Here is a 230,686-nt window from a genome sequence, read left to right on the forward strand (position 1 = left end):
GCTAGAAGCAACCGCCGCCCCCGTCGATGTCCCGGCTTATACAAACCACCCCCCACACCGTCAACCGGAAAATCAAAAGCAACAAAAGAAAAATGATAACGTGTTGAAATATATGCGTTATTATCAACCGGTATCGAAGAGGCCGGCGAATGCCGCCTATATGCCCTATATTTTTCGCCTGAGATTGCCCGAGCTTGGGCTTTGGTCGGCGAACACTCATGGCGTGGAAAAGGCCCTTCAGGCCATACGGCGAAATTCGCCTCGGCCTCCCCTCTGTTGACAGCTGGCAACATCGACAACAGCAGGCAAATGTTCCGGCGCTCATCTTTCCGCAGGCGTCCGGGCGCGACCCCGCCCCTATCCTACCCGCGCCCGACGAACGGCATCTTGGTCGCCATGACCGTCATCGTGAGCACATTCGCGTCCAACGGCAGTCCCGCCATATAGACGACGGCATCGGCCACCAGTCCGGCATCGATCATCGGCTCCGCAGCGATATCGCCATTCGCCTGCAGAACACCCTTGGCGATCGTGGTGGTCATCTCCGTCGAGGCGTTGCCGATATCGATCTGGCCGCAGGCGATATCGAAGGGACGGCCGTCGAGCGCGGTCGACTTGGTCAATCCGGAAATGGCGTGCTTGGTTGCCGTGTAGGGGGCTGAATTCGGGCGCGGCGTCGTCGCCGAAATCGAGCCGTTGTTGATGATCCGCCCGCCCCGCGGCTGTTGCGCCTTCATCAGGCGAAAGGCTTGCTGCGTGCAGAGAAACGCGCCGGTGAGATTTGCCGCGACGACGGCGCTCCAGCTCTCATAGCTCAACTCTTCCAAGGGCACGGCCGGGGCGCCGACGCCGGCATTGTTGACGAGAAGATCCAACCGTCCATATGTCGCATCGATCCGCGAAAAGAGATCGGCGACGGACGCGGGGTTGCCGACGTCGGCGGCCACCGCCATCGCGTCCCGGCCACTGCCTGCTTTCAACTCGGACGCCGCCTGGTCGAGCACCTCCGCACGTCGACCGCTGATGACGACAGTCCAACCGGCGAGCGCCAAGCCGTGCGCAATCGCCTTGCCGACACCCGTACCGCCGCCCGTGACGAGCGCCACGCCTTTGTGCTGTCTCTGAGTTCCGGTCATGGCGCACGCCCTCCCCTTTCGTCGTCGATATAGATGCGGATGATGTCCTCGAAACTGGTTTCGGCCCGGAAGCCGAGTTCGCGCGCACGATCCGCCTGAAAGTTCATCGGCCAGCCCGCCACGATGCGCGCAATCACTGGATCGGGTTGACGCCGGATCAACCGCACGGCCTCGTCGCCGGCGATCCGGCGCAGGGCGTCGATCTGTTCGGCCACCGTCGCCGACAGACCGGGCATTGTGAGATTGCGTCTGGGCCCGACCGGCGTCAAATCCATCTGCGCCGCCCGCAGGAAAAAGCCGACCGCGGCGCGCGGGCTCGCGAACCAGTGCCGGACATCCTCTTCTACGGGAAGCACCGCCTCCTCGCCATTCAAGGGCTCGCGCAGGATGCCGGAGAAGAAACCGGAGGCCGCCTTGTTCGTCGCGCCGGGTCGGATGCAGATGGTCGGAAGGCGCAAGCCGACGCCATCGAACACGCCGCGCCTCGAATAGTCAGACAGCAACAGTTCCGCGATGGCCTTCTGCGTTCCGTAGCTGGTGAGAGGAGCCGTAAGGAATTCATCGCCGATGGCGTCGGGAAAGGGAGAACCGAAGACGGCGGTCGAGGAGGCGAAGACGAGGCGCGGGCGATAGGGCTCCCCTGCCCCCTCCAGCCGGATGGCCTCGAACAAATTGCGGGTCCCATCCAGATTGACCGCATAGCCCTTTTCGAAATCGGCTTCCGCCTCGCCGGACACCACCGCTGCGAGATGAAAGATCATGTCCGGGCGCGTGGCGATGAGCCGTGCAGCGGAGCCGGTTTCAGCGAGATTGGCGACAGTGACCGTCGATGCTAGGTTTGCCGGCGCAGAAGCGGCAACGACATCCACGAGCGTCAGATGCGAGACATCCCTGCCGAGCGCCCGGGGATCGGCGACGAGCGTGTCGACGAGTTTGCGCCCGATCATGCCGGCGGCGCCGATAATCATCACATGCATGCTGTCTCCTCCCAGGGCTAGCGCCTCCACACGCAAAACCCTGTATCGGAGCTAGCACGGCGCGGGACCCAAGGCAATTCGGAGCAACGCGACATTTCCTCGGCTTTCCCGCAGCCGTCAACCGAGTTGCCAGCTGTCAACTCTTCCCGATTGCGTTGCCTGGCAGGGGGCTGAAGCGACGCGCGCCGGCGACACAGGCGATGACGCCGGCCGTGGCGACGAGCATTGCCGGGCTGACCGGTTCGCCAAGCAACAACCCCGCAAGCGCAAGGCCGAAGAAGGGCTGCAGCAATTGCAACTGCCCGACCGCCGCCACGCCGCCCATAACCAGGCCGTGATACCAGAACACGAAACCGATCAGCATGCTGAAGACAGAGACATAAGCGAGGCCGAAGAGCGCAGGACCGCCGATCGCATGCGTTTGCCATCGCAACAGCACAAGGGCCGCGCCGAGCATGACCGGGAGCGACAGAACCAGAGCCCAGGAGATTACCTGCCATCCCCCCAGCCGCCTCGATAGCTGCGCGCCTTCGGCATAACCCAACCCGCAGACCAGAACGGCCGCCACCATCAGCGCGTCTCCCGCCGCCAGGCGCACATCGCTCTGCAGCAGCGCAAAGCTCGCAACGCAGAGACTGCCGAGCGTCGAAAAGATCCAGAAGGCCGGACGCGGACGATCGCCGCCGCGCATGACGCCAAAGGCTGCGGTCGCGAGCGGTAGCAGGCCGATATAGACGATGGAATGCGCCGAGGTGATCGTGCGCAGCGCCAACGCCGTCAACAGCGGGAAGCCGACCACCACGCCGCCGGCGATCAGATAGAGAGAAACGAGATCGCCGCGGGCCGGCCGCTTTTGCCGAAAGATCATCAGCAGACCGAGCGCGAGAAGACCGGCGATGGCCGCGCGCGCCGCCGTCAGAAACAAGGGATCGAAATCGGCGACCGCCAGGCGCGTGGCGGGCAGCGATCCGCTGAAGATGATCACCCCGATCAAGCCGTTCACCAAACCGGATCTTTCGCGCGTCATAGGCCACTCCTGTTTTCAGCGCTTATGACCGCGTCTCGCTCGCATCGCCAGAAACAGTCTGATACAGTTTGACAGAACTGTTATGGCGCAAGGATCAGTACAGATGAACGAGGCTTCCCCAAAGGCGGCGCCCCGCGCGGTCATGGCGGCGGATGTCATCCGCCAGCGCATCGCGAGTCGCAGCCTTGCGACAGGCGCCAAACTACCGTCGATCCGAAAGCTGGCCGCCACGCTGGGCGTCTCCACCTCGACGATCGTCGAGGCCTATGATCGGTTGTTGGCGGAAGGCGCGATAACGTCGCGGCCCGGCGCCGGCTTCTTCGTGGCCCGCGCCATAGCGCCCTTCGATGTCGCCGCGTCCGAACCCCGCCTCGACCGGGCCATCGATCCCTTCTGGGTCTCGAGACAATCTCTGGAGAGCGGCGACGACGAGGCGAAGCCGGGCTGCGGATGGCTGCCGTCTTCCTGGCTGCCGGAGGAGGGGATGCGGAAGGCGTTGCGGCAGGCGTCGCGCGCGCCGGCGGCGGGCTTGATGGCCTATAGTTCTCCGCTCGGTCTCGCCCCGCTCCGCACGCTTCTCTCGCGGCGAATGGCGGAAAAGGGCGTCGAGGCCGGCCCCGACCAGATCATGCTCACCGAATCCGGCATCCAGGCAATCGACCTTCTCTGCCGGCTGCTGATCTCGCCGGGCGACGTGGTGATGGTCGACGACCCCTGCTACTTCAACTTCCAGGCCTTGCTGCGCGCACACCGCGCCAGGATCGTCGGCGTCCCCTATACCCCACATGGTCCCGATCTCGACGCTTTTGCGCGGACCGCCGGGGAGCATAGGCCCAGGATCTATCTTACGAATTCCGCACTCCACAATCCTACCGGCGCCGTGCTGTCGGCCGTCACGGCGCATCGGGTGCTGAAACAGGCTGAAATCCACGATCTCGTGATCATCGAAGACGACATCTTCGCCGATTTCGAAGAGCGTCCCGCTCCACGGCTCGCAGCCTTCGACGGGCTGGAACGGGTGATCCAGATCGGCAGCTTTTCCAAGACGCTGTCGGCCTCGGCGCGCTGCGGCTATATCGCCGCCAAGCGCGACTGGATCGATGGGTTGATCGACATCAAAATCGCAACGTCTTTCGGGGGAGGGCGGCTGTCGGCCGATATCACTTACGCCGTGCTCAGCGACGGCGGCTATCGAAAACACTTGGAAACATTGCGGGCGCGGCTGTCGCAGGCGCGGCTGTCAACCATGACAAAATTGCAGAAGCTCGGGATCACGCCTTGGATCGAGCCGAACGCCGGCATGTTCCTGTGGTGCCGGCTGCCGGAGGGGCTCGATGCAGCCGATGTGGCGCGCGCGGCGCTCAAGGACAATCTGGTTCTGGCGCCGGGCAACGCCTTCAGCCATGCGCAAACGGCGACCGGCTTCATGCGCTTCAACGTAGCGCAGATGACGGATGAACTGGTGTTTAGAAAGCTCGAGGCGGCGCTCGCTCGTGCGGCGCGTCAGGGCGCGGGCGGCTGAGCTGGCGCGATGAAAGCGTAATAGGCCCAGACGACAACGAAAAACGCCGCCACGCCAGCGCCGATCAAAGCCTTTTTCTGCCATTCCGGACGAGGGGGCTTCGGGGCTTCCGGCTTTTTCCGCGGTTCGAACTTGATCACATTGGTCACGGACAGCCTCGTCTCGCCTGACCGCCGGGAAGGCGGCCTTACAGTCTACGGTCAGGCGCACGCGCCTGGATCCTCTTATCCTGTGTTTCCTAAACAAGGCCCGCGCGCCATGCAAGCGGGGACCCGACACGATCATCGGGCCCCATGCCCCGTTCTCTATGTCTTCAACGAGGCGATATAGGCCCTCCAGCCGCCGAGATCGGTGACCTCGCGCGCGCCTTGGACAGCGAAGGGTTCGCAGACAAAGCCTGAGACCTGGCTGCCGTCGTCCAACGTCACTTTGCCGATGCCGAGCGGGGAGGGGATATTCGCCACGAAGCGACCAAAGGCGTCATAGGGGATCGACCAGACCTCGACATCGAGCCCGGCGCCGGAAAAGCCGGGGTCACGGATGAGACCGGGCTTCGGCGGCGTGGTGTTGGGCAGGACATAGAGGCGATAATCGCCTGCCGTCTTGCAGGCTTTGATCAGCCGCCCGCCAGGACCGGTCAATTCATGATTGAGCGGCATGCCCGTGAGATGCGCGCCGACCACCACGATTTCCGCCCAGCCGGACGGCGCGTCAGCGATTTTGCTCGCTTCAGGCAGCGCCGCCTGCCGATCCTTGCCCATGCCGGCTCCGAGCGCGCGATGCATGGCGTCGGCGAAGGGCGCGAGCGCGTCATCGGAGAATCCGGGGCCGAACAGCGTGACGCCCGCCGGCAGATGACCCTTCGAGTCGAAGCCGGCCGGAATGGCGATCGCCGCATAGCCGAACAGATTGGCGAAATTGGTGTAGCGGCCGAAATGGCTGTTCTTGACGATCGGATCGGCCTGCATGTCTTCCACCGTGTAGGTGGTCGGCGAGGTCGGCAGCATGAGAATGTCGAGTTTTTCCCATTCCGCTCTGGCTTTCTGGCCGAGGGCGCCGAGCTTGTACAGGCCTTCGAAGGCGTCGACCGCGCTATAGGCTTTCGCGCCTTCGATGATCTTGCGGACGGTCGGATCGACATCATCGGCGTTCGAGGAGATGAAATCCTTGACCGCCGCCAAGCGCTCGGCCACCCATGGGCCATTGTAGAGCAGTTCCGCCGCTTGCCGGAACGGCGCATAGTCGAAGGGCACGATCGTCGCGCCGAGGCTTTTCGCCCGCTCGATCGCGGCGTCGTACAAGGCTTCCACCTCGGAATTGCCGAAAAATTCGCGTTCGGCGCCGTCGAGAACGCCGATCCGAAGTCCGGAAGAGGGCAGGGCGGTCGGATCAGCCTTACGCGAGAACGGATCCTGCGCGTCATATCCGTCCATGACCTTGCGAACGGACGTCGCGTCGCCGACGGTCGCAGCAAAGACGGTGACGACATCGACGCTGCGGCAGGCCGGCACTACGCCGACATTCGGCACGAGACCGGGCGTTGGCTTGACCCCCACCAGATTGTTGAAGGCGGCGGGAACGCGGCCGGAGCCTGCCGTGTCGGTGCCCAGCGAAAAGCCCGCCAATCCCGAGGCGACAGCAACGGCCGAGCCCGAGGACGAACCGCCGGAAACGTACGCGCTGTCGAACACAGATCGCGGCGCGCCATAGGGTGAGCGCGTGCCGTTGAGTCCGGTGGCGAACTGGTCGAGATTGGTCTTGCCGATCACCAGCGCCCCTGCAGCCTTGAGCCGCGCCACGACGGTGGCGTCCTCTTCAGGCGTGTAGGCATAAGCGGGGCAGGCTGCTGTGGTCGGAAAGCCTGAAACGTCGATATTGTCCTTCACCGCAAACGGAATGCCCCAGAGCGGCAGGCTGTTCGGCTCCGGCGCCCGCGCCAGAAGGGCTTTTGCCGCTGCGCGCAGGTCCTCCGATGATACGGGTGTGATGAAGATTGCGGGATCTTCCGACGCTTGCATGCGCGAAATCACCTCTTCGACCAGATCGAGAAGCGGCAGGCCGCCCGCATAAGCAGCTTTGAGCGATGCGATGTCGAGAATTTGCGGGAGCATTACTTGTCCTCCAGAACCACCAGCACATCGCCGGCCTTGACATTTCGCCCAGGTCCGGCGCGCAATTCGCGCACGACGCCGGCGGCATGAGCAGTGATGTTGATTTCCATTTTCATCGATTCGATGATCGCGAGCGTATCGCCCGGCGCCACGCGCTGCCCCTCGTCGACGAGCACTTTCCAGACATTGCCGGGCACGGCGCTTTCAACGCCGAAACATCCCTCGGGAATATCGCCAGCCAGTCCGCCGGCGGCCCCTTCGTCGGAGACGAAGCTGTCGAGGCCCTGCTCCTTCCATCGCTGCCGTTCGGCTTCGAAAGCGGATTGCTGTCGGGCCTTGAAGGCCCCGATGCTGGCGGCATTCTCATTGAGCATTTTCTCGTAATCGGCGTAGGAGAACTCGCCCTGTTCGATCCGAATCGGATAGCCGCCATGCGGGAAGGCCGCGCGCGCCTCCTTTAGTTCGTCGTGACTTACCGGGAAGAAGCGGATCTGGTCGAAGAAATCGAGCAGCCAGGGCTTGTCCTTGCCGAAGACAGGCGTCTGGCGCCAGGTGTTCCAGACCTGGATCGTCCGACCGAACAGCTGATAGCCGCCGGGGCCCTCCATGCCGTAGATGCACATATAGGCCCCGCCGATACCCACGGCGTTCTCCGGCGTCCAGGTGCGGGCGGGATTGTACTTGGTGGTGACCAGCCGGTGCCTGGGATCGACGGGTGTGGCGACCGGCGCGCCGAGATAGACATCGCCGAGACCGAGCACCAGATAAGAGGCGTCGAAAATCGTGTCCTTCACCGCCTGCTCATCCGCCAAGCCATTGATTCGCCTGATGAAATCGATGTTCGATGGGCACCAGGGCGCGTTCGGCCGCACGAGTTCCTGGTATTTCCGCATCGCCAGCTCGGCATCCGGATCGTTCCAGGACAAAGGCAGATAGACGGTGCGGCTCGGAACCTTGACCTCCGAGACCGGCGGCAGACTTTGCTCGATCTCCGCCAATAATCCCAAGAGATGCGACCGCGACAGAGTCAGACTGTCGTAGTGGATTTGCAGCGAGCGAATCCCCGGCGTCAGATCGATCAGGCCGGGCAGTTTCGCCGCCTTTACCGCCTCCATCAAAAGATGGACGCGCAGCCGCAAGGCGATATCGAGCTGCATGGGGCCATATTCGACCAACAGATTGTCGTCGCCCTGACGGCGATAGACGACTGGAACGGGGCCAGAATTGAGGGTGGCGAGGATGGGGGAGCCGGCGAGGGCGCGCCAAGCCGTACCCCCCTCTGATCTGCCGACCATCTCCCCCTCAAGGGCGGAGATTGGCAAGATGCTCGATCCTTGCCCAGAAAGTGGTGTCGAAAGTGAGTGACTCCCCTGCCGCCCGTCAATCTCCCCCCTTGAGGGGGAGATGTCCGGCAGGACAGAGGGGGGTATCGCGGAAGCTGATCCCACATCCCCCTCCCGCGCCACCGGATGAAAGCGGATCGTGTCGCCCGGCTTGAACTGGCCCATCTTCCACTGTCCGTCGCGCGCAATCACCGCCGGGCAGACGAAGCCGCCGAGGCTTGGGCCATCGGGGCCGAGAATGATCGGCATGTCGCCGGTGAAGTCGATCGCGCCGATCGCATAGGCGTTGTCGTGCAGGTTGGAGGGATGCAGCCCCGCTTCGCCGCCGTCCTCGCGAGCCCATTTCGGCGCCGGGCCGATCAAGCGGACGCCGGTGCGGGCGGAGTTGAAATGCACCTCGTAATCCGTCGAAAACAGCGTCTCGATGTCCTCATCGAGAAAGAAATCCGGCGCGCCATGCGGCCCATAGAGCACGCCTACGCTCCATTCGCGGGTGAGATCCGCAGGCTCTGTTGCGGGCCTGGCGCCGGATTGGGAAGCCCGCGCCAGCCGCAGCACATGGCCGGCGCGGAGCGTGCCCGTGGCGTTGCCGCCGAATTGACCCAACCCGAAGGTCGCGCGGGATCCCAGAACGACGGGTGCATCAAAACCGCCGGCTACCGCCAGATAGGCGCGTTGCCCCGCGCCCTTGATCGCGCCGACAGCCAGCGTCTGGCCCGCGCGCGCCGCAATCGTGCTGTTGTGTGCGACCGGCTCTCCATCAAGCGTCATCGGCATGTCCGCGCCGGCAAGCGCAAAGACGACATCGGCGCAGAATTTCAGCACCGGACCCGACACCGTCAGTTCTAGCGCCGCCGTCTCATCGGCATTGTCGACGAGGCGGTTCGCGTGGCGGAAAGAGCGTTCATCCATCGGCCCGCTCGGGGGAACGCCGACATGCCAGAGACCGAGACGACCGGGAAGCTCCTGCAGGCTCGATTGCGCGCCCGGCGCCACCACTTCGATGACATCGGGCGTGAAGTCGAAATCCTTGAGCGCGGTGGTCGCGACATCGCCCGACTTGAACAGGTCTGACGCGGCGATCGCCTTTAGATACTCAAGATTGGTCTCGATGCCGGAGATGGCCGACTGCGAAAGCGCATCTGCCAGCGCCCGGATCGCCAGCTGCCGCGTTTCAGCTGACACGATCACCTTGGCCAGCATAGGGTCATAGAAAGGCGTCACCTCCGTGCCGGTTTCCACCCATCCATCGACCCTGACGCCTTCGGGAAACACCACGTCCGTCAGCAATCCGGCGCTAGGACGGAAGCCTGCATGCGGCATTTCCGCATAGACGCGCGCCTCGATGGCGGCGCCTTTCGGCGTAAGCACATTCTTACCCGTCAGCACATCCTCTCCGGCGGCCTGGCGGATCATCCATTCGACGAGATCGACGCCGAACACGGCTTCCGTCACCGGATGCTCGACCTGAAGCCGGGTGTTCACTTCGAGAAAATAGAATTCCGCGCGAGCGGGATCATAGATGAACTCGACGGTACCCGCCGACGTGTATTTGGCGGATGCGCCGAGCGCGACTGCTGCGGCATGCAGGCGCTCACGCACTGCATCGCTCAGGCCGGGGGCCGGCGTCTCTTCGATCACCTTCTGGTTCCGACGTTGCAGCGAGCAGTCGCGTTCCCCGAGCGCGATGACGCGTCCCTGGCCATCGCCAAAGATCTGCACCTCGACATGCCGGGCCTTGGAGACGAAGCGTTCGAGAAAGACGCGGGCGTCGCCGAAACTCGCTTTCGCTGTGCGTTGCACGCTGTCGAAAGAGGCTTTCAGGCTTTCCGCGTCATGGCAGAGCTGCATGCCGATGCCGCCGCCGCCGGCGGTGGATTTCAGCATGACGGGATAGCCGATCTCAAGAGCCGCGCTCAGGGCTTCCTCGCCGGTTTCGATGAGCCCGGTGCCCGGCAGCAGCGGCACGCCGCTGTCCCGCGCCAGCTCGCGCGCCGTATGCTTCAATCCGAAGGCGGCGATATTGTCGGGCGTCGGGCCGATAAAGGCGATGCCTTCCGCCTTTAATCGCTCCGCAAAGCCGATATTCTCGGACAAGAAGCCGTAGCCGGGATGCACGGCCTCCGCGCCGGTCTGCTTGCAGGCCGCAACGACCGCATCGACATTCAGATAGCTTTCGGAGGCAGGCGCAGGACCCAGCCGCACGGCTTCATCCGCCATCAGCACCGGTTTGGAAAAACGGTCGGCGTCGGAATAGACGGCGACGGAGGCGATGCCCATGCGCTTCAGCGTCCGGATGATGCGGACGGCGATTTCGCCGCGATTGGCGATCAGGACTTTCTTGAACATCAGCCGGCCTCGCCATCCCAGACCAACACGCGGATCGGCGTGGGATCAAACCCGTTGCAGGGATTGTTGATCTGCGGGCAATTGGAAATCACCAGCAGCACATCCATCTCGGCCTGCATCTCGACATAATCGCCGGGCGAGGAAATGCCGTCGACGATGGTCATCTCGCCGCTTGGCGAGATCGGCACATTCATGAAGAAATTGATGTTGGGCGGCACATCGCGTTTACCCATGCCGTATTTCGCCACTTCGAGCACGAAATTATCGCGGCAGGCATGCAGATATTTGGCGACGTGACCAAACCGCACGGTGTTGCTCTCGCAGGAGCAGGCCCCGGCCGAGGTGTCGTGACGACCGCAGCTGTCCGCCGTCATGGTCAGCATCACCTTACCTTCGTTTGAGATGATCTTGGTGCCGGTGGTCACATAGGCCGCGCCCTGTTCCCGCATCGTATCCTGGTTCGAATAGCGCTCGGAATAATCCTCCGCATTGTAGAACAGCGTGTCGATGGCCTGCTGGCCGAAGCTGTCCTCGATGCGGAGAACCTGCCCCTTGCGAACAATGGTGGAAAACGGCGCTTCGGCGGGGATGTAATGATCCTGCACGGCGGTTTCGGGCGTGCGGGCAGGGGAGGTGACGATAAACTTGCTCATATCAGGACCTCCTCAGATCACAGCCAATGCGTTGTTTTCGAAGCTGCGCACGGCTTCGGCGGTGGCGGTGCGGCAGAGATCGTCCGCCGCCGGCTCGGTTGCCGCAATGCGCGTGATCGTCACCGGATTGGGCGCATAGACAGGGCTTGGATCGAGCGGATGCGGGCAGTTGGAAAAGCCGACCAGCATGTCCATCTCGGCGCGAAGATCGACATAATCGCCATCTTCCACCAGTTCCGGCTTCCAGACGAACCGCCCGTCGTCATCGACGCGAACCGGCGCAAACAGCGCGAGCGCTGCGGGAATGTCGCGGCGGTCGAGACCGAGTTTCGTGGTCAGCTTGACGAGATTGTCACGCGTGTTGCGGATCTCGGCGCCGTTTGCGCCGGCATATTTCCGCGCATTGGAGGACGCCGTCGATCCGCCCATCAGGCAATCATGCGCAGCACAGGAATCCTCGGTGATCGAAAACATCACCGTGCCCATATCCGAAAGAATGACACGGCCTTTGCCGAGGCCCGTGGTCCACTGAACCTTCACGGTATCCGGCAGGTTCAGCCTCTCGCTGGGCTCGTCGGCCTTCCAGGCGACAAGCGTTATGGTCGAAAAACCGTGATCGAGGCTCACGCGCAGGATCTCGTTTTTGCGGACCCGGGTCGCCCAATACCAGCCGCCGGGAACGGTTTCCCGGTGCAGAACCTGATCGGCGACAAGCTCAGGGGCGGGTTTGGCGCTCTTTCCGGGCAGGGCCTTGGGAGCAAATTCAAGCCCTTTGCGCTGATGCTCTTCATAGCGGGCGCGATTGGCGGCGATTTCTTCGGGCGAACGTCGGATATGCACCGTTCTTCTCCTTAACATAAATCCGGGTCGTCCCGGCTAGAGACCTTTGGGCGCCGGGCCGTCCCGGTCTGGTCGGATGAGAGAGGCCTGGCCGGCGCGGCGCGGCGGCCAGATGGGAATGTCGCGGGTAATCGTCGCGCCGTAGCGCAGTTTTTCCTCGGGACGGTCGCGCGGACGCTCGAATGCGACGACGCGACTGGCGAGCGTGAAGGCTTCGCGCATGTCATGGGTGACCATGACCACCGTCATCGGGTTCTCGTGCCAGAGACGTTTCATCAGCACATGGATTTCGGCGCGAATGCCGGGATCGAGCGCCCCGAATGGTTCGTCGAGGAGAAGCACTTTCGGCTTCATCAGCAGCGCCTGCGCCAGCGCCAATCGCTGCTGCATGCCGCCGGACAGCTGCGCCGGATATTTGTCCTCGGAACGGGACAGTCCGACTTGCGCCAGCATCTCCCGCGCATCCTCGATCGCCGCCTTGCGTTCGGCGCCGAACAGACGCGCGAGGCGAGGGGAGCGGGTCAATTCCCGGCCAAGCAGCACATTGCCGAGCACGGTCAGATGGGGAAACACCGAATAACGCTGGAACACCACGCCGCGATCGGGCCCGGGTTCAGGCGGCAAGGGCGCGCCATCGATCAGGATTTGACCGCGCGTCGGCCGCTCCTGTCCGAGCAGCATGCGCAGAAAGGTGGTCTTGCCGCAGCCGGAGGGACCGACGAGAGCCACGAAAGCCCGGTCTTCGATATCGATCGATACGCTTTCGAGCACGATCTGGTCGCCATATTCCTTCCATACATTGTCGATTTTCAGCGCGCTCATGCCTGCTTCTCCAGTTCTGACCAGGGAAAGAGGCGGATGCGCAGCCGATCCAGCAGCCAGTCGGCGGCGACTGCGAGCAGCGTGATCCAGACGACATAGGGGAAGATCACGTCCATCGCGAGATAGCGGCGGACGAGGAAGATCCGGTAGCCGAGACCGGCATCGGCGGAAATCGCTTCGGCAGCGATCAGAAACAGCCAGGCCGGGCCGAGCTGCAGCCGGAGCGTGGTGATCAGGCGCGGCAATATCTGCGGCAGCACCACGCGCAGCCCGATCTGCCAGGACGATCCGCCCAGCGTTTCAGCCTTGATGATCTGTTCGCGCGGCAGGTTGACAGCTGTCAAAGCGAGGTCGCGGATCATGATCGGCGCAACGCCGATGACGATCAGCGCGATCTTCGACGTCTCGCCAAGGCCCGCGATGATGAACAGAATCGGCAGCAAAGCCAAGGGCGGAGCCATCGACACCGTGGCCACGAAAAGCGACAGTGCCGAACGCATATAGGGCAGCATGCCGATCAACATGCCCAGGATAAGAGCGATCAGCGTGGCGATCCCGAGGCCCGAAACCAGTCGGATCAGGCTTGCCATTGTGTCGACCCAAAGCAGATAATCCCCGGTGCGGACATCCGCCGTAAACGCGAAACGATCGATCGCGGTGGCGAAACCTGCAAGTCCCGGCAGCAGCTTGTCATTGGGGTTTTCGGCGAGACGGGCCGCCGAACCGATCGCATAGGCGATGAGGACCAGCACGAAAGGCGCAAGCATCAGGGCCAGTCGCGCGCCTTTGCTGGGATGAGTGTTGATCCACCGCATCATGGGCTCCGGTCGAACGTGGAAAGGCGGCGGGCTCGAAGGCCCGCCGATGACGGGTGATCAGAGAGTTCCCTTTTCCGCCGCATCCATGAAGCTGGTGGTGAAGCGGAACTTGATATTGCCCTTGTCGCCGAGAACGGAGCCGTCGGGCATTTCAATGCCGATGACGTCGGCGGAAGGCGCGCCGCTGCCGAGCAGACCCTTTTCGAACAGGAAGTTCCGCACCAGATTCATCGTCTTCGGCAGATCGGGCGAAGCGGTGAACGCCACGGCGTCGGCGGGCTTGTCGAACAGTTTGGTCGCCGCCATCTGCGCCTCGAAGCCCTTGAGATCCGTGCCCGACGCCTTACCCATTTCCTCGCGCGCGGCTTTGCCTTCGGCGCTATCGGCAGTCATGACCGTCATCGTGTCATACCAGATGCCGGCCAGCGCCTTGCCGAAATCGGGATTGTCCTTCAGCACATCTGAATTGGCCACCATGAGATCCATGATTTCGCCGGGGATCTTGGAGCTGTCGAACACCGATTTTGCGGTCGGATCTTCGAGAATCGAAGCGACCAGCGGGTTCCAGGTCACGACTGCGGTTACATCCGCCGTCTTGTAAGCTGCAACCATGTCGGCGTCCGACGTGTTGACGACCTTCACATCGCGTTCGGAGGAGCCGATGCTTTCGAGACCGCGCGCCAGGAGATAATGCGACACCGAGAATTCCACCAGATTGACGTTCTGGCCCTTGATGTCTTCGAGTTTGTCCTTGCCCTTCAGAATGATCGCGTCATTGCCGTTGGAAAAGTCGCCGACGATCACGGCGGTCGTGTCGACGCCGCCCGCTGCCGGGATCGACAGGCCGTCCATATTGGTCAGCGTCACCGCGTCGAAAGCGCCGGCGGTGTATTGGTTCATCGATTCGACATAGTCGTTGAACTGGGTGACTTCGATCTTGATGCCATATTTGTCCGCCCATTTCTGGACGATTCCATGATCCTTGGCGTAGCCCCAGGGCATCCAGCCGACATAGATCGACCAGGCGACCTTGAAGTCCTTCTTCGGCTCGGCCATCGCGCCGCTCAAACCACCCCAGGTGATGAGAGCAGTCGCTGCGGCGGTTGCGAGTATTTTGCTGATTGTCTTCACGTGCATTCCCCTTCTTGTCTTGAAAGGGATCGGCATAGACCAACGCCGCCAATCCCTTGGCTAACGAGGTCTCCCGGGCTTTTGTCCCGCCGTGCACCCGGCGGGATGTCTCCCCCGCCGGTGGCTGCTCTCGGACCAGTCGCGCATTCTGCGCCGGAACCCTAGCGGCCAACTCAGCTATAGCGATGCAAGCGGCGGGCCAGTTTGCGATTGTCGAGGAAATCAACGTCTGAGACGGCGTGCTTTGCAGGCAAACGCCCATTCTGCCTATGCGATAGGCAACACAGGCGCAAATGGAGGGCGTTTGCCTGTCCACGGCGACTCCGCGTCTGTCTTCCCGGAACCGACCGGCCCTCACAATTCCGCAAAGCCGCCGCGATTCGCGGACAATTCCGGCTCAACACCGCCACCTTCCCCGTCTCTTCTCAGGAAAAACAACGAAGGGACAACAGCCATGCGCATCACACTCGTCAATGCGGCCCATCCATCGATCGGCAGCCGAATTCCGAATGATCACCTGCCACCGCTCGGCCTGCTCTCGATCGGCGGGCCGCTGATCGATGCCGGCCATGATGTGCGACTGGTGGATGGCGATCTCAAAAACCTCTCAGTCGACGCTCTTGTCGCCGAAACGCTCCGGCATCAGCCGGACGCGGTCCTGTTCGGTCATTCCGGCTCCACCTCCGGACATCCGGTCATCCGGCTCGCTGCGCAGCGGATCGTGGCGCTCAGACCCGAGATCACCATCGTCTATGGCGGCGTCTTTCCCACCTATCACTGGCGGGAAATCCTGACGGAAGAGCCCTATGTCACGGCCATCGTGCGCGGCGAAGGCGAGGAGACGGCTCCGAAACTGATCAAAGCTTTGGCAGAGGGCGCCGATCTCTCTGCCATTCCCGGCATCGCCTATCGCGCTGGGAACCGTATTGTCTCTACTCGTCCCTCAGCCGCCATCGCCGATCTCGACGCGCACCGAATAGGCTGGGAACTGATCGACCACGCCGATTACAGCTATTGGGGCGGCAAACGGGCCGTGGTGGTGCAGTTTTCGCGCGGTTGCCCGCATCTCTGCAATTATTGCGGCCAGAGGGGCTTCTGGACCCGTTGGCGGCATCGCGACCCGGTGCTGTTCGCCAAGGAGATCGCGCGCCTTCATCGAGAGGAGGGCGTCGAGGTCTTCAATTTCGCCGACGAGAACCCGACTTCGTCGCGCAAGGCCTGGCAGGCCTTCCTCGAGGCGCTGATTACGGAAGACGTGAAGGTGCTGCTGGTCGGCTCGACCCGCGCCGACGATATCGTCCGCGACGCCGATATCCTGCATCTCTACAAGAAGGCCGGGGTCATCCGCTGGCTGCTCGGCATGGAGAATATCGACGAATCGACGCTCGATCTCATCAAGAAGGGTGGCTCCACAGCGAAGGACCGCAAGGCGATCGAGCTGCTCCGGGCGCATGGGATCATTTCCATGGCCACCTGGGTCGCCGGCTTCAAGCAGGAGCGCGACGCCGATCTCTGGCGGCTGTTCCGGGTGCTCTTGGCTTACGATCCGGACCAGATCCAGGCGCTCTATGTGACGCCGCATCGCTGGACGCCCTATTTCCGCATCGCCGCCGACCGCAAGGTGATCCAGCTCGATCAGCGCCGCTGGGACTACAAGCATCAGGTGCTGGAAGCCGGCCTTCCCTCCTGGCGGCTGACGCTGTGGATGAAGACGATCGAGGTGATGATGCAGGCGCGGCCCAAGGCGCTCGCGCGCATCCTGTTTCATCCGGACAAGGATGTCCGCCACGCCATGCGCTGGTACACCAGGATGGGCCGGCGCGTGTGGTTCTTCGAATGGAAGAATTACCTGTTCCGCGACAAGCGCATCAAGGATGGTCCGCGGCTCGACGCCTTCTGGGGCGAGCCGCAGGATGCGGAAGAGGAATCCATGCTTCCGCCTCCAAGGTCGCCGCGCGCCGCCGGGGAGCGACGCGCCGCAGCGGGTTGATTATTCTTCCTCGGCGACCGGGGCCTGATCACGCTGGCTGATGATCTCGCGCTTGCCGACATGGTTGGCGGCGCCCACCAGACCTTCCTTCTCCATCCGCTCGACCAGCGAGGCGGCGCGGTTATAGCCGATGCCGAGACGGCGCTGGATATAGGAGGTCGAGCATTTCTTGTCGCGCAACACCACCTTGACGGCCTTGTCGTAGAGATCGCCGTCATCGCCGCCCATGTCCGTCTTGTCGAACACGGCCTGGTCCTGCTCGGACTCGCCGTCTTCCTCTTCATCCGTCGTGACGGTGTCGAGATAGTCAGGCTTGCCCTGGCATTTCAGATGCGACACGACCTTCTCGACTTCCTCGTCGGAGACGAAGGGGCCGTGCACGCGGACGATGCGGCCGCCGCCGGCCATATGCAGCATGTCACCCTGGCCGAGAAGCTGTTCAGCGCCCTGCTCGCCGAGAATGGTGCGGCTGTCGATCTTCGACGTCACCTGGAAGGAGATGCGAGTCGGGAAGTTGGCCTTGATCGTGCCGGTGATGACATCGACCGAGGGACGCTGCGTCGCCATGATCAGATGGATGCCGGCGGCGCGGGCCATCTGGGCGAGACGCTGGATCGCGCCTTCGATCTCCTTGCCGGCGACCATCATCAGATCGGCCATTTCATCGACGATCACCACGATATAGGGCATGGGCGACAGGTCCATGTCGCGCGTCTCGTGGATCGCCTCGCCGGTGCCTTTCTCGAAGCCTGTTTGCACGGTGTGCGACACGGTCTCGCCGGTAGCGCGGGCCTGGGCGGCGCGGGCGTTGTAGCCGTCGATATTGCGCACGCCAAGGCGCGACATTTTCCGGTAGCGCTCCTCCATCTCGCGCACCGCCCATTTCAGCGCAAGGACGGCCTTTTTGGGGTCGGTCACGACGGGGGTGAGCAGATGCGGGATGCCGTCATAAACCGAGAGTTCCAGCATCTTCGGATCGACCATGATCAGGCGGCATTCTTCCGGCTTGAGCCGATAGATGAGCGACAGGATCATGGTGTTGATCGCCACCGATTTGCCGGAACCGGTGGTGCCGGCGACCAAAAGATGCGGCATCTTGGCGAGTTCGGCGATGACGGGCTCGCCGCCGATCGTCTTGCCGAGGCAGAGCGGCAGCTTGAAGCCGGTCTTGGAGAAATCCTGGCTGTCAATCAGCTCGGAGAAATAGACCGTTTCGCGGGTGGCGTTCGGCAATTCGATGCCGATGACATTGCGGCCGGGCACCACGGCGACGCGGGCCGACAGAGCCGACATCGAGCGGGCGATATCATCGGCCAGACCGATGACGCGCGAGGATTTCACACCCGGGGCGGGTTCGAATTCATAGAGCGTAACCACAGGACCAGGGCGGACATGGATGATCTCGCCGCGGATACCGAAATCTTCCAGCACGCTTTCCAGAAGCCCGGCATTGCGCTCGAGTTGCTCCTGGGACATCACGAAACCCTGCTGTTCCGGCGGATCCTGCAGCAATTCGCGCGGCGGGAACTCGTAGGACCCGTCGGCGGCGCGGCTGAAGCCGATCGCCTCGATCGAAAAGGGCATGGCGACCGGAATTCCGCCGGAGGGGCGCACCGGGCTCAGCGCCTTTTGCGGCACGGCCGCGCGCGGCGGCGCCGGCGGCTCGGTCATGTCCTCGACGATCACAGGCGCGGGGGCGATGGCGACAGAAGCCGGAGAAATCAGCTGCGCAGCCACGATCGGCGCTTGGACAAGGCTCGGGGCGACAACAGGCGCAGCCGAACGCGCGCCGCGCGCCCAGGGGAAGGCCATCTTGGGAACAGCCTCAACAGCAGGAGCCTCCGTCGTCTCGACCGGCTTCAGAGCAAGACCCGAAGCGGCGAGCGGATCGACGGCATTCTGCGGCGCGGACACCGCCGCACCCGGCGACGCGCTATCTGCGGGCCGCATTGACAGAGCTGGCTGCATCGGCGCGACCCGCGCTTGCGGCGCGGCAGCTTGCTGAACGACTGGCTCGATCTTGAGTGGCTGCCGCTGGACGGGCGCTGGCGGCTTGGTGATCGGTCGAAGCTCGGCATAGATTACCGGCGGCGGCGCCACCGCATCCTCGTCCTGCTCCAGCGCTTCCCAGAAAGCAAAGTCCGAAAGATGCGACATCGCCGTCAGTGGACCGGATGCGACGACCGGCGCCGGCGCGGCTGGAACCTGTTCGACAGGCGTAATCTTGAGCGGCGTCGCAGTCGGGCGGATCTCGATCTTGGGCTCGGCGCCGTAAGACGGCGCATCCATTCGCCCGGTAAGCAACATCGCGGTCTGGAAGTCGGCGTCGCCACGTTGTTCGGCCGACGTCAGCTTGATGGTCGGTGCCTGGGCCGCGCGCAGGACCGGCTCGGGCTTCGACGCCGGCGGCACGGGAGCTTCGATTTTGGGAGCCTGAGCCTGGGCCTGAACCTGTGCCTGACGCTCTGCGGCCGCGGCGCGAGCGGCGCGGATCTGCGGCGCAAGCAGCGGCGGACGGGACGGCGACGGCGCGGGAGCCGGCGCCTTGGCAGTCATAGCCTCAGGCGCGACGACAGGCTGCGCCGGTTCAGACAGCACGCGCGGCGCGGCGGGCGCGACCATGCCGCCGGCCGAGGATTCGATCGCCTTGGCGGCTTCGGCGTCGAGCGAGCCGGAATCGGTGGTCAGAAACACCCGCTCGGGGGTGCGGGTGAAGCGGACATTGGGCGCGAGGAAGAAATGATTCTCCCAGTCGGTCGCCCCCTGGCTCTGCCGCATCTTGCTGGCCATCTCGCGAAGTTTTTCAAGACTGCCGGCGCCGGAGGTTGAAGATTGCAGGCCGTCCGGCGCGGCTCCCTGCTCAAGATCAGCGATTTGGGCAGGGGTAAGATTGGTTCTCGGCAGACGCATGAACTTCGATCACTCATTGAAGGAATTTGAACACCATCATTGATAGGAAATGAAGGTTAAAATTCCATTTCGGAGGCTCATGCCGGCGGTCTCAAGACGGCGCGTCGACAGGGGGCCAAACAGTTGATAATCCCGTGCGTCGCGAGACGCACCCACGCGTAGCCTCAGTTCATGCATCTGATTTTCAACGACAATTTCCATGCGTGAAGATGGTCGAAAATTTTGGAGCGAATTTTTGAGACGTGGCGCGCATGTTTCGGCTTTTGGCTCACGCGCCCATGGCAATGGTTAACGGGCGGTCGAGGCGATTGCAGCTCTTTCACCCGAGATCAACCGCGCAATCGGCCCATGCTGCTCTGCGACCCTGGCCTTCAGCACAGCGAGGGGTTGCGGCTCGTCCTTCACGAATTCAATGAACATCATGTTGAGGTTGTTGAACAGCACTTCCCCGACCGCGCGGGCCGACACCGCGGCGCCCACCAGACGCCGCGCCTGCAGCGTCTCGATCAATCGCACCATCTGGGCGGACAGGCGCTGGTCGAGTTCGGTGTAGGCTTTCGACAGCGGCGTATCCGGCTGCTGGATGGAGATCGCCATGGCCGCCCGCCACATTTCCTTGGAGAGATAAAACAGCGAGTGGTCGAAATACTGATCGACCAGGCGATTGACCGCCTTTTCGACATCGGCGGGGGGATCGGCGACGATCGCCTCGCCGGCGTCCAGCACCTCCGTCACCTCCATATTGACGGTCGCCATGAGAATGTCGCCCTTGTTCTCGTAATAATTGTAGAGCGTGCCGACCGAAACCTCCGCCATATCGGCGATATGCTCCATGCGGGCGTGGTCATAGCCCTGCTCGCGAAACAGCCGGGTCGCCGCCTCGAGAATTCGCTTTTCCTTATCGGCTTTCTTCCTCTCCCTCAGACTCGTCATTCTTCTCCCGCACGGCCTCCTGAACCGGTTCATTTTCTATGTTGACTTAAAAAATGAATTCGTTCAATTTTTTTCTCAAGGCGCCGCGACGAGCGCCAGACTGATCGAAACCATTCGTTCAACCAGAGGGAAAATCATGAAAAGCCAAGTCACGGGCGCGCGCGTCCGCAGCATGCTCATGTCAACCGCCGCCATTATGCTCGGCCTGTCGGCCACGGCGCGTGCGCAGGAAGAACTGAACGCACTGGTCTGGTGCGACCACACCGATCCGGCGCTGATCGAACCTTTCGAAAAGGCCAACGACGTCAAGGTCAATCTCAAGGAATATGAAGGCACCGGCGCGGGCCTTTCCATCGTCGAACAATCGCAGCCCGGCGACTGGGACGTATTCGTGGTCGACGGCGTCGACGTGCCGCGTGTCTCGGGCATGGGCATCCTCGCGGAACTGCCGAAGGACAAGCTGCCGCTCGGCGACATCTTCCCGGAAGTCCGCATGGACGAGAACAATGGCAAGGACGGCAAGATCTACGCCGTCACCGAGAAATTCGGCTACAACACCATTTCCTACGACAAGACCAAGGTCGACCCGGCCGACATGGAGGATCTCTCCAAACTCTGGTCGGAGAAATACAAGGGCCGCATCGCCGTTTACGACTATTATCTCCCGCTGATCGGCATCACCGCCATCGAGATCGGCAAGAAGACGGCCGGCCTCGCCGAAGCCGATCTCCCGGCCATCAAGGACCGCCTCATCGCGCTCAAGAAGAACGCACGCCAGGTCTCCGACGTCGTCTCCTCGCAGACCGCGCTGGTGTCGGGCGAAGTCGACATCATCCTCGGCGGCGGCGAATGGGTGACGGCCGGCCTGACGGCGGAAAAGCCCAATCTCGACTGGACCGTGCCGAAGCAGGGCGCGGTGCGCTGGTCGCAGTCGATCGGCGTCTTCAAGGATTCGACCAAGCAGGATCTGGCGCTGAAATTCGTGCAATATATCCTGAGCCCCGAGGGTCAGGCGCGGCTTGCGACCTCCTCCTGCTATTGGGCGATGCCGGCCAACCAGAAAGCTGGCGCTGTGCTGAATGATCAGCAAAAATCAGCGCTGCGCTGGGACAAGCAGGCTGGCTATCTCAAGAACACCCAGCTCTATCCGGTCGTCGACGCCGATCTCGACGGCAAGATGCAGGATATCTGGACGGAAATGCTGCAGAACTGACGTTTCGACGTTGTCCTTCATCGTTCGCGCCGGTTCCGGCGCGGACGATCGATCCCTGTGCGAACGCCTCCCAAAGAGTGACGTCCCATGTCATCCACCGCATTCGAACGCGCCGAACGCCGACGAGGCTGGGCCTTCACCTTGCCCGCGCTCGGCTTCACAGCGCTGTTCTTCGTGATCCCCTTCCTGTTCATGGCGGTGATCAGCCTCTGGACCCGGCAGGGCCGTGAGATCGGTCCGCCCTGGACAAGCGTCAACTACATGGCGTTCCTCACCAAGGAGCCGATGTACAAGGCGCTCTTCGTGTCGCTCGAGATCACCGCGACGGTGACGATCATCTCGATCCTGATCGCTTATCCGCTGGCCTTCATCATCGCCGAGATCGTTCCCGCCCGGTTTCGACGCCTGGCGCTCATCCTCGCGGTCCTGCCCTTCTGGACCTCCTATGTCGTCCGCTCTTATTCCTGGCTGCTGGTTCTGTCCAAAGGTGGCGTGGTCAATGATGCGCTGATGACGCTCGGCCTGGTTTCCGAGCCGCTGCAACTCTCGGCCAACAGGTCCGGCACGGTGATCGGCTTCGTGCATTTCTTCGTCATGCTGCTGACGCTGACGATCTATGCCAATCTCATTCAGCTTTCGCCGAACTACCGCCGCGCCGCCGCCGATCTCGGCGCCAACGCGTTCCAGACCTTCTGGCATGTGATCCTGCCGCTGACGCTGCCGGGCGTCATGGTCGGCGCTTTCCTGAGCTTCGTGCTCTGCATCGGCGATTACATCACGCCGCAGATCCTCGGCGGCAACAATGAATTGACGCTGCCGCAGATCATCATGATGCAGTTGGGACGCCGGGCGGATTTCCCGCTCGCCGCCGCGCTGTCGATCGTGCTGATGGCTGTCGTCGTCGTCGCCTATCTCGCGGCCGCCCGCTGGCTGAAGATGGAGAGAAACTGATGCGCCGCCTCACGCTTCTTCTCTCCGCGCTTTATATAGTCGCCGTCTACATCTTCATCTTCCTGCCTGTCGCGGTGCTGGTGATCTTTTCCTTCCAGGATGGGTCGCTGCCGGTGCCGCCGCTGCACGGTCTGACGTTGCGCTGGTACGGAGAAGTGCTGAGCGATCGGGGCCTGATGGACGCGCTGTTCAATTCGCTGATCGTCGCAGTCGTCTCCTCGCTCGTGTCCTGCCTTCTCGGCTTTCTCGCAGCTTACGGTCTGGCAAGACACACACTGCCCGCTTCGGCGCTGATGCGCGGGCTGCTGGCGGCGCCGATGTCGGTGTCGACGCTGATCATCGGCTTGGGATTGCTGGCGCTGTTCAACCGCCTCGGCGTGCCGCTGTCGCTGTTCACAATCGGCGTCGGCCATGTCGTGATCAACATGCCGCTCTGCTTTGCGATCATCTACGCCTCGATAGGCGGCCATCAGGTCAATATCGAACGCGCAGCCCGCGATCTCGGAGCACGGGAATGGCAGGTGGTGGCGCTGGTGACGGCGCCGATGCTTGCGCCGTCGATTCTCGCCAGCTTCTTCCTGTCGGTCACCTTCAGCTGGGATGAGTTCATCATCGCCTTCCTGCTCTCGCGCTTCGACGTCACCCTTCCCGTCGAAATCTGGAGCATGCTGCGCTCCGGCCTCAATCCTAAGACAAACGCCATCGGCAGCCTCGTCTTCCTCGTGTCGATCGCGCTGTTGTTCCTCGCCGAGTTCACGGTGTTCAGAAAAGCAAGGACCCGCCCATGACAGCCGACCTGTCGATCCGCAACGCCACCCGCGTCTTCGGCCAGTTCACCGCGCTGGACCATGTGTCGCTGGAGATCGAGGCAGGCGAATTCATCGTTCTGCTCGGCCCCTCCGGCTGCGGCAAGACCACGCTTCTCTCCATTCTCGGCGGCTTTCTCGAACCGAGCGAAGGCGAGATCCATATCGGCGGCCGTGACATGACGCATGTGGCGCCGTCCAAGCGGCCGACCACCACCGTCTTCCAGGACTACGCGCTGTTTCCGCATATGACGCTGCTCGCCAATGTCGGCTTCGGCCTGCGCATGCGCGGGCAGGAGCGCACCGTTCGCGACGCCAAAGCGCTGGATTTCCTGGATCTCGTTGGATTGAAGACATCCGCTTTTAAGAAGCCGCATGAGTTGTCCGGCGGCCAGCGCCAGCGCGTGGCGCTCGCCCGCGCACTCGCCGTCGATCCCGACGTCATGTTGCTCGACGAACCGCTCGGCGCACTCGATCTCAAGCTTCGCCGGCAGATGCAGGACGAGTTGAAGGCGATCCAGAAGCGCGTCGGCACGACCTTCGTGCATGTCACCCACGACCAGGAAGAGGCGATGGCCATCGCCGACCGGATCGTGGTGATGAACAAGGGTCGGATCGAGGATTTCGGCGCGCCCTCGCGCATCTATCGAAAGCCCAGGTCGCTCTTCGCCGCCGGCTTCATGGGCGAGGCCAACATAATCCCGGCCCGTATCGCCGCGCTCGACGCGACCGAGATGGCGATGGAGACCGCAGTAGGCCGGCTTGTTCTGCCGCGCGACGCCTTAACATCAGGCGAACCCGTCGCGGGACAGAATGCAACGGTGGTGATCCGGCCGGAGCATTTCCGCGGCGAAGGGCAGGGTCCCTCGGTCGATCTCGGCGAAGCCTTGGTGGAAGACGCAGCCTTCTTCGGAACGCATCAGCGCTGCCATTTGCGCTCGACCCGCTCAGCCGATACGGTCCTCGTTGCGCATCTGCCGCAATCGGCGGAGCCGAAGCGCGGCGACAGGCTGATGCTGGCGGCGCCTGCCGAGACGATCGTCGTGCTTCCTGCCGAATGAGGACCGACATGAAGAGAGTGAAGCCCGAAGACTGGTATGCGACCCGCAGGCTCGCCGACGGCGTGACCGCCATTTCCGAGCCTTTCATCCAGGAATTCTACCGTTGCAACATCTGGCATGTGCGCGGGCGGGATCGCGACATGCTGGTCGACAGCGGCATGGGCGTGGTGTCGCTCCGGGAATGGGCGCCATTGGTGACCGAGCGCGACCTGATTGCGGTGGCGAGCCACACGCATTTCGACCATATCGGCTGCCACCACGAATTCGAATGCCGCGCGGTGCATGCTGCGGAGGCGGATCTGCTCGCCAACCCGACCCGCGCCAACACGCTCGCCGATCCCTATGTGACCGACGAGATCTTCGACGCCCTGCCGCCAGAGCCCTATTGCTCGAAATGCTACGGAGTCAAGGCGGCGCCTGCGACCCGCATCCTCGAAGACGGCGACGTCATCGATCTCGGCGATCGGCACTTCGAGGTGATCCATACGCCAGGCCATTCCCCGGGCGGGATAGCTCTCTATGAGAAGGCGACGGAGATGTTGTTTTCAGGCGACATCGTCTATGACGGGCCGCTGATCGAGGACACCTATCACGCCAATCCCGACCATTACATCGCCTCGATGAAACGACTGCATGACCTGCCGGTTCGGCTCGTGCATGGCGGGCATTTCCCCAGTTTCGACGGCGCGCGGCTCAAGACGCTGATCCGCGATTGGCTGGATGGCAAAGGGCTGACACCCTAATCCTCGGCTCCGTCCGCCACGTAGAAACGACAAACTGCGGCCGCGCGGCGGAGAATGAAATTAATGGATATAAAGATCGCCGTGATAGGCGCGGGCCTTGCTGGTCTCACTCTGGCCAGCCGGCTTCGGAGCGTCGCAGACGTCACGCTATTCGAGAAGAGCAGGGGCCTCGGCGGCCGTATGGCCGAACGGCGCCGCGGCGACCATCGCTTCGATCACGGCGCGCAATATTTCACCGCGCGCGATCCCGCCTTCCTGTCGTTGACCGACGAGATGACGCGCCTGGGCGCGACTGCGATGTGGCCCGTCACGATCGACGATCGCCGGCCGGGCGCGCCCGTTTCGTCCGAAGCGCGCTATGTCGGGACGCCCGGCATGAACGGAATGGCCCGCAGGCTCGGCCGGGATTTGAACATCACGTTCGAGACGGAGATCTCGGCGATACAACCAGACGATCGGCGCTGGCTGCTGGTCGACAAGGCTGGCGCCGCGCTCGGCGTCTTCGACTGGGTGATCTCGACCGCGCCCGCACCGCAGACCGCCCGGTTGATGCCATCGGAATTTTCCGCCGGCGCCCGACTCGCTCAGGTCCGCATGAGCGGATGCTTCACGCTGATGATCGGCCTCGATCGCGCGCCCGAGCTGAACGCCGAGGCGATCCGCGCCCATCATCCCGTTGTCGGCTGGATCGCGCTCAACAGTTCCAAGCCCGGCCGCGACGGTCCGCCCTGCCTCGTCGTCCATAGCCGCAATGACTGGGCCGACACGCATATGGAAAACGACCGCGATTGGATCGAGAAAGAACTCCTCGCCGCAGTGGTGGAACTCACGGGAGAGGATTTTTCAAACGCCCCGCATCGAGATCTGCATCGCTGGCGCTTCGCCAATGTCGAGACGCCGCTCGGCGCGCCGTTTCTAATCGATGCCGGGCTCGGATTGGCCGCCGCGGGCGACTGGTGCCTCGGCGGTCGCGTCGAATGCGCCTTCCAGAGCGCAAGCAGCCTGTCGCAGGCGATCGCAAAACACTTGGGAGAAACATGACCATGTATGGCGAGAAGCGGCTGACGCAGGCGCTCACCTATAGCGGCGGGATTCCCTTTGTCGGGCTCGCTGTCATGGCGGCGGCGGGTTTCGAGAAGGATTGGGCTGTCAACGCCTTCATCGCCTATGGCGCAGTCATAGCCGGCTTCATGGGCGGGACGATCTGGTCGCAGGCGCAAATGACGGATGTGGAGACGCGAAAGCTGCTGGCGCTCAGCAATGTCGCAGCGCTCGTCGCCTGGGCTGCGCTCATCGTGCCGGGGCCGCTCGGGTTCGGCCTGGCCCTGCAAGCCGGAGCCTTCGCGCTGCTGCTCGGTCTGGACTGGCGGATCCGGAAGGCCTCAGCCCAGCCGGAGTGGTATTTCATGCTTCGCCGCAATATCAGCGCCATCGTCATCGCCTCTTACGGACTGATGGCGCTGGTGGCCTGAACGAAACCGGCCGCCCGAGGGCGGCCGGCGCATTCGTCTGTGGTCACCGCGCCTTGCGCTGCCGATCGGCCGGCTCGATCAGTTTGTTGAAATAGAGCGCGATCAACGTGCAGAGGGCGCCCGACAGCAGATAGTAGCCCACGAATTCCAATCCATAATTGGCTGCGAGGCTGAGGGCCACGAGCGGTGCGAAACCTGCCCCGACCAGCCAGGCGAGGTCGGAGGTGAAGGCTGCGCCGGTATAGCGGTAACCGCGCGAGAAGCGCGACGACACCGACCCCGTCGACTGTCCGAACGACAGGCCGAGCACGCCGAAGCCGATGATGACGAAGGCGTCATGGCCGGCTGAACCGCTGCCGAGCAGCTTGGGGCCGAGGAACGAAAAGGCGGCGATGATCACGGCGGCGATGCCGAGCTGGCTGCGGCGGCCGATCTGGTCGGCCAACAGGCCGGAGGCGATGACGGTGAGCACGCCGACGGCGGCGCCGATCACCTGCACCCAGAGAAAATCGGAAATCGACTGTTCGCCATAGAGATTCATCCAGCTGAGCGGGAAGATCGTCACGAGATGGAACATCGCGAAGCTCGCCAGCGGGACGAAGGCGCCGATCAGGATGTCGCGGCCATGCAGACGCAGCACGTCCTTGATGGGCGCCGCGCTCAATTCGTTCTCTTCGAGCAGATCGCCGAATTCCTGCGTCATGACGATCCGGAGACGTGCGAACAGCGCCACAACGTTGATGGCGAAAGCCACGAAGAACGGGTAGCGCCAGCCCCAGCTCAGGAAATCCGCCGAGGCGAGATTGGCGACGAAAAAGCCGAACAGCGCGCTCGCCAGCGCAAACCCGATCGGGGCGCCGAGCTGCGGCACCATCGCGTACCAGCCGCGCTTGTTCTCCGGCGCATTGAGCGCGAGCAGCGAGGCCAGACCGTCCCAAGCGCCGCCGAGCGCGAAGCCCTGACCCAGCCGGAACAGCGCAAGCAGATAGATCGACGCGACGCCGATCGATTCATAGCCGGGAAGGAAGGCGATGGATGCCGTCGAGCCGCCGAGGATGAAGAGTGCGATCGTCAATTTGGTGCCCCGTCCATAGCGACGGTCGATCGCCTGGAAGATCACCGAGCCGACGGGACGGGCGATGAAGGCGAGCGAGAAGATCGCGAAAGAATAGAGCGTGCCCGTGAGCCGGTCGGGCGCGAAGGGAAAGAACACCTGCGGGAAGACCAGCACCGATGCTAGACCATAGACGAAGAAATCGAAGAATTCGGACATGCGCCCGAGAATCACGCCCAGTGCGATACTCCCGGGCGACACCGGCTTGTCGTCATGGATGTGCCGGGCGTCGCGTTCGAGCGCCGATGACGAGGGACCGTCATAATGGGTTGCTGTGTTCATTTTTCTCTCCTCCTACGCTCCTGTGACAAAGCGTCCCGAGATGATCATGATCAAGTTCACAGCGATATCAAGGCCCAAAAGTTCAAAAAGTTCACTTGCGATTGCATTAGCGGGTGAAAAGATGCGCCGTTCCAGCGCCATCTATCTCACGGGAATGGCGGCGCTTTTCCCTCATCGTTTGACGATTGTCATCCGGGTTTCAAAAATACAGCTTCGGCGCCCCCCGATGGGCCATCTCGCGCAATGTTAGAATATTGCAGTTTGCCGCAGCGCGATATTTCTTCCGCAATGCGACAAGACACCGCATTTTGTTAACGTCTCGTGTGGTTTAGGCGCGGCTTGACATAAATCAAAGAGGTTCGAGAGACGTGCAAAAACTGCTGAAGTTTTCCTGTCATCTCCTTGGTCTGACAATGCTTCTCGCTTTGGCAGGATGCGACATGGTCGTCATGTCTCCTTCGGGCGATATCGCCATGCAGCAGCGGGATCTGATCCTGGTGTCGACCGGGTTGATGCTTCTGATCATCATTCCGGTGATCATCCTGACGCTCTATTTCGCCTGGCATTATCGCCGAAGCAATGAAAAGGCCGTCTACGCCCCCGATTGGCATCACTCGATGCGGCTGGAAGTGGTGATCTGGGCCGCGCCGCTGATGATCATCATCGCGCTCGGCGCCATCACCTGGATCTCGACCCACAAGCTCGACCCCTACCGCCCCCTCGACCGCATCGACGCCAGCCGGCCGGTGCCGGCCGACGTCAAGCCCCTCGAAGTGCAGGTCGTCGCGCTGGACTGGAAATGGCTGTTCTTCTATCCGGAACAGGGCGTCGCAACCGTCAATGAAATGGCGGCCCCGATCGACCGGCCGATCACCTTCACGATCACCGGCACCTCGGTCATGAACTCCTTCTACATCCCGGCGCTCGCCGGCCAGATCTATGCGATGCCAGGAATGCAGACCAAACTGCACGCCGTCATCAACAAGGAAGGCGTTTTCGAAGGCTTCTCCGCCAATTACTCCGGCTCGGGCTTCTCGCATATGCGCTTCAAGTTCCATGCGCTCGGCCATGACGGCTTCGACCAGTGGGTCGCGACCGTCAAGTCGCGCGGAACCATGCTGAACATGGACGCCTATTTCAAACTCGAAAAGCCGAGCGAAAAGGTGCCGCCGACCTATTACGCCGGTTTCCAGCCGGATCTCTTCCACCGCATCGTCAATCTCTGCACCGCGCCCGGCTCGGTCTGCGTCGACGAAGTCATGCATATCGATCGCATGGGCGGCGGCGGCAAGGAGCCCGAAGTCTCCCGCGACCAGCTGCGCTACGACAATCGCTACACCGATTTCTATGAGAAGTTCCACTATACGCAAGGACCCCACAAGGACGCCGAAGCGCTCAACGGCCTGAACCCGACCTTTCCCGCCACCGGCAATCCGGCCAAGTCCGAGGAAGCGCCCGAGGGAACGGCAACCGGCGCACCCGAGCCGGCGCCCGCCGAAGCCGCTCCCTCCCAAGGCGCGCCAGACGGGGCCCAGCCGCAAAGCAACGATCCTGCGCCCGCGCAGATCAATCCTTGACACGGCGTCTCAGCGCCCCATTCGATGAACGGACGAGACATCCATGTTTTCCGATCCTGAATTCCTGAAACTCATCTTCGGCCGGCTGACGCTGGACGCGATCCCGTATCACGAGCCGATCCTCGTCATGACCTTCGCCGGCGTCGCCGTGGGCGGCGTCGCGCTGTTCGCCCTCCTGACCTATTTCAAGGTCTGGGGCGTGCTGTGGCGCGACTGGCTGACATCCGTCGACCACAAGAAGATCGGCATCATGTACGTGATCCTGGCGCTGGTCATGCTGCTGCGCGGATTCGCCGACGCGCTGATGATGCGCGGCCAGCAGGCCATCGCCTTCAACGGCAATGAAGGCTTCCTGCCGCCGCATCACTATGACCAAGTCTTCACCGCCCATGGCGTGATCATGATCTTCTTCATGGCCATGCCCTTTGTGACGGGTCTGATGAACCTCGTCGTGCCCTTGCAGATCGGCGCGCGCGACGTCTCCTTCCCCTTCCTCAACAACTTCTCGTTCTGGATGACGGCGGCCGGCGCGGCGATCATCATGATCTCGCTGTTCATCGGCGAATTCGCGCGCACCGGCTGGCTGGCCTATCCGCCGCTGTCGGGAGCCGATTACAGCCCGGGCGTTGGCGTCGACTATTATATCTGGGGCCTGCAGGTGGCGGGCGTCGGCACGACTCTGTCGGGCATCAACCTGATCGCCACCATCGTCAAGATGCGCGCGCCGGGCATGACCATGATGAAGATGCCCGTCTTCACCTGGACCTCGCTCTGCACCAACATCCTGATCGTCGCGACCTTCCCCATCCTGACGGCGACCCTCGCTCTGCTGTCGCTCGACCGTTACGTTGGCACGAACTTCTTCACCAACGACCTCGGCGGCAATCCGATGATGTATGTAAACCTCATCTGGATCTGGGGCCACCCGGAAGTCTACATCCTGATCCTGCCGGCCTTCGGCATCTTCTCGGAAGTCGTCTCGACCTTCTCCGGCAAGCGCCTGTTCGGCTACGCCTCGATGGTCTACGCCACCGTCGTCATCACCATCCTCAGCTATCTCGTCTGGCTGCATCACTTCTTCACCATGGGCGCCGGCGCGAGCGTGAATTCGTTCTTCGGCATCACCACGATGATCATCTCGATCCCGACGGGCGCGAAGATATTCAACTGGCTGTTCACCATGTATCGCGGCCGCATTCGCTTCGAAGTGCCGATGTACTGGACGCTCGGCTTCATGGTGACCTTCGTCATCGGCGGCATGACCGGCGTTCTGCTCGCGGTTCCTCCGGCCGACTTCGTGCTGCACAACTCGCTGTTCCTGATCGCGCACTTCCACAATGTGATCATCGGCGGCGTGGTGTTCGGCCTGCTCGCCGGCGTGAACTTCTGGTTCCCGAAAGCCTTCGGCTTCAAGCTCGATCCGTTCTGGGGCAAGCTGTCCTTCTGGTTCTGGCTCATCGGCTTCTACTTCGCCTTCATGCCGCTCTATGTGCTCGGCCTGATGGGCGTCACCCGCCGCCTCAGCCAGTTCGAGGATCCCTCATTGCAGATCTGGTTCGTGATCGCCGCCTTCGGCGCGGTGCTGATCGCCGCCGGCATCGGCTGCTTCGTGATCCAGTTGGTCGTGTCCTTCTTCAAGCGCGAAGAACTGCGCGACGTGACGGGCGATCCCTGGAACGGCCGCACGCTCGAATGGTCGACCTCGTCGCCGCCGCCGGACTACAACTTCGCCTTCACGCCGGTCGTGCATGACAGCGACGCCTGGTATGACATGAAGAGCCGCGGCTACAGCCGTCCGCTGGAAGGCTTCAAGCCGATCCACATGCCGAAGAACACCGGCACGGGCGTCATTCTCGGCGGTTTGAGCGTCGTCCTCGCCTTCGCCCTGATCTGGTACATCTGGTGGCTCGCGGCCGTGTCCTTCATCGCCATCCTCGCGGTGTCGATCGGCCACACCTTCAACTACAAGCGCGATTACTACATCCCCGCCGATGAAGTGATCGACACCGAAGCCAAGCGCACCGCGCTTCTGGCCGCCAAGGGGTAATCATGAGCGCGCATCCTCAAACCTCGACCGACAAGCCGCAGTTCTACCTCACGGAAGATCACCATCCGGAGAACAGCACCAATCTGGGCTTCTGGCTCTACCTGATGAGCGACTGCCTCATCTTCGCGATCCTGTTCGCGACCTATGCCGTGCTCGGCCGCAACTATGCGGCCGGCCCCTCTCCGGCGGATCTGTTCGACCTGCCGCTGGTGGCGATCAACACCGCCATGCTGCTGTTCTCCTCCATCACCTACGGCTTCGCCATGCTCCGGATGGAAAAGGGCGACAAGAGCGGCACGCTGCTCTGGCTCGGCATCACCGGCCTGTTCGGCGCGGCCTTCCTCGGTCTCGAACTCTATGAGTTCCACCATCTGATCCATGAGGGCGCAGGCCCGCAGCGCAGCGCCTTCCTGTCGGCCTTTTTCACCCTGGTCGGCACCCATGGTCTGCACGTGACCTTCGGCATCATCTGGCTGATCACGCTGATGGTGCAGGTGTCGATGCATGGCCTGATCCATGAGAATAAGCGTCGCCTGATGTGCCTGTCGATGTTCTGGCACTTCCTCGACGTCGTCTGGATCGGCGTCTTCTCTCTCGTTTACCTGATCGGAGTCATCGGATGAGCGCGCATTCTCACGGACATGAAGACGCCATGGAAGCCCACCATGCCTATAGCCATGGGCATGAGGCCTCGCATGGCACGTTCAAGAGCTATATGACGGGCTTCGTGCTGTCGGTCATCCTCACCGCGATCCCGTTCTATGTGGTGATGGCCGATGTGTTCGGCGACAACAAGCTCGCCGCCGGACTGGTGATCATGGGCTTCGCCGTCGTGCAGATCGTCGTCCACATGATCTACTTCCTGCATATGAACCTGAAGTCGGAAGGCGGCTGGACCTTTATGGCGCTCGTCTTCACCCTTCTGCTGGTGGTGATCGCACTGACCGGGTCGCTCTGGGTCATGCATCACCTCAACACCAATATGATGCCGATGTCGCCGGACATGATGCGTAACGTCCCATAATCGGGCCGCGACATCGGGCGTATAAGCTCAGCGAAGCCGCGGCTCACTCTTGCGCCGCGGCTTTTTGTTTGGAGAGACGACATGACCAAGCGCATTCTGCTTCTCGGCCTGCTGGGCCTCGCCTTCCTGACCTTTGTCGGCCTCGGCGTCTGGCAGATCGAACGGCTGCAATGGAAACAGGATCTCATCGCACGCGTCGACGCCCGCATCCATGCCGCCCCCGTCGCCCCGCCTGAGACGGCGACAGGCGACGACGAATATCGCCGCATCCGGATCGCCGGAACCTATATCGCCGACGCCGATACGCTGACCCAGGCGGTGACGAAACTCGGGCCCGGTTTCTGGGTGATGACGCCGATGACGAGCGAGGAGGGCCGCGTGATCCTCGTGAACCGCGGCTTCATTCCGCAGGATCTGAAAGACCAGACCGCCTACGCCGCGCCGTCGGGCGCGATCAGCGTGACCGGGCTTCTGCGGTTGACCGAGCCAAAAGGCGGCTTCCTGCGCGACAACGATCCGGCGGCCGGACGCTGGTTCTCCCGCGATGTCGCGGCAATCGCGCGCGCGCGCGGCCTGTCGTCCGCCGCGCCATTTTTCATCGATGTCGAGGCTGCCGCCAAGGGCGCGGCGAACGCCTATCCGGTGACCGGATTGACGGTCGTCGCCTTTTCCAACCACCATCTCCAATATGCTCTGACCTGGTTTGCGATGGCCGCCTTGACCATCGTCGGCGCCATTGTCGTAACCCGACGCGGGGACAGCGACGAGGGCTCCGCCTGAGCGCGACATCGTATGCCCGCGTCGTGATGATTCCATTTGCAATCTCCGCAAAAAGAGGATTGAAAGGCCGCGCACAAGGCATATTCGTCCCATGATCTCGACACCCACGCTTGGCGACCCCCAAAACGAAGACATGACCGCGGCGAAAGGCTGGAAGCCGAAACTCGACACCGCGCCGCTTTATCTTCAGGTCGTCCGCCACATCGAGGGCAAGATCAACAATGGCGACTATCCGGTCGGCTCGCTGCTGCCGACCGAAAAGGAGATGGCGGAAACGCTCGGCGTCAGCCGCCAGACCATCCGCCAGGCGATCGGCATGCTGCGCAATCAGGGTCGTCTCTCAGCCCGGAAAGGCGTGGGGACGAGGGTCGAAGCGGGGTATAATCCGGCGCGGGCCCGGTTCATCGCCCAGTCCCGTTCCGAACTGTTCGAGATCGCCGCCGAAACCGAATTCGTGATCTCGTTCAAGGAAGAAATTTCCGCACAGGGCAGGCTGGCGGTCGAGCTCGGCTGCCGCCCCGGCCGCAAATTCCTGCATATGGCCGGAATTCGCTATCCTACAAATCGCAGCAAACCATTTTCCTGGAACGAAATCTATGTCGACGCGCGGCTGTCGGCGGCGGTGAAGGATCTCGACATCGCCCGCAGCGCGATCTTTCACTACATTGAACAATATACCGGCGAGAAAATCCAGGAAATCGAGCAGGATATCAAGCCGATGGCGCTCAACAAAGAGATCGCCGCCCGGCTCGACGCCAAGGTCGGCGATCTAGCGCTGGTGGTGACCCGCCGCTATTACGGCTCCGGCCGGCGGCTCCTGGAATATGCCTTTCAGGTTCTCCCCGCCGAACGCTTCACCTATACGACCACGCTTCGCGCCGAAAACTGATCCAGTTCAGGCGATAGCGACTTTCGACTCTACGCGACGGCGCGCGGCCGCGGCATATTTTTCGGCGATCACGGCGCAGGCCATCAGCTGGATCTGGTGAAACAGCATGATCGGCAGCACGATCGAGCCGATCATCGGCCCGGCGAACAGGGCGTTGGCCATCGGCACGCCGCTCGCCAGGCTCTTCTTGGAGCCGCAGAAGACGATGACGATCTCGTCCTCGCGGTTGAAGCCCAGCGCCTTCGATCCCCAATAGGTCAGCGCCAGCACGATCGCCAGAAGCAGCACGTCGATGACGGCGACCACGGCGAGATCGCGCAGCGAAAAATCGCTCCAGACGCCTTCGATCACCGCATGGCTGAAAGCGAGATAAACGACCATCAGGATGGAGCCGCGATCGACGGGCAGAAGAAGGTTCTTCTTCGACCGCACCCAGTCGCCGACCCAGGGCTGCAGGATCTGGCCGAGCACGAAGGGAGCCAGCAATTGCAGCATGATCTTTTCTAGACCGCCCAGCGAAAAGCCGCCGCCGCCATCGCCCAGCGAAAACAGCAGATAGACCAGGAGCGGCGTCAGGAACATGCCGATGATGTTGGAGGCCGAGGCCGAGCAGACGGCTGCCGGCACATTGCCGCCCGCCATGGAGGTGAAGGCGATCGACGACTGCACCGTGGACGGCAACACACAGAGATAGAGCAGGCCGAGATAGAGCGGCTGCGGCAGCAGGCTCTCCGGCAGCAGGCCGAGCGCCAAACCCAGGAGCGGGAAAACGATGAAGGTCACCGCCAGGATCACCAGATGCAGCCGCCAATGCAGCATGCCCTTGATCACCGTTTCGCGCGACAGACGCGCGCCATGCAGGAAGAACAACAGCGCAATGGCGATGTCGGTGGCGACCCCGAACCAATCCGCAAATGCGCCGCTCGCCGGCAGCAACGAGGCGAGAATAACGGTGGCGATGAGCATCAGCGTGAAGCTGTTGGGAATATAGCAGCGCATGGCGAAATCCTTGTGATCGGGTCAATTGTCTTTCATCACATTTCGCAATACAAGAAATAACACTCATTGCGAAATACGATAACCATGCTCGACCTCTCGCAACTCCGCTCTTTCATCGCCGTCGAGGAAACAGGCAGCTTCACGATGGCCGCCGAGCGGCTGGGTCTCGGCCAATCCACAGTCAGCCAACATATCCAGAAACTCGAAACGACGGTCGGGCGAAAACTGCTGTCCCGCGACACGCATCGGGTGGGTCTGTCGAGCGATGGAGAAGCGATGATCGGCTATGCCCGCGACATGCTGGCCCTCGCCGACCGCGCCGAACGCCACTTCCGCGCCGGCGATCTGCGCGGCCGCATCCGCTTCGGCGTGTCTGAGGATCTCGTGAATAGCCAGTTGCCACTGATCCTCGAAGGCTTCGCCCGATCGCACCCGTCAGTGGATCTCGAACTGACGGTCGCGCTTTCGGGACCGCTGTTCCAGATGCAAGACAATGGCGAGATCGACCTTGTTCTCGCCAAACGACGGCTCGGGGAGACCCGCGGCGCACTCCTACATCGCGAACCGCTGGTCTGGCTGGCGCGCGATCCCGACCATGCCCTCATGCAAGTCCCTTTGCCGCTGATCGCTTTTCCCTCTCCGAGCGTCACCCGATCGATCGCGCTCGAGGCGCTGAACAAGGCCGGCGTCGCCTGGAGGATCAGCTGCACCTGCGGCAGCCTCAGCGGACTGACCGCAGCCGCCAAAGCGGGCATGGGCGTCTTCGTGCAGCCCCGCAGCCTCGCGCCTACCGGACTTCGCGAAATCCCCACTGGGCGTCTTCCCGAACTCGAAGATGTCGAATTCGTGCTCGTGGAGCGACGTGGAGCCGACAAGGCGCTGACTTCGGCGCTCAGCGAAGAGATCATGCGCAAGGCGATCAATCTGCGCGCGGCGCCCTGACGTCGCGATGCGTCCTTGCGCGCCGCTCCGCCGGAGGGCTATTTTGGCGAAAACAGGAATCGCCTCGCATGACCAGCGCCTATGACATTCTCGATCGCCTGATCGCCTTTCCCTCGGTGAGCCGCGACGGCAATATCGATCTCATTCGCTATATCGCCGATGCGCTGGCGGCGGCGGGCATTGCCTCGCGTCTTTTCCCGCATGAAAATGGCGACCGCGCCTCGCTGTTCGCAACGATTGGACCGGAAGGGCCGGGGGGCATCGTGCTCTCAGGCCATACCGACGTCGTGCCGGTCGATGGCCAGGCCTGGACGGTCGATCCCTTCCGCATGAGCCGCAAGGGCGACCGCTTCTATGGACGCGGGACCACCGACATGAAGGGCTTCATCGCCTGCGCCATGGAGGCTGCCGTCGCCGCCACAGAGCGCCGGCTGACGCGCCCTTTGCATCTCGCCTTTTCCTATGACGAAGAAATCGGCTGCGTCGGCGTCCGCCCGATGCTGGATGAATTGGCGACTGCCGGCATCGATCCGGAATGGGTGTTGATCGGCGAACCCACCGCCATGCAGGTCGCGACCGGCCATAAGGGCAAGACCGGCGTCAAGGCCTATTGCACCGGGCATTCCGCCCATTCGGCGCTCGCGCCCACCGGCCTGAACGCCATCTATATGGCGACAGAGCTTCTGGCGGAAGTCCGCGCCATCCAGGCCGACATCGAGGACTCCGGCCCTCGCGATGACGATTACACCGTGCCCTACACCACGCTGCATGCAGGCGTAATCCAGGGCGGAACCGCGCTCAACATCGTGCCCGACGCCTGCCGACTCGATTTCGAGATCCGCAATCTCGCCGGCGACGATCCCATGGCCTATATGGCCAGATTGTTCGACAAGGCCGAGCGAATCACGGCCGAGGGTCGGAAGCGGTTCCCGGAGACAGGCATTCGCCTCGACATCTTCAACACCTATCCGGGCCTGAATGTCGATCCGCATGGCAAGGCGACCGAGACGGTGAAGTCTCTGTCCGGCGGCCAGCAATTCAAGGTCTCTTTCGGCACCGAAGGGGGGTTGTTCGAACAGGCCTTCGGAGCGCCCTCGATCGTCTGCGGTCCCGGCGATATGGAGCAGGGGCACAAGCCCGACGAATTCATCGAACTCAGCCAGATGGAAGCCTGCCGGAAGATGCTCGGGAAGATCCTCGACCGACTGTCCTGACCCTTCATTACAGCGCATAGGAGGCGGGCCGCAAAGCGGCTCGTCGCCTCATGCAAATTTATTCAACCATTCGGTTGACAATTAAGCGCCCATCACGCATATTCAACCATATGGTTGAACATAATACACAACAGATGGATCAGATCTTCCACGCTTTGTCGGATGCGACGCGCCGGGGCATGCTCGCCGCGCTCGCCTCGGGCGAACGCAGCGTCGGCGATCTCGCAGCCCCGCACGACATGTCGCTCGCCGCAGCTTCCAAGCACATCAAGGTGCTGGAAAGCGCAGGCCTAATCCGCCGGGAGGTGAGGGGGCGCACGCATGTCTGCCGGCTCGATCCTGGGCCTTTGGCGCGGGCGCATGAGTGGCTGGCGATCTACCAGCGCTTCTGGACCGATCGTCTCGATATTCTCGAAAATCTGCTGCGGACAGACCGCGGCGGCGATGGAAATGCAACAAAGGGAGAGACCCGATGAATGAGCATGCCAAACTGAACGCCTATGCCGCCGTCGTCGAACAAGCGACCTTGAAACTCGAACGCCTCTTGCCCGGCCCCGCCGAGCGCGTCTGGTCCTATCTTACCGACAGCGACCTCCGCCGCCAGTGGCTGGCGTCGGGACCGATGGATCTCACGATCGATGGGCCCATCGAACTGGTCTGGCGCAATGACGAGCTGACCAGCCCTCCGGGCCAGCGTCCCGAGGGTTTCGGAGAGGAGCATCGCATGCAGAGCCGTGTGACGGAAATAGATCCGCCGCGCAAACTCGCTTTCGCCTGGGGTCCCGGCGAAGTCAGCTTCACGCTGGAGCCCAAGGGCGAGGATGTTCTGCTGACGGTGATCCACAAGCGCATCAGCGACCGCGCCAATATGGTCAAGATCGGCGCCGGCTGGCACGCCCATCTGGATATTCTCAAGGCCCGTCTGGAAGAGGCCGATCCGAAACCCTTCTGGGATGTCTGGGCGCGCCTCCGCGACGAGTACGAGACGATGATTCCGGCATGAAGCGGCAGGGGCCGGAGCTATCCGGCCCCGCAACATTTCTTGAATTTCTTGCCTGAGCCGCAAGGACAGGGATTGTTGCGGCCGGAGGCCGTGGCCGCGGGCTGCGACGCCCGGCCGACATCGCCGCGCATATAGCGCCAGCCATCCGCAAGTCTCTGGAATTCAGAGGTTTCCGTTTGCGAAAACAGCCGGCCGCCCTCGCGATAGCGCACGGTGAACCGCACGGTTCCTTTCTCATCCTCCTCGCCGCCGGCGCGGACGTCCTCGATCGTCAGGCCCAGCCATTCCGTCTTTGCGATAGACAAAGCGAGAGAGGCGCGATGGAAGGCGAGCCTCGCCTCTCCGGCGCAGGTCCGCTCGATATGGTCGAGATCGCCGCGCGTGAACGCCGTATAGCGCGACCGCATCAGGCTTTCGGCCGTCGGCGCAGGCTTGCCGGCCAGATAGGGGTCGCAACAGGAGATTTCGAACCGGCCGGAGCCGCAGGGGCAGGCGATCATGAAGGCCTCGCGCATGGATAGACCTTCCGCCCTTAGCGCCTTGCCGCGACCTTGGCCAGTCCCGATCAGTCTTGGCGCGCCGCGATGTGCTCCGCCAGATATTTGGCGTCATGCCAGACGCCCCAGATGAAGGGCGAAGCGCGGCGGGAGAGCCAGGGAAGGCCGAGGAAATAGAAGCCGGGAACGGCGGAGACGCCGCGATGATGAGAAGGGCGTCCCCGTTCGTCCATCACGTCGAGCTTCAGCCAGCCGTAATCGAGCGTATAGCCCGTCGCCCAGATGATCGAGGTGACGCCGGCTTCGGCAAGATCGAGGTCGAGGACCGGGTTTTTGACGCAATCGGGCTCCGGACCGATGATCCGGGCTTCGGGCTCTTCCGGGAAATCCAGGCCCTCCCGGGCGATATGAGCGTCGGCGGAATCGAGCACCGAAAGATAATCGGCGTCGCCCATGGCGATGTTCTTCGCGAGATCATCAGCGAAATGCAGCACGCCATTTTCATAGGACTGGGCGCGGCCGACCAAGGTGATGCCATGGGCTGCGAGGTCGCGGAAATCCACCGTATGGCCGCCGCGCGCGCCGCTGACGGCAATCGTCACATGTTCGAGCGCCGGATCATGGGCCTTGACGTCCCAGAGACCGAGAGCGCCGAGCCACCAGACGAAATCCTTGCCGCGATAGCTGCGCGGCGGCCGGTTATGCGGCCCCACCGCGAGATAGACTTTGCGACCAGCGCGGGCCAGTTCATCGGCGATCTGCACGCCCGAGGAGCCGGCGCCGATGACGATAACGCCGCCATCGGGAAGCTGTGCCGGATTCCGATAGGCGGAGGAATGGATCTGAATGACCCCGCTCGACGCCGGAATGAAGGCGGGAAACACGGGCTTCTGAAACGGGCCGGTGGCGGAGACGACATTGCGGGCCTCGAACACGCCTTGACTGGTCTCGACCGTGAAGCCGGACCCGTCGGGCTTGCGGCTGAGCGAGGTCACCTCGACGCCGCAACGCACCGGCGAGCCATTCTCCCGCGCATGGGTTTCGAGATAGCTGACGATACTGTCCTTGCCGGCGAAAGCCTCCGGGGCGATGTCGTCGAAGGTCCGAGTCGGGAAGCGGTCATGCCAGGCGGGGCCGTTGGCCACGAGCGAATCCCAGCGCTCTGAGCGCCAGCGCTCGGCGATGCGGTTGCGCTCCAGCACGAGATGGGGAATTCCCGTCTTGGACAAATGCTCGCTCATCGCAATTCCGGCCTGGCCCGCCCCGATGATGAGTGTGTCGATGGTTTCCACCGTCATGAGGCGGGCTCCTTTGCCGAAATCCTGAAAAGCCGGCCTGTCGCCGGACGAGGAAAAGGCTAACGGAGCCGACTGGTTCGGGAAATGATGATTTATCTGACATCTGATTTGGATATTTCGAATTAGCAGCAGCCCTCCAAACCCGCTGCGCATTTTCCGCGAACCTAACCAATGGAACGCTTTGCTTCGGTTTTCCTGATGCAACAGCGACGGAAAGCTTTCTTTCCTCCGCCTGAAACATCGGCTCCTATGACGCCAGCTCCGCCCTGCCGGGGAACGCCAACAGAAGAATGGAATGACCATGCCCGTCCACAAGCGCATCCGGATGTTCAACACCAAGGACACCTATCCCGAACAGAAGCTCGACAACGATCTCTGCCAGGTCGTCGTCGCCCGGGGAACCATGGTGTTCGTGCGCGGCCAGATCGGCCAGAATCTCGACACGAGCGAGAATGTCGGCATCGGCGATGTCGCCGCCCAGACCGAACAGGCGATGAAGAACATCAAGATGCTCTTGGAAGAGGCCGGCTCGGAACTCGGCCATATCTGCAAGATCACCATCTATCTGGTCGATCCCCGCTATCGCGAGACCGTCTATCGCGTCATCGGCAAATGGCTGAAGGGCGTGTTCCCCGTCTCGACAGGCGTTGTGATCTCCGCACTCGCGCGGCCGGAATGGCTGGTCGAGGTCGACGTCACCGCCGTCTTTCCGGATTGACGCCATGACCTTCTCGATCCTCGGGCGCTGCAAGACCACCGGCCAGCTTGGCATGGCCATCTCCTCCTCGTCTCCTGCGGTCGCTGCTCGCTGCGCCCATGCCCGCGCCGGGGCCGGCGTCGTCGCCAGCCAGAATATCACCGACCCCGCGCTCGGGCCAATGGGGCTCGATCTGCTTGCTTCAGGCCTCGACGCAGATGCGACGATGACGGCGCTTCTGGATGGTTATCCGCATACGGAGTGGCGTCAGATCGTCATATTGGACACCAAAGGGCGATCTGCCCTGTATTCAGGCGCTGAGGCGCTCGGCGTTCACGACCTGGCTGAGGGCGTTGATTGCGCCGCAGCCGGCAATCTGCTAGCCAATCCCTTCATTCCCAAGCGCATGGTCGCGGCATTCGAAGCGACCGAAGGCGATCTCGGCGACCGGCTGCTCGCCGCCATGCAGGCGGCGCTCGAAGCGGGCGGAGAGGCGGGACCCGTTCATTCCGCCGGTCTGCTGATCGTCGATCAGGTTAGCTGGCCGGTTGCCGATCTCAGGGTCGACTGGGCGGACGAAAATCCGATCGGCCAGCTCGCCGACCTCTGGCGGCTCTACAAGCCGCAGCTCAACGCCTATGTCACCCGCGCCCTCAATCCTTCGGGCTCGCCGAGCTACGGCGTTCCCGGCGACGACCGCTAAGGAGCCGAACCGATGACCATGACTTTGGCCGACTGGAAAGACGCCGCGGCAAAACTCCGATTTCGCAACCAGGCCTTCATCGATGGCGCTTTCGTCCCGGCGCTCTCCGGCAAGACTTTTCCGAGCGTCAATCCGGCGACGGAGGCGGTGATCACCGACGTCGCCGCCTGCGACGCCGAGGATATCGACCGCGCGGTCAAAGCTGCGCGCATCGCCTTCGAGGACGGTCGCTGGTCGGGCAAGACGCCGGCCGAGCGCAAGGCGGTGCTGTTGAAGCTTGCCGATCTCATCCGCGACAATCTCACCGAATTCGCGCTGCTCGAAAGCATGGACATGGGCAAGTTGGTGACGGATGCCGCCGCCATCGATGTGCCGGGCGCGGCCGGCGTGTTCCAATGGTTCGCCGAAGCCATCGACAAGATCTATGACGAGATCGCGCCGACAGGTCGCGGCAATGTCGCGATGATCAGGCGCGAGGCGCTGGGCGTCATTGGCGCTGTCACGCCCTGGAATTTTCCGCTCGACATGGCCGCCTGGAAATGCGCGCCGGCGCTCGCCATGGGCAATTCGGTGGTGCTGAAACCGGCCGAGCAATCGCCGCTCTCCGCACTCTTCCTCGCCGAACTTGCGCTTGAAGCTGGCGTGCCGGCCGGCGTGTTCAACGTCGTGCCCGGCTTTGGCGAGACCGCCGGCAAGGCGCTCGGCCTGCATGAAGATGTCGATTGCATCGCCTTTACCGGCTCCACCGAAGTCGGCAAATATTTCCTCGGCTATTCCGCCCAGTCCAATATGAAGCAGGTCTGGCTGGAATGCGGCGGCAAGAGCCCCAACCTGATCTTCGACGATTGCGAGGATCTGGACGCCGCAGCCGATATGGCGGCCTTCGGCATCTTCTTCAATCAGGGCGAAATCTGCTCGGCCAATTCGCGGCTGCTCGTGCAGCGCGGCGTCGCCGACGCCTTCCTTGAGAAGATGAAGGAACGCGCCGCGTGTTATGTGCCCGGCGATCCGCTCGATCCCACCTCCACCATGGGCGCGATCGTCGACGGCCGCCAATGCGATCGGGTGCAGTCCTATATCGAGCATGGCAAGACGACGGCGAAGTTGATCGCCGGAGGAGAGCGCGTGACCGTCGCCGGCAAAGGCCATTTCATCCAGCCGACCATCTTTGCGGACGTCGATCCTGACGATCGGCTGTCGCGGGAAGAGATCTTCGGCCCCGTGCTGGCGGTGACGGTGTTCGATACCGAGGAAGAAGCCGTGACGCTCGCCAATGACACGATCTATGGCCTGGCCGCCTCCGTCTGGACCTCGAACCTGTCGCGCGCGCACCGGCTGATCGATGTGCTGAAAGTCGGCACTGTCTCCGTCAACACGGTGGACGCCCTGTCTCCGATGACGCCGTTCGGAGGCTTCAAGCAATCCGGCGTCGGCCGCGACCTGTCGCTGCACGCCTTCGACAAATACTCCGGCCTCAAGACCGCCTGGATCAAATACTGACCGTTTCTCCCGCCAAGCTTGGCATGCCGACTGCAATCCGGCTGGCTTCTTCGTGTTCACACAAAATAATCATTACCTCATTGACTCATCATACCAGTTGCTTTACCCGTTCCTCCAGAGTGAGGAGCGGCGCCGTCGGGAGAACGGCAGCCTGGGAGGCCTCCGCCGCAGCCTAGGCGGACAGCGACCCTCTGCGCCCGAAGCGCCGCCCCTCCACATGGACACAGCAAAGACGGAGACGGCACAATGACGGCGATCGCGCTATTCGGAGCAGGCGGCAAAATGGGCTGCCGACTGGCGAAAAATCTCAAGGGATCGCGTTTCGAGGTTCGTCACGTCGAAGTCAGCGACGCCGGCAAGGCGCGGCTCGCCAGTGAATTGGGCGTCTCGGCCGTAGACGCCGACGCCGCGCTCGACGGCGCCGACGTGGTGATCCTGGCCGTGCCGGACACGGCCATCGGCAAGGTCGCCCATTCGATTTCCGACAAGCTCAAGCCCGGCGTGATGGTCGTGGTGCTCGACGCGGCCGCTCCCTTCGCCGGTCATCTGCCGGAGCGCAATGATCTCACTTATTTCGTCACCCATCCCTGCCATCCGCCGATCTTCAACGACGAAACCGATATGGCCGCCAAGAAGGATCATTTCGGCGGCGTGCACGCCAAGCAGCATATCGTGTCTGCGCTGATGCAGGGTCCGGAAAGCGACTATGCGCTCGGCGAGGAAATCGCCAAGACGATCTGGGCGCCGGTCATGCGCTCGCATCGCGTCACCGTCGAACAGATGGCGCTGCTGGAGCCGGGTCTTTCCGAAACCGTCTGCGCCTCGCTGCTCGTGGTCATGCGCGAAGCCATGGACGAATGCGTCCGCCGCGGCGTGCCCAAGGAAGCGGCCCGCGACTTCCTGCTCGGCCATATGAACGTGCTCGGCGCGGTCATTTTCGAAGAGACGCCCGGCGTGTTTTCCGACGCCTGCAACAAGGCGATCGAATTCGGCAAGCCGGTGCTGATGAAGGACGACTGGCTGCGCGTCTTCGAGCCCGAAGAAATCGCCGCCAGCATCCAGCGCATTACCTGAGGCCTGAGGCCACAGATCGACGGACGTGGAGGCGACCGTCGTTGAAACGACATAGTCGGCCAAGGCGCCGCGCCAAAACCTGTTCAAGAGGAGGAGAACACAATGACTTTGACCCGTAGACTGACGCTCGCCGGCTTCGCCGCCATCATGGCGGCCACCACCGCCATGCCGGCTTTCGCCGCCGATCTCATCGCCATCATCACCCCCAGTCACGACAATCCGTTCTTCAAGGCGGAAGCCGTGGGCGCGGAAGCCAAGGCCAAGGAGCTCGGCTACGACACGCTGGTGCTCGTGCATGACGATGACGCCAACAAGCAGTCGCAGCTGATCGACACCGCCATCGGTCGCGGCGCCAAAGCCATCATTCTCGACAATGCCGGCTCGGAAGCGTCGATCGCCGCCGTCAAGAAGGCCAAGGACGCCGGCGTCCCCTCCTTCCTGATCGACCGCGAAATCAACGCCACCGGCATCGCCGTCTCGCAGATCGTTTCCAACAACTATCAGGGCGCGCAGCTCGGCGCGGAAGAATTCGTCAAGCTGATGGGCGAAAAGGGCAATTATGTCGAACTTCTCGGCCGCGAAGCCGATCTCAACGCCGGCATCCGCTCCAAGGGCTATCACGACGTCATCGACGACTATCCGGAGATGAAGATGGTCGCCCAGCAATCGGCCAATTGGAGCCAGACGGAAGGCTATTCCAAGATGGAAACCATCCTCCAGGCCAATCCGGACATCCAGGGCGTCATCGCCGGCAACGACACCATGGCCATGGGCGCGATCGCCGCACTCCAGGCCGCCGGCCGCAAGGATGTGATCGTGGTGGGCTTCGACGGCTCCAACGATGTGCGCGACTCCATCAAGGCGGGCGGCATCAAGGCCACCGTCATGCAGCCAGCCTATGCGCAGGCCCAGCTCGCCGTCACCCAGGCCGATCAGTACATCAAGACCGGCAAGGGCCCTGCTGAAGAAAAGCAGCTGATGGACTGCGTGCTGATCACCGCCGACAATGCCGACAAGCTCGAAACCTTCGCGTTGAAGGACTAAGCGTCGGGACGAGTCTTTCCCTAGGCCTCCAAATGGCCGACTTTGCGCGGGGGCGCTTTTCAGCATCCCCGCGCCTTTTCCCTTCATTCCGGGCCGATCTCCGGCCCATCATTGGTGTACACGACCGGAGCGCGCCATGTCCCGACATCACGCCTTCATCGCCCTTCTGGTGCTGACTGGGCTCACGCTGGCCGGATGCAAATTCGTCAAGACCGCGGACCAGCAGAAGGAAGTGGCCGCGGCCGCCTTCGATCCAGACCGGCAGGTGGCCGAGATCTGGGACAGCAAGGTCATCCCCTATTTCGACAAGAAATCCGCTCCCTATAAGGACGTGGCGGCCCTTGTCGCCTCCGATCCGGACGCCGCTAACAAGACCTATGGCCATAAGGAAAAGCAGGGCAACGCGCCCTGGACCTATGTCGCCAAGATCGACGGCGTCATCGTCAAGGCCGAGACCAAATCCCGCGCCGGCTATGTCGACGTCGATGTCGACGGCGACCAGAAGGCGGATGTGCGTGTGGCGATCGGGCCGGCCATTCGCGGCACTGCCCTGCGCGATGCGCTGGATTTCGTCGATTTCAATTCCTTCCGCAACCAGATCGAATGGGCGCAGTTCGGCAAATCCTTCAACATCCATGTCAACAAGCTGACGTTGGAAAAGCTGCCGCGCGACACGCTCGTCGGCAAGACCGTGAAGGCTTCGGGCGCCTATCCGCAGCCGGCCTCCGGTCAGTTGCCGCAATTCGTGCCGGCGACGATCACGATCGGAGGCTGAGATGGACGCTTCCCAGGACGACGTCATCCTTGAACTTCGCGATGTGACCAAAGCCTATTCCGGCATTCTCGCCGTCAAGAAGGCCAATCTCAAGCTCCGGCGCGGGGCGGTCAATGTTCTGGTCGGCGAAAACGGCGCTGGCAAATCGACGCTGATGCGCATCATCGCCGGCGTCGAACAGCCGACGCTCGGCGAGATCTGGATGGACGGCGAACGCATTTCGCTCTCCTCGCCCGCCGACGCCGTCAAGCATGGCATCGGCATCGTCTTTCAGGAACTCAACCTGTTCGGCAATCTCACCGTGGCCGAAAACATCTTCGCCACCCGCGAGATCACCCGCGGCCTGCGCGGCATCGACCACAAGGCGCAGGTGGACAAGGCCAACGCCTTCCTCAATCGCCTGGAAGCCGGCATTTCCGCCGAGACGCTTGCCGAAGACCTGCCGATCGGCCAGCAGCAGCTGGTGGAAATCGCCCGCGCCGTCTCGCTCGACACCCGCATCCTCATCATGGATGAGCCGACCTCGGCGCTGTCAGCCGCCGAAGTTGACATTCTCTTCCGCGTCATCGCCGAACTGAAGGCGCAGGGCGTCGCCATCGTCTATATCTCGCACCGGCTCGAAGAGCTGATGCGGATCGGCGATTACATTACCGTGCTGAAGGACGGCCAGATTACCGGCCAAGCGCTGGTGAAGGACATCGACACACGCTGGATCGTCCGCTCGATGATCGGCTCGGACGCCAAGGATTTCGCCAAGGCCACGGATCACAAGATCGGCGGCGAGGCGCTGCGCGTCGAAGAGATCTGCCTGCCCCGCGCCCAAGGCGGCTATGCCGTCGATCACGTGTCGCTCTCGGTGCGCAAGGGCGAGATCCTCGGCATTTACGGCTTGATGGGCGCAGGCCGCAGCGAACTGTTCGAATGCGTCATGGGCCGCCATCCGCTGGCGTCGGGCCGGATCTTCATCGACGGCGCGGAACTGACGGCGCCCGACACCACCCGCCGCATCCAGCAAGGACTGGCTCTGATCCCCGAAGACCGCCAGCGCGAAGGCCTCGTGCAATGCCTGTCGATTGCCGAGAACCTGACGCTCGCCAGCCTCGGCCAGTTCGTGAAGGGACTGTTCCACATCGATCTCGCAAAGGAAAAGCAGGCGATCAAAGACTCGATCCGCAATCTCGCCATCAAGGCGCCGAACCCGGATTTCGAGGTCACCTCGATGTCGGGCGGCAACCAGCAGAAGGTCGTCATCGGCAAGGCGCTGATGACCGGGCCGAAGGTGCTCTTGATGGACGAGCCGTCGCGGGGCATCGATGTCGGCGCGAAGGCCGATGTCTTCCGCACCATGCGCCGGCTGGCGGGCGAGGGGCTCGCCATCCTGTTTTCCACCTCCGATCTCGAAGAGGTCATGGCGCTGTCGGACCGCATCGCCGTGATGAGCAACGGCCGACTGGTGACGATCCTCGATCGCGCCGCCGCCACCGAGGAGGCGATCATCGCCGCCTCCGCCGAAGGACATAAACAAAGAAGGACGCTTCACTGATGACCGCCGCCGCCAATGCCGCAACGGGCGCGAGCCCAGTCTCCGGATCGTTGCTCCTGACGCTTATGAAACTGCGCACTTTCATTGCGCTGTTTGCCGTGATCGCCTTCTTCTCGATCTTCGCCCCGAATTTCCTGTCGACGGCGAATATGATTCTGATGTCCAAGCATGTGGCGCTCAACGCCTTTCTCGCCATGGGCATGACCTTCGTCATCGTCACCGGCGGCATCGATCTCTCGGTCGGCTCGATCGTCGGCCTGTGCGGCATGGTCGCGGGTGGGCTGATCCTCAACGGCATCCAGCTTCCGATCGGCTACACCGTCTATTTCAACATTTTCGAAGTGGCGCTGATCGTGCTGGTGGTCGGCGTGTTCATCGGCGTCATCAACGGGCTGTTGATCACCAAGCTCAATGTCGCGCCCTTCATCGCCACGCTCGGCACGCTTTATATGGCGCGCGGCGCGGCGCTTCTCTATTCCGACGGCCAGACGCTGCCCAATCTGGTCGGCAAGCCGGAGCTCGGCAATGAAGGCTTCGGCTTTCTCGGCGCCGGCTATATTCTTGGCCTGCCGACATCGGTGTGGCTGCTGATCGCGGTGGCGCTGGCTGCGGCCTATTTCGCCCGTTTCGTGCCGCTCGGCCGGCATATCTTCGCCGTCGGCGGCAATGAGCGGGCGGCCCGCATGTCGGGCATCCGCGTCGACCGGGTGAAAATGTTCGTCTATATGTTTTCCGGCTTCTGCGCCGCGATCGTCGGCCTGGTGATCTCGTCGGAACTGATGGCCGCGCATCCGGCCACCGGCAATTCCTTCGAGCTCAACGCCATTGCAGCGGCGGTGCTCGGCGGCACCTCGATGTCGGGCGGACGCGGCACGATCGGCGGCACGATCATCGGCGCCTTCGTGATCGGCATTCTGTCGGACGGACTGGTGATGATGGGCGTCTCCTCCTTCTGGCAGATGGTCATCAAGGGTCTCGTCATCATCGTCGCGGTCGTGGTCGATCAGGCGCAACGCAAATTGCAGCAGCGCGTGACGCTGATGCAGATGGCCAAGGCCGGCTGAAGAGGGGAGGGCGATGATGTCGACATTCAAGGGCGCGTTGATCGGCTGCGGCTTCTTCGCGGTCAACCAGATGCATGGCTGGCGCGACGCCGGCAATGTCGAGATCGTCGCGATCTGCGACCGCGATCCGGAACGGCTGAAGATCGTCGGCGACCAGTTCGGCGTCGCCAGGCGCTATCAGGATGCGGAAACGATGTTCGCCGATGGCGGCTTCGACTTTGTCGATATCGCCACCACCGTCTCCAGCCATCGGGCGCTGGTGGAACTCGCCGCCCGGCACAAGATCCCGATGATCTGCCAGAAGCCTTTCGCGCCGACGCTGGATGACGCCAAGGCCATGGTCCGCGCCGCCCAAGACGCCGGCGTTGCCCTAATGATCCACGAGAATTTCCGCTGGCAGACGCCAATCCTGGCGGTCAAAGCTGTGCTGGAGTCTGGCGAAATCGGCGAGGCCTTCTGGGGTCGCGTCTCCTTCCGCTCCGGCTTCGATGTGTTTTCCGGCCAGCCTTACCTGGCCAAGGGAAAGCGCTTCATCATTGAAGATCTCGGCATCCATTCGCTCGATATCGCCCGCTATCTGTTCGGCGACGCCAACCGAATGACGGCGCGCACCAGGCGCATCAATCCCGCTATCGCCGGCGAGGATGTCGCCACGATGCTGCTCGACCACGACAACGGCGTCACCTCCATCGTCGATGTGTCTTACGCCTCGAAGCTGCCGGAAGAGCCGTTTCCGGAAACCTTCGTCGAGATCGATGGTACCGAGGGCACGCTCCGGCTCGGCAAGGATTATCGCCTCACCGTGCATGGCCGATCGGGAACCAGAATTTCCACCGTCGCGCCCAACCTGCTGCCTTGGGCCTCACGCCCCTGGAACAATATCCAGGAAAGCGTGGCACTGATCCAGAAGCACTGGATCGAGCGGCTGGCCTTGGGGCAGGCGCCCGACACCTCCGGCGACGACAATCTGAAAACCTTCGCGCTGGTCGAGGCCGCCTATCTCAGCGCGGAAAAAGGAATGACCATCGATCTTGCGGATCTACTCGGCTGAGCTCGCTGCAATCCACGATGAGGAAACCATGAGCAGTCTCGATTTCCGTCTTTATGGAACCCATGAGCCGCCGGCGCCGATGCGCCGGCTGACGGCCGGGCCTCTGAGTGTCGACCTGCAGGACGGCAATCTCCGCACCCTCCGCTATCGTGGCCACGAAGTGTTGCGCGCCATCGCTTTCCTGGTGCGCGACAAGGATTGGGGAACCTGCGCGGGAAAGATTTCCGACCTTGCGATCCATGAGAACGAGGCCCATTTCCGCATCACCTATCGCGCAAGCTATTCCGCTCCCGATGGCGCAAGGCTCTTCGCCGACATCGTCATAGAAGGAGAGGCGGAGCGCATTCGCTTCGCGGCGGATTTCATGGCGGAAGGCGATTTCGAGACCGCCCGCGCCGGCTTCACCGTGCTGCACCCCATTGTCGGCCTGTCCGGTCAGCCGGTCACGGTGCGGCATGCGGATGGATCGGTGGAGGACGCGGTCTGGCCGAAGACCATAGAGCCCTGGCAACCTTTCAAGGAGATTTCGGCCATCACCCATTCGCCTGCACTAGGCATCAAGGCAGAGGCCCGCTTCTCCGGCGACATCTTCGAAATGGAGGACCAGCGCAACTGGACCGACGGTTCCTACAAGACCTATGTCCGGCCCCTGGCGCTCCCCTGGCCCTACCGGCTCGAAGGCGGCACGCAGCACAGCCAGAGCGTCGAGCTGGTCATCTCCGCGGAGACCGCCGCGCCGGCGTTGTCGCACTCGGATGAGCCTGTGGATCTCACCCTGTCTTCGACGTCCTACCGTCTGCCTGACATCGGCGTCGGCCTCCGCCCCGATTGCATGGAAGCCGAAGCGTCTCATCTTTCGCTGCTGGCGAAGATCGGCGCGCGCCATCTCATCGCCCATTACGACCCTCTCGCCGGACACGGCATCGACGCGCTCCGGCATTACGCCAGCGTGGCGCGGCAGACTGATCTCAAGATGACGCTCGAATGCGCCGTCCCCTGCCGGCGGCCGCTCGATGAGGAAATGGCCGAACTCGCCGCCCTCGTTGAGCGAGCCGACCTGCCGCTGGACACGCTGTTCGTCTGCCCCTCGGTCGATCGGCAATCGACGCCGCCGGGCTCGGCATGGCCGGAATGCCCGCCTCTTGAAAACCTCTATCAGGCGGCGCGGGCGGCCTTCCCGCGCGTCCGGCTGGGCGGCGGCATGCTCTCCTATTTCACCGAACTCAACCGCAAGCGCATTCCCGGCGACCTCGTCGATTATGTGAGCCATTGCACCAATCCCATCGTGCATGCGGCCGACGATCTCTCGGTGATGCAGACATTCGAGGCGCTTTCCGATGTTGTCGCCTCCGCACGCGCGATCTACGCCGACAAGCCCTATCGCATCGGCCCTTCGACCATCGCCATGCGCCAGAACCCTTATGGTTCGGCGACCAAGGACAATCCGTCTTTGTCGCGCATCCCCATGGCCAATGTCGATCCGCGCCATAACGGCCTGTTCGGCGCTGCTTTCGCGCTCGCCTACGCGGCGGCCACGCTGCCGGCAGGACTCGAGCTTCTCACATTGTCCACACTTGCAGGGCCATTCGGCTTGATCGCCGGCGAGGGCGAGCCTTGCGCCGCCGGCGCGATCCGTCCAATCGGCCACGTCATCGGCGAACTCGGCCGCCTTTCCGGCCAACCGGCCTGGGCGCTCACCTCGGACGCGCCTTCGGACATTCTCGGGCTCGCCGTGGAAGGCGAGGAGGGCGTTTTCGTACTGGCGGCGAACATGACCCCGTATGAACGGACGGTCAGGCTTCCCGGCCCCGCCAGCAGAGTTTCTCTCCTGACAACGGAAAGTCTCGGCGAGGGCTTCCGGCCCGGGTTGGTTTCAGAAACCGTCGCCCTGCCGCCATACGCCTGTCTCAAGGCGTTGATCTCTCATTGAAAACATGTTCACGAGGAAGTTATCTGGAGTTGACGTGACAAGTTTTTCGAGCCGTGCGATGGCGCTGAGGCATAGTCCTCCCAGCCAAGCAAGGCAGTAAACACATGACGCTGACCAACAGACTGACCTCCTATTCGCCCTATATGCTCAGCATCACCCGCATCATGTCGGGCCTTCTCTTTCTCGAGCATGGCACCGCCAAGCTGCTCGGCTTCCCCCTGTCCGACATGAATCCGGCCGCTTTCAGCCTGAGCTGGTGGGCGGGCGTCATCGAACTGGTCTGCGGCATTCTCTTGACCGTCGGCTTCCTCACCCGTCCGGCTGCCTTCATCGCCTCGGGCATGTGCGCCTTCGCCTATTTCATCGCGCATGCGCCGCAGAATTTCTTCCCGATGAACAATGGCGGCGACGCGGCGATCCTCTACTGCTTCCTGTTCCTGTATCTGGTCTTTGCCGGCGCGGGTCCGCTCAGCGTCGACGCCCAGCGCGCAAGGGCCTGATCCATCTCTCACGCGGGGAGGGCGGACAGCCGCCCTCTCTCGAAACGTCAGGGACGACCGGCGCGGATCATCGAAAAGTAATCGTCGCCGCCGACTTGACCGCCCTTCAGCGCGATCTGCAAGCCATCGAGAGCGCCGCCATGCGCCGTGCAGAGCGGCGAGCCCGGCGTCTGCGGCAAGGGCATGGCCAGCGTCAGCGCCTCGATCCCCATTTCGCCGAGCGCATGGCTGGACGTATCGCCGCCGGCCACCACCGCGCGGCGAAGTTTCGCTTCAACCAGCAGACGTTTCTGGATCTTTCCCAGCCCCCGACCAATCCGGTGACGCGCGCCCTCGCGCATATCGATCTCGCTGCCGCGATCGGCGGAGGGTCCGAGCGCCGTGAAGATGACCGGGCTCGCGCCGCGCGACAGGATCTCCAAACCAGCGACCACGCCGCGTTCAACCTCGTTTTCCGCATTGTCGCCGGTCAAATGCAGCGGATCGAGCGCTACCGCTTCAAACCCATGCGCCAGCGCATGACGGATCTGCCGCTCCGTCGTCGGCGACACGGACCCGGAGACCACGGCGATCTGCTCGACGGGCCCGACCGGCTCAAAAACCGGCTTCGCACCGATCAGCCCCTCCTGCCGCCAGGCTTCGATCAGCGCATATTCGACGCCCGAGGAGCCGCAGACGAAACGGCCGCGATCCCGCAGCGCATTCCACAAGATCTGCCCCGCGGCGGCCTGCGTGCCCGCGTCCAGGACGTCGATGAGGAGAATGGCGGGATCTTCCGCAAGCGCCGCACTCAACGCGCCGGCGACATCGGGACCCGTGAGCCCGGTGCAATCGAGCAGCGCCGACGAAAGCTCCGTCTGGCGCGCGAGATGCAGCAGAATATCCGCCTCATCCATCGGCGTCACCGGATGCCGGCTCATCACCGGATGTCGGTCGATGCGGTAATTCCTGCCCTGATAGGCGGCGAACAACTGGCCGAAAGCGGTGTAGCGGCGGATCTGCGGCGCGCCGACGATGAGGCTCGTGGTCCGATTTCCGAATATGTTTGCGCCGATCTCGATCGCCCTGCCGATATTTCCGATCCCCGGGCTGGAATCGAAGGTCGAGCAGACCTTATAATGACAGAGTTCGGCGTCGAGCCCGCCAAGCCACCTCAAGGCATCGCTCAGATGGACATCCATCCAGTCCGGGCTTTCGCTGCGGCTCGTACCGGCAAGACCCATGGCGCGCGCCTGCCGAAACCGCTCCACCAACTCGCCGCCGGGCTTCTTCAAAAACAACACCGTATCGACGCCGTTGGACGCGAGCGCCTCCATTACATCGGTCGAGCCGGTAAAATCGTCGCCGTAATAGCTGATCAGGGGGCGGGTCATATCCTACTCCGGGAAGGGGTCTCAGGCGGCCTTGCCGTCGGCGAATTTCTCGATCGAGCGGGCGAGTTCGGTATGATCGCGCGCATAGTCGTCGAGCGGGATATCCGCCGCCGCCGCCTCCCAGGCCTGCCGGACGGCCTTGACGCCCGCGCCGGGCCCATCCGGATGGCTGACGATGCCGCCGCCGCAGAGATAGAGGAGATCGGTCGAGCCGCCGGTGGCCTTGATCGTATCCGGCGCCTGTCCGCCCCACTGGCCCGAACCGATCACCGGCAGGGGGCAATCGGAGGCGTCGAAGATCGGCGTCGACACCGCTTGATAGGAGCGCACGAAACTCTCGTCGGGCTCCCAGTATTTGACGCGGATGCCGTTGATCTGGAACTGGTCGACGCCGAGCAGACGCCAGAACTGTTGCCAGACGGAGAATTCGAAGCCGATGCCGGCATGCCGGGTGAGAACATCCCAGCCATTGCGATGAGCATGCAGCACGAGGCCCGAACGCTTGCGCAGGAAGCTCATGCCACTGAACCCGATCGAGTTGATGTTGACGACGGCGCAATTGCCGCCAGCCTTGAGCACAAGATCATGATTGCGCATCATCTCATTGGGATCGGCATGCGAAATGCCGAAGGCGTACATCACCTTCTTGCCGGTCTTCTGCTCGTGGTCGAGAATGCGCGGCATGATCGCCGCAACCCGGTCCTCGAGCGACGAATAGGCCGGGCTCATCAGCTTCTCGTCGTCCTTGATGAAATCGACGCCGGCCTCGATCAGTTCGCCGACCATCTCCGCCGTCTCATGCGGTCGCAGGCCGAGCGCCGGCTTGACGATGGTGCCGATGATGGGCCGATCCGCGACGCCGGTCAGTTTGCGACTGCCTTGCACGCCGAATTGCGGTCCGGGATGAGCGGCGCGGAACGCGTCGGGCAGTTTGAGATCGACGATACGGATGCCGGTCATGCCCTTGATCGAAAAGACCCCGCCGATGCAGATCGTCATCAGCGCGGAGAGATCAGTCCCCACCGCATCCAGGGGAAAATCGATATCGACATCGGCGCGGTGAAACAGTTTCGCGCCGCCGCCTTCGTCCGGAAATGAAGGCTTGTCGGTCGGGGGCAGGGGGCGGATCTCGACGACGCGGGCCGCGACGCGGGCCTTGAGTTCTTCCGTTTCCCCAGGCAGCTCCACGAATGTGCCGGTGGATTGGTCGCTGGCGATCTTGGCGGCCATTTTTTCGATGGAGCCCGCTGTTTCGATACGATAGGTGACCCGGATCACGCCGCTCCTCCCCGAGCATTCGCGTTGCAGCTAGATGGCAACTGGTATAATGAGTATCACTGTCATGCAAGGGCCTGCCGACGGTTTTCTTGCTTCGCGCAATCGTGCATAAGATCAGCGGCGAAACAGAAGGTGACGCGATGACTATCCTCTCCGAACCGATCGTGCGGCGGAAACTTTCCGACGAGGTGTTTTTGCGTTTAAAGGCGCTCATCGAAACCGGCGAACTCAAGGCCGGCGACGAAATGCCGTCCGAGAGAACACTGATGGAGCGGTTCGACGTCGGCCGGCCGGCGATCCGCGAAGCCATGCAGGCCTTGGCCGGCAAGGGACTGGTGGAAATCTCGCATGGCGAACGCGCGCGGGTGTTGAAGGTCACCGCCCAATCCCTGCTGCGCCAGGTGGATCTGCCCGCCAAGGTCATGCTGGCGGGTTCTTCGGATTCGCTCGAACATCTGAAGTCAGCCCGCATCTTTTTCGAGCGCGGCATGGTGCGCGAGGCGGCGGAGAAAGCAACCGACGAGCAGATCCGCGAACTCAAGTCCAAGCTCGAAAAGCAGAAAGCGCAGCTCGGCGATTCCGAAGGTTTCATCGGCGCCGATATGGAATTCCATACGGCGATCGCCCGCATCTCCGGCAATCCGATTTTCGAGGCGGTGAGCGAGGCCATGCTCGGCTGGCTCAAAGCCTATCACACGGAAATGCTGATCTGGACCGGCAAGGAGAATTTCACGCTGGCCGAGCACGAGGATATCATCGCCGCCATCGAAGCCCATGATCCCGATGCTGCCGAAAACGCCATGATCAAGCATTTGGAGCGCTCTCGCGCGCTCTACGCCCTCAAGAACGGGCTGGGCTGAGAGGCTCGCGAACGATAAGCTCGATTGAACGGAGACGCCGGACCGGCGAAACCGACGAACACCGGACATCCGCCGTATGCGCTTCACGCTGAGACAGCTCGAATATTTCATCGCCGCCGGCGAAACCGGCAGCATTTCGCAGGCGTCCGAGCGCATCAACATCTCCTCGCCCTCGATCTCCACGGCGATTTCGCAATTGGAGCAGGAGCTGGAAGTGCAGCTCTTCGTCCGTCATCACGCCCAGGGCCTGTCGCTGACGCCGGCCGGACGCGTGATGCTGATGGAGGCGAAGCGGCTGATCGAACAGGCCGAAGCGATGTATTCGGCCGCCACGGCGACCTCGGAAGAGGTGAGGGGGCAGCTCAATATCGGCTGCCTGACCACGCTCGCGCCGATGATCCTGCCGGAATTGGCGCTTTCCTTCATGTCCGCTTTCCCGAAGGCGTCGATCCGCCCCTTCGCCGATCACCAGGAAACGCTGCTGTCAGGGCTGCATAAGGCGACGATCGACGTCGCCATCACCTATGACCTGCAGATTCCGCAGGGCATAGACTTCCTACCGCTCGTCGACCTGCCCGTGCATGCGGTCGTCGGCGAAACGCATCCCCTGGCCCGCCAATCCGCCGTGACGTTGCAGGAACTGGTCGAGCTGCCGTTGATCCTCCTGGATATGCCGATTTCTGCGGAGTATTTCATGGCGCTCTTCCTCAAGGAGGGTCTCCAGCCCACCATAGGCTTCCGCTTCTCGCAACCGGATGTCATCCGCACCATGGTCGCCAACGGCTACGGTTATACGCTCGCCAATGTCACGTCGCGCTCCGAGCAGGCGCTGGACGGCCGCCGCGTCACGCGCGTGCGGCTCGCGGGCAATCACAGGCCGATGACCATCGGCGTCGCGACGCTCAAGCAGCTGCGAAAATCGCGCCTGCTTTCCGCCTTCAGCGCGCATGCCCGCGCGTTCATTTCCGATTCCTATATTCCAGGGATGGTGGCGCCGGCGATGGGCCACAAGCGCCGCTGACGAGATAGAAAAGCTGGATCTGCTTGCAAAAAGGCAGGCGCCCAAGGCCTTGTAGCCGCCTGCACATTTTTTGACCTTTTTTCGCACCAGCTCATGCGAATGGCTGCTGATTAGGTTTTTCCTAATCAGATTCGTCAGAAAAGTCTATTTTTCCAAATGAACGTTCCATGCTTACTTGTATAGGCAACGAAAAAAGACGCCGGTCCGGCACGGTCTTGGGCTCCTCCCGCCCAAGCGACATCCGTCGGGAGCCAGGACGTCGAGAACGAACCACAGACAAGGGAACGTCACATGAAATCTCTTTCTCGCCTGTTCAAGACTTCGCTGGCCGCCGGCGTCGCGCTCCTCGCGGCTGGCGCCGCCGAAGCCGGAACGATGAAGCTCGGCATGACAACCTGGGTCGGTTACGGCCCGCTCTTCCTCGCGCGCGACCTTGGCTACTTCAAGGAAAAGGGCCTGGATGTCGATCTGCAGATCGTCGAAGACCATGCGCTCGCCATGGCGGCCGAAGCCTCGGGCGAACTCGACGGCGACGCCGGCACGATCGACGAGACGCTGCAATACCGCACCAAGGAATTCTGCTTCAAGACGGTCTATGCGCTCGACGACAGCCACGGCGGCGACGGCATGCTGACGCCGACCACCGTCAATTCCATCAAGGATTTGAAGGGCATGGAAGTCGGCCTCAACGAAGGCTCAGTCTCGCAGTTCTGGTTCAACATCCTGCTCAAGCGCGAAGGCATGACGGAAGCGGACGTCAAGGTCACCAACATGACCGCCGACGACGCCGCCGCCGCCTTCATGGCAGACCGCATCCCTGTCGCCGTGACTTGGGAGCCGCATCTGACGCTGGCCAAGAAGGCCAACAAGGGCAAGGTGCTGATCGACTCCTCCAAGACCCCGGGCGTGATCGTCGATGTGCTGTCGCTGCGCTGCGACTATATCGAAAAGCACCCGGAAGACGTGAAAGCTCTGGTCGAAGGCCTCTACAAGGCCAATGAATACATCAAGACCAACAAGGAAGAGGCTTACGCCATCATGGCCAAGGGCGTTGGCGGCTGGCTGTCCGATCCCAAGGATTTCGCCGATTCCGCCGCCGGGGTGAACTTCTACGGCAAGGACGAGAACGCCCGCTTCTTCAAAGGCGGCGCCGATAGTGAGGCCGGCACGTTGATCAAGCTCGGCAACGAGATCTGGGGCGGCTTCGGCAAGGTCAAGATGGACGCCAAGTTCGAGGACGTCGTCGACGCCCAGTTCCTCGACATCAAGTAACGCTCACCTCTTCGCCGGGCGGCCCAGCCGTCCGGTCTGAAGACGCGCCTCGCCTGTCCCGAAGGCTGGAGCTGGAGTTTCGATTTGTCTCAACGTTCTCTTCTCAAAGACATGGCGTCGCCGTTTCGCGCGATTCCGCCGACGCTGACGGCGGGCCTCGGCGTGCTGGTCTGGGTGCTGGTCATCGGCTTCTGGATCCTGGTGACCTTGTCCGGCTACGTGCCGGACATGTTTCTGCCGAGCCCCGGCCATGTCCTTGAAACCACGCTAAAATTTGCTCAGAACGGCCAACTTTGGGAACACACGTCCTCAAGTCTCAAGGTCGTGATGCTCGGCTTCGTCGTCTCCTCCGTCTTCGCGGTCCCCCTCGGGTTGCTGATGGGCTCCTACCGCGTCGTGCAGGGGCTGTTCGATCCGCTGGTCAACTTCATCCGCTATCTGCCGGTCACCTCCTTCGTGCCGCTGTTCATCCTGTGGATCGGCATCGGCATCGAGCAGAAGATGGCCGTGATCATCTTCGGCATATTCTTCCAGCAATTGGTGATGATCGCCGACGCCGCGCATTCGGTGCCGCGCGACCTGATCAACGCCGCCTATACGCTCGGCACGCGCCGCATCGAGACCGTGTTCCACATCGTTCTGCCGGCGACCCTGCCCAACATTCTCGACGTGCTGCGCGTCACCATGGGCTGGGCCTGGACCTATCTGGTGGTCGCCGAACTCGTCGCCGCCCGCGCCGGCCTCGGCTATATCTCGCTGAAGGCGGCGCGCGGCTTCCAGGTCGATGTCATCTTCATGGCGATCGCCATGATCGGCCTGCTCGGCCTCTGCACCGACAAGATCTTCCGCCTCATTCGCCGCTATCTGGCGCCCTGGGCCAATTGAGAGGCGCCGCATGTCCAAACTCGATTACAATTCCTCGGATATTTCCGTCTCGCATGTACAGTTGCGTTACGGCGCGGGCAAGAAATCGGTTCTCGCGCTCAACGACATCTCGTTGCATGTCGAAAAGAACGAGTTCTGCGTCATCGTCGGGCCATCAGGCTGCGGAAAGTCGAGTCTTCTCTATCTGATCGCCGGGCTCGAGGACCGGACCGGCGGCGACATCGCGGTGGGGAGCCGCAGCGTCACCGAACCGGGGCCCGATCGCGGCATGGTCTTCCAGGGCTACACGCTGTTTCCCTGGCTGACGGTCGCGCAGAATGTCGAATACGGCCCGAAGCGAAAAGGCGTCAACCCCGCCACCCGCAAGGATCTGGTCGAGCATTATCTCGCCGAGGTCGGCCTGTCGAAATTCGCCAACCATTATCCTTCCCAACTGTCGGGCGGCATGAAGCAACGCGTCGCCATCGCCCGCGCGCTCGCCAACGATCCCGAAGTGCTGCTGATGGACGAACCCTTCGGCGCGCTCGACAGCCAGACGCGCCACCAGATGCAGAAACTGCTGCTGCGCGTGTGGGAATCGACCAAGAAGACCGTGCTCTTCGTCACCCATGACATCGAGGAAGCGATCCTGCTCGCGGACCGCGTGCTGGTCATGTCCGGGCGGCCCGGCCTGATCAAGAAGGAAATCAGGGTCACGATCCCCCGGCCGCGCTCGGCCGACATCGTGCTGGAGCCGGAATTCATCGCTATGAAGCGGGAGATCCTGGAGCTCTTGAGAAATGACGAGGACGACGCGCACTAAGCGTCGTCGCCCTTCCACCCACGCAATACCAGTCTCGCGCCGGGCTTCTGGCGCGACAGGGCGGAGACATGCGCATGGATAAGCTCGAATTCGATTACGTGATCGTCGGCGCAGGCTCCGCAGGTTGCGTGCTCGCCAACCGGTTGAGCGCAGATGCGACGAAAACCGTCTGCCTGATCGAAGGCGGCGGCTCGGATGACAGTCTCAGGGTGAAAGTGCCGGCCGGCATCCTCTCGCTCTACGGCAATCCGCGCTTCGATTACGGCTATGTCGGCGTTCCGCAAGCAGAGATGAACGGCCGGCGCATTCCGGTCAATCGCGGCAAGGCGCTCGGCGGCTCCTCCACGATCAATTCGATGATCTATATCCGCGGCGCCCGCGAGGATTACGACGAATGGGCCGCGCTGGGCTGCAAGGGATGGGGTTATGACGACGTGCTGCCGGTGTTCAGGAGTTTCGAACGAAACCTGATCGACCAGGACCCGACCTATCACGGCTTCGAAGGAGAACTTTTGGTCGACAGGCCGCGTGACCCCAATGTTGTAGCGCGCGCGTTCGTAGAGGCCGGCAAGCAGGCGGGCCTGCCGGAAAACAGTGATTTCAACGCCGCGAGCCAATATGGCGTCGGCATCTACAATGTGACGCAGGATAGAGGCAGCCGCTTTTCGTCGCACACGGCATTCATAAAACCGGTCGCGGGCAGGGCGAACCTCCATGTTTTGCCGGACACCGAAGTCGTCGATCTCGATATCGTGGGAGACAGGACAACCGCCGTAAATGTCGTGCGCGATGGAATTGCGCACAAGATTGTTGCGCGCGGTGAAATCATCCTGTCCGCAGGCTCCATCGGCAGTCCGCGCATTCTTCTTGCTTCGGGCCTCGGCCCCGCGCCTGAGCTCGCCGCCGCCGGCGTCGAGGTGAAGCGCGACATTCCCGGCGTCGGCAAGAACTTGCGCGATCATATAGACGGCATGATCACCATGCGCTCCAAAAGCCTCGAGACGCTCGGTCTGTCGCTCGGCAATCTGCCGGCGATCCTCGCGAGCCCGCTGAATTACCTCCTGCGCCGCAGGGGCATGCTGACCACAAACTATGTCGAAGCCGGCGGCTTCGCCAAGACGCGGCTCTCGACGGGCCTTCCCGATATCCAGTTTCATTTCGTGCCGGGCTATCGCAGCCATCGCGGCAGGCTGGTCGAATATGGCCACGGCTTTGCCGTGCATACCTGTGTTCTCCGGCCGAAAAGCATCGGCGAACTCAGGCTCACGGAAGATGGAACGCGCCGCAACGCGCTGATCGACCATCGCTTCTTCACCCGGTCGGAAGATCTGGACACGCTAGTCGAAGGCATCAAACTGGCCCGCTCGATCTTCGCCCAGCCGGCGCTGGCCGAACTCGAGGGCACGGAAATTCTCCCGGGTCGGGATGTCCGGACGGACGATGAAATTCGCGCCTATCTCCGCGCCGAGGCGCTTACGGTCTATCACCCCGTCGGCACGGTGAAGATGGGCGTCGACGACATGGCGGTGGTCGATCCGGAGACATTAAAGGTGAGGGGGCTTTCCAACCTCCGCGTCGCCGACGCCTCGATCATGCCGACGCTGATCGGCGGCAACACCAATGCGCCGTCGATGATGATCGGCGACAAATGCGCCCGGATGATCCGGTCCGCCTGACCCCTCAGGCATAGCCGCGCCGCCGCTTGATCCGCTCCAATCGCGCCCAGGCGCGCGCAGCGTCGTCTTCCGAGGCGAAGGTCTCGACTTTTTTCTGCCCTTCGCCGCCGATGCGGCCCCATTGACGGATGAGCGAGACTTCGCCGAACAGGGTGTGCTGCAGGCTGAGGAGATAGAAACGCGCCATGTTGCGGGTCGGATCGATGCGGTGAAGGCGCAAGGGGGTCGAGAATGAACCTGTCATGGCGCGATTCTTCCAGCCGCGCCGGCGCACGTCCAACGACTTCGGTGAATCGATCCGCCTCGACCGATTCACCGATGTGATGGATAGGGATCAGCGATAGCGGTCCAGCCATTTAAGACCGGCGGTCGTTCCCGCCATCGGCCGGTATTCGCACCCCACATATCCCTCATAACCCAGCGCGTCGAGTTCGCGGAAGATTCTGGCGTCGTCGAGTTCGCCGCTGCCCGGTTCTCCGCGATGCGGAACCGCCGCTGTCTGGATATGGCCGATCAGAGGAAACAGCGACCTCAGGCCGGTCAACACGTCGCCATGAAGGATCTGGCGGTGATGGATATCGAATTGCAGCCTGAGACAGGGATGGCCGATCCGATCGACCAACTCTGCGGCATCGTTGAAATCACCGAGAAAATATCCGGGCATATCGCGCGGATTGAGCGGCTCGATCAGGATTTCGGCGCCGATTGCGCCGGCTGTGTCGGCCGCCTTCGAAAGATTGTCGCGATAGACGCCGGCCGCAACGGAATTACCGCGTTCTGCGACGCCCGCCATGCAATGCAACTTCCTGACCCCGAGCGCGCCGGCATAGGTCACAGCGAGGCTCAGCGACGCGTCGAATTCGTCCTGGCGGCGCGGATCGACAGCCAGACCACGATCGCCGGCGCTCCAGTCGCCCGGCGGCATATTGATGAGCGCCACTGGCAAGCCGGCGTCCTCGACCCATCCGGCGATCTCGGCGGGAGCGTGACCATAGGGAAACAGGAATTCGACCGCATCGAAACCGGCTTCGGCCGCCGCCCTAAGCCGAGACTCGAACGGCATTTCCGTAAACAGCATGGTGAGGTTGGCGGCGAAACGCGGCATGGAGACTCCTGATATGAAGCAGAATGAAGCGGTTCGAGAGATCAGGCAACAGGCGGCACATTGGTGAATGGCACCTCCACAGCGGATAACGTGGTAATCTATATTATGGAACTTTGGAATATGCGTAAAAGCCGAGGGATGTTCGGCGCCGGTTGCGTAAAGCCCGATAAAGCCGCAATCTCTGATGCGTTGAATAAATCACCGAGACAAACCGTATAGCGCAAGAAACCATAATCGTCGTCGTCGACTGACAACCGCAGCTATTTCGAGCAGAATGCCGGACTGGATTGGCGCACGGACCCCTTGATGAGCATACCGCGATCTTCCTTCGACACCCGCAAGCTGCCGCCAGGACCCGCCTGGGACCTCTGGCACGACCAGATCAGCGTGATTTTCGATTCCCGCCCGCATAAGAGCATCGAGGACGGATTTTTCGCCTCGGTGGACGCCTGGCTGGTCGGCGAGGTCGGCATCGGACATATCCGCGGCGCCGGTCAGCGGTTCGATCGCTCCCGCAAGAAGATCGCCAAGGATGCGATGGACGGCTATGTGCTGCAGTTCTACCTGCAAGGACAGAGCGAAGGTCGCGTCAGCGGTCAGACGGCCAAACCGGGCGATCTTTATCTCATCGACATGGCCCAGGCCCTGGCGACCGCCACGACCGATCATGAGCAGATCAGCTTCGCGCTGCCGCGCCGCATGCTCGCACCCTCTTTGAAAATGCCCGATAATTGTCATGAGCTGGTGATCCCGGGAGATCGGCCGCTGGTGACGCTGCTGCGGGAATCGATGCTCAGCTATACCCGCAATCTCGACCGCTTGCGCGCGGAAGACGCGGAAGCCGCGCTGAAGCCGCTGGTCGATCTCACCGCTGTGGCGATCAACTCCGAACTTTCGGAGGAAAAGGCCGAAGCGGTGAACCTGATGCTGACCGCCAGCATCAGGCGTCACATCGAAGCCAATCTGCTCGATGCAGATCTCTCCGCCGAAACGGTCGCAGCCAGCTTCGGCCTGTCGCGCCGTTCGCTGTATCGGCTTTTCGAGCGGTTCGGCGGCTTCCAATCCTACGTGCATGAGCGGCGCTTGCGCCGCGCCTGGGATGCGCTGCGGGCGTCCGACCAGCGCCATGTCGCCATCGCCTCGATCGCCGAGAGCCATGGTTACGCCAATCCGGAAAACTTCACCCGCGCCTTTCGCCGATTGTTCGGCATGACCCCGCGGGAAGTTCGCCACCTCTCGGCGTCGGACACGGAGCGGGCCATCGCAGCGACCCCGCAAGCCATGTGGTCGCAATGGGTCGCCAAAATCGGCAGTTGACTCCTGATCGCGCCTGGCGCCGGCTCAAGCGCTCAGTCGCACGGACTCCATCGATGCGAGGGCCGAAATCCGCGCATGGCGACGCGGCGAGACGCCGAAGCGTTCGCGATAGGCGGCGATGAGATTGTTGGCGTGACCATAGCCGATCAGGAAAGCGATCTGCTTGAGAGGCATTTCCGTTTCCCCCAGCAGCCGACGTGCCGTTCTCAACCTGCTCTCGCGAAGATAACCGAAAATCGTGCTGCCGAACTGCTCCCTAAACCCCTGCGACAGCCGACGCTGGCTGAGCCCGACCATGTCCGACAACTGCCCCAAGCTGAGCGGGTTCGACAAATTCTGCTCGATCAACAGCCCGGCGCGGCGAACGGCGTCGCGCTCCCTGGCCGTCAACGGACGAAGAACCTCGCCGCCGTCATTGGCGCATCTATTCCCATGAGCATTCTGCTCCACCACGCTGATCACTTGCATCCCGAAATCTTCCTCGCTTGCCTCGAGCATCCGCGACGCCCGCCGACAATTTCTTGAAAGCGATCATGAAGGTCTCGTTAAGTCCCTGCAATGGTTGGGTTTTGGACACCATTCAATCAGTCAGCCGGTGCCTTGGAACCGGCAAATAGTGCCATGCTTTAGTAAAATGAGATGTGAATGGTCCAGAATGGGAGGCGTCGAACGACATCGCCTTCCCAAACCGGAACGATTTTCACAGGCCTGGCTCGCCGAAAACGAGTCTCAGCCGCGAATGCCGGGCGCTTCCTGTCCGGTGCGCGCGACATATTCGGTATAGCCGCCATCATAGCGATGAACCCCGTCGGGGGTGAGCTCCAGCACTCGGTTGGACAGAGCGCCGAGGAAGTGGCGATCGTGGCTGACGAACAGCATCGTACCCTCGTAATCGGCGAGCGCCCTGATCAGCATTTCCTTGGTGTCGAGATCGAGATGGTTGGTCGGCTCGTCGAGAACGAGGAGATTCGGCGGATCGAACAGCATCTTGGCCATGACCAGCCGCGCCTTTTCGCCGCCCGAGAGCACGCGGCAGCGCTTGTCGATGTCGTCGCCCGAGAAGCCGAAACAACCCGCCAGCGCCCGGAGCGGCGCCTGACCCGCCTGCGGAAACGACGATTCCAGCCATTCGAGGATGGTGGCGTCGCCGTCGAGCAGATCCATGGCGTGCTGGGCGAAATAGCCGAGCTTGACGCTGGCGCCGATCGCCACCGTTCCCTCGTCCGGCTCCGCCGTGCCCGTGACAAGCTTCAGAAGCGTGGATTTGCCGGCGCCGTTGACGCCCATGATGCACCAGCGCTCACGGCGGCGGACGCTGAAATCGAGGCCTTCATAGATGGACCGGGAGCCGTATTTCTTGTGCACGCCCTTGATGTTGATGACGTCTTCGCCCGAGCGCGGCGCAGGGCGGAATTCGAAGGCGACGGATTGACGGCGCTTGGGCGGCTCGACGCGATCGATCTTTTCGAGCTTCTTGACGCGGCTCTGCACCTGCGCCGCATGGCTGGCGCGCGCCTTGAAGCGCTCGATGAACTTGATTTCCTTGGCGAGCATGGCCTGCTGGCGCTCGAATTGCGCCTGCTGCTGCTTCTCGTTCTGCGCCCGCTGGCCCTCATAGAAGCCGTAGTCGCCGGAATAGGTGGTCAGCGTGCCGCCATCGATCTCGATGATCTTGGTGACGATGCGGTTCATGAATTCGCGGTCGTGCGAGGTCATCAAAAGCGCGCCGTCATAGCCGCGCAGGAAGTTTTCCAGCCAGATCAGGCTCTCGATGTCGAGATGGTTCGACGGTTCGTCGAGCAGCATCACATCGGGGCGCATCAGCAGGATGCGGGCCAGCGCCACGCGCATCTTCCAGCCGCCGGACAGCTTGGCGACATCGCCGTCCATCATCTCCTGCGTGAAGGAGAGACCGGCCAGCACCTCGCGGGCGCGGCCATCCAGCGCATAGCCGTCGAGCTCCTCGAAGCGCGCCTGCACCTCGCCATAGCGCTCGATGATTTCGTCCATCCGGTCCATCTGGTCCGGATCGGACATCTGGGTTTCGAGGTCACGCAGCTCGGCCGCCACCGCGCTGACAGGCCCCGCCCCTTCCATGACCTCCGCCACGGCGCTGCGGCCCGCCATTTCGCCGACATTCTGGTCGAAATAGCCGATCGTCACGCCCTTATCGACCGAAACCTGGCCTTCATCGGGCAGTTCCTGGCTGGTGATCATCCGAAACAGCGTCGATTTTCCCGCGCCGTTGGGGCCGACGAGACCGATCTTCTCGCCCTTGTTGAGGGCGGCGGAGGCTTCGATGAACAGGATGCGGTGGCTGAGCTGCTTGGAGATGTTTTCGAGGCGGATCATGGCTTATCTGGACTGGTTGACGCGGGCGCCCTTATGGCATGCGAAAATCCATCTGTCGCAGTTTTTCTGACCATCCGCCCGTCACTGATGGTATAGTGGTAAAGGACAGCATCAAGGCGACGCGGACATGACAAAAGAAACGATGCCATTTGGTGTGGAAGAGCAAGAGATCGTCAACCGCATCATCATGCGGTTCAGCGACGAGAACGAAGCCTGGAACTGGTTGACCAGGACGCCGTTGCCGGGTCACGGATGCGCGACCGCTCGCGATCTTGTTCGCGAGGGCCGAGTTCAGGAGGTCTTAGCCTATATCGACAGCGTCGACGCTGGCGTTCACGCCTGACCTCACACCCGCCGCCCCGTCTCCGGGTCAAACAGATGCACCAGTCCCGGCTCGATTGTCAGCCGCAGGCTGTCGCCCGGCCGCACACGCTCCCTGCCCTGCTCCACCACGGTGATTTCACTCTGACCTGAACCGAGCACGATATAGGTGAGCGACCCCGTGGATTCGATCAGCGACACCGGCAGGGTGAAGCCGGCTTCCTCGCCATGCGCCACCTTCAGATGCTCCGGGCGAAGGCCAGCGAGCAATTTGCGGCCTGGCTCGAAGGGCTGCGCAACGGCGAGTTCTGGCGCGCCCGGCAGGTCGAGAACCACGCGACAGCCGCCAGCGCCCGTTGCGGCCACGAAATTCATCGCAGGCGAGCCGATGAAACCGGCGACGAAGCGGTTGGCGGGCCGGTCATAGAGTTCCAGCGGCGCGCCCTGTTGTTCGATCACCCCGTCTTTCATCACCACGACGTGATCCGCCATGGTCATCGCCTCGATCTGATCATGCGTGACATAAACGGAGGTCGCGCCCAGCCGGTCGTGCAGCGCCCGGATTTCCTTGCGCATGGACACGCGCAGCGCCGCATCGAGATTGGAGAGCGGTTCGTCGAACAGAAAGGCCTTGGGATTGCGGATGACGGCGCGCCCCATGGCGACGCGCTGGCGCTGGCCGCCCGAAAGCTGGCGCGGATAGCGATCGAGAAGACCGGAAAGGCCGGTGATCGCAGCCACCTCCGCGGCCTTGGCCTTGGCGGCGGCTTTGTCGGTTCCACGCATGCGAAGGGGATACATGAGATTCTCCTCCACCGTCATATGCGGATAGAGCGCATAGGACTGGAAGACCATCGCGATGTCCCGTTTGCGCGGCGGCGCGTCGCGCATATCCTGGCCGGCGATCGTCATCCGGCCTTGGCTGATCTTTTCCAGACCGGCGAGCGACCGCAGCAGCGTGGACTTGCCACACCCGGAAGGACCGACAAGCGCGACGAAACTGCCCTTTTTGATCGTAAGATCGATATTCTTCAACGCATGATAGGCGCCGTAATGCTTGTTGACGCCTGTCAACTCGATTTGCGGAATCATTTGAGGGCTCCTGACGTGAGGCCGGACACGATGCGGCGCTGCAGAAGAACGAAAAGGGCGAGGATCGGCGTCACATACATCGAGGCGAAGGCCATGATGTTGTTCCACTCATTGGTGTTGGGTCCCATGAAGGAATAGAGCCCGACGCTTGCCGGCTGATACTCGATCGCCTGGATGATCGACTTGGAATAGACGAATTCGCCGAAGGCCTGCATGAAGATCAGGATGGCCGAGACGAGGATGCCGTTGCGGGCCAGCGGCAGCACGATATGAAAGAAGGCGCCGATACGGGAATTGCCGTCGACCATCGCCGCCTCTTCGAGTTCGATCGGCACACTCATGAAGGTCGCGCGGACAAGCACGACGAAGAAGGGCATGATTTTGGCAGCGATGGCGATGATCACCGCCAGCCGGGGGTATTCGAGCAGGCCGAGTTGCGAATAGCCGACGAAGATGGGGGTGATCATCAGCGAGGCCGGCAGGACCTGCAGCATCAGGATCAGGAACAGGCCGATATCGATCCAGACATTGCGGTAGCGCGCCAGAACATAGGCGCAGCCGGCGCCGAGGATAGTGATCAGCACCACCGATCCCAGGGCGATCAGCAGCGAATTCCACAGAAAGCGGCCGACGCCCCTGGCCTGCCACACCGCGCCATAGACGCCCCATTGCGGATCGGTCGGCCAGAAGTTCGGCGGCGTGGCGAACATTGCCGAGCCGGTCTTCAGCGCCGTGATATACATCCAGTAAAGCGGAAAGAGATAGATCGCCGCCAGAACGAGCGCGATGGCGAGCATCAACCGGTTTCGAAAGGTTTCGGTCATCCCCGCACCTCCTGCCGCGTCGAGCGGACATAGACGACAGAAGCGATCATGACGAAGACGATCATGATGACCGACACGGTCGCGCCGCGGGCGAAATCATATTGCTTGAACGAGAGATCCCAGGCCCAGTATTGCGCCACATTCGAGGAATTGTTGGGCCCGCCCGAGGTGATGCCGGCAAAGAGATCGAATTGCTGCAGGGTGAAGATGAGACCCAACGAGATGATCGCGCCGATGGTCGAGCGCATCATAGGCAGGGTGATGGTGACGAAACGCTGGAAGACGCCCGCCCCATCGAGTTCCGCCGCCTCATAAAGATCCTTCGGGATACCCGAAAGTCCAACCGAGAGCAGGATCATGTTGAAGGACGTGCCGAGCCAGATATTGGCGAGGATCACCGCCCAAAGCGAATAATGCGGATCGGACCGCCAGAAGATATTGCCGGAAATGACGCCCGCCTCGCGCAGAAAATAGTTGAGCACGCCGAAATCGCCGGAAAGGATCCAGTTCCAGATCGCGCCGACCACGAGGCCCGGCATGACCCAGGACACGAGAAACAGGCCGCGCAGCCAGCTCGATCCCGGAAAATCGTTCCAGAAGAACAGCGCCAGACCGAACCCGATCAAAAACTGGCCTGCGATCGAGGCGACGACGAAGACCGCCGTATTGCGCAGGATCGGCCAGGTCTCCGGCTGAGAAAACAGCGCGACGTAGTTCTTGAAGCCGACGAAAGGCCGGATGAACGTGCCCAGCGAGAACATGTCCACTTCCTGGAAGCTCATGAGCACATTGTAGATCAGCGGCAGACCGGACATCACGAACAGGAAGCCGAGCGGCAGCGCCACGAGGCCGATGTCGAAGCCGCGACCGTCGGTCAGGCTGGTGAGGAATCTCTTCATGGAACCCCGCGAAAACTAGACGTCCTCGGGGCCGCCCGCCTCGGTCGAGCGAGACGGCCCCTTCGGGAGGAACGGATGGCCTTCCCCCGCGAGGAGGAAAGCCTGTGGCGTCAGCCCAGCACGGCGGAGATCTTCTCCGCCGCCTGGTCGAGCGCTTCTTTGGGGCTCATCTGGCCGGTCAGCGCCGCTTGGATCGCGTCCTGGATCGCCTTGGAGATTTTCGGCCAGGCGGGATGCGGACCGCGCGGCTGGGCGTATTTCAACTGCTCCAGGAAGACCTTGAGCGCCTCGTCCTTCAGCGGCTTTCCGGTCGCGGCAATGGTGATGTCGGAGCGGGCCGGCAACTGCCCGAACTTTTCGAACATCTTGTCATCCTGCGAGGCGAAATATTCGAGCACCTTGAAGGCTTCGTCGGGATGTTGGGTGTTCGAGAAGATCGCCCAGTTGAAGTCGCCCATGGCCGAAGAACGCTGCGCGCCCGCCTCGGGAACCGGCAGCAACGCCACGCCCCAGTCGAACTTGGCTTCCTCCAGCATGCGGTCGAGCTCCCAGGGGCCGGAGATCGCCATGGCGGCGTTGCCGGAATTGAAGGTTCCGGTGGAATCCCACTGGCCGCGCGTCAATGTGTCAGGCGACGCGAGATTTTCGTCCATGATGGTCTTCCAGGTCTCCAGCGCCTTCACAGCGCCCGGCGCGTTGATCTGCTGATAGCCGCCGCCGCCCATCTGCGCCCAGGGCAGGAACTGGAAGGTCCCCTCCTCGCTCGCCTTGGCGGAGAACGCCAGGCCGTAAACATTGTTGGCCGGGTCGGTCAGCTTGCGGGCGGCTGCGACCAATTCGTCCCAGGTCTGCGGCGGCTTGGCGGGATCGAGACCCTTCGCCTTGAACATGTCCTTGTTGTAATAGAGCGCGATCGTATTGGTGGCCTTGGGAACGCCGAAATATTTGTCGTCCCACATCACCGATTTCAACGGGCCGGGATAATAGTTCTCCGGCTTGATCACCGTGGATTTGGCGATCCGGTCGGTCAGGTCGAGAAAGGCGCCGCGCGACGAAAACAGCGCGTGCTCGGGGTTGTCGACGGCGATGATGTCGGGCGCCTGGCCGGTGGAGTAAGCGCGCATGGCCTCGCTGACCACATCGTCGAACTGGATCTGGCGGTACTCGACCGTGATCCCGTTCTTCAGAGCGTTGAAATCCTTGATCAGATTGGGCGCCGGCTGGATGTCGCGGTCGAGCGACCAGACGGTGATCTTCACGTCCTCGGCATGCGCGGACAGGCCGAGCGCAGAGACGGATGCGAGCGCCAGCGCGCCCGCCATGAGAAATTTCCTGATACCCATGTTCTCCTCCATTCAGGTTCAGAGTGATCCGGGCGGCTTTCCTCCCTGCCGCCTGGGCATTCTCATTGCGGGTCGATGACGAAGTCGCCGCCCCGGCAATTCTTGAGATAGTTGAGCGCGTGGACCTGACCGGTCATTTCGAGCGCGTCGCGATAGACGGGATCGTGCCAGCCCTCGATGTCGATCGAACCGGTCCATCCGGCCAGGCGCAGCTCCGAAATCACGTCGGTCCAGTTGGTGTCGCCGAAGCCCGGCGTGCGCATGAAGACGAATTTCTCCTTGCCGAAAATGCCGTGCTCGCGGATCACCTCCCAGCGGATGGTCGCGTCTTTGCCATGCACATGGAAGATCTTGCTTGCCCATTTGCGGATCTGCGGCAGCGGATCGATGAGGTAGACCATCTGATGGCAGGGCTCCCATTCGAGTCCGATATTCTCATCCGGCGTCTCGTTGAACATCAGCTCCCAGGCGTCGGGATTATGGGCGATGTTCCAGTCGCCGCTCCGCCAGTCGCCGTCCATGGCGCAGTTCTCGAAGGCGATCCTGACGCCCTTGTCGGCGGCTCGCTTGGCGAGCTCGCTCCAGATCTCCTTGTAGCGGGGCAGGCTGTCGGTCAGCGGCTTGCCCCGGATGCGGCCGGTGAAGCCGGCCACGCAGGTCGCGCCGAAATGATGGGCGTTGTCGATGCAGTCCTTCCAGCCCTGAAGCGTGATCTGGTCGATCTCGGTCGTCTCGAGCGGATTGCCGAACATGCCGAGCGTGGAAATGGTGATGTCGCGGTCGCCGATGGCGTCCGTGCATCGCTTGCCGAGATCGGCGAGATCCTGGCCATTGGTGGTCTGCCAGAAGAAGGGTTCGAAGCTCTCGAAGCCCATATCGGCGATCTGGCCGATGCGCTCGGCCGCCTTGCCGCCGCTGGCGCTGACCATTGTGCCGACACGGATCGACTTTGCCGGATTGCTCATCTGTTACTCCTTGGAAATGACGACGCGCTTGCCGCGCCTTGCGCTTTCTATGGCGGCGAACACCATGGAAAGGCTCTTGATATTGTCTTCGCCCGCCGTCTCCGGCGGCGTTCCGGTTTCGATCGCTCGGATAAAGGCGGAAAGGACGCTGGCGTGCCCCTCGGTCGCTGCAAGATCAGGCGCGTCGGGCACGGAAATCTCTTCCTGATCGCGCAGGAACCCTTCGTCTGCGGCGACGCGATGGGCGGAGAATTGATCCAGCCCATCCCAGAGCAGCGTGCCCTTCTCGCCGGTGATCCGCCACTGGCTTTCCCAACTTGTGTTGGCGCCTTCGGCGCACCAGGAGCCGCGATAGGTGAAGGTCACGTCGTCGCTCATCTCAAAAATCGCGAAAGCCGAAGCGCCATGCGCATACCAGGAACCGGCAGGATTGGTCTCATGGCAATAGACGGCCTTCGGCGTCTTGCCGGAGACGAAGCGGGCGGCGTCGAAGGTATGGATCGCCATATCGAGCAGCAGGACATTGTCCATCTCATCGCGAAAACCGCCGAAATGCGCGCCGATGAAAAAATCGCAATGGACGCCGGTGATCGCGCCGATCGCGCCGGATTCGACGAAGGCTTTCATCCGCCTGACGCCCGGAATGTAACGGCGGTTCTGAACCACCGCATGGGTCAGACCTCTTTTGCGCGCCTTCCGGATCAGGCTCTCGGCGTCCTTGATCGAGGTGGCCATCGGCTTTTCGGATAGGACGTGGCAATCATGGGCAAGCCCCGTCTTCACCACATCCTTGCGCGCCGGCGGCACGACGACGTCGAACAGGAGATCGGCAGATGTTTCGGACAGGACGGATGCGAGATCGGAGCCGATGACGGCGTCGGTCAGCCCGAATTCCGCGGCCAGCCCGCGGGCCACGCCTTCATCGAGATCGACAAGCCCGACGATGGCGACCTTGTCCTTGAGGTCTTCGTGTTCGGCGATCGCACGCAGCCAGCCCTTGGCCATAGCTCCGCAACCGCACAAAACGGCTGAATATGTCACTGATTTCCTCCACCGACGGAAGCGAAACTCCTCTTTCGCGCTCCGTAAACGTTTACGATACTATTTACAGGAATCGATATTTGTCAATAGGGTTTCCGTAAACGATCACGGAGCGCATCGAGACAGCATGACAGGCATCCGCCAACTCGCCGACCATCTCAAGATTTCGATCGGCACCGTCTCCCGCGCCTTGAACGGTAAACCGGACGTCAATCCGGATACGCGCAAGCGCGTCCTCGACGCGGCCGAAAAGCTGGGCTACGTGGCTAATCAGTCGGGTCGCGCGCTGCGGAAAGGCGAAACCGGGGTCATCGGATTCATGATGCAGACGGGCCCCGAAATCACCGGTCGCGGCGACACCTTCTTCATGAGCGTCTTCGACGGCGTCCAGACCGTCCTCGCCCGCCATAGCCTCGACCTGGTGGCGATGTTGTGCTCGTCCGAAGAAGATCCCGACGAATACCTGAAACGCATGGTGGCGCGCGGTTTCGCCGATGGCGTCATCCTCTCCGCGACCCGGCGGCAAGAGGCTCGCTTCGAGTACCTCGCCCGCCGCAAAATTCCCTTCATCACCCTCGGCCGAAGCCTCACCGACGTCGATCAGCCGTGGATCGACCTGGATTTCGAAGGCATGGCGGAACGCTCGGTGCGGCGCATGGTCGAGCGGGGCAAACGCGACCTGGCCTTCGTCTGGCCGCATGGAGACCTCAATCTCGGCTATGTTTATATCGAGCGATGCCGTCAGGTGCTCGCCGAATACGGTCTCGATCTGCCGGACGCGCAGATTTACCACGCCGCGGCCAGCGAAAAAGGCGGCTACGATGTGGCGAGCCAGATCCTCAGTTCGGACAAGCGCCCCGACGGCGTGTTGTTGGTCAGTGAATCGGTGGCGCTCGGCCTTTACCGGGGCCTCGCCGAAGTCGGCCTGTCGCCCGGCCGCGACATCGCGGTGATCGGCATGCGCAGTCCGCAGGCGGAATTTTTGGCGCCAAGCCTTACTTATTTCGACCTGTCGCTTCGCGATCTCGGGGCCGCTCTTGCCGAAAGCCTGCTGGCCGCCATGCCCGGCTACCGCGAACATTATCCGGATGCGCCGCAACGCCAGCTCTGGCCGATGACCTTCGTCGAGGGCGAAAGCGGCTGAAGATATTTGACAGGTCGTCAGAAACTTGGCAGCAAATGGCCGACAGACTGATGGCAGGCAGAATAACCATGGCGAAACGACCGGACAATCAAGGACGCTTAGACGAGGCGGCGCGCGCCGGCTGGCTCTATTACGTCGCCGGCCGCACCCAGGACGAAATCGCCTCGATCATGAGCATTTCCCGCCAGAGCGCACAACGTCTGATTTCATTGTCGGTGGCTGAAAAGCTGGTCAAGGTCCGGCTGGATCACCCTATCGCCGCCTGTCTCGAACTCGCCGAAGCGATCAAGGATCGCTTTGGACTGAAGCAGGTCGAAATCGTGCCGAGCGATCCGGATGCTGGAAACACGGCGATCGGCGTGGCCGAGGCCGGCGCCGCCGAGCTCGAACGCTGGCTGAAGCGCAGCGACCCGCTGGTGATCGCCATGGGCACCGGCCGCACGCTGCGCGCCGTCATCGACCAGCTGTCGCCGATGGAGTGCCCACAACATAAGATTGTGTCGCTCACCGGCAATATCAGCCCGGACGGATCGGCCGCCTATTTCAACGTCATCTTCTCCATGGCCGATGCGGTCAAGGCGCCGCACTTCCCGATGCCGCTGCCCGTCATCGTGTCTTCGCAGGCGGAACGGGACCTGCTGCATCGCCAGCCGCTGATGGCCACGACCATCGATCTGGGCAAGCATTCCGACGTCACTTTCGTCGGCATCGGCGAGATGGCGCTGAACGCGCCGCTGCTGGTCGACGGATTCTTGAACGATGCGGAGATGGAGGAGTTGCTCGCAGCCGGCGCGGTCGGCGAAATCTGCGGCTGGATTTTCGGACCGGATGGAAAACTCCTCGCACATGGGGTGAACGACCGCGTCGCGAGCCTGCCGATCCCCTCCCGCGACGCGTCAACGGTCATCGGCCTGGGACGAGGCGTCCGCAAGCACAAGGCCATTCGCGCCGCCGTCATCGGCGGCAAAATCAACGGCCTGATCACCGATGAAGACGCAGCCCGGATGCTGCTCACCGGCTGACCGCCACCTCGCCTTTCCAACCAAAGCGGACTTCACGCGCGCCCTGGAAGACGGGCAGCGTGTGCGTCCCGGTTTTTTTTATTCGATATTTCAGAGACTTGCATCGTCCTTTCGGCGCTGCAAAAAAGAATCCCTATTGACAGTTTTCCGGACGAAGTGAATATCTGCCCATGAGCATGGCATTTGCTCAAGTTTCTCTTCTGGGAGGAAGACCATGAACCTGAAGACTTTCCTGCTGGGCGCAAGCTCGGCATTGGCGATGTTCGGCCTCGCGAACGCCGAGACCCTGACGATCGCCACCGTCAACAATGGCGACATGATCCGTATGCAGAAGCTGACGGACGATTTCACCAAGAAGAACCCCGGCATCGAGCTGAACTGGGTGACCTTGGAAGAAAACGTTCTGCGCGAACGCGTAACCACCGACGTGGCCACCAAGGGCGGCCAGTATGACGTCATGACCATCGGCACCTACGAAGCTCCGATCTGGGCCAAGCAGGGTTGGCTGGTCGCGCTCGACAATCTCGGCGCGGACTATGACGTGGACGATCTGCTGCCGGCTATCCGCGGCGGCCTGACTGTGGAAGGCAAGCTCTACGCAGCGCCCTTCTACGGCGAAAGCTCCATGGTCATGTACCGCAAGGACCTGATCGAAAAGGCCGGGCTCACCATGCCCGACGCTCCGACCTGGGACTTCATCGCCGACGCCGCCCGCAAGATGACCGACCGCGCCACCGGCGTAAACGGCATCTGCCTGCGCGGCAAGGCCGGCTGGGGCGAAAACATGGCTTTCCTGACCGCCATGTCCAACTCCTTCGGCGCCCGCTGGTTCGACGAAAACTGGAAGCCCCAGTTCGACCAGCCGGAATGGAAGAACACGCTCGATTTCTACGTGAAGCTGATGAACGACGCCGGTCCGCAGGGCGCGTCCTCGAACGGTTTCAATGAAAACCTGGCGCTCTTCCAGCAGGGCAAGTGCGGCATGTGGATCGACGCCACCGTCGCCGCATCCTTCGTGTCCAACCCCAAGGATTCCACCGTCGCCGATAAGGTCGGTTACGCCCTGGCTCCGGACAACGGCCTCGGCAAGCGCGGCAACTGGCTCTGGGCCTGGAACCTCGCGATCCCCGCAGGCTCGCAGAAGGTCGAAGCAGCTGAGAAGTTCATCGCCTGGGCGACCGGCAAGGACTATCTGAAGCTGGTGGCGGACAAGGAAGGTTGGGCCAACGTTCCCCCGGGCACGCGCACCTCGCTCTACGAAAACGCCGACTACCAGAAGGCCGCTCCGTTCGCGAAGATGACCCTCGACTCCATCAACGCTGCCGACCCGACCAAGCCGACCGTCAAGCCGGTCCCCTATGTCGGCGTCCAGTTCGTGGCGATCCCTGAATTCCAGGGCCTCGGCACCACTGTCGGCCAGCTGTTCTCGGCGGCTCTCGCCGGTCAGATGAGCGTTGACGATGCGCTGGCTCAGGCTCAGCAGGTGTCCGAACGCGAAATGACCCGCGCCGGCTACATCAAGTAATCCACAGGCTCCCAGGCCTGACCTTGCTGCCCGGCCCCTCCGGGCAGCCTTTTTCAAAGAATCATTCCGCGCCCAAGCGCGACATCTATTGTCTCGACAATTCACCATACCGCTGCGCAGGGGAGGAAACGATGGCGACGCAACAGACGAGAACGCTCGCGCGCGCAATGATGGCTCCATCAGTGGGGCTGCTGTTGATCTGGATGATTGTGCCACTGGCGATGACGCTGTGGTTCTCGTTCCAGAACTACAATCTGTTGAACCCGGGCAATGTGAGTTTTGCCGGATTGTTCAACTATCGCTTCTTCTATACCGATCCCGCCTTCTTCCAGTCGATCTACAACACGCTGGTGCTGGTCGGCGGCGTCCTGTTGATCACGGTGATCGGCGGCGTGCTCATCGCCCTGCTACTCGACCAGGACATGTGGGGCCAGGGCTTCGTCCGCATCATGGTCATATCGCCCTTCTTCGTCATGCCGCCGGTCGCGGCGCTGGTGTGGAAGAACATGATCATGCATCCCGGCTACGGCGTTCTCGCCGACATCAACCGCGCGCTCGGCTTTCAGCCTGTCGACTGGTTCGCCCAGTATCCGCTGTTTTCCATCATCGTCATCGTCGCCTGGCAGTGGCTGCCTTTCTCGACGCTCATTCTCCTGACCGCACTGCAGTCGCTCGACGGCGAGCAGAAGGAAGCCGCCGAAATGGACGGCGCCGGCATCTGGAGCCGCTTCATCTATCTGGTCGTGCCGCATCTTTCGCGCGCCATCACCGTCGTCATTCTCATCCAGACGATCTTCCTGCTCGGCGTCTATGCGGAAATTCTGGTCACCACGAATGGCGGCCCCGGCTACGCCTCCACCAATATCGCCTTCCTGATCTACCGCACCGCGCTGCTGGGCTATGACGTGGGCGGAGCATCCGCGGGCGGCATCATCGCCGTCATCCTCGCCAACATCGTCGCCTTCTTCCTGATGCGCGCCGTCGGCAAGAACCTGGACAAGTAAGGAGAGACCCATGGCCCGCGCCGTTTCGACCCGCCGCAAAGCCTTCTTCACCGTCGCCGCCTGGTCGGTCGCGTTGTTGATCTTCTTTCCCATCCTCTACACGCTGATCACTTCGATCAAGACGGAGAGCGAAGCGATCCAGGGCTTCAGCCTCATCCCCTCCGGGACTTTCGAAAACTATATCGAGGTCCAGACCCAACGGGATTATTTCAAGCCGTTCATGAATTCGGTGATCCTGTCGGTCGGGTCGACGATCCTGGCTCTGCTGGTGGCGGTTCCCGCCGCCTGGTCAATGGCCTTCGCGCCGACCAGCAAGACCAAGGACATCCTGATGTGGATGCTTTCCACCAAGATGATGCCGGCGGTCGCCGTGCTGGTGCCGATTTACCTGCTGTTTCGCGATTTCGGCCTGCTCGACAGCCGCATCGGCCTGACCATCATGCTGATGCTGATCAACCTGCCGATCGTCGTCTGGATGCTCTATACCTATTTTCGTGAAATCCCGGGCGAGATCCTCGAGGCCGCCCGCATGGACGGGGCGACGCTATGGGGTGAGATCGTGCATGTGCTGACGCCGATGGCGGTGCCGGGCATCGCCTCGACCATGCTGCTCAACATCATCCTGGCCTGGAACGAAAGCTTCTGGTCGATCCGACTGACCACCACCAACGCCGCGCCGCTGACCGCCTTCATCGCCTCGTTTTCCAGCCCGCAGGGCCTGTTCTGGGCGAAGCTCTCGGCGGCTTCGACCCTCGCCATCGCCCCCATCCTGATCATGGGATGGTTCTCGCAGAAGCAATTGGTGCGCGGCCTGACCTTCGGCGCGGTAAAATAAGAGACAAGGGGAGAAACAACGATGGGCACGATCCAACTCAAGAAGGTCAACAAGTCATTCGGCGCGACCACGGTCATTCCGAGCATCGATCTCTCCATCGAAAACGGCGAATTCGTCGTCTTCGTCGGCCCCTCGGGCTGCGGCAAGTCCACGCTTCTCCGGCTGATCGCCGGTCTCGAGGACACCAGTTCCGGCCATATCGAGATCGACGGAAAAGATGTCACCAAGACGCCGCCCGCCAAACGCGGGCTCGCCATGGTGTTCCAGTCTTACGCGCTCTACCCGCATATGAGCGTCTATAAGAACATCGCCTTCCCGCTGAAAATGGCGGGCATGGCGCCCGAAGCCATCGACAAGAAGGTCAAGGACGCCGCGCGCATTCTCAACCTCACCAACTATCTCGAGCGCCGGCCCGGCCAGCTTTCGGGCGGCCAGCGTCAGCGCGTCGCCATCGGCCGCGCCATCGTGCGCGAACCCTCGGCCTTCCTCTTCGACGAACCGCTCTCGAACCTCGACGCAGCGCTTCGCGGCTCGATGCGGCTGGAAATCTCCGAACTGCACCAGCAGCTCGGGGCCACCATGATCTATGTCACCCACGACCAGGTCGAGGCGATGACCATGGCCGACAAGATCGTCGTGCTGCAGGCCGGCAATATCGAGCAAGTCGGCTCGCCGATGGATCTCTACAACCGTCCCGACAATCTGTTCGTCGCCGGCTTCATCGGTTCGCCGCGCATGAATTTCGTCACCGGCGCAGCGGCCGCTCCGCATGGCGCGCATACGATCGGCATTCGCCCGGAACATGTCCGGCTGTCTTCGACCGAAGGTCTTTGGAAGGGCAAGGTCGGCGTCACCGAACATCTGGGCTCGGACACGTTCCTCCATATCCACACCGAAGAAGCCGGCAGCCTGACGGTTCGCGCCGATGGCGACACGACGTTCCGGCATGGTCATGAGGTGTATCTGACGCCGGACGACAAACGCATTCATCGCTTCAACGACAAGGGGATGGCCGTCCGATGAGCAGGCTTGACGGAAAATCGGCGCTGATCACCGGCTCCGCGCGCGGCATCGGCCGCGCCTTCGCCGAAGCCTATATCCGCGAAGGCGCGACGGTGGCGATCGCCGACATCAACCTCGAACGCGCGCAGCAGACGGCGTCGGAGCTCGGCGCTTCGGCCTACGCCGTCCGCATGGACGTCACCGACCAGACCTCGATCGACGCCGCGATCGCCGCGGTCGAAGAAAAGACCGGCGGCCTCGACATTCTCGTCAACAACGCCGCGCTCTTCGATCTCGCGCCGATCGTGGAAATCACCCGCCAGAGCTACGATACGCTGTTCTCGATCAATGTCGCAGGATCGCTGTTTACGATGCAGGCGGCGGCCAAATCGATGATCAAGCGCGGCAAAGGCGGCAAGATCATCAATATGGCCAGCCAGGCCGGCCGCCGAGGCGAAGCGCTGGTTGCGGTCTACTGCGCCACCAAGGCGGCAATCATCTCGCTCACACAGTCGGCCGGTCTCGACCTGATCAAATACGGCATCAACGTCAACGCCATCGCCCCCGGCGTGGTGGACGGCGAACATTGGGACGGCGTCGACGCCCTGTTCGCCAAGCATGAGAACCGCCCGCTGGGCGAGAAGAAGAAACTCGTCGGCGAAGCCGTGCCTTTCGGGCGCATGGGCCGCGCCGAGGACCTGACGGGCATGGCCGTGTTTCTCGCCTCTGCTGAGGCCGACTACATCGTCGCCCAAACCTACAACGTCGATGGCGGCAACTGGATGAGCTGAGGCTCCCAGACCCCAGGATCGGAGACTGCCCATGACCAAACTCTCGCTCGCCAATCTCGAAGCGCTGTCCGCCAAAGCCAGCGTTCCCCGCTACCGGCGCGACGATCTCTCGGCCGGCATCGTGCATTTCGGCGTGGGCAATTTCCATCGCGCTCATCTGGCCGTTTATCTGCATGAGTTGATGAACGAGGGCAAAGCCCATGATTTCGCCATCATCGGCGCGGGCGTCATGGCTTCCGACGCCAAGATGAAGGCGACTCTTCAAGCGCAGGATTATCTCACCACCGTCGTCGAGCAGGACGTCAACCGCTCGGCCGCCACCATCACCGGCCCGATGATCGACATCATCACGGCGCCCGACTTCGACCGCATCATCGACACGCTCGCCGATCCGAAGATCCGCATCGTGTCGATGACCATCACCGAAGGCGGCTATTTCATCGATCCCGCCACCGGCAAGTTCGACCCGGAGCATCCGGCGATCGTCGCCGACGCCGCCGATCCCGAGCATCCCAAGACCGTGTTCGGCCTGATCATCGCCGGACTGAAGGCCCGACGCGATGCAGGAAACGCGCCTTTCACGGTGATGTGCTGCGACAACATCCCTGGCAATGGCGAAGTGACCGAAGCGACCGTCACTGGCCTCGCCAAGCTTTCCGATCCGGATTTCGCCCACTGGATCCACGACAATGTCGCCTTCCCGAACTCCATGGTCGACCGTATCACGCCGGCGACGGGACAGCGCGAGATCGACATCGCCCGCGACTCCTATGGAATCGAAGACGGTTGGCCGGTATTCTGCGAAGAATTCAAGCAATGGGTCATGGAAGACAACTTCCCGCTTGGACGGCCGGCTTTCGAAGACGTCGGCGCGACCTTCGTGCCGGACGTCGCCCCTTATGAATTGATGAAGCTGCGCATTCTCAATGGCGGCCATGCGGCGATCGCCTACCCCGCCGCGCTCATGGATATTCATTTCGTTCATGAATCGATGGAGGACGAGCTGATCCGCGCTTTTCTCGCCAAGCTCGAGCATGACGAGATCATTCCGGTCGTTCCTCCGGTGCCGAACACCAGTCTCAACGACTATTTCGACCTGATCGAACGTCGCTTCGCCAATCCCAAGATCGGAGACACCATTCCGCGGCTCGCCCAGGACGGATCCAACCGTCAGCCGAAGTTCATCCTGCCATCCACCAGCGATCGCCTTGCCAAGGGCCTCGACGTCGTCGGTCTGGCGTTGGTGTCGGCGCTCTGGTGCCGGTATTTCGAAGGCGTCTCCGACAGCGGCAAAGCCATCGCGTTCAACGATGCGAACGCCGAGAGATTGCAGGCAGCCGCGCTTGCGTCACGCCAAGACCCGAAAGCCTTCCTTGCGCTCGGCGATATTTTCGGCGATGTGGGTGTGAACCCGCAATTCGTCGCCCGCTTCGGCCAGGCGCTCGCTAGTTTGCGGGACAGAGGCACGGCGGCGACTTTGCGCGCCTATCTTGACGGGACGCTTGGCGGGTGACGACACAGAACAACGGCGGCGATTGGCTCATCATCTTCGATTGCGACGGGGTGCTCGTCGACAGCGAGCCGATCGCGCTGGATGTGCTGCGCGCCATGCTGGCCGAGGAAGGCGTTGCGCTCGACGCCGACTCGATCTCCGATCGTTTCTTGGGGCGTAGTCTCTCCTCGATGACGGCGCTGATCCGGCAGGAATTCGGCGTCGCTCTGCCGGAAGATTTTCCCGACAGGATGCGGAAACGGCTGTTCGTTCGCTTCGAGCAGGAATTGCAGCCGATTCCGGATATGGCCGATACGCTCGACGATCTGGCCTCGGCCGGCTTCTTCTATTGCGTCGCCTCTTCGAGCCAGCCGGAGCGGATCGCCAAAAGCCTGGAAGTCACGGGGCTTCATAGCCGGTTCAGCCCCCGCATCTTCAGCGCCACCATGGTGTCTCGGGGTAAACCGGCGCCGGATCTTTTTCTGCACGCCGCCGCGCGGCTCGGCTTTTCCCCCGAACGCAGCATCGTGATCGAGGACAGTCCCGCCGGCGTTCAGGCGGCGCGGGCGGCCGGCATGACGGTCTTCGCCTTCTCCGGCGGATCGCATGCGAGCAGCGAGACCTATCATGCCGCCATCAAGGCTCTCGAACCCGACCAGCGATTTGACGCGATGGCCGATTTGCTGCAACTTGCCGAGCGGGTGAGGAGAGCGAAAGACGGCATTGATGGGTGAACATGTCATCGCGGTGGATGTGGGCACCGGCAGCGCGCGCGCTGGCGTGTTCGATATCGACGGACGGCAATTGGCGCGAGCCGTGACGCCCATCGGGCTTCACCGACCACAGCCGCTCCACTACGAGCAGAACAGCAACGAGATCTGGTCGGCGGTGTGCCGCTCTGTCCGCGAAGCGCGCCAAACCTCCGGTTTACCCGCCGACGCGATCGTGGCGATCGGCTTCGACGCGACCTGTTCGCTGGTCGCCCGCGACAAGGGCGGCTCGCCGATCTCGATTTCAGCCTCGGGTAAAGGATCATTCGACACGATGCTGTGGATGGATCATCGCGCCCGAACGGAATCGGACGAATGCTCGATCGCGGACAATCCCGTCGTCGCGCGCTTCGGCGGCCGTCTTTCCCCGGAAATGCAGGCCCCTAAACTGCTTTGGATGAAGCGACACCTACCCGAAGCCTGGGCGCGAGCCGGCAACATTTTCGATCTCTGCGATTATCTCACCTGGCGCGCCACCGGATCAACCGCGCGTTCGCACTCGCCGCTTGCCGCCAAGTGGGGCTACGAACCCGTCGCGCCCGGCGCCCGGCCCGATGATTTCTATGATCGCATCGGCCTGTCCGACCTGGCGGACAAGGCAGGAATTCCCGAAAGGTCGACGCCGCTCGGCCAGGTCGTCGCACCATTGAGCCAGGCGGCCGCCGACGACCTCCTTCTGAGTCCAGATTGCCTCGTCGCCCATGGCCTGATCGACGCCTATGCCGGGGCGATCGGGGCCTTCGTTTCCGAAGGCGGCGATTATGATCGAAAGGCCGCGCTGATCGCCGGGACGTCCAGTTGCGTGATCCGCTTCGATCGCATCGCAGAGACGAAGGTCGGTTGCTGGGGCGGATTTCACGATGTCGCCTTGCCGGATCTCTGGTTGATGGAAGCCGGCCAATCCGCGTCCGGTGCTCTGCTCGATCACCTGATCCGGCTTCACCCTGCCGGTCGAAGCGCCTCGCCGCCTTCCCCCATGACGTTGCTCGACGCCATCGCCGAACGGCTTGCGGTCGAAGGCCCGGCCTACGGCGCCCCTTTGACCGTTCTGCCTGATTTCCACGGCGCGCGCTCGCCTGTCACCGACCCGCACTTGACCGGTATCCTGGCGGGCTTGACGCTCGATGAAAGCTTCGACGGATTGTGCAAACTGTTCTGGCGGGCCTGCGTCGGTCTCGCCTGTTCGATACGCGACAGCCTGTCCAACATGCCGGGCGCCGGCGATATTGAAACCTTGCTGATGGCCGGCGGTTTCGCGAGCCATCCGCTGATCCCCGCGCTCTACGCCAATGTCACAGGCAGAACCGTCGTCACCGACACCACCCGGGATTCAGTATTGTTTGGTTGCGCTCTGCACGCATTACGTGCGTCCGGCCTGTCGCAGAAGGCCGCGGGGAAAGCGGTGTCCTTCAATCCGGGCAGACGCGCCGTGTCGCCCGATCCGGATGCGGCGCGTCTGCACGAGCGCGATTTTGCGGCCTATCAGATCATGAAACGTCATCAGGCGGAACTGACGGCGCTCTACGGCTGACCTCCACCTGCGACGCGTGGAAAAGCGAGTGCAAGCCTTGACTTGCCGCCGCATCGTATGACGTCGCCGATCTTCGCACCCATGCCGTTTCGTCGCAGCGAGCGAACGCCGTCCATCTCGAACCGAAGTTTTTTATTGCGAGAGGCGGCGTCATCGGGCTAAGTCTGCCTTGTCTAATTGCCTAGACATCCAGCGCAGGACCCGAGTGCAAAGCTATCTCTCCACCCTCGCCCCATGGACGCGCGAAATTCGCGCCGGCCGGCTCGTCGAACAGGCCGCGGCCCTCTGCCTGCGACGCGACGTCGACGGCGGGTCCGAGGTCCTGCTGGTGACCAGCCGCGATTCCAGGCGCTGGGTTCTGCCGAAGGGCGCGGTCGAAAAAAGGGAAAACACCGGCGAGGCCGCGGCCCGCGAGGCCTTCGAAGAAGCCGGCGTGTCCGGCGCGGTGCAAAACAAGCCGCTCGGCCGCTATATCTACGTCAAGCAGAAGGAAGGCGTAGTCTGCCTGGTCACCGTTCACTGCGTCTTTGTGGAAAAATGCGCGGAGTTCTTTTCCGAGACCGGGATGCGAATTGCGGAATGGACACCTCTTCTGGAAGCAGCCCGCCGCGTGCAGGAGCCGGAACTGAAGAGCCTGATCGCTTCGCTGGCTTGATCGCCAGGATCAACCGCTTGGCGGGAGGTTATCAGGCCTCTGGATCGACCGCCTCGGCGCCGACGTTCATCATCGCGCCGAAGCTCAGATTTCAGCCAGGGCAATCTCGATCTCGAGCAACGTCCCGTCGCCGTCCACACGCAAGGACTCGCCTTTCTCGAGGCGGACGACGTCCCATTGCGACAGTGGCTGACCCGCCGCTTCCACGTCGCCATGCAGAACGACGAGGAAGGTCAGCTCCGCCGCCTCCACGCCCCCCGCAGGGCGTTTCGAAACGCGGTGGACCGCGACGCCACGGCGCGTCATCACATTGAAGTCGGCTGTCGGTCCGCCACGATTTCGGCTGGATATCTCCAGGTCGCCGGAAAACGCGAATGGGTCGCCAGAAACATGAAGCTCAACGCTTTCTTCAGGCAAATCGAGCGTCATGCCGTCACCCGAAAGCAGCGTGATGGTGCGGTCTATGCCTGGAAAGACCGAAAAAGGTCCATCCTCCGCCACATGCGCGATCGAGAGCCGCCAGATGAACGCGTCGAGCCCTGCGCCGTCGGGAAAGGACGCGACCTCTTCGGTCACGCCCTTGCCGTTCTTCCACGGCATTTTGCGATAAGCGTCCCGCCGGAGGATGCGCATCAGTTGCCCAGAATGCCCGGCAGGCGCAGGCCCTTGTCGCGGGCACAATCGAGCGCGATGTCGTAGCCGGCGTCGGCGTGACGCATGACGCCGGTGGCCGGGTCGTTCCAGAGAACACGCTCCAGCCGGCGCGCCGCATCATCCGTGCCGTCGGCGCAGATGACCATGCCCGAATGCTGGGAATAACCCATGCCGACGCCGCCGCCGTGATGCAGCGACACCCAGGTCGCGCCAGACGCGCAATTGAGGAGCGCGTTGAGCAGCGGCCAGTCCGACACGGCGTCCGAGCCGTCCTTCATTGCTTCCGTCTCGCGATTGGGCGAGGCGACCGAGCCGGAATCGAGATGATCGCGGCCGATGACGACGGGCGCCTTGAGTTCGCCGTTGCGCACCATTTCGTTGAATGCGAGGCCGAGTTTGTGGCGATCGCCCAGGCCCACCCAGCAGATGCGCGCCGGCAGACCCTGGAAGGAAATGCGCTCACGCGCCATGTCCAGCCAGTTATGCAGATGCTTGTTGTCCGGCAGGAGTTCCTTGACCTTGGCGTCGGTCTTGAAGATGTCTTCCGGATCGCCCGACAGGGCCGCCCAGCGGAACGGGCCAATGCCGCGGCAAAACAGCGGACGGATATAGGCGGGCACGAAACCCGGGAAGGCGAAGGCGTTTTCGAGCCCTTCGTCCTTGGCGACCTGACGGATATTGTTGCCATAATCCAGCGTGGGCACGCCCATGTTCCAGAAATCGACCATGGCCTGGACATGCACCTTCATCGAGGCGCGCGCGGCCTTCTCGACGGCTTTGGGATCGCTCTCCTGCTTGGCGCGCCATTCGGCGACCGTCCAGCCTGATGGAAGATAGCCGTTGATCGGATCATGGGCGGAGGTCTGGTCGGTGACGATATCGGGGCGGACGCCGCGACGCACGAGTTCGGGGAAAATATCGGCGGCGTTGCCGATCAGGCCTACGGACTTGGCTTCACCCGCCTTGGTCCACTGGTCGATCAGCGCCAGAGCTTCATCAAGGGTGTGCGCCTTGGCGTCGAGATAACGGGTGCGAAGCCGGAAGTCGACGCGGGTCTCGTCGCATTCCACCGCCAGGCAGCAGGCGCCGGCCATGACGGCCGCCAGCGGCTGGGCGCCGCCCATGCCGCCGAGGCCGCCGGTGAGGATCCACTTGCCCGTCAGATTACCGTCGTAATGCTGGCGGCCCGCTTCCACGAAGGTTTCGTACGTGCCTTGGACGATGCCCTGAGTGCCGATATAGATCCACGAGCCCGCCGTCATCTGGCCATACATGGCCAGGCCGCGCTTATCGAGCTCGTTGAAATGATCCCAGGTCGCCCAATGCGGCACCAGATTTGAGTTGGCGATCAGCACGCGGGGCGCATCCTTATGCGTGCGGAACACACCCACGGGTTTGCCGGACTGCACCAGCAGCGTTTCGTCCTCGTTCAGATCCCGGAGCGTCGCGACGATCTTGTCGAAGTCGTCCCAGGTGCGGGCGGCACGGCCGATGCCGCCATAGACCACCAGATCATGCGGCCGTTCGGCGACGTCGGGGTCGAGATTGTTCATCAACATGCGCAGCGGCGCTTCTGTCATCCAGCTCTTGGCGGTCAGTTCAGTGCCGGTGGCGGCGCGGACGTCGCGGATATTGTGGCGGGGATTGGCGGTCATGTCTGTTCCCTCTGTTCGTGTTCTTGAAAATCAGCTTTCGAGCCGCGGCAACAGGCCGGGCGAGATGCTATCGGTGAGCCCGCCCTCGGCGATGAGCCGCGAAGCGGCGTCGAGATCGCCGGCCATGTAGCGGTCGACTTCGAGCGTCGGAACGACGGCGCGGACGGCGGCCATGGCTTTTTCGAGTTCGGGACTGGTGCGCAACGGCGCGCGGAATTCAACGCCCTGCACCGCCGTCAGCGCTTCGATCCCGATAATGGCGTTGAGATTGTCGGTCATTTGCAACAGGCGGCGCGCGCCATGGCAGGCCATCGACACGTGATCTTCCTGATTGGCCGAGGTCGGGGTGGAATCCACCGAAGCCGGATGCGACATCTGTTTGTTTTCGCTCATCAAAGCGGCCGAGGTCACTTCGGCGATCATCAGGCCGGAATTAAGACCCGGCTTCTTGGCGAGAAAGGCCGGCAGTCCATAGGAGAGCGCGGGATCGACGAGAAGCGCGATGCGCCGCTGGGCGATCGCGCCGATTTCGCAAATGGCGATGGCGATCTGGTCGGCGGCGAAAGCCACCGGCTCGGCATGGAAATTGCCGCCGGAGACGACCGAGTTGTCCGACAGCACGAGCGGATTGTCGGTGACGGCATTGGCTTCGATTTCGAGCGTGCGGGCCGCCATGCGCAGCAGATCGAGGCAGGCGCCATCGACCTGCGGCTGGCAGCGGATACAATAGGGATCCTGCACGCGCTCGTCGCCATCCAGATGGCTTTCGCGAATTTCGGATCCCGCCAGCAGCGAACGAAGCGCAGTCGCCGCATCGATCTGGCCCTTATGGCCGCGCAGCGTATGGATATCGGGATGGAACGGCGCCGACGAGCCCATGGCGGCGTCGGTCGACAGAGCGCCGGTGATCAACGCCGAACGCGCGGCGCGATGGGCGCGGAACAGTCCGGCCAGAGCGAGCGCCGTCGAGGTCTGCGTGCCGTTGATCAGCGCTAGTCCCTCTTTGGCGGAAAGCACCACCGGCTGAAGACCGGCGTTGGCCAAGGCGTCGGCGGCGGGCATCCGCTCGCCCTCAAAAAATGCTTCGCCTTCGCCGATCATCGCTGCGGCCATGTGCGCGAGCGGAGCGAGATCGCCGGAGGCGCCGACCGAGCCTTTTTCCGGGATGACCGGCGTCACGCCCTTTTCCAGCATGCCTTCGATCAGACGGACAAGCTCAAGGCGAACGCCGGAGGCGCCGCGGCCGAGCGAAATCAGTTTGAGCGCCATGATGAGGCGGACGATATTGTCTGCGAGCGGGGCGCCGACGCCGCAGCAATGCGACAGGATGAGATTGCGCTGCAGGGTGGCGAGATCGGCGTTGTCGATCTTGATCGAGGCGAGTTTGCCGAATCCGGTATTGACGCCGTAGACGGGCTCGTTGCCGGCGGCGATTTCTGCGATCCGCCGCGCGGCCTTGTCAATCCCCGCGTCGAAAGAGCGGTCGAGGCGCGCTGGTTCGGAGGACCAGAAAATCGTTTCGAGGTCATTGAGCGGCACGGAGCCGGGATGGAGCGTGATGGTCAAAGCGAGATCCTTTCGCCTTTGAAGACATGCAGATGCAGCGGATTGAAGCCGATGCGGTAGACGAGTTCCGCCAGACTCTCGACATTCCAGACGGCGAAGTCGGCCGATTTGCCGGCTTCGAGAGATCCGGTTTCAGCCGAGACGCCCAAAGCGCGGGCGGCGTTGCGGGTGGCGCCGAGAATGCACTCCTCCACCGTCAGGCCGAAGAGCGTCGCCGACATGTTCATGGTCAGAAGCAGCGAGGTCAGCGGCGAGGTGCCGGGATTGCAATCGGTGGCGATGGCGATCGGGACGCCGGCGGAACGAAGCGAAGCGACCGGCGGCTTGCGGGTTTCGTGAATGGCGTAAAAGGCGCCGGGAAGCAGCACCGCGACCGTGCCGGACGCCTTGAGCGCCGCGACGCCCTCATCATCGAGATATTCGATGTGATCGACGGAGAGAGCGCCATTAGAGGCCGCGAGCTTGGCCCCGCCGAGATTGGAGAGTTGCTCGGCATGCAGCTTGACCGGCAGTCCGAGCTCTCGCGCATGACAAAAGACGATCTCGATTTCGGCCACCGAGAAGGCGATGCCTTCGCAAAACCCGTCGACGGCGTCGACGAGACCTTCGGCTTTCGCCGCCGTCATGCCCGGAAGCACGACGTCGGCGATATAGTCGGCATTGCGGCCTTTATAGGCGGCCGGCGTGGCATGCGCGGCGAGATAGCTCGTCACCACGCGCACCGGTCTGATCTCACCGAGCCGGCGTGCGGCCCGGAGCATGTTGAGTTCGCCCTCGATCGTCAGGCCATAGCCCGATTTGACCTCGATCGTGGTGACGCCTTCGGCGATCAACGTGTCCACACGCGGCAGCGAGGCTTCGACCAGTTGGTCGACGTTCAGCGCATTGGTCTGGCTGACCGTGGAGACGATGCCGCCGCCGGCCCGGGCGATTTCCTCGTAGCTCGCGCCCGCCAGCCGCATTTCGAATTCCCGAGCGCGATTGCCGCCATGCACCACATGCGTATGGCAATCAATGAGACCCGGCGTGACCCAACGTCCCTCGAGATCCTGCACATCCATGCCGCGCTCAGCGCCGGTGGGAAGATCGCCCTCCACACCGACAAAGGCCACCCGGCCGTCGCGCACCAGTATCAAGCCGCTCTCGATGACGCCGAGACCTTCGGCGCCCGGCGCCATCGTGGCGATGCGGGCATTTCTGTAGAGCGCGTCGGGTCGCGAAAAAATCTGGTCCATGATCGATATTCCGCTTCAATCTTTATGATTCATGTATATACATAATAATTGACAGGCAAGAGAAATTTTCGAGCCGCCCGCCGACAGGCCAAGAGAACCGGAGAAAACGCCGATGACCCGACTTTACGCCAAAACCGCTCTCACCGCGTCCGGTTGGAAAAAAGACGTCCGGTTGACGCTTGCGGATGGGCGGATCACGACATTGGAGACCGGCGTCGCCGCGCTGCCGGGCGACGAGATCTCTGACGTGCTGCTGCCGGCTATGCCCAACCTCCACAGCCACGCCTTTCAGCGAGCGATGGCGGGTCTTGCGGAACTGCGCGGGCCGGGCGCCGACAATTTCTGGAGCTGGCGCAGCATCATGTACAAATTCGCGCTCACCATGACTCCTGAAGACATGGAGGCCGTGGCGGCGCAGCTCTATATGGAAATGCTCGAAGCCGGTTTTGGCCGCGTCGGCGAATTCCATTATGTCCATCACGACAGAGACGGCGCCCCCTATGGCGACATTGCCGAACTCTCCAACCGCATCATGGCGGCGTCAAGCGAGGCGGGCATCCATCTGACGCTGCTGCCGGTCTTCTATGCCCATTCCGGCTTCGGCGGACTTGAGCCTATCGACGGACAACGGCGTTTCATCAATTCGATCGAGAGCTATGCCAAACTCATGGACGCCTGCCGAACCGGACTTGCCGCTCTTTCGGGCGGGCGACTCGGAATCGCCCCGCACAGCCTTCGCGCCGCAACGCCTGACGAGCTGACCACGATCCTGCCTCTAGCCGAGGGCGGGCCCATCCACATCCACATCGCCGAACAGGTGAAAGAGGTTGAAGACTGCGTCGCCTGGTCTGGCGCAACTCCCGTCGAATGGCTGCTTCGCAACATGCCGGTCGATGACCGCTGGTGCCTGATCCACGCCACACACATGACCAAGACGGAAACGGCGGGAATGGCGCGGTCAGGCGCGGTCGCCGGCCTCTGCCCGATCACCGAAGCCAATCTCGGCGACGGCGTCTTCCCTGCTCCGCGTTTTCTCGACCAGGGCGGGGCGTTCGGGATCGGATCCGACTCGAACATTCTGATTTCCGTCGCGGAAGAACTCCGGACGCTCGAATATTCGCAGCGTCTTTCGCTCCGGGCCCGCAATGTTGTGGCGGCGCCCGGCGGCTCGACCGGCCGGAGGCTGTTCGATAGCGCGCTGTCGGGCGGATCCAAAGCGCTCGCTTCAAACGCCTCGCTTGCAATCGGGGAAACAGCCGACATCGTCAGCCTGGATCTATCCGAAGCGTCCCATCTCCAGGACGACCAGATCCTCGATCACTGGATCTTCGCAGGCCGCCTCAGCGTCGACAAGGTCTGGACCGCCGGCGTCAAGCGCGTCGAGGGCGGCCGCCATGTCCAGCGAGAGGCCATATCGACCCGGTTTCACAAAGCGATGGCGAGGCTTCTCGACGCCTGATCTTTTCGGCGAGCAAGGGGCAGTGTAAGCGCGGGCCAAGACAAACCGGGGCGGATCCATGGAGACGAGCAAGGAATCCTTGCATCAGAAAATTCTGAGCGACATCGAGACGCGCATCGTTTCCGGCGACTGGCCGCCGGGTCATCGCATCCCGTTCGAAGTCGACCTTGCCGAACATTACGGCTGTTCGCGCATGACGGTGAATAAGGTGATGACGCAGATCGCCGCTTCCGGTCTGATCGAGAGACGCAAGAAGTCGGGCAGTTTCGTCGCGTTCCCCAAGGCGCAGTCGGCCATTCTCGAAATCCACGACATCAAGGCCGAAGTGCAGAGCCTCAATCTCGCCTATGGATATGAGATCGCCAGCTTCGTCACCCGCAAGGCGACCGCCGAGGATCGCAAGCGTCTCGAACTGCCGTCCGGCGCCCGCGTCGCCGATATCGTTTGCATCCATTTCGCGGAAAGCAGGCCCTTCTGCCTCGAAGAGCGGATCATCAATCTCGAGACAGTGCCCGAAGCGACAAAACCGGATTTCTCACAAAACGCCCCCGGTCCCTGGCTGCTCCAGGAAGTGCCATGGAGCGCCGCGGAACACCGGATCACGGCGGTCTCCGCGAGCCAGGATGTCGCCGTCAGGCTCGATATCGATAAAAGCGCCGCCTGCCTTACGGTCGAGCGTCGCACATGGAGCGGCGCGGGACCCGTAACGCATGTGAAATTCACCTATCCCGGCGATCGGCACGCCCTCGTCGCGCGCTTCACCCCGCCTGCCCAGACCATTACCGGAGCATCGAAATGACCGTTCTTTTATCCGACACGCTGACCTGGCCGGATGTCGCCCGCATAGCCCATGGCGAGACGCTCGAATTGGCACCGGATGTCTGGGCTCGCATCGAGCAGGCGAGCGCCATCGTCGACGCGATCGTCGAAAGCGGCGTGCGCGCCTATGGCATAACCACCGGCGTCGGCGCGCTGGCCGATCGGGTGGTGAGCCGCGAGCAACAGGCTGCCCTCTCCCGCCATATCGTGCTCAGCCATTCGGCCGGCGTCGGCCCGGCTTTGCCGAAACCGGAGGTGCGCGCGATCATCACCGCCCAGATCAACAATTTCGCACATGGCAAATCCGGCGTAAGGCCGGAGATTCTTCGCTACTATCTGAAATTCCTGGAAACTGGCCTGACGCCAGTCACACCTTCTCGCGGCTCTGTCGGCTATCTCACCCACAATGCCGCAATCGCCTTGCTGCTGATCGGCGAAGGAAAAGCGGAACTGGACGGCGAGATCCTCGACGGAAAAACGGCGCTCGAGACAATCGGTCTGCCGCCTTTGACGCTCCGCGCCAAGGAAGGCTTGAGCCTTGTCAATGGCTCTGCCTGCGCCACCGGTCTGTCCAGCCTGGCCGTATCCCGCATGGCGCGGCTGTTGGACTGGGCGGATGCGATCGCCGCTCTCACATTGGAAGCAGCCGGCGCGCAAATCGACGCCCTGTCCGAATTTTCCGTCTCTGTCCGTCCGTCGCCCGGCAGCCTTCAGGTCGCTCGTACGATTGAAACCTATCTCGCCGGAAGCGGTTTGATCGCTGCGGCAAAGGGTCGGCGCACCCAGGATGCGCTCAGCCTCCGCGCTGTTCCTCATGTTCACGGCGCGGCTCGCGACGTCTTTGCCTCGGCTGTCCGTATCGTCGATCAGGAACTTGCTTCCGTCAGCGACAATCCTTTTGTTTCCGGAACACCCGACAAACCGCATGTGCAGTCCGAAGCGCATGCGGTGGCGCCGCATCTCGCCCAGGCCATGGACAGCCTCGCCATAGCGCTCGCGCAACTGTCGATCATGAGCGAACGCCGCCTCGACCGTCTGGTAAGCCCGCTGGTCAGCGGCTTGCCCGCTTTCCTCGCCCAGGACGCCGGCGCCCATTCCGGATTCATGATCGCGCAATATACGGCAGCCGGGCTCGCCAACGAAAACCGCCGTCTCGCCATGCCGGCCTCGGTCGATGGCGGCGTGACCTCGGCGCTACAGGAGGATTTCCTCGCCAATCCCACACCCGCGGTCAACAAACTCTTCGCCGCCCTCGACAACGCCGAATATATCTTCGCCATTGAACTCATGGCTGCGGCGCAGGCCCAGGATTTCGTGTCTGGCCAAGCCGAACGGGCGCCCCTCACCGATCGGCTCCAAACTGCTGTCCGTCAAAAGGTTTCCGCTTATGCGGACGACCGACCTCTGAACCCCGATATCGAGACGCTGCGGAGCATGTTGCATGGCTCCGACTGGTCAGAACTCCGGTAGACAAAGCGGCAAGCCTATTTCGTCTTTCGTTCGAGCGCCTGAAGCATCGGCAGGATGCTGAAGGCGCCGACTTCCGCCTTGTCCGTCAGGTTGCGCAGGTAACCGCCGGGCGATTTGATCTCTTCTGCCCTTTCCAGCATGACAGCGATCACGACCGCGGCGGCTTCTTCGCCCATGGCTGCCCGCGCTTTGCGCCATGCATCCGGCGAAACCCCTAACATCGAGCGGACGAGATCCGCTGTCTTGATGAGATCGCTCCAACCTCTTACGCCCTCGCGGGCATAATCCAATATTTGCGGGCAAACCTTTTGCAATCGCGCCAAGCTCACCAAGGCTTTACGCTGTGGCGCTTCCGCCTTTTCTTTTTCATTGCCGCTGGATTCAAGTAGCTGTTCTGATTTTGAATTCTGTATATGGCGCTCAATTTGTGAGTCATTGGCGCTCATTTCTTCCTCAGATAATGCTTCGAGGTATAGCGTTTCCACCTTATGCCTCAACAGGTTAAGGTCGGATTTCGTCTGGCGGAGCGTCTCGATTTCCGTCTTTCTGGTAAGGGTGGACCGGATGCCGGCGAGTTGGATCGAGAAGTCCAGCCAGTCGCCCGCCCGCCCTTCCTCGAGGGCGATCTCCAGGATCTTGGCGATGTCGCGCTGATGAAGCGTGATTTCGGTCCTGATCGCTCGCAAAAGCTTGTCGTCCTCGCGCGCCTGTTCGGCCAGAGCGAAAATTTCATCGGCCTTCAACGCCAGCGGGGCGAGATCAAAGCCGAAGGCTTCTTCGACGGCGCCATGATCGCCACGGCGACAATAGCGTTTGCCGTTGGCGCTGTCGCGTCGGAAGATCAGTCCTGCTTCGACCAGCGCCGCCACATGCCGGCGGATGGTCGCCGGCGACATGCCGCGCGCGCGCAAGGACAATTCGCGATTGGAGGGGAAAACGATGATCGGTTTCGCGCCATCCAGCTCGCGCTCGGCAGCGAAGCTCGCCATTGCTTCGAGAAGGGCGATGGCGCGGTCGTTCAAACCGTAATGCGCCTTGGCTTCCGTCAGCGCCCTGAGCAGCCGCCATTTGTCGGCGCGGCCGGTTTCATTGCCGCCCTCGCCGCCCTGCAGCGCCTGCTGTCGCTCCGCCACGTCGATCTGGCGCTTGAAAAGGCGCGCAGACATCTTGCCGCCGCCAAAAGGCGTCGTTCCAATTCGTTCGGTCATGTCCAGTCCCCTGATCAAGAAGACAAGGAGGGCCTGCAACGGCATTTCATCGGGACATAGGTCATCGCTCCCGCAAGCATGGCTCGCGAAGCGTATCCAGCCGGAAAACTTAAGGCGCGACAAAGGGTTCGTCGCCGATGGATCAAGCCAATGGGGACGACGATCGAACTCTGCGGCCCACGAAATGCGCGGCCGACTCTTGACTTTGACCTTGGGAAGTGATTCTCTTGGGTTGCTACATCAAAGAGGGCTTCCGAAATGGCGACGTTTTGGGGCCTTTTTTCTTGTCTCGATGTTCCCTTTCTCTCTTCTCGACGTCGCTACAGGGGCCGCTTCCAGCCCCCGCAGCCTATGGTCACGATCCCGTTTTCGCGAGGAATCGCGCGTAATCCTCCGTCATGCGCTCGATCGCAGCTTCGATGAAGCCTTGATCCGCCTCAGCGGAGAATTCGATCTTCACGCTTCTGCCCTGACGATTGACCCGGGCGAATACCTTGCCGTCCGGCGTCGTCAAAGCTTCCGGCGCTGATTTGTCTGATCGAGCCTTGCGGGACACGCGCTCGAACAGCATCTGGAAGCGCTCGTCGCTTTCCGCTGATCTGAAGCGGTCGGAGGCGATTTCCGCCTCCGCCTTGCCTTTGGCCGCGTCGTCGTCGAACAGCTGGCCGAGCGCCATCCAGCGTTCACGGCCGATTTTCGGCGCAGGACCGATGGCGCGGATCAGCGCGTCCGGCACACTGTCGGCCACCTGCAGCAATCTCGACAACTCGCTTTTCTGAACCGCAAGCGCATCGCAGGCGATCTTTCGCTCGAAGCCGCGACCGATCAGCGCCTTGGCGAACAGGGCGCGCTCGATGAAGGAGAGATTGCGCCGCTCGGCGTTCTCTTTCCCTTGCGCCAGCACCAGCTCGCTGTCGGTGAGATTGCGGATAACCGCCTTGACCTTGAGACCGAGACGGTGAACGGCCCGCAGGCGACGATGACCATAGGCGACCTGATAATGCCCCTGCTTTTCGGGATGCGGGCGCACAAGGATCGGCTGCTGCTGGCCGCTCTCGCGGACGCTGTCGACCAGTTGCAGAAAGTCTGGATCGTCCCGTTCTTCTTCGCTGAGACGGTCGCTGACGAAAGAACCGGAGATCTTCTCGGTGTCCAGCGATACGATGCGCTCGCCTTCTTCCAACGCCTGGCGAAGAACGCGGGCTTCTTCCGCTTCCCGCGTGATGCTGGTCAGCGACAGGCCCATGGCCTTGATGGCGCCGGAAGCGGCGCGCGGCGGCGCGGCCTGTTCTGCGGCCGGCGGCTGCGAAGCGCCTTCCGGGTTGATCGACGTCGACAGATTGCTGACGTCACCCGCCGGCGTCACGGCGTCTCCGAACAGCGCCTTGAGCGAATTCTTGCGATCGCGGCCCGCCATGCTCACCGTCCCCATGCCGTGTGAATGAGCTTTTCGATCTCGGCATTGACGGCGTCGAGGGACTCCATCGCGCGATCATAGGTTCCGCGACTGAAATTCTCACGACCGACCTCATAGAGTGTCTGCTTGGTGAGGCCGGCGTCGGAGACAGCCGTCGATTTCAACATCGGCGCGGTTAGAACGCGGTCGCCGAACAGCGAGCGGAGGAAGCCGACGATCTGCGTCTGCGGTCCGTCATGCGGTTCGAACCGCGTCACGAGATAGCGCAGGAAATCGAAATTCAACGAACCGCCCGCTTCGCGCACGACCGCCAGAAGATCGGCGGTCATGAACAGGAACTGACTCATCGAGGCGACGTCGAGCATCTGCGGATGCACGGTGACGATCACCGACGTCGAAGCGCACAGCGACGACAGCGTGAGATAGCCGAGCTGCGGCGGGCAATCGAGAACGACGACGTCATAATCGTCCGCCACCGTTTCCAAAGCCTGTTGAACGCGGGCGAAAAACAGGCTGTTCTCGTCGCCGGGTTTGCGCATCGACAAAGCCCGTGGCGTCTGATGCTCGAATTCCTGCAGTTCGAGATTCCCCGGCACCAGATCGAGGCCATGGAAATAGGTCTTGCGAATGATGTCGCGCAGCGGGCGCGCCTCGTCGTCATAGCGGATCGCGCCGTAAATCGTGTCGTTGCCGCTGAGATCAAGTTCCGGCTGGTAGCCGAACAGCGCCGAAAGCGAGGCCTGCGGATCGAGATCGACCGCGAGCACCCGATGGCCGGTCATCGCGAGATATTGCGCCAGGTGCACGGCCGAGGTCGTCTTGCCCGAGCCGCCCTTGAAGTTCGTGACCGAAATGACCTGCAAATGTTCGCTGCGCGCCGGATCCCGCCATTTCAGATAGGTCCGCGCCTTGGCGTCATTGCCCTTTGCCAGCGCCTGGTCGGCCAGGAAGCGCCGCAGCGCATCGATATCGGCCAGCGAATAATAGCGGCGCCCCGCAGAGCCGATCTGCGGCTGCGGCCCCTCCCCCGCCAGCGTCAACTGACGCAGATAACCGTCGGACACGCCGATCAGGCGCGCGGCCTCGCCCGACGTAAACGACCTCAATGTCTTCTGCGACGCCGGCGGAAACAGCCGCTCGCGCATGGCCTTCAGCTGCGCCGACAGAGCCTGCGCATCGAGCGCAATGGTCTCGTCGGCTGATCGGCCCGCCGCCTTGTCGACATTCATGCTGGACGGGATAGCCATCCAAATCTCCGTAAGTGATGGTATCCTCTCCGCATTAACGGCGTCATGCCGGCGATTAACGGAGCGTCAACCTTTGACACACCCCTTCCACGATTCTCGCCGATTTGAAATACGCGCCGAGACGAAACTAACAGGAAGCGATGTCAATTACGGCGAACTTGGCATTCTTCACCGTTTTCCGTAACAACGGTGCGACAGACAGCGAGTCGCGTCAAGAATTTTATGAGACCGCACAAGAGCGCCGGGGAGCGCTTCGCAAGCCTCGCGAAAGCTTCGACGTCCGCGGCCTCGTCAGCGCCTGGCCTCGGCTGCGAGAGATCTACCCGGGCGGTATCGCTACAGTGGGGCCGCCGAAAACGCTCGCAATCACTTTTCGTCGCTTTCGGACACGTCTTGCGCCGGCGTTGGCGAAGTCCGAAAACTCCCTGCACATTCTTTGGCGCCGGATATCGTCGCGACCTCTACTGAACGGGCGAAAACATCATCACCTTTCGCTGGCGGTTTCCGCCAACAGCCATTCTCTAAAAGCCTGCAATGGCGGATAGGAGGCGCGCTCGCTCGGCCAGACGAGATAATAGGCTCCTTCGCTGGCCATCGGCAGATCTATGGCTTTCACGAGACGGCCGGACGCCAATTCAGTTTCGATGAGAAATTCCGGAAGCAGCGCCACGCCCATGCCGGCCATCGCCGCTTCTGCGATAGTGGAAAACTGATCGAACAGCATCCCGCGCACGCTGTCGTCGGCCGCGCCGTGATGGCGGAGCCAGCGTTCCCAGGCATCGGGGCGGGTCGTCAGATGCAGAAGCGGCGCCTCACGCACCGCGGCCGCATCGCTGAAATCATATCTCGATTTAAGATCAGGGCTGCAGACCGGCAAGACCGTTTCGCCGCGCAGCATGGCCATCTCGCCGCCCTGCCATTCCGGTCCGCCGAAATGGATGGCGGCGTCGACGGGGTCGAGGCGAAAGTCGAAATAACTGAGCCGGGTCACCAGGTTGAAGCTGACGCCGGGATTGGCGTCGATAAAGCGCGGCAGGCGCGGTGCCAGCCAGCGCGCGCCGAAGGTCGGCAGCACCGCGAGATTGAGCGTTCCGCCGAACGGATTGGCGCGCAGATTGAGAGAGGCGGTGCTGATCAGTTTAAGCGCATCGCGGATGTCGCGGGCATAGGCCTCGCCGCCGGCGGTGAGCCGGATCGTCTGCTTCTCGCGGTGGAAGAGCTCGACGCCCAACTGCTCCTCCAGCGCCTTGATCTGCCGACTGACCGCCCCCTGGGTCAGGGACAGTTCACGCGCGGCCGCGGTGACGCTGCCGGTGCGGGCAGCGGCCTCGAAGGCGGAGAGATAATGAAGGGCGGGAAGGAAGCGACGCGGACTCTGCATCCGCTCAACCCCAATTTTCCTTGACCGACTCCATCACCACATTGGTGGACGTGCTGGAGACGAAGGGCAGGCTTGAAATCTTTTCGCCCAAGACCTGACGGTAGCGATGAATGCTCGGCGTGCGTATCTTGAGGAGATAGTCGAAGCGGCCGGCGATCATGTGGCACTCCTCCACCTCCTTGATCCGCTTCACCGCTGCGTTGAAGCTCGACAGAGCCTCTTCACGCGTATCGGTCAGCTTCACCTCGGCGAAGGCGACGTGATCGAGCCCGATCTTGATCGGGTTGAGCACCGCCTTGAAGCCGTCGATATAGCCGTCTTCGATCAGCCGGCGCATACGGATCTGGCACGGCGTTTTCGACAGGCCGACTTTCGCCGCGAGATCGGTCACGGAGATGCGGCCATCTTCGGCGAGCGCGTCGAGTATTTTCAGGTCGAATTGGTCCAATTCACCATGCGAGACGGCTTTTCTCATCTGATCGCCTGATTGTATATCACCTTTTAGGCGATACGATTATTTTTTGGCATAATTATAGTCAAGCATTTTAAGCGCGGAAGAGATATGATCTTGACGAGGAATCCATAAAACCGCCCCCGTGTCGCGCCCTTGTTTCAATAGAGGTGATCCATGTCCCAGACCGCCCCTTCGCCTGCACTTCAACCGGAATCCAGCCCGTTCAACGATTTCGCACCGCAGGTGCGGCCCCAATCGGCGCTGCGCCGGGCAATCACCGCCGCCTATCGCCGGCCGGAACCGGAATGCCTGCCGCCGCTTCTTGAGGCTGCAACATTGTCTCCTTCGGTTCAAGTCCAGGCGCAAGCCACGGCCCGCAGCCTGATCACCGCGCTCCGCGCCAAGCATAAGGGCACGGGCGTCGAGGGGTTGGTGCAGGAATATTCGCTGTCGAGCCAGGAAGGCGTGGCGCTGATGTGCCTTGCCGAAGCGCTGCTGCGCATTCCCGACACCGCCACCCGCGATGCGCTGATCCGCGACAAGATCGCCGAGGGCGACTGGAAGTCGCATATGGGCGGCGGCCGCTCGCTGTTCGTCAACGCCGCGACCTGGGGATTGGTGGTGACCGGCAAACTGGCCTCCACCGTCAATGATCACTCGCTGTCGGCCGCGTTGACCCGGCTGATCGCCCGCTGCGGCGAGCCGGTGGTCCGGCGCGGCGTCGACATGGCCATGCGTCTCATGGGCGAGCAGTTCGTCACCGGAGAAACCATCGATGAGGCGCTGCGCCGCGCACGGCCGCTGGAGGAGCGCGGCTTCCGCTATTCCTATGACATGCTCGGCGAAGCGGCCACCACAGCCGCCGACGCCGAACGCTATTACCGCGATTACGAAAACGCCATTCACGCCATCGGCAAGGCCGCCGCTGGCCGCGGCGTCTATGAAGGTCCGGGCATTTCCATCAAGCTGTCGGCGCTGCATCCACGCTATTCTCGCGCCCAGGCAGCCCGCGTGATGGCGGAACTTCTCGGCAAGGTGAAGTCGCTGGCGGCACTCGCCAAGCGCTATGACATCGGCCTGAATATCGACGCCGAAGAAGCCGATCGTCTCGAATTGTCGCTCGACCTGCTGGAAGAACTCTGCCTCGACGAAGGGCTGTCGGGCTGGAACGGCATGGGCTTCGTGGTGCAGGCCTATGGCAAGCGCTGCCCCTTTGTGCTCGATTATATCATCGACCTCGCCCGCCGTTCGCGTCGCCGCATCATGGTGCGCCTGGTGAAAGGCGCCTATTGGGACGCCGAAATCAAGCGCGCTCAACTCGATGGCCTTGATGGCTTCCCGGTCTTCACCCGCAAAATTTATACCGACGTCTCCTATATCGCCTGCGCGCGCAAGCTGCTGGCGGCGACGGATGTGATCTTCCCGCAATTCGCCACCCACAACGCCCAGACGCTCTCGACCATCCTGCATATGGCCGGTCCGGATTTTCATGTCGGCAAATATGAGTTCCAGTGCCTGCATGGCATGGGCGAACCGCTCTATGAAGAAGTCGTCGGCGCCGACAAGCTCGACCGGCCCTGCCGCATCTATGCCCCGGTCGGCACGCATGAGACGCTGCTCGCCTATCTCGTGCGGCGCCTGCTGGAAAACGGCGCCAATTCCTCCTTCGTGAACCGCATCGCCGATCCCAATGTCTCGATCGACGAATTGATCGCCGATCCCGTCGACATCGTCAGGGCGACGCCGGCGCCGGGCGCGCAGCACGACAAGATCGCTGCCCCCGTCGATCTCTTCGGCGCGCGCCGCAATTCAGCGGGTCTCGACCTGTCGAATGAAACGACGCTGGAGCAACTTGGAGCAGCCCTGAAGGCCACGGTGTCGACCGGTTGGTTCGCCGAACCGATGCTGGCGGGCGTCGAAGCGCGCGGCGCGACGCGGCTGGTGCTCAATCCCGCCAATCACGCCGACATGGTCGGCCATGTCACCGAACTCGCCGCTGAGGACGCGGCTACGGTGATGGCCGCCGCAGCTTTCGGCGCGGAAGGCTGGGCCGCGACGGCCCCAGCCGAACGCGCCGCCTGCCTCGATCGCGCCGCCGACCTGATGCAGGCCCGCATCGAGACGCTGATGGGCGTGATCATTCGCGAGGCCGGCAAATCTGCGCCCAACGCCATCGGCGAAGTGCGCGAGGCTATCGACTTCCTGCGCTATTACGCCGAACAGGCGCGCCGCACGCTGGGGCCTGCGCATCTGCCGCTCGGTCCGATCGTCTGCATAAGCCCCTGGAATTTTCCGCTGGCGATCTTCACCGGACAGGTGGCGGCGGCTCTCGTCGCCGGCAATCCGGTGGTGGCCAAGCCCGCGCCGGATACGCCCCTGATCGCCGCCGAAAGCGTGAAGATCCTGCATGAAGCCGGCGTTCCCGTCTCCGCCTTGCAACTCGCTCCCGGCGGCGGCGAACTCGGCGGCGCGCTGATTGCGGCGCCCGAGACAGCCGGCGTGATGTTCACCGGCTCGACCGAGGTCGCGCGCCTCATTCAGTCCAATCTTGCCGGACGGCTGTCGAAATCGGGACGCCCGATCCCGCTGATCGCCGAAACCGGCGGGCAGAACGCCATGATCGTCGATTCCTCGGCGCTCGCCGAACAGGTGGTCGGCGATGTCATCGCCTCCGCCTTCGACAGCGCCGGCCAGCGCTGCTCGGCGCTGCGCATACTCTGCCTGCAGGAAGAGATCGCCGACCGGACGCTGACCATGCTGAAGGGCGCTCTCAACGAGCTCAGCATCGGCTCCACCGACCGTCTGGCCGTGGATATCGGCCCGGTCATCAACCCCAAGGCCAAGTCGGTTATCGAGGCGCATGTCGAGCGCATGACCGCGCTCGGCTGCAAGATCGACCGGCTCCCGCTCGGCCAGGAAACGGAAAAGGGCACCTTCGTCGCGCCCACGATCATCGAGATCAAGTCGATCGCGGACCTGAAGCGCGAAGTCTTCGGCCCGGTGCTGCATGTCATCCGCTACCGCCGCAAGGATCTCGACCGCCTGATCGACGCGCTCAACGCCACCGGCTACGGCCTGACCTTCGGCCTGCACACCCGTCTCGACGAAACGATCGCGCATGTAACGAGCCGCGTCCGCGTCGGCAATATCTATGTCAACCGCAACGTCATCGGCGCAGTGGTCGGTGTACAGCCTTTCGGCGGGCGTGGTTTGTCGGGCACGGGTCCGAAGGCGGGCGGTCCGCTCTATCTCGGCCGTCTGGTAGAAAAGGCGCCGGCGCCGCCGCAGGTCAGCTCGGCCCACAGCGATCCCGCGCTGCGCGACTTCGCCTCCTGGCTCGACGCGCAGGGGCAAGAAGACGAAGCGGATTTCGCCCGCGCGCTCGGCAGCCGCTCGGCGCTCGGCTTCGAGACCGAGCTCGACGGGCCGGTCGGCGAGCGCAATCTCTATGCGCTGCATCCGCGCGGCCGCATCCTGCTCGCGCCCGTGACGAAACAGGGACTGTTTCGCCAGGTATCAACGGCGCTCGCCACCGGCAATACGGCCGTGATCGACAAGGACGCCGGACTGGCGGATCACCTCAAGGATCTACCATCGAGCCTGTCCGGACGTCTGGTCTGGGCGAGCAACTGGGCGGCGGCTGGTCCGTTCTCCGGCGCGCTTGTGGAAGGCGACGCCGGCAGGATCACCGAAGTCAGCCGTCGCATCGCCGATCTGCCGGGACCGCTGGTGCTGATCCAGGCGGCGTCGAGCGAAGCCATCGCCGGCGATCCCGACGCCTATTGCCTCAACTGGCTGCTCGAAGAGGTCTCGACCTCGATCAACACCGCCGCCGCAGGCGGAAACGCCAGCCTGATGACCATAGGCTGACGTTTCGCCTCTCAGCGAAACTTCGCGGCGATCACGCAGAGCAATTCGAACATCATGGTCGCGCCGGCAAGCGCGGTCATGCCGCCGGTATCGAAGGGTGGCGCGACCTCGACCACGTCTGCCCCGACTATGTCGAGACCTTCCAGCAGGCGCACCATCGCCTGAGCCTCGCGCGTGGTGAAGCCGCCAATCTCGGGCGTGCCGGTGCCCGGCGCCTGCGAGGGGTCGATGCAGTCGATATCGAAGGTGACGTAGATGGGATCGGCGCCGACGATCTCGCGCGCCTCCGCCATCACATCCTCGACACCGCGCCGGACGAATTCTTCAATGTAAATGATGCGGATGCCCTGTTCGAGCGCCCAACCATGCTCGTCGAGTTCGTAATTCGAGCCGCGAATGCCGATCTGCACGATGCGCTTGGGGTCGAGCAATCCCTCCTCGATGGCGCGGCGGAATGGCGTGCCATGGGTGAAGCGGTTGCCGCCGAAATAGGTGTCGTTGGTGTCCGAATGAGCGTCGAAGTGGATCATCCCCACGGGTCGCTGCTTCGCCACGGCGCGAAGCGACGGCAATGTGGTCAGGTGATCGCCGCCGGCGGCGAGCGGAATGGCGCCGGCGGCCACGATCGAGGCGATGCCGTCCTCGATGCGCTTCAACCCATCCATCAGATCGATCGGATTGACCGAGACGTCGCCGACATCGGCGACATTGGCGAGGTCGAAAGGCGCGATCTTGGAGACATGATGGACGCGGCGCATCAGGCTCGACTGGTTGCGCATCTCCCGCGGTCCGTGGCGGGCGCCGGCTCGGTTGGTCGTGCCCCCGTCCCAGGGAACGCCGACCAGCGCGATATCGAGACCCTCGGCTGTTGGCACGGCCGGCAGGCGCATGAAGGTGGCGTGTCCCGCGAAGCGCGGGACTTCGGCGGCGTCGACGGGTTGGTGTGTGGTCTTTTTCATTTCAAATCCCTCTGGAGCCGGCGGCTCTGCTCTTCGCAGCTGCGAAGGATTTCCCGATTCGGCTCGCGAGTAAATCGAAGGGCGCCGTTTCATTCGCCTTTCCGATCATGCTATTCGGAACGCCTCGCCGGGCGACACATTTCTCCCGAGCGTGGATAGCCAGCATTCATTGGCGGATGGGAGACACGACATGGCCGGAACCGATCAGAACAAACCCCTCGCCATCAATGTCATGGGCGTCACCGGCTGCGGCAAGACGACGGTGGCCGAGGCGCTCGCAGGTGCGCTCGGCGCCGATTTCATCGAGGGCGATGCGCTGCATCCGGCCGAGAATGTCGAGAAGATGTCCCGGGGCGAACCGCTCACCGACGAGGATCGCGCCGGCTGGCTCGAGAGCATCGGTCGGGCGCTCGAAACCAATCTCGGCGAGAACCGCTCGACCGTGACGACCTGCTCGGCGCTGAAGAAGACCTATCGCGACACGCTGCGCGCGCATGCGCCCGAACTGATCTTCGTCTTTCTCGATATCAGCCGCGAGACGTCTTATGCGCGCGTCTCCCACCGTCCCGGCCACTTCATGCCGGCCAGTCTGGTCGACAGTCAGTTCGACACGCTGCAGCGACCGGGCGCCGACGAACGTCATCTGAAAGTGGATGGGACATTGCCGATCGAGGATATTGTCGCGGCGACACTCGACTATCTCCGGACGCTATAGCGTTTCCTCATCTGCCGCGATGATGTCGAACCGCGCATAGTAGCCTGCGAGGGCGGGATTCTCATCGGCCAGACGCATGGCCAATTCCCGCGCCTTCAACGGATTTGCGCCGTAATGGGCGTCGAGAAGCGCGCGGTGAAGGGCGAGCACGGCCGCCGATGCAGTGCGTAGCACTGTAAAGACCGGCGCTTCCTCCGTCTTGCCCTTGACGATGATCCGATCCAGCTCGAACACGGCCAGCCGGTCGCCGATGATGCGCGCCGTTTCGACGCCGATCAGCAGTGGAACATCATAGAGTTTGGACGCGCCTTCGAGGCGGGAGGCGAGATTAACGGCGTCGCCCAGCACAGAATAGTCGAAGCGCGCCGTGGAGCCCATATTGCCCACCACGCAATCGCCGGTGTTGACGCCCACCCCGATGCGCAGTGGAAAATGACGTCGGCCATGCGCCCTGGCGTCTGCCTCCAGCGTGCGGTTGAGCGCCTCCATGGCGTCCAGCATGTCCAGCGCCGCCGAGACCGAAAAATAGGCGTGATCGGGCGATTCCAGCGGCGCGTTCCAGAAGGCCATCAGGCAATCGCCGATATATTTGTCGATCGTGCCGCCGCGCGCCAGCACGATGTCCGAGAGCGGCGTCAGCAGGCGGTTGATCAGCGTGGTCAGTTGCTCGGGATCGTCCTTGAGCTGCTCGGCGATCGTGGTGAAGCCGCGCACGTCGCAGAACAGGATGGAGAGTTCGCGTTTTTCGCCGCCAAGCCTGAGACGCGAGGGATCTCGGGCCAGTTGATGCACCAGTTCCGGCGCGAGATATTGCGCAAACGCCTTGGTGATGCGCTGGCGTGATTTCCGCTCCTGGGCGTAATCGATCATCGCCTGTCCGGCCTGAATGGAAACGAAGACCGCGAGCGAGGGCATCGGCGAGATGAACAGTCGGCCATAGCGCAGCATGAACCACGACGCCATGAAAACGGCGGCCATCAGCGCGAGGCCGACGGCGAAACCCTGCCAACCCGAATTGTTCGAAACGATCAACGCCGAAGCGATCGCCACGAACAGCAACAAACCGAGGCGCAGGGTGTCCGATCCATCCCGGACCGAAAGCGAATGCCTGAGATTGTCGAAAATCGTCGCCTGGATTTCCACGCCCGCAGTCAGCCGTCCGTCATGCACCGTATGCGGCGTCGCGAAGGCGTCGGCGCCGCCGCCCTCGAGGGTCGGCGCATTCTGAAGGCTGAGGCCGACCAGGACGACGCGGCCCCTGAGCAGGCCGGGCGGCAGAAAGTTGTCGGGGTCGAGCGCCTGATAATAGGAAACCGTCTGGTATCGGCGCGGGCCGCCGAACACCTGGATGAGACGGCCCGTATCCGGCACATCGAAGGCTTCGCCGGCCGCCTTGGCCAGCATCGCGGCGAATCCGTCGGAGTAAGAGGGCGCCTCGCGGAGCACGCCGTCACGGCCGAGCGCGACCGATGCGATGCCGGCGCGGGCGCCTTTGTCCGAAAAACGTTGAAGCGGCATGGCCCGGATCAACTGATCGGCCTGATCGGAGGTCACGAGGGATTCGTCGGCCGCCAGCACCACATCCGGCCCGAGCGTTTTTTCGAAAGCCGAATCCTCGGCCTCGTCCGAAGGCTCGGAAAAGACGATGTCGAAACCGATGGCCTTCGCCCCGGCCCCGCGCAGCGCCTCGATGAGACGGCCATGCAGGCTGCGCGGCCAGGGCCAGCGCTGATTGATGTCTGCGAGCGAGGGCTCGTCGATGGCCACCACGATCGGCGCGTCATCAGGAAGAGGCGGCGCGCCGATGGTCGACAGATAATCATAGGCGCGATAATCGACCAACGGCCAGAAGGGCAGCCGGGCCAGACCCGCGACCGCGAGAAACAGCAGCGCCGACAGCAACGCCACCTGCCCTCGCCGGCCACCCAGGCGTCGCCATATGCGCCGGCCCTGAGCCCATGTCAGCATCAGAAGCGGGCCTTGAACATGCCGCGGAAAGACGGCCCCCAGCCGGGAACGCCGTCCGAAATCTCGAAATCGGCATCGAGAAGATTGTAGGCAGAGAACTCCAGCGAATAGCGTTTGTCGAACGGCTCCCAGGTGAGCCCGGCGTCGAGCGTCCAGACATCGTCGAGACGCACGCCGGTCCAATCGGTTCGCCTCCCGAGATAATTGCCGGCGACGGTGACGCGGAGGTTGTTTTCATTGACCCAGGTCGCCGCCACCTGCCCCGCCCATGAGGGCATGAAGGGCATGTTCTTGCCATAGGTCAACGTTCCGGCGTCCTGATTTTCCGACCAAGTCCGGACAGCGGTCGCAGACACGCCGAGGCCGCCGCCCAACGCCAGATTGCCGGTGGCGCTCACTCTGTCAGATATGCCTTCGGCGATCGAAACCGGGATGTTCTGGCTGGGGACCACAGCAAAATATTCGTCGATGCTTTGATGTTGATATTCGACGGACGTGAAGAAGCGATGCGTCCATTCCGCGTCCCAACGCGCCGCCAACGTATCGACGCCGCCATTCGCGTCCACCGGAACCTGCGCCGGCTGGAGACCGACGACGCCGCTGGGCGACAAGGTCGGCGTCGTGAATTCGAGGCTCTCGGCGAGGTAGCCGAGACGCAGCCATTGCCCATCGACCGGTTCCCAGGCGAGACCGACGCGCGGGTCGACGCGACGAACGCCTTTTTCCCCGGCTCCCAAGGCTGAGGCGGTCAGGCCGTATTCCGCCTTCCAGCCGGTCGCGATGTCGTGCAGCGCATCGAGATAGAGACGGCCGTTGAACTTGTCGCCGGCGGTCGAGGCGGAAATGTTCGTTGGCGGATCTGTCTCCTCGCCATAAGAATAGCGGGAAGAATGGCGTTGCCAACCTCCCTCGACGCCATAACGCCAAGTGATATCGCCCGTCTCGACGGTGCGCCCCAAAGATCCGAGAACGGCTTCATGATCGATGTCCTGCAGGCTTTGCAGGTATGGAATAGGAAAGCCTGGAGCGAGGTAAAAATCGACCGCCTGAGAGACATTGCTCTTGGCTTTGGTGTAGAATACCGCGGCATTGACGACATCGTGGTAAGCGAGCGTATGGCTCCAGCCCATGCCCGCGGCGATGGCTTCTCCATCGTCTTCGAGATCTCCCTCACCCGGCAGAATACCGGGCACAGATTGTAGAAAGTCCTGTTTACGGGTCGAGTAATTGAAAAAGCCGATGACGCGATCATAGGGCGTGGGACTGGATGTCGCGTAGAGAAGCCCGTTGGCGATTTCGCTCGTCGAGGAAATTTCGCCGGAGCCATCGACCGGTCGTGCGTCGGTCGTAAGCTCCCAGTCGACATTTGCGTAGAGGCTCAGGGGGATTCCGGAATTCGAAAAAGCCTGTAGCTCGGCATTGGCGATGGGGCCGACGTCCGACCCCGACAGCGCCACTCCGCTCCCGACCGATGTCTCGATGAACGGCGCTCGCAAAAGCTGTGGGCGTCTGGTCGGCCCGGACACCATATGCGGTTCCAGAAGCAGGCCTTGGAAAAGGGTCGAAGCGGAACGGCTCGTCGTGGCGTTCTGCACAATGTCGACGCCGTAGGGATAGCTTATGAAGAAACCCGGAGCGTTGCCGCGCAATGCCTGGTCGATCAAGGCCGAACCGGAGAAGGGATCGAACACAGCGTCGGAATAATAGTCCGCCCACGCGTTGAGGCCCTGAAAGCGGAAGGCGTCATTGAGGGTCGAGCCAGACTCCTGATTGGCGCCGAGCGCGCCATAATAACCGCCGCGAGCGCGGGACAGGCGCACATAATCGCGCGCATAGCGGATGGCGTTCTCCGAATCGTAGTCGTCGAGAGCCATGCGCGCGCGCACGGCAAAGACAACGGGATCGTTGTCATCCAGCCGTTCGGCATTGTCCAGCGCCTGATCGGCGGCGATGCGGTCGCCCTTCTGATATTGCGCCGCCGCGAGCCCAAGCTGGGCCTGTTGATAGCCAGGGTCGGAGACCGATCCGGCGAAGATATCCTCGACGCCGAGTCTCGCTTTGCCGGTCTGCAGGTAGTATCGACCTCGAGCAACCAGCGCCGGCGAAAAACCGGCATCCAGCGACAGCGCCTTGTCGATCAAGGGCTTGGCGTCGTTCACCCGATCAAGATCGAGATAGAAAATCGCGAGATTGGTGTAAGTTGCGGCGCTGAAAGGGTCGATGGAGATGGATTTGCGAAATGCGGCTTCCGCTTCCCGAACGCCGCCGAGTTCAGATTGAATATTGCCGATCTGGTTCCAGCTGGATGCGGAGCCCGGTTCTAGATCCACGGAGCGCTCGACCTTAGCCAAGGCGCCTCTCAAATCGCCGCGGATCCCCCAAAGGTAATGAGACGACACCTCCAGCGCCACGGGATTATCAGGATCAAGAGCCAGAGCGCGCTCCGTCGCCTCCCGAACCTGTTCCCGGTCGTTGAGAAGCAGCGCGATCCAGGCCCGGTAGGCCGGAAGCACGGGATCGTCGGGAAACCGTTTTTCCGCGCTCTTGAATTCGGCGATCGTCGCCTTGAGATCTTTCAGAAACCCCAGCGCATAGGCGCGCAGGAACGCCGCTTCCGGGCCGTCGACGGCGGTCGGCAACGGCTCAACACGGTTGGGGTCGGCAAGCGTGCGCGCATAATAGCCACCGTAGAGCGCAATGCCCTGTCGCCGCTTGTCGAGCCCGGGCTTCGCCTCGGCGAACAGCCTGGCGGACGTTGTGTAGTCACTTTTGAAGCCTGCGATGATCGCCCTGACGAGGGTGAGCCGGGCGCGCTGGCTGCGGCTGAATTTGCTGTCGTCGAGACTGGCGAGCGTCTGCTCGGCAGCCAGCACGCCGTCCAGCCGCAACTGTCCCTCGGCGAGCGCCACCCACTCTTCAGCGCTGCGCGCATCGGCGTTCTTTTCGGAGATGGCGGTGATCGTCCGGCGCACCTCCACCGGCCGACCGAAAGTGGGCGACATCCGTTCGAAGGGCTCGCGACGCGGCAGATAGAACAGCATCTGTTCCCGGTCGTCGGAATCGACGATCGCCAGCATCTCCGGCGCCTGGCCGATCGTCGCAGCCGCCGCCTGGCCTTGTGATACATCGACCGAACCCTGCGGATTGCTCAGGGACACGCGACCATCGAGCACGTGCAGCGCGGTGCGGGAGCCGGCGACGGTCATGGTCCAGTCGGTGCCACGGATGGCGGCGGTGGCGGCGGGCGTCTCCACCATCACGCTCGTGCCGCCGCGCTCGGCGCGCGCCCAGATCGAGCCCGATTGCAGTTCGAACACCGTCTCCTCGCCGCCGGATGCGGCCAGGTTCTTGACGACGAGCGAAGAATTGCGGCCTAGACGAATTTGGGTGCGGTCGGAGAACAGGATCGCGAGTTGCCCGACGGCGTTGGTTCGCAGCACATCGCCGACCAGAAGGTCTTGTTTGACGTCCACGAAGCGCCATTGCGAGGCGTCGATGAAGCGCACTTCCTCGCCGGTCTTCCGCGCGATCACGGCGCCGGCCGCCGGCGATGGTCTCGGCACGGGATCGGCGAATGCGCAAAGCGACGACGCGCCGATCAGCGCCCCGCCCAACAATGCCGGTAACGTAAGTCTATGTGCCCCCATGACGCATCATGTGAAAGCGCCGCAACCACTTGTCAAGCGACCACGAAGACCTGACCAGCTTGAAACACCTCACTTTCAAGCATTCTTCGCTTTTGTGGAGAGACAGCGGTCACCCAACATCCGTATTTTCCAGCGCGGAACAGCATCGTTTTCGGATAAACGCCAGACCACATGACCTTGCAGCATCCGATGTTCCGAAACGGCGAAACAGTGGCAGATTTTCAAGACGTTCGGGCGGCAACGCCGCCGCCGCCCGTAATATTGTCGCTATCCGACCATCGCTGCGGCCATGAGTTCCTTGGTGTAGTCCATCGAGGGTTGGTCGAAGATGTCGTCGGTCTGCCCCTGCTCGACCACTTTACCGTTCTTCATCACCATGATGTAGTCCGACAGCGCCCGGACAACTGCGAGATCGTGGCTGATGAAGAGATAAGCGAGACTGTGCTTGGCCTGCAGATCCCTCAGCAGTTCGATGATCTGCTTCTGCACCGATCGGTCCAGCGCCGAGGTCGGCTCGTCGAGCACGATCACCTTGGGCTTGAGGATGATGGCGCGGGCGATGGCGAGACGCTGGCGCTGGCCGCCCGAAAATTCGTGCGGATAGCGATTGCGGCTGGCCGGATCGAGCCCGACCTCGATCAGACTTTCGATCGCGCGGCGGTCACGCTCGGCCTTGCTCAACTGCGGCTCGTGGATCAGGAGGCCCTCGGTGATGATCTCGCCCGCCGTCATGCGCGGCGAAAGCGAGCCGTAGGGATCCTGGAAGACGAGCTGGAGCTCACGACGAAGCGGACGCATCGCCGCCTTGTCGGCTTTCGAGATGTCCTTGCCGCAGAACACCACCCTCCCTTCGCCGTCATAGAGGCGCAGCAGGATGCGGCCGAGCGTCGATTTGCCTGAGCCGGATTCGCCGACGACGCCGATCGTCTGGCCCTCCTTCAGCATCAGCGAGACCTTGTCGACGGCCGTCAGATATTTGACGCCGCGGCCCAGAAAGTCGCCGCCATATTTGAAGCGGATCGACATGTTGCGCGCATCGATGAGAATAGGCGCTTCCGCGGGCGGCGGCTCCTTGCGGCCGGTCGGCTCGGCGGCCAGCAGCATCCTGGTGTAGTCGTGTTGGGGGTTGGCGAAGATCTCCTGCGCGCCGCCCGTTTCCACCACCTCGCCGCGGCGCATCACCGCCACGCGATCGGCGAAGCGTCTGACGACGCCGAGATCATGGCTGATGAAGACGATGGCAAGGCCCAGGCGATCCTTCAATTCCTTGAGGAGATCGAGGATCTGCGCTTGGATCGTCACATCGAGCGCGGTGGTCGGTTCGTCGGCGATCAGCAGTTCCGGATCGTTGGCGAGCGCCATGGCGATCATCACGCGTTGGCGCTGACCGCCCGACATCTCGTGTGGATAAGAATCGAGCCGCCGTTCGGCGTCGGGAATGCGCACGAGATTGAGCAGCTCGAGGGCGCGCGCCCGGGCCTCCGCCTTGGAGACCTTGCGGTGATAGCGGATCGGTTCCGTGATCTGGTCGCCGATCGTGTAGAGCGGGTCGAGCGAGGTCATCGGCTCCTGGAAGATCATCGTCATCTTGACGCCGCGCACGGTGTTGAGCGTCTTGATCGGTTGGCCGATCAGCTCCATGCCGCGATAGAGCGCCGAGCCGGTCACCCGGCCGTTGGCCGCCAAGAGGCTCATCACCGCCATCATGGTCTGGCTCTTGCCGGAGCCGGATTCGCCGACCACGGCCAGCGTTTCACCTTTGGCGACGGACAGGCTCACGCCCTTCACCGCGTGGATTTCGCCGTCTTCGCCGTCGAAGCGGACATGCAGGTCGTGGATATCGAGAACGGTGTCCGTCATGATCAGCGGTCCTTCGGATCGAATGCGTCGCGCAAGCCGTCGCCGATGAAGTTCAACGACACCAGCGTCACGACGAAAAACAGCGAGGGATAGAGCAGCAGCCAGGAGGCCGCCTCGATGGAGCTCGCGCCCTCGGCGATCAACACGCCCCAGCTGGTCAAGGGCTCCTGAACCCCCAGTCCGAGGAAGGACAGGAAGCTTTCGAGCAGGATGACCTGCGGGACGAGCAGCGTGACGAACACCACCACCGGGCCGATCGTGTTGGGGATGATGTGCCGGCGGATGATCTGCCCGTCCGTCAAGCCCATCGCCACCGCCGCGCCGACGAATTCGCGGCGTTTGATGGCGAGTGTCTGTCCGCGCACGATCCGCGCCATGTCCAGCCAGTTGATCGCGCCGATGGCGATGAAGATCAGCGCGATATGGCGGCCGAAAAACACCACCAGCATGATGACGAAGAAGATGAACGGCAACGAATAGAGGATTTCGACCAGCCGCATCATCACATTGTCGACCCGGCCGCCCAGATAGCCGGAAATCGCGCCATAGACGACGCCGATCACCAGCGACACCAGCGTGGCGAGGATGCCGACCATCAGCGAGATCTGCCCGCCGACCATGATGCGGGCCAGCATGTCGCGGCCGTTGCGATCCGTGCCGAGCAGAAAGTACTGGCCGTTCACGCGACCCGTGACCGTGGCGGTCAGACCATCGGCGCCGGTCTCGGTGATTTCGGCGCCGTCGAATTCGTCGGGCCGGTCGAGATAACGCACGATGCGCGGATCGATCGGCTTTTCCGCGCGGATACGGGCCGTGTAGGTCGAGCCGTCGACTTCGAAACTCTCCATTTCGGCCCGGCCGCGTTCGACCGCCGCCTTCATCACCGGCTCCATCGTATCCTCGTGCGGATATTGCTCGAGGCTCGGGGGAACGGCGACATAGCTCGGATAGATGTCGGAATAGCCGTGCGAATTGAAGAGCGGCCCGAGGAAGCAGATCAGCGCGACCATCGCAAGCGCGAAAATGCTGGCGACCGCAGCCTTGTTGCGGCTGAGACGAGCGAGCGCCAGTCGCGTCAGGCTACGGCCCTTGCCGGTGTCGGGGCTTGCCACGGCAGACGTTGCAGGGTGGGTCATGTCACTCATAGCGCACCCTCGGATCGATGAACGCGTAGATGACATCCACCAGCAGATTGAGAACGACGATGAACACCGAGATCAGCACCACGGTGCCCATCACCAGCGTGTAGTCGCGATTGAGCGCGCCGAGCACGAAATAGCGCCCGACGCCGGGCAGCGAGAACAGCGTCTCGACGATGATCGATCCCGTCAGCACCGAAGCGGCCGTAGGGCCGAGATAGGAGATGACCGGCATCAACCCGGCGCGGAGCGCGTGGCGTCCGACGACGCTCGACGCCGGCAGGCCATAGGCGCGCGCGGTGCGGACGTGATCGGCGCGCAGCGCCTCGATCATCGAGCCGCGAGTCAGCCGTGCGAAGACCGCGAGTTGCGGAAGAGCGAGCACGATCACGGGGAGGATGAGATTGCGGAAACCGCCGTCGCCCCAACTGCCGGTCGGCACGAGTTGCAGCCCCACGGCGAAGATCAGCGTCAGGATCGGCCCGATCACGAAATTCGGCACGGTGTTGCCGAGCGCGGAGAACGCCATCAGCGCGTAGTCCGGCCAGCTGTTCTGGCGTAGCGCCGCATACACGCCCATGAGCACGCCGCCGAACACGGCGATCACAAGCGCCCAGGCGCCGAGGATCATCGAATAGGGCAGAGCCTGCAGGATGAGTTCGGCGACGGTGTAATCCTTGTAGATGAAGCTCGGTCCGAAATCGCCGCGCAGCACATTGCCGAGATAATAGACATATTGCAGCCAGAGCGGCTGGTCGAGATGATAGACCGCCTTGATATTGGCGAGCACTTGCGGCTCCAGCGGCCGCTCGAGATTGAAGGGACCGCCTGGCGCGATCCGGATCATGAAGAAAGACAGGGTCACGACGATGAACACCGTCGGCAGCGCCGACAGCAGTCGCAAAGACACGAAACGCAACATGGGCGCCTCCTCGATTACGAAATGGCCAAAGGCCGCCGTCGTGAAGACGGCGGCGTCTGGGCCGCGCCCGTGTTCCGAAAACGGTCCGCGTACGCGAGCCCGGTCGGGATCACTCGATCGAGAGATATTTGGTCAGGTGCTCGTTGACGGTGTTTTCCTCAAATCCCTTCACCTTGCGGCTGACGAGCCAGAGACTGGCGTAGTTCATCATCGGGGTGATCGAATATTCGTTCAGCGCGATGGTTTCGGCGTCCGCCAGGATCTTCATGCGCTTGGCCTGATCCCGTTCCTCGTAAGACGCCTTCATCAACTCGTCGAACTTGGCGTTGACCCAATGGCCGTAGTTGAAGGCCTTGTTGGTGGAGACGAGCAGGTTGAGGAAGTTTTCCGGGTCGGCGTAGTCGGCCGCCCAGGCGGCGCGGGCGACGTCGAACTCGCCGCCTTCCTGGAGATAGGCGTAATGCGCCTTCACGTCGAGATTCTGCGTGGTGACGGTCGCGCCGATCGCTTTCCACATGTCGGCGACCGCGATGGCGACCTTCTTGTGGTTTTCGTTGGTGTTGTAGCGGATGTCGATCTTCAGCGGCTTGCCGCCTTCGCCGTAGCCGGCTTCCTTCAGAAGCGCCTTGGCGGCGTCTTCACGATCGAGCTGGTCCATGTCGGCGATGTCGAACTTGGGCGAGGTGTAGCCTTCCATGCCCGGGGGCACGAGATTGTAGGCCGGCAGCTGCGCGCCGCCGAAAATCTTTTCGGCGAGGAAGTCGCGATCGATCGCCATGGACAGCGCCTTGCGCACGCGCATATCGCTGAAGGGCTCGTGACGAGTGTCGAAGGCGTAGTAATAGGTCGACAGCGCCGGGCTGGCGTAGACCTGGTCATCGCCGAGCTTCTTCTTCAGGAAGTCGCGCTGATCGGCCTGATAGTTGTAGACGATGTCGAGCTCGCCGTTTTCGAACATGCGCTCGGTGGCGGCCTGGTCTTCCGACGGGTTGTAGATGACCTTGTCGATCTTCACATTCGCCGCATCCCAGTAATTGGGGTTCTTGACGGCGGTGACATGGTCGTTGGCGACATATTCCGTCAGCATGTAGGCGCCGTTGGTCACCATCTTGCCCGGCTTGGTGAAATCCTTGCCGTCCTTGTCGATGCTGGCCTTGTTCACCGGCAATGCGGTGTAATGGGTCATCAACTGAAGGAAATAGGGCGTCGGACGCTCCAGCGTGATTTCCAGCGACTTTTCGCCGACGGCTTTGAGACCGAGATCCTCGGCTTTCGCCTTTTTCTGGTTGAACGCTTCTGCGTTCTTGATCGGGTAGAGAATGTTGGCGTAGCCGGCGGCGGTGGCCGGGTCGAGCAGGCGCGTCATCGAATAGACGAAGTCGGCGGCGGTCACCGGAGAACCGTCGGACCACTTGGCCGCGTCGCGGATCTTGAAGGTGTAGACCTTGCCGTCTTCGGAGACGGTCCAGCTTTCGGCCGTGCCGGGAATGACCTTGCCCTTGGCGTCGTAGACGGTGAGGCCTTCCGACAAATCGCGAATGATGAAACCTTCGATATCGATCGAAATCTGCGCCTGATCGAGCGATTGCGGCTCGCCGCCATTGCCGCGACGGATCACGCTTTCCGCAAGCGCCGGAAGCGCGAGCGACATGGCCAGCGCGCCTCCGAGCAGAACACGGTTGAAGGACTTGAAGTAGGGATGGACGCTCATTGCAGCACCTTTCTTTTTCACCGCCAGTTTCCCCTCTGGCGCGGCGCCAGACTATTTGCTCCCTGAAAAATTGCAACATCGATCCGCTCGGCCCAGCGCCTCCGCCGGCGCACAGGCTCGTCTCGCCACGACAATATTCGGCGAAATCAGACATTTACGGCGAGCGAAATGAGCTGTGAACAGCGTTTGGAAGCCTTCTGCCGCCGACGGGCTTCAAGCTTTCAGTATCCTCTGCATCAAAGTGCTGACGGCCGATTGCAAGCCGGCGTCGCTGCGGGCGACAGGCGTCAGGCGGGCGAGAAACTGGCCGGTCGAGACGACGAGCCCGGCCATGGCAAAAGACGAGATCACCATCAGCACTTCGTCCAAGGGCGGTTTTTCGTCGCCCCGAATGGACCGGAGGAATGGCAGGAGAACGCTCAGCATCGGCTCGACCAGGCGCGTCTGGATAATGTCGCTCCGCGCGTCATCCTCCGCTGCGATGATCTCGCCGACCAGCAGTTGGGCGAACTGGGGACGCTCGCTGATCATGTCGACGATCTTCGCGGTCATCCGGGAAAGTCTTTGGCTGTCCTCCAGTTCTTCGCATTCGACCACGAAGCCCTTGAGCCGAGCCAGGGAATCATCGCCGACGCTCGTAATCACCTCGGTCCATAGTCCGAGCTTCGAGCCGTAGTGATAGGAGATCAGCGCTACATCGACACCCGCACGCGTCGCGATCATCCTGAGCGAGGTGTTCTTGAAACCGTTTTCCGCAAAACAGGCGAGCGCAACCGCGAGCAGGGCGTCACGATCATGGCCCTCGCCGCGACGCGGACGGCCGCGACCCCGCTCCTGCCCCTTTATGTCATCGATCAAATTTAGCTCCTCCGAGAGACTTGACAAAAATAGCGCTTCCTCGGCATATATTCAACAGTCGATGAATAAATTTCGACCTATTCCATGGGAAAAGAACATGCTGGAACGCGCCGTTCGGCCAGATGACTGGAGAATTTTCGGAAATCGCGTCCTTTTGCTCCCGCTTCTTCTCGGCATCCTCATGCTCTCGCTGCCAGGCTGCGACTCGGACAAGAAAGCCGCCGCGCCGACGATTTCGCAGGTCGCCGTGCAGACAGCGGCCTTGACGCGGGATGTCGAAGAAGGCTCCGGGACGGGGGAGATCAAGCCGAGGATCGAAAGCGAACTCTCATTCAAGGTGAGCGGGCGTGTGAACGCGCGCTATGTCGGCGTGGGCGATCGCGTCAAGACCGGACAGATCCTCGCGACGCTCGACGACACCGAGCAGCGCGCCGACGTCGCCTCCGCCCGCGCCTCGGTCGAATCCCAGGAAGCCAGCCTCCGTATCGCCCAGTCGGTGCTGAAGCGCCGCGAAGCGCTGGCCGCGACCGGCGCCTTGTCGCGCCAGCAGCTCGACAGCGCGGTGCAGGAATTCCAGTCGGCGCAGAATGATCTGGCGGCGGCGAAAGCCTCACTGGCGACGGCTGAAGACGCGCTGGTCCAGACGGTCCTGCGCGCCGACGCCGACGGCGCCATCACCGCCCGCACCATCGAAACGGGCCAGGTGGTTCAGCCCTCCTCCACCGCCTTCACGCTCGCGCATGACGGCGAACTGGATGCGGTCTTCAACGTTCAGGAAAATGTGCTGAGCGCCCGCGATACGCCGCCGACGATCGAAGTGTCCCTGCTGTCGCGCCCGGCGATCCGCGCCAAAGCGAAGATCCGGGAGATCAGTCCCGCGCTCGACACGACGCTCGGAACCGTCCGCGTCAAGCTCACCATCGAAAATCCTCCGCCGGAAATGACGCTCGGCTCGGCGGTGGTGGCGCATGTCCGCTACGGCAGCAGCGAGCGCGTGAAGATCCCCTGGCAGTCGCTCTATTCGCTCGATGGCCGGCCCGCCGTGTGGGTGGTCGATCCAGCCTCCATGCAGACGCAGCTGAAGCCGGTCACGGTTCTGCGTTATGATTCCGCCACGGTGGTGCTGGCCGATGGGCTGACGCCGGGCGATATCTTCGTGGTGGATGGCGGCCAGTTCCTGCGCAACGAAGAGAAAGTCGCCTTCACCGACGAGGCTGTCCAATGAAGCTCATCTTATTTCCTCCGCTGATGCTGATGGCTGCAGCGCTTGCGGCCTGCAACGAAGCGCCCGGAGCCGCCGAAGCGCCTGTTCGTCCCGTTCTCACCACCGTCGCCTCCGCCAGCCACGCCGATGCGATCGGATTCACTGGCGCAGTCGAAGCGGCTTTCAGCGCCGATCTCGGCTTCCGAGTTCTCGGACGCATCACCGCGCGCAACGTCAATGTCGGCGATCTCGTTCGAAAAGGCCAGGTCCTGGCGACCCTGGACGACTCCAGCCTTCGTCTCGCGGTCGACAAGGCGAGAGCGGATTTAGCTTCCGCGACCGCAAAGCTGGATTTGGCCAAGGTGACGGAAGAGCGGCAGAAGAAGTTGCTCGCAACCAATGCGACGACGAAGGAAAGCGCCGAAGAATCCGTGCAGTCGCGCGAAGCCGCCGAAGCCTCGGTGCAACAGCTGCAGGCCGATCTCATCAAGGCGCAGGAGCAGTTGAGTTATGCCGAACTCACTTCTGAAACCGACGGCGTCGTCTCGGCCGTGTCCGGCGAAGTCGGGCAGGTGGTGTCAGCCGGTCAAACCGTCCTCACCATTGCAGGCCTCGGCGCCCGCGACGCCGTGGTCGACATTTCCGACAGCTACGACGCGCTGACGGCGATCGGAACGCCCTTCGTCGTGACGCTGCAAGCCAATCCGGCCATCAAGGTGAAGGGCAAGGTGCGCGAAACGGCGCCGCAGGCCGATGCGGCCACGCGGTCGCTGCGAACCAAGATCGCGCTGGACTCGCCGCCGTCCACCTTTCGCCTGGGAAGCACCGTGACCGCGACGCCGGACCAGCCGGTGCGCGACCGGATCTGGCTGCCGCAAAGCGCTGTCGGCGGCAAGGACGGCGGCCAATTCGTCTGGGTCGTCGACCCCGCGACCAAGAAAGTTTCGACACGGACCGTGACGAGCGAGGCGGCCGCCAATGGCGGCGTCTACATCCTGTCCGGTCTCGAGAGCGGCGAGCGCGTCGTCACGGCCGGCGTCAACTCTCTTTCCAACGATCAAACAGTCCGCATTGCCGGTGAGACGCCCTGATGACCCAGAAATTCAACCTCTCCGAATGGGCGCTCGCGCACAAATCGCTGGTCTGGTACTTCATGATCCTGGCCGCCGTCGCCGGCGTGTTGTCCTACATCAATCTCGGCCGCGAGGAAGATCCCGACTTCAGCATCAAGACCATGCTGATCCAGGCGAGCTGGCCCGGCGCATCGATCGAGGAGATGACGAGCCAGGTCACCGACCGGATCGAAAAGAAGCTGCAGGAACTCGACAATCTCGACTACACCAAGAGCGTCAACGCGCCCGGTCAGGCGACGATCTATGTGAACCTCCTGGACACGACCAAGGCGTCGGACGTCAAGCCGACCTGGGTCAAGGTCCGCAACATGATCGCCGACATCGCGCCGCAATTGCCGTCGGGCGTGCAGGGTCCGAGCTTCGTCGACAGTTTCGGCGACGTGTTCGGCAATATCTACGCCTTCACGTCCGATGGCCTCACACAAAGACAATTGCGCGATTATCTCGAAGCAGCCCGCACAGAGATCCTTTCTGTTCCCAATGTCGGCAAGGTCGAGCTGATCGGCGCGCAGGATGAAGTCGTCTATCTCGAATTCTCCACGCGCCAGATGGCGGCGCTCGGCGTCACGCAGAACCAGATCCTGACCACGCTGCAGAACCAGAACGCAGTTGTCGCCACCGGCACGCTGCGCACCACCGGCGAGCATATCAATCTCCGCGTCTCCGGCGGCTTCGCCTCTGAGGACAGTCTCCGCAACATCAATCTCCGCGTCAACGATCGCTTCTTCCGGCTGAGCGACGTCGCCAAGATCACCCGCGGCTATTCCGATCCGCAGGACCCGCTGTTCCGCGTCAACGGCCAGCCGGCGATTGGTCTCGCAATCGGCATGAAGGCGGGCGCCAATCTCCTGGATTTCGGCGAAGCGCTGAACAAGACCATGGAGCGCGTTATCGCGGACCTGCCCGTCGGCGTCGGTGTCCATCACGTGGCGGCACAAGCGGAGGTCGTCGAAGAAGCGGTCGGCGGCTTCACCAAGGCGCTGTTCGAGGCCATTGCGATCGTGCTGGTGGTGAGCTTCCTCAGCCTGGGCATGCGGGCAGGCCTGGTCGTGGCTGTGTCCATTCCACTCGTTCTCGCCATCACCTTCGTCTTCATGGAATATGCCGGCATTTCGCTGCAACGCATTTCGCTCGGCGCGCTGATCATCGCGCTCGGCCTGCTGGTGGACGACGCCATGATCGCAATAGAAATGATGGTGTCCAAGCTCGAAGAGGGTGAATCGTTGCAGAAGGCGGCCACGGCCGTCTACACATCCACAGCCTTTCCGATGCTGACCGGAACGCTGGTGACGGTCGCGAGCTTCATTCCCGTGGGGCTGAACAACAGCGCCGCCGGCGAATTCACCTTCACCCTGTTCGTGGTCATCGCCGTTTCGCTGATCGTATCCTGGGTCGTGGCGGTGCTGTTCACCCCGCTGCTCGGGGTCGTGATGTTGCCGAAAACCATGAAGAAGCATCACGAGGAGAAAGGGCGTGTCGCCCGCATCTTCTCCGGCCTTCTGAACGCCTGCGTCAGTTGGCCGAAGATCACCATCGCCTTGACCCTGATCGCCTTCGGCGTGTCGATCTATGGTATGGGCTTCGTCCAGCAGCAGTTCTTCCCGTCATCCGATCGACCGGAACTGGTGATCGACTGGACCGCGCGGCAGAATTACACGCTCGCGCAGACCAAGGCCGAAATGGACAAGTTCGAAAAGGATCACCTCGCCGGGAATCCCGACATCGATCACTGGACGTCCTATGTCGGCCAGGGCGCCAAGCGCTTCATTCTGTCTTTCGACGTGCAGCCCAACACGCCGAATTTCGGCGAGATGATCATCGTCGCGAAAGACATCGAAGCGCGCGATCGCCTGAGGACCCAACTGAGCGCCGCCGCCGAAACGGAATTTCCGGGAAGCGACGTCTTCGTCAAGCTCCTCGATTTGGGCCCCCCGGTCGGCCGGCCGATCCAGTATCGCGTGTCGGGACCCGATCCCGAAAAAGTTCGTATCTACGCCCGCGACATCGGCTCGATCCTGGGCGGCGATCCCCGTCTCGGCCGCGTGGTCTACGACTGGATGGAGCCCGCCCGCACCGTCAAGGTCGAAATCCTGCAGGACAAGGCCCGCCAACTCGGTGTGACCTCCTCCGACATCGCGACTGCGCTCAACAACATGACAGGCGGCTCGACGATCACCCAGATCCGCGACAGCATCTATCTCATCGATGTCGTCGGACGCGCGGTGAAGGATGAGCGACAGTCGGTGGAGATGCTGAGAAACCTGCAGCTGTCGGGCGGCAACGGCCAGTCGGTGCCCCTCGCCTCCATCGCCAATTTCCGCTACGAGATGGAGCAGCCGATCATCTGGCGTCGCGACCGCATGCCGACGATCACCGTCAAGGTGGCGATAAAGGACAGCACCCAGCCGGCCACGATCGACCAGAAGCTCGAACCGCAGATCAGGGCCTATGCCGGCAAACTGCCGGTCGGCTACAAGGTCGAAGTGGGCGGCTCGGTGGAAAGCAGCGCCAAGAGTCAGGCGCCGATCGCCGCCGTGGTGCCGATGATGCTGCTGGCGATGGCGACGATCCTGATGTTCCAGTTGCAGAGCTTCCAGCGTCTGTTCCTGGTGGTCATCGTCGCGCCGCTCGGCCTGATCGGCGTGGTGGCCGCGCTCCTGCCCAGCGGCGCGCCGCTCGGCTTCGTGGCGATCCTCGGCGTGCTGGCGCTGATCGGCATCCTGATCCGCAACTCCGTCATCCTGGTCGTCCAGATCGAGACGCTCATTCACGAGGGGCTCGCCCCGTGGAACGCCGTCATCGAGGCGACCGAACATCGCATGCGGCCGATCATGCTGACGGCGGCCGCCGCGAGTCTCGCGCTGATCCCGATCTCCCGGGAAATCTTCTGGGGCCCGATGGCCTATGCGATGATGGGCGGCATCATCGTCGGAACGGTGCTGACGCTGCTTTTCCTGCCGGCGCTCTATGTGGTCTGGTTCCGCATCAAGCGGCCGGACGCAACCGACGTGGCGCAAAAGGAGCAGGAAGATCATGCGCAGCCGTCAGAACCTCATCCCGCCTGATATCCAAACGACAACGCGGCCCCGCTGACGGGGCCGCGCTCGTTTTGGAACCCCGCCCCCTGAAGCATCAACCACGGGCGACGGTGACGATGCCGATCAGCGAGACGATGAGACCGACGACCATCATCCAGGACATCGGTTCGCCGAACATCGCCCAGGCCCAGATCATCGTCACCGGCGGACTGGCGTAGAGCACCGCGGTGACGCGCGCCGGCGACGATTTCTTGAGCGCCACATAGTAGAGCGTCCAGGCGCCGAAGGTCGCCACCACGACGAGCCAGAGCACGCCGCCGATGAATTCCGGCTCGAGCACCGGCGCCACGCCGTGTTCATGATAGGCGAAAACGGAGAAGACGGCCGCTGCGGCGAGGCATTGAATGCAGAGGCTCTGATAGACCGGCATGTCGCGTGACTGGAACCGCCGCTGCAAGAGGGTGGAGCAAGCCAGGGCCAGTGTCCCCGCCACAGGCAGGAGATAGGCCCAGATCTCGACCGATCCGAGCGAGAGGGATTCCATCGACGCCAGCACGACGCCTGTCATGCCGAGACTTGTGCCGAGCCACTGTCTCCCGTTCAAGGCATGTCCGAGAAGCGGCCAGGACAGGACGGCCACCGCGAGCGGCAGCATGTCGGTGATCAAGGCGACGAGCGCCGTGGGCACGCCGAAGCCGATCGCGAAGCCGAAGCCGGCGAGATATCCGGCCATGGCGAACGCGCCGATCGCCGCCTGCTCCAGCGCGTCGCGCAGACGGATTTTGGGACCGAACACCAGGGCGACGGGCAGAAGAAGCAGGCCGGACGCCAGGCTGCGCCACAACAGGATGAGCGAGATCGGCGCGTGATCGCTGGCGAAGCGGGTGCCGATAAAGCCCGCGCTCCAAGAGAGCAGCATGGCGATTTCGAGCCCGATCAAGCCGTAGGCGGCAATCGGGCTCTTGCGGGACGCCGCGGTTGCAGCGGGAGGAATGCGGGCGTTCGTCATGCGGAGATCAGACACCGATCCGCAGTCTGCGTCCGGTCCGCTTGCGACACGCCCGCGCCCATCAGATGTTTTTCACCAGCCGCAGAGCGTCATAAATCGCCGCGTGTGTGTTGCGGGCCGACACCGCGTCACCGATCCGGAACAGCTGGAAGCGGCCCTCCGGGTTGCGCGACACCGTCTGCGGCAGACCGTCGATCAGATCGTCATAGGCGACTTCGCCCGCATTCACCGACAGCGGCTTCAGCTCGAAATAGAGATCGTCGAGCGGGATCGTGCCGTTGTTGACCACCACTTGATCCACATGCCGGGTCTTGGACACGCCACCGTAATCGCTGCCGACATGGGCGGCGAGGCCGTTGCCATGACGCTCGACGGATTCGAGACGATAGGTCACGGTAAAGGTGACGTCTTTGTTCTGCAGCGACCGCATATAGGGGACGAGGTTCATGGCCATGACCTCGGGCGAGAAAGACCGGTCCGGCGTCATGATCTCGACCTTGGCGCCGGAATTGGCGAGGATCTCCGCCGCCTGAAGCGCAGCGTGATCTCCAGCGTCGTCGAAAACAAGCACATTCGTTCCCGGCTTCACGTCGCCTGAAATGATATCCCAGGAGGACACGACGAGGTCGTTGCCTTCGGAGAGCACCTCGGTATGCGGAAGGCCGCCGGTGGCGATGATCACCACGTCGGGGTTCTCCGCCTGCACGATGTCGGCTTCCGCCCAGGTGTTGTAGCGGATGGTGACGCCGAGTTTCTCGCATTGCGCCAGTCGCCAGGCGATGATGCTCATCATCTCGCGGCGGCGCGGGCTCTGCGCCGTCAGCCGAATCTGCCCGCCCGCTTCACTTGCCGCTTCGAAGACGACGACTTCGTGACCCCGCTCGCCGGCGACACGGGCGGCTTCGAGACCGCCAGGGCCAGCGCCGATGATCACGATCTTTCGCTTATCCTCCGCTTTGGGGATGGCGTGCGGCATGGTCAGCTCGCGCCCGGTCGCGGCATTGTGGATGCAATAGGCCGCGCCGCCCTGATAGATCCGGTCGAGACAGTAATTAGCGCCGACGCAGGGGCGGATGTCCTCCTCCCGCTTTTCGATGATCTTGCGGACGATGTGCGGATCGGTCATATGCGCCCGCGTCATCCCGACCATGTCCACCTTGCCGGCGGCGATCGCATGGCGGGCAGTGGCGACATCCGGGATCTTGGCGGCGTGGAAGGTAGGGAAATTCGTGGCCGCGCGGATTTCGCCGGCGAAATCGAGATGCGGCGAATTGGCCATGCCCTGAATGGGAATGAGATCGGTCAGGCCCGGATCGGTGTCGATATGGCCGCGCACCACATTGAGATAATCGATCAACCCGCTGTCGCGCAGGCGGCGGGAGATCTCCAGGCCCTCGGCCTTGCCGGTCCCGCCCTTCAACTGCTCGTCGGCCGTATAGCGGACCCCGAGAATGAATTTGTCGCCGACGCGTTTTCGAATCGCGGCAAACACATCGAGACAGAACTTCATGCGGTTTTCCAACGAGCCCCCATAGGGGCTATCGAGCTCGTTGGTGAGCGGCGAGGCGAACTGGTCGATCAGGTGGCCATAGGCTTCGAGCTCCACGCCGTCCATGCCGCCCGCCTGCATGCGCTCGGCGGCGTCGGCGAAGTCCTTGATGATACGCTCGATATCCCACTCTTCGATTTTTTTCGGATAGGCGCGATGAGACGGTTCGCGCAGATGCGAGGGCGCCACCACCGGCAACCATTCGCCCTTGTCCCAGCGCGTGCGTCGACCGAGATGGGTGAGCTGGATCATGATCGCGGCGCCGGCCTCATGCACCGCGTCCGTCATTTCACGCACCCAGGGCACGATCTCATCCTTGTAGGCGAGGAGATTGTTGAAGACCGGGGGGCTGTCCTTCGACACCGCCGCCGACCCTGCAGTCATCGTCAGCGCCACGCCGCCGAGGGCGCGCTCGACGGTATAGGCGCGATATCGCTCCTTCGGCATCCCGTCTTCCGGATAAGCAGGCTCGTGGGACGTCACGATGATGCGGTTTCGCAAGGTGAGGTGCTTGAGCTGGAAGGGTTGCAGCAGGGGGTCGTTGGACACGGCGCGGCTCCATTTTGGCGATCGCTGCAATCTAAGCAGAAATGTACACTGACGTCAACAATATTGACATAGGTGTACATTTAGAGTTTTATCCAGCGTATCGAAAATTTCCGCCAAGCGTCGTAAGCAGGTGGGATGATCGGGAATCATTCATGACTGAGACTTCGACGGACAGCGGCTGGCGCGGATCGATCGACGGATGGCTCGAGGCCGCCTATGAGGCGCTGCTCGAAGGCGGCGTCGATGCGGTGAAGATCCTGCCGCTCGCCAAGCGACTCAGTCTCTCCCGCACGAGCTTCTACTGGTTCTTCAAAGATCGCGAGGAGCTTCTCGATGCGCTCGTGGCGCGTTGGCGCGACAAGAACACCGGCAATCTGGTGCGGCAGACCGACGCCTATGCGGAAACCATCGCCGAGGCGGTGCTGAACGTATTCGATTGCTGGCTGGATACGGCGCTGTTCGATTCCAGGTTCGAATTCGCCATGCGCGGCTGGTCGCTGCAGTCGGACGACATCCTGAAGGAGGTGCAGGCTGCCGATCAAACGCGGCTCGACGCGATCTGCCGGATGTATCGGCGACACGGATTCGACGCCGTGTCCGCCGACGTGCATGCGCGCACGCTATATCTCGTGCAGATCGGCTATATCTCCATGCAGACGCGCGAAGATCTGGAAACGCGGTTCCTGCGCATTCCGGAATATGTGACGATCTTCGGAGGCGCGACGCCCAAACAATCCGAACTCGACCGATTCTTTTCAAGGCACAGGCTCAGGGAGGAGCGTCTGGCGACGAAGGAAAACTGACCGCCGCCCTCCTATGATCCAGCCGCTCAGTCCGCGCCGGACAGATGATTCCGAACCGATGCCTGCAACTGATCGATACTGTGATTGAGCGCCGGGAAGATGTCCTTGTCGACATCCGCCATCATTTCGCCGAGCCAGGTTTCATGCACCCGCGCCATCTCGGCGAAAGTCTTTCGACCCTGTTCGGTCAACCGCGCGACCGTCACGCGGCGGTCGTCGCCGGGCGTTTCCCGCACGAGAAGCCCATCGGCTTCAAGACGTTCGACGAGACCGGTGATATTGCCGTTTGTGACCATGGTGCGCTTGGAGATTTCCCCGAGGCGCAGACCTTCCGGCTCGCGATAGAGCTGCGCCAGAAGATCGAACTGTGGCAGGGTCGCCCCGAATTCGGCGCGCAGGCGGCGGCGGATCTCCTGCGTCACCAGTTTGGTGGTCGACAGCATCCTGAGCCAGACCCGCAATTCCTGCTTCGCGCTCTCGGTCGCCTCTATCCCGCTGTCCTTTTCCGCCGTCACGCGCCTGTCCCTATGCCGCTCGCCTCAGTCTATCCCGCTTCATGCCCGGAAATCGCGCGGTTTTCAATGTTCTGCGGTGGAAACTCACTTGCCCGCCAGCATTGACGCCAGCATGAAGCCGGAGCCTGCCCCCGTGCCCGCTCCGGGCCAGGTCGAAGCGCCGCAGAGATAGAGGTTCTTGACCGGCGTCTTGTAGCGGGAATAGCCGGCGACCGGGCGGAAGAGGAAGTTCTGGTCGAGGTGATGCGAGCCGGAAAGATTGTCGCCGCCGATGAGATTGGGGTTTTCCCGTTCGAGATCGGCCGGCGAGAAGACCGAGCGCCCCAGGATTTTGGTCTTGAGCCCGGGCGCGTAGCGCTCCAGAAGCGCAATCACGCGGTCCGCATAGATATCCTTGACCGCGTCCCAGTCTTTCTCGTGGATTTCCCCCGCAGCATCGCCATGGACTTCCGCCGGTAACACGCGCACCTGCACCCAGAGCACATGCTTGCCCTCAGGCGCGCGGCTGGGATCAATCGCCGTCGGCTGGCCGACCACCAGCGCAGGCTCCGCCGGCAAGAGACCATCGACTGCTTCCGCATAGACCCGCGACATCATTTCGAGATCGGGCGCGAGATGCACATAGGCGAAGCGCTTCAGCGCCTCCCCTGCCGCCCAGTCCGGCTGACCGTCGAGCGCGAGATGGATCATCATCGTGCCCGGACCGGCGCGGAACTTGGCGATTTTGCTATCGAAGTCGGCGCGTGATGGTTCAGGTTTCAGGAGCTTGCCGAACACCAATTGCGGATGGGCGTTGGCGATCACTGCCTTTGTCGCGGTCAGAATGCGTCCGTCCGCAAGCCTCACGCCGGTCGCCGCGCCCGCCGACGTCTCCACCGAAGCCACAGGCGCGCCGAGGATGATCTCGCCGCCTTTCGCCTTCAGAAGACCCGTCATCGCCTTGATGATGGTGTCGGCGCCGCCTTGGCCGATCACCATGCCGAAGGCCTGATTGGCCATGCTTTCGAGATAGGGAAACAGCGCGCCGCCCGCGACATCGGGGGAGAAGTCGAGATGCAGGCCCCAGGCCGCCATCATCGCCTTGACCTTGGGATTTTCGAAACGGGCGTCGAGGAAATCGCGCGGCGACGACAGCAGCAGCCTCACCGTCTCATAGAGCCAAGCCGTCCCCCGCGCGCGCCAGGCCTTCCACGCCACCTTGGCGGCGGCAAACGATGGCATCGGCGACCCCAACAGACCGAAAATATGCGGCGCGTCGGCGCCGAACTCGGAAAACATCATTCGCCAGGCGGCGGCGTCGCGGGCCGAGAGGGCCGCAATCCGGCCCGCGCTCGTTTCGAGATCGGAACTGACGCCGAGCCAGGTCCCATCACGAAATACGCTGGCGAAGCAGTCGCTCGCCGGCGCAAAGCCGAGGCCGTGGGCAAAGAGCGCGTCCTTGTTTTTATTGAAGAAGGCAGAGCCGGCGAACATCGACAGGTTCATCGCGCAGAGATCATGCCGGAAGCCGGGCAAGGTCAGTTCGCGCGTCTTCACCGCGCCGCCCGCCTCCTCCTTTGCTTCGACGACCGCGACCTTCCAGCCGCGCGAGGCGAGTTCCACGGCGGCCGCCAGCCCGTTATGGCCAGCGCCGATGACCACGGCGTCGTAATTCATTGTCCCGTTCCCCGATTTTTATCGATAGCTTCATATGCATACATCTTGAAGGCCGAGCGGCAAGCAAAAAATATTTGAAGCCTAAAGGTTTTTGGCGTGAGCAGGCGAATGGTGTTTTGATGAGCAGCTTCAACGAGATGGAATGAAGTGTTCACACGCCGGCCTGCTCATCCAACCGCCCGACCGATACTTGCATTTTCATATTTACTGACTTAGCGTCGGCGTCATCGGGCAGCTGCGGCGCTTGCAACCGGCCGCAGCGAGACCCTGGCAAAGAGGGAACAGATCATGTCAGCCACCATTCTCGCCGATGTCGCGAAAGCGCTTCTTTCCGGTTCCATCGAGGTCGTCGACCTCACCGCGCCGCTCGGTCCCAATACGCCGGTCCTCTATTTGCCGCCGCAGTTCGGCAAGAACACGCCGAGCGTCAAGGTGCACGAGATCTCGCAATACGACGAGAACGGCCCGTTCTGGGCCTGGAACTGGCTGGAGCTCGGCGAACACACCGGCACGCATTTCGACGCCCCCTCGCATTGGATCACCGGCAAGGACCTGCCGGGCAACACCACCGACACCATTCCGCCGCAGGCCTTCGTCGGCCCGGTCAACGTCATCGACCGCTCCAAGGAATCCGCGGAAAACCCGGATTACCTGCTGACCGTCGAGAGCATCAAGGCCTGGGAAGCCGAGCATGGCGAGATCGAAGCCAACAGCTGGGTGGTGATGCGCACCGACTGGTACAAGCGCAACGGCTCGACCGAAACCTTCCTGAACGCCGACGAGAACGGCCCGCATTCGCCCGGACCGACCGCCGAGGCGATCGAGTATCTCGTCTCCAAGAACATCATGGGCTGGGGTCAGGAAACCATCGGCACCGACGCCGGTTCGGCCGGCGGCATGAACCCGCCTTTCCCCGCCCATAACCTCATGCACAAGGCCGGCCGCTACGGTCTCGCCAGCCTCTGCCATCTCGACCGTCTGCCCGCAAAGGGCGCGATCCTGATCGCCGCGCCGCTGAAATTCGTCAAGGGCACGGGATCGCCGATCCGCGCGCTGGCGCTGATCAGCAAGTAAGCATCGAAAGCCGGCGGATATTTCCGCCGGCTTTTTCCGATGCGCGAGACAGAGGCATGAGGCAGGACGGACGCCATGAGCATCCATGACTATATCGTCGTCGGCAGCGGCATCAATGCGCTTGTCGCAGCCGCGCTGCTGGGCAAGAAGGGCAAGAAGGTGCTGGTGCTCGAGCGCAATGATCGCATCGGCGGCTGCCTGCGCACCGAAGAGATCACCGAGCCGGGCTTCCGCCATGACGTGATGGCGACGACCATGGTGCTGTTCCTGACCTCGCCCGCCTATGGCGCGCTCGGCAAGGATCTCGAAGCGCGCGGGCTCGAATTCGCCCATTCCCCCCTGCCCACCGGCGTGCTGATGCCGGATGGCCGCCACGCCATTCTCTCGATGGACCGCAAGCGCAACGTCTCAGCCTTCGACGCCTTCGCCAGTGGCGACGGACAAGCCTTTTCGCGTGAGATGGACAGGCTCGGCGCCGACGCGCCCTTCCTGTTTTCGCTGCTCGGCGGCTCGCTCTGGTCGGGCAGCGTGCTCAAAACCGTGCTGAAGGAAGCCTGGCGGCGCGGCCCGCGCGGCTTGGCGGCCTGGTTCGGCGAAGCGCTGGTCAGCGGCAGATCGCATCTTGAGGCCATTTACCGCTCCGAGGAACTGCAGGCGCTTTTCGCCCCCTGGGTGCTGCATTGCGGCCTCAATCCGGAAAGCGCCTATTCCGGCGAAATGCTGAAGGTAATCGGCTTCGCCATCGAACTGGCCGGCTGCCCGATCGTCAAGGGCGGCGCGGACAATCTGCTCAAAGCGTTTGAAAGGTTGATCACGGACCAAGGCGGCGAGATCCGCACACATGCCGATGTCGATGTTGTCACAGAAGACAATACGGGCCGCGCCACCGGCGTCCGGCTGGCGAACGGCGAGACGCTTCAGGCTCGGAGCGGCGTGATCGCCTCTGTGACGCCGACGCAGCTTTACGATCGCCTGCTGAAAAGCTCGACGAAGCCACGGCCGGCGGACGTGGGCGAAGGGCTGAAATCCTATCGCTACGGCAAGGGCAATATGCAGATCCATTACGCGCTGAAATCGCCGCCTCGCTGGAAGGCCGGCGGCGAACTCGGCCAGGTGGCGCTGCTGCATCTGACTCCGGGTCTCGACGGCGTGTCGCGCGCCGCCAATGAATGCGAGCGCGGGTTATTGCCCGCCGTGCCGACCATCTGCGTCGGCCAGCCGACCGCACTCGACCCGAGCCGCGCGCCCGAGGGCAAGTCGATCCTTTGGCTGCAACTGCCGGAAGCGCCGCGTCATATCAAGGGCGACGCCGCCGCAGAACTGCCGATCCCGGCCGACGGTCGCTGGACCGAAGAGCTGCGCGAACGTTTCGCCGATCGCGTCGAGCGCATTCTCGAAAGCCATATCGACGGATGGTCCGAGAATGTGCTGGCCCGTCGCGCCTATGCGCCGAGCGATCTCGAAAGCATGAACATGAATCTCGTCGGCGGCGATCCCTATGGCGGCTTTTGCGGCGTCGACCAGTTTTTCCTCTGGCGTCCGTTCAAGTCCTCGGTTAACCACCGCACCCATGTTCCCGGGCTTTATCATATCGGTGCCTCGACGCATCCCGGGCCCGGCCTCGGCGGCGGCTCCGGCTTCCTCTTGGCCTCATCGCTGACATGAACAGGAAGGTTGCATGACGGATCGATTTTCTGGCGCCGTGTTCGGGCCGGTCGAGGGCCCGGAGAACAAGCGCCCGACCATGGGAGAAATCGGGCTCAACAATTTCGCGCCCTATCTCATGAACAGGGTGATCGCGCGCTGGAACGCCAATCTCGCAGACGACCTCAAGGCGCTCGACATCACCACCGCGAAGATGCGGGCGCTCGCCATCCTGTCGATCACGCCGTCGGTGACCATCAACGAATTGTCGGTCTTCGCCGTCACCGAACAATCGACCATGAGCCGCACTCTGGAATCGCTGGAGGAACAGGGCTTCATCCGCCGCCAGCCGCGCCCCGACGACATGCGGGTCCGCGACGTGACGATCACCGAGGAAGGCAGGGCTGCGTTCGAAAAGATCTGGCCGACCATGTATGACGACTTCCTCAAGATGTTCGAGGGCATCGAGGAAGAGGAGTACAAGTCATTCATCGGCGTGCTGCACCGGATCCTGCGCAACATCCGCCAGAACGATATCTGACCGAACGCTCCGTCTGAAACGCAAAACGCCCCGCACCATTCAGGCGCAGGGCGTCAAGAGTTTGGCCCTATGCCGTTCAGGCGTAGCGCGCGTCGTACCAGGCCTTGAACAGCGCGTACTGATTTTCGAGATGACGCTGCTGCGAGGCGCTGAGCTCGTCGGTCTCGTTGAAATGCAGCGTGTACTCAGTGTCGCCGTTCAGCACCATCAGATATTTGTAGTGCAGGACGAGGTCGGGACCTTCGTCATAGGTGGAGAGCACCATCAGCGCTTCTTCGAGTTCGAGCGCTTCCCGGCGGGCGGCAGGGTCGCCCTTGGCGGCCTTTTCGCAAAGCGACACGAGATGCAGCACTTCCTTCGGCAGCGCATTGCCGATGCCGGTGATGGCGCCGCCGGCCCCGCAATTGACGAAGCCGTGATAGACGCCGGTGTCGACGCCGACCATCAGCGTCAACGAGTCATCGCCCGAGGTGATGTTCTCGGCCGCATAGGTCATGTCCTTTTTGCCGCCGAATTCCTTGAAGCCGACCAGATTGGAGAACTTCGAACGCAGGTCGAAGAACAGGTCGGCGCGTGTGGCGAAGCCGTAATAGGGGCTGTTGTAGATGACCGCCGGCAGATCTTTGGCGGCCGAAAGAATGGCCGAGAAATGATCGCGCTGGGCCGAGACCGAGGTGCCGCGCGACAGAACGCGCGGGATGACCATCAGACCCTTGGCGCCGACCTTGGCGGCATGCGCGGCATGGCTGACGGCGGACTTGGTGTTGATGGCGCCCGTGCCGACGATGACCGGCACGCCGGCTTCGACGAGGCGACGCACGCCTTCCTGGCGCTCTTCATCGGTCAGAAGTGGCCAGTCGCCCATGGAGCCGCAATAGACGACGGCGGACATGCCGGCTGCGATGAGCTCCTTGCCCTTGCGGACCAGCTGATCGAAGTTCGGCGTCCGGTCCTGATTGCAAGGGGTCATGAGCGCGGGCATGCAGCCGCTGAATACATTCGCCGTCATTTGGGTCTCCTGCGTTTGGGCAGCACTGCCTCGATCAATCTGATGAAACTGATATATCAGATCTCGATATACGTGTCCATTGAATTTGTTCGATCGAAAAACGACTTCGTGACGCCCTGATTTTATATCCTTATCTTACTTCGCAGTTGATATTTCAGAAGACCGCGAACAGTCGCCGCACAATCAAAAACCGGCCTTCCCTTTGCAAGGAAGGCCGGAAAGCGTCGGCAAAGCCGACGGCGGGGAAATCGTCACCGCCAAGCGGAGGAAGTCGCATGCTGCGACGCGACCGAATGGCAAGCCTTAAAGGCTCGCCACCGTCTTGAGCGCGCCATCCAGCGCAACGCCGCCTTCATCGAGAAGCGCCGCCTGTTTGAGACGCCGCAGCCAGTCGGCGCCGTCTTCACGGTTGCGCAGCATGGGAAGAGCGGAGAGAACGCGATCAAATTTCGACAAGCCGCGCGAATGGGTGTCGGAATAGCCCTTCACCAGTCGGCGCGTGGCGAGAACCTCCGTCGCGAGATCATAATTCTCCGGCAGCAAGTCGGTCGCCGCTTTCAGCCAAACGTTCATATGCTCCAGTTCGCGGGAATGCCGCAGCGTGCCGCGACGGCGGGAGCGCAATGCCGAGACCATGTAGAGTCCCAGGAACCAGAAGAGCGTCGCCGTCTTCACCCTGCGTCCCTTGTTGATCCGACGGTCGAGGAAATTGAACAGGCTTGGCCGGTTCTCGATCCACAGGCCCAGACCTTTCGGCAGTGTGCCGCAGACCTCTTCCATGCGCGGATGCATATATTCCGTCATATACACGATCTGGTCGTCCTTCGCCCCGACTTCCTTGCGCACCCGCTCGAAACGCGACTGACGAACCTTCAGATCAGCCACGCGGATGACATCGTCATAGGCCATGGCGACCGCCACATATTTCGCCGCCTGCTGCGAAAAAGCAAAGTCTTTGTCCGCGCCGCCCTGGGCGCGATCAAGGGAATGGAGCGTCGCGACCCGGTCGAGATATTCGCCCGCATAGGCGGGGTCCTGGAAATCGGTGAGCTTCTTGACGCCCGCATAGAGCATGGCGTGCAGAACCTCCGGGAACTCCGAGCGGATGCGCGCCAGGAGACGATCGAGGTCGGCATGACCGGCCGTGGCCGGCAGCGGATCGAGCCGTTTGACCGGCTTTGCTGAGACGGAATCGCGCGGCTTGTCGCGGGCGCGGTCGAAGGCGGCGGCGAAGGCTTTCAACGAGGGTTCGATGCCCTTGCCGCCGGCGCGGATCGTCGCCTCGAAGGCTTCGCGCGGGAAAGGAAGCGCGCCGGAGCCGGCCAGCGCGCCGAACATCGAGGCGGAGATGACGCTGCCATTGCGCACGGCGAGCGTTTCCATGTCGAAGGCGATGGTGCGGCGGGCGGCGAAATCTGTTGCCTCGACCACGGTCTCGGGATTGCCGATGCCGTCGCCCGGCGCCTGCTTTTCCGCCACTGCAAAAGAACGGTGGGTGGAGGCGATCAGCGTTGTCTTATCCGGCGTCACCAGACCGCGCAGAACCGAGCGGCCGGCCTCCATCAGTTCGGCGGCCATGACGACGTCGACATCCCCGGGCGTTGGCATCAGCGAGAAGATCGGCGCGCGGCCGTCCCGCTCCGGCAGCATCTCGATATAATAGATCGTCGCGCCGGTGCGCTGGGCGACGCCCGGCACCGAAGTCGTCTGGGCCATCCAGCCCTGCGCCTCGGCCATGCTGACGATCCAGTCGGCGAGCACGCCGCCGCCCTGCCCGCCCATGGCGAGCACGGCGATGGCGAGCGGCTTGTCGGTGGCGAGGCGCTCAGTGCGGAGGGCGTCGATGGACACATGTTCGTTCATGACGCTTTCCTCAATCTGCGAAGCTGACGCGGCCGGCGGCGCGGCGGGTCTGCAGCCAGCCGATCACCTTGGCGCGGAGGGATGCTGCGAACCGGTCCCAGCGGGTGGGATTGTGGATGATGTCGGCGCGGTAGAAAGACGGACAGAGAACCGCCGCCTCCGACACTTCGCCGCAATTGCCGCAGCCGACGCAATTGTTGTCGATCGCCGCGACCGGATCGTCCTTGAGCGGATCGTCGGTATGCTTGACCGAGAGAGATGGGCAACCGGAGAGACGGATGCAGGCGTGATCGCCGGTGCAGACATCCTCATCGACGCCGAACCGCTCCTTGACCATGCGCTTGCCTTCTTTCACCGCCTTGGCGAACAGAGGTTTGATGCGACGCTGTTTATTGAGCATGCATTCGGAGGAGGCGACGATGATCTTCGGCCCTTCCTCCTTGGTGGTCAGCGCCTCCTTCAGCGTGTCGCGCATCTTGGTCACGTCATAGGTGCGGTCGATCTGGCGCACCCAGGTCGCGCCGATGCCTTTGACCGCGTCGACGATGGAATTCTTGGTCTTGCGGCGCGGATTGTCGGCGCGCGACGACAGGATGTCCTGTCCGCCTGTGGCGGCGGAATAGAAATTGTCGACGACGAGAATGACGCCGTCCTGCTTGTTGAACACGGCGTTGCCGACCGAGGTGGCGAGACCATTGTGCCAGAAGCCGCCATCGCCCATCACCGAGATGACCCGTTTGTCGGCCTTGACGTTGAAGGCGGAGGCGGCGGCCGGCGACAGGCCGTAGCCCATCGTGGTCGCGCCGATATTGAAGGGCGGCAGGATCGAGAACAGGTGACAGCCGATATCGCCGGAGACGTGATGCTGGCCGAGCTCCTGCTCCACCATTTTCATCGCCGCGAAAATCGGCCGCTCGGGACAGCCGATGCAAAAACCCGGCGGCCGGGGCGGCACGACCTCGGCCAGCGCCTTGACGCGCGGATCGGCGAGCACCGGTGTCGGATCAGGAATGGGCGGCTGATTGCCGAGCAGATTGCGCTGATAGGTTTCGATGAAGGTCTTCAGCCCCTTGACCAGCACCGGCGCGGTGTATTCTCCGCCCATCGGCAGCACGTCCTTACCCGAAATACGAGTCTGGATGTCGCGGCGGCGCAGGAGCGTGTTGAGCGCTTGCTCGATATATTCCGGCGCGCCCTCCTCCACCATCAGCACGGCCTTTTTGCCGACGCAGAAATCGACGATCTCCTCATCGACCAGCGGATAGGAGACGTTCATCACGTAAAGCGGCACCGAGGATTCGCCATAGACATCTGCGAGGCCGAGTTGCTGCAGCGCCCTGAGCACGCCGTTGTAGAGACCTCCCTGAAGGATGACCCCGATCTCGCCGTCTTCAGGACCGAAATATTCGTTGAGCTTCCGTTCGCGGATAAAATTGATCGCCGCGGGCCAACGCCGCTCGAGCTTTTCCTTCTCATGCAGGAAGGAGGCCGGCGGCAGCACGATGCGGCTGACATCGCGGATCGGCTGCTCCAGCGCCCGGCGGAGCGTAAATTCCGGGCTCTTGTTGTCCTTGGCGACGAACTGGCCATGCACGTGGCAGCTGCGAATGCCGACCTGCAGCATCACAGGCGTGTTGGAGGCTTCCGACAGTTCGAAGCCTTGCTCGACCATCGCCACGATCGACGGCAGATTGGGGCGCGGCGTCAGCAGCCAGAGCTGAGACTTCATTGCAAAAGCATGGCTGCGCTCCTGCATGATCGAGGAGCCCTCGCCGTAATCCTCGCCGATGATGATCATCGCGCCGCCTGTCACGCCGCCCGACGAGAGGTTGGAGAGCGCGTCGGAGGCGACATTGGTGCCGGCGGTGGATTTCCACGTCACCGCGCCGCGCACCGGATACATCACCGAGGCCGACAGCATCGCAGCGGCGGCGGCCTCGGACGCAGAGGTTTCGAAATGAACGCCGAGTTCGTCCATCACATCCTTGGCGTCCGCCAGCACGTCCATAAGATGCGAGATCGGCGAGCCCTGATAGCCGCCGACATAGGAGACGCCGGATTGCAACAGCGCCTTGGTGATGGCCAGGATCCCCTCGCCGCGGAAGATTTCGCCTTCGCCCAGCTTGAGGTCTTCGACCTCGCTGGCAAATGATCGTTCGGCCATTGTCCGTTCCCCTAGCCTCGTTTCGAGGTCGTCAGAATAATATATGCAAAATCATGTTTCTGATTTCAGGGGTTTGTCAAGCGGGAAAAGCGGGGGCTCCTGATCCCCTTTTCCACGGCAATCGGACGGTGAATTCGGCTTGAGCTCCTCATATGCAAATGAATATAAATGACTTTTTCGCCTCCCGAACGGCGAAAGACGCGACAGCCGAAAAATCCGCTTGCCAAGCGTCCGAAATTAATTTTAAGATTAAAACATTCCGAGCAAATAATGCCTGCCGTCGGGTGGTTGGATCCGGCGGAACACTGGGGAACAACGGAGCCAATCATGACTGAACTGACACGTCGCCAGACACTGGGTCTGGGCGCAGCCGCATTCCTGTCCAGCGTTCTGGCCGGCAAAGTGCCTGTCCAGGCGGCCGAAGCCGGCACGCTGACCATCGCCTTCAACGTCAACCTGCCGTCCTTCGACCCGACGGTCGGCCCCTCCGCCGTCAATCCGACGATCCAGGCGATCTATCGCTCTGTGTTCGACCAATATGTCGGGCAGGCGCCGGACCTGAAATTCCAGCCCGGCCTGTTGACCGCCTGGGGCTGGAACGACGACAAGACCAAGCTCTGGATGGACGTCCGCGAAGGCGTCACCTGGCATGACGGCTCGCCCTTCACGCCCGAGGACATCGTCTGGTCGCTCGAACGCGCCGCCAACGAGAAGACCGGCAACCCCATCCAGTTCATCTGGTCGACCGCCGGCAATTATAAGGTCGAAGGCAACAAGATCACCGCCGACGTGCTGCGCTTCGAACCCACCTTCTTCATGTGGATGGCCTTCCTTACCGGCTATGTCCTGCCGAAGGCCTATTACGAAAAGGTGGGCGCGGAAGGCTTCGAGAAGAAGCCTGTCGGCACCGGCCCCTATATGGTCGACGCTTACGAAGGCAACGCTTTCCTGCGTCTCAAGGCCAACCCGACCTATTGGGGCGGCAAGCCGGCTTTCGAGACGGTGATCTTCAAGTTCACGCCCGACAGCACCAGCCGCGTCGCCGAAATCGAATCCGGCTCCTCCGACATCACGCTGGAAATTCCCTATGAAGATTTCGATCGTCTGAAGGACAAGGAAGGCCTCGCCGGCGTCGCGACCCCGATCTCCGACATCGGCATGATCTTCCTCAACAATATCGAGGCGATGAACGACAAGAACGTCCGTCTCGCCGCCCATCACGCCATCGACAAGGCTGCGATCGTGAAGCGCCTGCTGCGCGGCTATGGCGTGCCGATCGATACGCTCGAAGCGCCGGAATATTCGGCCTACGACGCCTCGATCAAAGTTCCCTATGATCCTGAACTCGCTAAGAAGCTGCTGGCGGATTCCGGCTATTCCACCGATAAGCCGGTCAAGTTCAAGATTCAAAGCACCCGCGGCCTGAAGCCGAAGGATTACGAGATGGTTCAGGCCATCGTCGGCATGTGGCGCAAGGTCGGCATCGAGGCCGAGATCGAAGTCTACGAAATCGCCAAGCATTACGAGCTTCGCGCCGCCGACCAACTCGCCCCCGCCGCTTTCTACAACTGGGGCAATGCGATCGGCGATCCGACCACCTCGACCGGCTTCGCCATGTTTGGCCCCTCGCCGCATTCGGTCTGGAACACCGACGATCTGGACGGCATGATCGGACCGCTCTGGGGCGAAAAGGACGAAGCCAAGCGCATCGCCGGCTGGAAGGCCGTCAGCAAATATATCGCCGAACAGGGCTATGTGATTCCGCTGCTGCAATACGCCCAGCCGGTGGTCTACAAATCCTCGCTGAAGGTCACGCCGAACGTGTCGGGCGCGCTTCAGCCGGTTCTGGTGTCCAAGGCCTGATTGAAAAGGTCCGGGCGGGTTCTCGCCCGGACCTTTTAACCGCTGTTTGGCTCTCGCGCGTCGTATGCCGGCCGCGCGTCGAGCCGTCGCGCCCGAGGCTCTATATTCCATGCCGCTGCTCGTCCTGTCGGTTTTCAACCGCGTCCTCCTTGCCGCCGTCACCTTGTTGGGCGTCGCCGTGGTGGTGTTCGTTCTTCTCCGCGTCGTTCCCGGCGATCCCATCGCCATGATGATTTCTCCCGGCGCAACGCCCGAACAGATCGCGCAACTGCGCGCCAATTACGGTCTCGACGGCTCCATCTTCAGCCAGTTCATGATCTGGTTGAAGGCGACTGTGACGGGCGATTTCGGAACGTCGATCTCGCTCCGCCGCAATGTGCTGGAATTGCTCGGCGAACGCTTGCCGGCCACGCTGGAGCTGGCCGCGGCCGCGCTCGTCTTCGCCGTCGTCCTCGGCGGCGCGGTGGCGATCACCGGCGCGCTCGTCCGCCGCACCCTTCTCGAGCCGGTTGTCGACACCGTCAACGGCACCGTGCTGGCCGTGCCGGATTTCATCTGGGCGCTGGCGCTGATCCTGATTTTCGGCGTCTTTTATCCGGTCTTCCCGCTGTCGGGCCGCATGGATCCGAGCGTCGAGACCCATTTTGTCACGCATTTCTATCTGCTCGAAAGCCTGCTGACCTTCAATTTTTCGGCGCTCATCGACATTTCCGCACATATGATCATGCCGGTTCTGGCGCTCGGCCTGCCCTTGGCGGCGATCATCGCCCGCGTGCTCAAGGAAGCGCTGCTGGAAGCCATGGTGCAGGATTACATCCTGCTCGCCCGCCTCAAGGGCAAATCCACGCTGCGGCTGATCCTGCAAGAGGCGCTGCGCAACGCCGTCGGCCCGACAATCGCGCTCACCGGCGTGCAATTCACCTTTCTCATCGGCGGCACCGTCATCGTCGAACGCATCTTCGCCTATCCCGGCATCGGCAATATGGCCATCGACGCGGTCATCAATCGCGACCTGCCGCTGATACAAGGACTTGTTTTGACTTTTGGCGCGCTGTTCATTCTCATCAATCTTGGCGTCGACCTCTTGGTGGCGGCCTTCAATCCGAGGCTCGCTCATGGCTAAGTCGCTCCGCGCCCTCTTCAAGGAGCCGAAGATCCTCTTCGGTGGCGGCTTCATCCTCCTCTTGATCGTGCTCGCGCTGTTCGCGCCCTGGATCGCGCCCAAGGACCCGTTGGAACAGGATCTAATGCTCGGAACCCTGCCGCCGGCCGGCATGGACGGCGCGGAGCCCGGCTATTGGCTCGGCACCGACGATCTCGGCCGGGATGTACTCTCCCGCGTCATCCATGGCGCCCGCATCGCTTTGCTTGTCGCCTTTGTCGCCGCCGGACTCGCCGCCCTACTCGGCTCGCTGCTCGGTCTCTTGGCCGGCTGGTATCGCGGCTGGGTGGATCTGGTCATTTCGCGGCTGGTCGATATCTGGATGGCGTTTCCGCCGGTGCTCCTGTCGATCCTGCTCGTCGCCGTGCTTGGCTCCGGCGTTCATTCTGTCATCGCCGCCATCGTCATCATCGACTGGACGCGCTTCTGTCGCGTCGTCCGCGCCGAAACGCTGGCGCAGGCGCAACTCGACTATGTCACGGCGGCGCGCACGATCGGCTTCTCCAAGCTGCATATCCTGCTCAAGGAGATCCTGCCCAATGTCGCGCCTGTGATCGTCGCATTGATCAGCCTGGAAATGGGCATCGCGGTGATCGTCGAGGCGATCCTGTCCTTCGTCGGCCTGTCGGTGTCTTCAGATACGCCGACCTGGGGGGCGATGATCGCGCAGGGACGCACCATCATCTATCAGGGCTGGTGGGTGCTGCTTGCGCCGCTTGTGATGCTGTTTCTCACCGTGCTCGCTTTCAATCAACTCGGCGACGGCCTGCGCCGCGCCCTCGATCCGATGATGCGCCGATGACCGATCCGCTTCTCTCCATTGCCGGTCTATCGGCCGTCTCAGAACGTGAAAACGGCGCACTCATTCTCCGCGACGTCTCGCTCACCCTCGCGCGTGGCGAAGTGCGCGGCCTCGTGGGCGAAAGCGGCGCGGGCAAATCCACCATCGCCAAGGCGTTGCTGGGCATTCTGCCGCGCACCGTCAGGATCACCGGCGGCGCCATCCGCTTCGAAGGCCGCGATCTCCTGACGCTGCCGGCTCAGGAACTCCGCAAGATCATGGGCAGCGAAATCTCGCTGATCCCGCAGGATCCGCAGACTGCGCTCAATCCGGGCCGGCGCATCGAGGCGCAACTGACCGATGGGCTCCGGATGCGGCGCGGTCTTTCGAGCCGCGAGGCGCATGACCGCGCGGCGAAGCTTCTGGAGGAAGTGCATATCCGCGACCCGGAGCGCGTGCTGCGCAGCTATCCGCATGAACTCTCCGGCGGCATGCGCCAGCGCGTACTCATCGCCGACGCCTTTGCGCTGGAACCCAAGCTGGTGATCGCCGACGAGCCGACCACGGCGCTCGATGTGACGGTGCAGAAGCAGATCCTGCGCCTGATCCGATCGATGCAGCAGGCCCATGGCACCGGCGTGATCTTCGTGACCCACGATCTCGGCGTGGTCGCCCAGATCTGCGACAGCGTCACGCTGCTCTATGCCGGCAAGGTGATCGAACAGGGATCGACAAGAGAGGTGCTGACGGCGCCGCGGCATATCTACACTCAGGCGCTGATTGCCGCAGGTCCCCGCTACGACCGGCCCGACGCCGGGCTGGAACCGGTGCCGCAAAGCGTGTTCGAACAACTCCGCGCCGAGATCGGAATCAGCCGATGACCGAAAACCTTCTTGTCGCCCGCGGAATCGAAGTCACCTATGGAGCAGGTCGCGGCTTGTTGCGTAACCCGGGCCATAGGGTGCTGCACGGCGTCGACGTCACCGTGGGACGCGGCGAGACCGTCGGCATCGTCGGCGAATCCGGCTCCGGCAAAACCACATTGGGACGCGCCCTCCTTCGGCTCGTGGATGTCTCCGCTGGCGAGATCCGCTTCGACGGCGCCGACATCACCCATCTGCCGGACCAGCAGATGCGGCCGCTCCGCCGGCGCATGCAGATGATCTTCCAGGACCCGATGGCCTCCCTCAATCCGCGCCATTCGATCCGTCGCATTCTCGTCGAACCGTTGCTGCTGCATGGACTGGCGCGAGACGGCAGACAGGCGGAGAGCCTGGTCCTCGATATCCTCGACCGCGTCACGCTGCCCAAGATCGTGCTGGAGCGCAGCCCGCATGAACTGTCCGGCGGCCAGCGCCAGCGCATCGGCATCGCCCGGGCCGCGCTTCTGCGCCCGGATTTCGTGCTGGCCGATGAGATCGTCTCCGGCCTCGACGTCTCCACCCAGGCGCAGGTCCTCAATCTGCTGAAAGACCTGTCGCGCGATCTCGGGCTGGCCATGGCTTTCATCAGCCATGACCTCTCGGTGATCCGCGCGGTCTGCGACCGGGTCTACGTGATGCGCTTCGGCAAGGTGGTCGAAGAAGGTCCTTGCGAGCAGGTCTTCTCCGCCCCGCGCACCAACTACACCCGCGCCCTTCTCGACGCCATTCCGCTGCCGGAAATCGATCCCGACTGGCTCCTGCGCGAGAGCCTGGTCGAAGACGCCTGACCAACCGGCCGCGTCTCGCGGCCGCCGCATGCACGCATTCCGAAGATACGTCACGCCGGAGACGCGGGCTCCGGCGAAGGGCGGAGCTTTGCCCGCGATCACAGGGGAATGAACATGAAGATCAGCATTTTCAGCGCAGCAATACTAACCTTGCTCGGGGCGACGGCGGCGCAGGCCGATATGATCCCCGGCATGCGCGGCCATGACCATACCGGCGTGACCGTGCCCAATCTCGAACAGGCCGTGGGCTTCTTCTCTGATGTCATCGGCTGCAAGAAGGCCATGTCGTTCGGCCCGATCGGCGACGACAAGGGCAAGTTCATGGAGGACGCGCTCGGCGTCGATCCGAAGGCGGTGATCAAGCAGATCACCCTGATGCGTTGCGGCTTCGGCTCGAATATCGAACTGTTCGAATACGCCGCGCCGGACCAGAAGGAAATCAAGCAGAAGAACAGCGACATCGGCGCCTTCCACATCGCCTTCTATGTCGATGACGTCGCCGCTGTGAAAACCTATCTCGACTCCAAAGGTGTAGCGACACGCCTCGGCCCGATCCCGATCTCGGAAGGACCCGCGGCCGGCCAGACTATCCTCTATTTCCAGGCGCCTTGGGGCCTGCAGTTCGAGGCGATCAGCTATCCCAACGGCATGGCTTATGAAAAGACCACGGAAACCAAGCTCTGGGACCCCAAGAAACCGGCCGAATAATCTTGGCGCGCTGTCTTTTCGCGCCCATACGCTTTCCGCTCGCGGATGATCGCGAGCGGCTTTTCAGTTCGAACCGCCTAGATAGTTTAATGTTAAAATATCTGGATAGGACGCTGCGGCCGCATTGACAGGAGCATCCGACCAACTTATTTTAATCTTAAAATATCAGTGCGATCGATCTCGATCGAGAAGAGGGAACCGATATGCGGATCGTATGTATTGGCGGCGGCCCCGCCGGGCTCTATTTCAGCCTACTGATGAAGAAGTTCGACCCGACGCATTCCATCACCGTCGTCGAACGCAATCGCCCTTACGACACTTTCGGCTGGGGCGTTGTTTTCTCCGACGCCACCATGCAGGCGATGAAGGTCTGGGATCCGGAGAGCGCCGCCGAAATCCAGGACGCCTTCAATCACTGGGATGACATCGAAGTCCTGTTCAAGGGCACGCGCCAGCGCACCACCGGCCACGGCTTCGTCGGCATCGGCCGCAAGAAGCTCCTCAACATCCTGCAACGCCGCTGCGAAGCGCTCGGCGTCGAGTTGAAGTTCGAGACCGAAGTCGACAGCGATCTCGATTTTCCGGACGCCGATCTGATCATCGCCTCCGACGGCTTCAATTCCAAGGTCCGCAATCACTATCCCGAGGTTTTCCAGCCGGATCTCGTCACGCGGCCGAACCGCTATATCTGGCTCGGCACCAACAAGCTCTACGACGCCTTCACCTTCGACTTCCGCAAAACGGATCATGGCTGGTTCCAGGCGCATATCTACAAGTTCGACGACCAGACCTCGACCTTTATCGTCGAGACGACCGAGGAAGCCTATGAGAAGCATGGGCTCGGCGCCCTCGACCAGCAGGGCTCGATCGATTTCTGCGAAAACCTGTTCTCCGAGGTGCTCGAAGGCGCCAAGCTGATGACCAATGCCCGCCATATGCGCGGCTCGGCCTGGCTGAACTTCAATCGCCTGATCTGCGGCAAGTGGAGCCATTTCAACGGCAATTCGCATGTCGTGCTGATGGGCGACGCCGCCCACACCGCCCATTTCGCCATCGGTTCGGGCACCAAGCTCGCCATCGACGACGCAATCGAACTCACCAACCAGTTCAACAAGGCCGGTCACGACAAGGCGAAGATCCCCGCCGTTTTGGCGAGCTATGAAGAGATCCGCCGCGTCGATGTCGCCCGCATCCAGAATGCAGCGCGCAACGCCATGGAATGGTTCGAAGTTGTCGGCCGCCGCTACGCCGACACGCTGGAGCCGGAACAGTTCATGTATTCGATGCTGACCCGCTCGCAGCGTATCAGCCACGAGAACCTGCGTCTCCGCGACAAGAATTGGCTCGAAGGCTATGAACGCTGGTTCGCGCGCAAGGCGGGCCTTCCGGCCGCGGCCAACGACCGTTGCCTGCCGCCGATGTTCACACCCTTCACGATGCGGAACGTGACGCTGCCCAACCGCGTGGTGATGTCGCCGATGGCGATGTATTCGGCCAAGGATGGTCTGATCAACGATTTCCACCTCGTTCATCTCGGCTCGCGCGCCATGGGCGGCGCCGGCCTCGTCTTCGGCGAAATGACCTGCGTGTCGCCGGATGGCCGCATCACCCCCGGCTGCCTCGGCCTCTGGAACGAGGAGCAGGCGGAAGGCTGGAAACGGCTGGTGGAGTTCGTGCATTTCAATACACCCGCCAAGGTCGGCATCCAGCTCGGCCATGCCGGCCGCAAGGGCGCGACGAAACTCGCCTGGGACGGCATCGACCAGCCGCTCGAAGACGGCGCCTGGCCGCTTCTGTCGGCCTCGGCCATTCCCTATCTCAAGCATAGCCAGACGCCGAAAGCGATGGATCGCGCCGATCTCGACCGGGTGCTGCAGGACCATGTCCGCGCGGCGCAACTGGCCGTGACCACCGGCGCCGATTGGCTCGAACTTCACTGCGCGCATGGCTATCTCCTGTCGAGCTTCCTCTCGCCGCTCACCAATCGCCGCGAGGACGAGTATGGCGGCGATCACGCCGCCCGCGCCCGCTATCCGCTGGAAGTCTTCAAGGCGATCCGCGAAGTCTGGCCGGAGGACAAGCCGATCTCCGTGCGTCTCTCCTGCCATGACTGGTTCGACGGCGGCAACACGCCCGAGGACGCCGCGATTTTCGCCGCGATGTTCAAGGAGGCCGGCGCCGATATGATCGACTGCTCGTCGGGTCAGGTGTGGAAGGAAGAAAAGCCCGTTTACGGCCGCCTGTTCCAGACGCCCTTCTCCGACAAGATCCGCAACGAAGTCGGCATCCCCACCATCGCCGTGGGCGCGATTTCGGAAGCCGACCACGCCAATTCGATCATCGCCGCCGGTCGCGCCGATCTCTGCGCGGTCGCTCGCCCGCATCTCGCCGATCCCGCCTGGGCGCTGCATGAAGCCGCCAAGATCGGGCTGCAGTCGGTGCCCTGGCCCAAGCAGTATTACTCCGGCAAGGCGCAATACGAGACCAATCTCGTCCGCGCCCAGCAAACCGCCGGCGGAGCGAGGTAAGCGATGTCTTTTCCGCTTGAAGGACGTCACGCTCTCGTCACCGGCGCCGGCAGCGGCATCGGCGCGGCCATCGCGCGCAGTTTGGCGCAAGCCGGCGCGAAGGTAACGCTGGCGGGCCGTCGAAGGGAGCCGTTGGAAGCGTTGGCGCGGGATTTGCCCGAAAGCTTTACGCTCGTCCTGCCCGGGTTCGACGTGACCGATAACACGGCGATCGCTGCTGGACTCGGGACCGCACGCGAAGCCTTCGGCCCGGTGAGCATCCTCATCAACAATGCCGGCGAGGCGCCGAGCGCGCCGTTCGAGAAGACGTCGCTCGATATGTGGACGCATGTGATGTCGGTGGATCTCACTGGCGTGTTCAACGTCACGCAGGCGACGCTTGCCGATCTCAAGGCATTCGGCAAAGGCGCCCGCATCGTGAATGTCGCCTCGACGGCGGGGCTCACCGGTTACGCCTATGTCTCGGCCTATTGCGCGGCGAAACATGGCGTGGTCGGGCTGACGCGGTCGCTCGCGCTGGAACTCGCCAAGAAGGGCGTGACTGTCAACGCCGTCTGCCCAGGCTTCACCGATACGCCGATCATCGCGCGTTCGATCGCCGAGATCGTCGCCAAGACCGGACGCACGGAAGAACAGGCGCTAGCCGAATTCACCAAATCCAATCCGCAGGGACGGCTGGTCAAGCCGGAGGAAGTGGCGGACGCGGTTCTATGGCTCGCGTCGCCGGGCGCGGATGCAATCACAGGCCAGGCGATCGCTATCGCCGGCGGGGAGGTCATGACAGGATGAGCGACGATATTGCGAGCATGAGCGGCCATCTCCGCCCCTTCCGTGACTATAAACCCAAACATTTCCTGTGGTCCGTCGAAGGCGACGGGCGGGTGGCGACGCTGACGCTGAACCGGCCGGACAAGAAGAACCCTCTGACCTTCGAAAGCTATGCGGAGTTGCGTGATCTCTTCCGCGATCTCGCCTACGCCTCCGATGTCCGGACGATCGTTCTCAAGGGCGCAGGTGGCAATTTCTCCTCCGGCGGCGACGTGTTCGAAATCATCGAGCCGCTGACCCGAATGAAGATGCCGGACCTTCTGGCCTTCACCCGCATGACCGGCGATCTCGTCAAGGCGATGAAGAAGTGCCCGCAGCAGATCGTCGCCGCCATCGACGGCATCTGCGCCGGCGCGGGCGCCATCCTCGCCATGGCGTCGGACCTCCGGATCGCGACGCCGGAAGCCAAGACCGCATTTCTGTTCAGCCGCGTCGGTCTCGCTGGGGCCGATATGGGCGCCTGTGGCATTCTTCCGCGCATCATCGGACAGGGACGCGCCGCCGAACTGCTCTACACCGGCCGCTTCATGAGCGCCGAGGAAGGCGAACGCTGGGGCTTCTTCAACCGCCTGCACGCCGCCGACGAGCTGGACAAGGCAGCGCAGGATCTCGCTCGCTCGATCGCCGACGGCCCCTGGTTCGCCCATGGCGTGACCAAGACCATGCTGAACCAGGAATGGGCGATGGGCATCGACGAAATGATCGAATCCGAGGCGCAGGCGCAGGCGATCTGCATGGCCACAGGCGATTTCCGCCGCGCTTTCGAAGCCTTCGCCGCCAAGCGCAAGCCTGTCTTCGAGGGCAACTGATGTCGACGCTCAAAGGCCCTACCCGCGACCATCTCGACTGGCCGTTTTTCGGCGCTGAACACCGCGCCGTCGCTGAACGGCTGGATGCATTCGCCGCAAGCGGCGCGCTCGCTTCCGTCGATCACCACGACACCGATAACGCCTGCCGTAATCTCGTCAAACGCTTGGGGGAAGCGAGACTGCTCGGCCTCGCCACCGGCGACGCCGGCAAGACCGCAATCGATTCCCGTGCCGTCTGCCTCGCGCGCGAGACGCTGGCTTGGCATGACGGGCTCGCCGATTTCGCCTTCGCCATGCAAGGCCTCGGCACCGGCGCGATCGGTCTCTCGGGATCGGACGACCTGAAGAGCGCCGTTCTTCCCAAGGTGACCTCCGGCGCATGGATCTCCGCTTTCGCGCTGTCGGAAAAGGAAGCCGGCTCCGATGTCGCCGCCATGGCATGCGCCGCGCGCGAGGATGGCGACAGCTATGTGCTCGACGGCGAAAAGACATGGATTTCCAATGGCGGAATCGCCGATGTCTACACCGTCTTCGCCCGCACCGGCGAAGCGCCGGGCACGCGCGGCATCTCGGCTTTCGTGGTCTTCGCCGACGATCCCGGCTTTTCGATCGCCGAACGCATCGACGTGATCGCGCCGCATCCGCTCGCCACCATCCGTTTCGAAGGTTGCCGCATTCCGGTCTCGCGGAGGCTCGGCGCTGCGGGCGAAGGCTTCAAGATCGCCATGCGCACGCTCGACATCTTCCGCGCCTCCGTCGCCGCCGCCGCACTCGGCTTTGCCCGGCGGGCGCTGGACGAGGGGCTGGCGCATGCCAAGAGCCGCAAGATGTTCGGCGCGACACTCAGTGATCTGCAACTGACCCAGGCTGCGCTTGGCGACATGGCGACCGGCATCGACGCCGCCGCGCTGCTGACCTATCGCGCCGCCTGGCGCCGTGATGTCCAGACGCTGCCGACCACCAAGGAGGCGGCCATGGCCAAGATGACCGCAACCGAGACGGCGCAAAGCGTGATCGACCGCGCCGTGCAGCTGTTCGGGGGTCGCGGCGTCCGCACAGGCGAGATCGTCGAAAGCCTCTACCGTGAAATCCGCGCGCTCAGGATCTACGAAGGCGCGACCGAAGTGCAGAAGCTGATCGTGGCGCGCGAATTAATGAAGGCGGGCTGAAGCGATGTTTCATTGCACAACGCCGCTGCGTTTTGGCGACTGCGACCCCAGCGGCATCGCCTATTACCCGTCTTATCTGCGTCTGCTGGACGGCGCCATCGAAGAGTTCTTCGCCTCGCTCGGCTCCCCGCGCCGCCCGATGATCGAAGATCTCCGCATGGGGACGCCGACGGTGAGCCTCAACCTGACCTTCAAGCGACCGGGCTTTCACGGCGATCTGCTGGACTTCGCCATCAAAGTCGTCGCCATCGGCCGCACCTCGCTCGATCTCGACCATGCGGTCTCGACGCGCGGCGACGTCCTGTTCACCGCCAGCCATCGTCTGGTCGCGACGTCCCTCGACACCCATTCTTCCTGCCCGTGGCCGGACAACCTCCGCGCCGCGCTGACCCATCATCTGGAGACCGACCATGCACACGATCCTGCAACCTGAAGGCTGGGCCAAGCCCATCGGCTACGCCAACGGCGTCGAGGCGCGCGGACGCATGATCTTCATTGGCGGACAGATCGGCTGGAACGGACAGAACCAGTTCGAAACCGACGACTTCGTCGGTCAGGTGCGCCAGACGCTGGAAAATGTCGTGGCCGTGCTGGCCGAAGCCGGCGCCGAACCCAAGCATATCACCTCGATGACCTGGTACTTCACCGACAAGCAGGAATATCTCAGCAATCTCAAGGGCATCGGCCAGGCCTATCGCGACACGATCGGCCGGCATTACCCGGCCATGGCCGCCATGCAGGTCGTGGCATTGGTCGAAGATCGCGCCAAGATCGAGATCCAGACGATAGCCGTTATTCCGGACGCCTGATCATGACGAGCGCGGCGGCAAACCCGATGAGGGTCTATTCGAACTGCGTCAGCGGCGCGGCGCAGGACGGCGTGTTGGTGATCACCATCGACAATCCTCCCGTAAACGCCGCCTCGCAGGCGATGCGTGAGGGACTCGCCGCGGCCATTGCCGACGCTCAAAATGACCCTGCAATCAAGGCTGTCGTTTTGACAGGCGCCGGACGCATCTTCGTGGGCGGCGCCGACATCACCGAATTCGACAAGCCGCCGATAGCGCCCATTCTGCCCGACATCTGCCGGTTGCTCGAAAATTCATCGAAGCCGGTCATCGCCGCATTGAGCGGCGCGGCGCTCGGCGGCGGGCTGGAGATTGCACTCGCCTGCCACTATCGCATCGCCGCGCCCACCGCCTCTGTCGCATTCCCCGAAGTCAAGCTCGGACTTATCCCCGGCGCGGGCGGCACCCAGCGCCTGCCGCGATTGACGGGAACAGCGGTCGCCATCGACCTGATCGGCTCCGGCCGCAGCATCAAGGCGGAAGAGGCGCTGTCGCTCGGCGTCATCGACGAGATCGCCGCCGATCCCGTCGCCCGCGCGATTGAACTGGCGTCGGAGGCAGCTGGAGATCGTTTCCGCAAGACCGGGGAGATGACGACTCCCCCCGCTTCCGACGAAGACATCGCAGTTGCAAAGCGCAAAGTCCTGTCGAAGGCAAAAGGCCAGATTGCCCCGGGAGAAGCGGTGACGCTGATCGAAACCACGGGCCGGACGCCGCTGGCAGATGGTCTTGCCCACGAACGCGCCGCCTTCCTGGAACTGAAGCAATCGCCGCAATCCGCTGCCCTCCGGCATGTGTTCTTCGCCGAACGGGAAGCCGGCAAGATTCCCGGACTCGAAGGCGTGGTTCCGCGCAAAATCGAGATATTGGGCGTGGTCGGCGCTGGGCTGATGGGATCAGGCATTGCCGTTGCCGCGCTTGATGCAGGCTTTCGCGTTACCGTGGTCGAACAGACCGACGCCGCCGCCGACAAGGGCCGGCTTCGGATCACCGGCCTTCTCGATAAGGCGTTGGCAAGCGGCCGCACCGATGCGGCGACGCATGCGGAGCGGGTTTCCCGCCTCACCGTCGCCAGCGAGCTTGCCGCCCTCGCCGACGCCGATCTGGTGATCGAGGCTGTCTTCGACGATCTCGACGTCAAAATCGATCTCTTCCGGCGGCTCGATGAAGTGGTGCGCGACGACGCTATTCTCGCCACCAACACCTCTTATCTCGATCCCGATGTGATCGCCGCTGCGACCGCCCATCCGGAGCGCGTGCTCGGCCTGCACTTCTTTTCTCCCGCGCATATCATGCGGCTGGTGGAAGTGGTGCGCGGCGCGAAATCCGCCCCCGATGTGGTCGCCACCGGCTTCGCCGTCGCCAAGGCGATGCGGAAACTGCCGATCTATTCCGGCGTGACCGAAGGCTTCATCGGCAACCGGATCTTCTCGGCCTATCGCCGTGAAGCCGAATATCTGGTGGAAGACGGCGCAGAGCCGCAGGACGTCGACAGCGCCATCGAAGCTTTCGGAATGGCGATGGGACCTTTCGCCATATCCGATCTCGCCGGCCTTGAAATCGCCTGGGCGCGGCGCAAGCGGCAGGCGGCGACGCGTGATCCCAACGAGCGCTATGTCGAAATCGCCGACAGGCTCTGCGAAGCCGGACGCTTTGGCCAGAAGAACGGGTTGGGCTGGTACAAATATGTCAACGGCAAACGCGTGGTGGATGCCGATGTAACGGCGCTCATCTCCGAACTTCGCGCCTCGAAGAACATCGTTCCACAGGTCTTTTCACAAGACGAGATCCTCGATCGGCTGTTGAAAGCCATGGCGGACGAAGGCCAGCGGCTGCTGGACGCCGGGGTGGCGCTCCGGGCAAGCGACATCGATCTGGTGCTCATCAACGGCTATGGATTTCCTCCCCATAAAGGCGGCCCGATGTTTCTCGCGCGCAGCTGATGCAGCTGTGCCGAAAGCGATCTCAAGTCGCCAGCGCATCTTTCAGCGTCATCGCCGCGACCTCGCGCAGATCGAGATCCGCTTCGATATGATCGATATGGTGGAGCATGAGATCGCAGGCGCGGTCCGCATCGCAACGCTCCATGGCGTCCAGCAGATCGCGATGTTCACTATGGCCGCAGCGGGACACGCCGGTGCGCCCGTAAAGCGCGATCACCAGCGACGAACGGGCGACCAGTTCGTCCATGAATTTCTCGAGAATGGCGTTGCCGGAATGCCGGGCGATCTTGAGATGGAAATCGCCTGACGCCTTGATTTCCGCCCGCCGCGCCGCAGGCCCGCGTTCATTCATGAACCGCTCTTCGAGCGTCAGGTGATCGCGCAGATCCTCGATATCGGCTTTTGAAATCCGCACGGTTGCCGCGCGCACGATGCCCGGCTCGATGAGCCGGCGGGTGTCGAACACCTGGCGAGCTTCCTCTGGCGTCGGATTGGAGACGAAAGCGCCACGATTGCGCTCAATCCGCACCAGCCCTTCGTAAGCCAGCATTTGCAGAGCCGAGCGCACCACGGTGCGACTGACATCGAACAACGCCCCGACCTCGGCTTCAGCCAGCTTCGAGCCCGGCCCGAGGCGGCGATCGATGATCGCATCGCGCAGGCTGTCGCGGATCGACTGGGCGCGATCTTCCTGGTTCTGGTCGAGCATAAGGTTTTTATCGATGAGATTCATGTCGCTTCTTCCGTACAGATTCGTTGTATCTCGGAATGAGCTTTCGGGAAACCTTCATTCGCCCACGGGCGCATGTGATATTGCATACAACATTGCCAATAGATTGTCGACAATTGCACAGTTAATGCGCAACGTATTTTCCGCAATGATGAAAACAACGGCGAAGACCATCACAATCCGCCCTTTTGAGCCCGGCTCCTAGCCGTTTTCGAACTGGCACGCGGCATGCATGGATTGTTGCGACGCGAAAAGGAGCGCCGCATGAGCAAAGCCGCAGACATCGACATCGCCGCCGTATCGAAAATTTATGGCCAGACGACCGCCGTGCATGCGATCAGCCTGAAGGTCCCCGCCGGATCCTATTGCTGCCTGCTCGGGCCATCAGGATGCGGCAAGACTTCGACCCTTCGCATGATCGCCGGGCACGAAACGATTTCCAGCGGCGACATCCTGCTGGGCGACACGCTGATCACCGAACTGCCGCCCGCCAAGCGCGGCACGGCGATGATGTTCCAATCCTATGCGCTCTTCCCGCATCTCGATCTCGTCGACAATGTCGCCTTCAGCTTGAAGATGAAAGGCGTCGACAAGGATGCGCGCCGCGCCAAGGCCATGGACATGCTCGAGCTGATGCAACTCGAGCCCTATGCGACCCGGCGGCCGGCGCAATTGTCCGGCGGCCAGCAACAGCGCGTGGCTCTCGCGCGCGCCCTCATCACCGATCCCGAAGTCCTGCTGCTCGATGAGCCGTTGTCTGCGCTCGATCCGTTTCTCAAGATCCGCATGCGCGCCGAACTGAAGAAGCTGCAGACCTCGCTCGGCATCACCTTCGTGCATGTGACCCACAGCCAGGAAGAGGCGATGGCGCTGGCCGACATCGTCGTGGTCATGAATGACGGCCGCATCGAGCAGGCGGCGCCGCCGCGCACCGTCTTCGAGCGCCCCGCCACCGCGTTTGTGGCCCGCTTCATGGGTGACCATAACGTCGTCACTGGCCGCGTGAGTTCGCTCTCCGAAGAGAGCCTCACGCTCGACGTCGCCGGCGGCGGCCAATTCGCGGCATCCGGTCACGGCCCCGAGATCGGCGAGACCGCCGACATCGCCATCCGCACCGACCGGGTGATGATCGGCGAGACCGCGCTGCCCGGCTATGGCTTCAACGGCGTTGTGACCAACATCGAATATCGCGGCTCGACGGTCAAACTGTCGATGTCGGGCGCCGGCGTGGAGGATTTCACCGCGATCCTCAGTGACGACGCTTTTTTCAGCCGGACGATTTCCGTCGGAGACGCCCTGCCGCTGATGTGGAATCCGGGGGACGTCATCGTCCTCGGCAAAGTGGAAAAGTAACAACAACAAACCTCAGAGGAGACTGCGCATGACCACTCAAAACACCACACCCGCCAAGACCGGCGTCACCAGACGATCCCTGCTCAAGACCGGCGCCGCCGCCGTCGGCGCGGCCGCCGGTGCGGGCGTCATCACCGGCTTTCCGATGATCTGGGCGCAGAACCCGATCACACTCCGCCAGTTCGGCACCGGCGTCTCCAACATCAACGCCATCGCCGAGCAGTGCAAGAAGGACCTCGGGATCACGCTCGAGATGACGGCGACCGATTCCGACGCCGCTGCCCAGCGCGCCGTCACCCAGCCGAACTCTTATGACATCGCCGATATCGAATACTGGATCCTCAAGAAGGTCTATCCGACCGGCGTGATCCAGCCGATGGACACCAAGAAGCTGAAATATTACGACAAGGTCGTGCCGCTGTTCAAAACCGGCAAGCTCCTGCCCGACAGCGTGATCGCCCAGGGCACCGCGCCGCACACTGTCGGTTATGTCGAAGCCAAGGACGCCAAGACTTTCGCCAAGGGCGAAACCGAATTCTTCACCATGATGCCGACGATTTACAACGCCGACACGCTGGGCATCCGCCCCGACCTCGTCGGCCGCGAAATCACCACCTGGGCCGACATCATGGACCCCGCCTTCAAGGGCAAGACCTCGATCCTCAACATTCCGTCGATCGGCATCATGGACGCCGCCATGATCTGCGAAGCCATGGGCGTGATCAAATATGCCGACAAGGGCAACATGACCAAGGCGGAGATCGACACCACCATCGATTTCCTGATCAAGGCCAAGCAGGACGGCCAGTTCCGCGCCTTCTGGAAGAGCTTCGACGAGTCGGTCAACCTAATGGCCTCGGGCGAAGTCGTCATCCAGTCCATGTGGTCGCCGGCCGTCGCCGCCGTCCGCTCCAAGGGCATCGCCTGCAAATACCAGCCGCTCAAGGAAGGTTACCGCTCGTGGGGCGGCGGTCTCGGCCTCGCCGCGCATCTCGAAGGCGCACAGCTCGATGCGGCTTATGACTATATCAACTGGTACACCTCCGGCTGGGTGGGCGGCTATCTCAACCGCCAGGGCTATTATTCGGCCTGCATGGACACCGCCAAGGGCTTCATGTCCGAAGACGAGTGGGGCTACTGGATCGAGGGCAAGCCGGCCAAGGGCGAGATCATGTCGCCCGAAGGCAAGGTCATGGAGAAGGCCGGCGCGGTGCGTGACGGCGGCTCCTTCGAAGAGCGCATGGGCAAGGTCGCCTGCTGGAACTCGGTCATGGACGAGGACCGCTACATGGTTCGCCGCTGGAACGAGTTCATCGCGGCTTAAACCAAGCTTCCCCTCCCGGCCTGCCGGCCACCCTCCCCACAAGGGGAGGGAAACCTGCAGCGCCGCTTGGCTCTCAAGCAGCAGCTAAAGCTGGAGGGATCGTAAGCTAAGTCATGATCTTCGCAGAGCCAGCTGCGGAAATCACCCTCCGAGGGAGGGCAATGCGTCGCCGCCTGCTGTCTCCCCCCTTGTGGGGGAGATGGCCGGCAGGCCAGAGGGGGACTTCCCGAAGGAGACGGTGAATGACCACAGTGAGATTGATCGGCGTGAGCGACAAGCCTTCGGAGCGCGCGTTCCGCCTGCCCGCATGGCTGCCGCCCTATCTTCAGGCGGCTCCCCTGACCTTGATCCTGGCCGCGTTCCTGCTCGCACCCATCCTGCTTATCGCGGTGGTCAGCTTCTGGGATTACGACTTCGCCCAGATGTATCCCGATTTCGTCACCTTCAACTATGCTGAAACGCTCGGCTCCTGGGTGACGTGGAAGACCTATCTCAACACGCTGAAATTCGCGGCGATCGTCTGGGTCATAACGCTGTTCATCGGCTTCTGGGTCGCCTATTTCCTGGCTTTCCATATCCGGTCGAGCGCCATGCAGACGGTGCTGTTCCTCGTCTGCACGGTGCCGTTTCTGACATCGAACATCATTCGCATGATCTCATGGATCCCGGTGCTGGGCCGCAACGGGTTGATCAACCAGGGACTGGTGAGCGCAGGCATCGTGCCGCAGCCGATCGAATGGCTGCTCTATTCCGATTTTGCCGTGGTGCTGGCCATGGTGCATCTCTACACGCTGTTCATGGTCACGCCGATCTTCAACACGCTGACCCGCATCGACAAATCGCTGGTGGAAGCCGCCCGCGACGCCGGCGCTTCTAGCTGGCAGATCCTCACCAATGTCATCATACCCTTGGCGAAACCCGGCATGGCGATCGGCACGATTTTCGTGGTCACGCTGGTGATGGCCGACTTTTCGACCGTGCAGGTGATGTCGGGCGGACAGAGCGCCTCGGTGGCGCTGATGATGAAGAACCAGATGTCGCTGCTGCAATACCCCGCCGCCGCCGCGAACGCCGTCGTGCTGCTGATCCTGGTGCTGTTGATGGTGGCCGCCATTCTCCGCGTCGTCGATATCCGCAAGGAGCTCTGAGCCATGCATCGAGAAAAACGCTCCCGCGAATTCTACATTCTCGCGATCTTCTTCGCGCTATTCGTGCTGTTCCTTTACGGGCCGATGTCCGCCATCCTCATCCTCGCTTTTCAGGGACCGAATGGCGGCCTGACCTTCCCGCTCAATGGCGTGTCGGTGCACTGGTTCGTCAATCTGTTCGAGAAACAGGCGGTCGGCGATTTCGGCGGCTCGTTCCGGCGGTCGCTGTTCCTCGGCCTGATGGTGATGGTCGTCACGGTGCTGGTGTCGCTGCTGGCCGGCCTCGCCTTCCGACGCAAGTTCATTGGCGCCACGCCACTTTTCTATCTCTCGGTCGCGAGCCTCGTCGTGCCCTCGATCATCATCTCGCTCGGCATCGGCGTGCTGTTCTCGCAGCTTGGACTGCAGCCGGCCTGGTACTCTTCCGGCTTCGGCGCGCATCTCACCTGGACGCTGCCCTTCGGCGTGCTGATCATGTTCGCGGTGTTCAATCGCTTCTCGCCGGCTTACGAAGAAGCCGCGCGCGATCTGGGCGCCAATTCCTGGCAGACTTTCTATCATGTCGTGCTGCCGATGATTGCGCCGAGCCTTGTCGGCGTCGGCCTGTTCGGCTTCTCGCTGTCCTATGACGAATTCGCCCGCACGCTGATGACATCGGGCACCTACAATACCCTGCCGCTCGAAATCTATGGCATGACCACCAATGTCACGACCCCCGTGCTCTATGCACTCGGAGCGGTCACCACATTTTTCTCCTTCCTGGTGATCTCCGTGACGATCGGAACGATCATGCTGATCAATCGCAGGCGGATGCGCGCGTGACCCGAATACTTCTGATCAATCCCAATACGACCAAGACGATGACGGCCACGGCGGCGGACGCGGCAAGCAGGGTGAAGAACGACAACACAGAGATTGTCGCCGTCACCTCGTCGATGGGACCCGTGTCGATCGAAGGCTATTACGACGAAGCCTTCGCCGTGCCCGGCCTGCTTCTGGAACTCGCCAAAGGCGAGAAGGCCGGCGCCGACGCCGCCGTCATCGCCTGTTTCGACGATACCGGGCTCGACGCCGCCCGGGCGCTCGCCAGCATCCCCGTCATCGGCATCTGCGAGGCGGCGCTGGCTTCGACCGCCTTCATCGCCCAGCGGTTCACCATCGTCACCACCATGGAGCGGTCGCGGCTGCCGCTAGAAGGGTTGGTTCATCGCTACGGCATGGCCGGACGCTGCAAGGTGCGCGCCGCCGATATCCCCGTGCTGTCGCTCGAAGACCCTGAATCCAACGCCCGCGACCGGTTGCGCAATGAAATTGCCACCGCGCTCCGCGACGACAAGGCCGAGGCCATTGTGCTCGGCTGCGCCGGCATGGCGGATCTCGTGGAGCAACTCCGACATGAATTCGGCGTCCCTATCATCGATGGCGTCGCAGCCGCCGTGAAGCAGGCGGAAGCCTTGGTTGCCCTCGGCCTCAAGACCGCCAAACGCGGCGCTTACGCGCCCCCCGTCAACAAGCCCTATGCGGGCTTGCTGGAAGACTTCGCGCCATCCCGGATCGCGTCGCTTTAAGCGCAGTCACCGCTCACTGAAACCGGATTGCCGAAACGGCGATCCGGATGGCGGCTGTCCGTAGACTCTCCCCTCCCCAATCCAGCCGTCATGTCTCGAACGCTTTTTGCGCGTCGCGCGGAATCGCGATTGACAAACATCTCGCGACCTCATTTTATACAGGTGTGAACAGGTTCACAGAACAGGTAGACAGCAGATTCTGATGAAGAGAGCTTTATCACCGGGCGCGCCCAAACCGACGCAGATCGCCAATGTGCTGGAACAGGAGATCCTGTCCGGAAAACTGGGTTTCGGCGAACGTCTGCAGAGCGAAAACCAGTTGGTGCAGCGCTTTTCCGTGAGCCGCAACACCCTGCGCAAGGGCCTGGAAGAATTGAACAACCGCGGGCTGATCACCACCAAAGTGGGCATCGGCTCTTTCGTGACCTTCGAAGGCAAGACGATCAACGACGCCGCAGGCTGGTCGCGCGCGCTCGCCGATGTTGGCGCGGAAACCACTACGCGCGTGCTGCGCATCGAGGTGCTCGAGGACAAGGCGCTGGCGGCCGAGATCGGCGCAGAGCGCGACCTCTTCATCGCCATCGACCGTCTGCGCTGCCTGACTGTGGGCGATACGCCGATTTCGCTGGAGCGCAGCCGGCTGCCGCTTCTACCCGAACTGGAATCGCTGCCGATCCGCGGCCTGACCGCCGGCTCGCTGCGGGAAACCATGCGTGAGGCCGGACTGGTTCCCGCCAAAGGCGAGGAATGGGCTGATATCGAAATGCTCTCGGCCGAGGATGGCGAGTTGCTGAAGAATGCGTCCGGCTCGGCCTTTCTGAGAACGCGCCGGCTTAGCCGCGACGAAGACGGCAGGCCGATCGAATATGTCGTCAGTCTGCTGCATCCTGCCTATTTCGCCTTGCATCTGGAGTTCTAACGCATGCCGCTTTCGAAGACAGAGATGATGGATCGCGCCCGCGCGGCGCTGATCGGCGGCGCGCTCGGCGATGCAATGGGCATGCCGACTCAACTGCTGTCGGCGGACCAGATTGCGGCGCGTTACGGCCATGTCGAGGATTTCGTCGCGCCTGACGCCGATCATCCCGTTTCCAAGGGTCTCGAAGCCGGCGCCATCACCGACGACACCGAACAGACCTTGCTGCTGGCCAAAGTGCTGCTGGCCTCCCCTGCCGTCTTTAATCACCACGCCTGGATCGAGGCGCTGGTCGCCTGGGAAGACGATATCCGCCGGCGCGGCGGCTATGATCTTCTCGGCCCCTCCACCAAGCGCGCCATCGAGGCGATCCGCAATGGCATGACGCCTGAACAGGCCGGTCGTTACGGCGACACCAATGGCGCCGCCATGCGTATCGCTCCCGTCGGGATCATGACGCCGCCCTCATCCGACCTCATCGCGCGGGTGGCCGAGACCTGCCGGGCCACGCACAACACATCAATCGCCATTTCGGCGGCCTCCGCCGTCGCCATGGTGATCAGTTCAGGCCTCCAGGGAATGGGCTGGCGTGACGCCGTGGCGAAGGCGGCCGACGCTGCAAGAGCCGGTGCGGATCACGGTGTCTGGATCGCCGGCGGCCAGCTCGCCGCCCGCATCGAACTGGCGCTGGATCTCGCGACGAAAGCGCAACAGAGAGAAGACGTGACGCGCCTCTTTGCAATTCTCGGCTCGAGCGTCGCCTCGCAGGAATCCGTGCCTGCCGCTTTCGCGGCGCTCGCGCTTGCCGATGGCGATTGCTGGAAGGCGGCGGTGATCTCAGCCAATCTCGGCGGCGACACCGATACGATCGGCGCGATCGCCTGCTCCATGGCCGGCGCCTGCTCGGGCATGCAGACCCTGCCGCAGGACAAGCTCGCGAAACTGCGCGGCATCAATCTTGCGGAGGTCGATCATCTGGTCGAGTCGCTGGTGACGGCGCGGATCGCCGCAAGCGGCGGAGGCGGCGATGGCTGAGCCTCGGCTTGTTCATTTCGGCAGCGCCGTCATCGATTTCATCTATCGGCTGGATCGGCTGCCCAGACCTGGCGAAGACCTGATCGCCTCGTCTTACTTCTCCATGCCGGGCGGCGGTTTCAACATGATGGCGGCGGCCAAGCGGAGCGGTCTCGCCACCGCCTTCGCCGGCCGGGTCGGCGATGGCCCGGCTGGGGCCATTCTGCACAAAGCCTTTCGCGACGAAGACATCGACGTGCTGACGCCGCTCTATCAAGGTGAAGACACCGGCGTCTGCATCGTGATGGTGACGAATGACGCCGAGCGGACCTTCGTCTCCTATCCCGGCGCCGAGAGCCGCCTCTCCGCCGACGACCTGCTTGTTCTTGAACTGCGGCCGACGGATTGGCTGTTCACTTCGGGATATACGCTTCTCTACCCGCAATCCGGCGGGGAGCAGACACGGTTTCTGTCCGAGGTCGATCCGGCGCTGAATTTCGTCTTCGATCCCACCGGCATCGTCGCGGACATTCCCCGCGAGCGGCTGGATATGGCGCTGTCGCGCGCCGACTGGCTGAGCTGCAATCGCGACGAGGCGATCGCGATGATCGGCGAAGATCTCGAGCCCGGCGATCTGGCACGCACACTCTTGGAGAGGCTCTGTCCTCGCGCCAAGGGCGTGGTGCTGCGCCTCGGCGCATCCGGCGCGATCCTCGCCATGCGTGACGCCGAACCCCAGACAATTCCTGCATTCGAGGTGGCCGCCGTCGACACGACCGGCGCAGGCGATTGCCACCTCGGCGCATTCGTCGCCGCGCTCTCCCGCGGCGACGCTCCGGAAAGGGCGGTGGAATACGCCAATGCCGCCGCCGCCCTTTCCACACGCGAACACGGCGGAGCCACCGCGCCCCGTCGCGAAGACGTTGATCTTTTCCTGAGCCGCGCGGGGAAGCGTGATCAATGAAAAAACCGGGAACAACGCGCGTTGCGACTGAGAGGAGAATGCCATGAAACTATTCGCCAAACTGGCGGGCGCCGCCATGCTCGCCGTGCTATCGCAGACCGCGCTGGCCGGTGACGTCCATGTCCTGAACTGGAAAGGCTACGGCGCCGACGAGCCCTGGGCCATCGAAGCCTTTGAGAAGGCCACCGGCCACAAGGTCATCAACGACTTCTTCAATTCCGAGCAGGAAATGCTCACCAAGCTGCGCACCAATCCCGGTCTCTACGACGTGGTGATGATCAACGCAGCCTTCAACGATCAGGCCTTCGCCGAAGGTCTCATCCAGCCCATCGACGTCTCCAAGATCGCCAATTACGCCGATCTCGGCGAGGAAAAAGCCAAGTCGCCGATGCTCAATCACGACGCCAAGGTCTATGGCATTCCCTGGGTCTGGGGCCTGACCTCGATCGCCGTCAACGACAAGGCCTTCGACAAGACGCCGACTTCCATCCAGGTGATGTGGGATCCGGCGCATAAGGGCCGCGTGGTGCTGCGCGACGATGCGCTCGAAGCCATTCAGTTCGGTGCGATCGCCAGCGGCCAGAACATCAACGACATCAAGGATCTCGACGCCACCAAGGCTAAACTCGCCTCGCTGATGCCGCAGATCCGCACCTTCTGGAGCGCCGAAAACGACTGGAACCAGATGGTCGCCGCCAACCAGATCGATGTCGGCACCTATTGGAGCGGCTCGGCCGGGCGCGCCAAGAAGAACTTCAAGCTGCCGGTGACCTTCGTCGTGCCGGAAGAAGGCGCGGTCGGCTGGCTCGACGCTTTCTCGATCCCGAAGGGTTCGAAGAACGTCGAAGGCGCCGAAGCCTTCATCAACTACATGATCGACCCCGCCTTCTATGTGGAGTGGGACAACAAGGTCGGCGCGCCGGTGTCCGCCAACACCAAGGCAGTGGCAGGCCTGCCGGCAGACGCCTTCAACCGCACTGTGATGGGCGACCCGGCCGTCGCCGCCCGCATCCAGTTCCAGGCGCCGGTATCCGACGCCGATCGCGAGAAATATCTCCAGATCTGGCAGGAATTGAAGGTCAATGTGAAATGACGACGGGACAGGCGGGAACAGCAACGACGACTTCAGCCCCCGGGGGCGGCAATGGACGCATCTCCGATGGCGCGAAGGCGGCTCCGTTGCTCGCTCCCGCCTATCTCTGGCTGACAGTGGCTATCTTCCTTCCGCTGTCGGCGATGATATTCTTCAGCTTCGTCACCGACCTGCCGCTGTCCGGCAAGCCGTGGAGCCTGACGCTCGCCAACTACGCCGCCTTCTTCTCTACCGGCATCTACGCGACCCTACTGCTCGCTTCGCTCCGACTTGCGCTCGAAGTGACATTCTGGTGCCTCGTGCTCGGCTTCCCCACCGCTTTCGTGCTGGCGAAAGTGCTGAAGGGGCGCAGCCGCGAGATGATCTTTCTTCTGGTCATCCTGCCCTTCTGGAGCAACGGCCTGGTCCGCATCTTCTCCTGGGCGATGGTGCTCAGAAGCGGCGGCATTCTCGACACCTGGCTCAACGCCATTCTGCCCTTCGAGGTCAATATCGATCTCATGTATTCCTATCCCGCCGTCATCATCGGGCTGGTGCATTCCTATGTGCCCTATATCGTGCTGACATGCTATCTCAGCCTGCAGGCGATCGACGACAGCCTGATCGAAGCGGCGCGGTCGCTCGGGGCTTCGCACCTCACTATTCTGCGCCGGCTGATCCTGCCTTTGTCCATGCCGGGCGTGGTGGCGGGCGCCGTGCTGGTGTTCGTGCCGGTGATCGGCTCCTTCATGGAGCCACGCATTCTCGGCGGCCGCACCGGCACCTTCTATGGAACGGTGATCGAGGATCAGTTCGTGGCAGTGTTCAACTGGCCGCTGGGCGCGGCGCTGTCTTTCATCCTGCTCGGGCTCGTGCTGATCATTCTGGCGCTCGCGTCGCCCGTGATGCGGAGGGCGTCATGACCGCAACTACACGGCTTCTCAATGGGCTCGGCCGGCTCTATGTCGGCTTGCTGCTCGCCTTTCTTTATCTGCCGATCGTGATCATGGCGCTGATGTCCTTCAACGCCTCGCCCTTCTACATGCTGCCGATCGAGTGGTCGACGACATGGTATGAGGCGCTGTGGCAGGACGACCAGCTGATTTCAGCCGCGCTCAACAGCCTGAAAATCGCCGCGCTGACCACCGTGATCTCCACCGCGCTCGGCACGGCCGCCTCGCTGGCGTTGTTTCGCTATGAATTCGCCGGCAAAAAGGTCTTGCAGGCGCTGCTGTTGCCGCCGATCGCCATTCCCTGGCTGATCACCGGCACGGCGATGCTGATCTTCTTCTTCGGCGTCGGCATCGGCCGCGGGTTGCACGCCATCATTCTCGGCCATGTCGCACTGGCTTTGCCTTACGTGATCATCGTGGTGAACGCCCGGCTGAAGACCTTTCCTCGGGAACTCGAGGAAGCCGCCCGCTCTCTCGGCGCAAATCAATGGCAGGTGACCCGTCGGGTTACCCTGCCCGCGATCGCGCCCGGGGTGATCGCCGGCGGCCTCTTCGCGTTCGCCGTATCCTTCGATCAGTTCGTCGTCTCCTATTTCCTGGCGACGCCGGGCGAGACCACCCTGCCCGTCGAAATCTATGCGGCCATCCGCAAGGGCTTCACGCCCGAAATCAACGCCGTGTCGACGCTGATCATCGTCATGTCCATGGGCGTGATGTTGTTCACCGCCCGCTTCTACAAATTCGGAGGAAATGACTGATGGCCAGCGTGGAAGTCAGCAATCTGTCGCGCAGCTTCGGCATTTACAAGGCGCTGGACGATGTCTCGATCCGTTTTGAAGATGGCGGTTTCTATGCTCTGCTCGGCCCGTCCGGCAGCGGCAAGACCACGCTGTTGCGGATGATCGGCGGCTTCGACTATCCCGATCAGGGCCGCATCGCCATGAATGGCGAAAGCGTAGAGCGCGTGCCTTTGGAAAAGCGCAATATCGGCATGGTGTTTCAGAGCTATGCGCTGTTTCCCAACATGACCGTGTTCGACAATGTCGCGTTCGGGCTGGAAATTCGCGGCGTGTCGCGGCCGGACATCAAGAAGCGCGTCGGCGAGGCGCTGGAACTGGTGCAACTATCCGCGCTCGGGCATCGCAAGCCCAATCAGCTCTCGGGCGGCCAGCGTCAGCGCGTAGCGCTTGCCCGCGCCATCGTCATCAAGCCGCGCGTGCTGTTGCTCGACGAACCGCTCGGCGCGCTCGACAAGTCGTTGCGGCTGGACATGCAGGTGGAGCTCAAACGCATCCAGCGCGAAATCGGCGTCACCACCATCTTCGTCACCCACGACCAGGAAGAGGCGCTGACGATGAGCGATCGCATCGGCATTCTGAGCGGCGGCCGAGTCATCGAGGAAGGCGCGCCTGCCGACATCTATCATCGGCCCAACACGCTGTTTGCCGCCACCTTTCTGGGCGAAGCCAATATCTTCGAGGGACGATGGTCTGATGGCGCCATCGAATTGAGGGATGGGGTGAGGATTTTGACCGCATCGAATGCCAAGCCCGAACCGAATGGCGCGCCCGCCCATTGCCTCGTGCGTCCGGAGCGGATCACGATCGCCTCGCTCAAGGATCCAATGGCCGACGGGATGAACCGTGTGACCGGCCGGCTGACGCGCCGGTTGTTTTCCGGTCACTGGACAACGCTTTTCGTCCAGCTGGGCGATCAGGAGGTTCGCGTCGGGCTTCCGAGCTCGGCGACAATGGAGATTGGAGAAGGGGACGAGGTCGTCCTGGCCTGGTCTCCGGACCACACGATCATCCTGGCGACCTAGAAATCATCTCTGCCGCTCCAGCCTGGCAGGCGGTCCTTCTTCGCGGCTGCCCAGGCGCGCGAGATAGTGGAGGATTGACGCACGCTCTGCGCCGTGAGCTTTTTATAATATAATCAGCTTCAAAAATGTCACAAATTATCGGTACCCAGCTGCTGCACCACAACTGGGAGACGTCGCATGGCGAAAGAAATCCGCGTCAACAGCTATGGCAACAACTGGCAGGAAGACTCCAATGTCATCGGCCTGAAAGGGGGCGGTTATCTCGTCACCTGGTCGAGTTATTTCAATCAATACGACGACACCGACATCGAGACGACCTATCTCGGCGCACAATTCTACAATGCAAATGGTCGCCCGGTCGGCGGCGAGAAGATCATGCGGGCTGTAGACGGCGGTTATTCCGGAACGCCGCAAGCCACGCAGCTGAAGAACGGCAATATCGTCCTCACCTGGACGGAAAATTTCGATCATCCGATCTTCACCACCGGCGCGCATATCCGCGCCCAGATCTTCGATTCCAAGGGCGAAAGCGTCAGCAACGTCATCAAGGTCGATACGGTCAAATCGGCGGAAGCGATCCTTCCCGACGTCGTCGCGACCGGCAGCGGCGGTTTCGTGGTGAGTTTCGGCCTCGAACGGTCGGGCGCCAATTTCGATGAAGTCTATTCCCGCGCCTATTCGTCATCCGGCAAGGCTTTGCGACAGGATTCGGTCCTCAACACACATTCCAACGATTTCGACGAACTGGCCACCAAATCCGCTGCGCTGAAAAACGGTCATAGCGTGGTGATCTGGAACTCCGAAGCGGCGATCGACGACGGCACGGATGACGGTCAGAACCAGTTGCGCGCCAGCCTGCTCGACGAGCGGGGCAAGGTCATCAAGAGCGATTTCGGCCTGACGCCGCATTTCGGCGGCGCGGGCGGCGCCTGGAGCGACGACGAGAACTACGGCTACGCCGTTGCGGCCCGCGGCGACAGCGGCTTCGCGGTCGTCAATCTCGACTGGACGCCCTCTACCAAAGACGCCGGGGCGAAAGGGATCTATTTCACCGCCTATGACGGCAAGGGCAAGCAGATCATCGATTCCCAGGCGATTTTCCAGAAGGGGATAGTGCCCGGAGACGTGGACATAGCGCAGCTCTCCAACGGTCGCTATGTCGTGGCCTGGACGCAGCAATCGCTCAAGCAGAGCGACATCGGCGACGACGCTTATGCGATCGTGCTGTCCGCTAACGGCAAGCCGCTCGGCAAGGTCTTCACCGTCGGGATGGACGCAAGCAAGTATGACGATCAGCTCGACGTCTCCGTCGCGGCGCTGAACAAGGGGCGCTTCGTGATCACCTATACGTCCGAGGCGATCGACAATGACGATACCGGGATCGCAGCGACCGTCTACGGCAGCAGCACGGGCGTGTCGACCACGATGAAAGGCGCCGCGTCGCGCCAGTCGGCCGAGGCGCGGCATGACGCGGCGGCGTCCGATACGATTGCCGGAACCGCGCGTCAGGATCACCTGCAAGGCGCCGCGAGCGACGATGTTCTCGTTGGTCGCGGCGGAGCCGATGTCCTGAAGGGCGGCGGTGGCGCGGACATCTTCGTATTCCGGACGCATAACCTGCCCGAAGCCCGGGCGGCCGACCGGCACGAGAGAATTGCCGATTTCTCGGTCGCGGAGGGTGATCGGATGGATTTCTCCCATTTCGACGCCAGCGCGTCGGAAAGCGGCTTTCAACGCTTTTCCTTCCTTGGCGCCGCAGATTTCAGCGGACGCGAAGGCGAATTGCGCGCCGAAATCATCGGACGCCACACACTGGTGACCGCCGATTTCGATGGCGACCGCATCGCGGACTTCGTCCTGAAGCTCAACGGGCGGGCGGCTTTGGACGAAAGCGACTTCCTTCTCTAGACAGAGGCGGGTCGCCACCGACGAAAAGTGTGGCGCTGTTTACGAGCGCCCAGGCGGCCTGCCTCGCCATGCTCGCTTTACGGCCATTTGTCTTCGGCCTTCATCGCGCGGTTGCCGAGCAGTTTCACCAGCCAGTCCACGAAGACCCTGACCTTGTTGCTCAGGTGCCGATTGGACGGGTAGACCACATAGAGCGGCATGACTTCGCAGGACCACTCTTCGAGAACCGGGATGAGCCGCCCGTCGCGCAGCTCGTCCCGGATCATGAAGTGCGGAAGCTGCGCAACGCCGAGCCCGGCGAGCGCTGCGGTGACATAGCTGCGCGCGTCGTTGACCGATAGAATATAGCGACCGGTCACCTCGATCGTCTCACCGTCCTGGATGAATACGAACGGCAATGTGCGGTTGATCTGGGCTCGAAAGTAATTGATGCAGTAATGCCCTGTTTCGAGTTCGCCGGGAGTTTGGGGGAAACCGAACTTCTCGACGTAGTCGGGTGTCGCGCAGGTCAGAAGAGAAATTTCCGACACGCGTCTGGCGATGAGCGATTGGTCGCCCGGCGCGCCAGCCCTCAACGCGCAATCGACGTTTTCCGCGAGATAATCCACCGTCCTGTCGCCGACGCCGAGATCGAGGCGGATGTCGGGATAGGCCTGGGCGAAATCGCACAGCGCCGGAATGACGATCCAGTCCGCGAAGGCTCCCGCCATTTCCACCCTCAACCGCCCGCTCGGACTGGTGTTGGAGTTGGACAGACTGCTGTCCAATTCGTCGACCTCCGAAATGATGCGCACCGCGCGTTCGTAGTAGAGGGCGCCATCCGTGGTGACGACGACGCGCCGCGTGGTGCGGTTGAGCAGTTGCGTGCGCAGATGCGCTTCGAGGCCCTGAATCAGATTGGTGACCGTCGCCTTGGGCATCCGAAGCGCGTCGGCGGCGCGGGTAAAATTACCGGTTTCCACCACGCGAACGAAAGCCCGCATTGCCGAAAGCTGGTCCATATCCCATTCCTTCTGCTGCCCGTCTTATGTGCATTGCGATATTGTTCGAATTTTCGAATAGTGAAGCCATAAATAACGAACTTGTTCAATCAATCAAGTCAATCTACATTGATCTCACAAAAGACGAGCATTGTGCATCCGGGGCGTGATAATGCAGCAGCATGAAAGCGAAGACGATGCCAGTGGACGTGAAAGACATGGTGTTCGACAAGGTGGCCATCGGCCCCGTGTCGACAAGGATCTATCAGGGCGCGGATTACAGCAAAGGCGCGCCGGTTCTCCTGTATTTCGGAGCCGGAGCCTTTCTGGGATCGCCGATGCGGGACAACGCCGCCGCGGAGTGTCTGGCCGGAGCCGGCGCGATCGTGGTGGTGCCGGACTACATTTCGCCTCTGGGCGGCGCTTTTCCAAAGCCGCTGGAGGTCGGATTTTCGATCTTCTCCTATCTGGCCAAGAAACGGGCGGGATTGGGCGACCGGAAATCGTTGTTGTTGATCGGAGGCGAAGAAGCGGGTGGAAACATCGCCGCCGCAGTCGCCTTCAAGGCCCGGGATCACCTGGCGCGGGAACTGGATGGTCAGGTTCTGTTGTCGCCGCTGGTCGATCCGTTCATGGGCTCGGTCTCTATGCGCGAGGCGGACGCCGCGGGCATGCGAGAACGATGGACGGAAGGCTGGAGCCATTATCTCAGCGCCGGCGTCTGTCATCCCTATGCGGCGCCGTGTCTTTGTTCGCGCATGACGGGCCTGGCGCCGACTTTGCTGGCGACATCGGACGATGATCCGTTGCGCGACGAGGCTATCGGTTATGCCGAGCGCCTGAGACAAGCGGGCAATCATGTCCTGCAGCATCTGCTTCCCGCCGGAGCAGGATGGCCTGAACTCTACGGCGGGACGACAGGCCATACGCCCAACTGGGCGGACAACCTTCGCCGGCATTTTGCGGACTTCGTCCGTGAACTCGGCGCCGGTTGATCGATGACGACACTCTACTGAGACCGGGTTTTCCCCGGGATCGCAAGGAGACATTCCATGACACCGAACAGCAAACGCTGGGCCCTCGCGGGCGCCGGCCTGGGACTGGCTGCGTCTTTGGCGGCCGCGACTTTGTTCTTCGACCTCCCCGGAGGGACCGCCGCCGCCGCGACCGAAGCGCCTGCGGCGCCGCCGGCCGTACCGGTGACGGTCTCCGTCGTCGAAGACAAGTCCATCACGGCCTGGGAAGAATTTTCCGGCCGCCTCGAAGCCGTCGAGCGGGTGCAGATCCGCCCTCGCGTCTCCGGCGTCATTCAGACCGTCGCCTTCCGCGAAGGGGCGATTGTAAAGGCGGGCGACCTGCTCTTCACCCTGGATCCCGCGCCGTATGAAGCCGCCGTCGCCCAGGCCGAGGGTCAGGTCGCATCCGCGCAGGCGCGGGTCAGCCTCGCGCAGCTGCAATTGGATCGCGGCCGCAGACTCACCGCCAACAAGGCGATCTCGCAAAGCGATCTTGACGAGCGCCAGAATGCGCTGACCGAGGCGGAGGCCGGCCTTCGCACCGCACAGGCGGCGCTTCGGACCGTATCCCTCAATCTCGGCTACACCAAGGTCATCGCGCCGGTCACCGGTCGGGTCGGCAAAGTCGAAATCACCGTCGGCAACCTGGTGGAAGCCGGCGCCGCTTCGCCGGCGCTGACCACGCTCGTTTCCATCGATCCGATCTATGCCGGCTTCAATGTCAGCGAAGAAACGGTGACGCGCGCCCTCGCCGATCTCCCTGAATCCACGGCGTCTTCGCCGGCGCTCGATCAGATCCCGGTCGAAATCGGCACGGTCGCCGACAAGGGCACGCCCATCAAGGGACGTCTTCAGCTCATCGATAACCAGGTGGACAGCGCCAGCGGCACGATCGCCGTCCGCGCCGTGTTCGACAATCCGGGCGGCCGGTTGATCCCTGGCCAGTTCGTGAAGGTCCGTATGGGCCAGCCTAAGGCGGAAAAGAAGATTCTCGTCAGCGAACGCGCCATCGGCACGGATCAGGACAAGAAGTTCGTCTTCGTGGTCGAGGCCGGCAACAAGGTCGCCTATCGGCAGGTAGCGCTCGGCGCCGCCGTCGACGGCATGCGCATCGTCGAAACCGGTCTGAATGCCGGCGACACGATCGTGGTCAACGGACTGCAGCGCATCCGTCCCGGCGTCGTCGTCGCTCCCGAAGTGGAAAAGAAAGTCGCTTTGGGCGCGGCCCAGCCCGCGGAGTCGCAATAACTGTCACATCCGCCTCCCGCTCGATCTTCGATCGGGAGGCGGATCCGTCTTCGCAGTTTCCATATCCGGCGCCCTCGGCGACCGGGGTGTGCGCCTGCGCCTCAAATTCTCGTTGAAGAGGGTTTCCTCATGAACATCTCCCGCTTCTTTGTCGACCGCCCGGTATTTGCCGGGGTGCTGTCGGTGCTGATCGTGGTCGCCGGCCTTCTGGGCATGAGGGCGCTGCCGATCTCCGAATATCCCGACGTGGTGCCGCCGTCCATCGTGGTGCGCGCGACCTATCCCGGGGCAAATCCCAAGGTCATCGCCGAAACTGTGGCCACTCCGCTCGAAGAGCAGATCAACGGCGTCGACGGCATGCTCTATATGTCGAGCCAGGCGACATCGGACGGCGTCATGACGCTGACCGTCACCTTCAAGCTCGGCACAGATCCCGACAAGGCGCAGCAGCTGGTGCAGAACCGGGTGTCGCAGGCCGAACCGCGTCTGCCGGAAGAAGTCCGGACCATCGGCGTCACCACGGCGAAGAGCTCGCCGGACCTGATGATGGTGGTGAACCTGCTGTCTCCGGACAATCGCTACGACATCACCTATCTGCGCAATTACGGCGTCCTCAACATCAAGGACCGCCTGGCGCGCATTCCCGGCGTCGGCCAGGTGCAGATCTTCGGCTCGGGCGACTACTCCATGCGCGTCTGGATCGATCCGCAAAAGGCCGCCGAACACGGTCTGGCGGCGAGCGATATCACCAATGCGATCCGCGGCCAGAACGTTCAGGCCGCGGCAGGCGTGATCGGCGCATCGCCCAATCTCGCCGGCATCGACGTGCAGTTGAACGTCAACGCCCAGGGTCGCCTGCAGACGCCGGAAGAATTCGGCGACATCATCGTCAAGAGCGGCGCCGAGGGTCAGATCACCCGCCTGCGCGATGTCGCCCGTGTCGAACTCGGCGCATCGGACTATTCGCTGCGGTCGCTGCTCGACGGCAAGGCCGCGGTCGCCATCCCGGTTTTCCAAGCGCCAGGCTCCAACGCGATCACCATCTCCGACGAGGTCGTCGAGACCATGAACGAGCTGCAGGTCGCCATGCCGGAAGGCGTGAAGTACGAAATCGTCTATGACACGACCAAATTCGTTCGCAGTTCGATCGAGAAGGTCGTCGACACGCTTCTCGAAGCCGTGGCGCTCGTCGTGCTCGTGGTCATCCTGTTCCTGCAGACCTGGCGCGCCTCGATCATTCCGCTGATCGCCGTCCCCGTGTCGATCATCGGCACATTCGGCGTCATGTACGCCTTCGGCTTCTCCATCAACGCGCTCAGCCTGTTCGGCCTCGTCCTCGCGATCGGCATCGTCGTCGACGACGCCATCGTCGTGGTCGAAAATGTCGAACGCAACATCGAGAACGGCCTTTCGCCGCGCGAGGCGACCTATCGCGCCATGAAGGAAGTGTCGGGGCCGATCATCGCCATCGCTCTGGTGCTGGTGGCGGTGTTCGTGCCACTCGCCTTCATCACCGGTTTGTCGGGCCAGTTCTATCGCCAGTTCGCGCTGACCATCGCCATTTCGACGGTGATTTCGGCGATCAATTCGCTGACGCTGTCGCCGGCGCTCGCCGCGCTTCTGCTGAAGGGTCATCATGCGCCGAAAGACTGGCTGACGCGTGGCATGGACTTCCTGTTCGGCTGGTTCTTCCGCGGCTTCAACCGCGCCTTCGGCGCGAGTTCGAACGGCTATGGCCGCAGCATAGGCGGGCTCCTGACACGCAAAACGCTGGTCATGGGCGTCTATCTCGCTTTGGCCGGCGCCACTTACGGGATCTTCAACGCCGTGCCGGGCGGCTTTGTGCCGGCTCAGGACAAGCAGTATCTCATCGGCTTCGCCCAGCTTCCAGACGCCGCGACCCTCAACCGCACGGAAGACGTGATCAAGCGCATGAGCGACATCGCGCTCGCCGAGCCGGGCGTCGAACATGCGATCGCTTTTCCGGGCCTCTCGATCAACGGCTTCACCAACTCGTCCAACGCCGGCATCGTCTTCGTGACGTTGAAGGATTTCGAGGAGCGGAAGACGCCGGATCTCTCCGGCGGCGCGATCGCCATGAAGCTGAACCAGAAGTTCGGCGCCATTCAGGACGCCTTCATCGCCATGTTCCCGCCGCCGCCCGTACAGGGCCTGGGCACCACGGGCGGCTTCAAGCTGCAGCTCGAAGACCGAGCCGGCCTGGGCTATCAGGCGCTCGACGAAGCGACCAAGGCGTTCCTCGGCAAGGCCTATCAGACGCCTGAACTGGCCGGCCTGTTCTCGAGCTACCAGATCAACGTGCCGCAGCTCTATGCCGATCTCGACCGCACCAAGGCGCAGCAACTCGGCGTATCGGTGACGGATGTGTTCGAGACGCTGCAGATCTATCTCGGTTCGCTCTACGTCAACGACTTCAACGCGTTCGGCCGCACCTACAGCGTCCGCGCCCAGGCCGACGCCAAGTTCCGCGCCAACCCCGAAGACATCGGTCAGTTGAAGGTGCGCTCCGCGAGCGGCGAGATGATCCCGCTTTCGGCGCTGCTCAGGGTGGACGCGACGACGGGGCCGGAGCGGACCAACCGCTACAACGGCTTCCTTGCCGCCGACATCAATGGCGGCCCTGCTCCCGGCTTCTCCTCGGGTCAGGCTCAGGCGGCCATCGAACGCATCGCCGCGGAAACCCTGCCCAAGGGCATCGGCTTCGAATGGACCGACCTGACCTATCAGCAGATCCTCGCCGGCAATTCGGGGGTGCTGGTGTTCCCGCTCGCGCTGCTGCTGGTCTATCTGGTGCTGGCAGCCCAATATGAGAGCCTCACCCTGCCGATCGCGATCATCATGATCGTGCCGATGGGCGTGTTGGCGGCGCTCGCAGGCGTCTGGCTCACGGGCGGCGACAACAACATCTTCACCCAGATCGGCCTGGTCGTGCTGGTGGGGCTGTCGGCCAAAAACGCCATCCTGATCGTCGAATTCGCGCGCGAGCTGGAATTCGAGGGCCGGACGCCGGTTCAGGCGGCCATCGAAGCGAGCCGCCTCAGGCTGCGCCCGATCCTGATGACCTCCATGGCCTTCATCATGGGCGTCATACCGCTGGTCGTCTCCACCGGCGCGGGCGCGGAGATGCGCGCCGCCATGGGCATCGCGGTCTTCTCAGGCATGATCGGCGTCACCTTCTTCGGCATCTTCATGACCCCCGTCTTCTATGTGCTGGCGCGGCGGATCACCGGAAACAAGGCGCTGACGCAGCATACGGACGACGCGCATGCGCAAAATGTCCATGCGACGGACGCGGAGATGGCCGCTTCTGGGCGCCCGTCCCGCAGCAAGACCCGGTCTCTGCTGCCGGCCGCATGACCGGCGGCCGAGATGGCCGGACATCGAAAGAAGGACGAGAATATCAGCCGGGCGGACATCGCCCGGCTTTTTCGTGCGGTGAAAAGCAGACGCCCAACCTGATCGTCATAGAAGGCCGAATACCGGTGTCGCGCGCAAGCCGACCTCTTCGGCGCTGTTATGTCGGGCGCAAAGCCGAAAAGTCGAACTCGAAGAAACCGTCGCCCAGTACGGCCTCGGTGATTGCGTTAGCGAGCGGATACTGCGCCCTCGCGTCGTCCTGCCCCATCAGCCAATCGGCCAATAGCCGCGCGGTGTCGACGCCCTCCACTGTTTCCCCCTTCAAATCCGTGGCCAGCACTTCCGAGACAGTCCGGCCTGCGCCGAGGCCATGCCCCAATCTGCTGTTGCGCCCGCCGCCAACCGTAACATGAAGGTCGCCGAGGCCGGCCAGGCCGATGGCCGTTTCGCCGGATCCGCCCAAGGCGGTGACGATCATGGTCATTTCCGCAACGGCGATAGAGAAGGCGCCGGCGCATGGATTTTTCGACTGGCCGTCGTTACGTCTGTCGTCGGGATGGCGGGTTTGCATCGCGCTCACGCCGATGGCGTAGAAATTCTTCAGCGCGGCGCAGGCCTCCAAGCCCACGGCGTCAGCTGTCGTCGCCAGGCGATAATAAGGGGTTTGCAACAGGCTGCGAAGGCGATCGGCGACGTCTCGATCGGGACTGGCGTAGATCGACAAAGTCGGGACGCATTTGGCGAGTTCGCGCGCGATGCACGGACCGCCGATCCCGACGAAGGCCTGACAGCGCGTCATCCGTCGAGGCAGCGTGTCGGCATATGTCGCGAGCGCGCCGCCCAGCAGATCGAGCCCTTTGGTGACGAAGGCGATCGGCTTGGGACGGCTGAGCCTGGTCTCGACATAGTCGGCGAACCAATCGATGCCGGGGCTGCTGACGCCGGCAATGATGACATCCGCCTCGTCCAGAACGGTGGATTGGAGTTCGGCTTGCGTGACGGGCCGAACTCCGGCTGGCAACGGCGCGTCCAGCTTGGGATGCACGCCGCCGGGCGATCGCAAGACCTCAATGATCCCGTCGTCGAGCGGCGAGCCGACCAGCGTCACCGCATGGCCGTTGTCGGCGGCCGGAACCGATAGCGCCGAGCCCATCACGCCCGCGCCGATGATCGCAATGTTCGCCATCACCGCCTCACCGCATCATCGCGGCGACATTGCCGCCGTCGACCGTGATCACCGCGCCGGTGGTGGCGCGGGCCTTGGCGAGGTGCAAAAAGGCCTCCGCCACATCCTCGCCCGTCACCTCGCGGCTAAGAAGATTGCCGCGCATGTAATCATGCGGCGTGACGCCTCGGGCGCGGCTGCGCTCCTCGACCATGGCGTCCGTCATCAGGCCGGTGCGGATGCGATCGGCATTGACGGCGTTGCAGGTCACGCCCATCGGCCCGTATTCGATGGCCGAATGCCGCATCAGCGCCAGCGCGGCAGCCTTCGCCGTTCCATACGGCGCAAACTCCGCGCCGGGATTGACCGCCTGCTTGGAGATGTTGAACACGATCGCGCCCCCGGTGTTCTGCTTCCGCATCACCTTCGCGGCCTCGCGCGACATCAGCTGATGCCCCCAGAAATTGAGGTCCATCGACTTGCGGAACACCTCGTCAGACACGTCCCTTGGGCGTGAACACCGGCCAGTTTTCCGGGAAGGGGATGTAAGGCAGGTGATCGTACCAGACGGGGTCATGCAGGCAGAGCGACTTGTAACGCTTGCGCCAGCTGTCGCCCGGCCGCTCGTTCTTCTCGATGATGATGGTCGGCACGCCGAGCTGGCGCAGCCGCGCGCCAAGCGCGATGCCGCCCTGCCCGCCGCCGATGATGACGACATAGGGTTGGGTCGAGTAGCCGAGCTCCCGCGCCTCAGCCTCGCGCTTTTCCTTCCAGGTCTTGCGGTTGCGGCCATGGCCGTGCTCGGCGCCCATCGGACGTTGGAAGCCGTTCGGCTCCTCATGGCCCTTGAGTTCGGTCATGGTAGTCAGCAGTGTCCAGATCAGCCCGTCCTTGAGGCGGATATGGCCGTAGCCACGCGCCACGCCGGTTTCGAACTCGAACCAGCCGTCCGTGACGCCGCCGGCTTCCGACGCCTGCTCCTTGGCGTCCTGCACGAAATTGGAGGGTTTTGTCGCGCCGAGCTGGCTCGCCAGCATATCGCGGATCTGCTCATGCCCTTCCAGCGTCTTGAGGTTCCAGGTGAAGGTGACGAGATCGCGCCAGTAGCAATCCGCCTGAAACAGATTGACGGCGGCGTCGATGTCGCCGCTCTCGAGGGCCTGGCCGAGTTTTGAAAGAACCGCGTCGATCTTGGTTCCGGGGCTGATATCAAGCATGGTCATCTCCTCCATGGATGCTTGGTGAGTTTCGTGAAGCGCCCGAGGACGCTCCATTCGGCTTTCGAGCCGTCGACAGCCGGGCTCCTCTCCCGGCAACCGAGGCGGAAAAGGCTATTTCGAAAGATCGATCAGGATCTTCAAATGCGCGCCGGCGGGATCGAGCAGAACGTCGAATCCTTCCGTGACGGCCGTATCGAGGGTGATGCGCTTGGTGACGATCCTGGTCGCCGGCAGCAGTCCTGATGCGATCAGCCGGATCACCCTCGGCCAATAATGGGCTGGATAGGCCCAGGACCCCTTGATCTCGAGATCGCGGAAGGTGACCTGAAACCAATCGAGCGGGTTTTCACGAGGATGCAGGCCCGTCTGGACGACGACACCCTGCTTTCGCACCGCGTCGACACAGGCCTTCAGCGCATGTTCGTTGCCGACGCATTCGATAGCCACGTCGCAGCCGACATGGCCTTCGGTGAGGGAACGAACGACATCGCCGACACTGTCACGCTTCGGGTTGATCGTGGCGACATCCGGCAGCACGCTTTTCGCCAGTTCGAATCTCGCATCATTGAGATCGGACACGAAGAGCTGCGCCGCTCCGGCGGCGCGGGCAGCGAGAAGCGTCAACATGCCGATCGGACCTGCGCCGGTCACCAGCACGCTGTTGCCGGCGGTCACGCCGCCGCGATCGCAGGCATAGACCGCGACCGCCGTGGGCTCGACCAGAGCAGCCTCTTCATCGGTCATGTCATCGGGAATTTTCTGGACATTGTATTCGTTGACAACGGCCGCTTCCGCCATGCCGCCGCCATCCCAGCTCAGCCCGACCAGCGCCAGTTCGGGGCTCAGATGAAACAGACCGCGATCCGCGAAATAGTCGCTGGATCTCGGCATGACCAGCGGCTGGATCGACACCCGGTCGCCGACGACCACGGACGTCACCCCTTCCCCGATGGCCTCGACCACGCCGCCAAATTCATGACCGAGAACCTGCGGGCCATATGCGCCGGTGAAGGGGTGCGGATCGGTGGGGATAAAAATCGGCCCATAGCTATATTCGTGCAGGTCGGTGCCGCAAATGCCGACGAAGCGATTGCGAACGAGCACCTGCCCGGGTCCCGGATGTTTCGGCTCGGGAAGGTCTTCCAGCCGCAAGTCCCTGGCCGCATGAAATCTGAGCGCGCGCATATTCTCTCCCTCTGGTCTTTTCGACGCAAGGTGAGCTGCAACGCCCATGCCAATGGCCATTCGCCATTCAGTCGATTGAACTTGTTGGATATTCCTGATCGCCGGCCATACTGTGCGCCACATCTGCGGCGCCACAGGTGTGGCGCGCGCCACAACGGGCGCTCAATGCGGTCGCTCAATGCCGAGGCGTTTCATCCGCCGATGCAGCGTGGTGCGATCGACGCCGAGCCGCCGGGCGGCCTCGGACACATTTCCTTTGCAGATGGAGAGGATGGCGCGGACGTCCGCCTCATCTTTTTCTCGGTCGGGCAGAACGCCGGTGAGCGTGAGATGATCGGGCAGGTCGACGACCTCGATCACGCCGCCCTCGCACAGCGCCGCGGCGAAAGCGATGGCGTTGTCGAGTTCACGGATGTTGCCGGGCCAGCAATAGCCGAGGACCAACAGTCTGGCGGCGCTCGAAAGCCGAAGGGATCGGCCCGCTGATCCGTGCTTTTCGAGAAGGGCGATCCAACAGCCAGGGAAAATCCTCGCGCTTTGAAAGCGGCGGCAGCGCGAGCACAGCCGCATTCAGCCGATAATAGAGATCCGAACGGAAGCCGCCCGCAGCCACCAGATCGGCCAGCAATCGATGCGAGGCCGAGATGACGCGGAAATCGACCTTGCGCGGCGACGATCCGCCGACGGGCAGCACTTCGCCCTCGGCCAGCACCCGCAGCAATCGGCTTTGGGCCGCGAAAGGCATGTCACCGATCTCGTCGAGAAACAGCGTGCCCCCCTCAGCCTCCTCGACCAGTCCCTTGCGTCCCTTGGCGAGCGCGCCGGTAAAGGCGCCGGGGACATGGCCGAACAACTCGCTTTCGATCAGTTGTTCGGGAATGGCCGCGCAATTGACGGCGTGTGGGTGATGTCGAAATGATCGGTCCGGTGGATGGTCAGGGCTTCGCCGGTGGCGATGCAGGCGCCGACCGCGCAGGTGCCGGCGCGCGGTTCCGACCATTCCTAACCGAGGTAAAGGCCGGCTTTGCGCAGATTGTTGTTGAAAGAGGGATCGCCGAGGAATTCGACTGTCACGCCCTGGCGATCGGACAGCAGAAGAACGTAATTCTGCTCGGCGACCTGCCGGTATAGCCGTTCGAGACCGGAACGGGCGATGTGGACCAGATCCTCCGCCTGCTGGCGATGTTCCCGCAGCCGCGTTTCGGACACGAAGACCGCTTCCCGCGCTTTGGCCGGATCTAGTTGATAAGTTTCCAGGCATCGCCGCCAGGATTCCACCACCAGCGCATCGCGACCGGTATTGCTGCCCTGGCCGACGCGTTCGATTTCCTTCACATGCTCAGAAAAACCCATGAAATCACCGGCCCGTCAAGGACCGCCTCCCGTGATCTTCGGGATGAGCATAGCCTCAAATGCGGCGGGAGCATAATCATTCGATCAATGCCGCCGGCTCGGCGCCCGGTCGACGCGACAGGCCCGTCATGGGCTCTTGGCGAGCGGCCCCAGCAGCACATCTCCGAACAGAGGCTGATAGCTCTTGCGGACGTCGGGGGCTTCCTTGAAGGACAAGGCGTATTGGCCGATCTGGTGGAAATAGGTGATGCGCGCCCGCACGATGCTTTCCTTTTCGGAATAGCCGATCGCGAGGAAGGACCGCACCAGGAGATTGATGCGCAACGCGTCGATCGCATCCACTTCGCGAGCAATCTCCTTCGAGGTCCGGGCCCAATCGCGGATCGCGAGATCGAGCTTGGGGCTGAATGGTTCCTCATCCACCCAGGTGTGGACGATGTCGCTGAAGAACTGCACGCCGTCGGTCACGTTTTGATCGACCATCGCCTGGAAGGGCGCGCAATTGGCGCGCCGCCATTCGGACAGCAGTTCCTGGTGCAGATCCTTCAGTCTCGAAAAGTGAAAATAGAAGCTGCCGCGCGTCACCTTGAACTGCCGCGCCAGCCGATCGATCTTCACCTCTGCGATGCCGCCCTTTTCCAGGACCTTGCGCGCGGCAGCCACCCAATCTTCACGAGTGAGCGTCCGCCGAGCGACCTTTCCACCGTCCCCGGCGTCTGGGGCTGTCGATGACTGTTTTGCTTTTGCCAAAGGCTTTTTCGCTTTCAAGACCGGGAAGGGCCGGCGACGCTCGCCGGCCGGTCCGGACATAATTTCCTGCCGTTAGCAACCAGCGGGCGCAGAATCAAGGGAGGGCGCTGATCCGCTCCAACATAAGTGCAAAGAAAGGATCGGGATCGATGCGGCGCAGCACGTTGCAGTTTTTCTCCTGCCCCGTCACATGCCACCAATCCACAACCGTCATGCCGATCGTGACAGGCGATGAGATTTCCACCGTCACATGGCATTGGCGCTGCTCGAAGATCTCCGGCGCCAGCAGATAGCCGGTGACGCAGGCGTCGTGGATCGGCCGCGCCTCGGTCGGGAATTTATGCGAGCCGTAGATGCGGAAGAAATCGGCGAGATTGGCCGCCTCGATCGCGGCGCGGCTGCCGGTGGCGCGCAACTCGCCGAGCCATTCCGGCGTCATCTGCGCCGTATAGGTGCAGTCGATTCCCGCCATCGTGACAGGAACGCCCGATGCGAACACTTTGTGGGCGGCATGCGGATCGACGAAGATGTTGAACTCGGCGGCCGGCGTCGCATTGCCGCCCTCGAAGAAGCCGCCACCCATCAGCACGACTTCGCGGATGCGCGGGATGATCCGCGGCTCCATCGTCATCGCCATGGCGAGATTGGTCATCGGTCCGAGCGTGCAGACGGTGATCTCGCCGACCTCGGCTTCCATGATGGTGCGAACCATCCAGTTGACGCCATGTTCTGTCTGGAGCGGCGTCACCGGCTCCGGCAGATCGGCTCCGTCCAGGCCGGTCTCGCCATGCACATATTCCGCCGTCATCAGCGGCTTGACCATCGGCGCCGGGCAGCCGGCGAAGACCGGGACGTCGGGCCGGCCCGCCAGTTCCACCACTTTCAGCGCGTTGATCGCGGTCAGTCTGAGGGGAACATTGCCCCCGACCGTGGTGATCCCGACCACCTCCAACTCCTTGGGCGAGCCGAGCGCAAACAGAATCGCAAAGGCGTCGTCCTGCCCCGGATCGGTGTCGATGATGATCTTGCGTGGGGTCATTGATTTGAAATTCCCATGATTGACGAATGCCTATTGCCGATATCATTTCTATGTGTAGAAATACAGTACTGTATCGTATGTTCAAGACAGGAGTTTGGCGATGACCTCGATCGACCGCGGCGACTTTTCCGAGATCCCGATTCTAGATGTCTCCTCGCTGTATGGGGATGACGAGGCGGCCATCCGCGCCACGGCGGCGACGCTGCGCAGCTATCTCGAGACCATCGGCTTCCTCTATGTCGTCGGCCACCCCATTCCCCGCGCCGATGTCGAGGCGGTCCGCGATGCCAGCAAGCGCTTCTTCGCGCTGCCGGACGAGGAAAAACTCAAACTGAAGATCGATAAGAATTTCCGCGGCTTCCTGCCGTTCGCCGGTTCGACGATCGTCACCTCCTCCGTCGCGACCGTCAGCAAGCCCAACCAGAGCGAATCGATCTTCTTCATGCATGAGGTCGACGAGAACGATCCGCGCGCGGTCGCCGGCGAGCCGCTGCAGGGCCCGAACCAATGGCCGGACGAGGCGCAGCTTGCCGGCTTCCGCGCTACGATCGAGCATTATGTCGAGGAGATGAGCACGCTGGCGCGCAAGATGGTGCGGGCGATCGCGCTGTCGCTCGGCCTGCCCTCGGACAATCTCGACCGCTATTTCGAAGATCCGACCACTTTCCTGCGCCTGCTGCACTATCCCACCCAGCCGCAGGAAGAAGGCCTGTTCGGCTCCGCGCCGCACACCGATTACGGCTTCATCACCCTGCTCGCCCAGGACGATGTCGGGGGCCTCGAAGTCAAAAACAAGGCCGGCGAATGGGTGCCCGCGCCGCCGATCCCGGATTCCTTCGTGATGAATGTCGGCGATATCCTCGCCCGCTGGTCCAACGACGTCTTCGTCTCGACTCCGCACCGGGTCATCAACCGCACCGGCCGCGAACGCTATTCGCAACCCTTCTTCTTCGATCCGGCCATGCATGAAATGATCGAGGCGCTGGACGTCTGCGTGCCCGCCGGGACCGAACCGAAATATCCGCCGGTTCAATATGGGGACTACCTGATGGAGCGGATCGACAAGAACTATCACTATCGCAAGAAGCAGGCGGCGGAAGCCGCCGCCGCCAAGGCCTGAGACCCCGAGGAGGCGCATTTGGGACCGCAGGTCGACCCTGTCATCGCCGCAGAGAGGCCGCCCGCCAGGACCGACGTGGTTGTGGTGGGCGGCGGCATTATCGGCTTGAGCACGGCGCTCTTCCTGGCGCGCCGCGGTCTGTCCGTGACTGTCTGCGAGAAAGGCGACTTTGTCGGCGAACAATCGAGCCGTAACTGGGGCTGGGTGCGGCGCATGGGCCGCGATCCCCGCGAACTGCCGCTGATCGTCGAAGCCATGCGGGTCTGGGACGGCATGAATGCGCTGGTCGGCGCCGATGTCGGGTTTCGCAGGACCGGCATCCTCTATCTCTGCGACAGTGAAGAGGACGTCGATCATCACCTCGACTGGCTGAAACGGGCGGGCGAATTCGCTTTCGACAGCCGCCTGGCGCGGGGCGCCGAGCTCGTGGATCTCCTGCCGGGCGCCGCGCGATCCTGGCATGCGGCGCTTTACACGGCGAGCGACGGTCGGGCGGAACCGCAAAAGGCCGCCTCGGCCATTGCGCACGCGGCCGCCGCCGATGGCGCAGTTCTCGTGGCCCATTGCGCTGTCCGCGATATTGAGACCGCCAATGGACAGGTTTCGGCCGTGATCACCGAGCATGGCCGCATCGACTGTCAGACCGTTGTGGTCGCCGGCGGCGTCTGGTCGACCAAGCTATTGCGCCGCCTGAACGTACGACTGCCGCAACTCGGCGTCCGCGCCTCGGTGTTGCGCACCAGCCCCGTGGCGGGCGGTCCGAATGGCGCAGCCTGGTGCAAGGAATTCGCCTATCGCAAGCGGCTCGACGGCGGCTATACGATCGCCGACGGCAGCCAGAACCGGCATGATATCGGCGCCGACAGCTTCCGCTATTTCAAGGATTTCGTGCCGATGATGCGGCAGGAATGGGGAAGCTTCAGCCTGGGTCTCACCCCGCCGCCGCCGACCGACGCCAGAGGAGAGACAATTTTTGAGCAGACCCGCACGCTCGATCCAGCGCCGATGGACAATCGGCTGCAGCAGACATTAGCGGATCTGCAGAAAGCTTTCCCCATTTTTCGGGGGGCGAAAGTGGAGCAGAGCTGGGCGGGCATGATCGACGCGACGCCCGATGCGATTCCGGTCATCTCGAAAGTGAAGTCGCTTCCTGGACTGGTGATCGCGACGGGTTTTTCCGGACATGGCTTCGGCATCGGCCCCGCCGCGGGCAGGCTCGCCGCCGATCTGGTCACCGGCGCTGCGCCGCTCGTCGATCCCACGGCCTTTCGTTACGAGCGCTTCATCGACGGAACGCGGCCGAGGCCGACGACAGGGGTTTGAGACGCAGAGACATGATCAGAATTTCCATTCGGCGGGACCGGATTGGAAGCCGCCGGGATCAGGCAAGGTCTGAGACTGGCGCCGGAAGTAACAACAATGAAGAGAGGAACGACTAACATGACATCCTATCTGACCTATGCAGGCCTCGGCCTCGCCGCCATGATGACGGTCTGGAGCGGCGCCGCCGTTTCGGCAGAGATCAAAGCTTCGCCTGATGTGGCGAGAAGCGGCAAGCTTTCGGTCGCCAACACGCTCGATTACGCACCCTTCGAATATCTCGACGCCGACGGCAAGCAGACCGGCATCATCGTCGAACTCGCCGGCGAAGTCGCAAAACTCGTGAAGGCCGATCTCGACATCCAGCGCACGCCCTTCCCCTCGATGATCCCGGGCTTGGCCTCCGGCCGCTTCAAGATCGCCTGGGAGACCTTCTCCGCCAATCCCGATCGCCTCAAGCAGGTCGATTTCGTGATGTTCATCAAGGCCGGCATCGCCGCCTCGACCTCGCCGGAAAAGAAGGACAGCTTCACCGGCGACATGCCGCTCTGCGGCAAGCGCATCGGCGTTTCCGCCGGCAGCGCCTCCGACTTCCTGGTCGACAAGCTCTCAAAGGACTGTGCGGACAAGGGCAAGGAAGAGATCAAGAAGTCGGTCTTCAACTCCTCGACCGACATCGTCCAGGCCGTGCTCTCCGACCGCGTCGACGCCCGCATGGACGACGCGACCGCGTCGAGCTATTTCGAAGTCACCAGCAAGGGCCAGTTGGTCGTGCTGCCGACGCTCTACGACGTCGCGCCGCTCGGCCTCGCGATCGCCAAGGACGATCCGGCAACCGCCGACATGATGGTGTCGGCCCTTGCGGAGCTGTTCAAGAACGGCAAGTATCAGGAGATCCTGAACAAATACGGCATGGGCGCCTATGCGATCAAGGAGCCCTATTTCGTCAACAAGATGGAAGCCCTTCGCGCCGAATAAGGCCGGAAACCGGCTCTCATCAGGAGCTTGACCTATTCATGAGCGCCGCCGATCGACTTCGGCGGCGCATCGTCGGCGTTTTGCGCCGGACGCCCTTCGAGAACTCCAAGGACAGTGATATGAGCACCGCCGATCCTCCCCAAACCCACGCGCATGCGGCCATCGCCGAGCAGGTCTCGCGCCTGAAGGTCGTGCCGCAACGGCAATACGGCATCTGGATCGGCACTGCGCTCGCTCTCGTGCTGGCCGGGTTCATCATTCGCGCCTTCGCCGTCAATCCCGCCTTCGATTGGGGCACGGCGATGGGCTATCTCTTCCATCCGCCGATCCTGCGCGGTCTCGGCACGACGCTTCTGCTGACCGTGCTGATCATGGCGGTCGCGATCGTCATCGGCGCAATCGTCGCCATCATGCGGGTGTCGCCGAGCCCGATCCTGCGCGCCTTCGCCGGCGTCTATGTCTGGTTCTTCCGCGGCGTGCCCGCGCTGATCCAGCTGATCTTCTGGTTCAACCTCTCGCTCCTGGTGCGCGAGGTGTCGCTCACCATTCCCGGTCTCGGCACACTCTTCTCCATCCGCACCAACGATCTGATGTCGCCCTTCCTTTCGGCTGTCGTGGCGCTGTCGCTCTGCGAGGCGGGCTATATGGCCGAGATCATCCGTGCCGGCATCAAGTCCGTTCCCTCGGGACAGGCGGAAGCGGCAAGCGCGCTGGGCATGCCCTATCGCATGATCCTCAAGCGCATCACGCTGCCCCAGGCCATGCGCTTCGTCGTGCCGCCGACCGGCAACGAGGCGATCAATCTGCTCAAGATGACCTCGCTCGTCACCTTCATCGCCGTCGACGACCTCTTTTATTCGGCCCAGAGCATCTACGCCCGCACCTTCGAGACCATCCCGCTGCTGATTGTCGTGGCCTTCTGGTACCTGGCGGTGGTCAGCATCATGTCGGTCGGCCAGCATTTCCTCGAACGGCATTTCGGCCGAAGCGACAAGCGAGAGGACTCGCTTCTCGCGGATGTTTTCGCCAAACTCATGCCCGTCCGCAGGAGCCATAGCCATGTCTGAGGCCAGCCTCTCCAACCGCGCCCGCTTCCAGATACCGGCGGAATCCATGGTTTTCGCCCGCGGCGTTCGCAAATCCTACGGCAATCTCGAAGTGCTGAAGGGCATTGATCTGGACGTCGCCAAGGGCGCGGTCACCTGTATCATCGGCCCATCGGGTTCCGGCAAGAGCACGTTTCTCCGCTGCATCAACCATCTTGAGAAGCTGTCCGGCGGCCTGCTGCTCGTTGATGGCGAATTCGTCGGCTACGATCTGGTCGGCGACAATCTCTACGAGGTCAAGGACAGCCTTCTCTGCCAGCGCCGCGCCGAGATCGGCATGCTCTTCCAATCCTTCAACCTGTTTTCCCATATGACGGTGATGGAAAACATGATCGAGGCGCCGACCCAGGTGCGTCGCATCCCCATCGAGCAGGCCCGCTCCGAGGCGGAAGTTCTGCTCGAGCGCGTCGGCCTCTCCGACAAGCTCGACCGCTATCCGCGCGAACTCTCCGGCGGCCAACAGCAGCGCGTCGCGATCGCCCGCGCCATGGCCATGAAGCCGAAGGTGCTGCTGTTCGACGAACCGACCTCGGCGCTCGATCCGGAACTGGTCGGCGAAGTCTTGAACGTCATGAGAGATCTCGCCGAAAGCGGCATGACCATGGTGGTGGTGACGCATGAAATCGGCTTCGCCCGCGAAATCGGCGACCAGTTGATCTTCATGGATCAGGGCGTGATCGTCGAACAGGGCGATCCGCGCGCCATGATCGCCGATCCGCAATCGCCGCGCACCCGGGAATTTCTGTCGCGGGTATTGTAAGACGCGGGCGACATGATTTGGACGCGCCGGCTTCGGACGCGTCTTGCCGACAAGCAGAATGGCTTCATGCGCAGCAACCCGCCGCGCTGAAGCTCAAGACCGGATGCAAGCTCCGACGCCTGGGCTGCGTTCGATGTCATTTCTGTCGAAAACGGGCCGACTCACCGGACATGTCGATCGTTCAGGTCGCGCACGAGCCTCTGGTGGCTGCGCAGTTTGGTCAGCACATCGCCGAAACGGACGAGCCCCTGACCCGCCAACATATCCTTCAGCTTGATGAAGATGTCGGCCGTGGCTATGGCGTCGCCGAGGGCTGTATGACGATCTCTTTGCTCAATGCGAACCCCGAGGCGATCCGCGAGCGCGTCGAGCGTGTGCGTCTCCGCCCGACCGAAGGCGCTTGCCGACAGGAGGACCGTGTCCAGGATCGGATTGACGAAGCGCAGCCCCAGTTCTCTCTCCCGTCGCGTAAGGAACTCCATGTCGAAGGGCGCATTATGGGCCACGAGCACGGCGCCTTCCGCGAAGAGATGAAATTGCCGAACGGCCTCCCGCACGCTGACTGCATCCAGAACCATCGCATCCGTCACCCCGTGAATGGCCGTAGCGGAGCGCGGGATTGCTCGTCCCGGGTTGATGAGAAGGTTGAAGACCTCGCTTCCGATACGTTTGCCGTTCACGATGCGCACGGCGGCGATCTGAACCATCTCGTCTCCCTGTTCCGGTAAAAGACCCGTGGTCTCCGTATCGAAAACCACATAGGTCAGGGCGTCCAGTCGCGCGTCGGCGAGCTTCTCGTCGTGGATCCGCGACAGAAGTTCGAAATTGTAGACGACATGCCTCGATACGTCCGCTCCGTGCGCGTGCTGCTCGCTCAGTTGCAGGCGTATGGAGATTGACGGGGCTTCGTCGGCTCTGACGGCCAAGGCCGCGGCGCCATGCGCCAACAGGATCGCCTCGCCGGTCGCGCCGCTTTCGAACACCGGCTCGTCCAGCCACGTTTTCAACTCGTCGGGACAGACGCTGCCCCCCTGCCAGGACAAGGCGACTTCGGCCGCCCCCTCGACCGGCGCGACAGACAAACGATAATCGGCGGCTTCCTTCGTCTCGCTGATCCGGTCGATGAGGTGAGCCATCAGACTGACGATGTCGAAAGCGTTGCAGCGTAGGGCAATGTCTGCGACGTCGATGTCGAGAGAGCGCGTCCGCCTGTCCAGCTCGCGCTGCAACAGCCGGGCAATCTCCCGCGCATGCTCGGCCGCCATGGGCCAACCGTCGGAGCGCAGGCGTTCGAATCGCGTCTCCAATTCCGCAAGATTGGTCTCCAGGCGCCGAAGCGGGGGCGACACTTCATCCCCGGCAATCATGTCCAGATCGTGCGCGCCGGCCAGCCGGCGCAACTCCGATACGATGGGTCGAACCAGCGCGAAGACGTCGCCGAGAAGAGCATCACGCCCCGCATGGGCCGCAACCTCCGTCGTGACATCTCTGAGGGTCATGACATAGGCCGCCTGATCCCCACCATTGTCGCCGGCGAGCCGCATGCGCCCGGCAAGCCTTCGTCGTCCACATGGCCCCAGACAGAGGAATTCGACGATCGCATCCGGCTCGGCGCTTTCCAAAAGCCTATGATGCGCGGTGCGGATCGGGCCTTCGCTCAAATAATCGAAAACGTTTCGGTCGAGGCAGACCGGTCTCGACGAGCCCGAGAGCAGGTGCTGGGCGACGCCGTTGTAAAAGACGATGTGATGGCGACCGGTGCAGAGAAGGACTGCAGGCGGAACATCGGCAAGCAATTGCTCGAGCTTGCTTTTGTCGGAAGACAGCCTCGTGGTCTCCCGCTGGACCTGTTCCGCCAGCGCGCCCCTCGTCTGCGCGAGCGTCGCCGCCGTCGCGGACGCCGCCTCGGCGAGCTCGCCGAGATAGCGCGCCTCCTCCTCGCGGAAATCATGCGCCACATTTGCATGCGCCCTTGCCCGCATGGCGGACGCCACTCTGGCGATCGGCCGTGCGAGATGCGTGTCGAACAGGAACCAGATCCACGTCACGATGGCAAGGATCAGAAAACCGGCGGCAATGGCGCTCTGGATGAAAGCGGTCAACATGTCCGGACTGCCTGCTCGGTGATAGCCGAACCACATGCCCACCGCCAAGGCCGCCAGGGCGCCGGCCGCCAAAGCCACGAAAAAGAGCAGGATACGACCGCGCAGGCTGATCCTCGTCAGCATAGCTCCCTCACCCGGCCGCGCATGCGACCTTCAAAGACGCATCGTCGGGCTTCACGTTGTTCCACTCCGCCCCGACGAGACTGCCGTCGTCGGCAATGGCGACATCGGCGTCGATCAGATCGGCGCGTCGCGCATTGCCGCAGTCATAGACCACCTTGACGGGCTTGACCGGCTGCCAGCGCGCCACGAGCAGAATATCCACCATCACCAGACCGGGCTGCTTCGGATTGCGCTTGGCGCCTTTGAGATCGACGGCCGTGAACCTTGTGGTCACCGGCTCGAGATAGGACCAGGGACGCCAAAACGCCGTTTGCTGATTTTTCCAAGTCACGGCGATCCCAGGCAGCGCCGTGGTCATCCGGTCGAACCAGCTATATTCGCTCCAGACCGAATAACACAGCATTCCGAGACCAGCCGTTGCGGGAATTATCCATTTCGGCAAGGATCCCCGGCTCAGCCAACGCAGGGCCATCGCCACGCCCGCCAATGCAACACCGGCGACGACCGCCGCGATCAACTCAAACAGCATTCTTCATTCCTTCAGACGGGCGCTCGACCGCCATTGGCGAGCGCCGATTGCATGGTTCTGACGACGACGAAGGCATCGCGAAGGTGCGACCGCTCGAAATCACCGAAATCATAGGGCGCCAGAAAGTTGTCTGGCTTGCGGACGTCGCGCACCTGCCGCATCTGACTACGCAGGCGCATATCCGAGATGAGATCGTAGGCCGCGATGAGATCCTTGGCCCCTGGCCCGGAGATGATCCCCGCGTCCTCCGCCGCAAGCAGTCGCGCGCGCGTGTTCACCGGCCTCAGCCTGCCCATCAGGGCATAGACGCGTCCGAGATCGACGACCGGCGCCACGCCGTTGTGCTTCATGTCTATATGGTTTCGATGCTCCCCGCTTCGGATCGTGGCGAAGCCTCGCAGCAGGCCGAGCGGCGGCGCATGCTTCAGCGCGTTGCTGACCATATGCGCCGTGAAAATCGAATTGCGGCTCGCCTCTTCCAACGTCTCGGCCTGCAGATCCTGATATAGGGACGGATCGCCGCAGATCGGCCTGAGATCGAACATGACGCTCGCCAGCATCTGCGCAGTCGGATCCGGCCGATTGATCCAGTCACGGAAATAGCTGCGCCAGACCGAGAGCGGCTGGCGCCAACGTGGATTGGTCGCCATCATGTCGCCAGGGCAGTAATGATAACCGCAGAGATCCAGACCACGGCTGACTTTGGCCGCCAGTTGTCGGAACCAGGGCATCGCATCCGGCGCGACGCCGTCAGCTATGAAAATGCAATTGTCCTGATCGCTGACGCCGGTCTGCTCCTGACGCCCCTGACTGCCGCAGGCGAGCCAGACATAGGGCGCCGGCGGCGGCCCGAGTTCCAGCTCGGCCAGCACGACAAGACGGCGCGTCACACTGTCGGCGATATCGGTGATCAGCCGCGTGACGACCTCATGCGCGTTGTTGCCGCCGACGAGTTGGACGAGCAGTTGCGGAATACGCGCCGTGATCGCACGCATCGCCTCGGGCGTTTCGGCCGTCGAGATGTCGCGAACCAATTGCGCCGAATTGATTGCGTGAAAACGGATGAGATCCGTCTGCGTGATCATCCCCACCAAGCGGTCGCCATCGACCACGGGCAGATGACCGACACGCTTCTCGAGCATCAGATGAAGGATATCCGAGCCGAGCGCTTCGGCGCTCAGACCCACTGGATCCGGCGTCATGACCGCGGACACCGGCGTGGCTTCCGGGTCGAGCCCTTCGGCAAGCACCCTTCCCGTCAGATCGCGGCTGGTGAGGATGCCGAGAAATCGATCACCGTCGACGACGCCGAGGCTGGAGACATGCCGGCCCCGCATGAGAGCTGCGGCCGAACGGACCGTATCGGTCGGACCGCAGACGATCGGGGGACGCGACATGAGCTCGCTGACCTTCTGGACCGACACATCGCCACGACGGCTATCTGTGAACCGCCCGCGGATGAAAAAGCGGGCGAAAACCGCATGTTCCTGCATCAGCCGCCGAAACTCGTCGGCGGGCAGCAGAAGAAGCGCGCAGTCGCTGCGGGCCGTGGCGGTGGTCACAGCGAAGCCATCCGCCATCAGGCCGCGTTCGCCGAAGGAATTGCGCGGCGCAAGTTCCGATATCACCGTGTTGGCGGCGTCCGTTATTTCGACTGCTCCATCCCGAATGAGATAGATGCCCTGCTGTGGATTACCGCGGCGGTAGATCTCCGCATCTTTCCGGAAGGACAGAGGCTGGAAGCGAGTCGAGACCCGTTCGATTTCCTTCCTAGGAAGACTGTCATAGGGGTGAACCGTCTCGAGAAACGCCAGCACGTCGGATTTCGTCTGGGTCATGCGCTGTGCCCTCATGCGGCGCAAAGGCGCTCTGTCTGGTCGAGGGACGAGAGGGGCGATCTGCTCGCCCCTCCCGGTTGCCGTCTATCAGTGACCGGTCGCCGCGCCCGCTCCCCGGGGAACGCGGATGGACTCGACGAGGTCCTGCACATGCTTGGGCGGCGCCTGGGTCATCGTCGAAACGACATAGGCCGTCGCGAAGTTGAGCAGTGCGCCGATCGGGCCGAACGCGGTCGGCGGGATGCCGAACAGGTAGTTGGCCGGAACGTTTTCGAGCATGTTGGTGCCGGCGACGAAGAACCAGCCCAGATAGGTGAACAGGTAGACGCAGGTCACCACGAGACCGACGATCATGCCGAGCGTCGCGCCGAGCGAGTTGATGCGCTTGGAGAAGATGCCCATCATCAGAGCCGGGAAGATCGTCGCAGCGGCAAGGCCGAAGGCGAGAGCGACGGTCTGCGCGGCGAAGCCCGGCGGATTGAGGCCGAGAAACGTAGCGACGAGAATCGCGCCTGCCATCGAGATGCGCGCGGCCATGAGTTCGGACTTCTCGGAAATGTCCGGCTTCAGGAAGTCCTTGATCAGGTCATGGCTGATGGCGGACGAGATCGCCAGCAACAGGCCTGCGGCGGTCGACAGAGCGGCGGCAAGACCACCGGCGGCGATGAGACCGATGACCCAGCCCGGAAGCTGTGCGATTTCCGGATTGGCCAGAACGAGAATGTCGTTGTTGATGGTCAGTTCGTTGCCGGTCCAGCCGCGCTGCGTGGCGGTCTCGGTGAAGCCCGCGGCAGTATCGTTGTAATACTGGATGCGGCCGTCGCCATTCTTGTCTTCGAATGTCAGAAGACCCGTGACTTCCCAGTTGCGCATCCAGTCGGGGCGTTCCTCATAGAGAACCGCGTCCTGCTGGGTGCCGCCGGGGTAGATCGTGTCGATGATGTTCAGTCGCGCCATGGCGCCGACAGCCGGAGCCGTCAGATAGAGGAGCGCGATGAAGATGAGCGCCCAGCCGGCCGACCAGCGCGCATCTGCGACCTTCGGAACCGTGAAGAAGCGGATAATGACATGCGGCAGACCCGCGGTGCCGATCATCAGCGATAGCGTGAACAGTGTCATGTTCAGCATGGAGCCCTGGCTGGTGTAGGCGTTGAATCCCAGATCGGTGACGACCTGATCGAGCTTCTGCAGCAGCGGAAGCGCGGATTCGGTATGCGTCCCAAACAGGCCGAACCACGGAATCGGGTTGCCGGTGAGTTGCAGCGAGATGAACACCGCCGGGATCGTATAGGCGATGATCAGCACGATGTACTGGGCGACCTGCGTATAGGTGATGCCCTTCATGCCGCCGAGAACGGCGTAGACGAAGACGACCGCCGATGCGATCCACAGACCGGTCGAGACGTCGACTTCGAGGAAGCGCGAGAACGCCACCCCGGCGCCGGTCATCTGGCCGATGACATAGGTCACCGAGATGATGATCAGGCAGACGACCGCCGTCAGGCGCGCGCCTTGGCTGTAGAAGCGATCACCGATGAACTGTGGGACGGTATATTTGCCGAACTTGCGCAGATAGGGAGCGAGCAGGAGCGCGAGCAGCACGTAGCCGCCGGTCCAGCCCATGAGATAGGTGGAGTTTCCATAGCCGACCGTTGCGATGAGACCGGCCATTGAGATGAAGGAGGCCGCAGACATCCAGTCGGCAGCGGTGGCCATGCCGTTCATGACGGGATTGACGCCGCGGTTGGCGGCGTAAAACTCGGCCGTGGAGCCCGCGCGCGCCCAGATGGCGATGCCGATGTAGAGCGCGAAGGACGCGCCTACGATCAGCAGATTGAGTGTATACTGATCCATTGTGGGTCCGCCTTACTGCTCGTCGACGCCGAATTCGCGGTCGATCTTGTTCATATACACCGAGTATCCGAAAATCAGTGCGATGAAGACGACGATCGAGCCTTGCTGGGCGAACCAGAAGCCGAGATCGGTTCCACCCACGGCGATGCCGGACAGCGCCGGACGCAGCAGAATCCCAAATCCGTAGGAAACGATCGCCCAGATCGCCAGGCAGATATAGATGACGCGAACATTGGCGGACCAATATGCGTTAGACGAAGATTTATCCATTACGATGACTCCTCCCTTTCTTGATGGGACGTCGCCAGGACGCCCTTTCCTCCACGCCGATCCCACCACTCCGAGTCCCGAGGCGGAATTGACAAGCTTCAAGCAATAACCCATTCCCCAAAGACCGTACATTCGCCGATAGTCGTAGCCCGGGGCAAGCGGTTGGGCGCCTATCGGGCGCGACCACCGTGCGTTTATCTCAAGCCGCGCATGTCGTTCTGGGCCGCGTCTTGACCAGAACGCCCCACGGATGTCCGCACAGGGCGCACCGAGTGAATGGTCCGCACAACGCGCATGAACGACAGACGCCGCGAGCGGCGACGGGAGCGCATCGCCCAGTTTCCTCTTTACGCGAGGCCAAAAGGATGGCGCCGCCGCCTCCGAACAGGGTCGCGGCGACATCGAAATGAGCCGGTTGGCATATGCCGGCAAAAGCAACGCCAACTGTCAATTTCCTCTTCTAATCCCAGCAAGAAAGTGTCAATGTATGTTGACACTCTTTGGAGGAGGGTTCCATGGCGACGCCATTTCCGTTCACGGCCATCGTCGGGCAGGAGGATATGAAGAAAGCCCTGCTGATGGCGGCGGTCGAACCGTTGCTTGGCGGCGTGCTGATCTTCGGTGATCGCGGCACCGGCAAATCGACCGCGGTGAGAGCGCTCGCCTCACTGCTGCCGAAGCTGGAGACGCGCCAGGGCTGCCGCTACAACTGCCTCCCTTCCGAACCGCAGCAGGCCTGTACCGCCTGCCGCGCACAGCCAAAACCGCCTGTCGTCAAGATCCGCGCGCCGATGATCGACCTGCCGCTCGGCGCCACCGAAGACAGGGTTTGCGGCGCGCTCGACATCGAAAAGGCGCTGACCGTCGGAGAGAAAGCGTTCGAGCCGGGACTGCTGGCCGCCGCCAATCGCGGCTTTCTCTATATCGACGAAGTGAACCTGCTCGAAGACCATCTGGTCGACCTGCTTCTCGATGCGGCGGCGTCGGGCGTCAATGTGGTCGAGCGCGAGGGCCTCAGCATCCGCCACGCCGCCCGCTTCGTGCTGGTCGGCAGCGGTAATCCCGAAGAGGGCGATCTGAGGCCGCAACTGCTCGATCGTTTCGGCTTGTCCGTCGACGTGCGCACGATCAACGATCTCGCCTCGCGCATCGAAGTGATCCGCCGCCGGGACGCCTATGAGACCGATTCCGACGCCTTCGCCGGCCAATGGGCGCGGCGAGAAACAGCGATCCGCAACCGCGTCGTCGCTGCCCGGAAGATGCTGCGCGAGGTAGCCATTCCCGATCCGGTGCTCGAACGGATGTCGCAGCTCTGCATGCGTCTCGGCATCGACGGCATGCGCGGCGAACTCACCCTGATGCGGGCAGGCCGGGCCGCCGCCGCACTGGACGGGCGCGGATCGGTATCCTGGAGCGACATCGCCGACATCGCGCCGATGGTGCTTTGCCACCGGCTGCGACGCGATCCGCTGGATGACGCGGGGACTGCGCCGCGGATCGAGCGCGCGCTCGCCACCATGGACAACGGGCTCGGCCATGGGTGATCGCCTCACCCAGGACGAGGTCTGCGAGGCCATGCTGCGGCAAAGCGAGGAGCGCTGGCGCGACGCGCTGATCGCCGCCCGCGCGCTCGCCGCCGCCGGCCCCGAGATCGGCGGTCTGTGGCTGACGGCGCGGGCCGGAGGGGTGCGCGATCTTTATCTCCGTCATCTGTCAAGTCTCATGCCCGGTCCCGTCCCGCGGCTGCCGCCGGGCGCATCCGCCGCCTCGCTTTCGGGCCGGCTCGATGTTGCCGAGACCAACCGCACCGGCAGGATCGTCTGGGATCACGGCATCCTCGCTGCGGTCGATGGCGGCACACTCGTCATTCCTATGGCCGAACGGCTCGACGCGTCCGCCGCTGCCGTCATCGCCGAGATCCTCGACACCGGCCGCCGCCCTGAGCTTGTCCCCGCCGGCGTGGCACAAAACGACAATGCAAAGACACGCCTCACGATCATCGCCCTGGACGAGGCGGTAGAGTGCGAGGAACAGATCCCGTCGATCCTCGGCCAGCGGCTCGGCCTTCACGTCAATCTGGACGGCGTCGCCTGGCGGACCGTTTCGGATCTGCCTGTAGAAGCCGACGCCCGCGCCACGGATTGGCGCGCGGTCGCGATCGACGACGCGCTGCTCGGCCAGATCCTGACGATCGCAGCGGCGGGCGGGAATGGATCGGTCGGCGTCCAGCATCGGCTGGTCAAGGTCAGCCGCATCCTCGCAGCGCTTTCGGGGCGGCTGCGGGTGACCGAGGAGGATGCGCTGACGGCGCTGAGGATCTGCCTCGGCATTCGCCTCGTTCATGGCGAACCGGAGACGGAGCCTATGCCGGACACGACCACGCCGTCGGTAGGCGATGAGCCGGATGAAGCCGAATGCTCTACCCCGCCCGCCGATGCGGCGCCCCGGGACGACGAGCGACCGGCGACGTCCAGTCAGCTCGAAGCCCTGCAGACAGCGATCGAACGGGGCACGATCGAGGGCCTTTCGCTCGCCGTGTCCGAACGCGCCGCGCGTATGGCTGGCCGCGCAGGCAAGGCGGGCGGCGAGGCGAAAAACGCCAGGCGCGGAAGGCCCTATGCGGCCAGCCGCAACGCGCCCTATCCAGACGCCAGGCCCGATCTCGTCGCCACGCTCCGGGCCGCGGCTCCCTGGCAGGAAATCAGGACGCGCCTGCAGCACGGCGAGCGCGACAGGCTCCTGATCCGCAAGGATGATTTTCGCTATCAGCGCCGCCGCCACCTGCGTCCCTCCACCGCGATCTTCGTCGTTGACGCCTCCGGCTCGACCGCGCTCGAACGGCTCGGCGAGACGAAGGGAGCGATCGAAGAGCTGTTGGCGCGCTGCTATGTCCGGCGCGACGAGGTCTCGCTGATCGCCTTCCGCGGCAAGGGCGCCGACCTTATGATGCCGCCCACGCGATCGCTGACATCCGCCAAACGCAAGCTTGCCGACCTGCCCGGCGGCGGCCCGACGCCGCTCGCCTCGGGACTCGAAAAAGGGTTGGAGCTGGCGCTCTCGGTCCGAAGACGCGGGAGTACGCCGGTGGTCGTGGTAATGACCGACGGCAGCGGCAATATCGCGCTCGACGGATCGGCGGATCGGCCGCTGGCGGCGCGCCAGACGGAACAGATCGCCCGGCTCTTCCGCGCCCATGCGGTGACGTCGATCTGCATCGACATCGCCCGGCGGCCGCGCGAGGCCGTCAGCCTTTTGGCCGATCAGTTGGGGGCGTCGCTGCATGTGCTGCGGCAGGCCGATCGCAGCCGCATGTCGGACCTCGTCCACGCCTCGATGGAGGCGAGCCGGTGATGATGAGCGGCGCAACATGGCTCGACTGGCGCCGCGACGGGCTTGATTGGCCGCACCGCGCCGCGAGCCGTTTCATCGACGCCGGAAGCTTCAACTGGCATGTGCAGATCAGGGGGCCCGAGACAGGCTCCACGCTTCTATTGCTGCATGGAACCGGAGCGTCCAGCCATTCCTGGCGCCACATGCTGCCGCTTCTCAGTCAGCGGCGCCGCTGCATCGCCATCGATCTGCCCTGTCACGGCTTCACGCGGCCACGCGCCGCGACGGATCTGTCTTTGCCGGGCATGACGCGCGCGATCACGGCCTTGTTGCGCCGGCTCGGCGTCACGCCCGATGTCATCATCGGCCATTCCGCCGGCGCGGCGATCGCCATCGCGCTTGCGGCGGAAGAGGAGCGCGGGCGTCAGCCGCAGGTGGTGGGCATCAATGGCGCCTTCCGGCCGATCCGGGGCGAGCGACTGTTTTCCCCCATGGCCAAGCTGTTGTTCGCCAATCCCTTCTCGGCCTCGGTGTTTTCGCTGCTGGCCGGGTCGACGCCGCTCGGCGGCAATCTCCTGCAAGCGACCGGTTCGCCGATCGACGCCGAAGGGGCCGCGCTTTATCGGCGTCTTCTCACCTCGTCCGGTCATGTGCGCGGCGCTCTCGGCATGATGGCGGCCTGGGATTTGACCGGCTTCGACCGTTGCGTCGCGGCGCTGGCGCGGCCGCCGATCCTGATTGCCGCCAGCGACGATCCCATGGTGCCGGCGGAGAATTCGCGACAGCTGGCGCGTCAGTGCCCAGGCGCAAAGCTGGCGCTGAGCGAGCGCGGCGGCCATCTCCTGCATGAATGCAATCCCGGCTTCGTCTGCCGCGCGATCGGCGACGCCATCGACCGGTCCTCGAGCGAAGGAGTGGATGCGGCATGAACATCGCCGGACGCTTCAACCCTGATCTCGCCCGCGCCCTCGATCCGGAAGCGCCGCATGCCGTGGTGATCGGCGCGGGCGTCGGCGGCCTTTCGAGTGCTGCGCTTCTGGCCGCCCGCGGCTATCGCGTCACCGTCTTCGACCCACTCAATGCGCCGGGCGGCCGCGCCTATGCGCATCGGCAGGACGGCTTCATCTTCGACGCCGGCCCCACCATCATCACCGCGCCCTGGCTGTTCGAAGATCTCTGGCGCGATTGCGGCGGCCGGATGCAGGAGGATGTTGCCCTCCGGGCCTGCACGCCCTTCTACCGCATCCGCTTCAATGACGGCAGTTGGTTCGATTACTCCGGCGACAAGGCGGCGATGGAGGCGGAGGTCGCCCGCTTCGAGCCGGCCGATGTCGCGGGCTATCGCGGCTTCATGGACGAGAGCCGCCGCATCTACGAGGTCGCCTTCGAGCAATTGGCCGACCAGCCGTTTCACAGCCTCGCCTTCACGCTGAAGACACTGGCGGGCATGGTGCGCCTGGGAGGCTATCGTTCAGTCTATTCCGTGGTGGCGCGCCATTTCCGCAATGAGAAGCTCCGGACGATCTTCTCCTTTCATCCGCTGCTGATCGGCGGCAACCCGTTTTCCGCGACCTCCTTCTATTGCCTGATCGCGCATCTCGAAAGCCGCTATGGCGTGCATTACGCGATGGGCGGTACCAACGCGCTGGTCGAAGGCATCGCCAAGCTCGTGCGGCGCAATGGCGGCGTGATCCGGCTGGGAGAGACTGTCGACACTGTTATCGCCGAAGAAAGGCGCGCGACCGGCGTCCGGCTCGCCTCGGGCGAAACGATCCCGGCCGACATCGTCGTCTCCAACGCCGATCCGGCGACGCTCTATGGCAAACTCTTGAAACACCATCCGCGCCGACGGTGGACCGACGCGAAGATCGCCCGCGGCGATTATTCCATGGGGTTGTTCGTCTGGTATTTCGGCGCGAACCGTCGCTATGACGACGTCTATCATCACACGATGCTGTTCGGCCCGCGCTATCGCGGCCTGCTGACCGAAATCTTCCATCGCCGTCGCCTCGCGGAGGATTTCAGTCTCTATCTGCATCGGCCGAGCGCCGTGGATCCCTCTGTGGCGCCGGAGGGCTGCGACGCCTTCTATGTGCTGAGCCCCGTGCCCAATCTGGCCGGATCGACGGATTGGGAGGCGATGACGGAGACCTATCGCCGCCGCATCGAAAAACGGCTCGAAGAGACGCTCTTGCCCGGCCTCGGCGCCCATATCGTCACCTCGAAAGTGGCGACGCCGATCGATTTTCGCGATAGGCTGCAGTCCTGGCAGGGCGCAGCATTCGCGCTCGAACCAAAACTCCTGCAAAGCGCCTGGTTTCGCCCGCACAACAAGAGCGAAGAGCTCGACAATCTCTATCTCTGCGGCGCGGGCACGCATCCGGGCGCCGGGCTGCCGGGCGTCCTGTCCTCCGCCCGCATCGTCAGCGAACTGGCTCCAGACCCGCTGTCGCTGCGCGCCGGGAAAGTGACGGAGGTTCGGCCATGAGCGCGGGAGGCTTTCCGGATGGGATCGCGCTACGCTGCGATGACCGGCTGTTGGCGCGATCGCCGAACGGCGGGGGCGCCAGTCCCAATTTCGGCTTCACCGGTCAGGAGACGGATCTGCGCGTCTGCACGCAATCGATCCGGCGCGGCTCGAAATCCTTTCACATCGCCTCGCTGATCCTGCCGCGGCCGATCCGGCAGGCGGCGCATGCGCTTTACTCATTCTGCCGCCATTCCGACGATGCGATCGACGAGCCGGGGCGCGGGCCCGATGCGCTGGCGCGCCTGCGTCAACGTCTGGACCTCATCTATGAGGGGCGGCCGCTCGACCATGCCTGCGACCGCGCCTTCGGGCGGCTGGCGCATCGACACGCCATTCCCAAAGGCATTCCCTCCGCGCTGCTCGACGGCTTCGCCATGGACATATCCGGGCGCCGATACCGGACCATCGGAGAGCTCAAGGACTATGCCGCCGGCGTGGCCGCGACAGTGGGCCTGATGATGGCGCTGATCATGGACAAGGACGACTGCTGGACGCTAGCGCGCGCCGCCGATCTCGGCATCGCCATGCAACTGACCAACATCGCCCGCGACATCGGCGAAGACGCCCGCAATGGGCGGCTTTATCTTCCCACCGACTGGCTCGAGGAGGCTGGGATCGATCCGCAGGCTTTCCTGGCGCAGCCTCGCTGTTCCCCGGAACTTGGTCTCGTTGTGCGGCGAGTGCTGGTGGAGGCCGATCACCACTACGCCCTCGGCCATGCCGGCATCCAACATCTACCGGCCGACTGCCGTCACGCCATCCGCACCGCCGCCCTCACTTATCAGGACATCGGCCACGCCATCGCCGCCAATGGCTATGACAGCGTCACCAAACGCGCCCGCACGACGCTTCCGCGCAAGCTCGCTCTGATGGCGAAAGCCGCGCGGGCTCAGCCTTTGTCCCGGGAGGCGCAGCGCCGGGCCATGAGCGCGCCGGCCGATCCGAGCGTCGAATGGCTGATCGAAACCGCTGCCGACGCGGCCGTGTTTGTCAAACGCGAACATGGCGGCGCGCAAGAGGCGGGCCTCGAACGGCTCGCCGCGATTTTGATGGGACTGCAGACGAAGACGAGAGACGACCATCGCATCAGGCGGCTGCAGCGCTACGAAAAGGCGGTGAAGCTTGCTTAATTCCTATTTCGGCCTGATCGAGGCGGTATTCGTGTTCGGATTGGCGATCGGCTTCTATATCTGGCAGAAACGCGACCTCGAGCGCTATGAAGAGCAGGATCGGAAGGCGGACCGGGATAATCAGGATGAGCGCTGAAATCCGGTTCGCCGCGGCATGCGGAAGGGCAGCATCATCCGCACCAGCGGATTGGCGAGCCGCCGGCAATCGAGTGTCTCATGCACCATCGTCAGCGGATGGCCGCTGATGCGGGTGTTGACGAGCGAGCGCCGGTAAAAGGGCGAATCCTCCAGACGACGCACGATCTCCGGTTTCCCCGCCTCGTCACAGGCGATCGCGCCGCCGACACCCCAAAAGCCTCTGGGCAGGCGCTTGGTCGAGGGCATGTCGAACGCGGAAGGCGCACCATCGTCCCCGAACCGCAATGCGAGGCGCCGGCGCCCTCCATGCAGAAGCTCGGCGTCATAAAGGACAACAGTCTCGCCGCTCTCTTCATCGACGCCCCGCGCCCAATCCCAGCCCATGAAATCATGCTCCACCGGGCGGCTGCCGAAATTGACGTCGTGATAGGCGTGACCCGCCCAGCCACCGCCGGGAAAGGCGTGACTGCGCACGACCGCCCGCGCCTGCGGCAGGCGCGGCGACCAGACATGCGCTCGACCCGGATCGAGAGCGAAAGCGGCGTCGCTCTCACTGTCAGCGCTGATCTCGATATCGCCGGTGATGCGTTGCGGAAGCAGGCGCTGTCCCGGCCAAGGCAACGCCATTTCGTCGAAATGGATCAGCAGCTTGCCGGGGTGGATCTCCATGCTGCTGGCGCCGATCTTCATGAGATGAGCGCCACGCATGAGGCTGGCTTTCCCCCGCTCGGTCATCGCCCAGGCGTTTACGCCGGGTCCATAGAGCGCCACGTTGAAAGAAATGTGATCTTCGGGCTCGCGCCGCCCGGCCCAATGATAATAGGGCGAGAAAACCGACCCGACGAAGGCGATGACGCTCAGGGCGAAAGATCCGCAATCGCTGACCGCATCCGCATACCACCAGTGATAGCCGCCAGGCGCGACCAGCCGTTCAAAGCCCTGTCCGCGATCAGGCGCTGGGCGGCGATCTTGCCCGAAAGCGCCGCCATCGGCACGCCCGGCCCCGGATGCACGCTCCCGCCCGCCAGATACAGACCCTTGAGCGGCCCCCGCGCGCCCGGCCGCTGGAAGGACGCCATCCAGCCATGTGACGCCACCCCGTAAAGCGCTCCGCCCGAGCCCGGATAGAGCCGGTCGAAGCTCTCCGGCGTCGTCACATCCAGCATAGCCCGATCGAGCGAGATCGCCAGGCCGTTCTTCTCCAGGCGATGTCTCATCGAAGACAGGCATTGCTCGATCTCGCTTTCCGCAGGGGCATGGCTGTCGCCATCGGCCGGCATGTTCATGAGACAGTAGAGACGTTCAGGGGCGCGCTCGTCTTGCCCGACCGAGCGCGCGCCGGAGGCTCGCCTATCCTGGGCGCAGAGATAGACCGTGGGATCGCGCGGCGGACGGACCTTGTCGAAAATGTCATCGAATTCAGCGCGGTAGTCATCCGAAAAGAACACCGTGTGATGGGCGAGCGGGACGCCGAGGGGCCGTTCGAGGCCGCAAGTCACCAGCGCCGAAAGAGACCGCGGCGACCGCCGCTCCGCAGCCGCCGGCCGCCCCAGAAGCGGGCCGAGCGCGGCGACATCGCCATTATAGAGAACGCTGTCTGCAGCGATGCAGCGCTCGCGATCGGTCAGAACGCCTGCGACCTTTCTGCCGGAGCCGTCGCTGAGAATGGAGGAGACGCGTTCGCCATAATGGATCTCGACGCCGAAATCGCAGGCGATGTCCATCAGCCGCCGCGCCAGCGCATGCATGCCGCCCTCGATCGTCCAGACACCTGCCTGTTCGACATGGGCGACCAGCATCAGCGTCGCCGGCGACAAGAAGGGCGACGAGCCGCAATAGGTGGCGTAGCGGCCGAAGAGCTGGCGCAGCCGCGGATCGGCGAAATAGTCCGACAGCGCCGACCAGAGCGTGGCGAAAGGCTTGAGCGCCATCAGCGCATGGGGTCGATTGAGCCCGATCCGCGCCGATAGCGACAGGGGATTGGGCCTTGCGGCATCGATGAAGCTGCGCTCCAACAGATGATAGATGCGGGCACTGTCGTCGGCGAAACGCTGAAAGCCCTGCGCCTCGCGAGCGCCGGCGAAATCAGCGATCGCCCGGCGGCTCTCCGCGACATCGGCGAAAAAATCCAGCCTTTCTCCATTCCGCCAATAGTGGCGGGCGATGACATCAGAGCGGGTGAGCGGGATTTCCTCGGCCAGCGACGTGCCGCAATGAGCGAGGATCTCGTCGAACACCCATTTCATGGTCAGCACGGTCGGCCCGGCATCGAAGGCGTGGCCGCCTGCCGTCACCCGCCGCATCTTGCCGCCCGGCGCTGCGGCGGCCTCGATCATCTGGACCTTCAGCCCCTGCGCGGCGAGCAGGATGGCGGCTGATATGCCGCCCATGCCGGCGCCGATCACCACCACCGTGTCGCCAGTCCTTTCGCGCACCCTCACCCCCTGCGCCCGATTGACATTCCCCTTCAGTGTGTCAATTTATATTGACAGATTTTTAAGTCAATGCAAATTGACAATCATTCGATCGTCATCCTGGGGGAGCGGATCATGGATTTGTCTGAGCGCATCGAAATCGGAATGCAGCTGTCCCTGAAACTTGCAACCGCCAATGGCTGCCCCCCGAAACTCGCCGCCGCCATGCGTCACGCGGTCTTTCCCGGCGGCGCCCGCATTCGGCCGCGCATTTGCCTGGCGGTCGCACTAGCCTGCGGCGATCGCGACCCCAAAGCAGCGACAGGCGCCGCTGCGGCGATCGAGCTTCTGCATTGCGCCTCGCTCGTGCATGACGACATGCCCTGTTTCGACAATGCCGCCACCCGCCGCGGATTGCCCTCGGTTCACGCCGAATTCGGCGAGGAGATCGCCCTTCTGGTCGGGGACGGCTTGATCGTCGCGGCTTTCGAGACTGTGGCGCGCGAAACCGTGCAGGCGCCCGCCCTCACCGCGCCGTTGATCGCCATGATCGGCAAGGCGGTCGGTTCGCCCTATGGGCTGGTCGCGGGCCAGGCCTGGGAGAGCGAAGCGGAAATCAATATCGACCAATATCACCGCGCCAAAACGGCCTCGCTTTTTGCTGGATCCGTCTCGACAGGCGCGCTCGCCGCCGGCGGCAATCCGCAGGACTGGTTGACGCTCGCCGATGCGCTCGGCTCGGCCTATCAGGTCGCCGACGATCTCTATGACGCCATCGGCGACAGCGGCAGCATGGGCAAGCCGGCGGGCCAGGACAGACGCAACGGCAAGCCCAACATCGTCCGGTCGCTGGGGCTCGAAGGCGCGCTCGGGCATCTGCGCAGCCTCGTCGACAAAGCGGCGGAGAGCGTGCCGGATTGCGCGGGCCAGGAGCAGTTCCGCGCCATGATCCGCAATGAAGCGATCAGGCTGATGCCGAAAAAGCTCGCCGCGAGCGCGGCCTAAGCCGGCTCGGGAAGGAACAAGACCATGGCGGCGCCCTCGGAGATCCGGATCGAGCCCGCGCATGCCGCGGTCGCGCCGTCTCTTGCCGTGAGGTTTCGCCTCTGGCGCAATCGGCTGGTGGGGTCGACCGATTTTCGCCGCTTGATCGCGCGCGTCCCGGTGTTGCGGGCGCTCGGAAACCGCAAGGCCAACGCCCTCTTCCGCCTCACCGGCGGCTTCATCTCGTCGCAACTGCTGCTCGCCGGCGTCAGGCTCGGCCTGTACGAACTCTTGCGCGACAAAGTCCTGAGCGCCGTCGAAATCGCCCATCGACTGAACGTGCCGCCGACCCGCATGCGCACGCTGCTGAACGCCAGTGCGGACCTCGGCCTGTTGATCGAGATCGAGCCCGATCTCTGGGCGCTCGACGACGCCGGAACCGTGATCGCCTCCGATCCCGGCGTGGCGGCGATGATCCGGCATCACGACATGCTCTATCGCGACCTGCTCGAACCCGAACAGTTGTTCCGCGAGGGAGCCGGCAATACCGAACTCGGTCGCTATTGGGCCTATGCGCGCGGCGGCGATCCCGGCGCCCTGCCGCCGATGGCCGTGGCCGACTATTCCACCCTGATGCGCCATAGCCAGTCGATGATGGCGGATTGCATTCTCGCCGCCCATGACTTCAGCCGCTATCGCATGCTGGTCGATGTCGGCGGCGGCGACGGCGCCTTTCTCACTGCGGCGGGCCGTCGCCATCGGAATTTGAAACTCGGCCTGTTGGATCTGCCGGCCGTGGCGGAACGGGCCCGCATCCATCTCGCGGCGGAAGGGTTCGCCGCGCGCAGCCAGGTATTCGGCGGCGATTTCTGCCGCGATCCCGCGCCTGCGGACGCCGATTGCGTCACGTTGATCCGCATTCTGTGCGACCACGATGATGACCGTGTCCGCGTGCTCCTCGACAATCTACATCGCTCGCTGCGCCCCGGCGCCCGGATTCTGGTTGCGGAGGCGATGAGCGGGCCCTCGGCGGGCGCGCGATTGGCCTCGGCCTATTTCGGCGTCTATTTCCTGGCGATGGGATCGGGCCGCTGCCGCAGCGCCGACGAGATCTCAGACCTGCTCACCGAGGCCGGTTTTCAGGCTGCCAAGACAGTCTCGACCAGCAATCCTCTCATCGCGACCCTCGTTTGCGCACAACGTTGACACATTGGACGCGATAAAAGTGTAAATAAGATTTGACACTTTTATCTGTCAACATAATATGACAGTCGGAGACGGGAGCTCCTGTGTCTGGGGAGGCACGCACATGAAGACGTCAGCGGTGATATTCGAGAGACCAGGCGAGGTTGCCCTCCGGCAGCTGGCGCTGAACGTTCCCGGCCCTGACGATGTCGTGATCGAGGCCATCGCAAGCGGCGTCTCGACCGGCACCGAGAAAATGCTCTTCAACGGCACGATGCCCGCATTCCCCGGCATGCGCTATCCGCTGGTCCCCGGCTACGAAACGATCGGGCAGGTCATCGAAGCCGGAGCGGTATCGGGACGCAAGGAAGGCGACCTCGTCTTCGTGCCCGGAGCCAATTGCTTTGCCGACGCGGCGGGGTTGTTCGGCGCCACAGCGTCGCGTCTGGTCGCGCCTGGCGCACGCACGTTCAAAATCGATGCGGCGATGGACGAAGACGCCATCCTGTTGGCGCTCGCCGCCACCGCTCATCATGCCGTGAAGCGGGCGCGTGGGGCAGTCGGCCTCGTGATCGGTCACGGCGTTCTGGGACGCCTGATCGCCCGGATGGTGATCGCGCTCGGCGGCGAGCCGCCGATCGTCTGGGAAAAGGCCGCGGCGCGGCGCGGGGGCGGCGAAGCCTATGCCGTCATCGATCCCAGCGACGACCATGCCTCTCGTTATCTCACCGCCATCGACGCCAGCGGCGACGTTGCGGTGGTCGATGCCGTCATCGCGCAATTGCAGCGTCCCGCTGAACTGGTTCTGGCAGGCTTTTACGGCGAGCGGATCGGCTGCGCCTTCGCCCCCGCCTTCATGCGCGAACTCACACTCTCCATCGCCGCCGAGTTTCGGCCTGAAGATGTCGAGGCCGTCCTCGCGCTCGTCGACCAAGGGCGGCTGTCGCTCGAAAACCTCATCACGCATCGCGCCGCGCCCGAACAGGCGGAGACGGCCTACCGGACCGCATTCATGGATACGACCTGCCTGAAAATGGTGATCGACTGGAGGAACGCCGCATGAGCCTTGATCTCGACATCGACGACTCGCGCCTGCAGGAGCACCTCCGCGATGAAGCCGCCATCGAGCCCGATCCGCCCGTAGTCGGAAAGGTGACGAAGGAAACGCAGATCATCGCGATCTATGGCAAGGGCGGCATCGGCAAGAGCTTCACGCTCGCCAATCTCTCCTACATGCTGGCCCAGCTCGGCAAGAAGGTGCTGCTGATCGGCTGCGACCCGAAGAGCGACACGACCTCGCTCCTGTTCGGCGGCCGCGCCTGCCCGACGATCATCCAGACGGCGTCGCGCCGCAAGGAAGCCGGACTGGAGGTGTCGATCTCCGACGTCTGCTTCAAGCGTGACGGCGTCTTCGCCATGGAGTTGGGTGGGCCGGAAGTCGGCCGCGGCTGCGGCGGCCGGGGCATCATCCACGGCTTCGAGGCGCTGGAAAAGCTCGGCTTTCACGACTGGGACTTCGACTATGTCCTGCTCGACTTTCTCGGCGACGTCGTCTGCGGCGGCTTCGGCCTGCCGATCGCCCGCGACATGTGCCAGAAGGTCGTGGTGGTCGGCTCCAACGACCTGCAATCGCTCTATGTCGCCAACAATGTCTGCTCGGCGGTGAAATATTTCCGCAATCTCGGCGGCAATGTCGGCGTGGCCGGCCTCGTCATCAACAAGGACGACGGCACCGGCGAAGCCCAGGCTTTCGCCGAAGCGGTCGGCATTCCCGTGCTCGCCTCGATCCCGCAGCACGAGGACATCCGCCGCAAGAGCGCCAATTATCAGATCATCGGCACGCCCGAGTCCCAATGGGGGCCTCTGTTCGAGGCGCTGTCGATCAATCTAGCCGAAGCGCCGCCGGTGCTGCCGCGCCCGCTCGATCAGGATGGGCTGCTCGGCCTGTTCGACGCCAGCGAAACGGGCGCCGACTACACGCTCGTGCCGGCGACGGCTGATGACATGCGTCCGACCGGCGCGATGACGCGCCCGTCACTCGAAGTCATCTACGATACGGTTTGAGAGCGAGACCGCCATGGATGACCATCGCAAAGAATTTGAAGCGGAGAGAGACCGGGAGATCGCAGCCCGGGAACTCGATCTGCCTCCGGCCGAAGACGCCGGCTGTCACAACGGCGCCGAACGCTCCAAAGCCGCCGCGCGCGCGGCCGGCGCCGGCGCGTTGATGGATCGGTTGGAAGCAGACTACCCCAAAGGACCCCATGACCAGCCGCAATCGATGTGCCCGGCTTTCGGGTCGCTGCGCGTCGGCTTGCGCATGCGCCGCGTCGCCACGATCCTGTCGGGCTCGGCCTGCTGCGTTTACGGCCTCACCTTCACATCGCATTTTTATGGGGCCAAGCGTTCCGTCGGCTATGTTCCGTTCAGCTCCGAAACACTGGTGACCGGCAAGCTCTTCGAGGACATCGTCGAAGCCGTGCATCAGATGGCCGATCCTCAAAAATATGACGCCGTCATCGTCACCAATCTCTGCGTCCCTACCGCCTCCGGCGTGCCGCTGCAGATGCTGCCCCGCGAGATCGACGGCGTGCGCATCGTCGGGATCGACGTGCCCGGCTTCGGCGTGCCGACCCATGCCGAGGCCAAGGACGTGCTCTCCGCCGCGATGCTCAGCTATGCGCGGCAGGAGATCGAGGCCGGCCCCGTGCAGCAGCCGCGCAGCGGCTTGGCCGACAGACCGACCGTGACGCTCGTAGGCGAGATGTTCCCCGCCGATCCCGTGGTGATCGGCCGCATGCTCGAGCCGATGGGACTGGCTGTCGGGCCGACCATTCCGGTGCGCGAATGGCGCGATCTCTATGCCGCGCTCGATTGCGCCGCCGTCGCCGCCATCCATCCCTTCTACACGGCGACCTTCCGGGAATTCACGGCGGCCGGCCGCAGCATCGTCGGCTCCGCCCCGATCGGGCTCGACGGCACGGACGCCTGGCTCTCCGCCATCGGCCGGACCTGCGGCGTGCCGCAAGCGAGGATCGACCAGACCCGCAACGCCATGCGCGGCGCCATTTCCGCCGGCCTCGCCGCCAATCGCATCAAAGGACGCATCACGCTTTCCGGCTATGAAGGCTCCGAACTGCTGGTCGGCCGTCTCCTCGTCGAGCTCGGCGCAGATCTGCGCTATGTCGGAACGGCCTGCCCGAAGACGCCCTTTAACGCTGAAGACGCCGACTGGCTTGCCGCCCACGGCGTGACCGTCCGCTTCCGCGCATCGCTGGAGCAGGACATCGCCGCCTTCGAGGAATATCAGCCCGATCTCGCCATCGGCACGACGCCGGTGGTGCAGAAGGCCAAGGAAGCCGCGACGCCAGCGCTCTATTTCACCAATCTGATCTCGGCCCGCCCGTTGATGGGGCCGGCCGGTCCCGGCTCCCTGGCCTCGATCATAAACGCCGCCATCGCCAACAAAGCCCGCTTCGAAGCCATGAACGCGTTTTTCGAGGGCGTCGGCGATGGCGACACGGCCGGCATCTGGCGTGAGACGCCCCAGGATCGCAGCGCCTATCGCAAGAAATACGCCGCCAAGATCAAGCAGTCGCGCAATGCGGTCGAGAATGGGGATAGCGTCGGATGCTGATCTTCGATCATGACAGAGCCGGCGGCTATTGGGGCAGCGTCTACGCGTTTACCGCGATCAAGGGCCTGCAGGTCATCATCGACGGCCCGGTCGGCTGCGAAAACCTGCCGGTGACCTCCGTGCTGCACTACACGGACGCGCTGCCGCCGCATGAACTGCCGATCGTCGTCAGCGGCCTGTCGGAAGACGAACTCGGGCAACATGGCACTGAAGGCGCGATGAAGCGCGCCCGTCTGGCCCTCGATCCGGATCTGCCGGCCGTGGTCGTGACAGGCTCGATCGCCGAGATGATCGGCGGCGGCGTGACGCCCGAGGGCTCGAATATCCTGCGCTTCCTGCCCCGCACGATCGACGAGGACCAATGGCAGAGCGCCGATCGCGCGCTGAAATGGCTCTGGACGGAATTCGGCCCGAAAGGCGGCAAAGTTCCTGCACCACGCCGCCGGCCTGACGGGGCCAAGCCCCGGGTCAATATCATCGGCCCGACCTATGGCGTCTACAACATGCCGTCCGATCTGGCGGAGATATCCAGGCTCGTCGAAGGGATCGGCGCAGAGATCAACATGGTCTTCCCGCTCGGCAGCCATCTCGACGACGTCCGCAAGCTCGCCGATGCGGACGCCAATATCTGTCTCTATCGCGAATTTGGACGCCTGCTCTGCGAATCCCTCGACCGTCCCTATCTGCAGGCGCCGATCGGCATCCATTCGACCACCGCTTTCCTGCGCTCGCTCGGCGAGATGCTCGGGCTCGATCCGGAACCGTTCATCCTGCGGGAAAAGCACACGACCCTGAAGCCGCTCTGGGATCTCTGGCGCTCGGTCACGCAGGATTTCTTCGCCACCGCGAGCTTCGCAGTCGTCGCCGGCGAGACCTATGCGCGCGGCGTGCGCAATTTCCTCGAAGAGGAAATGGGATTGCCCTGCGCCTTCTCAGTGGCGCGCAAACCCGGCGCCAAGACCGACAACCAGACCGTCGCCGATCTCGTGGCCGCCAAGCCGCCGATGGTGATGTTCGGCTCGTTCAACGAGCGCATGTACATGGCCGAGCGCAGCCAGCGCGGCAAATTCATCCAGCTTTCTTATCCCGGCGCGATCGTCCGCCGCCACACCGGCACGCCAGTGATGGGCTATTCGGGCGCGTCCTGGATGATCCAGGAGATCTGCAACGCGCTGTTCGACATGCTGTTCGAAATCCTGCCCAAAGCCAGCGAACTCGACGCGATCGAGGCGACCGCCGCGCGCCGCAGCGGCGAACTGCCCTGGGCGGCCGCCGCGCAGGACGCGCTCGACCGGCGGATTTCCAATGAGCCGGTCCTTGTCAGGATCTCGGCCGCCAAGCGCCTGCGCGATGCGGCGGAACGCGAGGCGCGCCTCGAAAACGCGGCCGAGGTCGCCCTCCGTCACGTCGATGGGGCGGCCAAGCTGGCGGGAGCCTATGCATGATAACGACAGTCGAGATCCGTCCAGAGACGGCCAGGAGGTGACAGCATGCTTTCCCCGACCCAGTCCAAGACATTCGAACATGTCCTGCGAGAAAGACGCTCCGAGCGCGCGCAGATGCGGCAACTCTTCCTGATTTCCTACCCGTTCTGTCTGGCCGCGGCGATCGCCAAACGGCTCGCAGCCCAGTTCGACGAAGGCGCGGCGCGCGCCGACCAATCCGTTTTCGCCGAAGCCCGCTCCGCGGCCTATGCGGCTGTCGGTTATGCGTTCCACGCATGACCTTCCTGGTTTGCCGGTGTTCTCGACACCGACAAAAGCCCGGTTCGGCCCGAAAAGGCTTGACCGGAACCCCGCCGCGGGGGCGCCGCGGTGTTCGAGACTAGGAGGTGAATTTGATGGCTGACACATCAAACGTCTCACTTTCGGGTCTTACCGAAAGCGAAGCGCGCGAGGTCCATGGATTCTTCATCCAAGGCTTTTTGATATTCACGGCGATTGCGATCGTCGCGCATATCCTGGTCTGGATGTGGCGTCCCTGGATCCCGGGACCCGAAGGTTATGTCTCCCTGGAGAACATCAACCACGCGGCCCAGGCGCTTCTTCCGATGCTGGCGTAAGGGGACCGCGACATGTGGAGAATCTGGCTGATGTTCGATCCGCGCAAGGCGCTGGTCGCACTCTCTGTCTTCCTGTTCACGCTCGCCATCCTGATCCATTTCATCCTGTTGAGCACGGACCGGTTCAATTGGCTCGAGGGTAAACCCCTCAAGACCAGCGCGATCGAAACGTCCGTCTCCTGGGGCGAAGGGCAGCGGTTCGTCAGTTGAAGCCAAGACGGCAGCGGGCGTGGCCGGTTCCTCCGGTCTCGCCCGCCGCCAATTCCCAACGAACCGACATCGCCAATGAGCTGACCGCTCTGGAGGATACGTAAATGGCGCTGCTGAGTTTTGAACGCAAATATCGCGTGCGAGGCGGAACGCTGATCGGCGGCGACCTCTTCGATTTCTGGGTCGGCCCCTTCTATGTCGGCTTTTTCGGCGTCACCACCGCCTTTTTCGCGACGCTCGGCACGGCGCTGATCATCTATGGCGCGGCCATCGGTCCGACCTGGAACATCTGGCAAATTTCGATCGCCCCGCCCGACCTTTCCTATGGCCTGGCGCTCGCGCCGCTCAAGCAGGGTGGGCTCTGGCAGATCATCACCGTCTGCGCTCTCGGGGCCTTCGTCTCTTGGGCACTTCGCGAAGTCGAGATCTGCCGCAAGCTCGGCATCGGCTATCACGTTCCCTTCGCCTTTTCCGTCGCCATCTTCGCCTATGCGACGCTGGTGGTGTTCAGGCCGCTGCTGCTCGGCGCCTGGGGCGCCGGCTTTCCCTATGGCATTTTCAGCCATCTCGACTGGGTGTCGAATGTCGGCTACCAGTATCTGCACTTCCACTACAATCCCGCCCATATGATCGCCGTGTCCTTCTTCTTCACGACGACGATGGCGCTGGCGCTGCATGGCGGGCTCATCCTGTCGGCGGCCAATCCGGGCGCGTCGCTGGACGAGCCCGGTCAGCAGGCCGAGGTGAAGACCCCGGAATATGAAGACACCTTCTTTCGCGACATCATCGGCTATTCGATCGGCACGCTCGGCATCCACCGGCTGGGCCTGATCCTGGCGCTGAACGCCGGCTTCTGGAGCGCCGTCTGCATCGTGATCAGCGGACCCTTCTGGAACAAGGGCTGGCCGCAGTGGTGGAGCTGGTGGCTCGATCTGCCGATCTGGCGCTGAGGGGGATCCGACAATGGCGCAATATCAAAACATCATCACGCCCATCCAAATCAGCGGACCTGCGGAAGAGGGAATGCCCCTGCCCCGCGGCGACAGCCCCCGCACCGGCAAGCCCTTCTTCGTGCGACTGTTCGGCCGGATCGGCAACGCTCAAATCGGGCCGATCTATCTCGGCTATCTCGGAACTTTGTCGCTGGTCTTCGGCCTCATCGCCTTCGAGATCATCGGGCTCAATATGTTCGCATCGGTGGGCTGGGATCCGATCCAGTTCGTCCGCCAGCTTTTCTGGCTCGGGCTCGAACCGCCGCCGGCGAAATATGGGTTGAAGATCCTTCCGCCGCTCGCCGAGGGCGGATGGTGGCTGATCGCCGGCTTCTTCCTGACTCTGTCGGTGCTGCTGTGGTGGGTTCGCGTCTACCGCCGCGCCCGGCAGCTCGAACTGGGCACGCATGTCGCCTGGGCCTTCGCCTCGGCCATCTGGCTGTTCCTGGTGCTGGGCTTAATCCGCCCGTTGCTGATGGGCAACTTCGCCGAAGCCGTGCCGTTCGGAATCTTCCCGCATCTCGATTGGACCGCAGCGCTGTCGATTCGTTACGGAAACCTCTACTACAACCCGTTCCACTGCCTCTCGATCGTGTTCCTTTATGGCTCGGTGCTGCTGTTCGCCATGCATGGCGCGACCATCCTCGCCGTGGGCAAATATGGCGGCGAGCGCGAACTCGAGCAGATTACCGACCGCGGCACCGCGTCGGAACGCGCGGCTTTGTTCTGGCGCTGGACGATGGGTTTCAACGCGACGATGGAATCTGTGCACCGTTGGGCCTGGTGGTTCGCCATCCTGACCCCGCTGACCGGAGGCATCGGCATCCTTTTGACCGGCACCGTCGTCGACAACTGGTATCTCTGGGGCGTCAAGCATGGCCTTGTGTCTCCGCTGCCGGTCATGTGGCCCGGCGTCATCGATCCGGCGAAATGAGGGAGAAGGACAATGAGACTCTGGATTCCATTCGCGATCTCCGCCGGGACGCTGCTCACCATCGCCAGTTTCGTCGGCGCGGGCTGGGATGCGCCGCCGGTCGCCGGGGAGCAGATCGGCTATCGCGGAACTGGCATGGCTCACTACCGCGATATCGAGACCGAAGAAGCCCTCAGAGCGGCGAATGTCGCGCCGCCGGCGCCCTATGAAGCCGATCCGAGCGGCGACAGGGCCGGCGCGATCTATGAGAATGTTCAGGTGCTGAAGGATCTCTCGGACGATCAATTCAACCAGTTCATGGCTTCGATCACCGAATGGGTGGCGCCGGAGGCGGGCTGCAATTACTGCCACAATCCGGAGAACATGGCATCAGATGAAGTCTACCAGAAGGTCGTCGCCCGCCGCATGATCCAGATGACGCAGGCGATCAATGTCGACTGGAAACCCCATGTCGCCGAAACCGGCGTCACCTGCTACACCTGCCATCGCGGCAATGGCGTGCCGAAACAGGTTTGGTCGACGCGCCTCGAACCGAAGCCGGCGGGCAACATGACCCAGAACCGCCAGGGCCAGAATGTGGTGGCGCTTTATGCCGGCAAGACGTCGCTGCCGCAGAACGCGCTGATGGACTATCTCGTCCACGACAAGCGGATCCGCGTCCATTCGACCTCCGCCCTGCCGACCGGGACCAACAAGGCCGGCACCAAGGAGACGGAAAACACCTGGGCGCTGATGATGCATATGTCGGAATCGCTCGGCGTCAACTGCGTCACGTGCCACAATTCCCGCGCCTTCAACGATTGGGACCAGAGCCCGCCGCAGCGCGTGACGGCCTGGCACGGCATCCGCATGGTGCGCGATTTGAACAACAATTATATCGAAGGCCTGACGCCGGTCTTCCCGGCCAATCGCAAGGGTCCCGAAGGCGATGTGCTGAAGATCGGCTGCGCGACTTGCCACAACGGCGTGCAGAAGCCGCTCTACGGCGTGTCGATGCTCAAGGACTATCTCGACGCGCTCGCCAAAAAGGGACCGACCACGGTTCCGGATTATTCGGCCTACCAGCCTGGCAAGAGCTGAGGCGAGCCGCAAATCTGCCGGGCGCCGCATATCATAGCGGCGCTTTCAACAGCACAGTTGGATCATCGACGATCTTGGCAGATTGTCTTGAAGGGGCCCGAAAGGCTCCTTTTTCTTTGCGCAAAACGGTCTGTTCGGCAGCGTGCGCACGGAAGGCGACGCGTTGCGTTGTCCATCTGGAATGGGAATGTCGGGGTTCAGGACGCTCTGGCGGCCGGCGCGAAGACGAGGCCGGGGAACCGGTGGAGATAGATACGGAACCAGGGCGTGAAGGCTTCGGGTCGGGCTTCCGCCTCGGCGAGCAGATCCGCATGCGAAATCCAGCGAGTCTCTTCGACTTCGTGCGGATCCAGAGCCAGATCGATGGCATGGCGATCGACGGCGGCGCTGAACAGCGTCACCCGCTCGTGCTCACGCAATCCGTTGCCGACCTCGGCTGCGTAATCGACCGTCTGATGGCGCGTGAGCGGAACGGAGAAGCCGAGCTCCTCACCGAGGCGGCGCGCGGCGCACGCCTCCAAGGTTTCGCGCCAATGCGGATGGGTGCAACAGGTGTTGGCCCAGAGCCCGCCGCAATGATATTTCCCGATCGCCCGCTTTTGAATCAAGAGGAGGTCGCCGTCGAACACGAACACGGAGACCGCCAGATGCAACTGGCCCAGGACATGGGCTTTCATCTTCTCGATCGGATACAGAGATCCATTGTCGGCGATGGCCGGAATGAAGATCGAGTTGCGGTTGAACCCCATCGGGCCTTTCCTTTCCTGCGGCGCGCCGTGGGCTGCAACGGGTCAGGCGACCCGGCGCGCCAGCGCGCATTGCGCCCAGAGCGACGACAAGGCGTCCGCCATATGACGAATATCGTCGTCCGAATGCAACGGGGTCGGCGTGATACGAAGCCGCTCCGTTCCCACCGCGACCGTGGGATAGTTGATCGGCTGCACATAGACGCCGAACGTATCGAGCAGGATATCGGAGATCCATTTACATTTGGCGGCGTTGCCGACCATGACCGGCACGATATGGCTGGGATTGGCCATGTGCGGAATGCCTCTCGCATCGAGGGCGGCGCGGACCTTGGCGACCGCGCGCTGGTGGCCCCTGCGTTCGGCCTGGCTTTCCTTGAGGTGGCGGATGGACGCCGTGGCGCCGGCGGCGAGCGCCGGCGGCAACGCGGTGGTGAAGATGAAGCCGGAGGAGAAGGAGCGGACGAAATCCACCAGCGTGTTCGAGCCGGTGATATAGCCGCCCATCACGCCGAATGCTTTTCCGAGCGTGCCCTCGATCACCGTCAAACGATGCATCAGCCCCTCGCGCTCGGCGACGCCGCCGCCGCGCGGACCGTACATGCCGACCGCATGAACCTCGTCGAGATAGGTCATAGCCCCGAATTCGTCGGCCACGTCGCAGATTTCGCGGATGGGCGAGATGTCGCCGTCCATCGAATAGACGGATTCGAAGGCGACGAGCTTCGGCAGCGCAGGATCGTCGGCCGCCATCAGCTCGCGAAGATGGCGATAATCGTTATGCCGGAAGATCCGTCGCGGACAGCCGGAATGCCGGATGCCTTCGATCATCGAGGCATGGTTCAGCGCATCGGAATAGACGATGATGCCGGGGATCTTCGACAGCAGCGTGCCCAGCGCCGCCCAATTCGACACATAGCCCGAGGTGAAGATCAGCGCAGCTTCCTTGTCATGCAGGTCGGCCAGTTCGCGCTCGAGCTGGACGTGGTAGTGATTGGTGCCGGAAATGTTGCGCGTTCCGCCCGCGCCCGCGCCGCATTTGCGGATGATCTCGGTCATGCGTTCGGTGACGACGGGACTCTGGCCCATGCAGAGATAATCATTGGAGCACCAGACGGTCACCTCCCCCGTTTCGCCATCGCCGTGATGGATGGTGGCTCTGGGAAAGGCGCTGCATTGGCGTTCCAGTTCCGCAAAGACCCGATAATTGCCGGCGGTCCTGAGCTCACCGAGAGCCTCTTCCATGTGCTTGTGAACATCCATCATCTTTTTCTCTCCCGTCTCTTGTCTCAACTCTAATGTCGTCGTCGCCGCCGGCTGCTCCCTGAGGAACAGGCGGCGTCTATCGTTTGGCGGAACTTCCGCCCGGCCTGCCCTGCCGCCCCGTTCCAGGCACCGCCCAGCGCCAGAGCGCGAAGTCCGACACAGGCACCACCAGGATGATGTGTTCGAGGATCGCGAGCGCCGTGAAGGTCGCGAGCAGGATGTGGCCGACCACCGAATGATCCTGCGTTGCGCGGCTCGCGCCGACCACAAGGATGGCGAAAAGGCTCGTCGCCGTCGCCATCATCAGCGGAAACAGCGGCGTCAGTCGGTCGGTGTTGAAATAGCTCTTCAAATGCCGGATCCGCTTCGGCATCAGTTCACTGACCGCATGCGGCGCTCCGAAGAAGATCAGGAGTTTGGCGGAAATCCGCATGCCCCAGAGCAGGCCGAAGGCTGCGAGACCGAAGAGATTGTCGCTTCCCGACAGCGCGAACCAGAGACCCAAACCCGTCAGCAAGATCGCGATCTCGTGGTCGCAGATCGCCTCCCAAGCGGCGCGGAACCGCGCGAAGCCGGCGAGACCGGGCGGGCAATCGCCGGCCCGGCGGCCGATCAGCGCGCCGGTCAGAAACGCCGCCTCATGCCAGGCCCAGACCAGAAGCGCCCCGAAGAAGCCGGAATAGGAGCCGAGCGGCGTGCGCTCCTGCGCGCCGAACAGCATCATGCCGAAGCCGATCGCGCCGATCACCGTCATCAGCAGCATCACTTGCATGGGGCGCCAGCCGCCCCGCCCGGTGCGATGAACCATGGCCAGCACGAGCCCCGTCGACAGCCACCAGACGCCGATGGCGATCAGAACGACAGTGACGGGGTGTGTGAGCGCCATCACGGCCTACCAGACCGGCTGCAGGCGCGACGTGGCCGGGATCGTGTTCGATATGGTGGGGATCGCATACATCCGCACGAAGTTGACAGTCGCGGCTGCCGACCACCAGGCCTTCTTCAGCTGTCCTGTCAGACCGCCTTCGGCCCGCGCCGCCATCACCCGGCAATTGATGCGCTCCATCCGCCGGAAGCCTTCTCGCAGCGCCGGATTGTCGAGATCGAGCACCAGCGGGAAGCATTGCCGCGAGATTTCCGAGGTCAGCCTGAAGACGCGCATGTCGTAATCGTCGATGTCGATGCCCATGGCGTCGTGAAAAGCCGGCCGCATGTGATCGCGAACATACATCGTCGCGAAGACGGCCAGAAGGAAGAACTTGATCCAGAGCTTGTTGACGCCAGACATCAGCCGCTTGTCGGAGCGGATGATCAGCGAAAACGCCTCGCCATGCGAGAACTCGTCATTGCACCACTGCCGGAACCATTTGAAAATCGGATGGAAGCGCCTATCCGGATGCTGCTCGAAATGGCGGAAGATGGTGATGTAGCGCGCATAGCCGATCTTCTCGGACAGATAGGTCGCATAATAGATGAATTTGGGCTTGAAGAAGGTGTATTTCTTGGCCTTGGCGAGGAAGCCCATATTCACGCCGATGCCGAAATCCTTGAGCGCGTCGTTGATGAAGCCGGCATGGCGGGATTCGTCGCGGCTCATATAGCCGAACAATTCGCAGATCTCCTGGTTCTTGCCGCGCCGCTTCATCTCTTTGTAGAGCACGCAGCCGGAGAATTCCGATGTCAGCGAGGAGACGAGAAAGTCGATCAGCTCCTCGCGCAGGTCGGCGGGAAGCGCGTCGATATCGATGTCGTTCCATTCTTCGTTGCGGCGGAAATGACCGCGATTGGGGTCGCTGCGCATCTGGGCGATCAACTGGTCCCATTCGCCTCGCACCGGCTCGACATCGATCTTGTCCATCTCGTCGAAATCCGTGGTGTAGAAGCGCGGCGTCAGCATGGTCGAAACCAGCGCGCTGCGCGTGGTGTCGTTGACCGTGGACAGTCGCTCCTCGATCGTCGGCTCATGATCCTGAAGGTCGGCTTTAGAAACATGGTTGTTCATGACAGCGCCCTCTCCGTGAAGCTGAATTCGCACAGTTCCATCATTTCGAGATCGCCGGTGGCGCGGGTCCAGACCCGTTCCAGCGCGCCGGCGCGGGTGATCGTCGCTTTGCGGCGGAAGCTGTGGCATTCGCCATAGGGGATCTGCACCGGCGCGCCATGCACGAGCACCTCGTCGCCGGGATGGACGATCACGCCGTTGTCGAAGCGCAGATGCGCGCCCAGCGCCTCGAAAGTGTTGTTGAGTTCGACGGTGCAATCGACGAGCTCTCGCCGACGCATCAAGGCAAAGACGGGGTTCATGGACGTGTTCCTCCCTGAGAGTCCAGAAGGGCCGCGAATGCGGCCGCATTGTCGCGACCGAAGGCTTCGAGATAGATGCGTTCGCCGGTGGCGGTGTCGGACAGGCTCACGCGGCCGGTGTCCCACTTGATGATCCTGTAGGCCGCGCCGTTCGGAACGGCCGCCACCTGCCGCATGCGTTCGAAGGCGCGGAGAGAGCCGCGAACGAAGCCGCCAGTGTCTTTCGGATAGGTCGCGATCGCCTTGCCGCTGGCCGCGTCGTTGACGACGACGGCGTCTCCGGGCGCGCGGGAGATGATTATGTCGCGCATGGCGACGGGGCGACCGGCCTCCTGGCGCACAAGCCCAAGACCGGTTGCCTGACCGAAAAGCACGGCAGACGCCGCGAAGACGACGAGACCGATCGACGCCGCCAAGATCGCCGGCGGAAGCCGGTTGGTCTTGCGGCCCTGTCGGGCGTCCCAATATCCAAGTCGGAGCGACGATCGCATGGCTCCCTCCTATTCCGCCGCCGCGACGTGGACGGGCGCAGATACGGCCTCGTCGATCACGGTCAGGCGCGGATGCGCGGAATGAACGCTGCAATACCGGCCATAGGCGAGCGCAAGCACTTGGGCGACGGCTTCCGCATCGGGCAGGCAGATGAGGCTCGGCTCGGGTGTACTGAAGCGCCAGCCCCGGACATGCGGCCACTGGACAAGCCAGGACAGGCGATAACCGGGAACCAGCGCAATCGCGATCGTGCCCGCCTTGCCGCCCAGCCTGCCGAGCGAGACGCTATGAAATTGCTTGAACGGCATGTTCAGCGTCATCGACAGCGCCACGCCGAAGCGCATCACCACGCGTTCGCTGGTGATGGTGTAGAGCGTAGTCTTCTCGACGCCCCAGGCGAAGAGCTCGATCAGGCCGAGCAGCAACGCCGCGAGCGCGGTCAAAATGGCGATCGAGAAAACGATGCCGCCAAGTGGTTGGCCGTCCGACAGTCCCGAGACGCCCGCCCAGAGCGCAAGAACGAGGAAATAGCCGCCGATCCAGACGCTCTTCAGACAATGACGCGCCACGAGCCTGGCCGACGGGCGGCCTTGCCAGAGGATCTGTTCACCCTTCGGCAGCTCGCTCGGCAAACCCGGGACGGGCTCGATCTCGTGCTCTCGCGTGACGAACTGTTTCACAGCAGCGACTCCTGTCGTTCGCGCAGCGCATAGAGGAGGCCGCCGCCGTAATAGGCAGCGATCTTGTCCTCTTCCCTGAGCGTGATCGTGTCCATATTCGCCGTCGCCGGGACTTCGGCGAACTGGGCCGAGGTGATGGCGTGGACATAGAGCTGGCGGGCGCGCAGATTGCTCTGCACCACGACGAAATTATTCGGCAAGAGCACGTTGCGCACAGCCTCGCCTAAGCCGATCTCCACTTCGTAATAGCGGATCAGCTGTTCGGAGCGATCGACCCAGACGTCGACGACCGTTCCGGCCTGTTTCCGGTCACAGCCGATGACCGGCAGACCGCGCGGGTCCGTCTCGCCCTCGGCGATCGCGAAGCCCTCGGCCAGACGCAGCGGCACGATCCGGGCGTCGCCATGCGCCGTCACATCGGGCCTTTCGGCGCGTTCGGCCCAGGAGCCAGGACCGATGCCGGCGAGCATCGGATTTCCCACCGGTTCGATCGGATAGCCCGGCGCCTTGGCGAAACGCCGGGCGGCGAGCGGACGGGTGTCGCGGACGAAATCCGGAACCTGCTTGGAGCCCTGTCCATGCGGCAGGACGAAAGTCTTCTTCGGCGGCACGAACAGGAAGGGATGCCTGTTGTAGCGTCCCGAGACATCCGCTTCGAGCGGATAGCCTTCGCGACGATCCTCCTGCCTGAGATACCAGACGAGGCCGGCGAAGAAGACCCAGAAGGCGTAGAGCACCACCTGGGCCACATCGAGATTGCCGCCGAGAGATCCGATCATCATTGTCCCTCCAAGAGATGGCGCGCGCCGGCTTTCAGCCGGGCAGTTCCGCCAGGCCAAAACGCATGTCACTGTCGTGATCCGCCCGCTGGTAACGCCGCCCCGTCAGGGGACCGATCACCGCCAGGCAGACGAAGAGAAGCAGAATTTCAACGCCGTACACGACGAGATAGCCGGACGCGCTCGTCGCCATGGCCTCGCCCAAAACGCCGTTGAGCGCCAGCATGTTGACCATGTTCTTGATTACGCCTGCGGCGAGCAGGCTGCAGCCGATCGCGGTGGCCTGGACCGCGCCCCAGGCGCCGACCACGATGCCGCTCTCCGAACGATCCGAGATCGCCATCGCCGCCAACAAGGTGCCGACGGCGAAGAGGCCGCCGCCCAGACCCACGCAGCCCGCCCCGGCATAGAAGAGCCCCTGCAATTCGAGCGGCTCGGCGAGAATGATGGCCGAAAAGGCGACGATGCCGATCAGCAGACCGCGTGCGGCGATGCGATACATCGGCGCGCCCCGCTGGAGGCTATGCGCCGCCCAGGCGAAACCCGCCATGGCGCCCAGTGCCCAGAGCCCCGTCAACAGGGTCGTGCGCCCCACCGACATGCCGAGTATTTCGCCGCCATAGGGTTCGAGCAGGATATCCTGCATCGAAAACGCGGCCGAGCCGATCGCGACGGCGAGGAGCAGCCGCACCGTGCCAGGATCGCTGCGATAGGCGTCGAGAGCCTCGAAGAAACCGGTGAGGTCGCGATCCGGGGCCGTCGCCCGCGGGTTGCGCGCCTCCTGCTTCCAGATGGCGATCACATTGATGACGATGGTGAACAGCGCCGTGCCCTGAATGACCTGGATCAGTTGTTTGGGCGAAAAATCGACGAGCGCGATGCTGTAGAAGGCCGAGGCGCCGATCATGCCGACGAGCAGCATGACATAGAGGAGCGCCACGACCCGCGGGCGCTTTTCAGCCAGCACGAGATCGCTGGCGAGCGCCAGGCCCGCAGTCTGCGACATATGCATGCCGAAACCGGTGAGGATGAAGGCGATGCAGGCGCCGACCACCCCCGCCCATTCCGGCCCCACCGTCTGCGATTGAAGCAGCAGCAGCGCAAAAGGCATGATGGCTAACCCGCCGAATTGCAGCAGGCTGCCGAGCCAGACATAGGGCACGCGCCGCCAGCCGAGCACGGATTTATAGGTGTCGGACCTGTAACCGAAGATGAGTCGAAGCGGCGCGGCGAGAACCGGAATGGCGATCACAGCCGAGACCAGTTCGACGGGCACATCGAGCTCGACGATCAGCACCCGGTTCAGCGTGCCGTTCAGAAGCACCATCACGCAGCCGGCCGACACCTGAAACAGCGCCAATCGCAACAGCCTCGACAGCGGCATGTCTTCCGTCGCCGCATCTGCAAAGGGCATGAAGCGCACGCCCAGCCGCTGCCAGAGACCGATGAGCCTGCGATTTGCGGCGCCGACGCTCATGACCGTGACACCTCCATGGCCTGAGAGGTGTAAAACCCGATCGCGATCCTCTGGCTGCGGCCCATCGACCACGCGGCCATGTCGGGCTTGGCGACGAGGTCGCCGACGAGGCCCTTGGCGTCGACCGGATAGATCGACGGCGAGCGGTTGCCGCGCGGGAAGACGCGCCCCGCCGCCAGCATGGTGCGCAGCAGGCGCGAGCCGGGGGCCAGCGTGAAGATCAGCTTGCGCGAGGTGCGGGCGGCCATCTGCTCGAGGAGACGGCTCGCCTGCGCCGGGCGGTAATGAATCAGGACGTCCATGGCGACGATGGCGTCGAAGCGGCCATGGCGGGGGTCGAGCATGTCGCCGCTCTCAAAACGCACCGAGCCATGGCGCGGGCCGCCGGCGGCATGGCGATCGAAGGCGCGCTGGCGGGCGAACGCCACCATCTGCGCCGACAGGTCGATGCCCAGCACATCGGCGCCGCGCTCCATCAGCTCCATCGCCAAGACCCCTGAACCGCAGCCCGCGTCGAGAATGCGCCAGCCGGTCAAATCCTGCGGCAGCCAGTCGACCAGCGTCCGTCGCATCGCATCGCGGCCCTTGCGCACGGTGGCGCGAATGCCGCTCACCGGCTGGTCGCCCGTGAGCCTCTTCCAGGCGTCGAAGGCCGTCCGATCGAAATAGTGCTCGATCTCTCCGGTCCTGCGCGTGTAGTCGGCCTGCGTCATCGTCTGTCCTCCCGCCCGCGTCTCATTCAAAACCGAGGAATTCGAAGATCTGCCGATCCTTCATCGGCTCGGCTTCGAGCGCCGGCGTGCCGGCCCAGAGCCGTTCGGCAAGCTGGATATATTCAGCCTGGATTCCCTTGATCTCGGGGGCGTCTCCCATCTCAAACAGCGTGCTCTTCTTGAGGCGGCTCAGCCGGACATGATCGGAATCCGGCACATGGGCGAGGCGCTTGAGCCCGATCGCGGCGTTATAGCGGTCGATCTGATCGGTCTCGCGAGAGCGATTGGCGATGACGCCGCCGAGACGGACCTCGTAATTGCGCGACTTGGCCTTGATGGCGGCGACGATGCGGTTCATCGCGAAGATGGAGTCGAAATCGTTGGCGGCCACCACCACGGCGCGTTCGGCATGCTGAAGCGGCGCCGCGAAGCCGCCGCAGACCACATCGCCCAGCACGTCGAAGATCACCACGTCGGTGTCGTCGAGCAGGTGATGTTCCTTGAGAAGCTTGACGGTCTGGCCGACGACATAACCGCCGCAGCCGGTGCCGGCCGGCGGACCGCCCGCCTCGATGCATTGCACGCCGTTATAGCCTTCGACCATATAGTCTTCGGGCCGGAGTTCCTCGCTGTGGAAGTCGACCTTTTCCAGGACATCGATCACCGTCGGGATCAGGCTCTTGGTGAGCGTGAAGGTGGAATCGTGCTTGGGGTCGCAGCCGATCTGCAGCACCCGCTTGCCGATCTTGGAAAAGGCGACCGAGAGGTTTGACGAGGTGGTGGATTTGCCGATCCCGCCCTTGCCATAGACGGCGAAGACCTTGGCTCCTTCGATTTCCATTGTCGGGTCGAGATGGACCTGGACGCTGCCCTCGCCATCGGCGCGCTCCCGCAGCTTGCGGGCGACGCGCGCGTCATGTTCGGCTGTCTTGGCATGGGTGTAGATGTTCATTGGGCAGCCTCCCTGACCACGCCTTCGAGACGGTCTTCCAGTTCTTCGCCCGCCAGCCTGAGAGCGGCGAGCGTTTCGGCGTCGGGTTGCCAGTAATTCCGCTCATGCGCTTCCATCAGACGCGACGCGACGCGGGCGGTGGAGGCCGGGTTGAGGGCCGACAGCCGACGGCGCATCGCCGGATCCAGCATGAACGTCTCGGTCATCTGCTGGTAGACCCAGGGGTCGACGCCGCCGGTGGTCGCCGACCAGCCGAGCGTGTTGGCGACCTGGGTCTCGATATGGCGCACGCCTTCATAGCCATGCTTGAGCATGCCTTCGAACCATTTGGGATTCAGCGTCCGGGTGCGGGTTTCGAGCGCCACCTGTTCACCGAGCGTCCGCACCTTGCCCTCGCCCTGGGTCTGGTCGGAGATGAACACCGGAAGAGCCCCGCCGCCCTTGGCGCGGTTGACGGCCTTGGTGAGCCCGCCCAGCGTGTCGAAATAGTTCTCGATTGTGGTGACGCCGACCTCGACGGATTCGAGATTCTGATAGGCCATGTCGACCTCGCCCAGCATGGCGTCGAGAACCTCCGTCTGCCGGCTGGTCTTGCCCTTGCGATTGATGGCGAAGCTCTTGCGGCTGGTATAAGTGTCGGCGATCTCCTCGTCGTCGGACCAGGCGGACGACGCGATCAGCATGTTGACATTGGCCCCGTAGGCGCCGTCCGCATTGGAGAAGACGCGATAGGCGGCCTGCTCGATATCGCAGCCATGGCTCTCGCAATAGGCGAGCGCATGCTTGCGGATGAAATTCATTTCGACCGGTTCATCGGCGGCGGCGGCGAGATAGCTCGCTTCGGCCAGCATGCTCGCCTGGATCGGCAGGAGATCACGGAAGATGCCGGAGAGCGTCACCACCGCATCGATGCGTGGGCGCTTCAGCTCTTCGAGCGGGATCAGGATCGCCCCGCAGACGCGATTGTAGAAATCGAGCTTCGGCGTCGCGCCCATCAGCGCCATGGCCTGGGCGAGCGGCGCGCCGCCGGTCTTGAGATTGTCGGTGCCCCACAGCACCATCGCCACGGTTTCCGGCAGGCGGCCGTCGATCTTCATGTAGCGGTCGAGCACGCGCGCGGCCTGGCGCGCGCCGTCCTGCACGGCAAAGGCGCTCGGAATGCCGAAGGGATCGAAGCCGTGAATGTTGCGCCCGGTCGGCAGAAGCTCCGGCGTGCGCAGGAGATCACCGGAAGGCGACGGCATGACGAAACGCCCATCGAGCGCCCGGACGAGCCCATCGAGTTCGCGGTTTTCCGCAAGTCCGGCATTCAGCGCCGAAAGCCGGACGACCGCTTGCTTCCGGCCTTCATCCGCCTGTCGCATCATAGCGGCGATGCGCGCCTCGTCGGCATCTATGATCGCTGACAACAGGTCGGCGTCATCCTTGATCCCGGCTGCATCCTCCATGCCCGCCGCGACATGCGCGAGCATATCGAGCCGCTCGGCTCTGTCCATCGGACGGCCCGCGACATGAAGACCATGCGGAATCAGCGCATATTCGAGCTCATTGACCGCGCGCAGGATCTCCTGGACGAAGGGCGCGTCGCTGCTTTGGGCGTTATCGCCGGCGAGGTCCAACTGCTCGGCCTGGACGCGGATGAGCGCAATCAGTTTCTCGCGCTCGGCCAGCGCTTCGGGCGCCGTGGCGCGGTAGCGGTCGAGGCTCGATTTCAGCTCGCTCAGCCCCTTGTAGAGCCCGGCTTGCGTGACCGGCGGCGTCAGGTAGGAAATGAGCGTGGCGGCCGAGCGGCGCTTGGCGATCGAGCCTTCGGAGGGATTGTTGGCGGCATAGAGATAGAAGTTCGGCAGCGCGCCGAGAATGCGGTCGGGCCAGCAAGTCGAGGATAATCCGCTCTGCTTGCCGGGCATGAATTCGAGCGCGCCATGGGTGCCGAAATGCAGCACCGCATCGGCGCGGAAGACTTCGCGAAGATAGGTGTAATAGGCCGCAAAAGCATGATTGGGGGCAAAGCCGGCTTCGAACAGCAGCCGCATCGGATCGCCTTCATAGCCGAAGGACGGTTGCAGACCGACCAGCAGCTTGCCGAACTGCCGGCCGAGCAGGAAAATGCCGCAGCCATTGCTGAGAATGCGGCCAGGCGCCGTCCCCCATTGCGCCTCGATTTCGTCGAGATGGCGCTGGCGCCGGACATGATCGTCGGTGGGGATGATCGCATGCACATTCGCTTCGACGCCGTAAAGCGCCGCATTGCCTTCGAGGATCATGCCGCGCAGGGCGTCGACGCTTTCGGGCGTCTCGACATCATAGCCTTCAGCCTGGAGTCGCCGCATCGTCTCGTAGAGGCTTTCGAACACCGACAGGAAAGCAGCCGTTCCGATGCTGCCGCTGTTGGGCGGATAGTTGAACAGCGTCACCGCGATGCGGCGCTCGCGCCGAGCGCTGCGGCGGAGATTGGCCATCGCCGCCAGCCGATCAGCCAGCAAGCCGACGCGTTCGTCATCCGGCTGCATGCAGGCGCGGCCCTCGGGGCATTGACCGAGTTCGCGGGCGCAGATGCAGGGTTTCGATTTGCCGCCGCAATCGGATCGACCGCCGATGACCATCGAGCCGACGGCGCCGTCGAGTTCGGGAATAGCGACCATCAACGTCGTTTCGATCGGCGTCAGTCCCTGCGTGGACGCCTGCCAGCCCTCTTTCGACTGGAATTCGGTCACGAAGGCGGAGAGGTAGGGGACATCGAGCTTTTCGAGCGTCTCCGCTGCGGCCTTGGCGTCGCTATAAGCGGGGCCGCCGACCAGCGAGAAGCCGGTGAGCGAGCAGAGCGCATCGACCTTGAGGCCGCCTTCGGACGGGTCCATGTAGCGGCTGATCGCGGCGCGCATGTCGAGCCCGCTCGAGAAGACCGGCAGGACGCGATATCCCCGCGCTTCCAGCGCGCCTATCACCCGATCGTAATGACCGGTGTCGCCGGACAAAATATAGGTCCGGAGCAACAGCAGTCCGATGGTCCCCTTCGACGCATCGAGCGGCGGCAGGGCCCTTAGCTGCTCGGTGACCCGCGGCGTGAGGCGCGGATGATAGAGCCCGATCTCGGGATAGTCGACGGGATCTCCGACCGAAATCCGGCCCTGCAGCCCCTTGCGGTCGCCGCGCGCATATTTGCCCACAAGCAGCCGCACCATATTGGCGATGTTCTCGTCCGAGGCGGCGATGCGGTATTGCAGCGTCAGGAAATAATTGCGCACATCCTGCGCAGTGCCGGGGATGAAGCGCAGAAGCTGCGGCAGCCGCCGGAGCATGGCGAGTTGGCGCTCGCCGGCGGTCTTGCCGCTGTCGCGGCCGTTGCGCGAGCTCGAGCCGCGCAACTTCTTCAACAGCGCCAACGGCCCCTTCTGCTCGTCGCTCATGCGGAAGCGACCCATGGTGGTGTATTTCATGATCGTGCCGGCCGACATGCAGCAGACCATGGCGTCGCAATCGCGATGGCGGACTTCCAACACGTCGGCGATGGCGCGCACATGTTCTTCGACGAAGATCATCGAGACGATGATGATGTCGCCTCCGAGGATCGCGGCCCGGCAGTCGGCCAGGCTCGTTAGATCCTCCGCCCAGTCGGTGGCGGCGTGAACCGTCAGCGTCAGGCCCGGCAAATCGCGGGCCAACGCGCGGCGGGCGTCGTCGACGGCGGCGGCGATGTGATTGTCCAAAGTGACCAGCACCACCCTGACCGGGGTGCTGTCAGCGGGCGAAATGGGCTTTCGCATCATACAGCGTCTCCACGGTGATCGGGTGAATGCCTTTGCTGGCGGCAAAGAGTTCGGTGTTGCGCCGGGCCTTGCCGCGCACGAAAAAGGGTACTTTTTTCAATTCGCGCTCGGCGTCGACCGTCCAGATCCGCGCCGCCTCGGCAGGCGCAGGCGCATCGACCTGTTCGGCGGTGGCATGCGGATGTAGATGCGAGGCGGCGGCCTCGTCGTTGAACTCGAAATCGTCGCGGAACATCTGCAGGAGATGCTCCTCCAGTCCCATCATGAGCGGATGCACCCAGCTGTCGAAGATGACATTGGCGCCTTCGAAACCCATCTGCGGCGAATAGCGTGCGGGAAAATCCTGAACATGCACCGGCGCCGAGATCACCGCGCAGGGGACCCTCAGCCGCTTGGCGATATGGCGCTCCATCTGCGTGCCCAGCACGAGCTCGGGGCGGGCCGCGACGATGGCGGCCTCGACATCGAGATGATCGTCGGTGATCAGCGCGTCTACGCCGTAGCGGGCGGCGGCCTCGCGAACGTCGCGGGCGAATTCGCGCATATAGGTTCCCAGCCCGCAAACGCGGAAACCGAGTTCCTCCGAAGCAATGCGCGCGGCGGCGATGGCGTGGGTGGCGTCGCCGAAGATGAAGACCCGCTTATTGGTGAGATAGGTGCTGTCGACAGATCGGGCGTACCAGGTGAGCCGGTCTTTCCCGCCCTGCCCCGATTCGCCTGTGCTCTGTAGCGCAAACCCGGCCAGAGCGCGCGCCTCAGCGAGGAAGCGCCTGGTTGCGCCGACGCCGATCGGAATCGTGGCGGTGAAAGGCATGCCATGGGTCTTCTGCAGCCAGCGCGCCGCGGTGTCGGCGATCTCCGGATAGAGCACGATGTTGAAGGCGGCTTCCGGCAGGCGGGCGAGATCGGCGGGGCTGGCGTCGAGCGGGGCGACGACGCGGACATCGAATCCCTCATCGGTGAGAAGCCGCCGGATTTCCTCGACATCGTCGCGGCAGCGGAAGCCCAGCGCAGTTGGGCCGAGAATGTTGCAGCTGTTTGGCGCGATCTCCGCCGGGCGGGCGACCGGGCCGGCGAAAGCGCGCACCAGACGGTAAAAGGTTTCGGCCGCGCCCCAGTTTTCCTTCTTCTGGTAGGACGGCAGTTCCAGCGGAATGACCGGCAGCGGCATATCCAGCGCGCGGGCGAGCCCGCCGGGATCGTCCTGCAGCAGTTCGGCGGTGCACGAAGCGCCGACCAGCAGCGCCTCGGGCTGGAAGCGGTCGACCGCGGCCTGACAGGCAGTCTTGAAAATATCGGCCGTCGAACCCGAGAGGTCGCGCGCCTGGAATGTGGTGTAGGTGACCGGCGGACGCGTCGACCGGCGCTCGATCATCGTAAAGAGAAGATCGGCATAGGTGTCTCCCTGCGGCGCATGAAGAACGTAGTGGACGCCGCGCATGGATGCGGCAATCCGCATGGCGCCGACATGGGGAGGTCCTTCATAGGTCCACAGGGAGAGTTTCATTCGGCCGCCTCCATGTTTGCCGGGCGGCCGGTCAGGATGTGATTGCGCATCAGCGGGCGCGCGAAGAGTTCTGCGAGATCGCCGGCCTGCTCATAGCCCTGGATCGGCGTGAAGGCGAATTCGATCGACCATTTGGTGATGCGGCCCTCGGCCTCGAAGGGATTGGCGAGCCCCAGCCCGCAGACGATCAGATCCGGCGCGGCGGCGTGGCAGCGATCGATCTGTCGATCGACATCCTGTCCTTCGGAGACGATGACGCCCGGCGGCAAGAGCGCGATTTCGCCGGCGACATGCTCTCGATGCAGATAAGGGCTGCCGACTTCGACGATATCCGCGTCAAGTTCCTGATGAAGATAGCGGGCGAGCGACGGTTCGAGCTGGGAGTCGGGAAAGAAGAAGATCTTCTTTCCGGCAAGCCAGCCGCGATAATGCTCGATCGCCTGCCGGGCGCGTTTGCGCGGCTGGGCCACGACGGCGTCGAACCGGGCGCGGTCGATGCCGAAGGCGGCGGCGATGGCCCAAAGCCAGGCCGTGGTTCCCTCGCTTCCCAGCGGGAAGATGGCGTCGATGCGCCGCCCGCCGCGGGCGTCGAGCGCCTGCGCCGTCGCGCCGAGATAGGGTTGAGCCAGCACGTAGCGCGTCTCGGGGCCGATGCCGAGCCCGGCAGTGGCGCTGCGGCCGGGCAGGAACACGACATCATCAATGCCCATGGCGGCCAGGAGACGCTGGAACTGATCCTCCACCACATCGGCGAGACATCCTGCGACGACCAGGCGGGCGCGGGCTTTCGGCGCAGCGGGCTTGGCCGCATCCGCGACGAGTGCGGCGAGGAAATTGTCTTCGCCTTGGGTGAATGTCGTCTCTATGCCGCTGCCGGAATAGGCGATCACCCGGCAACGCGGCGCATGGTGTCCGTTCAGACGGCCAGCGGCGCGACCGAGGTCCAGTTTGATGACTTCGGAAGGACAGGAGCCTACCAGCACGAGCATGCGGATATCGGGCCTGCGGTCGAGAAGCCGGGCGACGACCTGATCGAGTTCGTCATGCATGTCGGCCATGCCGGCGAGATCGCGCTCTTCCATGATGGCGGTGGCGAAACGGGGTTCCGAAAAGATCATCACGCCCGCCGCCGACTGCATGAGATGGGCGCAGGTGCGTGAACCGACGATGAGGAAAAACGCGTCCTGCACCTTGCGATGCAGCCAGATGATCGAGGTCAGGCCGCAAAAGACTTCGTGCTGGCCGCGCTCGCGCACCACGGGCGGACTGGCGCAGGCGGTCGACGGGAGATCGATCATGGGCGTGGTCATGATGCGCCTCCCGGGATTTCGAGCCCGGAGGCGAGACCGACCGCAGGCGCCGACCGCCGCGACGCGGCGTCGAGACGCGCAAGCCGGAGCTTCCAGACGAACTGACCAGCGTTGACCACATAGGTCGCATAGGCTGCAAGCGCGAGCAGCAGGCGACCGTGATCGCCAAACAGCCCCAGAAAAAGCGCCAGCAGATAGGCGGTGTGTAGCGCCAGCACCAGCATGGAGAAAACATCTTCCCAGAAGAAAGGCCGCGCAAAGAGGTAGCAGCCGAACACCTGCTTTTCCCAGATCGAACCGGTGATCATGATGGCGTAGAGCGTGAACGTCTTGGCGACGATCGAGACCTCCGCCGCCAACAGGCCGTTGCCGGTGATCATATAGCGCAGGATAAATGTCAGACTCGCCAGGAACACGACGAATTGGATTGGCGCGAGAATGCCCTGAACCAGGGTCCATCCACTTTCGTCGCGCTTCCGTCTTTCCTCCTCGGTGTAAAGAACGGGAGCGGACGCCGTCTGTTCGGTCCTGCCCATCGTGGTCATGTCTTCTCCCCGGATGCATCCCTAGGGCCTATTGGGATGACGACGGAGAGTAGTCCTGTAAATGTCACAGTGTCAACTTAGGTTGACGTTAATTTTCATTTACATCTGGTTGCAGTCTGGCATTCTAGGAATGCTCGCTGGCGCAGAAGACGGCTGGATCCGCGCTGCATCCCGGGGCCGCATTTGCTCGTCATCGGTGAGGGAGGCGCTCGCGCGCGGGGCTGGATGGATGAGATCTCATATCAAGGGGGACGAGGGTTCCCACCGGGGGCGCTTGCCCGACCGGAAAGCCTGAAAAGCCGGGCGACCCTTGCTCCGCATCGAGCGGACGTGTACCTCCTATCCAGCGAACGGGATGAGCTTCGCCGCATTATTGGGGGGACGGTGGCGTCGATGACCGCCGACAAGCTGGCCGCGCGCTATGAAATCGGGCTGGAGCATGACAGGCGCTACGATCTGGCGCTCGCGGATTTCTGTCGCTTGATCGTCAGTCCGCGCGTCCGGCCGTCGCGTCTGCGCGACTATCTTCGCGACGAACTGCCTCAGGAACAGCCAGATTTCGTGAGAATCCTCTTCATCGAGACCGTCGCCCGCCTTCTGGGGCAGCGCTGGGTGAGCGGCGATTGCAGCTTTGTCGATGTCAGCATCGGCGTCGCGCGGCTGCAGGAGTTGATCCGGTCCTTGTCGTTCGAATATCGGGGCATGCACGCGGCCGCATCGGCGCCTTTCGTGGTGCTGACGACGCCCTATGGCGAGCAACATACGCTGATGCTGCATCTCCTCGGCCTGCTGTTCGACGCGCTTGGCTGGACGAGCCTCATTCTCGAAGGCGAAGACGCGCGCGGCGCGCGGCTGCGCACGGCGATAGACCAGGCCGATATCGTCTGCATCGGCTGGAGCAATATCCGCTTGCGGCCGACCTTTACGCAACTCGTCGACACGATAAAACTGCAACGACCACATGCGCGGCCGCCAATCGTGACCGGCGGCGTCGCGGCGCTGGAGTCCGTTGATTTTCTTGTACGTTTGGGGATTGACTGCATATGTGACAGCGTTTATTCCGCATCTAGGATCTGTGAAAGTTTCTACGAACTGGAAAAGTTCGGCCACCAGGCGAAAACAAGCGGCCGCAAGACTGCTGCGAGCGCCCGCGGAACGGATTGGCTGAAACGATGAAGCCTCTGAACGGTGCGAGCGCAATGCATGGCTTTGAAGTCGCGGTAAGCCTGCTCAAATCGCTCGACGCCGATTCCATCGGGGCGCTGGTCGGTCTGAGCGCCGACGTCGTCATGCTCGTCGATCATTCCCATAGAGTCTCCCGCGTCTTCGTGTCCGACCCAGAGATCGGCAGCTACGGCCTCGCCAAGGCTGTCGGCAAGCGTCTCCAGGATCTGGTGACGGTCGAGTCTGTCCCCAAGGTAGAGGCGATGCTGTCGGGAGACGACAAGATTCGTCATTCGCGCGGCTACCAGATCAATCATCCGTCCGACGGCAAACCAGACCTGCCGGTGCTCTATTCGGCGTTTGCCGCGCCGGAATTTCCGTTCACCCTCGTCGTAGGGCGGGAACTGCGCCAGCAGATGCTGGACCAGCAGCGCCTGGTCGAAACACAGATGGATCTGGAGGCCGATTACCGCGAACTTCAGGAAGCGGAAGCCCGCTATCGCACCGCCTTCCGGATCTCGACGATCGCGCATCTGATGATCGACGGCGAACGCAAGACGGTGCTCGATGCGAACGCCGCCGCGCTCGCTCTGCTGTCGGCGAATGGCGGCGGGATCGTCGGTCGGTCGTTCCGCGATCTCTTCGGCAAGCAGGATCGCGACCGTATCAGCGACGCCATGGCCGAGGCGCGCCATAGCGCCAACGCGGTTTTTCTCGAAAACACCAAGAATTCCAAGGGTGACGCGGTCTCTCTCAATCTGCGCTCCTATCGCGAGAACGGCGCGACCAATCTGATCGTTTCGGTCTGGGCGAGCGGCGACGCTGTCGAGGCGCGCCGCCAGCATGTCGAGAAACCGGTCGCCGGCGTCGCCGATCTTTCGGACCTGCCGGAAGCGGCCGTGCAGACCAATGCCGAGGGTCAGGTGATCGCCGCCAATGCGCTGTTCCTCGATCTGGTTCATGCTCCGTCGCTGGCGCAGGTTCTTGGGCGCAACATCGGGTCCTGGTTCGGCAAATCGACGCTCGATATGCACGTTCTCTATTCGCGACTGACCGAAGAGCAGATCGTTCGCGGCTTCTCGACGGTTCTTACGGACAATTTCGCCGGCGAGCGCGCGGTGCAAATCTCAGCCAGGCGCAATTCCGAGGCGGGCCAGGTGCAACTGATCCTGGCGACGCAGCCGATCGCCGTCGAACGACTCGCCATACCTACGCCAGGAGCGCCTGAACAGGCGGAGGGCTTCGCCAACCTCGTCGGCAAGGTGCCGCTGAAAGACCTGATGCGAGAATCACTCGACGTGATCGAAAAAATCTGCATCGAAGCGGCTCTGGACCAGACCAACAACAACCGCGCCTACGCCGCCGAAATTCTAGGCCTG

198 protein-coding genes, 4 pseudogenes and 1 riboswitch (1 of these 203 cut by a window edge) are annotated in these 230,686 nt (G+C 62.9%); of the genes and pseudogenes, 117 read left to right on the forward strand and 85 right to left on the reverse strand.

The window, feature by feature from the left end; translation table 11 throughout:
• Positions 1 to 280: hypothetical protein (locus OCK01_RS19840; RefSeq protein ID WP_263825448.1), on the forward strand; the 280-nt coding region annotated here is incomplete at its 5' end.
• Between the two features lie 82 nt (positions 281 to 362).
• Here the strand turns inward: OCK01_RS19840 and OCK01_RS19845 are convergent.
• From OCK01_RS19845 to OCK01_RS19855, 3 genes are all read right to left on the reverse strand, one after another.
• Positions 363 to 1,136 carry an SDR family oxidoreductase gene (locus tag OCK01_RS19845; RefSeq protein WP_263825449.1) on the reverse strand — a complete coding sequence of 258 codons (774 nt, stop codon included), beginning with the start codon at positions 1,134 to 1,136 and terminating at the stop codon, positions 363 to 365.
• Complete coding sequence (gene denD / locus OCK01_RS19850) at positions 1,133 to 2,113, reverse strand: D-erythronate dehydrogenase (protein WP_263825450.1); 981 nt, start codon at positions 2,111 to 2,113, stop codon at positions 1,133 to 1,135. The genes OCK01_RS19845 and denD overlap by 4 nt, the downstream gene beginning before the upstream one ends.
• A 136-nt stretch (positions 2,114 to 2,249) precedes the next feature.
• Positions 2,250 to 3,140, reverse strand: coding sequence for a DMT family transporter (locus OCK01_RS19855; RefSeq protein WP_263825451.1), 891 nt, complete (start codon positions 3,138 to 3,140; stop codon positions 2,250 to 2,252).
• Positions 3,141 to 3,222: 82 nt separating this feature from the next.
• Between OCK01_RS19855 and OCK01_RS19860 the strand changes: the two genes are divergently transcribed.
• Entirely contained in the window at positions 3,223 to 4,662 is a 1,440-nt protein-coding gene (locus OCK01_RS19860) for a PLP-dependent aminotransferase family protein (protein ID WP_412179042.1), read from the forward strand.
• Here the strand turns inward: OCK01_RS19860 and OCK01_RS19865 are convergent.
• The 9 genes and pseudogenes from OCK01_RS19865 to OCK01_RS19900 form a co-directional block, all read right to left on the reverse strand.
• Complete coding sequence (locus tag OCK01_RS19865; RefSeq protein ID WP_182829912.1) at positions 4,644 to 4,811, reverse strand: hypothetical protein; 168 nt, start codon at positions 4,809 to 4,811, stop codon at positions 4,644 to 4,646. The two genes, OCK01_RS19860 and OCK01_RS19865, sit on opposite strands and share 19 nt — an antisense overlap.
• A gap of 156 nt (positions 4,812 to 4,967) precedes the next feature.
• Entirely contained in the window at positions 4,968 to 6,773 is a 1,806-nt protein-coding gene (gene atzF, locus OCK01_RS19870; RefSeq protein WP_263825453.1) for an allophanate hydrolase, read from the reverse strand.
• A pseudogene (locus OCK01_RS26470) lies at positions 6,773 to 8,074 on the reverse strand (carboxyltransferase domain-containing protein); the annotation flags it as partial. The pseudogene OCK01_RS26470 and the gene atzF, both read right to left, overlap by 1 nt.
• A gap of 156 nt (positions 8,075 to 8,230) precedes the next feature.
• Positions 8,231 to 10,465 (reverse strand): annotated as a pseudogene (locus OCK01_RS26475) (5-oxoprolinase/urea amidolyase family protein); the annotation flags it as partial.
• On the reverse strand, positions 10,465 to 11,118 hold the full coding sequence (locus OCK01_RS19880; protein WP_263825455.1) for an urea amidolyase associated protein UAAP2: 654 nt from the start codon (positions 11,116 to 11,118) through the stop codon (positions 10,465 to 10,467). The pseudogene OCK01_RS26475 and the gene OCK01_RS19880, both read right to left, overlap by 1 nt.
• A gap of 12 nt (positions 11,119 to 11,130) precedes the next feature.
• On the reverse strand, positions 11,131 to 11,958 hold the full coding sequence (locus OCK01_RS19885) for an urea amidolyase associated protein UAAP1 (protein WP_263825456.1): 828 nt from the start codon (positions 11,956 to 11,958) through the stop codon (positions 11,131 to 11,133).
• A gap of 36 nt (positions 11,959 to 11,994) precedes the next feature.
• Positions 11,995 to 12,780 (reverse strand): ABC transporter ATP-binding protein, encoded by a 786-nt coding sequence (locus tag OCK01_RS19890; protein ID WP_263825457.1) that lies wholly within the window; start codon positions 12,778 to 12,780, stop codon positions 11,995 to 11,997.
• Positions 12,777 to 13,595 (reverse strand): ABC transporter permease, encoded by an 819-nt coding sequence (locus OCK01_RS19895; protein WP_263825458.1) that lies wholly within the window; start codon positions 13,593 to 13,595, stop codon positions 12,777 to 12,779. The genes OCK01_RS19890 and OCK01_RS19895 overlap by 4 nt, the downstream gene beginning before the upstream one ends.
• A gap of 60 nt (positions 13,596 to 13,655) precedes the next feature.
• On the reverse strand, positions 13,656 to 14,729 hold the full coding sequence (locus OCK01_RS19900; RefSeq protein ID WP_263825459.1) for a putative urea ABC transporter substrate-binding protein: 1,074 nt from the start codon (positions 14,727 to 14,729) through the stop codon (positions 13,656 to 13,658).
• A 68-nt stretch (positions 14,730 to 14,797) separates the two neighbouring features.
• Positions 14,798 to 14,905, reverse strand: a riboswitch (guanidine-I (ykkC/yxkD leader).
• Between the two features lie 278 nt (positions 14,906 to 15,183).
• On the opposite strand from OCK01_RS19900, the gene bchE reads away from it, so the two are divergent.
• On the forward strand, positions 15,184 to 16,719 hold the full coding sequence (bchE, locus tag OCK01_RS19905; protein WP_263825460.1) for a magnesium-protoporphyrin IX monomethyl ester anaerobic oxidative cyclase: 1,536 nt from the start codon (positions 15,184 to 15,186) through the stop codon (positions 16,717 to 16,719).
• On the opposite strand, the gene OCK01_RS19910 is transcribed toward bchE, so the two are convergent.
• Complete coding sequence (locus tag OCK01_RS19910; RefSeq protein ID WP_263825461.1) at positions 16,720 to 19,509, reverse strand: DNA translocase FtsK; 2,790 nt, start codon at positions 19,507 to 19,509, stop codon at positions 16,720 to 16,722.
• Between the two features lie 408 nt (positions 19,510 to 19,917).
• Positions 19,918 to 20,562 (reverse strand): TetR/AcrR family transcriptional regulator, encoded by a 645-nt coding sequence (locus OCK01_RS19915; RefSeq protein WP_263825462.1) that lies wholly within the window; start codon positions 20,560 to 20,562, stop codon positions 19,918 to 19,920.
• A 136-nt stretch (positions 20,563 to 20,698) separates the two neighbouring features.
• On the opposite strand from OCK01_RS19915, the gene OCK01_RS19920 reads away from it, so the two are divergent.
• The 7 genes from OCK01_RS19920 to OCK01_RS19955 all read left to right on the forward strand — a co-directional run bounded on the left by OCK01_RS19920 (position 20,699) and on the right by OCK01_RS19955 (position 26,808).
• On the forward strand, positions 20,699 to 21,775 hold the full coding sequence (locus tag OCK01_RS19920) for an ABC transporter substrate-binding protein (RefSeq protein WP_412179043.1): 1,077 nt from the start codon (positions 20,699 to 20,701) through the stop codon (positions 21,773 to 21,775).
• Positions 21,776 to 21,862: 87 nt separating this feature from the next.
• Complete coding sequence (locus tag OCK01_RS19925) at positions 21,863 to 22,726, forward strand: ABC transporter permease (RefSeq protein WP_263825463.1); 864 nt, start codon at positions 21,863 to 21,865, stop codon at positions 22,724 to 22,726.
• Positions 22,726 to 23,514 carry an ABC transporter permease gene (locus OCK01_RS19930; protein WP_263825464.1) on the forward strand — a complete coding sequence of 263 codons (789 nt, stop codon included), beginning with the start codon at positions 22,726 to 22,728 and terminating at the stop codon, positions 23,512 to 23,514. Before OCK01_RS19925 ends, OCK01_RS19930 begins: the two co-directional genes overlap by 1 nt.
• Positions 23,511 to 24,593: an ABC transporter ATP-binding protein gene (locus tag OCK01_RS26590; protein WP_412179044.1), complete on the forward strand. Its 1,083-nt coding sequence runs from the start codon at positions 23,511 to 23,513 to the stop codon at positions 24,591 to 24,593. Before OCK01_RS19930 ends, OCK01_RS26590 begins: the two co-directional genes overlap by 4 nt.
• Positions 24,594 to 24,601: 8 nt before the next feature.
• Positions 24,602 to 25,336: an MBL fold metallo-hydrolase gene (locus OCK01_RS19945; protein WP_263825465.1), complete on the forward strand. Its 735-nt coding sequence runs from the start codon at positions 24,602 to 24,604 to the stop codon at positions 25,334 to 25,336.
• Between the two features lie 63 nt (positions 25,337 to 25,399).
• On the forward strand, positions 25,400 to 26,377 hold the full coding sequence (locus tag OCK01_RS19950; RefSeq protein ID WP_263825466.1) for an NAD(P)/FAD-dependent oxidoreductase: 978 nt from the start codon (positions 25,400 to 25,402) through the stop codon (positions 26,375 to 26,377).
• Positions 26,374 to 26,808, forward strand: coding sequence for a DUF3429 domain-containing protein (locus OCK01_RS19955; protein ID WP_182829899.1), 435 nt, complete (start codon positions 26,374 to 26,376; stop codon positions 26,806 to 26,808). The genes OCK01_RS19950 and OCK01_RS19955 overlap by 4 nt, the downstream gene beginning before the upstream one ends.
• A 43-nt stretch (positions 26,809 to 26,851) precedes the next feature.
• On the opposite strand, the gene OCK01_RS19960 is transcribed toward OCK01_RS19955, so the two are convergent.
• Positions 26,852 to 28,204, reverse strand: a complete 1,353-nt coding sequence (locus OCK01_RS19960; protein WP_182829898.1) for an MFS transporter — start codon at positions 28,202 to 28,204, stop codon at positions 26,852 to 26,854.
• Positions 28,205 to 28,250: 46 nt separating this feature from the next.
• On the opposite strand from OCK01_RS19960, the gene OCK01_RS19965 reads away from it, so the two are divergent.
• The 7 genes from OCK01_RS19965 to OCK01_RS19995 all read left to right on the forward strand — a co-directional run bounded on the left by OCK01_RS19965 (position 28,251) and on the right by OCK01_RS19995 (position 34,521).
• On the forward strand, positions 28,251 to 28,454 hold the full coding sequence (locus OCK01_RS19965) for a hypothetical protein (RefSeq protein ID WP_263825467.1): 204 nt from the start codon (positions 28,251 to 28,253) through the stop codon (positions 28,452 to 28,454).
• A 118-nt stretch (positions 28,455 to 28,572) separates the two neighbouring features.
• Positions 28,573 to 29,781, forward strand: coding sequence for a ubiquinol oxidase subunit II (gene cyoA, locus OCK01_RS19970; protein WP_263825468.1), 1,209 nt, complete (start codon positions 28,573 to 28,575; stop codon positions 29,779 to 29,781).
• A gap of 43 nt (positions 29,782 to 29,824) precedes the next feature.
• A complete protein-coding gene (gene cyoB, locus OCK01_RS19975) occupies positions 29,825 to 31,828 on the forward strand; it encodes a cytochrome o ubiquinol oxidase subunit I (protein WP_263825469.1) in 2,004 nt (667 codons plus the stop codon).
• Positions 31,829 to 31,830: 2 nt separating this feature from the next.
• On the forward strand, positions 31,831 to 32,451 hold the full coding sequence (gene cyoC / locus OCK01_RS19980) for a cytochrome o ubiquinol oxidase subunit III (RefSeq protein ID WP_182829894.1): 621 nt from the start codon (positions 31,831 to 31,833) through the stop codon (positions 32,449 to 32,451).
• Entirely contained in the window at positions 32,448 to 32,852 is a 405-nt protein-coding gene (gene cyoD, locus OCK01_RS19985; protein WP_263825470.1) for a cytochrome o ubiquinol oxidase subunit IV, read from the forward strand. Before cyoC ends, cyoD begins: the two co-directional genes overlap by 4 nt.
• Positions 32,853 to 32,933: 81 nt before the next feature.
• Positions 32,934 to 33,632, forward strand: coding sequence for an SURF1 family protein (locus OCK01_RS19990; protein WP_263825471.1), 699 nt, complete (start codon positions 32,934 to 32,936; stop codon positions 33,630 to 33,632).
• 91 nt (positions 33,633 to 33,723) lie between these two features.
• The gene (locus OCK01_RS19995; protein ID WP_263825472.1) at positions 33,724 to 34,521 is read left to right on the forward strand and encodes a GntR family transcriptional regulator; all 798 of its coding nucleotides are present in this window, start codon (positions 33,724 to 33,726) and stop codon (positions 34,519 to 34,521) included.
• A 6-nt stretch (positions 34,522 to 34,527) separates the two neighbouring features.
• Here the strand turns inward: OCK01_RS19995 and OCK01_RS20000 are convergent, their stop codons facing one another.
• Positions 34,528 to 35,520 (reverse strand): bile acid:sodium symporter family protein, encoded by a 993-nt coding sequence (locus OCK01_RS20000; protein ID WP_263825473.1) that lies wholly within the window; start codon positions 35,518 to 35,520, stop codon positions 34,528 to 34,530.
• An 84-nt stretch (positions 35,521 to 35,604) separates the two neighbouring features.
• Here OCK01_RS20000 and OCK01_RS20005 point away from each other — a divergent pair, with 84 nt between their 5' ends.
• From OCK01_RS20005 to OCK01_RS20020, 4 genes are all read left to right on the forward strand, one after another.
• The gene (locus OCK01_RS20005) at positions 35,605 to 36,462 is read left to right on the forward strand and encodes a LysR substrate-binding domain-containing protein (protein ID WP_263825623.1); all 858 of its coding nucleotides are present in this window, start codon (positions 35,605 to 35,607) and stop codon (positions 36,460 to 36,462) included.
• Positions 36,463 to 36,530: 68 nt separating this feature from the next.
• Positions 36,531 to 37,676, forward strand: a complete 1,146-nt coding sequence (argE, locus tag OCK01_RS20010; RefSeq protein WP_263825474.1) for an acetylornithine deacetylase — start codon at positions 36,531 to 36,533, stop codon at positions 37,674 to 37,676.
• A gap of 110 nt (positions 37,677 to 37,786) precedes the next feature.
• Positions 37,787 to 38,152 (forward strand): ArsR/SmtB family transcription factor, encoded by a 366-nt coding sequence (locus tag OCK01_RS20015; RefSeq protein ID WP_182829888.1) that lies wholly within the window; start codon positions 37,787 to 37,789, stop codon positions 38,150 to 38,152.
• The gene (locus OCK01_RS20020) at positions 38,149 to 38,679 is read left to right on the forward strand and encodes an SRPBCC family protein (protein ID WP_263825475.1); all 531 of its coding nucleotides are present in this window, start codon (positions 38,149 to 38,151) and stop codon (positions 38,677 to 38,679) included. The genes OCK01_RS20015 and OCK01_RS20020 overlap by 4 nt, the downstream gene beginning before the upstream one ends.
• Before the next feature lie 17 nt (positions 38,680 to 38,696).
• On the opposite strand, the gene OCK01_RS20025 is transcribed toward OCK01_RS20020, so the two are convergent.
• Positions 38,697 to 39,194, reverse strand: coding sequence for a YchJ family protein (locus tag OCK01_RS20025; protein WP_263825476.1), 498 nt, complete (start codon positions 39,192 to 39,194; stop codon positions 38,697 to 38,699).
• A 50-nt stretch (positions 39,195 to 39,244) separates the two neighbouring features.
• The gene (locus OCK01_RS20030; RefSeq protein WP_263825477.1) at positions 39,245 to 40,474 is read right to left on the reverse strand and encodes a flavin-containing monooxygenase; all 1,230 of its coding nucleotides are present in this window, start codon (positions 40,472 to 40,474) and stop codon (positions 39,245 to 39,247) included.
• A gap of 301 nt (positions 40,475 to 40,775) precedes the next feature.
• On the opposite strand from OCK01_RS20030, the gene OCK01_RS20035 reads away from it, so the two are divergent.
• The 11 genes from OCK01_RS20035 (at position 40,776) to OCK01_RS20085 (ending at position 52,355) form a co-directional block, all read left to right on the forward strand.
• Positions 40,776 to 41,192, forward strand: coding sequence for a RidA family protein (locus tag OCK01_RS20035; RefSeq protein WP_263825624.1), 417 nt, complete (start codon positions 40,776 to 40,778; stop codon positions 41,190 to 41,192).
• Positions 41,193 to 41,196: 4 nt separating this feature from the next.
• Positions 41,197 to 41,874 (forward strand): DUF1028 domain-containing protein, encoded by a 678-nt coding sequence (locus OCK01_RS20040; RefSeq protein WP_263825478.1) that lies wholly within the window; start codon positions 41,197 to 41,199, stop codon positions 41,872 to 41,874.
• Positions 41,875 to 41,892: 18 nt separating this feature from the next.
• On the forward strand, positions 41,893 to 43,374 hold the full coding sequence (locus tag OCK01_RS20045) for an aldehyde dehydrogenase (RefSeq protein WP_263825625.1): 1,482 nt from the start codon (positions 41,893 to 41,895) through the stop codon (positions 43,372 to 43,374).
• 246 nt (positions 43,375 to 43,620) lie between these two features.
• Positions 43,621 to 44,448 carry a phosphogluconate dehydrogenase C-terminal domain-containing protein gene (locus tag OCK01_RS20050; protein ID WP_263825479.1) on the forward strand — a complete coding sequence of 276 codons (828 nt, stop codon included), beginning with the start codon at positions 43,621 to 43,623 and terminating at the stop codon, positions 44,446 to 44,448.
• 102 nt (positions 44,449 to 44,550) lie between these two features.
• Positions 44,551 to 45,492, forward strand: a complete 942-nt coding sequence (locus tag OCK01_RS20055; protein WP_263825480.1) for a D-ribose ABC transporter substrate-binding protein — start codon at positions 44,551 to 44,553, stop codon at positions 45,490 to 45,492.
• Positions 45,493 to 45,628: 136 nt separating this feature from the next.
• On the forward strand, positions 45,629 to 46,267 hold the full coding sequence (locus OCK01_RS20060; RefSeq protein ID WP_263825481.1) for a DUF2291 family protein: 639 nt from the start codon (positions 45,629 to 45,631) through the stop codon (positions 46,265 to 46,267).
• A 1-nt stretch (position 46,268) separates the two neighbouring features.
• Entirely contained in the window at positions 46,269 to 47,810 is a 1,542-nt protein-coding gene (locus tag OCK01_RS20065) for a sugar ABC transporter ATP-binding protein (protein ID WP_263825482.1), read from the forward strand.
• Positions 47,810 to 48,874, forward strand: coding sequence for an ABC transporter permease (locus OCK01_RS20070; protein WP_137155065.1), 1,065 nt, complete (start codon positions 47,810 to 47,812; stop codon positions 48,872 to 48,874). Before OCK01_RS20065 ends, OCK01_RS20070 begins: the two co-directional genes overlap by 1 nt.
• 16 nt (positions 48,875 to 48,890) lie before the next feature.
• A complete protein-coding gene (locus OCK01_RS20075; protein ID WP_263825483.1) occupies positions 48,891 to 49,925 on the forward strand; it encodes a Gfo/Idh/MocA family protein in 1,035 nt (344 codons plus the stop codon).
• Between the two features lie 28 nt (positions 49,926 to 49,953).
• On the forward strand, positions 49,954 to 51,855 hold the full coding sequence (locus OCK01_RS20080) for a hypothetical protein (protein ID WP_263825484.1): 1,902 nt from the start codon (positions 49,954 to 49,956) through the stop codon (positions 51,853 to 51,855).
• 104 nt (positions 51,856 to 51,959) lie between these two features.
• Complete coding sequence (locus OCK01_RS20085; RefSeq protein ID WP_263825485.1) at positions 51,960 to 52,355, forward strand: DoxX family protein; 396 nt, start codon at positions 51,960 to 51,962, stop codon at positions 52,353 to 52,355.
• A 47-nt stretch (positions 52,356 to 52,402) separates the two neighbouring features.
• Here the strand turns inward: OCK01_RS20085 and OCK01_RS20090 are convergent, their stop codons facing one another.
• Complete coding sequence (locus tag OCK01_RS20090) at positions 52,403 to 53,728, reverse strand: four-carbon acid sugar kinase family protein (protein WP_263825486.1); 1,326 nt, start codon at positions 53,726 to 53,728, stop codon at positions 52,403 to 52,405.
• Between the two features lie 21 nt (positions 53,729 to 53,749).
• Positions 53,750 to 55,006 (reverse strand): 3-oxo-isoapionate-4-phosphate decarboxylase OiaX, encoded by a 1,257-nt coding sequence (oiaX, locus tag OCK01_RS20095; protein WP_263825487.1) that lies wholly within the window; start codon positions 55,004 to 55,006, stop codon positions 53,750 to 53,752.
• A gap of 140 nt (positions 55,007 to 55,146) precedes the next feature.
• Here oiaX and OCK01_RS20100 point away from each other — a divergent pair, with 140 nt between their 5' ends.
• From OCK01_RS20100 to OCK01_RS20125, 6 genes are all read left to right on the forward strand, one after another.
• On the forward strand, positions 55,147 to 55,866 hold the full coding sequence (locus OCK01_RS20100) for a transcriptional regulator NanR (protein ID WP_182829876.1): 720 nt from the start codon (positions 55,147 to 55,149) through the stop codon (positions 55,864 to 55,866).
• Between the two features lie 76 nt (positions 55,867 to 55,942).
• Positions 55,943 to 56,887 (forward strand): LysR family transcriptional regulator, encoded by a 945-nt coding sequence (locus tag OCK01_RS20105; protein ID WP_263825488.1) that lies wholly within the window; start codon positions 55,943 to 55,945, stop codon positions 56,885 to 56,887.
• A gap of 291 nt (positions 56,888 to 57,178) precedes the next feature.
• A complete protein-coding gene (locus OCK01_RS20110; protein WP_182829874.1) occupies positions 57,179 to 58,159 on the forward strand; it encodes an ABC transporter substrate-binding protein in 981 nt (326 codons plus the stop codon).
• An 84-nt stretch (positions 58,160 to 58,243) separates the two neighbouring features.
• On the forward strand, positions 58,244 to 59,044 hold the full coding sequence (locus OCK01_RS20115; protein ID WP_263825489.1) for an ABC transporter permease: 801 nt from the start codon (positions 58,244 to 58,246) through the stop codon (positions 59,042 to 59,044).
• Positions 59,045 to 59,054: 10 nt separating this feature from the next.
• Positions 59,055 to 59,846 carry an ABC transporter ATP-binding protein gene (locus OCK01_RS20120; protein ID WP_263825490.1) on the forward strand — a complete coding sequence of 264 codons (792 nt, stop codon included), beginning with the start codon at positions 59,055 to 59,057 and terminating at the stop codon, positions 59,844 to 59,846.
• 74 nt (positions 59,847 to 59,920) lie between these two features.
• Complete coding sequence (locus OCK01_RS20125; RefSeq protein ID WP_263825491.1) at positions 59,921 to 61,522, forward strand: GMC family oxidoreductase; 1,602 nt, start codon at positions 59,921 to 59,923, stop codon at positions 61,520 to 61,522.
• A gap of 4 nt (positions 61,523 to 61,526) precedes the next feature.
• Here OCK01_RS20125 and OCK01_RS20130 read toward each other — a convergent pair whose 3' ends face one another.
• The gene (locus tag OCK01_RS20130) at positions 61,527 to 61,766 is read right to left on the reverse strand and encodes a WGR domain-containing protein (protein WP_263825492.1); all 240 of its coding nucleotides are present in this window, start codon (positions 61,764 to 61,766) and stop codon (positions 61,527 to 61,529) included.
• Positions 61,767 to 61,856: 90 nt separating this feature from the next.
• On the reverse strand, positions 61,857 to 62,627 hold the full coding sequence (locus OCK01_RS20135; protein ID WP_263825493.1) for a hydroxypyruvate isomerase family protein: 771 nt from the start codon (positions 62,625 to 62,627) through the stop codon (positions 61,857 to 61,859).
• Positions 62,628 to 62,933: 306 nt separating this feature from the next.
• On the opposite strand from OCK01_RS20135, the gene OCK01_RS20140 reads away from it, so the two are divergent.
• Positions 62,934 to 63,944 (forward strand): helix-turn-helix domain-containing protein, encoded by a 1,011-nt coding sequence (locus tag OCK01_RS20140; protein ID WP_182829872.1) that lies wholly within the window; start codon positions 62,934 to 62,936, stop codon positions 63,942 to 63,944.
• Between the two features lie 24 nt (positions 63,945 to 63,968).
• Here OCK01_RS20140 and OCK01_RS20145 read toward each other — a convergent pair whose 3' ends face one another.
• Both OCK01_RS20145 and OCK01_RS20150 read right to left on the reverse strand, forming a co-directional pair.
• The gene (locus OCK01_RS20145) at positions 63,969 to 64,412 is read right to left on the reverse strand and encodes a helix-turn-helix domain-containing protein (RefSeq protein ID WP_263825494.1); all 444 of its coding nucleotides are present in this window, start codon (positions 64,410 to 64,412) and stop codon (positions 63,969 to 63,971) included.
• A gap of 261 nt (positions 64,413 to 64,673) precedes the next feature.
• The gene (locus tag OCK01_RS20150; RefSeq protein WP_263825495.1) at positions 64,674 to 66,296 is read right to left on the reverse strand and encodes an ABC-F family ATP-binding cassette domain-containing protein; all 1,623 of its coding nucleotides are present in this window, start codon (positions 66,294 to 66,296) and stop codon (positions 64,674 to 64,676) included.
• A gap of 127 nt (positions 66,297 to 66,423) precedes the next feature.
• Between OCK01_RS20150 and OCK01_RS20155 the strand changes: the two genes are divergently transcribed.
• Positions 66,424 to 66,639, forward strand: coding sequence for a hypothetical protein (locus tag OCK01_RS20155; RefSeq protein WP_263825496.1), 216 nt, complete (start codon positions 66,424 to 66,426; stop codon positions 66,637 to 66,639).
• A 2-nt stretch (positions 66,640 to 66,641) separates the two neighbouring features.
• Here OCK01_RS20155 and OCK01_RS20160 read toward each other — a convergent pair whose 3' ends face one another.
• From OCK01_RS20160 to OCK01_RS20185, 6 genes are all read right to left on the reverse strand, one after another.
• Positions 66,642 to 67,709 carry an ABC transporter ATP-binding protein gene (locus tag OCK01_RS20160; protein ID WP_263825497.1) on the reverse strand — a complete coding sequence of 356 codons (1,068 nt, stop codon included), beginning with the start codon at positions 67,707 to 67,709 and terminating at the stop codon, positions 66,642 to 66,644.
• The gene (locus tag OCK01_RS20165) at positions 67,706 to 68,533 is read right to left on the reverse strand and encodes a carbohydrate ABC transporter permease (RefSeq protein WP_263825498.1); all 828 of its coding nucleotides are present in this window, start codon (positions 68,531 to 68,533) and stop codon (positions 67,706 to 67,708) included. The genes OCK01_RS20160 and OCK01_RS20165 overlap by 4 nt, the downstream gene beginning before the upstream one ends.
• Positions 68,530 to 69,432: a carbohydrate ABC transporter permease gene (locus tag OCK01_RS20170; protein WP_182829867.1), complete on the reverse strand. Its 903-nt coding sequence runs from the start codon at positions 69,430 to 69,432 to the stop codon at positions 68,530 to 68,532. The genes OCK01_RS20165 and OCK01_RS20170 overlap by 4 nt, the downstream gene beginning before the upstream one ends.
• A gap of 110 nt (positions 69,433 to 69,542) precedes the next feature.
• Complete coding sequence (locus OCK01_RS20175) at positions 69,543 to 70,775, reverse strand: ABC transporter substrate-binding protein (RefSeq protein WP_263825499.1); 1,233 nt, start codon at positions 70,773 to 70,775, stop codon at positions 69,543 to 69,545.
• 62 nt (positions 70,776 to 70,837) lie between these two features.
• Positions 70,838 to 71,740 (reverse strand): sugar phosphate isomerase/epimerase family protein, encoded by a 903-nt coding sequence (locus tag OCK01_RS20180; RefSeq protein ID WP_263825500.1) that lies wholly within the window; start codon positions 71,738 to 71,740, stop codon positions 70,838 to 70,840.
• Between the two features lie 3 nt (positions 71,741 to 71,743).
• On the reverse strand, positions 71,744 to 72,781 hold the full coding sequence (locus tag OCK01_RS20185) for a Gfo/Idh/MocA family protein (RefSeq protein ID WP_263825501.1): 1,038 nt from the start codon (positions 72,779 to 72,781) through the stop codon (positions 71,744 to 71,746).
• 127 nt (positions 72,782 to 72,908) lie between these two features.
• On the opposite strand from OCK01_RS20185, the gene OCK01_RS20190 reads away from it, so the two are divergent.
• The 11 genes from OCK01_RS20190 (at position 72,909) to OCK01_RS20240 (ending at position 84,552) form a co-directional block, all read left to right on the forward strand.
• Positions 72,909 to 73,925 carry a LacI family DNA-binding transcriptional regulator gene (locus tag OCK01_RS20190; RefSeq protein WP_182829863.1) on the forward strand — a complete coding sequence of 339 codons (1,017 nt, stop codon included), beginning with the start codon at positions 72,909 to 72,911 and terminating at the stop codon, positions 73,923 to 73,925.
• A gap of 68 nt (positions 73,926 to 73,993) precedes the next feature.
• The gene (locus OCK01_RS20195; protein ID WP_263825502.1) at positions 73,994 to 74,947 is read left to right on the forward strand and encodes a sugar-binding transcriptional regulator; all 954 of its coding nucleotides are present in this window, start codon (positions 73,994 to 73,996) and stop codon (positions 74,945 to 74,947) included.
• 214 nt (positions 74,948 to 75,161) lie between these two features.
• Positions 75,162 to 76,472, forward strand: a complete 1,311-nt coding sequence (locus OCK01_RS20200) for an ABC transporter substrate-binding protein (RefSeq protein ID WP_263825503.1) — start codon at positions 75,162 to 75,164, stop codon at positions 76,470 to 76,472.
• 131 nt (positions 76,473 to 76,603) lie between these two features.
• Positions 76,604 to 77,476, forward strand: coding sequence for a carbohydrate ABC transporter permease (locus OCK01_RS20205; RefSeq protein ID WP_182829860.1), 873 nt, complete (start codon positions 76,604 to 76,606; stop codon positions 77,474 to 77,476).
• 10 nt (positions 77,477 to 77,486) lie between these two features.
• Positions 77,487 to 78,311, forward strand: a complete 825-nt coding sequence (locus tag OCK01_RS20210) for a carbohydrate ABC transporter permease (protein ID WP_182829859.1) — start codon at positions 77,487 to 77,489, stop codon at positions 78,309 to 78,311.
• A 21-nt stretch (positions 78,312 to 78,332) separates the two neighbouring features.
• The gene (locus tag OCK01_RS20215) at positions 78,333 to 79,334 is read left to right on the forward strand and encodes an ABC transporter ATP-binding protein (protein ID WP_263825504.1); all 1,002 of its coding nucleotides are present in this window, start codon (positions 78,333 to 78,335) and stop codon (positions 79,332 to 79,334) included.
• Entirely contained in the window at positions 79,331 to 80,104 is a 774-nt protein-coding gene (locus OCK01_RS20220; RefSeq protein ID WP_263825505.1) for an L-iditol 2-dehydrogenase, read from the forward strand. The genes OCK01_RS20215 and OCK01_RS20220 overlap by 4 nt, the downstream gene beginning before the upstream one ends.
• Before the next feature lie 31 nt (positions 80,105 to 80,135).
• The gene (locus tag OCK01_RS20225; protein ID WP_263825506.1) at positions 80,136 to 81,617 is read left to right on the forward strand and encodes a mannitol dehydrogenase family protein; all 1,482 of its coding nucleotides are present in this window, start codon (positions 80,136 to 80,138) and stop codon (positions 81,615 to 81,617) included.
• Positions 81,614 to 82,330, forward strand: coding sequence for an HAD family hydrolase (locus OCK01_RS20230; RefSeq protein ID WP_263825507.1), 717 nt, complete (start codon positions 81,614 to 81,616; stop codon positions 82,328 to 82,330). The genes OCK01_RS20225 and OCK01_RS20230 overlap by 4 nt, the downstream gene beginning before the upstream one ends.
• Complete coding sequence (locus OCK01_RS20235; protein WP_263825508.1) at positions 82,323 to 83,897, forward strand: FGGY-family carbohydrate kinase; 1,575 nt, start codon at positions 82,323 to 82,325, stop codon at positions 83,895 to 83,897. The genes OCK01_RS20230 and OCK01_RS20235 overlap by 8 nt, the downstream gene beginning before the upstream one ends.
• A gap of 205 nt (positions 83,898 to 84,102) precedes the next feature.
• Entirely contained in the window at positions 84,103 to 84,552 is a 450-nt protein-coding gene (locus tag OCK01_RS20240; RefSeq protein ID WP_263825509.1) for an NUDIX hydrolase, read from the forward strand.
• Positions 84,553 to 84,636: 84 nt separating this feature from the next.
• On the opposite strand, the gene OCK01_RS20245 is transcribed toward OCK01_RS20240, so the two are convergent.
• From OCK01_RS20245 to hutI, 4 genes are read right to left on the reverse strand one after another with little or no spacing between them, the layout of a single operon-like run.
• Entirely contained in the window at positions 84,637 to 85,185 is a 549-nt protein-coding gene (locus tag OCK01_RS20245; protein WP_263825510.1) for a HutD family protein, read from the reverse strand.
• Positions 85,185 to 86,861 (reverse strand): urocanate hydratase, encoded by a 1,677-nt coding sequence (gene hutU, locus OCK01_RS20250; protein WP_263825511.1) that lies wholly within the window; start codon positions 86,859 to 86,861, stop codon positions 85,185 to 85,187. Before hutU ends, OCK01_RS20245 begins: the two co-directional genes overlap by 1 nt.
• A 30-nt stretch (positions 86,862 to 86,891) precedes the next feature.
• Positions 86,892 to 88,427 (reverse strand): histidine ammonia-lyase, encoded by a 1,536-nt coding sequence (gene hutH / locus OCK01_RS20255; RefSeq protein WP_263825512.1) that lies wholly within the window; start codon positions 88,425 to 88,427, stop codon positions 86,892 to 86,894.
• A complete protein-coding gene (hutI, locus tag OCK01_RS20260) occupies positions 88,424 to 89,662 on the reverse strand; it encodes an imidazolonepropionase (RefSeq protein ID WP_263825513.1) in 1,239 nt (412 codons plus the stop codon). Before hutI ends, hutH begins: the two co-directional genes overlap by 4 nt.
• 112 nt (positions 89,663 to 89,774) lie before the next feature.
• On the opposite strand from hutI, the gene OCK01_RS20265 reads away from it, so the two are divergent.
• Genes OCK01_RS20265 through OCK01_RS20275 form a run of 3 tightly spaced genes read left to right on the forward strand, consistent with a single transcriptional unit; the run spans position 89,775 to position 93,410 of the window.
• Positions 89,775 to 91,121 (forward strand): formimidoylglutamate deiminase, encoded by a 1,347-nt coding sequence (locus OCK01_RS20265; RefSeq protein WP_263825514.1) that lies wholly within the window; start codon positions 89,775 to 89,777, stop codon positions 91,119 to 91,121.
• Between the two features lie 58 nt (positions 91,122 to 91,179).
• Positions 91,180 to 91,920 carry a histidine utilization repressor gene (gene hutC, locus OCK01_RS20270; protein WP_263825515.1) on the forward strand — a complete coding sequence of 247 codons (741 nt, stop codon included), beginning with the start codon at positions 91,180 to 91,182 and terminating at the stop codon, positions 91,918 to 91,920.
• Entirely contained in the window at positions 91,917 to 93,410 is a 1,494-nt protein-coding gene (locus OCK01_RS20275) for an HAL/PAL/TAL family ammonia-lyase (RefSeq protein WP_263825516.1), read from the forward strand. Before hutC ends, OCK01_RS20275 begins: the two co-directional genes overlap by 4 nt.
• 14 nt (positions 93,411 to 93,424) lie before the next feature.
• On the opposite strand, the gene repC is transcribed toward OCK01_RS20275, so the two are convergent.
• The 5 genes from repC to OCK01_RS20300 all read right to left on the reverse strand — a co-directional run bounded on the left by repC (position 93,425) and on the right by OCK01_RS20300 (position 99,138).
• Entirely contained in the window at positions 93,425 to 94,663 is a 1,239-nt protein-coding gene (repC, locus tag OCK01_RS20280) for a plasmid replication protein RepC (RefSeq protein WP_318530249.1), read from the reverse strand.
• 310 nt (positions 94,664 to 94,973) lie between these two features.
• Positions 94,974 to 96,035: a plasmid partitioning protein RepB gene (gene repB / locus OCK01_RS20285; protein ID WP_263825518.1), complete on the reverse strand. Its 1,062-nt coding sequence runs from the start codon at positions 96,033 to 96,035 to the stop codon at positions 94,974 to 94,976.
• Positions 96,036 to 96,037: 2 nt separating this feature from the next.
• Positions 96,038 to 97,282: a plasmid partitioning protein RepA gene (gene repA / locus OCK01_RS20290; RefSeq protein ID WP_263825519.1), complete on the reverse strand. Its 1,245-nt coding sequence runs from the start codon at positions 97,280 to 97,282 to the stop codon at positions 96,038 to 96,040.
• A 484-nt stretch (positions 97,283 to 97,766) separates the two neighbouring features.
• Entirely contained in the window at positions 97,767 to 98,663 is an 897-nt protein-coding gene (locus OCK01_RS20295) for a LysR family transcriptional regulator (protein WP_263825520.1), read from the reverse strand.
• 4 nt (positions 98,664 to 98,667) lie between these two features.
• Positions 98,668 to 99,138, reverse strand: coding sequence for an Lrp/AsnC family transcriptional regulator (locus OCK01_RS20300; protein WP_182829844.1), 471 nt, complete (start codon positions 99,136 to 99,138; stop codon positions 98,668 to 98,670).
• A gap of 153 nt (positions 99,139 to 99,291) precedes the next feature.
• Here OCK01_RS20300 and putA point away from each other — a divergent pair, with 153 nt between their 5' ends.
• Entirely contained in the window at positions 99,292 to 102,987 is a 3,696-nt protein-coding gene (gene putA / locus OCK01_RS20305) for a trifunctional transcriptional regulator/proline dehydrogenase/L-glutamate gamma-semialdehyde dehydrogenase (RefSeq protein ID WP_263825521.1), read from the forward strand.
• 11 nt (positions 102,988 to 102,998) lie between these two features.
• On the opposite strand, the gene speB is transcribed toward putA, so the two are convergent.
• Positions 102,999 to 103,946, reverse strand: coding sequence for an agmatinase (gene speB / locus OCK01_RS20310; RefSeq protein ID WP_263825522.1), 948 nt, complete (start codon positions 103,944 to 103,946; stop codon positions 102,999 to 103,001).
• A gap of 190 nt (positions 103,947 to 104,136) precedes the next feature.
• Here speB and OCK01_RS20315 point away from each other — a divergent pair, with 190 nt between their 5' ends.
• The gene (locus OCK01_RS20315; RefSeq protein WP_246697742.1) at positions 104,137 to 104,661 is read left to right on the forward strand and encodes a gluconokinase; all 525 of its coding nucleotides are present in this window, start codon (positions 104,137 to 104,139) and stop codon (positions 104,659 to 104,661) included.
• On the opposite strand, the gene OCK01_RS20320 is transcribed toward OCK01_RS20315, so the two are convergent.
• From OCK01_RS20320 to OCK01_RS20350, 7 genes are all read right to left on the reverse strand, one after another.
• Positions 104,656 to 106,629, reverse strand: a complete 1,974-nt coding sequence (locus OCK01_RS20320; RefSeq protein ID WP_263825523.1) for an adenylate/guanylate cyclase domain-containing protein — start codon at positions 106,627 to 106,629, stop codon at positions 104,656 to 104,658. The two genes, OCK01_RS20315 and OCK01_RS20320, sit on opposite strands and share 6 nt — an antisense overlap.
• Positions 106,629 to 110,276 (reverse strand): FecR domain-containing protein, encoded by a 3,648-nt coding sequence (locus tag OCK01_RS20325; RefSeq protein WP_263825524.1) that lies wholly within the window; start codon positions 110,274 to 110,276, stop codon positions 106,629 to 106,631. Before OCK01_RS20325 ends, OCK01_RS20320 begins: the two co-directional genes overlap by 1 nt.
• Before the next feature lie 267 nt (positions 110,277 to 110,543).
• Entirely contained in the window at positions 110,544 to 112,136 is a 1,593-nt protein-coding gene (locus OCK01_RS20330) for an ABC transporter ATP-binding protein (protein ID WP_412179045.1), read from the reverse strand.
• Between the two features lie 2 nt (positions 112,137 to 112,138).
• On the reverse strand, positions 112,139 to 113,272 hold the full coding sequence (locus OCK01_RS20335; protein WP_412179050.1) for an ABC transporter permease subunit: 1,134 nt from the start codon (positions 113,270 to 113,272) through the stop codon (positions 112,139 to 112,141).
• 1 nt (position 113,273) lies between these two features.
• A complete protein-coding gene (locus OCK01_RS20340; protein ID WP_263825526.1) occupies positions 113,274 to 114,197 on the reverse strand; it encodes an ABC transporter permease in 924 nt (307 codons plus the stop codon).
• A gap of 109 nt (positions 114,198 to 114,306) precedes the next feature.
• Positions 114,307 to 115,848 carry a peptide ABC transporter substrate-binding protein gene (locus OCK01_RS20345; protein WP_263825627.1) on the reverse strand — a complete coding sequence of 514 codons (1,542 nt, stop codon included), beginning with the start codon at positions 115,846 to 115,848 and terminating at the stop codon, positions 114,307 to 114,309.
• 273 nt (positions 115,849 to 116,121) lie between these two features.
• Positions 116,122 to 116,766, reverse strand: coding sequence for a TetR/AcrR family transcriptional regulator (locus OCK01_RS20350; RefSeq protein WP_263825527.1), 645 nt, complete (start codon positions 116,764 to 116,766; stop codon positions 116,122 to 116,124).
• A 154-nt stretch (positions 116,767 to 116,920) separates the two neighbouring features.
• On the opposite strand from OCK01_RS20350, the gene OCK01_RS20355 reads away from it, so the two are divergent.
• From OCK01_RS20355 to OCK01_RS20365, 3 genes are read left to right on the forward strand one after another with little or no spacing between them, the layout of a single operon-like run.
• Positions 116,921 to 117,991 (forward strand): efflux RND transporter periplasmic adaptor subunit, encoded by a 1,071-nt coding sequence (locus OCK01_RS20355; RefSeq protein ID WP_263825528.1) that lies wholly within the window; start codon positions 116,921 to 116,923, stop codon positions 117,989 to 117,991.
• Entirely contained in the window at positions 117,988 to 119,061 is a 1,074-nt protein-coding gene (locus OCK01_RS20360; RefSeq protein WP_263825529.1) for an efflux RND transporter periplasmic adaptor subunit, read from the forward strand. The genes OCK01_RS20355 and OCK01_RS20360 overlap by 4 nt, the downstream gene beginning before the upstream one ends.
• Entirely contained in the window at positions 119,061 to 122,168 is a 3,108-nt protein-coding gene (locus OCK01_RS20365; protein ID WP_263825530.1) for an efflux RND transporter permease subunit, read from the forward strand. Before OCK01_RS20360 ends, OCK01_RS20365 begins: the two co-directional genes overlap by 1 nt.
• A 67-nt stretch (positions 122,169 to 122,235) precedes the next feature.
• Here OCK01_RS20365 and OCK01_RS20370 read toward each other — a convergent pair whose 3' ends face one another.
• Together OCK01_RS20370 and OCK01_RS20375 are read right to left on the reverse strand one after the other, a co-directional pair.
• Positions 122,236 to 123,150 (reverse strand): DMT family transporter, encoded by a 915-nt coding sequence (locus tag OCK01_RS20370; protein ID WP_182829832.1) that lies wholly within the window; start codon positions 123,148 to 123,150, stop codon positions 122,236 to 122,238.
• Between the two features lie 61 nt (positions 123,151 to 123,211).
• Positions 123,212 to 125,248, reverse strand: a complete 2,037-nt coding sequence (locus OCK01_RS20375; protein ID WP_263825531.1) for an NADH:flavin oxidoreductase — start codon at positions 125,246 to 125,248, stop codon at positions 123,212 to 123,214.
• A 152-nt stretch (positions 125,249 to 125,400) separates the two neighbouring features.
• Between OCK01_RS20375 and OCK01_RS20380 the strand changes: the two genes are divergently transcribed.
• Positions 125,401 to 126,051 (forward strand): TetR/AcrR family transcriptional regulator, encoded by a 651-nt coding sequence (locus OCK01_RS20380; RefSeq protein WP_263825532.1) that lies wholly within the window; start codon positions 125,401 to 125,403, stop codon positions 126,049 to 126,051.
• A gap of 26 nt (positions 126,052 to 126,077) precedes the next feature.
• Here OCK01_RS20380 and OCK01_RS20385 read toward each other — a convergent pair whose 3' ends face one another.
• Both OCK01_RS20385 and OCK01_RS20390 read right to left on the reverse strand, forming a co-directional pair.
• Positions 126,078 to 126,566, reverse strand: a complete 489-nt coding sequence (locus OCK01_RS20385) for a MarR family winged helix-turn-helix transcriptional regulator (RefSeq protein WP_263825533.1) — start codon at positions 126,564 to 126,566, stop codon at positions 126,078 to 126,080.
• Between the two features lie 84 nt (positions 126,567 to 126,650).
• The gene (locus OCK01_RS20390; RefSeq protein WP_263825534.1) at positions 126,651 to 128,222 is read right to left on the reverse strand and encodes a phytoene desaturase family protein; all 1,572 of its coding nucleotides are present in this window, start codon (positions 128,220 to 128,222) and stop codon (positions 126,651 to 126,653) included.
• A gap of 288 nt (positions 128,223 to 128,510) precedes the next feature.
• Between OCK01_RS20390 and OCK01_RS20395 the strand changes: the two genes are divergently transcribed.
• From OCK01_RS20395 to OCK01_RS20405, 3 genes are all read left to right on the forward strand, one after another.
• Positions 128,511 to 129,296, forward strand: coding sequence for a cyclase family protein (locus OCK01_RS20395; protein WP_263825535.1), 786 nt, complete (start codon positions 128,511 to 128,513; stop codon positions 129,294 to 129,296).
• Positions 129,297 to 129,371: 75 nt separating this feature from the next.
• The gene (locus tag OCK01_RS20400) at positions 129,372 to 130,961 is read left to right on the forward strand and encodes a phytoene desaturase family protein (RefSeq protein ID WP_263825536.1); all 1,590 of its coding nucleotides are present in this window, start codon (positions 129,372 to 129,374) and stop codon (positions 130,959 to 130,961) included.
• Between the two features lie 13 nt (positions 130,962 to 130,974).
• Positions 130,975 to 131,481: a MarR family winged helix-turn-helix transcriptional regulator gene (locus OCK01_RS20405; protein ID WP_263825537.1), complete on the forward strand. Its 507-nt coding sequence runs from the start codon at positions 130,975 to 130,977 to the stop codon at positions 131,479 to 131,481.
• A 76-nt stretch (positions 131,482 to 131,557) separates the two neighbouring features.
• Here the strand turns inward: OCK01_RS20405 and OCK01_RS20410 are convergent, their stop codons facing one another.
• The 3 genes from OCK01_RS20410 to OCK01_RS20420 all read right to left on the reverse strand — a co-directional run bounded on the left by OCK01_RS20410 (position 131,558) and on the right by OCK01_RS20420 (position 136,517).
• Positions 131,558 to 132,490 (reverse strand): dihydrodipicolinate synthase family protein, encoded by a 933-nt coding sequence (locus OCK01_RS20410; protein ID WP_263825538.1) that lies wholly within the window; start codon positions 132,488 to 132,490, stop codon positions 131,558 to 131,560.
• 303 nt (positions 132,491 to 132,793) lie between these two features.
• On the reverse strand, positions 132,794 to 134,353 hold the full coding sequence (locus tag OCK01_RS20415) for an indolepyruvate oxidoreductase subunit beta family protein (RefSeq protein WP_263825539.1): 1,560 nt from the start codon (positions 134,351 to 134,353) through the stop codon (positions 132,794 to 132,796).
• A gap of 10 nt (positions 134,354 to 134,363) precedes the next feature.
• Entirely contained in the window at positions 134,364 to 136,517 is a 2,154-nt protein-coding gene (locus OCK01_RS20420; RefSeq protein ID WP_263825540.1) for an indolepyruvate ferredoxin oxidoreductase subunit alpha, read from the reverse strand.
• Between the two features lie 327 nt (positions 136,518 to 136,844).
• Here OCK01_RS20420 and OCK01_RS20425 point away from each other — a divergent pair, with 327 nt between their 5' ends.
• From OCK01_RS20425 to OCK01_RS20485, 13 genes are all read left to right on the forward strand, one after another.
• Positions 136,845 to 138,380 (forward strand): ABC transporter substrate-binding protein, encoded by a 1,536-nt coding sequence (locus tag OCK01_RS20425; protein WP_263825541.1) that lies wholly within the window; start codon positions 136,845 to 136,847, stop codon positions 138,378 to 138,380.
• A gap of 115 nt (positions 138,381 to 138,495) precedes the next feature.
• Positions 138,496 to 139,503: an ABC transporter permease gene (locus OCK01_RS20430; RefSeq protein ID WP_412179051.1), complete on the forward strand. Its 1,008-nt coding sequence runs from the start codon at positions 138,496 to 138,498 to the stop codon at positions 139,501 to 139,503.
• Positions 139,496 to 140,344: an ABC transporter permease gene (locus OCK01_RS20435; RefSeq protein WP_182829821.1), complete on the forward strand. Its 849-nt coding sequence runs from the start codon at positions 139,496 to 139,498 to the stop codon at positions 140,342 to 140,344. The genes OCK01_RS20430 and OCK01_RS20435 overlap by 8 nt, the downstream gene beginning before the upstream one ends.
• The gene (locus OCK01_RS20440) at positions 140,341 to 141,204 is read left to right on the forward strand and encodes an ABC transporter ATP-binding protein (protein ID WP_263825543.1); all 864 of its coding nucleotides are present in this window, start codon (positions 140,341 to 140,343) and stop codon (positions 141,202 to 141,204) included. The genes OCK01_RS20435 and OCK01_RS20440 overlap by 4 nt, the downstream gene beginning before the upstream one ends.
• Positions 141,201 to 142,034 (forward strand): ATP-binding cassette domain-containing protein, encoded by an 834-nt coding sequence (locus OCK01_RS20445; protein WP_263825544.1) that lies wholly within the window; start codon positions 141,201 to 141,203, stop codon positions 142,032 to 142,034. The genes OCK01_RS20440 and OCK01_RS20445 overlap by 4 nt, the downstream gene beginning before the upstream one ends.
• A gap of 114 nt (positions 142,035 to 142,148) precedes the next feature.
• On the forward strand, positions 142,149 to 142,742 hold the full coding sequence (locus OCK01_RS20450) for a VOC family protein (protein ID WP_263825545.1): 594 nt from the start codon (positions 142,149 to 142,151) through the stop codon (positions 142,740 to 142,742).
• A 203-nt stretch (positions 142,743 to 142,945) separates the two neighbouring features.
• Complete coding sequence (locus tag OCK01_RS20455) at positions 142,946 to 145,270, forward strand: bifunctional salicylyl-CoA 5-hydroxylase/oxidoreductase (protein ID WP_263825546.1); 2,325 nt, start codon at positions 142,946 to 142,948, stop codon at positions 145,268 to 145,270.
• A 3-nt stretch (positions 145,271 to 145,273) separates the two neighbouring features.
• Positions 145,274 to 146,059: an SDR family NAD(P)-dependent oxidoreductase gene (locus tag OCK01_RS20460; protein WP_263825547.1), complete on the forward strand. Its 786-nt coding sequence runs from the start codon at positions 145,274 to 145,276 to the stop codon at positions 146,057 to 146,059.
• Entirely contained in the window at positions 146,056 to 146,907 is an 852-nt protein-coding gene (locus OCK01_RS20465) for an enoyl-CoA hydratase family protein (RefSeq protein WP_263825548.1), read from the forward strand. Before OCK01_RS20460 ends, OCK01_RS20465 begins: the two co-directional genes overlap by 4 nt.
• Positions 146,907 to 148,076 carry an acyl-CoA dehydrogenase family protein gene (locus OCK01_RS20470; RefSeq protein WP_263825549.1) on the forward strand — a complete coding sequence of 390 codons (1,170 nt, stop codon included), beginning with the start codon at positions 146,907 to 146,909 and terminating at the stop codon, positions 148,074 to 148,076. The genes OCK01_RS20465 and OCK01_RS20470 overlap by 1 nt, the downstream gene beginning before the upstream one ends.
• 4 nt (positions 148,077 to 148,080) lie before the next feature.
• Positions 148,081 to 148,509, forward strand: coding sequence for an acyl-CoA thioesterase (locus OCK01_RS20475; protein WP_263825550.1), 429 nt, complete (start codon positions 148,081 to 148,083; stop codon positions 148,507 to 148,509).
• Positions 148,487 to 148,885, forward strand: coding sequence for a RidA family protein (locus OCK01_RS20480; protein ID WP_263825551.1), 399 nt, complete (start codon positions 148,487 to 148,489; stop codon positions 148,883 to 148,885). The genes OCK01_RS20475 and OCK01_RS20480 overlap by 23 nt, the downstream gene beginning before the upstream one ends.
• 2 nt (positions 148,886 to 148,887) lie before the next feature.
• The gene (locus OCK01_RS20485; RefSeq protein ID WP_263825552.1) at positions 148,888 to 150,867 is read left to right on the forward strand and encodes a 3-hydroxyacyl-CoA dehydrogenase NAD-binding domain-containing protein; all 1,980 of its coding nucleotides are present in this window, start codon (positions 148,888 to 148,890) and stop codon (positions 150,865 to 150,867) included.
• A gap of 22 nt (positions 150,868 to 150,889) precedes the next feature.
• On the opposite strand, the gene OCK01_RS20490 is transcribed toward OCK01_RS20485, so the two are convergent.
• Positions 150,890 to 151,600: a GntR family transcriptional regulator gene (locus OCK01_RS20490; RefSeq protein WP_182829811.1), complete on the reverse strand. Its 711-nt coding sequence runs from the start codon at positions 151,598 to 151,600 to the stop codon at positions 150,890 to 150,892.
• Positions 151,601 to 151,861: 261 nt separating this feature from the next.
• On the opposite strand from OCK01_RS20490, the gene OCK01_RS26595 reads away from it, so the two are divergent.
• From OCK01_RS26595 to OCK01_RS20560, 13 genes are all read left to right on the forward strand, one after another.
• Entirely contained in the window at positions 151,862 to 152,950 is a 1,089-nt protein-coding gene (locus OCK01_RS26595) for an ABC transporter ATP-binding protein (RefSeq protein ID WP_412179046.1), read from the forward strand.
• Positions 152,951 to 152,978: 28 nt separating this feature from the next.
• The gene (locus OCK01_RS20505; RefSeq protein ID WP_263825553.1) at positions 152,979 to 154,274 is read left to right on the forward strand and encodes an ABC transporter substrate-binding protein; all 1,296 of its coding nucleotides are present in this window, start codon (positions 152,979 to 152,981) and stop codon (positions 154,272 to 154,274) included.
• A 242-nt stretch (positions 154,275 to 154,516) separates the two neighbouring features.
• Positions 154,517 to 155,422, forward strand: coding sequence for an ABC transporter permease (locus OCK01_RS20510; protein WP_263825554.1), 906 nt, complete (start codon positions 154,517 to 154,519; stop codon positions 155,420 to 155,422).
• 3 nt (positions 155,423 to 155,425) lie between these two features.
• Positions 155,426 to 156,244, forward strand: coding sequence for an ABC transporter permease (locus OCK01_RS20515; RefSeq protein ID WP_137154965.1), 819 nt, complete (start codon positions 155,426 to 155,428; stop codon positions 156,242 to 156,244).
• Positions 156,241 to 156,990, forward strand: a complete 750-nt coding sequence (locus OCK01_RS20520; RefSeq protein ID WP_263825555.1) for an aspartate/glutamate racemase family protein — start codon at positions 156,241 to 156,243, stop codon at positions 156,988 to 156,990. Before OCK01_RS20515 ends, OCK01_RS20520 begins: the two co-directional genes overlap by 4 nt.
• A gap of 202 nt (positions 156,991 to 157,192) precedes the next feature.
• Positions 157,193 to 157,909, forward strand: coding sequence for a GntR family transcriptional regulator (locus OCK01_RS20525; RefSeq protein WP_263825556.1), 717 nt, complete (start codon positions 157,193 to 157,195; stop codon positions 157,907 to 157,909).
• Positions 157,910 to 157,912: 3 nt separating this feature from the next.
• Positions 157,913 to 158,941, forward strand: a complete 1,029-nt coding sequence (locus OCK01_RS20530) for an ADP-ribosylglycohydrolase family protein (protein WP_263825557.1) — start codon at positions 157,913 to 157,915, stop codon at positions 158,939 to 158,941.
• Positions 158,934 to 159,884, forward strand: a complete 951-nt coding sequence (locus OCK01_RS20535; RefSeq protein ID WP_263825558.1) for a PfkB family carbohydrate kinase — start codon at positions 158,934 to 158,936, stop codon at positions 159,882 to 159,884. Before OCK01_RS20530 ends, OCK01_RS20535 begins: the two co-directional genes overlap by 8 nt.
• 76 nt (positions 159,885 to 159,960) lie before the next feature.
• Entirely contained in the window at positions 159,961 to 160,977 is a 1,017-nt protein-coding gene (locus OCK01_RS20540) for an extracellular solute-binding protein (protein WP_318530251.1), read from the forward strand.
• 86 nt (positions 160,978 to 161,063) lie between these two features.
• Positions 161,064 to 161,879 (forward strand): ABC transporter permease, encoded by an 816-nt coding sequence (locus OCK01_RS20545; protein WP_412179047.1) that lies wholly within the window; start codon positions 161,064 to 161,066, stop codon positions 161,877 to 161,879.
• Complete coding sequence (locus OCK01_RS20550; RefSeq protein ID WP_263825560.1) at positions 161,876 to 162,667, forward strand: ABC transporter permease; 792 nt, start codon at positions 161,876 to 161,878, stop codon at positions 162,665 to 162,667. The genes OCK01_RS20545 and OCK01_RS20550 overlap by 4 nt, the downstream gene beginning before the upstream one ends.
• Positions 162,667 to 163,731: an ABC transporter ATP-binding protein gene (locus OCK01_RS20555; protein ID WP_263825561.1), complete on the forward strand. Its 1,065-nt coding sequence runs from the start codon at positions 162,667 to 162,669 to the stop codon at positions 163,729 to 163,731. Before OCK01_RS20550 ends, OCK01_RS20555 begins: the two co-directional genes overlap by 1 nt.
• Before the next feature lie 177 nt (positions 163,732 to 163,908).
• Positions 163,909 to 165,639 carry a hypothetical protein gene (locus tag OCK01_RS20560; RefSeq protein ID WP_263825562.1) on the forward strand — a complete coding sequence of 577 codons (1,731 nt, stop codon included), beginning with the start codon at positions 163,909 to 163,911 and terminating at the stop codon, positions 165,637 to 165,639.
• 77 nt (positions 165,640 to 165,716) lie between these two features.
• On the opposite strand, the gene OCK01_RS20565 is transcribed toward OCK01_RS20560, so the two are convergent.
• Positions 165,717 to 166,640 (reverse strand): LysR family transcriptional regulator, encoded by a 924-nt coding sequence (locus OCK01_RS20565; RefSeq protein ID WP_263825563.1) that lies wholly within the window; start codon positions 166,638 to 166,640, stop codon positions 165,717 to 165,719.
• Between the two features lie 176 nt (positions 166,641 to 166,816).
• On the opposite strand from OCK01_RS20565, the gene OCK01_RS20570 reads away from it, so the two are divergent.
• From OCK01_RS20570 to OCK01_RS20580, 3 genes are all read left to right on the forward strand, one after another.
• The gene (locus tag OCK01_RS20570) at positions 166,817 to 167,614 is read left to right on the forward strand and encodes an alpha/beta hydrolase fold domain-containing protein (RefSeq protein WP_263825564.1); all 798 of its coding nucleotides are present in this window, start codon (positions 166,817 to 166,819) and stop codon (positions 167,612 to 167,614) included.
• Positions 167,615 to 167,671: 57 nt separating this feature from the next.
• Entirely contained in the window at positions 167,672 to 168,883 is a 1,212-nt protein-coding gene (locus tag OCK01_RS20575) for an efflux RND transporter periplasmic adaptor subunit (protein ID WP_263825565.1), read from the forward strand.
• Between the two features lie 129 nt (positions 168,884 to 169,012).
• Positions 169,013 to 172,261, forward strand: a complete 3,249-nt coding sequence (locus OCK01_RS20580; RefSeq protein WP_263825566.1) for an efflux RND transporter permease subunit — start codon at positions 169,013 to 169,015, stop codon at positions 172,259 to 172,261.
• Between the two features lie 157 nt (positions 172,262 to 172,418).
• Here OCK01_RS20580 and OCK01_RS20585 read toward each other — a convergent pair whose 3' ends face one another.
• The 7 genes and pseudogenes from OCK01_RS20585 to OCK01_RS20625 form a co-directional block, all read right to left on the reverse strand.
• Complete coding sequence (locus OCK01_RS20585; protein ID WP_263825567.1) at positions 172,419 to 173,447, reverse strand: glycerol-3-phosphate dehydrogenase; 1,029 nt, start codon at positions 173,445 to 173,447, stop codon at positions 172,419 to 172,421.
• A gap of 7 nt (positions 173,448 to 173,454) precedes the next feature.
• Positions 173,455 to 173,901 carry an SDR family oxidoreductase gene (locus tag OCK01_RS20590; protein ID WP_263825630.1) on the reverse strand — a complete coding sequence of 149 codons (447 nt, stop codon included), beginning with the start codon at positions 173,899 to 173,901 and terminating at the stop codon, positions 173,455 to 173,457.
• Positions 173,884 to 174,643 (reverse strand): annotated as a pseudogene (locus tag OCK01_RS20595) (NAD(P)/FAD-dependent oxidoreductase); the annotation flags it as partial. The gene OCK01_RS20590 and the pseudogene OCK01_RS20595, both read right to left, overlap by 18 nt.
• A 114-nt stretch (positions 174,644 to 174,757) precedes the next feature.
• Entirely contained in the window at positions 174,758 to 175,831 is a 1,074-nt protein-coding gene (locus OCK01_RS20600; protein ID WP_263825568.1) for a 2,3-butanediol dehydrogenase, read from the reverse strand.
• 162 nt (positions 175,832 to 175,993) lie between these two features.
• A pseudogene (locus OCK01_RS26480) lies at positions 175,994 to 177,184 on the reverse strand (sigma 54-interacting transcriptional regulator).
• Between the two features lie 126 nt (positions 177,185 to 177,310).
• On the reverse strand, positions 177,311 to 177,847 hold the full coding sequence (locus OCK01_RS20620) for a TetR/AcrR family transcriptional regulator (protein WP_263825571.1): 537 nt from the start codon (positions 177,845 to 177,847) through the stop codon (positions 177,311 to 177,313).
• A 181-nt stretch (positions 177,848 to 178,028) separates the two neighbouring features.
• Entirely contained in the window at positions 178,029 to 178,973 is a 945-nt protein-coding gene (locus OCK01_RS20625; protein ID WP_263825572.1) for a nucleoside hydrolase, read from the reverse strand.
• Positions 178,974 to 179,073: 100 nt separating this feature from the next.
• Between OCK01_RS20625 and OCK01_RS20630 the strand changes: the two genes are divergently transcribed.
• From OCK01_RS20630 to OCK01_RS20650, 5 genes are all read left to right on the forward strand, one after another.
• Positions 179,074 to 180,093 (forward strand): isopenicillin N synthase family dioxygenase, encoded by a 1,020-nt coding sequence (locus OCK01_RS20630; protein ID WP_263825573.1) that lies wholly within the window; start codon positions 179,074 to 179,076, stop codon positions 180,091 to 180,093.
• An 18-nt stretch (positions 180,094 to 180,111) separates the two neighbouring features.
• Positions 180,112 to 181,416 carry an NAD(P)/FAD-dependent oxidoreductase gene (locus OCK01_RS20635; RefSeq protein ID WP_263825574.1) on the forward strand — a complete coding sequence of 435 codons (1,305 nt, stop codon included), beginning with the start codon at positions 180,112 to 180,114 and terminating at the stop codon, positions 181,414 to 181,416.
• 117 nt (positions 181,417 to 181,533) lie between these two features.
• A complete protein-coding gene (locus OCK01_RS20640; RefSeq protein WP_263825575.1) occupies positions 181,534 to 182,391 on the forward strand; it encodes an ABC transporter substrate-binding protein in 858 nt (285 codons plus the stop codon).
• A 119-nt stretch (positions 182,392 to 182,510) separates the two neighbouring features.
• The gene (locus OCK01_RS20645; RefSeq protein ID WP_263825631.1) at positions 182,511 to 183,458 is read left to right on the forward strand and encodes an amino acid ABC transporter permease; all 948 of its coding nucleotides are present in this window, start codon (positions 182,511 to 182,513) and stop codon (positions 183,456 to 183,458) included.
• The gene (locus tag OCK01_RS20650; protein ID WP_412179048.1) at positions 183,451 to 184,257 is read left to right on the forward strand and encodes an amino acid ABC transporter ATP-binding protein; all 807 of its coding nucleotides are present in this window, start codon (positions 183,451 to 183,453) and stop codon (positions 184,255 to 184,257) included. The genes OCK01_RS20645 and OCK01_RS20650 overlap by 8 nt, the downstream gene beginning before the upstream one ends.
• Before the next feature lie 161 nt (positions 184,258 to 184,418).
• Here OCK01_RS20650 and OCK01_RS20655 read toward each other — a convergent pair whose 3' ends face one another.
• From OCK01_RS20655 to OCK01_RS20675, 5 genes are all read right to left on the reverse strand, one after another.
• Positions 184,419 to 186,485 (reverse strand): exonuclease domain-containing protein, encoded by a 2,067-nt coding sequence (locus OCK01_RS20655; protein WP_263825576.1) that lies wholly within the window; start codon positions 186,483 to 186,485, stop codon positions 184,419 to 184,421.
• A gap of 7 nt (positions 186,486 to 186,492) precedes the next feature.
• Positions 186,493 to 187,014 carry a hypothetical protein gene (locus OCK01_RS20660; protein ID WP_182829787.1) on the reverse strand — a complete coding sequence of 174 codons (522 nt, stop codon included), beginning with the start codon at positions 187,012 to 187,014 and terminating at the stop codon, positions 186,493 to 186,495.
• Positions 187,015 to 187,025: 11 nt separating this feature from the next.
• The gene (locus OCK01_RS20665) at positions 187,026 to 188,852 is read right to left on the reverse strand and encodes a DUF294 nucleotidyltransferase-like domain-containing protein (RefSeq protein ID WP_263825577.1); all 1,827 of its coding nucleotides are present in this window, start codon (positions 188,850 to 188,852) and stop codon (positions 187,026 to 187,028) included.
• A gap of 87 nt (positions 188,853 to 188,939) precedes the next feature.
• A complete protein-coding gene (locus OCK01_RS20670; RefSeq protein WP_263825578.1) occupies positions 188,940 to 190,706 on the reverse strand; it encodes a sodium:solute symporter family protein in 1,767 nt (588 codons plus the stop codon).
• 12 nt (positions 190,707 to 190,718) lie between these two features.
• Positions 190,719 to 190,976 (reverse strand): DUF4212 domain-containing protein, encoded by a 258-nt coding sequence (locus tag OCK01_RS20675; protein ID WP_263825579.1) that lies wholly within the window; start codon positions 190,974 to 190,976, stop codon positions 190,719 to 190,721.
• A gap of 515 nt (positions 190,977 to 191,491) precedes the next feature.
• Between OCK01_RS20675 and bchI the strand changes: the two genes are divergently transcribed.
• The 6 genes from bchI to OCK01_RS20705 are packed head-to-tail and all read left to right on the forward strand — an operon-like array spanning position 191,492 to position 198,102.
• Entirely contained in the window at positions 191,492 to 192,520 is a 1,029-nt protein-coding gene (gene bchI / locus OCK01_RS20680; RefSeq protein WP_263825580.1) for a magnesium chelatase ATPase subunit I, read from the forward strand.
• Positions 192,513 to 194,327, forward strand: coding sequence for a VWA domain-containing protein (locus OCK01_RS20685; protein ID WP_263825581.1), 1,815 nt, complete (start codon positions 192,513 to 192,515; stop codon positions 194,325 to 194,327). Before bchI ends, OCK01_RS20685 begins: the two co-directional genes overlap by 8 nt.
• Positions 194,327 to 195,235 carry an alpha/beta fold hydrolase BchO gene (gene bchO, locus OCK01_RS20690; protein WP_263825582.1) on the forward strand — a complete coding sequence of 303 codons (909 nt, stop codon included), beginning with the start codon at positions 194,327 to 194,329 and terminating at the stop codon, positions 195,233 to 195,235. The genes OCK01_RS20685 and bchO overlap by 1 nt, the downstream gene beginning before the upstream one ends.
• On the forward strand, positions 195,232 to 196,794 hold the full coding sequence (locus OCK01_RS20695) for a phytoene desaturase (protein ID WP_263825583.1): 1,563 nt from the start codon (positions 195,232 to 195,234) through the stop codon (positions 196,792 to 196,794). Before bchO ends, OCK01_RS20695 begins: the two co-directional genes overlap by 4 nt.
• Positions 196,791 to 197,966, forward strand: a complete 1,176-nt coding sequence (locus tag OCK01_RS20700) for a phytoene/squalene synthase family protein (protein ID WP_263825584.1) — start codon at positions 196,791 to 196,793, stop codon at positions 197,964 to 197,966. Before OCK01_RS20695 ends, OCK01_RS20700 begins: the two co-directional genes overlap by 4 nt.
• A complete protein-coding gene (locus OCK01_RS20705; protein WP_263825585.1) occupies positions 197,959 to 198,102 on the forward strand; it encodes a hypothetical protein in 144 nt (47 codons plus the stop codon). The genes OCK01_RS20700 and OCK01_RS20705 overlap by 8 nt, the downstream gene beginning before the upstream one ends.
• On the opposite strand, the gene OCK01_RS20710 is transcribed toward OCK01_RS20705, so the two are convergent.
• Positions 198,087 to 198,812, reverse strand: a complete 726-nt coding sequence (locus OCK01_RS20710) for a carotenoid 1,2-hydratase (RefSeq protein ID WP_263825586.1) — start codon at positions 198,810 to 198,812, stop codon at positions 198,087 to 198,089. The two genes, OCK01_RS20705 and OCK01_RS20710, sit on opposite strands and share 16 nt — an antisense overlap.
• A 149-nt stretch (positions 198,813 to 198,961) precedes the next feature.
• Complete coding sequence (gene crtD / locus OCK01_RS20715; protein WP_263825587.1) at positions 198,962 to 200,539, reverse strand: 1-hydroxycarotenoid 3,4-desaturase CrtD; 1,578 nt, start codon at positions 200,537 to 200,539, stop codon at positions 198,962 to 198,964.
• A 114-nt stretch (positions 200,540 to 200,653) separates the two neighbouring features.
• Between crtD and OCK01_RS20720 the strand changes: the two genes are divergently transcribed.
• The 12 genes from OCK01_RS20720 (at position 200,654) to pufC (ending at position 211,602) form a co-directional block, all read left to right on the forward strand.
• A complete protein-coding gene (locus tag OCK01_RS20720) occupies positions 200,654 to 201,523 on the forward strand; it encodes a polyprenyl synthetase family protein (protein ID WP_263825588.1) in 870 nt (289 codons plus the stop codon).
• A gap of 24 nt (positions 201,524 to 201,547) precedes the next feature.
• A complete protein-coding gene (locus OCK01_RS20725; protein ID WP_263825589.1) occupies positions 201,548 to 202,708 on the forward strand; it encodes an acetylserotonin O-methyltransferase in 1,161 nt (386 codons plus the stop codon).
• A gap of 103 nt (positions 202,709 to 202,811) precedes the next feature.
• Entirely contained in the window at positions 202,812 to 203,750 is a 939-nt protein-coding gene (gene bchC / locus OCK01_RS20730; RefSeq protein WP_263825590.1) for a chlorophyll synthesis pathway protein BchC, read from the forward strand.
• Positions 203,747 to 204,751, forward strand: coding sequence for a chlorophyllide a reductase iron protein subunit X (locus OCK01_RS20735; protein WP_263825591.1), 1,005 nt, complete (start codon positions 203,747 to 203,749; stop codon positions 204,749 to 204,751). Before bchC ends, OCK01_RS20735 begins: the two co-directional genes overlap by 4 nt.
• Positions 204,752 to 204,764: 13 nt before the next feature.
• A complete protein-coding gene (gene bchY, locus OCK01_RS20740) occupies positions 204,765 to 206,324 on the forward strand; it encodes a chlorophyllide a reductase subunit Y (RefSeq protein WP_263825592.1) in 1,560 nt (519 codons plus the stop codon).
• Complete coding sequence (gene bchZ, locus OCK01_RS20745) at positions 206,318 to 207,769, forward strand: chlorophyllide a reductase subunit Z (protein ID WP_263825593.1); 1,452 nt, start codon at positions 206,318 to 206,320, stop codon at positions 207,767 to 207,769. The genes bchY and bchZ overlap by 7 nt, the downstream gene beginning before the upstream one ends.
• A gap of 45 nt (positions 207,770 to 207,814) precedes the next feature.
• Positions 207,815 to 208,048, forward strand: coding sequence for a hypothetical protein (locus OCK01_RS20750; protein WP_263825594.1), 234 nt, complete (start codon positions 207,815 to 207,817; stop codon positions 208,046 to 208,048).
• A 116-nt stretch (positions 208,049 to 208,164) separates the two neighbouring features.
• Positions 208,165 to 208,386 (forward strand): light-harvesting antenna LH1, beta subunit, encoded by a 222-nt coding sequence (pufB, locus tag OCK01_RS20755; protein ID WP_182829770.1) that lies wholly within the window; start codon positions 208,165 to 208,167, stop codon positions 208,384 to 208,386.
• Positions 208,387 to 208,398: 12 nt separating this feature from the next.
• The gene (gene pufA, locus OCK01_RS20760) at positions 208,399 to 208,596 is read left to right on the forward strand and encodes a light-harvesting antenna LH1, alpha subunit (protein ID WP_263825595.1); all 198 of its coding nucleotides are present in this window, start codon (positions 208,399 to 208,401) and stop codon (positions 208,594 to 208,596) included.
• A 104-nt stretch (positions 208,597 to 208,700) separates the two neighbouring features.
• A complete protein-coding gene (gene pufL / locus OCK01_RS20765; RefSeq protein WP_263825596.1) occupies positions 208,701 to 209,546 on the forward strand; it encodes a photosynthetic reaction center subunit L in 846 nt (281 codons plus the stop codon).
• 13 nt (positions 209,547 to 209,559) lie between these two features.
• On the forward strand, positions 209,560 to 210,522 hold the full coding sequence (pufM, locus tag OCK01_RS20770) for a photosynthetic reaction center subunit M (protein ID WP_263825597.1): 963 nt from the start codon (positions 209,560 to 209,562) through the stop codon (positions 210,520 to 210,522).
• 12 nt (positions 210,523 to 210,534) lie between these two features.
• A complete protein-coding gene (gene pufC, locus OCK01_RS20775) occupies positions 210,535 to 211,602 on the forward strand; it encodes a photosynthetic reaction center cytochrome PufC (protein ID WP_263825598.1) in 1,068 nt (355 codons plus the stop codon).
• Positions 211,603 to 211,799: 197 nt separating this feature from the next.
• Here the strand turns inward: pufC and OCK01_RS20780 are convergent, their stop codons facing one another.
• The 15 genes from OCK01_RS20780 to bchF form a co-directional block, all read right to left on the reverse strand.
• A complete protein-coding gene (locus tag OCK01_RS20780) occupies positions 211,800 to 212,351 on the reverse strand; it encodes an isopentenyl-diphosphate Delta-isomerase (RefSeq protein ID WP_263825599.1) in 552 nt (183 codons plus the stop codon).
• Between the two features lie 42 nt (positions 212,352 to 212,393).
• Positions 212,394 to 213,611 (reverse strand): 5-aminolevulinate synthase, encoded by a 1,218-nt coding sequence (gene hemA, locus OCK01_RS20785; protein ID WP_263825633.1) that lies wholly within the window; start codon positions 213,609 to 213,611, stop codon positions 212,394 to 212,396.
• 79 nt (positions 213,612 to 213,690) lie between these two features.
• A complete protein-coding gene (gene puhE / locus OCK01_RS20790) occupies positions 213,691 to 214,500 on the reverse strand; it encodes a putative photosynthetic complex assembly protein PuhE (protein WP_263825600.1) in 810 nt (269 codons plus the stop codon).
• A gap of 6 nt (positions 214,501 to 214,506) precedes the next feature.
• Positions 214,507 to 215,616, reverse strand: coding sequence for a magnesium-protoporphyrin IX monomethyl ester (oxidative) cyclase (gene acsF / locus OCK01_RS20795; protein ID WP_263825601.1), 1,110 nt, complete (start codon positions 215,614 to 215,616; stop codon positions 214,507 to 214,509).
• A complete protein-coding gene (locus tag OCK01_RS20800) occupies positions 215,613 to 215,918 on the reverse strand; it encodes a hypothetical protein (protein WP_263825602.1) in 306 nt (101 codons plus the stop codon). The genes acsF and OCK01_RS20800 overlap by 4 nt, the downstream gene beginning before the upstream one ends.
• Positions 215,915 to 216,409, reverse strand: a complete 495-nt coding sequence (gene puhC, locus OCK01_RS20805; protein WP_182829764.1) for a photosynthetic complex assembly protein PuhC — start codon at positions 216,407 to 216,409, stop codon at positions 215,915 to 215,917. The genes OCK01_RS20800 and puhC overlap by 4 nt, the downstream gene beginning before the upstream one ends.
• 9 nt (positions 216,410 to 216,418) lie before the next feature.
• A complete protein-coding gene (gene puhB / locus OCK01_RS20810; RefSeq protein WP_263825603.1) occupies positions 216,419 to 217,090 on the reverse strand; it encodes a photosynthetic complex putative assembly protein PuhB in 672 nt (223 codons plus the stop codon).
• Complete coding sequence (puhA, locus tag OCK01_RS20815; RefSeq protein WP_412179052.1) at positions 217,087 to 217,869, reverse strand: photosynthetic reaction center subunit H; 783 nt, start codon at positions 217,867 to 217,869, stop codon at positions 217,087 to 217,089. Before puhA ends, puhB begins: the two co-directional genes overlap by 4 nt.
• 34 nt (positions 217,870 to 217,903) lie before the next feature.
• Positions 217,904 to 219,346: a BCD family MFS transporter gene (locus OCK01_RS20820; RefSeq protein WP_263825605.1), complete on the reverse strand. Its 1,443-nt coding sequence runs from the start codon at positions 219,344 to 219,346 to the stop codon at positions 217,904 to 217,906.
• Entirely contained in the window at positions 219,343 to 220,059 is a 717-nt protein-coding gene (gene bchM, locus OCK01_RS20825) for a magnesium protoporphyrin IX methyltransferase (protein ID WP_263825606.1), read from the reverse strand. Before bchM ends, OCK01_RS20820 begins: the two co-directional genes overlap by 4 nt.
• Positions 220,060 to 220,081: 22 nt before the next feature.
• Complete coding sequence (gene bchL, locus OCK01_RS20830; RefSeq protein WP_263825607.1) at positions 220,082 to 221,011, reverse strand: ferredoxin:protochlorophyllide reductase (ATP-dependent) iron-sulfur ATP-binding protein; 930 nt, start codon at positions 221,009 to 221,011, stop codon at positions 220,082 to 220,084.
• Positions 221,008 to 224,778 (reverse strand): magnesium chelatase subunit H, encoded by a 3,771-nt coding sequence (locus tag OCK01_RS20835; RefSeq protein ID WP_263825634.1) that lies wholly within the window; start codon positions 224,776 to 224,778, stop codon positions 221,008 to 221,010. Before OCK01_RS20835 ends, bchL begins: the two co-directional genes overlap by 4 nt.
• Positions 224,753 to 226,288, reverse strand: a complete 1,536-nt coding sequence (gene bchB / locus OCK01_RS20840; RefSeq protein WP_263825608.1) for a ferredoxin:protochlorophyllide reductase (ATP-dependent) subunit B — start codon at positions 226,286 to 226,288, stop codon at positions 224,753 to 224,755. The genes OCK01_RS20835 and bchB overlap by 26 nt, the downstream gene beginning before the upstream one ends.
• Positions 226,285 to 227,598, reverse strand: coding sequence for a ferredoxin:protochlorophyllide reductase (ATP-dependent) subunit N (locus tag OCK01_RS20845; protein WP_263825609.1), 1,314 nt, complete (start codon positions 227,596 to 227,598; stop codon positions 226,285 to 226,287). The genes bchB and OCK01_RS20845 overlap by 4 nt, the downstream gene beginning before the upstream one ends.
• A complete protein-coding gene (bchF, locus tag OCK01_RS20850) occupies positions 227,595 to 228,143 on the reverse strand; it encodes a 2-vinyl bacteriochlorophyllide hydratase (protein ID WP_263825610.1) in 549 nt (182 codons plus the stop codon). The genes OCK01_RS20845 and bchF overlap by 4 nt, the downstream gene beginning before the upstream one ends.
• Positions 228,144 to 228,368: 225 nt before the next feature.
• Between bchF and OCK01_RS20855 the strand changes: the two genes are divergently transcribed.
• The gene (locus tag OCK01_RS20855; RefSeq protein WP_263825611.1) at positions 228,369 to 229,319 is read left to right on the forward strand and encodes a cobalamin-binding protein; all 951 of its coding nucleotides are present in this window, start codon (positions 228,369 to 228,371) and stop codon (positions 229,317 to 229,319) included.
• A gap of 23 nt (positions 229,320 to 229,342) precedes the next feature.
• On the forward strand, positions 229,343 to 230,686 hold the 5' portion of the coding sequence (gene ppsR, locus OCK01_RS20860) for a transcriptional regulator PpsR (RefSeq protein ID WP_263825612.1). Its footprint extends 66 nt past the window's final position; only the first 1,344 of its 1,410 coding nucleotides appear in the window; it begins with the start codon at positions 229,343 to 229,345; its stop codon lies off the right edge, out of view.

Source organism: Rhizobium sp. TRM95796 (assembly GCF_025779995.1).
Taxonomy (GTDB): Bacteria; Pseudomonadota; Alphaproteobacteria; order Rhizobiales; family Rhizobiaceae; genus Rhizobium_E.

Excerpts from the sequence above, each read along its gene's own strand:
- OCK01_RS19845 (WP_263825449.1), bottom strand. The coding sequence starts at position 1,136 with ATGACCGGAACTCAGAGACAGCACAAAGGCGTGGCGCTCGTCACGGGC.
- denD (WP_263825450.1), bottom strand. The coding sequence starts at position 2,113 with ATGCATGTGATGATTATCGGCGCCGCCGGCATGATCGGGCGCAAACTC.
- OCK01_RS19855 (WP_263825451.1), bottom strand. The coding sequence starts at position 3,140 with ATGACGCGCGAAAGATCCGGTTTGGTGAACGGCTTGATCGGGGTGATC.
- OCK01_RS19860 (WP_412179042.1), top strand. The coding sequence starts at position 3,223 with ATGGCGCAAGGATCAGTACAGATGAACGAGGCTTCCCCAAAGGCGGCG.
- atzF (WP_263825453.1), bottom strand. The coding sequence starts at position 6,773 with ATGCTCCCGCAAATTCTCGACATCGCATCGCTCAAAGCTGCTTATGCG.
- OCK01_RS19880 (WP_263825455.1), bottom strand. The coding sequence starts at position 11,118 with ATGAGCAAGTTTATCGTCACCTCCCCTGCCCGCACGCCCGAAACCGCC.
- OCK01_RS19890 (WP_263825457.1), bottom strand. The coding sequence starts at position 12,780 with ATGAGCGCGCTGAAAATCGACAATGTATGGAAGGAATATGGCGACCAG.
- OCK01_RS19895 (WP_263825458.1), bottom strand. The coding sequence starts at position 13,595 with ATGCGGTGGATCAACACTCATCCCAGCAAAGGCGCGCGACTGGCCCTG.
- bchE (WP_263825460.1), top strand. The coding sequence starts at position 15,184 with ATGCGCATCACACTCGTCAATGCGGCCCATCCATCGATCGGCAGCCGA.
- OCK01_RS19910 (WP_263825461.1), bottom strand. The coding sequence starts at position 19,509 with ATGGCCAGCAAGATGCGGCAGAGCCAGGGGGCGACCGACTGGGAGAAT.
- OCK01_RS19915 (WP_263825462.1), bottom strand. The coding sequence starts at position 20,562 with ATGACGAGTCTGAGGGAGAGGAAGAAAGCCGATAAGGAAAAGCGAATT.
- OCK01_RS19920 (WP_412179043.1), top strand. The coding sequence starts at position 20,699 with ATGAAAAGCCAAGTCACGGGCGCGCGCGTCCGCAGCATGCTCATGTCA.
- OCK01_RS19925 (WP_263825463.1), top strand. The coding sequence starts at position 21,863 with ATGTCATCCACCGCATTCGAACGCGCCGAACGCCGACGAGGCTGGGCC.
- OCK01_RS19930 (WP_263825464.1), top strand. The coding sequence starts at position 22,726 with ATGCGCCGCCTCACGCTTCTTCTCTCCGCGCTTTATATAGTCGCCGTC.
- OCK01_RS26590 (WP_412179044.1), top strand. The coding sequence starts at position 23,511 with ATGACAGCCGACCTGTCGATCCGCAACGCCACCCGCGTCTTCGGCCAG.
- OCK01_RS19945 (WP_263825465.1), top strand. The coding sequence starts at position 24,602 with ATGAAGAGAGTGAAGCCCGAAGACTGGTATGCGACCCGCAGGCTCGCC.
- OCK01_RS19950 (WP_263825466.1), top strand. The coding sequence starts at position 25,400 with ATGGATATAAAGATCGCCGTGATAGGCGCGGGCCTTGCTGGTCTCACT.
- OCK01_RS19955 (WP_182829899.1), top strand. The coding sequence starts at position 26,374 with ATGACCATGTATGGCGAGAAGCGGCTGACGCAGGCGCTCACCTATAGC.
- OCK01_RS19960 (WP_182829898.1), bottom strand. The coding sequence starts at position 28,204 with ATGAACACAGCAACCCATTATGACGGTCCCTCGTCATCGGCGCTCGAA.
- OCK01_RS19965 (WP_263825467.1), top strand. The coding sequence starts at position 28,251 with ATGATCAAGTTCACAGCGATATCAAGGCCCAAAAGTTCAAAAAGTTCA.
- cyoB (WP_263825469.1), top strand. The coding sequence starts at position 29,825 with ATGTTTTCCGATCCTGAATTCCTGAAACTCATCTTCGGCCGGCTGACG.
- cyoC (WP_182829894.1), top strand. The coding sequence starts at position 31,831 with ATGAGCGCGCATCCTCAAACCTCGACCGACAAGCCGCAGTTCTACCTC.
- cyoD (WP_263825470.1), top strand. The coding sequence starts at position 32,448 with ATGAGCGCGCATTCTCACGGACATGAAGACGCCATGGAAGCCCACCAT.
- OCK01_RS19990 (WP_263825471.1), top strand. The coding sequence starts at position 32,934 with ATGACCAAGCGCATTCTGCTTCTCGGCCTGCTGGGCCTCGCCTTCCTG.
- OCK01_RS19995 (WP_263825472.1), top strand. The coding sequence starts at position 33,724 with ATGATCTCGACACCCACGCTTGGCGACCCCCAAAACGAAGACATGACC.
- OCK01_RS20000 (WP_263825473.1), bottom strand. The coding sequence starts at position 35,520 with ATGCGCTGCTATATTCCCAACAGCTTCACGCTGATGCTCATCGCCACC.
- OCK01_RS20005 (WP_263825623.1), top strand. The coding sequence starts at position 35,605 with ATGCTCGACCTCTCGCAACTCCGCTCTTTCATCGCCGTCGAGGAAACA.
- argE (WP_263825474.1), top strand. The coding sequence starts at position 36,531 with ATGACCAGCGCCTATGACATTCTCGATCGCCTGATCGCCTTTCCCTCG.
- OCK01_RS20015 (WP_182829888.1), top strand. The coding sequence starts at position 37,787 with ATGGTTGAACATAATACACAACAGATGGATCAGATCTTCCACGCTTTG.
- OCK01_RS20020 (WP_263825475.1), top strand. The coding sequence starts at position 38,149 with ATGAATGAGCATGCCAAACTGAACGCCTATGCCGCCGTCGTCGAACAA.
- OCK01_RS20025 (WP_263825476.1), bottom strand. The coding sequence starts at position 39,194 with ATGCGCGAGGCCTTCATGATCGCCTGCCCCTGCGGCTCCGGCCGGTTC.
- OCK01_RS20030 (WP_263825477.1), bottom strand. The coding sequence starts at position 40,474 with ATGACGGTGGAAACCATCGACACACTCATCATCGGGGCGGGCCAGGCC.
- OCK01_RS20035 (WP_263825624.1), top strand. The coding sequence starts at position 40,776 with ATGCCCGTCCACAAGCGCATCCGGATGTTCAACACCAAGGACACCTAT.
- OCK01_RS20040 (WP_263825478.1), top strand. The coding sequence starts at position 41,197 with ATGACCTTCTCGATCCTCGGGCGCTGCAAGACCACCGGCCAGCTTGGC.
- OCK01_RS20045 (WP_263825625.1), top strand. The coding sequence starts at position 41,893 with ATGACTTTGGCCGACTGGAAAGACGCCGCGGCAAAACTCCGATTTCGC.
- OCK01_RS20050 (WP_263825479.1), top strand. The coding sequence starts at position 43,621 with ATGACGGCGATCGCGCTATTCGGAGCAGGCGGCAAAATGGGCTGCCGA.
- OCK01_RS20055 (WP_263825480.1), top strand. The coding sequence starts at position 44,551 with ATGACTTTGACCCGTAGACTGACGCTCGCCGGCTTCGCCGCCATCATG.
- OCK01_RS20060 (WP_263825481.1), top strand. The coding sequence starts at position 45,629 with ATGTCCCGACATCACGCCTTCATCGCCCTTCTGGTGCTGACTGGGCTC.
- OCK01_RS20065 (WP_263825482.1), top strand. The coding sequence starts at position 46,269 with ATGGACGCTTCCCAGGACGACGTCATCCTTGAACTTCGCGATGTGACC.
- OCK01_RS20070 (WP_137155065.1), top strand. The coding sequence starts at position 47,810 with ATGACCGCCGCCGCCAATGCCGCAACGGGCGCGAGCCCAGTCTCCGGA.
- OCK01_RS20075 (WP_263825483.1), top strand. The coding sequence starts at position 48,891 with ATGTCGACATTCAAGGGCGCGTTGATCGGCTGCGGCTTCTTCGCGGTC.
- OCK01_RS20080 (WP_263825484.1), top strand. The coding sequence starts at position 49,954 with ATGAGCAGTCTCGATTTCCGTCTTTATGGAACCCATGAGCCGCCGGCG.
- OCK01_RS20085 (WP_263825485.1), top strand. The coding sequence starts at position 51,960 with ATGACGCTGACCAACAGACTGACCTCCTATTCGCCCTATATGCTCAGC.
- OCK01_RS20090 (WP_263825486.1), bottom strand. The coding sequence starts at position 53,728 with ATGACCCGCCCCCTGATCAGCTATTACGGCGACGATTTTACCGGCTCG.
- OCK01_RS20100 (WP_182829876.1), top strand. The coding sequence starts at position 55,147 with ATGACTATCCTCTCCGAACCGATCGTGCGGCGGAAACTTTCCGACGAG.
- OCK01_RS20105 (WP_263825488.1), top strand. The coding sequence starts at position 55,943 with ATGCGCTTCACGCTGAGACAGCTCGAATATTTCATCGCCGCCGGCGAA.
- OCK01_RS20110 (WP_182829874.1), top strand. The coding sequence starts at position 57,179 with ATGAAATCTCTTTCTCGCCTGTTCAAGACTTCGCTGGCCGCCGGCGTC.
- OCK01_RS20120 (WP_263825490.1), top strand. The coding sequence starts at position 59,055 with ATGTCCAAACTCGATTACAATTCCTCGGATATTTCCGTCTCGCATGTA.
- OCK01_RS20125 (WP_263825491.1), top strand. The coding sequence starts at position 59,921 with ATGGATAAGCTCGAATTCGATTACGTGATCGTCGGCGCAGGCTCCGCA.
- OCK01_RS20130 (WP_263825492.1), bottom strand. The coding sequence starts at position 61,766 with ATGACAGGTTCATTCTCGACCCCCTTGCGCCTTCACCGCATCGATCCG.
- OCK01_RS20135 (WP_263825493.1), bottom strand. The coding sequence starts at position 62,627 with ATGCCGCGTTTCGCCGCCAACCTCACCATGCTGTTTACGGAAATGCCG.
- OCK01_RS20140 (WP_182829872.1), top strand. The coding sequence starts at position 62,934 with ATGAGCATACCGCGATCTTCCTTCGACACCCGCAAGCTGCCGCCAGGA.
- OCK01_RS20145 (WP_263825494.1), bottom strand. The coding sequence starts at position 64,412 with ATGCAAGTGATCAGCGTGGTGGAGCAGAATGCTCATGGGAATAGATGC.
- OCK01_RS20150 (WP_263825495.1), bottom strand. The coding sequence starts at position 66,296 with ATGATCCGCCTCGAAAACATCTCCAAGCAGCTCAGCCACCGCATCCTG.
- OCK01_RS20155 (WP_263825496.1), top strand. The coding sequence starts at position 66,424 with ATGACAAAAGAAACGATGCCATTTGGTGTGGAAGAGCAAGAGATCGTC.
- OCK01_RS20160 (WP_263825497.1), bottom strand. The coding sequence starts at position 67,709 with ATGATTCCGCAAATCGAGTTGACAGGCGTCAACAAGCATTACGGCGCC.
- OCK01_RS20165 (WP_263825498.1), bottom strand. The coding sequence starts at position 68,533 with ATGACCGAAACCTTTCGAAACCGGTTGATGCTCGCCATCGCGCTCGTT.
- OCK01_RS20170 (WP_182829867.1), bottom strand. The coding sequence starts at position 69,432 with ATGAAGAGATTCCTCACCAGCCTGACCGACGGTCGCGGCTTCGACATC.
- OCK01_RS20175 (WP_263825499.1), bottom strand. The coding sequence starts at position 70,775 with ATGGGTATCAGGAAATTTCTCATGGCGGGCGCGCTGGCGCTCGCATCC.
- OCK01_RS20180 (WP_263825500.1), bottom strand. The coding sequence starts at position 71,740 with ATGAGCAATCCGGCAAAGTCGATCCGTGTCGGCACAATGGTCAGCGCC.
- OCK01_RS20190 (WP_182829863.1), top strand. The coding sequence starts at position 72,909 with ATGACAGGCATCCGCCAACTCGCCGACCATCTCAAGATTTCGATCGGC.
- OCK01_RS20195 (WP_263825502.1), top strand. The coding sequence starts at position 73,994 with ATGGCGAAACGACCGGACAATCAAGGACGCTTAGACGAGGCGGCGCGC.
- OCK01_RS20200 (WP_263825503.1), top strand. The coding sequence starts at position 75,162 with ATGAACCTGAAGACTTTCCTGCTGGGCGCAAGCTCGGCATTGGCGATG.
- OCK01_RS20205 (WP_182829860.1), top strand. The coding sequence starts at position 76,604 with ATGGCGACGCAACAGACGAGAACGCTCGCGCGCGCAATGATGGCTCCA.
- OCK01_RS20210 (WP_182829859.1), top strand. The coding sequence starts at position 77,487 with ATGGCCCGCGCCGTTTCGACCCGCCGCAAAGCCTTCTTCACCGTCGCC.
- OCK01_RS20215 (WP_263825504.1), top strand. The coding sequence starts at position 78,333 with ATGGGCACGATCCAACTCAAGAAGGTCAACAAGTCATTCGGCGCGACC.
- OCK01_RS20220 (WP_263825505.1), top strand. The coding sequence starts at position 79,331 with ATGAGCAGGCTTGACGGAAAATCGGCGCTGATCACCGGCTCCGCGCGC.
- OCK01_RS20225 (WP_263825506.1), top strand. The coding sequence starts at position 80,136 with ATGACCAAACTCTCGCTCGCCAATCTCGAAGCGCTGTCCGCCAAAGCC.
- OCK01_RS20235 (WP_263825508.1), top strand. The coding sequence starts at position 82,323 with ATGGGTGAACATGTCATCGCGGTGGATGTGGGCACCGGCAGCGCGCGC.
- OCK01_RS20245 (WP_263825510.1), bottom strand. The coding sequence starts at position 85,185 with ATGCGCATCCTCCGGCGGGACGCTTATCGCAAAATGCCGTGGAAGAAC.
- hutU (WP_263825511.1), bottom strand. The coding sequence starts at position 86,861 with ATGACCGCCAATCCCCGCCACAATATCCGCGACGTCCGCGCCGCCACC.
- hutI (WP_263825513.1), bottom strand. The coding sequence starts at position 89,662 with ATGGACCAGATTTTTTCGCGACCCGACGCGCTCTACAGAAATGCCCGC.
- OCK01_RS20265 (WP_263825514.1), top strand. The coding sequence starts at position 89,775 with ATGACCCGACTTTACGCCAAAACCGCTCTCACCGCGTCCGGTTGGAAA.
- hutC (WP_263825515.1), top strand. The coding sequence starts at position 91,180 with ATGGAGACGAGCAAGGAATCCTTGCATCAGAAAATTCTGAGCGACATC.
- OCK01_RS20275 (WP_263825516.1), top strand. The coding sequence starts at position 91,917 with ATGACCGTTCTTTTATCCGACACGCTGACCTGGCCGGATGTCGCCCGC.
- repC (WP_318530249.1), bottom strand. The coding sequence starts at position 94,663 with ATGCCGTTGCAGGCCCTCCTTGTCTTCTTGATCAGGGGACTGGACATG.
- repB (WP_263825518.1), bottom strand. The coding sequence starts at position 96,035 with ATGGCGGGCCGCGATCGCAAGAATTCGCTCAAGGCGCTGTTCGGAGAC.
- repA (WP_263825519.1), bottom strand. The coding sequence starts at position 97,282 with ATGGCTATCCCGTCCAGCATGAATGTCGACAAGGCGGCGGGCCGATCA.
- OCK01_RS20295 (WP_263825520.1), bottom strand. The coding sequence starts at position 98,663 with ATGCAGAGTCCGCGTCGCTTCCTTCCCGCCCTTCATTATCTCTCCGCC.
- OCK01_RS20300 (WP_182829844.1), bottom strand. The coding sequence starts at position 99,138 with ATGAGAAAAGCCGTCTCGCATGGTGAATTGGACCAATTCGACCTGAAA.
- putA (WP_263825521.1), top strand. The coding sequence starts at position 99,292 with ATGTCCCAGACCGCCCCTTCGCCTGCACTTCAACCGGAATCCAGCCCG.
- speB (WP_263825522.1), bottom strand. The coding sequence starts at position 103,946 with ATGAAAAAGACCACACACCAACCCGTCGACGCCGCCGAAGTCCCGCGC.
- OCK01_RS20315 (WP_246697742.1), top strand. The coding sequence starts at position 104,137 with ATGGCCGGAACCGATCAGAACAAACCCCTCGCCATCAATGTCATGGGC.
- OCK01_RS20320 (WP_263825523.1), bottom strand. The coding sequence starts at position 106,629 with ATGCTGACATGGGCTCAGGGCCGGCGCATATGGCGACGCCTGGGTGGC.
- OCK01_RS20325 (WP_263825524.1), bottom strand. The coding sequence starts at position 110,276 with ATGGGGGCACATAGACTTACGTTACCGGCATTGTTGGGCGGGGCGCTG.
- OCK01_RS20330 (WP_412179045.1), bottom strand. The coding sequence starts at position 112,136 with ATGACGGACACCGTTCTCGATATCCACGACCTGCATGTCCGCTTCGAC.
- OCK01_RS20335 (WP_412179050.1), bottom strand. The coding sequence starts at position 113,272 with ATGACCCACCCTGCAACGTCTGCCGTGGCAAGCCCCGACACCGGCAAG.
- OCK01_RS20340 (WP_263825526.1), bottom strand. The coding sequence starts at position 114,197 with ATGTTGCGTTTCGTGTCTTTGCGACTGCTGTCGGCGCTGCCGACGGTG.
- OCK01_RS20345 (WP_263825627.1), bottom strand. The coding sequence starts at position 115,848 with ATGTCGCTCGCGCTTCCGGCGCTTGCGGAAAGCGTGATCCGTCGCGGC.
- OCK01_RS20360 (WP_263825529.1), top strand. The coding sequence starts at position 117,988 with ATGAAGCTCATCTTATTTCCTCCGCTGATGCTGATGGCTGCAGCGCTT.
- OCK01_RS20365 (WP_263825530.1), top strand. The coding sequence starts at position 119,061 with ATGACCCAGAAATTCAACCTCTCCGAATGGGCGCTCGCGCACAAATCG.
- OCK01_RS20370 (WP_182829832.1), bottom strand. The coding sequence starts at position 123,150 with ATGACGAACGCCCGCATTCCTCCCGCTGCAACCGCGGCGTCCCGCAAG.
- OCK01_RS20380 (WP_263825532.1), top strand. The coding sequence starts at position 125,401 with ATGACTGAGACTTCGACGGACAGCGGCTGGCGCGGATCGATCGACGGA.
- OCK01_RS20390 (WP_263825534.1), bottom strand. The coding sequence starts at position 128,222 with ATGAATTACGACGCCGTGGTCATCGGCGCTGGCCATAACGGGCTGGCG.
- OCK01_RS20395 (WP_263825535.1), top strand. The coding sequence starts at position 128,511 with ATGTCAGCCACCATTCTCGCCGATGTCGCGAAAGCGCTTCTTTCCGGT.
- OCK01_RS20400 (WP_263825536.1), top strand. The coding sequence starts at position 129,372 with ATGAGCATCCATGACTATATCGTCGTCGGCAGCGGCATCAATGCGCTT.
- OCK01_RS20405 (WP_263825537.1), top strand. The coding sequence starts at position 130,975 with ATGACGGATCGATTTTCTGGCGCCGTGTTCGGGCCGGTCGAGGGCCCG.
- OCK01_RS20410 (WP_263825538.1), bottom strand. The coding sequence starts at position 132,490 with ATGACGGCGAATGTATTCAGCGGCTGCATGCCCGCGCTCATGACCCCT.
- OCK01_RS20415 (WP_263825539.1), bottom strand. The coding sequence starts at position 134,353 with ATGAACGAACATGTGTCCATCGACGCCCTCCGCACTGAGCGCCTCGCC.
- OCK01_RS20420 (WP_263825540.1), bottom strand. The coding sequence starts at position 136,517 with ATGGCCGAACGATCATTTGCCAGCGAGGTCGAAGACCTCAAGCTGGGC.
- OCK01_RS20425 (WP_263825541.1), top strand. The coding sequence starts at position 136,845 with ATGACTGAACTGACACGTCGCCAGACACTGGGTCTGGGCGCAGCCGCA.
- OCK01_RS20435 (WP_182829821.1), top strand. The coding sequence starts at position 139,496 with ATGGCTAAGTCGCTCCGCGCCCTCTTCAAGGAGCCGAAGATCCTCTTC.
- OCK01_RS20440 (WP_263825543.1), top strand. The coding sequence starts at position 140,341 with ATGACCGATCCGCTTCTCTCCATTGCCGGTCTATCGGCCGTCTCAGAA.
- OCK01_RS20445 (WP_263825544.1), top strand. The coding sequence starts at position 141,201 with ATGACCGAAAACCTTCTTGTCGCCCGCGGAATCGAAGTCACCTATGGA.
- OCK01_RS20450 (WP_263825545.1), top strand. The coding sequence starts at position 142,149 with ATGAAGATCAGCATTTTCAGCGCAGCAATACTAACCTTGCTCGGGGCG.
- OCK01_RS20455 (WP_263825546.1), top strand. The coding sequence starts at position 142,946 with ATGCGGATCGTATGTATTGGCGGCGGCCCCGCCGGGCTCTATTTCAGC.
- OCK01_RS20460 (WP_263825547.1), top strand. The coding sequence starts at position 145,274 with ATGTCTTTTCCGCTTGAAGGACGTCACGCTCTCGTCACCGGCGCCGGC.
- OCK01_RS20465 (WP_263825548.1), top strand. The coding sequence starts at position 146,056 with ATGAGCGACGATATTGCGAGCATGAGCGGCCATCTCCGCCCCTTCCGT.
- OCK01_RS20470 (WP_263825549.1), top strand. The coding sequence starts at position 146,907 with ATGTCGACGCTCAAAGGCCCTACCCGCGACCATCTCGACTGGCCGTTT.
- OCK01_RS20475 (WP_263825550.1), top strand. The coding sequence starts at position 148,081 with ATGTTTCATTGCACAACGCCGCTGCGTTTTGGCGACTGCGACCCCAGC.
- OCK01_RS20480 (WP_263825551.1), top strand. The coding sequence starts at position 148,487 with ATGCACACGATCCTGCAACCTGAAGGCTGGGCCAAGCCCATCGGCTAC.
- OCK01_RS20485 (WP_263825552.1), top strand. The coding sequence starts at position 148,888 with ATGACGAGCGCGGCGGCAAACCCGATGAGGGTCTATTCGAACTGCGTC.
- OCK01_RS20490 (WP_182829811.1), bottom strand. The coding sequence starts at position 151,600 with ATGAATCTCATCGATAAAAACCTTATGCTCGACCAGAACCAGGAAGAT.
- OCK01_RS26595 (WP_412179046.1), top strand. The coding sequence starts at position 151,862 with ATGAGCAAAGCCGCAGACATCGACATCGCCGCCGTATCGAAAATTTAT.
- OCK01_RS20505 (WP_263825553.1), top strand. The coding sequence starts at position 152,979 with ATGACCACTCAAAACACCACACCCGCCAAGACCGGCGTCACCAGACGA.
- OCK01_RS20510 (WP_263825554.1), top strand. The coding sequence starts at position 154,517 with ATGACCACAGTGAGATTGATCGGCGTGAGCGACAAGCCTTCGGAGCGC.
- OCK01_RS20515 (WP_137154965.1), top strand. The coding sequence starts at position 155,426 with ATGCATCGAGAAAAACGCTCCCGCGAATTCTACATTCTCGCGATCTTC.
- OCK01_RS20525 (WP_263825556.1), top strand. The coding sequence starts at position 157,193 with ATGAAGAGAGCTTTATCACCGGGCGCGCCCAAACCGACGCAGATCGCC.
- OCK01_RS20530 (WP_263825557.1), top strand. The coding sequence starts at position 157,913 with ATGCCGCTTTCGAAGACAGAGATGATGGATCGCGCCCGCGCGGCGCTG.
- OCK01_RS20535 (WP_263825558.1), top strand. The coding sequence starts at position 158,934 with ATGGCTGAGCCTCGGCTTGTTCATTTCGGCAGCGCCGTCATCGATTTC.
- OCK01_RS20540 (WP_318530251.1), top strand. The coding sequence starts at position 159,961 with ATGCTCGCCGTGCTATCGCAGACCGCGCTGGCCGGTGACGTCCATGTC.
- OCK01_RS20550 (WP_263825560.1), top strand. The coding sequence starts at position 161,876 with ATGACCGCAACTACACGGCTTCTCAATGGGCTCGGCCGGCTCTATGTC.
- OCK01_RS20555 (WP_263825561.1), top strand. The coding sequence starts at position 162,667 with ATGGCCAGCGTGGAAGTCAGCAATCTGTCGCGCAGCTTCGGCATTTAC.
- OCK01_RS20560 (WP_263825562.1), top strand. The coding sequence starts at position 163,909 with ATGGCGAAAGAAATCCGCGTCAACAGCTATGGCAACAACTGGCAGGAA.
- OCK01_RS20565 (WP_263825563.1), bottom strand. The coding sequence starts at position 166,640 with ATGGACCAGCTTTCGGCAATGCGGGCTTTCGTTCGCGTGGTGGAAACC.
- OCK01_RS20570 (WP_263825564.1), top strand. The coding sequence starts at position 166,817 with ATGCCAGTGGACGTGAAAGACATGGTGTTCGACAAGGTGGCCATCGGC.
- OCK01_RS20575 (WP_263825565.1), top strand. The coding sequence starts at position 167,672 with ATGACACCGAACAGCAAACGCTGGGCCCTCGCGGGCGCCGGCCTGGGA.
- OCK01_RS20580 (WP_263825566.1), top strand. The coding sequence starts at position 169,013 with ATGAACATCTCCCGCTTCTTTGTCGACCGCCCGGTATTTGCCGGGGTG.
- OCK01_RS20585 (WP_263825567.1), bottom strand. The coding sequence starts at position 173,447 with ATGGCGAACATTGCGATCATCGGCGCGGGCGTGATGGGCTCGGCGCTA.
- OCK01_RS20590 (WP_263825630.1), bottom strand. The coding sequence starts at position 173,901 with ATGGACCTCAATTTCTGGGGGCATCAGCTGATGTCGCGCGAGGCCGCG.
- OCK01_RS20600 (WP_263825568.1), bottom strand. The coding sequence starts at position 175,831 with ATGCGCGCGCTCAGATTTCATGCGGCCAGGGACTTGCGGCTGGAAGAC.
- OCK01_RS20625 (WP_263825572.1), bottom strand. The coding sequence starts at position 178,973 with ATGACCCCACGCAAGATCATCATCGACACCGATCCGGGGCAGGACGAC.
- OCK01_RS20630 (WP_263825573.1), top strand. The coding sequence starts at position 179,074 with ATGACCTCGATCGACCGCGGCGACTTTTCCGAGATCCCGATTCTAGAT.
- OCK01_RS20640 (WP_263825575.1), top strand. The coding sequence starts at position 181,534 with ATGACATCCTATCTGACCTATGCAGGCCTCGGCCTCGCCGCCATGATG.
- OCK01_RS20645 (WP_263825631.1), top strand. The coding sequence starts at position 182,511 with ATGAGCACCGCCGATCCTCCCCAAACCCACGCGCATGCGGCCATCGCC.
- OCK01_RS20650 (WP_412179048.1), top strand. The coding sequence starts at position 183,451 with ATGTCTGAGGCCAGCCTCTCCAACCGCGCCCGCTTCCAGATACCGGCG.
- OCK01_RS20655 (WP_263825576.1), bottom strand. The coding sequence starts at position 186,485 with ATGCTGACGAGGATCAGCCTGCGCGGTCGTATCCTGCTCTTTTTCGTG.
- OCK01_RS20660 (WP_182829787.1), bottom strand. The coding sequence starts at position 187,014 with ATGCTGTTTGAGTTGATCGCGGCGGTCGTCGCCGGTGTTGCATTGGCG.
- OCK01_RS20665 (WP_263825577.1), bottom strand. The coding sequence starts at position 188,852 with ATGACCCAGACGAAATCCGACGTGCTGGCGTTTCTCGAGACGGTTCAC.
- OCK01_RS20670 (WP_263825578.1), bottom strand. The coding sequence starts at position 190,706 with ATGGATCAGTATACACTCAATCTGCTGATCGTAGGCGCGTCCTTCGCG.
- OCK01_RS20675 (WP_263825579.1), bottom strand. The coding sequence starts at position 190,976 with ATGGATAAATCTTCGTCTAACGCATATTGGTCCGCCAATGTTCGCGTC.
- bchI (WP_263825580.1), top strand. The coding sequence starts at position 191,492 with ATGGCGACGCCATTTCCGTTCACGGCCATCGTCGGGCAGGAGGATATG.
- OCK01_RS20685 (WP_263825581.1), top strand. The coding sequence starts at position 192,513 with ATGGGTGATCGCCTCACCCAGGACGAGGTCTGCGAGGCCATGCTGCGG.
- bchO (WP_263825582.1), top strand. The coding sequence starts at position 194,327 with ATGATGAGCGGCGCAACATGGCTCGACTGGCGCCGCGACGGGCTTGAT.
- OCK01_RS20695 (WP_263825583.1), top strand. The coding sequence starts at position 195,232 with ATGAACATCGCCGGACGCTTCAACCCTGATCTCGCCCGCGCCCTCGAT.
- OCK01_RS20700 (WP_263825584.1), top strand. The coding sequence starts at position 196,791 with ATGAGCGCGGGAGGCTTTCCGGATGGGATCGCGCTACGCTGCGATGAC.
- OCK01_RS20710 (WP_263825586.1), bottom strand. The coding sequence starts at position 198,812 with ATGCGTGGCGCTCATCTCATGAAGATCGGCGCCAGCAGCATGGAGATC.
- OCK01_RS20720 (WP_263825588.1), top strand. The coding sequence starts at position 200,654 with ATGGATTTGTCTGAGCGCATCGAAATCGGAATGCAGCTGTCCCTGAAA.
- OCK01_RS20725 (WP_263825589.1), top strand. The coding sequence starts at position 201,548 with ATGGCGGCGCCCTCGGAGATCCGGATCGAGCCCGCGCATGCCGCGGTC.
- bchC (WP_263825590.1), top strand. The coding sequence starts at position 202,812 with ATGAAGACGTCAGCGGTGATATTCGAGAGACCAGGCGAGGTTGCCCTC.
- OCK01_RS20735 (WP_263825591.1), top strand. The coding sequence starts at position 203,747 with ATGAGCCTTGATCTCGACATCGACGACTCGCGCCTGCAGGAGCACCTC.
- bchY (WP_263825592.1), top strand. The coding sequence starts at position 204,765 with ATGGATGACCATCGCAAAGAATTTGAAGCGGAGAGAGACCGGGAGATC.
- bchZ (WP_263825593.1), top strand. The coding sequence starts at position 206,318 with ATGCTGATCTTCGATCATGACAGAGCCGGCGGCTATTGGGGCAGCGTC.
- OCK01_RS20750 (WP_263825594.1), top strand. The coding sequence starts at position 207,815 with ATGCTTTCCCCGACCCAGTCCAAGACATTCGAACATGTCCTGCGAGAA.
- pufB (WP_182829770.1), top strand. The coding sequence starts at position 208,165 with ATGGCTGACACATCAAACGTCTCACTTTCGGGTCTTACCGAAAGCGAA.
- pufA (WP_263825595.1), top strand. The coding sequence starts at position 208,399 with ATGTGGAGAATCTGGCTGATGTTCGATCCGCGCAAGGCGCTGGTCGCA.
- pufL (WP_263825596.1), top strand. The coding sequence starts at position 208,701 with ATGGCGCTGCTGAGTTTTGAACGCAAATATCGCGTGCGAGGCGGAACG.
- pufM (WP_263825597.1), top strand. The coding sequence starts at position 209,560 with ATGGCGCAATATCAAAACATCATCACGCCCATCCAAATCAGCGGACCT.
- pufC (WP_263825598.1), top strand. The coding sequence starts at position 210,535 with ATGAGACTCTGGATTCCATTCGCGATCTCCGCCGGGACGCTGCTCACC.
- OCK01_RS20780 (WP_263825599.1), bottom strand. The coding sequence starts at position 212,351 with ATGGGGTTCAACCGCAACTCGATCTTCATTCCGGCCATCGCCGACAAT.
- hemA (WP_263825633.1), bottom strand. The coding sequence starts at position 213,611 with ATGGATGTTCACAAGCACATGGAAGAGGCTCTCGGTGAGCTCAGGACC.
- puhE (WP_263825600.1), bottom strand. The coding sequence starts at position 214,500 with ATGGCGCTCACACACCCCGTCACTGTCGTTCTGATCGCCATCGGCGTC.
- acsF (WP_263825601.1), bottom strand. The coding sequence starts at position 215,616 with ATGAACAACCATGTTTCTAAAGCCGACCTTCAGGATCATGAGCCGACG.
- OCK01_RS20800 (WP_263825602.1), bottom strand. The coding sequence starts at position 215,918 with ATGAACCCCGTCTTTGCCTTGATGCGTCGGCGAGAGCTCGTCGATTGC.
- puhC (WP_182829764.1), bottom strand. The coding sequence starts at position 216,409 with ATGCGATCGTCGCTCCGACTTGGATATTGGGACGCCCGACAGGGCCGC.
- puhA (WP_412179052.1), bottom strand. The coding sequence starts at position 217,869 with ATGATCGGATCTCTCGGCGGCAATCTCGATGTGGCCCAGGTGGTGCTC.
- OCK01_RS20820 (WP_263825605.1), bottom strand. The coding sequence starts at position 219,346 with ATGAGCGTCGGCGCCGCAAATCGCAGGCTCATCGGTCTCTGGCAGCGG.
- bchM (WP_263825606.1), bottom strand. The coding sequence starts at position 220,059 with ATGACGCAGGCCGACTACACGCGCAGGACCGGAGAGATCGAGCACTAT.
- bchL (WP_263825607.1), bottom strand. The coding sequence starts at position 221,011 with ATGAACATCTACACCCATGCCAAGACAGCCGAACATGACGCGCGCGTC.
- OCK01_RS20835 (WP_263825634.1), bottom strand. The coding sequence starts at position 224,778 with ATGCGAAAGCCCATTTCGCCCGCTGACAGCACCCCGGTCAGGGTGGTG.
- bchB (WP_263825608.1), bottom strand. The coding sequence starts at position 226,288 with ATGAAACTCTCCCTGTGGACCTATGAAGGACCTCCCCATGTCGGCGCC.
- OCK01_RS20845 (WP_263825609.1), bottom strand. The coding sequence starts at position 227,598 with ATGACCACGCCCATGATCGATCTCCCGTCGACCGCCTGCGCCAGTCCG.
- bchF (WP_263825610.1), bottom strand. The coding sequence starts at position 228,143 with ATGACCACGATGGGCAGGACCGAACAGACGGCGTCCGCTCCCGTTCTT.
- OCK01_RS20855 (WP_263825611.1), top strand. The coding sequence starts at position 228,369 with ATGGATGAGATCTCATATCAAGGGGGACGAGGGTTCCCACCGGGGGCG.